We start from the raw sequence: 228,347 nt of genomic DNA on the forward strand, positions 1-228,347 counted from the left end.
GATCGAGCGCAGCGCGGACGGGGTGTTCGCGTCGTTGGGCATCGTCTTCCCGCCGGGGCCCACGGTGATCGAGGAGGTCGGCGCCGACGCCCGGGTGCTGGTCGTGGGGGAGCCGCCGGTCGGGTTCGCGGCGGTCGTTGAACTGGATGGGCATCCGCATCTGGAGCAGATCGCCCTGAGCGCCGGGCACACCGGCCGGGGGATCGGCGGGCTGCTGCTGGAGCGGGTCGTCGCGCAGGCCACCGGGCCGCTGACGCTGATCACGTTCCGCCACGTGCCGTGGAACGGGCCGTGGTACGCCCGGCACGGCTTTACCGAGCTGCCCGAGGAGCGGTGGGGCCCGCAACTGCGAGCGCACTGGCAGGCCGAGATCGACGGCGGGCTGCACGCCCTGGGGCCGCGTCTGGTGATGTGCCGCCGGAGCGGTTGACGCCTGCCCGGGCGTGGATCATGGCGCCTGCCCCGGCATGGATCATGGGTCGGACATGTCGGACTTTGCATTCTTAGTACGCATATAGCACGTACATGGCGTTACGGGGCACAAGGTCAAGGTTGCCAGGGGCAATCACTACCAAGCGGGTGGTGTGTCAGAGGGCCGGCTGTCCGAGGATCGACTACGCAGGCCGAAACAGCGATGCGAACGGTGGGCGGCATGACGAGCATGACCCTGCGCAGGGAGGACGACTTCTCGGTCACGGTGCTGCGGCACGCGGACCGGGCCGTGGTCTACGTCTCGGGGGACATCGACCTGAGCACCGAGGGCCATCTGCGGCAGGCACTGTTGTCCTTGATCGGCGGACGGGTGCGCAAGGTGATCGTGGACCTGCGCGACGTCGGCCTCTTCGGTTCCGACGCGTTGCGGGTGCTGGCCCAGGCCCAGCGGGTGGCCGACGTTGCGGACGTCTCGCTGATCCTGGCGGCGGTGCCGCGCGGCGCGCTGCGCATCATCGAGATCACCGGCATGGTCGACACGTTCAACATCCGTCGACTCACCCCGGCCTGACCGCCGCGGACCCGCCGGCCGGCCGCCGCCGGTCAGCGGGTCCCGCCGCGGGACAGCAGGGGCATCAGCACGGCGTCGACCAGGCGTTCGGCCAGCCGTTCGTCGGGGGTCGGGTCGCGCAGCAGCACCCGGAAGGTGAACAGGGCGGGCACCAGCGACAGCACCAGCCGGGGGTCGGCCTCGGGGCGGATCTCGCCGCGCAGCGTGGCGCGGCCGAGCGCCCTGCGGGCGCACTCGGTCCGCGGCAACAGGAACCTCTCCCGGAACGCCCGGTCCAGTTCGGGGTGGTGGCGCAGGGCGGCCAGCAGGCCCACCAGGGCCTGGCCGTAGACGGCGAACTCGTGGGCCAGCCGGGTCGTCACCGTCAGCAGTTCGGCGCGCAGCCCGGCGTCGCTCGGCTCGCTCCCGGGCGGTCCGAGGGCCTCCACCAGGGCCTCCACGGCCAGCTCGGCCGGGTGCGCCCAGCGGTGCCGCAGCTGTTCGACCTCGATCCCGGCGCGCTCGGCCACCGCCGCGTACCCGAACTCCTGGTAGGGGCGTTCGGCGAGCACGGCCAGCGCCGCGGCGAGGAGGGCGTCGGTCCGTGGACCGGTTGCGGGCACGGCGATTCCCCCTGTCGGTCGGCGGGTTCCGCACGGTGACCGACAGTTTCGCAGGGCGGCGCACCTCGTGTCAGGCATACGGGGGCCTGGTCCGGCCACCGGACGGAGAGTCAGGATTTGTGATCTACAACGTAAAGGCGGGAACCCTTGGGCCCGTCCGGGCGTCTGCTCATGCGGGCGGTGATGAGGGGGGAACATGGCCGGGCCGAAGCAGTGGCCACGCGGTGCCCAGCGAGGAGGCCGCGTACGACTCGGCGGGCGGGGGGCGGCCCTCGCGCTGCTGCTGGCCCTGCTCCTGGTCACGGCCGGCTCGCTGGTGGCGCTACCCGCGGTGCGCTGCGAGGTCTTCGGCCAGGGCTGCCACCGCCCGGCCCCGGCGCCGGCGGCCACTGGACCGGCCAGCACCGCCCCCCGGCCGCTCACCCCGGTAGAGGCGGCCACCCGGGGCGCCTACGTGGCGCTCGGCGACTCCTACTCCTCGGGCGAGGGGGCGTACGCGACCGCCGCCGACCTGGCGTCAGACAACCGGTGTCACCGCACCTCGCTGGCCTACTACCACGCGGTCGTCGAGGAGTTCCGGTTCGCCGGCGGCAGCGCGTTCTGGGCGTGCTCCGGCGCGACCACGGCCAGTGTGCTGAAGGGCAGGTCGGGGGAGCCGCCGCAGGCCGACCGGGTCGACGCCGACACCAGCCTGGTGACGATCAGCGTGGGCGGCAACGACGCGGGCTTCTCCCGGGTGCTGGGCGGCTGCGTGGTGCGGCTGCCGTGGAGCCGGGGGTGCCGGCAACAGGGCGCCGAGATCGCCGGCCGGCTGGCCGCGCTGCGGCAGTCGCTGACCACCGTGCTCGACACGATCACCGAGCGGGCCCCGCGCGCCCGGGTGATCGTGCTGGGCTATCCGCGGATCTTCGCCGAGGTCTCCGGCGCCACCGGCGACAACCTGACCATCGGCGACCAGCAGTGGCTGAACGCCCGGGCCCGAGACCTCAACGAGGTGATCCGGCAGGTGGCGGCCGAGCGGGACCACCAGATCGCGGCGACCCGGGGCCGGGGCAGCGTGGAGTTCATCGACGCCTACAGCGCCTTCTCCGGCCACGAGATCGGCAGCGCCGACCCCTACGTCAACGGGCTGCGGGTCAATCTGTCGGCGCTGGCGGCCGAGCCCGGCAGCTTCCACCCCACCGCCGGGGGCTACCGGGCCCTGGGTCGTCTGTTCGTCGAGCAGATCAGGAAGGGGCCGGGCCGTCCCCTGAACCAGTTCCGCTGAGGGCGTTGAGGCGGTCGAGGGCGTCGGTGAACTCCTGGACCATGTCGTAGACGACCTGGCGGGCGGGACGGACGGTGTTCATCAGCCCCACGCACTGGCCAACGAAGTAGTTGGCCAGCTCCCGGGCTCCCTCGTTGCCGCTCGCGGCGACCCGGTCGATCTGCCGCATGGCGCCCTCGGCCACCACCATCTGCAGCGGCATGCCCAGTGAGCCGGGGCTGTCGGGTCCCTCCCAGGCGTCGGTCCAGGCCGACCTGAGCTGGCGGGCCGGCTTGCCGGTGCGCGAGCGCGAGCGGACGGTGTCGCGGGAGGTGGCGGCCAGCATCTTCGCCTTGACGTGCGGCGGCGTCTCGGCCTCCTCGGTGGTCAGCCAGACCGAGCCGCACCACACGCCGCAGGCCCCCAGCGCCATCGCGGCGGCCATCTGGCGGCCGGTGGCGATGCCCCCGGCGGCCAGCACGGGGATCGGCGCGACCGTGTCGACCACCTCAGGGACCAGCACCATCGTGGAGATCTCGCCGGTGTGGCCGCCGGCCTCGCCGCCCTGCGCGACGATCAGGTCCACCCCGGCGGCCACCTGGCGCCGCGCGTGCTCGGCGGTGCCGACCAGGGCCGCGACCGGGACCCCGGCGGACTTGGCGGCCTCCACCATGCGGGGCGGCGGGGTGCCGAGCGCGCTGGCGATCAGCCGGATGGGGTGGGCCAGCGAGACGTCGATGAGGTCGGTGGCGCCCTGCTCGGTGACCTGGGAGCCGACGCCCCGGGCGGTGGACCTGCGGGCCGCCTCGAAGTCGGGCAGCGGAACGCCGTGCCGCTCGAACAGGTCCCGCAGGAAACCCCAGTGCTCCTGGGGCACCGCGGCGAGCATCGCGCCGAGCCCGCCGCCCGCCTCGTCGGTTCCCTTGAGGTCGAGCTTGGCGGGCACCAGCACGTCCACCCCGTACGGCCGACCGCCGACCTGCCGGTCGATCCAGCTCAGCTCCTCCTCCAGCCGGTCGGGGGTGTACGCCACGGCGCCGAGCACGCCCATCCCGCCGGCGTTGGTGACGGCCGCGACCACGTCACGGCAGTGGCTGAACGCCAGCAGCGGGAACTCGATGCCGAACATCTCGCAAATCTCGGTGCGCATGTTCCGACGCTACTTAACCGAATGGCGTTCGGTCCAGTCCGGGGGTCGCGCCGGCGCCGCTCAGGCGGGCCGGAACAGCAGGTACGACTCGCCCTCGTCCGGGTGCACGAAGGACGCCCGCAGCGGCAGGCCCTCGCGCAGCGCGGACGCGTTCACCCCGTCCAGGCGCGCGTGCAGCCACGGGCCCTCGGCCAGCTCGACCAGGGCCAGATGGGCGGGCGGCGGCGCGGTGCCGTCCCCGGCCGGGCGCCCGTGCTTGACCGCCCAGGTCACCAAGGTGGCCTCACCGGTGGCCTCGGCCCACGACAGCTCCTCGTCGCCGCAGCCGGAGCAGCCGCCGTGGTCCGGGGCGTACCAGCGGTCGCACCGCTCGCACCGCCTGATCACCAGCCGGTCGGCGGCGGCGCCGTCGAAGAACGGGTCGGTGCGGCCGTCCCTGCGCATGATCCCGACGTCCACGGCTAGGCCCCCTTCCGGTGTGGGCTGACGATCAGGGTGGAGTGGTGGTCCAGGATGCCGCCGTTGCCGCTGACCAGGACCACGTCGTTCTTGGCGACTTGGCGTTCGCCGCCGTCTCCGCGGGCCTGGATCACCGCCTCTGACAGCGGGGTCATGCCCCACATGTAGTACGCCGACAGCTGGCCGCCGCCGGTGTTGGTGGGCAGTGCGCCGCCCGGCCCCAGCGCCCCGGACGCGGCGAACGCGCCGCCCTCGCCCTTGGCGCAGAACCCGTAGTCCTCCAGGGAGACCAGGACGGTGTAGGTGTAGCAGTCGTACAACTGGCAGATGTCGACGTCCTGGGCGGTGACCCCGGCCATCTTCATCGCGGTCGGCCCGGAGACGGCGGCGCCGGTGGTGAGGCCGAACTCGCTGCCGCGCTCCTTGGAGTGCCCCGGGTGGCCCTGTCCCCAGCCCCAGATGTGGACGGGCGGGCGCGCCAGGTCCCGGGCCCGGTCGGCGCCGGTGACGACGACCGCGATGGCGCCGTTGGAGACCAGGCAGCAGTCCAGCAGGTGCAGCGGCTCGGCCACCCAGCGCGAGTTCTGGTGGTCGGCCAGCGTCATGGGCTCGCGCATCTGCGCCAGCGGGTTCATGACGGCCCACTGCCGGGTGCTGACCGCGATCGCGCCGAGCTGCTCACTGGTGGTGCCGTAGCGGTTCATGTGGCGCCGGGCGGCCAGCGCGTACGGGGTGTTGACGTCGCGGAAGCCGAGCGCGGCGGTCATGCCGCCGAAGCCGTACCACTCTCTGGCGTCGCGCTGGTAGGCGCTGCCCGACGACTGCCGGGGACGCAGCGGCGCGTCGGCGAACACGCACGCGACGGCGGACGCGGCCCCGCTGATCACCGACATGGCCGCGTACGCCACCATGGCGCCGGCGGTGGCGCCGAAGGAGTTCATCACGGTCAGCACCCGCAGGTCGCGCAGCCCCATCGTGTCGGCCAGCTCGATGCCGGGGGAGCCGCCCAGCCCGTGACTGACCACCAGCCCGTCCAGGTCCGCCAGGCCCAGTCCGGCGTCGGTGACCGCGCGGCGCACCGCGTCGGCCGCCAGCCGGCGCGGGCTGCGCCCGTACACCCTGCCGAGCTCGGTCATGCCGAGCCCGGCGATCGCCGCCCCCTCACCCATGGATCCTCACCATCCCCTCCCGCAGGTGCGTTCCCGGCAGCCACCGTACCGAACCGCATTCGGTGGGTTTCCGGGCGTCCCCGCGTAACGGGCCCCGGCGATGGCGGTCCCGGTGGGCGCGAGGCCATGGCGGCCGGGGCCGGTCACCGGCCGGGCTCGGCGGAACGGCGGTGTCGGCGACAGGAATCCGGCCAGAACGCGGCGGTGTACGACGATGTGCGGGAGCTGCGCCGGATTCGCCGTCGGATCGGCTCGGCGGAACCGTTACCTTGGCTACCTTTACAAGATCCTGCCGGTCCCGGCATCGTCCCGGGACGGGGTGCCCGCGAACGGGCGACGATCCGCGGAGGGGCCGTTGACAGCGATCGTGACGGGGGCGGCCGGATTCCTCGGGCGCGCCCTCACCCGGGCACTACTGGACGGCGGTGAGCAGGTCGTCGGCATCGACCGCCTCCCGCTGGCCCCCGTCCCGGGCCTGACCGTCCTCACCGCCGACCTCACCGCGGGCGACCCGATGGTGCGGGCCGCCCTGCAGAGCGGCGACAAGGTCTTTCACCTGGCGGGCCGCCCCGGGGTGCGCGACCGCACCGCCGGCATCGCCCGGCTGCGCCACCGCGACAACGTACTGGCCGCCGCCGCCGTCCTGGACGCCGTCCCGCCGCACGTCCCGCTGGTGGTCACCTCCTCCTCGTCGGTGTATGGCGGCACCACGGACGGGCGGCCCAGCCACGAGTCCGACCCGCTGCGGCCACGCGGCGGCTACGCCCGCAGCAAGGTGCGGATGGAGGGCCTGTGCGCGCGGCGGCTCGCTGAGGGCGGGGCGGTGACGATCGTGCGCCCGTTCACGGTGGCGGGGGAGGGGCAGCGGCCCGACATGGCGTTCTCGCTGTGGCTCGAGGCCGCCCGCGCGGGCCGGCCGCTGCGGCTGCTGGGCTCGCCGGACCGCACCCGCGACATCACCGACGTCCGGGACGCGGTGCGCGCGCTCATCGCCCTGGCCGAGGTGCGGGCGCGCGGCGTGGTCAACCTCGGCACCGGGACCGGCCACTCCCTGCGGCGGATGGCCGAGGCGGTGGCGGCCGCGCTCGGCACACCGGTGTCCTACGTGGTGGAGCCCGCCGGGGCCGACGAGGTGACCGACTCGCTCGCCGACGTCCGCAGGCTGGTGGAGCTCACCGGGTTCGCCCCTCGCACCGACCTGTTCGACGTGGTGGCCCGGCAGGCGCGCAGCATGGGCGCGGTGCCCGACGCCAGCGGGGTGCTGTCCTGACGGTCGCCCTGAGGGCCGCCCTGCCGCGCGCCCGCCGGTCAGCTCCGGGCGAAGCGGTCAGTGGCCTCGATCAGGCGGTGCAGGATGCCCGGCTCGTCGAAGGAGTGCCCGGCGTCCTCCACCATGTGGAACTCCGCCTCCGGCCACGCCCGGTGCAGGTCCCAAGCGGTGGCGGGCGGCGTGCAGACGTCGTAACGGCCCTGGACGATCACCGCGGGGATGTGCCGGATCCGCTCGACGTTGCGTAGCAACTGCTCCTCCTCGAAGAACCCCTCGTGGCGGAAGTAGTGGTTCTCGATGCGGGCGAAGGCCACCGCGTAGTCGGGCTCACCGAAGTGGTCGACCAGCCCCGGGTTGGGGCGCAGCGTCAGCGCGGACGCCTCCCACTGGGCCCACGCCCGGGCCGCCGCGATCCGCTCCTGACGGTCGCCGGACTCCAGCCGCGCCCCGAACGCCGCGATCAGGTCCTCCCGCTCGTCCTCCGGGATCGGCGCCACGTACTTCTCCCAGGCATCCGGGAACAGCAGCGACGCGCCCTCCTGGTAGAACCAGTACAGCTCGAAGGGGCGCAGCATGAAGATGCCGCGCAGCACCAGCTCGGTCACCCGGTCCGGATGCTCCTGCGCGTAGGCCAGGGACAGCGTGCTGCCCCACGACCCGCCGAACACCAGCCACCGGTCGATGCCCAGGTGCTCGCGCAGCCGTTCCATGTCGGCGACCAGGTGCCAGGTGGTGTTGGTCTCCAGCGACACCTGCGGATCGGCCGCGTGCGGCTTGCTGCGGCCGCAGTTGCGCTGGTCGAACAGCACGATCCGGTAGGCCTGCGGATCGAACTGGCGGCGGTGTTCGGCGGTGCAGCCCCCGCCCGGCCCACCATGCACCATCACCGCGGGCTTGCCGTCGGGGTTCCCGCAGACCTCCCAGTAGATGTGGTTTCCGTCGCCGACGTCCAACAGCCCGCAGTCGTGCGGTTCGATCGGCGGATATAGCGTGCGTAGCTCCATGACCAGCGATTGTCCCACCGTGACCGGGCCGGGCCGCGGGGGCGGCGCCGGGTTGACGGCGCGTTGGGATCTGGGTCCTCGAACCCAAACAGGGCAAACGCTGTGCTGATCGGCACTAGAGTTCAGGGTGTGAGCGACCTCAACGGATCGGGAGGCCACCGGCCGGTCCAGGAACTGGGCTCGCCGTGGCCGGTGCTCGGCCCCGACTCGGGACCGCAACCCGTCGTGCCCGCACAGCCGGCGGCCCAGAACGCCGCCGCCGGCCGGCCCGGCGAGCACCAAGACGCACAGCCCTGGGACATCGTCGAGCGGCTGCGCCAGATGGCCGACCTCATCGGCGACGCGCTGGCCGCCGGCGAGCGCAAGGTCGCCGAGGCCAGCACCGAGGCCGCCACCCTCCAGCAGGAGAAGGAGGCCGCCCAGCGTGACGCGGCCGCCGCGTGGGGCGAGGTGCAGCGGGCCCGGGGCCAGGCCGAGCAGGCCGACCGCCGTGCCGCCGAGGCCGAGCGGCGGATGGCCGAGGCGGCCAACGAGGCCGCCGCGCAGATCGCCGCCCTGCAGGGCGAGCGCGAGTCCGCCCAGCGTGACGCGGCCGCCGCGTGGGGCGAGGTGCAGCGGGCCCGGGGCCAGGCCGAGCAGACGGAGCTGCGCGCGATCGAGGCCGAACGCCGCGCCGAGCAGACCGAGCTGCGCGCGATCGAGGCCGAACGCCGTGCCGAGCAGGCCGAGCGGCGGGCGGTGGAGGCCGAGCGGCGCATCGAGCAGACCGAGCGGCGGATGGCCGAGGCGGCCAACGAGGCCGCCGCGCAGATCGCCGCCCTGCAGGGCGAGCGCGAGTCCGCCCAGCGCGACGCCGCCGCCGCCTGGAACCAGGCCCAGCAGGCCCGGGCCCAGGCCGAGCAGGCGCTGGCCCAGGTCGACCAGTCCCGCACCCAGGCCGAGCAGGCCGAGCGGCTGGCGGTCGAGGCCGAGCGCCGCGCCGAGCAGGCCCGCGCCCAGGCCGACCAGGCCCGCGCTCAGGCCGAGCAGTCCCGGGGCCAGGCCGAGCAGTCCCGGGCGCAGGCCGAGCAGGCCCAGCAGGCCCGGGCGCAGGCCGAGCAGCGCGTCGCCGAGGCTGAGACCACCGCCCGTCAGGTGATGGCCCAGCGCGACTCGATGCGGGAGGCCCGCGACGAGGCCCACCGCGCCATGGAGGACGCGGTCGGCGCCCGCCGCACCGTCGAGGCCGAGCGGGACCGGCTCGCCGAGCAGGCCGCCGAGCTGTCTCGGGCGCTGGAGTCCGCGCACTCGGAGCTGGCGGGCCTGCGCGCCAAGCTCAGCGACGCCGAGGTGACCGCGGCCAACCTCCAGCACGCCGCCGCCACCGCCGCCAAAGAGGCCGAGGCCGAGCGGCGGCGCGCCGCCGAACTCGACACCGAGCGCCAGCAGGCGTTGGAGACCGCGGTGGCCGCCGACAAGCAGCGGGAGGCGGCGCTGCAGGCGCAGGCCCGCGCCGACTCCGAGGCCACGCTGGCCCGGGGCCGCGCCGAGCAGGCCGGCCGCGAGCGCGACAACGCGGTGGCCGCGATGCGGCAGATGGCCGCCGAACGGGACGCGATCGCCGAGAAGCTCGCCGAACGCGACCAGTGGGTCGACCAGCTCGCCCAGGCCGTCACCGAGCAGCGCACCGCCCTGGCGGAGATGTCCCAGGAGCGCGACGCCGCCCGCACCGCCGCCGACCAGGCCCGCGCCCTGATCGACGAGCTGACCCGTCAGCTGCGCACCATCATGCCCAGCGCCGCCCCCAGGGTCTGACCCACCGGCACAACCGGCCCACCGGCCCGACCGGCTCAGGTGCGGCCCTGGAGCCCCGCTCCGCCGGAGCCGCCGCGGGCCGCGTCACGTACGGCGCGATCACGGGAGCGGCCCGCCGGTTGCCGGCGTTCGCATAGCCGGTGCGACCTCCTGATCCGTTCGCCGGCGTCGCCGGGCACCGCCGTGTTCGGCGCGGTCCCACCGGCGGCTTGGGGGCCTCGGAGGCGCCCGTAGGCGATCTGCGGGGGTGCGGTGCCGTCGATTCGGCGTCCGGGCGGGGGCGGGGCGGGCTTTTCGATGGCCGGACGGCGACGGACGGCGCATCCCGCGCAGAGCCGGGCGCGTCGGCTGATATCCTGGTGGCCCGTGGACAGGGCGGCGAAGCCCCGCCTCGCGACGACCACGGGAGCGTCTTAACTTGCCTTCGGCAGCCACTGGTAGCCAGCGTCCTACCAAGCATCTCTTCGTCACCGGCGGTGTCGCCTCCAGCCTCGGCAAGGGACTGACGGCATCCAGCCTGGGGCGGCTTCTGACCCTGCGCGGCCTGAAGGTCACCATGCAGAAGCTGGACCCCTACCTCAACGTCGACCCCGGGACGATGAACCCGTTCCAGCACGGGGAGGTCTTCGTCACCGACGACGGTGCCGAGACCGACCTGGACATCGGGCACTACGAACGGTTCCTGGACACCGACCTGCACGGCTCGGCCAACGTGACCACCGGCCAGGTCTACTCCAACGTGATCGCCAAGGAGCGGCGCGGGGAGTACCTCGGCGACACCGTCCAGGTCATCCCGCACATCACCAACGAGATCAAGGAACGCATCCGCGGCATGGCCGAGCCTGGCGTGGACGTGGTGATCACCGAGGTGGGCGGGACGGTCGGCGACATCGAGTCGCTGCCGTTCCTGGAGTCGGTGCGCCAGATCCGCCACGAGATCGGCCGCGACAACTGCTTCTTCCTGCACGTGTCGCTGCTGCCCTACATCGGCCCGTCCGGAGAGCTGAAGACCAAGCCGACCCAGCACTCGGTGGCCGCGCTGCGCAGCATCGGTATCCAGCCCGACGCGATCGTGTGCCGCTCGGACCGGCCGATCACCGACGGCCTCAAGCAGAAGATCAGCCTGATGTGCGACGTGGACCGCGAGGCGGTCGTGTCGGCGGTGGACGCCGCCAGCATCTACGACATCCCCAAGGTGCTGCACGCCGAGGGCCTGGACGCCTATGTGGTGCGGCGGCTCGGGCTGCCGTTCCGCGACGTGGACTGGGGCGCCTGGGACGAGCTGCTGCGCCGGGTGCACGCCCCGGCCCACGAGGTCACCATCGCCTTGGTCGGCAAGTACATCGACCTGCCCGACGCCTACCTGTCGGTCACTGAGGCGCTGCGGCACGGCGGGTTCGGCAACGACGCCCGGGTCAACATCCGCTGGGTCAAGAGCGACGAGTGCGCCACGCCGGCCGGCGCCCGCCGGATGCTGGACGGCGTGGACGGGGTGCTGATCCCCGGCGGGTTCGGGGTCCGCGGCATCGAGGGCAAGATCGGCGCGGTCCGGCACGCCCGCGAGAACGGGGTCCCGCTGCTGGGCATCTGCCTGGGCCTGCAGTGCATGGTGATCGAGGCGGCCCGCTCGCTGGCTGGGCTCACCGATGCCGGCAGTACCGAGTTCGAGGACCAGACCCTGCACCCGGTGGTCGCCACCATGGCCGACCAGGTCGATGTGGTCGCCGGCGACCGGGACATGGGCGGCACCATGCGGCTGGGCCTGTACCCGGCCGAGCTCGCCGAGGGCTCGCTGGTCCGCGAGCTGTACGGGACGGCCAAGGCGTCCGAGCGGCACCGGCACCGCTATGAGGTCAACAACCTCTACCGCGACCAGCTGGAGAAGGCGGGCCTGTGGTTCAGCGGCCTGTCCCCGGACGAGCGGCTGGTGGAGTACGTCGAGCTGCCCCGCCAGGCGCACCCGTTCTTCGTGGGCACCCAGGCGCACCCGGAGTTCCGCTCCCGCCCGACCCGCCCCCACCCGCTGTTCGCCGGGCTGGTCGGCGCCGCGATCGACTACGCCACCGCCCGCCGCGGCGCCGGCGCGGTTGCCGCCCCGTGAGCGCGGCCGACGAGCGGGCCGAGGAGATTCGCGACCGGCCCGAGCGCTGGGAGGTCGTCGGCCGCGTCGAGCACTTCCGGGGCCGCGTGGCCGGCCTGCGCAGCGACCAGGTGAAGATGCCCGGCGGCGCCGGGATGGAGGTCGTCACCCGCGAGGTCGTGACGCATCCCGGCTCGGTCGGCGTTGTCGCCCTCGACGACGCCGGCCGGGTGCTGCTGATCCGGCAGTACCGGCACGCGGTCGGCCGCCTGCTGTGGGAGGTGCCCGCCGGGCTGCGTGACGTGCCCGGCGAGCCACTGCGCGAGCTGGCCGAACGCGAACTGCTGGAGGAGGCCGGCCACCGCGCCGCCCAGTGGCACACCCTGGCCGACGTCTTCCCCTCGCCCGGCGTGTCCGAGGAGCGCGTCCGGATCTTCCTGGCCCGCCAGGTCACCGAGGTGCCCGCCGAGGAGATCGACTTCCAGCGGGTGCACGAGGAGGCCGACATGCCGGTGGTGTGGGTGCCGCTGGAGGAGGCCGTGGTCCGGGTGCTGCGCGGCGACATCCACAACGCGCTGGCGGTGGCCGGGATCCTGGGCGCGCACGCGGCCCGTGCCAACGGTTTCCGCGACCTGCGCCCGGCCGACGCCCCCGAGGACTGATCGGCGCGGTTCCGCACGGACCCGTTCCCGACCCGGCATGATGGGGCGGGTCGGGCACCGGCGGGTACGAGCGGACGGGAGTGCTGGGCGTGGCGGCTGAAACCGCACTGGAGGCGGCCGTGCGCCGCTACCTGGCGCACCTGGCCGCCGACCGGGGCCTGGCCGCCAACACGCTCAGCTCCTACCGCCGCGACCTGCGCCGGTACGCGCAGGCGCTGGCCGCCCGGGGCCGCCGGGCCGTCGGCGAAGTGACCGAGGGTGACGTACGGGGCTACCTGGCCGGGCTCGGCGAGGGGGACGCGACGCATCCGCCGCTGTCGGCCCGCTCGGCCGCCCGCGCGGTGGCGGCGGTGCGCGGGCTGCACCGCTTCGCCGTGCGGGAGGGGCTGGCCGCGGCCGACCCGGCGGCCGGCGTCCGGCCGCCCGCCTCGCCCAGGCCCGTGCCCAGGGCGATCTCCGTCGCCGAGGTGGAGCGGCTGCTGGCCGCCGCGCCCGGCGACACCCCGCGCGGGCTGCGCGACCGCGCCCTGCTGGAACTGCTGTACGGCTCGGGCGCGCGGATCTCCGAGGCGGTCGGGTTGGACGTCGGCGACTTCGACCTGACCGGCGGCCTGATCCGGGTCGCCGGCCAGGGCGGCCGGACCCGGCGGGTGCCGGTCGGCGAGCACGCCCGGCGGGCCGCCGAGGCGTACCTGGCGCGGGCCCGCCCCGAACTCGCCCGGGACGGCGGGGCGATGCCCGCGCTGTTCCTGAACGCCCGCGGCGGGCGGCTGTCGCGGCAGGGGGCGTGGATGGTGCTGCGCGCCACCGCCGAACGGGCCCGGCTGGCGGGCGTGTCACCGCACACCCTGCGGCACTCGTTCGCCACCCACCTGCTGGACGGCGGAGCCGACGCGCGGGTCGTCCAGCAGTTGCTCGGGCACGCCCCGGCCACCACCGCGCTCGCCCCGGGCCGGCAGGCGTGTGCGCTGGTCACCGAGGGGCTGCTGCAGGAGGTGCACGCCACCTCCCACCCGCGGGCACGAGGCTAGGGCCAGGCCACACCCAATCCATGCCATCGGCGCGCGTCGCCTTGAGCCGATACCCGCGGCCCCCTAAAGTCCCCGTTTTGGACGGTAACCAGGCCGCCGGGAAGGTTAAAGCCGTGACCAGTACGCCAGAGGCCGCCGAGAGCGAGCTCTCGGTTGCCCTGACCGATCCCCGTCAGGCCATCGGCCCGACGGGACGGCCCCTGCCCGTGTTCCCCGAGCCCGAGCCGCTGACCGAGCACGGTCCGGCGCGCATCGTGTCGGTGTGCAACCAGAAGGGCGGGGTCGGCAAGACCACCACCACCATCAACCTGGGCGCCGCGCTGGCCGAGCAGGGACGCCGGGTGCTGCTGGTCGACTTCGACCCGCAGGGCGCGCTGTCGGTCGGCCTGGGCAAGGGCGACCCCCGCCAGCTGGAGCTGACGGTCCACAACCTGCTGCTGGAGAGCAGCGTCGGCTGGGAGGACATCGTCCTGGACGCCGGCGTCGATGGCATGGACCTGCTGCCCAGCAACATCGACCTGTCGGGCGCGGAGGTCCAGCTCGTCCACGAGGTCGGCCGCGAGTACATCCTGGCCGGGGTGCTCAAGGCGGCGGTGCCCGAGTACGACTACATCCTGATCGACTGCCAGCCGTCGCTGGGCCTGCTGACCATCAACGCGCTGGCCGCCAGTCACGGCGTGCTGGTGCCGCTGGAGTGCGAGTACTTCGCCATGCGGGGCGTCGCGCTGCTGATGGAGACGATCGAGAAGGTGCAGTCCAGGATCAATCCGGACCTGGAGATCGACGGCGTGCTCGGCACCATGTACGACTCGCGCACCCTGCACACCCGCGAGGTGCTGCAGCGGATCGTGCAGGCGTTCGGCGACCGGGTGTTCCACACCGTGATCAACCGGACCGTGCGCTTCCCCGACGCCACCGTGGCCGGCGAGCCGATCACCTACTTCGACCCCTCCTCGATGGGCGCCAACGCCTACCGCGAGCTCGCCAAGGAGGTCCTGATGAGGTGGAAGGCGGCCGGCTGACCCCCGGCGGGAGGCGGGCGCGCCGGGCGTGCGGCCGCCGATGCCGGGTCAGTGGTCCGGTTCCGTTACGGTTTGCAATGTGAAGCACACCGCCGCCCCGCAGACCGGCGCCACCCAGGTCGCCGCCGCGCAGGCGGAGGAACGGCCCGGGGGCTTCCAGGTCCACCTGGACAACTTCGAAGGTCCCTTCGACCTGTTGCTGGGGCTGATCTCCAAGCACAAGCTCGACATCACCGAGGTGTCGCTGCACAAGGTCACCGACGAGTTCATCGCCTACATCCGCTCGCGCGGCGCCGAATGGGAACTGGACCAGGCCAGCCACTTCCTGCTGGTCGCGGCGACCCTACTGGACCTGAAGGCGGCGCGGCTGCTGCCGTCGGGCGAGGTGGACGACGAGGAGGACCTCGCCCTGCTGGAGGCCCGCGACCTGCTGTTCGCGCGGCTGCTGCAGTACCGCGCCTACAAGGAGGTCGCCAAGGTCCTGGCCGGGCGGATGGCCGAGCAGTCCCGGCGCTTCCCCCGCACCGTGCCGATGGAGCCCAGGTTCGCCAACCTGCTGCCGGAGGTGCTGCTGGGGCTGGGCCCGGCCGAGTTCGCCCGGCTGGCGGCCAAGGCGCTGGCGCCCAAGGGGCCACCGCCGGGGGTCTCGGTCGAGCACATGTACCAGCCGAAGGCCAGCGTCAGGGAGCAGGCCGCCATCGTGGTGGCCAAGCTGCGCCGGCTGCGGCAGGCCACCTTCCGGGCGCTGACCGCCGACTGCCAGGGGACGTTCGAGATCGTCGCCCGGTTCCTGGCGCTGCTGGAGCTGTACCGGGAGCGGGCGGTGACCTTCGAGCAGGTCGAGCCGCTGGGGGAGCTGCACGTCAGCTGGACCGGCAGTGACGACGGCGACGTGGCGGTCGGCGACGACTACGAGGGCTCCCGGGACGCCGAGGGCCGCAGGCGGGACGAGGACGGGCATGACCGCGACGACTGACCAGCCGTACCCCGGGCCGGGCGAGGCGCCGCAGCCGGGGCTGCGGGCGTCCATCGAGGCGATCTTGATGGTGGTGGACGAGCCGGTGGCCGAGGTGACGTTGGCGCAGGTCCTGGAACGGCCCCGCCGGGAGGTCGCCGCCGCCCTGCGGGAGCTGTCGGCCGAGTACACCGAGCAGGGCCGCGGCTTCGACCTGCGGGAGATCGCCGGCGGCTGGCGCTTCTACACCCGCGAGACCTGCGCGCCCGTGGTGGAGCGGTTCGTCACCGACGGGCAGCAGGCCCGGCTGACCTCGGCCGCACTGGAGACCCTCGCCGTGGTGGCCTACCGCCAGCCGGTGAGCCGGGCCAGGGTCTCGGCGATCCGCGGGGTCAACAGCGACGGGGTGATGCGCACCCTCACCCTGCGGGGCCTGATCGAGGAGGCCGGCCAGGACCCCGAGACCCAGGCCCATCTGTACCGCACCACCGGGTACTTCCTGGAGCGGCTGGGGCTACGCGGCCTGGAGGAGCTACCCGAGCTGGCGCCCTATCTCCCCGAAGACCTTCCCGACGACATCATCGAGGACGAACGCAAGTGAACACCGACACCGACAACGAGGGCGTACGGCTGCAGAAGGTGCTGGCCGACGCCGGGGTGGGCAGCCGCCGCAACTGCGAGAAGCTCATCGCCGAGGGCCGGGTCAAGGTCGACGGCAAGGTGGTGTCCTGGTTCGGCGCCAGGGTCGACCCGGCCCGGGTCGTCATCCACGTGGACGGGCTGCGCGTGGAGACCCGCCCCGAGATGCGCTACTACGCGGTCAACAAGCCGCGCGGCGTGGTCAGCACCATGTCCGACGAGCGGGGCCGCAAGTCGCTGGCCGACTACGTGGACGTGCCCGAGCGGCTGTTCCACGTGGGCCGGCTGGACACCGACACCGAGGGGCTGATCCTGCTCACCAACGACGGAGAGCTGGCGCACCGGCTGACCCACCCCAGCTTCGGCGTGGAGAAGGTCTACCTCGCCGAGATCATCGGGCCGGTCCCGCGGGACTTGGGCAGGCGGCTGCGCGAGGGGGTCACGCTGGACGACGGGCTCGCCAGGGCCGACCGGTTCACGCTGGTCGAGCAGCTCGGCAAGCGGGCGCTGGTGGAGGTGACCCTGCACGAGGGCCGCAAGCACATCGTGCGTCGCATGCTCAAGGAGGCCGGGCACCCGGTCCAGAAGCTGGCCCGCACCCAGTTCGGCCCCATCAGGCTCGGCGGGCTGAAGTCCGGCGGCCTGCGCGCGCTGACCATGAAGGAGATCGGCGAGCTCTACAAGGCGGTCGGGCTCTAGAGACCACCGGTCCGCGACGGCATCGGGTCGCGGCCCTCGGCAGGGAGGAAGACGACAGTGGCGGTACGCGCGCTCCGCGGGGCGACCCAGGTGGACGCCGACGAGCGGGACCAGATCCTGGAGGCGACGACGGAGCTGGTCACCGAGGTGATGCGCCGCAACGGGCTGTCCACCGACGATGTGATCAGTGTGATCTTCACGACCACGCCCGACCTCAACGCCGAGTTCCCGGCGCTGGCCGCCCGTAAGCTCGGCTTTCATGAGGTGCCGCTGCTGTGCGCCAGCGAGCTGGACGTGCCGCACGCGCTGCCCCGGGTGATCCGGCTGATGGCCCACATCGAGACCGACAGGCCCCGCTCGGAGATGCAGCACGTCTACCTGCGCGGCGCCACCGCGCTGCGGCTCGACATCGCCCAGTAGCGCGGTCCGGCAGCCCGGACGCCCATCGGACCCTCGCCGTTCGGCGGCCCACGGGTCCGCCAGCGGCCGTTCCCAGGCCCCTGCCCCACGACGGGCGGGGGCCTGTGCCGTTCGGCCGGTGGACGCGGGCCGTGCGGCGGCGCCGTTCCACCGGTGTCCGGGCCGGCGGGTGCGGCGGCCGGCGACGACGGAGACGTGCTGGTGACCGTTAGTCTGAGTGCGTGGAAGAGGATCTGGCGGTGCGGCGGATCGTCGTCATCGGGACGGGACTGATCGGCACCTCCATCGCGCTGGCGATGCGCGGCCGCGGCGTCGAGGTGCTGCTGTCGGACCGTGACGGCGCCTGCCTGGACCTGGCCGTCCAGCTCGGCGCCGGGACCCCGCTGCCGGACGACGGGCCGGACGAGCCGGCGGACCTGGCCGTGCTGGCGGTACCCCCGGCCGCGGTGGCGCCCGTGCTGCTGGAGGCCCAGAAACACGGGCTGGCCCGCGTCTACACCGACGTGGCCAGCGTGAAGGCGCTGCCGCTGCGGGAGGCCGCCGTGCTGGGCTGTGACCTGACCACGTTCGTGGCCGGGCATCCGCTGGCCGGCCGGGAGCGTTCCGGCCCGGCCGCCGCCCGCGCCGACCTGTTCCTGGGCCGCACCTGGGCGCTGTGCCCGGCCGGCGACACCGCCCCGGAGGCGGTCGCCGTGGTGGAAGCGCTCGCGACGGCCTGCGGCGCCAGGACGCTGACCGTGGACGCCGCCGAGCACGATCGGGCGGTGGCGCTGGTCTCGCACAGCCCGCACGTGGTCTCGGCCGCGATGGCCGCCCGGCTGCGCGGCGCCGACGAGGTCGCGCTCGGCCTGGCCGGTCAGGGGGTGCGCGACGTCACCCGGATCGCCGCCGGCGACCCCCGGCTGTGGGTCGGCATCCTGACCGCCAACGCCGGCCCCGTCGCCGACGTCCTCGACGAGGTCGCCACCGACCTGGCGGTGGCCGCCGCGCTGCTGCGCGACGGCAGTGACGGCGCCATGGACCATGTGGCCGGCCTGCTCACCCAGGGCAACGAGGGCACGTCGCGCATCCCCGGCAAGCACGGCGGGCGGCAGTCCCGCTACGCCGTCGTCCCGGTGGTCCTCCCGGACCGGCCGGGCGAGCTGGCACTGCTGTTCCAGGCGGCAGGCGTGGCCGGGGTCAACATCGAGGACGTCTCGATCGAGCACTCCCCGGGCCTGGCGGTCGGCGTGGTCGAGCTGTCGGTGGAGCCGGCGGCGGCCGGGCGGCTGGCCGACGAACTGCGTGCCCGGGGCTGGTCCGTCCCCGGCTGATCTCGGGGACCGGTAGCCTGGCCGCCAGGGGCCGGCGCAGGCGCGCCCGTGCGTCCCACAACCCCCGCCTGGCACTCGGTCCCTCGGACCTGGGAAGGAATCCACCGTGTCGCTCGTTATCGCCATAGACGGACCGTCCGGGTCGGGCAAGTCCAGCGCCTCCAAGGGCGTCGCCCGCGCGCTGGGCCTGCGTTACCTGGACACCGGCGCCATGTACCGGGCCATGACGTGGTGGATGCTCGCCCAGGGCGTTCCGGTGGAGGACGCCGCGGCCGTCGCCGCGCGGGCGAGCGAGCCGCTGCTGGTGTGCGGCACCGACCCCGACGCGCCGACCATCGCGGTGGACGGCACCGACGTGTCGGGCCCGATCCGTACCCGCGAGGTCACCAACGCCGTCAGCGCGGTCAGTGCGGTGCCCGCCGTGCGCGAGCGCCTGGTGGCGCTGCAGCGGGAGATCATCGGGACCGGGGGGATCGTGGTCGAGGGCCGGGACATCGGCACCGTGGTGGCGCCCGGCGCGCCCGTCAAGATCTTCCTGACCGCCAGCGAGGAGGCCCGGGCGCAGCGGCGGACCAGGGACCTGGCCGCCGACCCCGGCGCCACGGTCGCGGTGACCCAGGCCGAGCAGGCCCGCCGCGACCGGCTGGACTCCACCCGCAAGGCGTCCCCGCTGACCAGGGCGCAGGACGCGCACGAGATCGACTCCACCCGGCTGAGCCTGCCCGAGGTCATCGAGGCAGTGGTGCGGCTGGCCAAGGAGAACACCGCCACGGGGTGACCCGGGCGCACAGGCCCGGGACGGGAACCGGGCGAGCCGCAGGCTCCGAACCGGTCGTCCGCGGAGCACGTGGTACGGCAGGACGACCGCGAAACCGGAGCGACAGTGAACGAGTACGACATCGACGAGGCCACCGCCCTGGAGATCATCGAGGGCGAGGGGCTGGAGCACGACCAGGCGCCGCCGCCGGTGGTGGCCGTGGTCGGCCGCCCCAACGTGGGCAAGTCGACCCTGGTGAACCGGATCCTCGGGCGCCGCGAGGCGGTCGTGGAGGACGTGCCCGGGGTGACCCGGGACCGGGTCGCCTACGACGCCGAGTGGAGCGGGCGGCGGCTGACGGTGGTCGACACCGGCGGCTGGCTGCCGGACGCGGCCGGGCTGGCGGCGGCCATCGCCGAGCAGGCCCGGATGGCGGTGGACCTGGCCGACGTGGTGATGTTCGTGGTGGATGCCACGGTCGGCGCCACCGACGTGGACGAGGCCGTGGTGGAGATCCTGCGCCGTTCCGGCAAGCCGGTGGTGCTGGTGGCCAACAAGGTCGACGACGCGGCCACCGAACTGGAGGCGACGGCGCTGTGGTCGCTGGGCATCGGGGAGCCGCACCCGGTCAGCGCGCTGCACGGGCGCGGCAGCGGCGACCTGCTGGACGCGGTGCTGGCGGCGCTGCCGCAGCAGGCCCCGCCGCAGTTGCTCGCCGTCGAGGGCGGCCCCCGCCGGGTGGCGCTGCTCGGCCGTCCCAACGTGGGCAAGTCCAGCCTGCTCAACAAGCTGGCCCGGGAGAACCGCGTGGTGGTCGACGACGTCGCCGGCACCACCCGGGACCCGGTGGACGAGCTGATCGAGCTGGGCGGGCGGTCCTGGCGGTTCATCGACACCGCCGGCATCCGGCGGCGGCACCGCGAGAACCAGGGCGCCGACTTCTACGCCACGCTGCGCACCCAGTCGGCGCTGGAGCGCGCCGAGGTCGCGGTGGTGCTGGTGGACGCCGGCCAGCCGCTGACCGAGCAGGACCTGCGGATCATCTCCATGGTGATCGAGGCCGGCCGGTCGCTGGTGATCGCCTACAACAAGTGGGATCTGCTGGACGAGGAGCGCCGCCACTACCTGGAGCGGGAGATCGACCGGCAGCTCTACCACGCCCGCTGGGCGCCGCGGGTGAACATCTCCGCGCTCACCGGGCGGCACGTGGACAAGCTGGTCCCGGCGCTGGACACCGCCCTGGAGGGCTGGGGCTCGCGGGTGCCCACCGCCAAGCTGAACCAGTTCTTCGCCGAGCTGGTGGCCGCGCATCCGCACCCGATCCGCGGCGGTAAGCAGCCCCGGGTGCTGTTCGCCACCCAGGCGGGGGTCCGGCCGCCCCGGTTCGTGCTGTTCACCTCCGGGTTCCTGGAGGAGGGCTACCGGCGGTTCATCGAGCGGCGGCTGCGTGAGGAGTTCGGCTTCGCGGGCACCCCAATCGAGATCACCATGAAGATCCGGGAGAAGCGGGCCGCCCGCAAGAGGTGAGTACCGGACCGAACCGGGTTCGGTGAACGGGCGGGCAGGGGTTCCCCGGCGCCGCGCGCTCTCCTATCGTAGACGCAGAACGAGAACCTGTTCCACTGCGCCGTCCGGGGAGTGCCACGTGAGGACCCTGCTGTTCGCCTGCGCCGCCATCGCCCTGGTGGCCGGTGGCTTCACCTGGGACAAACCCTGGATGTGGGGCCTGGGCCTGCTGGTGGGCCTGGGCGCCATGCTCGGCGACAGCGACCCGGTCAAGCTGGACGGCAGGGACCAGGGCACCGAGACCTCCATGGGCGTGCGCCGGATGCGTAACCGGGGCCTTTGAGACCCGACCCCATCCGCGCGGCCCCTGGAGAGGAACGGCCACCGGCCCGGTCCTGCGTCCGGTCGGCGCCCCGGCGGTGAGCCAGGGCCGCCGGCCTCCGCTCACACGCGGCCGTGGTTTCCGCCGGGTTCGCCGGCCACCCGGTGGTCGGCGGGCTCGGCCGGAGGCGGGACCTGGTCCGGCCGCCGGGCATAGCGGCCCTGGGGGTGCACCGGCGTCGGGACGGTGTCCCGCGACGCGGGCGGCTCGAAGGGACCACGCTCATGGTCGCGTCCATGATCACGCGCGTGGTCACGGTCGCGGTGCGCGTCGTACTCGGCCATCTCCTCCGACAGCCGGGCCTCCCGGACGCCCACCACGGAGAAGCGGCCCAGCGCCAGCGCGCCGAAGAAGATCACCGCCGCGCCGAGCCCGGCGAAGAAGCTCAGCTGCTCGGCCACCTGCCGGCCCTCGCCGCCCAGCGGGGCGCCGACTCCCGCGGCGTCCCACAGCACTGACAGCGGCCCGCCGACCACGAACCAGGCTCCGCCCAGGGTGGCCAGCCACGCGCCGAGCAGCGCCACCGCCCGGTTGGCGCCGGCCAGCACGACCAGCCCGCCGAGCACGGTCGCGGCGGCGGGCGCGACGCTCAGCAGCAGCCGGTCGCCGGTGACGTGCCAGGGCTCGTCGGGGGTGAAGGCGAAGTCGAAGTAGGGGCCGACGAAGGGGATGAGCCCGCCCCACAGCCCGAGAAGCACCAGCAGGATTCCGCTGAGCGCGCCCCGGCTGCGCGGTACTCGCATCGTCCCAGTCATGAGATCTCCTGACCAGGTGAGGTTTGATCTGGCTTGAACCGCCCTTTACCCGTTACAGGCCGGTCCAAGCCCGCCGATGCGGGCCGGGCGCGGACCGCCCGCCCGTATCGGGGTCCGCGGGTCGTTCCTCTGGGACGGGCCGGGAGAATGGCTGCCATGGACTCCGAGGTGGTGGTGGTCTACGCGCGCGAGGAACCTCCCCAGAGCTGGGACGCGGCGGTCTTCCTGGCAGGTCCCACCCCCCGCGGGCCCGGGGCGGAGTCCTGGCGCCCGGCCGCCGTCGACCGGCTGCGCGGATGCTGGGCCGGGTCCGGGCGGCTGGTGGTCTTCGTCCCCGAGCACCGGCACGGCGTCCACGACGACTACCGGGGTCAGGTGGACTGGGAGGAGCGCTGCCTGCACCTGTCCGACGAGATCGTCTTCTGGATACCGCGCGATCTGCGGACCATGCCGGCGTTCACCACCAACGTGGAGTGGGGGATGTGGCACGACTCGGGCCGGGTGGTCTTCGGCGCCCCGCCGCAGGCCCCCAAGAACGACTATCTGCGCCACTACGCCGGCAAGTTCGGCGTGCCGGTCTCCACGACGCTGGACGGCGTGATCGCCGCGGCCCTCGACCGCATCGGCGGCGGCGCGCCGCGCACCGGCGGCGAACGCGAGGTGCCGCTGCTGATCTGGCGACTGGACGGCTTCCAGCGGTGGTACGCGGCGCAGCGCGGCGCGGGCAACGTCCTGCGCGGCGCCCGGCTGCTGTGGCACGCCGGGCCGCTGTGGGGCATGCGGGTCGCGGTCGAGGTGGCCGCCGAGGGCAGGGTCAAGGACAACGAGGTCGTCTTCTCCCGCCCCGACATCAGCGTCGTCGTCCTCCACCGGCCCGGCCCGACGCTGGACGAGACGGTCGTGGTGCTGGTCCGGGAGTTCCGCAGCGCGGCCGCCACCGCGGACGGGATGGTGCACGAGCTGCCGGGCGGGTCGGGGCCGGCCGATCCGCTGCGCAACGCCGTGGAGGAGGTCACCGAGGAGACCGGGCTCGTGCTGGACCCCGCGCGGCTGCACCCGCACGGCGCCCGGCAGGTCAACGCCACGATGTCGGCGCATCGCGCCCATCTGTTCTCCGCCGAGATCACCGGGGAGGAGCTGGCCGCCATCCGCGGCACCGGCCCGCACGGCCAGGTCGACCTGGGCGAACGCACCTACGTCGAGGCCGCCACGTTCGCCGAGATCCGCCGGGCGCGGCTGGTCGACTGGGCCACCCTCGGCATGATCGCCGAGGCGCTCACCACCGTCCGGCCCAGGGGCTGACGTGGCGGAGCAGGTCCTCCTCGACGCGGCCGGGACGCGGCCCCCTGGCGCCGGCCGGTGCCCGCGCCAGGGGGCCGGCCGGCGCCGGGGAGTTCAGTTCCAGGCGGTGGACTCGTCCGGCTCCGCGAACCGCTGGGTCAGGCTGTACCAGTTGCCGAAGTCGTCGCGGAAGATCGCCTCGACGCCGTACGGGCGGCGCTGCGGCTCCTGCAGGAAGGTGACGCCCCGCTCCTTCAGCTCTCGGTAGTCGCCCTCGCAGTCGGTGGTGGTGAACACCGCCGCGCCCAGGACGCCCTTGGCGAGCAGCGCCTTGAGCTGCTCGGCGGACTCGGGGTCCTGGGCCGGCGGGCCGGGCACCATCAGGGTGAGCATCAGGTCCGGCTGGTCCTTGGCGCCGACCGTCAGCCAGCGCATGCCGCCCTCGCCCATGGTGACGTCGTCGCGCAGCTCCATGCCGAGCTTGCCGACGAAGAACTCCTTGGCCCTGTCCTGGTCGAGCACCCATACCGTCGTCACGCCGACTCCCGTGATCACCGCTGCCTCCATCGTCGTCGAGGTGGTCCGTTCGCGCTGCTCACGCTAGTGAAGGGGGGCCGGGGGCGACTTCTCGAAAGTTGCGGCGGCCGGGTCCTCCCGAAAGGCCCCTTCAGTCCTTGCGGAAACCACCCGCCCACAGCAGCACGAAACAGCCGGGGATCGGGGCGGGACCGTCCCGGCGGGCCCGGGCGCGGAACTGCGCGGGCGTCATGCCCACCTGCTGCTTGAAGCGGGTGCAGAAGCTGCCCAGGCTGCTGAAGCCGACCATCATGCAGATCTCGGTGACGGTCAGGTTGGCCGAGCGCAGCAGGTCCTGGGCGCGCTCGATTCGGCGGCGGCTCAGGTACCGCCCCGGCGTCTCCCCGTACGCCTCGCGAAAGCACCGGATGAAGTGGTAGCGCGAGTAGCCGGCCCGGGCGGCGACGGCGTCCACATCGAGTGGCTGCGCCCAGTCCCGGTCCATGATGTCCTTGGCCAGCCGCAACCGGCGGAGCTGGGCGACGTCCAGCGGCTGCGGGGTCCCCATGGGCGCCGATCCTGGCACAGGGGTGCGACAACCCGCCTCCGTGCCGTCACGTGCGGGCCGTGGCGGCGGTGGGGCCGAGCGCCCGGTGGACGAACGTGCTGATCTCGGCGATGGCCGCCCGCGACTCCGGCGGCAGCGGTTCGGGGCACCCCTACAGAGCAGCCGCCTTAGCCGCAGTTGCCTACCCTTAGCGGGATTGCTCCTCTTATTCACGGGCTTATCCAGCCATTGAGGCTGGTATGTGCAAGGTGTTAGCTTGCTCCCGTGACAACGTTCCGGATCAGTGAGGCCGCCGCGCTGCTGGGGGTCAGCGCCGACACGGTGCGCCGCTGGGTCGACTCCGGCCGGCTCCCCGCGACCCGCGACGGCCACGGCCACCGCCGGGTCGCGGGCGCCGACCTGGCCGCCTTCGTACGGGCGCAGGCGCGGCGCGAGGAGCCGGGGTCCCGGTTCTCCTCGGCCCGCAACCGGATGCGGGGGATCGTCACCGACGTCGTCCGCGACACCGTGATGGCCCAGGTGGAGCTGCAGGCGGGCCCGTTCCGGCTGGTGTCGCTGATGAGCCGGGAGGCCGCCGACGAACTCGGGCTCCAGGTGGGGGTGGTCGCCGAGGCCGTCGTGAAGTCCACCACCGTCGTCGTCGAACTGCCCGAGCACGGGTGAAAAGGGAGAGCACCATGGTCAGGCATCTCACGGCCGTCCTTGCCGCGATCACGCTGGCGCTGGGAGCGGCCGGCTGCGGCGACACCGGAGGTGACGATCCGGCGGACCGGACGCTGACGGTCTTCGCCGCGGCGTCGCTGACCGAGACCTTCACCGAGCTCGGCAAGACCTTCGAGAAGGCTCACCCCGGCGTGCGGGTCAGGTTCAGCTTCGGCGGCAGTTCCACGCTGGCCCAGCAGATCGTCCAGGGCGCTCCCGTCGACGTCTTCGCCGCCGCCAGCCCCGCCACCATGCGGCCGGTCTCCGACGAGAGGCTGACCGCTGATGCGCCCCGTACGTTCGCCCGCAACCGGCTGGTCATCGCCGTCCCGCCGGGCGATCCGGCAAAGATCCGGACGCTGCGCGACCTGGCCGGGCGCGAGCTGAAGGTGGTGCTGTGCGCCCCGCAGGTGCCGTGCGGTGCCGCCGCCGAGAAGGCCCTGGACGTCGCGGGCGTCAAGGTCACCCCCGTCTCGCAGGAGCAGGACGTCAAGGCCGTCTTGACCAAGGTGCGGCTGGGCGAGGCGGACGCCGGGCTGGTCTACCGGACGGACGTGCGGGCCGCGGGCGGGCAGGTCGAGGGCGTGGAGTTCCCTGAGTCCGCCGAAGCGATCAACGACTATCCGATCGCGGCCCTGGCCAAGGCGCCCCAGCCCGGGCTCGCCGGGGAGTTCGTGGACCTGGTGCTGTCGGCGCAGGGCCGGGCGGTGCTGACGAGGGCCGGGTTCGAATCCGCGTGAGCACGCGGAGCCGGGTGCCCTGGGTGCTGGTGCTTCCGGCCGTGCTCGGGCTGGCCTTCTTGGTGCTGCCCCTGGCCGGGCTGCTGATCCGCGCGCCCTGGTCCACCCTGGGCACCCGGCTGGGCGAGCCGCAGGTGCTGGAGGCGCTGCGGCTGTCGCTGGTCACCTCGACGCTGGCGACCGCGCTGTGCCTGGTGCTGGGCGTTCCGCTGGCGTGGGTGCTGGCGCGGACCGGCTTCCCCGGCCGGGGCCTGGTGCGGGCGCTGGTCACGGTGCCGCTGGTGCTGCCCCCGGTGGTGGGCGGCGTCGCGCTGCTGCTGGTGCTGGGGCGACGCGGGATCGTGGGCCGGTGGCTGGAGTCGGCGTTCGGCGTCTCGCTGCCGTTCACCACCGCCGGGGTGGTGCTGGCCGAGGCGTTCGTGGCGATGCCGTTCCTGGTGATCAGCGTGGAGGGCGCGCTGCGCGGCGCCGACCCCCGCTACGAGGAGGCCGCCGCCACGCTGGGGGCCTCCCGATGGACGATCTTCCGCCGGGTCACCCTGCCGATGGTCGCCCCGGGCATCGCGGCCGGCGCGATCCTGTGCTGGGCCAGGGCGCTGGGCGAGTTCGGCGCCACGATCACGTTCGCGGGCAACTTCCCGGGCCGCACCCAGACCATGCCGCTGGCGGTCTACCTGGCGCTGGAGACCGACCCGGAGGCCGCCATCGTGCTGAGCCTGGTGCTGCTGACCGTCTCGGTGGTCATCCTGGCCGCCCTGCGGGACCGGTGGGTGAGCACCCCGTGACCGTCCTGGACGCGCACCTGACCGTCCGCCGCCGCGACTTCCGCCTGGACCTGCCGCTGACCGCCGCCGCGGGCGAGGTCGTGGCGCTGCTCGGCCCCAACGGCGCCGGCAAGACCACCGCGCTGCGGGCCCTGGCCGGGCTGCTCCCGCTGGACGGCGGGCACATCCGGCTGGACGGCGAGCCGATCGGGGCGCTGCCCGCCGAGCGGCGGCCGGTCGGCGTGGTCTTCCAGGACTACCTGCTGTTCCCCCACCTGTCGGCGCTGGAGAACGTCGCGTTCGGGCCCCGCTGCCAGGGCGTGCCGCGGCGCGCGGCGCGCGAGCGGGCCGCCGGATGGCTGGAACGGGTGGGCCTCGGCGAGCACCTGGCCAAGAAGCCCCGGGCGCTGTCGGGCGGCCAGGCCCAGCGGGTCGCGCTGGCCCGCGCCCTGGTCACCGAGCCCCGGCTGCTGCTGCTGGACGAGCCGCTGGCCGCCCTGGACGCGCACACCCGGCTGGAGATCCGCTCCGCGCTGCGCCGCCACCTGGCCGGCTTTGCGGGAGCGACGATCCTCGTCACCCATGACCCGCTGGACGCCATGGTGCTCGCCGACCGGCTGGTGGTGGTGGAGCAGGGGCGGATGGTGCAGGAGGGGCCGCCGGCCGAGGTCGCCCGGCACCCCCGGACCGACTACGTGGCCCGCCTGGTCGGGCTGAACCTCTACCGGGGACGGGCGCACGGCCACACCGTCACCCTGGAGGGGGATAAGGGGCCGGTCAGGTTCGACGCCACCGAGGCCCTGGAGGGCGAGGTGTTCGTGGCGTTCGCGCCGTCGGCCGTGGCGCTGTACCGGACGCGGCCGGACGGCAGCCCCCGCAACCGGTGGCGGGCCCGCGTGGAGACCATCGAACGGCACGGCGACCGCATCCGGGTCGGGCTGAGCGGCCCCCTTCCGGCCGCCGCCGACGTCACCCCGGGCGCGGTCGCCGAACTCGGGCTGGCCGAGGGCAGCGAGGTGTGGGCCGTGCTCAAGGCCGCCGAGACCCACGCCTATCCGGCCTGACCCGGCCTGACCCGGCCTGACTCGACCTGCCCCGGCCCGAACCCGCCTGTCCGGATGATTACTCCGCGTTGTGAAGGGCACGTTCCAACGAGTGACATCTGTCACAAAACCACCGGGGGACGGTAAAAACGCCCTGGATTGGTCCAGACCAAATGGAAAACATGTGCGGTTTTGCTCATCATGCAAAGATCCTGCGAACAGCATAAGGAGTTGCCCGTGTCTCAACAGGTACCCGGCCTCGATCAGGCCCCCACCAGTCACGATGAGCTGGTCGAGTGGGTGCGCGAGATCGCCGAGCTCACTCGCCCGGACCGGGTCGAGTGGTGTGACGGCTCGGACGAGGAATGGCAGCGGCTCACCGACCTTCTCGTGGAGCAGGGCACCTTCCAGCGGCTCGACCCCGCCAAACGGCCCAACAGCTTCTACGCGGCCTCCGACCCCAGCGACGTCGCCCGGGTCGAGGACCGCACATTCATCTGTTCCGAACGAGAGGAGGACGCCGGCCCCACCAACAACTGGATCGCCCCCGCCGAGATGCGGGCGACCTTCGGTGAGCTGTTCGCCGGCTGCATGCAGGGCCGCACCATGTACGTGGTGCCGTTCTGCATGGGCCCGCTGGGCGGCAACATCTCCCAGCTCGGCGTCGAGATCACCGACTCGGCCTACGTGGCGGTGTCGATGCGGATCATGACCCGGATGGGCGCGCCCGCGCTGCGGCTCATCGAGGAGCGCGGCTCGTTCGTCAGGTGCGTCCACTCGGTCGGCGCCCCGCTGGAGCCCGGCCAGGCCGACGTGCCCTGGCCGTGCAACTCCACCAAGTACATCTCGCACTTCCCCGAGACCCGGGAGATCTGGTCCTACGGGTCCGGCTACGGCGGCAACGCGCTGCTGGGCAAGAAGTGCTACGCGCTGCGGATCGCCTCGACCATGGCCCGCGACGAGGGCTGGCTGGCCGAGCACATGCTGATCCTCAAGCTGACCCCGCCGGCCGGCGAGGCCCGCTACGTGGCCGCCGCCTTCCCGTCCGCCTGCGGCAAGACCAACCTGGCCATGCTGCAGCCGACCATTCCCGGCTGGAAGGTCGAGACGATCGGCGACGACATCGCCTGGATGCGGTTCGGCGAGGACGGCCGGCTGTACGCCATCAACCCCGAGGCCGGCTTCTTCGGCGTCGCGCCCGGCACCGGCGAGTCCACCAACGCCAACGCGATCAAGACGCTGTGGGGCAACAGCATCTTCACCAACGTGGCGCTCACCGACGACGGCGACGTGTGGTGGGAGGGCCTGACCGACGAGCCGCCCGCGCACCTGACCGACTGGAAGGGCAACGACTGGACGCCGGCGTCCGGCACCCCCGCGGCTCATCCGAACGCCCGCTTCACCACCCCGGCCGGGCAGTGCCCGACGATCGCGCCCGAGTGGGAGGACCCCAAGGGCGTGCCGATCTCGGCGATCCTGTTCGGCGGCCGCCGGGCCACCGCCGTCCCGCTGGTGACCGAGTCCTTCGACTGGCAGCAGGGCGTCTTCCTGGGCGCCAACGTGGCCTCGGAGAAGACCGCCGCCGCCGAGGGCACGGTCGGCGAGCTGCGCCGCGACCCGTTCGCGATGCTGCCGTTCTGCGGCTACAACATGGGCGACTACTTCGGCCACTGGGTCAAGCTGGGCAAGGACGCCGACCCGGAGAAGCTGCCGCGGATCTACTACGTCAACTGGTTCCGCAAGGACGCCGGCGGCCGGTTCCTGTGGCCGGGCTTCGGTGAGAACAGCCGGGTGCTCAAGTGGATCGTCGAGCGCCTGAACGGCAAGGCCGACGCCGTCAAGACCCCGATCGGCCACGTGCCGACCAAGGAGTCCCTGGACACCGCGGGCCTGGACATCGACGACGCGGACCTGGAGACCCTGCTGTCGGTCGACACCGAGGTGTGGAAGCAGGAGGCCGCCCTGGTCCCCGACCACTTCAACACCTTCGGCGACCACCTGCCCAAGGAGCTGTGGGACGAGTACAAGGCCCTGGTCAACCGCCTGGGCTGAGCCGTCCGGGCGGCCGCCGCGTCACTCCCTCGCGGAGGGCGTGGCGGCCGCCCGCCCGGTCATGCCGGGGGCGCCCGGCTCCACGCCCCAGCTGAAGATCAGCCGGGGCGGACGCGGATCAGCTCCCGGCCGAGCCCCGGCGCGGGCGGCTCCTGGCCGGTGAGCGCCTCGGCCGTACCGCGGATCTCCATCCCGCGCACCCGCCAGGGCCGCGTGGAGACCAGCTCGTCGATCACCAGCGCGACGTGCGGGTTCCCGAGGACGTTGCGGAACTTGCGGGTCGTCCCCAGCGCGTGGCCGCCGATGACGAAGGCGCCGCTCTCGGCGTCGTGGAAGAAGCCAACGGGGTTGTTCTGCGGCGCTCCCCGAGAGTCCACGGTGGCCAGTCGGGCCAGCCGCTGGGTGCTCAGGAAGGCGCATTCGGGTTCGGTGAGGTCCATGCTGCGAGCAGCGAACCTCAAGCTCCCTTGAGGTCAAGTTAGAGTACGGGCATGACGCAATCCGCCCGCAACCGCTACGAGCTCACCGTGGGACAGTTGGCCGAACGCAGTGGCGTGGCGGTGTCCGCGCTGCACTTCTACGAGGCCAAGGGACTCATCCACAGCCGCCGCACGGCCGGCAACCAGCGCCGCTTCACCCGCGACACGCTGCGCCGGGTGGCCTTCATCCGGGTGTCGCAGCGGGTCGGCATCCCGCTGGCGGAGATCCGCGAGGCGCTGTCCCGGCTGCCGGAGGAGCGCACCCCCACGGTGGACGACTGGGCGGCGCTGTCGGAGTCGTGGCGGGAGAAGCTGGACGAGCGCATCACCCAGTTGCAGCGGCTGCGCGACGACCTGACCGACTGCATCGGCTGCGGCTGCCTGTCGCTGAACCGGTGCGCGCTGGCCAACCCGTACGACGAGCTGGGCAAACAGGGGCCCGGGCCGCGCCGCCTGCTCGTCTCGGCCGCCAAGGACCCACGCCCGCCCGCCGCCGAGTGCATCAGCTGCGAGTCCTAGCCCGTCGTCCCCAGTAGGCCATGAGATCACCGGCAGGCCATGAGGTGTCTGGGACGCCATGAGGTCTCCGGGACGCCATGAGGTGCGCCGGGGCGCCATGCCCCGGCGCCGCCGCATCCTGTCCGCCGCCCGGCCCGCGCGGGCGGTGGAGCGCCGTGTCCCGGCGCCGCCGTCAACGGTGGTCCGCCAGGACGGCGTGGTGGTCGGTGCCGTCCACGGGCTGCGGGTCGGCGTGGACCGTGACGCCGTGCAAGCGGGGCAGGGCGTGCAGCAGCGCGTGCTCGGTCGCCACCGCCACTCGGTGGGCCTGCACGACGCTGGCCCGGTGGTCCACCACCACCTCACACTCGGCGCGCAGCCGGTGCCCCGTCCAGCGGAGCCGGACGGCGCCGGTCGCCAGCACCCCCGGCACCGTGCGCAGCGCCTCCTCGGCCCGGTCCACCAGGGCCGGGTCGACGGCGTCCATCAGCCGGTGGCAGACCTCGCGGCCCGCCTGGCGGAGCACCGCCGCGATCGCGACCGTGATGGCCAGCCCCACCACCGGATCCGCCCACTGCCAGCCGGCCGCCATCCCCGCGGCCCCGGCCAGCACCGCCAGTGAGGTGAACCCGTCGGCACGGGCGTGCAGCCCGTCGGCGACCAGCGCGGCCGACCCGATCCTGCGTCCCACCCGGATGCGGTACCGGGCGACCAGTTCGTTGCCCACGAACCCCACCACGGCGGCGGCCGCCACGGCGGGCAGGTGGCGCACCGGGGCCGGATCGAGCAGCCGGGCGATCGCCGACCATCCCGCCGCCGCGCAGGACACCGCAATCACAGCGACGACCAGCATCCCCGCCAGGTCCTCCGCGCGCCCGTAGCCGTAGGTGTAGCGGCGCGACGGCGGCCGCCGGGCCAGCCAGAACGCCGCGGCCAGCGGCACGGCGGTCAGCGCGTCGGCGGCGTTGTGCAGCGTGTCGCCCAGCAGCGCCACCGAGCCCGACGCCGCCACCACCGCCGCCTGGACCAGCGCGGTGACGCCCAGCCCGGCGACCGAGATCCACAGTGCCCGCATGCCCTCGGCGGCGGACTCCAGCTCCCGGTCCACCCGGCCGGCCGTGCCGTGGGAGTGCGGCCGGAGCAGATGGCGGGCCCGCGCGAAGACGCCATGACGGTGAGGGTCCATGGCGCCAGGATGACCGGAACATCCCGTTGCCGCACCTCGACAACAGCGTGGCCCGCGCTGTTGCGAACGGGACGCTCCTGCCGTGGCCGGGCGCCGGTCCGCTCCCGCGTCACGATCCGCATCCGTGTCAGGGGTCGCTCCGCGGCTTGGGCCGCTTCCGTGTCACGGGCCGCTTCCGTGTCACGGGCCGCTTCCGTGTCACGGGCCGCTTCCGTGTCACGGGCCGCTCCGTGTCACGGGCCGCTCCGTGGCTTGGGCCGCTCCGTGTCTTGCGCCGCTCTGCGGTTCGGGACGCAGCCTGCGGCCGGCCGGATCGGTACGGCGCGGGGCCGGCTCCCGTCCCGGCGGCTGGGCGGGCCGCGGCAGCGTCGGCATCGGCGGGATCGGTAGCTCGACCGGGACGTCGCCCAGCTCGAACTCCTCGCCGTGGTGGATCACCCGCATCGGGGCTCCTTCGCGCAGTTCGTAGCAGGCGTGCTCGGAGGTCACCGTCACGCACAGCCGCCGTCCCCGGTAGCGCAGCCGGAACGCCAGCCGGCTGATCCCGCCCGGCAGCCGGGGGGCGAACCGCAGGCACCCGTCGTCGGCCCGCAGCCCGCCGAACCCGGCCACCAGCGCGTTCCACGCCCCGGCCAGCGAGGCCAGGTGCAGCCCGTCGCGGGTATTGCGGGCCAGGTCGTGCAGGTCCATCAGGGCGGTCTCGCCAAGGTAGTCGTGCGCCAGGTCCAGTTGCCCCACCTCGGCGGCGATCACCGCCTGGGTCTGCGCCGACAGCGAGGAGTCGCGCACGGTGATGCCCTCGTAGTAGGAGAAGTTGCGCCGCTTCTGCTCCTCGGTGAAGGCGTCGCCGCGCAGCTGCATGGCCAGCACCAGGTCGGCCTGCTTGACGACCTGCTTGCGATACAGGTCGAAGTAGGGGAAGTGCAGCAACAGCGGGTACTGGTCGGGCTTGGTCGCGGCGAAGTCCCACCGCGCGTGGTTGGTGAAGTTCTCGCTCTGCGGGTGGACGCCCAGCCGTTCGTCGAAGGGGATCATCATGGCGTTCGCAGCGTCCCGCCAGGAGGCCGCCTCCTCGGTGGTCACGCCCAGCCGTTCGGCCCGGTCCGGGTGGCGCATCGCCATGTCGGCGGCCGCCCACAGGTTCCGCTGCGCCATCAGGTTGGTGTAGACGTTGTTGTCGGCCAGGGCGCTGTACTCGTCCGGGCCGGTCACCCCGTCGATGCGGAACCCGCCGTGCACGTCGTGGTGCCCCAGGCTGCGCCACAGCCGGGCCGTGGCCACCAGGATCTCCAGGCCCACCTCGCGTTCGAACTCGGTGTCCTCGGTGGCGTCCACGTAGCGGATCACCGCGTCGGCGATGTCGGCGTTGACGTGGAAGGCGGCGGTGCCGGCCGGCCAGTAGCCCGAGCACTCCTGCCCGCGGATCGTGCGCCAGGGGAACGCCGCTCCCTCCAGGCCGAGCTGGTGGGCCCGCTCCTCCGCCAGCGGCAGCGTCATGTGCCGCCAGGCCAGCGCGTCGGCCGCCGCCGTCGGATAGGTGTAGATGAGCATCGGCAGCACGAACGTCTCGGTGTCCCAGAACGTGTGCCCGTCGTACCCGGGCCCGGTCAGGCCCTTGGCGGGGATCATCCGCCGCTCGGCCCGCGCCCCGGCCTGCAAGATGTGGAACAGCCCGAAGCGCACCGCCTGCTGCACCTCGGCGTCCCCGTCCACCTCGACGTCAGCGCCGCTCCAGAATGTGTCCAGGAACGCCCGCTGCTCCTCCAGCAGACCCTCCCAGCCGGTCAGCCGGGCGTTCGCCAGCGCCGCTACGACCTGGTCGTGCAGCGCCGGGCGGGACCGCTGGCTGGACCACCCGTAGGCCAGGTACTTGATGATCCGCAGCTTCTGGCCCGGCTCCAGCCGGGTGGCCACGGTGACGCGGCCGACGTCGGGAAAGCACTCGGCGTCCACCGACAGCCTTTCCGGCCCCTGGATCTCGTGGGTCATCCCGGCAGCCACGCGCAGCCGGCTGCGCCGGGTGCGGTGCACCATCACGACCCGCCGGCCATTGGCCGAGTGCTCCTCGCTGACCAGCGGATGTTCCAGCACCGCGGCCATCCGGGGGTCGTCCTCCTCGCCCAGCCGCGGCAGCGACTCGTTGGCGACCAGCTCGGACTGCACGGCGATCCGCACCGGGCCGTCGACCGGCTCCACCTCGTAGCAGATCGCCGCGATGGCCCGCTGGGTCAGCGACACCAGCCGCGTCGAGGTGACCCGCACGGTGTCATTGGCGGGCGAGCACCACTCCACCGTCCGGGTCAGCGTCCCGGCGCGCAGGTCCAGCGTGCGCTCGTGCCGGTTCAGCCGGCCGTAGCGGACGTCGAACGGCTCGTCGTCCACCAGCAGCCGGAACACCTTGCCGTTGGTGACGTTGATGACCGTCTGTCCGGACTCGGGATAGCCGTAGCCGGCCTCGGCGTACGGCAGGGGGCGCAGCTCGTAGAAGGAGTTCAGATAGCTGCCGGGCATACCGTTCGGCTCGCCCTCGTCGAGGTTGCCGCGCAGCCCGATGTGCCCGTTGGACAGTGCGAACACCGACTCGCTCTGCGTGAGGCGGTCCAGGTGCAGCTCGTGCTCGTGGATGCACCAGGGATCGACCCCGTACCCGGGCTGGGGGGCTTCGGGCATGCTCATCGGGCCTCCAGTGATTTCATGCTGATCAGGCCTCCAGTGGTTTCAGGCTCATCGGGTCTCCAGTAGTTCACCGAGGTCGCCGACCACCACGTCGGCCCCGTTCTCCCGCAGCGCGGCGGCGTGGCCGCCGCCAACCCGGTCCACGCCGACCACCAGCCCGAAACCGCCGGCCCGGCCCGCCGCGACCCCCGACAGCGCGTCCTCGAAGACGGCGGCCCGCCGCGGCTGCGCGCCCAGCGCCTCGGCCCCGGCCAGGAACATGTCAGGGGCGGGCTTGCCCGGCAGGTCGCGCTCCTGGGCAACGACCCCGTCGATCCTGGCGTCGAACAGGTCGGTCAGGTCGGCGGCCTTGAGCACCTGGACCGTGTTGGCGCTGGAGGAGACCACCGCCGTCCGCATGCCGCGTTCGCGCACCGCGCGCACAAAGTCCACCGCGTCCGGGAAGACCCCGACGCCCCGCTCGTCCAGCAGCCGCAGGAGCAGGGCGTTCTTGCGGGCGCCCAGGCCGTGCACGGTCTCGGCCTCGGGCGGGCCGTCCGGCCGCCCCTCGGGAAGGCGGATGCCCCGCGAGGCCAGGAATGAGCGGACGCCGTCCTCACGGCGCTTGCCGTCGACGTATTCGACGTAGTCCCCGGCCAGGTCGAACGGTGTGCACGGAATGCCCTCCCGCTCGGACCACTCGCGCAGGAACCCGTCGAACATCTCCTTCCAGGCGGCCGCGTGCACCGCCGCCGTGTCCGTCAGCACCCCGTCCATGTCGAACAGACAGGCTTGAAGATCGCTGGACAGCATCACTCTCCCTCCGGGTGGATGTGGGGGCCTCTTTGTTCTCCCGGTGCTACCCCTTGGGGCGGAGACCGAACGGGTGCCGTGCGCTTCGCGTACAACGGAGGAGTCGCTTCGATGGAGAGGGGATCGGCCATGGCTCAGGCGCGCATCGGTGTCACCGGACTGGCGGTGATGGGCCGCAACCTAGCCCGCAACCTGGCCCGGCACGGCCACCCGGTCGCCGTGCACAACCGTACGACCTCCCGCACCAAGTCGCTGGTGGAGGAGTTCGGGCACGAGGGGACGTTCGTTCCCGCCGAGACCCCCGAGGACTTCGTGGCCGCCCTGGAGCGCCCCCGGCGGCTGGTGGTCATGGTCAAGGCGGGCGCCCCCACCGACGCGGTGATCGACGAGTTCGCCCCGCTGCTGGAGCCCGGCGACATGATCGTGGACGGTGGCAACGCGCACTTCCTGGACACCAGGCGGCGGGAGCAGGCGTTGCGCGAGAGGGGGATCCACTTCGTCGGCACCGGCATCTCCGGCGGCGAGGAGGGCGCCCTGCACGGCCCCAGCATCATGCCGGGCGGATCGGCGGAGTCGTACGCGGCGCTGGGCCCGCTGCTGGAGGACATCGCCGCCAAGGTGGACGGCACGCCCTGCTGCACCCACGTCGGCCCGGACGGCGCCGGGCACTTTGTCAAGATGGTCCACAACGGCATCGAGTACGCCGACATGCAACTGATCGGCGAGGCCTACGACCTGCTGCGGCACGCCTGCGGGCTGCCGGCGGCCGAGATCGCCGAGGTGTTCCGCACCTGGAACGACGGACGGCTGGAGTCCTACCTGATCGAGATCACCGCGGAGGTGCTGGCGCACACCGACGCCGCCACCGGGCGGCCCTTCGTTGACGTCGTACTCGACCAGGCCGAGCAGAAGGGCACCGGGCGCTGGACCGTGCAGACCGCGCTGGACCTGGGCGTCCCGGTGAGCGGCATCGCCGAGGCGGTGTTCGCCCGCTCGGCGTCCGGGCACGCGCAGGTGCGCGCGGCGGCCCGCGGACTGCCCGGCCCCGCCCCGTCCCGCCTGGAGGAGGCCGCCGCGTTCGCCGACGACGTGGAGAAGGCGCTGTACGCCTCCAAGATCGTCGCCTACGCGCAGGGCTTCCACCAGATCCAGGCGGGCAGCGCCGAGTACGGCTGGGACGTCGACCCCGGTGCGATGGCGACCATCTGGCGGGGCGGCTGCATCATCCGGGCCCGCTTCCTGGACCGGATCCGCGCCGCCTACGACGCCGACCCCGCGCTGACCACCCTGCTCACCGACGACCACTTCGCCGAGGCGCTCGGCGACGCGCAGGACGCCTGGCGCAAGGTGGTCGCCACGGCGGCGCGCCTGGGCATCCCGGCGCCGGGCTTCTCCACCGCCCTGGCCTACTACGACTCGCTGCGCGCCGAGCGGCTCCCGGCCGCCCTCACCCAGGCCCAGCGCGACTTCTTCGGCGCCCACACCTACCGCCGCGTCGACCGGGACGGCTCGTTCCACACCCTCTGGGGAGGCGACCGCACCGAGATCCCCGGCTGATCCGAAGACCTCGCACCCCCCGGGTACCGAAGACCACCCGAGAGCGGGCCCGCGCGGTCTGGACTGAGGAGCGGTGAAGATCGTGAGGAACGAGCGATCTTCACCGCGACGAGGGAAGACCGCGCGACCAAAGGCCCGCGAGCCGTCGCGGCGAAGCCGCGACCATAAGCGGGCCCGCTCGCCGCCGCGCCGGAGGCGCGGCCGTGAGATGGCGCGGCCACCGGGTCATTCCGGGCAGGATGGATGGGTGAGCCTCATCGATCAGCTGCCGCCCTCTGCCAAGGCCGACCCCGACGCCCTGTTCGAGGCGTTCGCGAACTGGGTGTCCGAGCGTGGCATCACGCTCTACCCGGCGCAGGAGGAGGCGCTGATCGAGGTGGTCTCCGGATCCAACGTGATCCTGGCCACCCCGACCGGCTCCGGCAAGAGCCTGGTGGCCGCCGGGGCGCACTTCGCCGCGCTCGGCCGGGACGAGGTCAGCTTCTACACCGCCCCGATCAAGGCGCTGGTGTCGGAGAAGTTCTTCGATTTGTGCGCGATGTTCGGCAGCGAGAACGTCGGCATGATGACCGGCGACGCCAGCGTCAACGCCGACGCCCCGATCATCTGCTGCACCGCCGAGGTGCTGGCCGGCATCGCGCTGCGGGACGGCGCCGACGCCGACATCGGCACCGTGATCATGGACGAGTTCCACTTCTACGCCGAGCCCGAGCGCGGCTGGGCCTGGCAGATCCCGCTGCTGGAGCTGCCGCAGGCCCGGTTCCTGCTGATGTCGGCGACGCTGGGCGACGTCACCCGGTTCGAGGAGGACCTGACCCGGCGCACCGGCCGCCCCACCGCGGTGGTCACCTCGGCCGAGCGGCCCGTCCCGCTCAAGTACGAGTACCGCCTCACGCCGCTGCACGAGACCATCGAGGACCTGCTGAGCGTCCAGAAGGCGCCGATCTACGTGGTGCACTTCACCCAGGCGGCGGCGATGGAGCGGGCGCAGGCGCTGATGAGCGTCAACGTGTGCACCAAGGAGGAGAAGGCCGAGATCGCCGAGCTGATCGGCGGTTTCCGCTTCACCACCCGGTTCGGCCGCAACCTGTCGCGGTTCGTGCGGCACGGCATCGGGGTGCACCACGCCGGGATGCTGCCCAAGTACCGGCGGCTGGTGGAACGGCTGGCGCAGGCCGGGCTGCTCAAGGTCATCTGCGGCACCGACACCCTCGGCGTGGGCGTCAACGTGCCGATCCGCACCGTGGTCTTCACCGCGCTGAGCAAGTACGACGGGCACCGGGTGCGGCGGCTGCGCGCCCGCGAGTTCCATCAGATCGCCGGGCGGGCCGGGCGGGCCGGGTTCGACACGATCGGGTACGTGGTCGCCCAGGCCCCCGAACACGTGATCGAGAACTCCAAGGCGCTGGCCAAGGCGGGCGACGACCCCAAGAAGCGCCGCAAGGTGGTGCGCCGCAAGGCGCCCGAGGGCTTCGTGTCGTGGGACGAGGAGACCTTCGTCAAGCTGCAGAGCGCCCCGCCGGAGCCGCTACAGTCCCGCTTCAAGGTCAGCCACGCCATGCTGCTGTCGGTGATCGCCCGGCCCGGCAACGCGTTCCAGGCGATGAAGAAGCTGCTGACCGACAACCATGAGCCCCGCGACCGGCAGCGCCGGCACATCTCCCAGGCCATCGCGATCTACCGTTCGCTGCTGGCCGGGGGAGTGGTCGAGCAGCTGACCGAGCCCGACGAGCAGGGCCGCTACGCCCGCCTTACCGTGGACCTGCAGGAGGACTTCGCGCTCAACCAGCCGCTGTCGACGTTCGCGCTGGCGGCGTTCGAGCTGCTGGACCAGACCTCGCCCACGTACGCGCTGGACGTGCTGTCGGTGATCGAGGCGACCCTGGACGATCCCCGGCAGATCCTGGCCGCCCAGGAGAACAAGGCCCGCGGCGAGGCCGTCGCCCAGATGAAGGCCGACGGGGTGGAGTACGAGGAGCGGATGGAGCTGCTCCAGGACGTCACCTACCCCAGGCCGCTGGAGGAGGAGCTCGGCGCCGCCTACGACATTTACCGGCGCGGCCACCCGTGGGTGAGCGACCACCCGCTGGCGCCCAAGTCGATCGTCCGGGACATGTACGAGCGGGCGATGACGTTCGTGGAGTACATCGGCTGCTACGAGCTGGCCCGCACCGAGGGGCTGCTGCTGCGCTACCTGTCCAGCGCCTACAAGGCCCTGCAGCAGACCGTGCCCGAGTCGATCAAGACCGACGAGCTGATCGACCTCATCGAGTGGCTGGGCGAACTGGTCCGCCAGGTCGACTCCAGCCTGCTGGACGAGTGGGAGCAGCTGACCAACCCCACCGGTGACGAGGAGCCCGGCGCCGTGATCGACGCCCCGGCCGCCAAGGTCACCGCCAACGCGCGGGCCTTCCGGGTGCTGGTGCGCAACGCGATGTTCCGCCGGGTGGAGCTGGCCGCCCTGGAGCGCTACGCCGAGCTCGGCGAGCTGGATCCGGAGTTCGGCGCGGACGCGTGGGCCGAGGCGATGGACGCCTACTACGCCGAGCATGAGGAGCTGGGCACCGGCCCCGACGCCCGCGGACCCAAGCTACTGATGATCGAGGAGGTTCCCGACGAGGCGCTGTGGCGGGTCCGGCAGACCTTCGACGATCCCGCCGGCGACCGCGACTGGGGGATCTCGGCCGAGGTGGACCTGACCGCCTCCGACGAGGAGGGCACGGCCGTGATCCGCGTGCTGGCCGTCGACCGCCTGTGAGAGCCGACCGCCGGTGAACGTCGGCGGCCGGTGAGCGCCGACCGCCGGTGAGCGCCGGTGGCCGCGATCCGGGCTCGCCCTGGGGCGGTCGCCGGTGAACGCCCGCCGCAGTGATCGGGGCAGGTCTTGCGGGCCGCCCGCCGGTGAGCGCCGGCGGGCGTGATCCGGGCCTGCCTCCAGGCGGCCGACCGGGACGTCGGTCAGACGGCCCGCCGGGACGCCGGCGCCTGCGAACCGGGGACGGGTCAGGGCCGGCGGCCGGCTCCGGTGGCCAGTTCGCGGACCCGCAGCGGACCGCTCGTGCTCGGGGACAGCGGCGGGGTTTCCATGCCGGCGCCCTCCCGCAGCCCCTTCAGGAAGTCCTGCAGCGCGTCCAGCGCGGTGAGCCGGGGCCTCCAGCCGAGCTCGCGGCGGGCCCGCCCGCTGTCCATGATCGGGATCCGCAGCACCAGGTCGAACAGCTGCGGGGAGGCGGGCACCAGCCCGAGCGTCCACGCCGCCGACAGTGCCGCCCGTACCCCCCGGACCGGCACCGGGATCGTGCGCGCCCGCAGTAGCCGGGCCAGCTCGGTCGGGCCGAGCACCGGATCGGCCGCCAGGTTGAACGGGCCGTGCGCGTCACCGAGCACCGCCAGCCGGTACGCCTCGGCGGCGTCGGCGGTGTGCAGTGCCTGGAACCGCAGCCCGGGGATGTCCGGGAAGAACGGCAGCAGCCCGGCGCGCACCAGCCGGTTGGGCAGCAGCGGCCCGGCGAACAGCCGGCGCTGCTCGGTGGCCGACTCCCGTTTGAAGATGAACCCCGGCCGCATCCGTACCACCCGGCAGTGCGGCTGGCTGACCTGGAAGCTGTCCAGCAGCCGTTCGACGTAGGCCTTCTCCCGGCTGTAGGCGGCCGTCGGCCAGCCGTGCGTCTGCCAGTCCTCCTCGACCGGCCGGTCCTTGGGGCCGGGCGAGTAAGCGCCCACCGACGAGGCGTACACCAGCGCGGGCACCTTGGCGTCGGCCGCCGCGCGGAACACCCGGGCGCTGCCGAGCACGTTGTTGCGCCAGGTCACCATGGGGTCGTGGGTCGGCTGGAACAGCCATGCCAGGTGCACCACGGCGTCGGCGTCGCGCAGCAGCGGCACCAGGTCGTCCTGGGTGATGTCCGCGCGGGCCCACTCGGTCTTACTGGCCTGCCACCTGGGCATCCGCCGGGCCACCCCGAGGATCGAGGTGACCCGGGGGGCGTTGGCCAGCGCCTGGACGAGGCTGGTGCCGACGTTGCCGGTGGCGCCGATGACGACGACTCTCATGACGCCCCCTCACCGGCCGACCTTGGACAGCGCACCGCTGACCAGGTCGCGCGTGCGGTCGAACACCGCGACGGCCGGCCCCGCCAGCAGGTTGCGCTTGGCGCTCTCGGTCCCCGGGTGGGGATGCGTGGGCGCGGTGGCCTCGGCGGCCTTGAGCGCGACGGCCATCGCCCGCCGCTCGGCGTCCCCGAACTTCTCGCGGACCAGGGGGAACTCGTGCTTCTCCTCGGCGCGGGCGTGCCGCAGGACGGCCTCGCGCAGGTCCTTCAGGCCGGCCAGGAACGCCGGGTCGTCGATGTCCATGCCGTCCAGGGACGCCAGAATCTCCTTGCCCTCGCGCTCCTCGGCCAGCCGGTCGGCGACGACGCGTTCGCCGTCGGGCGCCGTCCTGCGGACGAGCGGGTGCACGATCTCCTCCTCGGCCGTCTCGTGCACCGCCAGCAGCCGGACCAGCCGCCGGAAGGCGTCCCGGCGCTCGTCCCCGGTACGGTCCTGCACCTGGAAGAACAGTTCGTGGATCTGTTCGTGCTGGCGCAGCAGCAGGTCCACCACATCGTTGTGCTCGGCGCTCATGATCACCTCTCTGGTCGACGTGCGGGCGCCCTACCCCGCCATCGGCCCGGCATGCATCCGCTTACGCGCACGTCAGAGGGCAGATGCGCACGATCGGCCGGTGGGGCGGGGCCGTCCGGTGCGCCAGGCCGGCCGTTCCGGCCGGCGCGTCGCCGCCCGCCTCGCGCCGCGGGTCGGCCGCGGGAGATCTCACCGCCGAGGGTTGGACTGACGGGCGGGAAGGCGCAAGCATCGGAAGGGAGAGGTTCCCTACAGGTGGGAGAACCGGTGGTCGATATGACGAGTCCGCGACCGCGCCCGGTGCTCGACCCCGACATCCCGGCGGCCGACCGCGACCTGCTGCGCGCCCCGTCCACCCGGCTGGTGGCCGCCGCCCGGCCCGCCCCCGCCAGACCCCGGCCGGGCCCGGCCCGGCTGCTGGCCCGCGCGTTGTGGATCCCGCTGCTCGCGCTGTTCTACGGGGTGCTGCCCGGCGGCTGGATCACTCTGTTCCTGCTGGCCTCCCTGGACGAGGAGGACCTGCTGACCGGTGTCTTCCGGTGGGGCCGCACGGCCGTGCTGGCCATGCTCGTCCTGCCGGTGGTGCAGGTCACGCTGATCCTGCTGGGCTGGGAGCCGGCGGCCGTGCTGGTGGCGGCGGCCGGCTTCACCGGCTGGACGGTCGGCATCGCCCGGCGGCTGGGCGAGCCGCCGGCCGCCCGGGCCGCCCGCGTCCACCACGGCCGCTACCTGACCGCCGGCGACTTCGACCGGCCCGCCGCCGGGCTGCTGAGCCGGGCCCAGCGGGCCATCGACGCCGTGCAGGGCTCGCGGGCGCAGCGGGCCGGGCTACTGGACGGCGTCGGCAACGCGGTGGCGCTGCCGTACCAGGAATGGGAGATCGCCGAGGCGCTGGCCGAGCACACCCGGCTGCGCCGCGAGCACGAGGCGCAGCGGCCCGACCGGCTGAGCGAGCCGGTCCGCGCGCTGCTGGAGCCGCAGCGCCGCGCCCTGGCCCTGTCGGTGCGGTCGGTGACCGAGCGGGTGGAGGCGCTGGAGGACTACGCCCGGCGCGTGCGCGACCTCGACGGCGCCTACCACGAGTGGCAGGTGCTGCGGCGGCTGCCCGAGCAGAACGCCCGCCACCGCGACCTGCTGGCCCGCACGGTCCGCGACGACCTCGCCCGGGAGGAGATCGACCGGCTCACCGGGGACGCCCAGCGCGCCGAGACCGCCCTGCACGACTCCATCACCAGCGCCGTGCAGGCCGCCCGCGCCGTCGGCCGCCTCTGATCTCCCGGTGCCCCGCTGAGCCGTCGATCGTTCCGAGTCCGGCCGATCGCCGTGCCCTGCGGACGACCGGCTGTCCCGTACCGCCCGGTCCTCCCGGTGTTTCGGCGGGCCGATCGTCCTGGAGGCCGGCCGGTCGCCGTGCCCTGGGAACGATCAGCCCTCCCGCACGGCTGTCCCGCGCTGATCGTTCCGGAGGTCGGCCGGTCGCCTCCTAGCGCCCGGTCCGCCCGGTGTGGAAGCGGCGGTGCAGCTCGCGCACCGGCTCCGCCAGCTCGGGAACGGGGCCCTCCACCACGACCCCGGGAGCGACCTCCTGGACCGGCAGCGGCCGTACGGGAGGCGCGGGCACCCCCAGCTCGGCGAGCCAGCCCACCAGCTGCTCCGAGGAGCAGGCGTACACGATCCGGCCCAGCCCCACCCAGGCGTGCGCGGCGGCGCACATCGGACAGTGCTCCCCGGAGGTGTAGACGGTCGCCTCCGCCCGCTGCTCCGGGGTCATATTGGCCGCCGCCCAGCGGGCCAGCTCGAACTCCGGATGACGGGTCTGGTCGCCGGAGGCCACCCGGTTGTGGTCCTCGGCCAGGATCGTCCCGTCGGCCGCCACGAGCACGGACCCGAACGGCTCGTCGCCCTTGCCCAGCGCCTCGGCCGCCAGCTCCACGCAGCGCCGCAGGTACCGCAGTTCACCGTCGTCCACCATCGCAACCTCCCACCGGGACGATCCTCAGCGCCCCCGGGGCGCCCCGTCTGGCCGATCATGCCAGCTTCCGGCCCGCACCCGCGGTGTCGCCCGGCGACAGAAGTCCGCGTGACGTCTTCAGGGGCATGACTGCCCTTTCACCGGTGATGCAGCGCGGAAGCCCGGTCCTTCAGGGCCGAGAAGCTGACTGACGGTCCGGCGGCGCGAGCGCCGCGGTCGGTTCCCCGCCGGTCGGCTGGGAACCGGGCCCGGTCCGTGATGGGGCCCCGCCCGTTGGAGGATCGGATCGCCGTCAGCGTGTTACGCCCCTGTTACGCGGGCATCGGTGTAAACCACCGGCGCTGTCGTCACCCTCTTCGCCATGCGATGTCGCGGGCGGCATTGCGGGCGACATTGCGGAGGATGAGGACGTCCGAAAAGGAGGGCGCCGCGTCGCGGACGGGGCCCCCACCGCGGGTCTTTCCGGGCGCAGCGCAGCCGGTGAGGGGCGGCGGGGACGTCGGGACGGGCCTGGCCTCCTGGTCCGCCGCCGGCGTGCGGAGAGACGGTTCCCGGGAGATCCATTTCCTTTTCAGATAACTTTCTTGATCGCGGAAAGCGGGTACGGAAACGCCGTGTCAGCAGGTGATGGAGCGTCCGATTCCGCCCTGTCAGAGTGGGCCGAAACCAGGGGTTCCTCGGCCGGGTCTGGGGAATGTCGCGGCCGGTGTGCAGGTCTGTACCGGTGATGCGTTGACCGTGGCGCGAACAGTGCGCTTTACTCTTTCTTTAACGGCATTGGATGTCGGGAAAATGATCGAGCGGGGGACCATGCGACGGGGGTGGCTGCTGCTGGCGCAGTGAACGGGGAGATCTTCGGCCTGCTCAGGCCGGGTGCGCGGCCGGGGTGGGCCGCGGTCGACGAAACGCCGTCCGGCGGGGGCCGGTGACGGCGGGCGTATTCGCGGACCGCGAATACCGGAAATTCGTTTCAGTGCTTCCCGAGGGCGGTGGCCCTTTTTCGGCATGGGCTTGTGGCTCCTCCGGGATGAAAAACCATGGGGAATGCCGATGAGCGCATGGCGGCTGGAAGGTTACTCAGAAGTAGGTGAACTCGGCGCCGGTTCGCAGGGGCGCGTGGTCCTGGCCCGGCATGGAACGTCGGGCGCCTACGTCGCGATCAAGTACGTCACAGGCCCGGAACTGCAACGCGGCCAGACCCGTTCCGACGACGACTCGGTGGCCAGGTCGCGGTACGAGGCGCAAATGCTGTCCTCGGTGCGGCACGAGCACGTGGCCCGCCTGCACGAGGTGGTGGAGAGCAGGCACGGCATCGCCCTGGTCATGGAGGCCATCGAGGGCGTTCCGCTCAAGCGGCTGCTGAGCGAGCGCGGCCCACTGGCGCCCGAGGCGGCCCTGGCCGTCCTCAAGGGGTCGCTGCTGGGCCTGGCCGCCGCCCACGCGGTCGGGGTGGTGCACCGCGACTACAAGCCGGCCAATGTGATCGTCCGGTCGGACGGGGTCAGCAAGCTGATCGACTTCGGGGTCGCCACCCCGGCCGGCCTGCGCTCGACGGCCGGCACCCCGGCGTACATGGCGCCCGAGCAGTGGCGCCGTGAGCAGGCCCTGCCCGCCACCGACGTGTACGCCGCGACCTGCGTGTTCTTCGAATGCGTGACCGGGCACCGGCCGTACCGGGCCACCGGGGCCGCCGCCATGGCGGCCCAGCACCTGCAGGCGCCGGTCCCGGTCGAGGAGGTGCCCGAGCCGCTGCGCGGGCTGGTCGCCCACGGCATGGCCAAGGATCTGCGGGAGCGGCCCGCCGAGGCGGCGGCGTTCGTCGACGAGTTGGAGGCCGCCGCCGTGGCCGCCTACGGCGAGGACTGGGAACGCCGCGGGGTGGCCTGGCTGGCCGCCGCGGCGGTCGCGTTGGCGGCGCTGTTCCCGCTGGCCGCGCTGATGGTCCCGGGCGGCCAGGCGGCCGGGGGAGCCGCCGCCCACCTGGCCGAGGCCGGAACCCGCACGGGACGGGCCGGGCGGGTGCTGGGCACGGGTTCGGCCAAGGCCGCCGCCACCATCGTGGCCGCCGCGGTGGTGGTCGCCGGCGCCGCGGTCGTCTTCGCCCTCAACAGCAGTGACACCAACCTGACCACACCACGGGCGGGTGAACGGCCACCGGCGGGCCCCAGCGTCACGCCCACCCCGTCGCCTCCGTCCTCGCCCACCCCGACCCCAAGCACGCCGACCCCGACCCCAGGGCAGAGCGAGGTGCCGCCGACCGCGACCCTCCCGGCGGTCGATCCGGGCGACCCGAACACCCCGGGCCCGGACGATCCGGACGACCCAGGCGGCCCCCCGACACCCGGGCCGACCGCCGGGCCGACACCGGAACCGACGTCGGACGGGCAGTGCCCGTCCAGCCGCACGCTGGAGCCGCACGACTTCGGCACGGTCGTCGTCGGCGGGTCGGCCGCCGAGACCTTCTCCTTCCCGTGGAGCCCCTGCTACGACGCCGGGGGCATCACCATCCGCGGCGCGTCGGCCGCCGCTTTCTCCCGGGAGCTGACCGGCTGCCCGCCGGAGGCCGCCACCGGCACCTGTACGTTCCGGATCACTTACACGCCCACCACCGCCGGGACGCACACCGCCACCCTTGTCGTCCCGTTCGACGACGGCGGTGACGCGGTGACGCTCGCTCTCAGCGGTACCGGCTCGTCCAGCGACTGCTTCTTCCACGCCGAAACCCGGGATCTCGGCTCGGTGCCGGTGGGGTCGTCCAGGACGGAGGGTTTCTCCTACCCCTGGCGGGAGTGCGACGCCGAGGACCAGATGACCGTCGTGGGCGGCAACGGCCAGTTCAAAGCCGTCTTCACGCAGTGCCCGCCGCCTGCCGGAGACGACTCCTGCTACTACGACGTGACCTTCGCCCCCCGGGCCGCCGGGGTGCAGACCGCGGTCATGGTCATCCCCAGCGACACCGGCGGCCAGGCGGTGCGGATCACCCTCACCGGCACCGGCACCGAGGCGCAGGCCGAGAGCGCGGGCACCACGCCGTCACCTGAGCCGAGCACCCCCACCCCCGAACCAGGCACGCCCGAACCAGGCACGCCCGACCCCGGTACGCCCGACCCCGCACCGTCGAGCCCGGAGCCGAGCACGCCGCCGAGCCCCGACCCGGCTCCCAAGCCCGACCCGGAGAGCCCCGACCCGGATCCGGACCCGGAGGCCCCCGAGCCCGAGACCCCCAAGCCACAGGAACCCGCCACTCCGCCCAAGCCCGCCCCGGAGCCGGAGGCCAAGCCCCCGGCACCCGAGCCGGACCCGGTACCCGAGCCGCTCCCCGAGAGCACCCCACCCCCCGAGGAGGCGGCAGGCTGACCCCTGCCGGCCAGTGCCTGTGCGCGTCAGGGGACCCGCACAGGCACCGGTGGGGCCGTCCTGTGGAGGGGACAGGATGGACCTCCTGCCGCACCGCTCGGCTTCGCCACCTTCATGAACGAGGGTTCCCGGAAGCCGTGGAAGGGCCCGTCGGCCCTTCCACGGCTTCCGGGAGAGCGGAAGGCCGCTCTCCCGGCGCGGCGCCGGCGCCTCCTTCCGGCGGCCGTGATCGCCGAGGGCGTTCGCGTCCGCCACACCCGAGGTCCGGCCGCGGAACGGGGTTCGGTACCGTCGGCCCCGCAGCACCGCGCCGGGACCGCGTGGGCTGGACGCGACGAGGAGGGCCGATGAACGACACCGAGGAGACCGTGCTGGTGCGCCACGAGCGCTCGGTGGCGGTGATCACGCTGAACCGGCCGCAGGCGCTCAACGCGATGACCGGGCCGATGTCGGTCGCCTACGCGCGGGCACTGCGGGAGGCCGACGCCGACCCGCAGGTGCGGGCGATCGTGGTGACCGGCGCGGGCCGCGGCTTTTGCGCGGGCGCCGACCTGGGGGTGCTCAACCAGGGGCCGGACGCCATCCGCGCGCTCGTGCCCCCCGCCGAGGACCTGCCCACCATGGCGCTGCGGCTGCGCACTCCGGTGATCGCCGCGGTCAACGGCCCGGTGGCCGGCATCGGCTTCGCCTACATGATGGGCAGCGACGTGCGCTTCGCGGGCCGCGGGGTGAAGATGACCACCAGCTTCTCCCGGCTCGGCCTGGTCGCCGAGTACGGCCTGTCGTGGCTGCTGCCCCGGCTGATCGGCGCCTCCCGGGCGATGGAACTGCTGCTGTCGGGCCGTACGCTGGACGCCGAGGAGGCCGAGCGGATCGGGCTGGTCCACCGGGTCGTCGAGCCCGACCGGGTGCTGCAGGAGGCCGTGGACTACGCGGCGGACCTGGCGGCCGGCTGCGCCCCGTCCTCGCTGGCGGCGATCAAGGCCCAGGTGTACGCCGACCTCGAACGCTCCCACGACGACGCGCTGGCCGACACGCTCAAGCTGATGGACGCCTCGTTCGGCGGCCCGGACCTGGCCGAGGCGCTGGCCGCCCGCAAGGAGAAGCGGCCGCCGGTCTTCACCCCCCTCCATTGACGCGCTCCTTGGCCTGGAGGCCGGGGATTCAGCCCGTGCCGCGGGTGCGGCACTTCTGTGGCTTCCTGTTTCGCCGGGTCCTGCCCTCCGCTAGGCGGCGGGTCTTACGGTCCCTCCGCGCCGAGCGCGCGGAAGGCGAAGCGGGTCACCTGTTCGGCCGCCTCGGCAGGCCCGGCCTCGGCGGTTTGGAGCATCTGCTCCATGAACGCCTGGCCCAGCGCCGCCCGGATGGACCGGGCGTCCGGCTCGGGATCGGCCCACGGGAAGGAGCCGTCCGCCAGTCCGGCCCGCAGGATCTCGGCGATGGTGGCCTCCTGGGCGGCCCGGAAACGGGCGTGCTCGGCCGCGTAGCCGCGGGCCCGCTGGGCCTCCTCGGAGACCAGCACCAGGATGCGCCGCCGCCGGGGGGCCTCGGCCGTCAGCCGCAGCATCCCGTGGATCAGCTGCCGCAGCGCCTCGCCCGGGGTGGGCGCCGCCGCGGCCGCCGCCCGCAGTTCCGCCGTCACCCGGTCGGCGTCCTCGCGGAACATGGCCAGCAGCAGCCCGTCCTTGGACTCGAAGTGCCGGTAGAAGGCTCGGGTGGACAGCCCCGCGGTGGTGAGGATGCCGGTGACCGAAGCGGTCACGCCGTCGCTGTCGACCAGGCAGCGGTGGGCCGCCTCGACGATGCGCGCCTTCTCGGTCGCCTGCTCGGTCGGCATGGCTGTGCCCCTCCCGGCCTGGTCCGATCGCACCCGGTGCCGCGACGATCAGTCCGACAGCGTACCGGCGGCGGTGTCCGCCCGGATCGTGTCGCCCGACATCATCCGTCCAGGCAGCCGTTGCCGAAACCGAACACCACGAACGCCGCCCCGAGCGTCCGGACGTCGGTGGCCGACTCCGGCAGGCCCGCAGTGGTCTCCGCACACCGTGAACTATCGAACAGGAATGATGTTCACAACTTGGCTTTTCGATCACCTTTAATGTTCAATCGGAATATGGCGGACACGGAACGACTGAGACGGATCACCGAGGCCGTGCGGGAGGCGGGCCGCGTCAGCGTCGCGGAGCTGGCCGGGCTCACCGGCGCCTCGGAGATGACCATTCGCCGCGACCTGGAGGTCCTGGCGGCTCAAGGGGTGGTCGAGCGTTACCGCGGAGGGGCCAGGAGCCTGCTGCTGCGCGGTGAGGAACCGCCCTTCGTACTGCGGGCCCAGGAGGGACTGGAGGTCAAGCGGCGCATCGCCGCCGAGGTCGCCGAGCTGATCACCGACGGGGAGGCCGTCGTCCTCGACGGTGGCACCACCTGCCTGGAGGTGGCCCTCGCGCTCGAGCACCGCCGGCTGACCGTGATGCCGCTGTCCCTGCACGTCGTGAACGCGCTGACCGGGGCCCCGCAGATGACGCTGCTGGTGCCGGGGGGCCGGCCGCGGCCGGGCGAGCTGGCGCTGACCGGCCCCCTGACCGAGGCGTCGCTGGCCGCCCTGCGCTTCGACACCGCGATCATCGGCTGCTGCGGGCTGACCGCGACCGGCGGCCTGACCGCCCACGACCTGGGTGAGGCCGCCGTCAAGCGTGCCGCGATCGCCTCGTCCCGCCGGGTCATCGCCGTCGCGGAGGCCGCCAAGCTCTCCCGCACCGCCCTGGCCTTCGTCGCCCCCGCCTCCGCCCTGCACGCCGTCGTCACCGACGACACGGCCGACGACGACGAGACCGATCCCCTGGTCGCCGCGGGCGTGGTCGTACGGAAGGTGTGACCATGCGACCGGTGCCGGAGACCATCGCTGTTCGTCTCAGCGGCCAATGTCCTGAGGAGCGCGGACCCCTACAGCGGATCTTCCAGCAGGACCGGATCGCCGCCGGTCAGTACTGCCCGGACGGGGTTTGGCTCGTCTGGTACATGGGCCAGTGGGACGCGCAGGACGATGAGGTCGGCGGGCAGGCCGGGCCGCACCCGCCGGGGCGGGCCGCCGGGGTCGTCGGGCGGCGCGAGGTAGGCGTCGAGCGCCTGGCCGAAGGTGAGCCGTTCGTCCGGTCCGGCGACCTGTCCGGAAGGGGTGCGCCGGGTGGTCGCCGCGGCGATGACGGCCCACGGGTCGAGCGGCCCATAGGGGGCGTCGCTGGACAGCGCCAGAGGGATTCCGGCGTGCCGGAAGGTGGCGCAGCGGTACAGGTCAGGGCGGTCCTCCGGCGGGACGTCGCGTAGGTAGTCATCACCCCGGTGGGCGAGGAAGCCGGGCTGGGTGACCACTCGCAGCCCCAGCCGGGCGATGTCCGGGACGAGCTCGGGCGGCACCAGCGCGGCGTGCTCGATCCGGTCGCCGGGCAGGGGACCGGTGTCGTCCAGCGCGGCCAGCAGGAGCACCAGCGCCTCCCGGGTGACGCAGTGCACGGCGACGGCGCGCCCGGCCGCGTGCGCGGCCCGGATCCGGTCGGCCAGTTCGTCATAAGCGGGCAGCCCGGAGTCGGCGAGGACGATCTTGTAGGGGCCGGTGACCGGCTCTGGGCCGCCGTCGTCTCCGGGAACGGCGTCGCCCAGCGGCACTCCCAGTAGATGGACCCGCTGGGGCAGCGCCCCGCGCCGCATGGCGGCGGTGATCGCCGCGATGGCCCCGGCGTCCAGGTCGGGGGTGGCGTCGGTGACGGCGGTGACGCCGTGGCGGATGAGGGTGGTGCCGACCGGGGCCAGGTCCGGCGGGCCGGTGCGCGGCAGCCGGGACCGCAGCCAGTCGTCGGCCCGCCACAGCCGCCCGGTAGGACGGCCACGCCCGTCGCGCTCCACGCCCGGATGGTCCCCACCGTCCGCCCCGACGGCCCGCAGCGCGGCGGTGTTGAGGATCCACAGCGCTCCGCTGCGGTGCTGGACGCGGACCGGCCGGTCGGCGCGCAGCCGGTCCAGGGCGGCGGCGTCCAGGTCACCGGCGACCGTCTCGGCGTACCCGACTCCCCGGATCCAGCCGTGCCCGTCCGGCACCGCGGCGGCCAGCGCGGCGGCCAGGCCGTCCCGGCCGGTCACCTCCGGAGGGCCGCAGCGCACCGACCCGCGCCACGCCGCCAAAGCATGCAGATGCACATGGTGGTCGCACAGGCCGGGCAGCAGAGCGCCCCCCCGGCAGTCGTGGACGGCCTCTCCCGGCCGCCGCTCCAGCACGGGAGCGACCTCGCTCACGCGCCCGCCGACGATCCGCACGTCCACCCGCAGCCGCCCATCGAGCTCGGCGTCCCGCAACAGCAGACCGGTCACGACGCCACCGGGCGGACCCCACGCTCCCGGCCGTGCCGGCGGAGCACCGGATCGGCGACCGACGAAGCGGAAAAGCCATCGCGGTCATCGGTCGACACGCCCCCGACCATACACTTCCGCACGCCAAAGGATCACCGTCACATCACCACCGACCTGGCCCAACACCGACCTGGCCCAACACCGACCTGGCCCGACAGCGAGCCGACCCTGGCCCGGTCGAACGCCGGGCCGGTCCGCGGCCGAACCGATCCGCCTTGACGCCGATCCGGTCCGGTCCGATGCGGCGCCGGTCCGGCGCCGGGTTGTGGTGTGGTCTGTCGTATCGTCGGTTCGACGTGGAGTCGGCTTGGTCTGATGCCGGGTCGGCCGCTCAGTGCCGTGTCGGTGCGGTTCGGTGTCGCGTGGTCAGGTCGGTGTGGAAACGGTCCGGTGCCGGGTCGGTCGGCATCTTGCCGGGTCGTGCGGGTCGTTGCCGGAACGGAGGCTCTGGTTGGCCGGTTCAGCGCGTGTTTCGATCGCCGACCTGGCGGATGGCGCCGTGCATCCTCCGCTGGGCGAGGCCGGGCGGTTGGCCGAGCCGCTCATGGCCGTGGTGCTGGACGACGACGTACCCCCGGCGACGCTGGAACGGGCGGTGGCCCGAGCCGGAGCCGGTGACCGGCTGCTGGTCGGGATCGCCTCCGGGCCGGTCCCCGCGCGGATAGCGGGACTGCTGGACGCGCTCGACCTGACCCTGACGGTCACTGGAGAGGACCGCCGCTGTGTCACCGTCGCCGATCCGGAGGAGGAGCTGGAGGTCCTGCGCCGGGCGGCCGCCCGCAACCCGCAGGCGGCGGTGGTGCTCGGCCAGGTGCTGCGGGCGTCGGAGTCCCTGCCGGTCGGCGCGGCGCTGGACGTGGAATCGTTCGCCTATTCCACGCTGCTGGACGGTCCGGAGTTCCGCCGTTGGGTGGAGGGCCGCGGCCCCCGCCCTCTGCCGCCGGTGGCCGAGGAGCCGGTGCTGGTACGCCGGGACGCCGACCGCCTGGTCATCACCTTGAACCGGCCCGAGCGCCGCAACGCCTACGGCCGCCAGGCGCGGGACGCACTCGTCGATGCGCTGGAGCTGGCACTGCTCGACCCGACCTTGGATCGGGTGGTGCTGGAGGGGGCCGGGCCCTCGTTCTGCTCAGGTGGCGACCTCGACGAGTTCGGCACCACACCCGACCTGGTCACTGCCCACTTCGTACGGACCCGTGGCGGAGCCGGCCGGCTCGTTCACCGGCTCGGCACCCGGATCGAGGCGCGCGTCCACGGTGCCTGCGTCGGCGCCGGGATCGAGCTGCCGGCGCTCGCCGGCACGGTGGTGGCCGCCGCGCGGACCACCTTCCGGCTGCCCGAGGTCGCCATGGGGCTGATCCCCGGCGCGGGCGGCACGGTCGGCATCCCGCGCCGCATCGGCCGCTGGCGCACCCTGTACCTGGCCCTGACCGGCCGCCCCCTCGACGCGGCGACCGCCCTGGCCTGGGGCCTGGTGGACGAGGTACTGCCGGACGACTCCGCCCGCTGACGGGACCGCCGAGCGGCCGACGTGTCCGGCCCCCGGCTGGTCCTGTGAGCGTTCACGATCCGGGCGGGGCCGTCGCGCCCTCGCGCATGACGAGTCCCGCATGGCCCGTGGCGTGGCTTCGGTGGTCGTGGAGCGGCCGGTCGCGTGAGCCGCTGGAGGCCGCTGATGGCGTGGACCCTGGCCGAGGGACGGGTGCGTCCGGCGGCCGCCGGTCATGGCAGAGGGATGCCCAGCTCGTCCAGGACCTCGGTGGTGTGCTCTCCGAGATCGGGCACCCGTCCTGGTACGTGCCGCCGTTCGGGAAGCGCCACGGGAACGGGACCGGAGGACGTGTCGACCACCCACCCGTCACCGTCCGGCCGGGCGGCGGGCGAGGCCGGGGGAGCGCCGCCGTCGGGGTCCAGGGTGGCGGCCACCACGTCGGACATCGAGACGTCCCAGAGCGTCCCCGTCCCGCCGGTGGGCGCGGACGTGGCGAGGACCGCGGCGGCCAGCCCGGTCAGCGGGTCGGCGATCGCGTCGCCGCAGAACAGCGGGACGCCGCCGGCGTCCCGCGCCACCAGGCCGCTCGCGGCGGCGACGTCGTCGCCGAAGCCGACGCGGTCGTCACCGCGTCCATGGGCGGTGATCGACACCCAGACGGTCCCCGCCGCCGCGGCGGCCTCGGCGTCCAGCCCGAAACCGGCCAGCGCCCGGGGCCGGGACGCCTCGATGACGACGTCGGCGGCGGCCACCAGCGCGGCCATCGCCCGCCGCCCGCCGGCGGTGTGCGGATCGAGGGCGACCGAGCGGTGCCCGGCGTGCAGCAGCCGGTAGAACCCGGCGTTCCCGCGCCGGGCGCCGTCCGGCCGCCACGGCGTCTCCACCTTGACCACCCGGGCACCGGCCAGCCCGAGCAGATGGGCGCACAGCGGCCCCGCCCACAGCGCGCTGAAGTCGACCACCAGCAGCCCGTCCGGCGAACGGGTCGCGGGCGGCTCCGGCAGGGCCGGCGGGACGTCCCGAGGGCGGACGGGACCGGCGGCGACGCCGAGCAGCGCGGCCCGTTCGGCCAGTTCGGCGCCGGTGTGCCCGCGCAGCCAGGCGTTGACCGCGGGCCAGGGGTCCTCGTCCACCTGTGCGCAGACCAGCGCGCCCAGCAGCGCCGGGTCGTCGGGACGGGCGCAGGAGACGGCCGCCCAGCCGTCGGCGGTGGGCAGCAGCCGGCAGGCACCCCCGGCCGACACCGGGCCGCGCCGCCCGTGGCCGGTGAATGCGGCACGCTCCGACAGCAGCCGCGCCCCGTCCACCCGCACTCCGGTGATCGCCGCGAACCGCGCGGCCAGCCCATCAGCGACCGTCGCGGCGCGGCCGGGCGGCACCAGGGGAGGGCCGTCGGCCCGCCCGGTCAGCGCGACCACGCCGCTGCACGCCCAGTCGGCCACCGGATCGGCGGGCCGGCCGGCACGCTCATCGATCGGCACGGCCCCGACGATACCCACCCGGCCAACACAAGATCAGCAGGTGGACCCACCGACCTGCTCCCATGCCGGGGTCTGGCGTCAGTTCGTCTCCTGCAGTAGGACACGGGTGACGCCGGGGACGGTGAGGGCGAGGGTTTCGGCGATGTGCCGGGCGCCGGGGTCGGTGGGCCCGTTCAGCCGGACGACGCCGTCGTGGACCTCGGCGGTCCAGGAGTGGCCCTTGGGCAGCAGTTCGGCGAGGGAGGCCAGCACGTCATCGCGGATGCGGGCGTCACCGCGCGACAGCACGGCCATCAGGTCCCGGCGGCTGATCATGCCGACCAGGACGCCGTCGTCCAGGACCGGGACGCTCTTGATGGCGGTCCGCAGCATCATCTGCGCCAGTTCGGCGACGTCGGAGGTCGGCTGCGCGGTGCGGACATCGGTGATCATGACGTCCCGGACCAGGCGCGGCGGCGGTTCGTGCGGCCCGGCGACCGGCAGCACGAAGGCGCGCGGATCGGCCTGGAACTCCCCGCGCATCAGGTCCATCTCGCTGACGATGCCGATCACGGCGCCGGTGCCGTCGACGACGGGCGCCGCGGTGATGTCGTGCTCGTACAGCACGCGGATCGCCTGACGGACCGTCGCCGACGGCGGCACCGTCACGACGGGGGAGGTCATGGCCTCTCGGACGAGCATGGCGGGGTCCTTTCCAACCGGTCGGCGGCGGCCCGACGAACAGGAAGGGTACGACGATCTCCACGGCCACCGCACACGGCGGCGGCCGGTCGCCACCGTGACTTCGGCCTTACCCACGTCAGCGGAGGCGATAGAGGCCCGGACATCGATGTCAGTCCGGAGCGATCTGCGGGCGGCGGTGCCACAGGTGCTCGGCGCCGTGCGGACGTACGACCGACAGGGCCTGCCCGGCGGACTCGCCGACGGGGCCACTGGTGTCGATGACGGTCGCCTCGGGCCAGGGGGCGGCGTGGGACGCCATGACCGCCGCGATGGCGGGATCGGCGTCGGAGGGGCCACCCGTCCTGGCCCGCAGGCGTTGCGCGGTCAGGGCCGGGGGAGCCTCACAGCGCAGGGTGAACAGATCGGCGTGGGCGCGTTCGGCCAGCAGCCTGGCCAGGGTGCGGTGCTCGGCCACCGTCCAGGACGCGTCCAGCACGACGGTCTCCCCCTGCTCCAGGAGCGTCTCGGCGCGGGCGAGCAGGGTCGCGTACGTGCGCTCGGTGTGGGCGGGGCTGTAGATGCCCGTGCCGTACGATGCGGCGGCCGGCTCCTCCGGTGAGATGTCGGCCAGTTCCTTGCGGACGACGTCGCTGTTGAGGACGGTGCAGCCGAGCCGGTCGCCGAGCAGCCGGGCCAGGGACGACTTGCCGGTGCCGGGCAGGCCGCCGACGAGGATCAGGTCCACCGCCCCGGCCCGCAGATGCCGCAGCGCCACCTCGGCGAGCAGACCGGCCTGCGCGGCGGCGTGCGGCTCGCCCTGGCCGTACCTGATGCAGGCGACCTTGGCGCGGACGAAGGCACGGTAGGCCACATAGTGGTGCCGCAGCGAGGCCGGCGCCGGGTCGCCCGCGTACTCGGCGTACCAGGACAGGAAGCGCTCGGCCAGTGCGGGTGCGCCCAGCCGTTCCAGGTCCATGGCGAGGAAGGCGGCGTCGTCGAGCCCGTCCAGCCACCGCAGCCGGTCGTCGAACTCCAGGCAGTCCAGGATCCGCGGCCCGTCCGGCAGGCAGAAGATGTCGGTGGCCATCAGGTCCCCGTGACCGTCGACGACCCGGCCGGCACGGATCCGCGCGTCGAACAACGGCTCGCGCCCGGCCAGGAAGCGCAGGGTGCGCTCCTCGATCTCCGTGGCCTCGGCCCCTTTCAGCGCCTGGTCGTGGAAGGGGCGGACCTGGTCGAAACTGTCCCGCCAGCGCCGCCGCAGCGCGTTCCGCGACCCCTGAACGGAGATCTCCGCGCCGCGCGGGGCGACCGAATGCCAGGCCGCCAGCCGCCGGGCGACCGCCCGCAGCGCGTCGTCCACCGGCCGGCGCGCCCGCACCAGCGTGGCCAGCCGCAGGTCGGCCGGCATCCGGCGCATCACCACCACGGGCTCGGGCGGCTCGCCGGACAGCCCACCGAACTCGGCGACCCCCAGGTAGACGTCGGGGGAGAAGCGCCGGTTCAGCTGCACCTCCCGGCGGCACATCCGCTCGCGGGCCTTCCGCGCGGTCAGGTCGACGAAGCCCACGTCGACCGGCTTCTTGACCTTGTAGGCCCGGTCGCCGGCGAAGAACACGATGCCGATGTGCGTCTCGCTGACCGCCGCAGGCTCGGCCGCACCGGAATCGTCCATGGCCCTCCTCCCGACTCGCTGCCTCGACGTTATGCCCGCGGGAGGCGGGGCGGCAGGGCCGAACGGCCCGTGCGGGGGCCGGGCGGCTGTGAAAGGAGCGCCACAGTCCGGCCGGCGCCGATCTGCCGCGGTCGCCGATTTGAGTGCGTCGAACCGTTCCCGGCGGCGGTACGCGCCGGACCGGCCGGGGCCGGCGCGGTGCGTACCGCCGCCGGGAACGGCGCCGCCGACGTCGCCGACAGAGCGCCCGGTCCACCCCTTTTCGAACGTATGTTCGATATACTTGCGGCATGATACGGCGCCAACTGTGTGACCGGCCGATCCGGGTGCGGCTGCACGACGACCGTCCGGTGGCGTTCTGGACGGACGGCCGCGAGTACGAGGTGACCGCGCTGATGGAGATGGTCGGCCTGATCCGGGTGCGCGATGACGTCGACACCTGCCTGTGGCAGGTGCGGGCGCGTTCCCGGGACGGCCGGGAGGTCGTCTACGACCTCGTCCGTGACCACGGGGACTGGCGGATGGCCGCGGTCTGGGTCTGACGCCGCCGCACCGTGTCACGTCCGCCGGACGGCCGCGAACCGTTCGTCGACCTCCTCGGGGGTCAGGCCGAAGTCCGACAGCCGGTAGCGGTGCGCCGGCCGGGCCGCGCCCGAGTGGCTCTCGTCGTGCAGCCGGGCCATGGCCGCCCGGGCGGCGTCGCTGAGGGGCAGCCCGAAATGGGCGTAGACGGCCTCGATCGTGCCGAGGGGGTCGCGTACGAAGTCGTCGTACTCGACGTCGAAGAACCGCGCCGGATCGTGCCCGGCCCGCTCGGCGCGGAACCGTTCCAGGCCCCGGCTCCACAGCTCCAGCTGGTCCCGCCCGATCACCGCGCCGGTGAACATCTGTGACCAGCCCTCGGTGGCGTGGGCGGCGAGGCTGCACATCGAGGCCATCGCGGTCCGCGGGGAGCGGTGGGTCTGGATGACGAGCGCGTCGGGGTAGACCTCCAGCAACGCGTCGAGGGCGAACAGGTGGCTGGGGTTCTTCAGCACCCAGCGCCGGCCGGCGTCGGGAAGCCCGATGAGCTGCAAGTTGCGCCGGTGCCGGCGGTAGGCCGACGTCCAGTCCCGCTCCTGGAGCCAGGCGGAGTACGTCGGCAGGTGGGCCAGGCACTCGAAGGAGATCGACTGCATCGACTGGCGCAGCAACTGCCAGCACTCCTCGACCATGTCGGCCGACATGTAGTGCACGCCCATGAACTCGGGGCGCTCCAGGTGGTGCCGCTCGTAGCCGGACTGGACGGCCTGGAACACCGGATCGTCCGCCCACGTCTCGCGCGGCGGGCGCGGCTGCGGCACCTCGGTCAGCCATACCTCCAGCCCCTGGTTGGCGGGGTCGGCCGTGAGCAGCCGGTGCAGCGCGGTGGTGCCGGTGCGCGGCAGGCCGGTGACGAAGACGGGCCGCTCGATGCGCACGTCGGCGTGCTCGGGATGCCGCTTCCAGGCCTCCTCGGACAGCAGCCGCGCGGTCAGCGCACCGCGCAGGAACGCGCGTTTGACCCGGTTGCCCAGCGGGGTGAGCGCCGCGTCCTCGGCGTAGGAGTGCAGCAGCACCTCCAGGCCGTCGAGGTAGGGGTCCTCACCGAAGTCGGTCAGGCCGGTGATCTTGGAGGCCAGGGCGTGCAGCTCCTCGACCGTGCCGATGCTGTCGCGTCCTGTGGTCATCGATGCGGATCCTCCGGGTCAGTGGTGCCACTCGCCGCAGTTGACGTCGAGGCACTGGCCGGTGACCGCCCGCGCGAGCGGGGACAGCAGGAACACCACGGCGTCGGCGACCTCGTCGGGCTCGGGCAGCCTGCGCAGATCGGTCGTGGCGGCGGTCTCGTCGTACACCTGCTGCGCCGTGACACCGCGTTTCTTGGCGAGATGGTCGAAGTACCACTTGAGGTTGTCGGCCCAGATGTAGCCGGGCGCGACGGTGTTGACCCGGACGCCCTGCGGCCCGAGCTCGGTCGCCAGGCTCTGCGCGAGGGCGAGCAGGGCGGACTTGGCCATCTTGTACGCGCCGAAGGTGCGCCGCGAGTGCCGCAGCACCGCCGAGTTGATCATCACGACGGAGCCGGCGTGCTCGGTGAGCGCCGGTGTCAGCAGCCGGGTCAGCCGCAGCGTGCCGAGCACGTTGGTCTCCAGGCCGGCGCGCACCGCGTCGAGGTCCACCGAGCCCAGATCGGTCAGCGGCGGAATCGCGAAGGCATTGTTGACCAGTCCGTCGACCCGCCCGAACGACTCCAGCGCCGCCTCGGCCAGCCCTCGGCAGGACGCCTCGTCGGTGATGTCGGCCCGTACCGTCACCGCGCGGCGGCCGAGGCCGGCGACCTCCTTGGCGACCTCGGCCAGCCGCGCCTCGGTCCGCGCCCCCAGCACCACGTCGGCGCCAGCGGCGGCGCACCGCAGTGCCAGGCCGCGGCCCAGGCCCGGCCCGACGCCGGAGATGACGACGACGCGGTCACGGAGCAACATCAGCCCAGCATCCTCTTGGCGACGGCGACCTGGCGCGCGGCGATCCGGTCCGCCCACTCCTGCGGGCTCACCCGCTGCCGCTCGTAGTGGGGCAGCCGTTGCGGCAGCTCGTCGAACGGGACGATCTCCACCTCGGGGCCGTCCTCGGGCTTGAGCTCGCGCGCCAGCCGCTGCCAGCGGATCTGCAGGTACCCGCGGCGGTGCCCGGTGCGCTCGATCCAGTTGGCCAGACCGGGATCGCGCTCGCTGACGACGAAGCGGATCTTGCCGTCGGGGTCCACCCGCGCCTGGTCGGCGGTGAGGCTGGTCTGGTGGTTGATGTAGTCCAGCGAGATGTACCACCTGCTGCCGAGCTGGAAGCCCTGGTAGGGCGCGTCCGCGCGGGCGGCTGCCGGCACCGCGATGATCATGACCTGGTCGTCGTCGAGGTCGTAGTGGCCGACCGAGGAGTACTGCGTGGCCAGCCCGCCGGGCGTGGGCCGCGGCTCGGTCATCGTGTTGACCGGCAGCTTCAGGTAGTGCCACTCCGGGAAGGCGAGGAACGTGCGCAGCCGGGAGATCAGCATCCGGCCGGCCACGTCGTAGCGCTTAGCCATCTGCTCGGTCGTCACCGGCGGGGGAGCGGCCCCGAGCGCGCCGGCGCGGTGGATGCGGATCTCGCCGCGCCGCTCACTGTCCCAGTCGCTGTAAACCTCCCGCGCGATCAGCATCGCCGAGCCGGGCCCGAGCGTGAAGTAGTTCGGCCGGGAGCTTGCCGGTTCGGGGCCGAACCGCAGCTCGTAGGTCCCGTCCGGGGCGATCTCGATGTCGCGGTCGTCGAACGCGGTGAGGCTGTCGGGCGAGCGCGCCGGGGAGTAGTCGCCGTTGAGCACCTGGAAGCTCAGGTCGGCGGTGGTGCCGCGGCGGCCGGTGACGACGTACTCGGCGTCGTCGCGCAGGTAGGCGTGGAAGTAGAGGGTGTCGGGGTTGTCGAGGCCGAGCTTGGCGTACGGCCCGGTGGAGGCGACGAAGAACGGGAAGTCGCGTTCGTAGGCCCAGGCCAGGTGTAGGCACGACTTGATGCTGCCGGCCAGGTAGTCCAGGCCCTCGGCCAGGTCCTGCTCGGTGTGTACGTGGGGCGCCGAGCGGATGATCTGCTCGGCCTCGGCGATCGCCTCGGCGAAGGACTGCGTGGCCACCGGACCCCCTCGGCTGGCGGTACCCCTCGGCACCGGTGTGCTGGTTTGTCTCGCCGCTGAGATTAGAACTCGTTCTAGTAAATGGTCAATGGCAGGGGCCCGACGCGCACCGCCGTCCCGGGCCGCCGCGCCCCGGCGCCGCCACCGCCGAACCCGGCGATCAGGCCCCGTCCGACGCCCACCGGTTCGCGGTGAAGCTGAGGCTGGGCAGGTCGGCGAGGGACACGGTGTACTCGTACGTCCGCTTGTGCCCGGTGGCGCTGACCCGCCAGTGGCCGTCGGAACAGCGCCGATAGGTGTCCTCGTAGTGAGCGGCGCCGCGGATGAGCAGGCGATGCGCCATGACGATGACGGTGTCCTCAAGAGCCCAGGTGCCCTGGGCATGGTCGCCGTCGATCTCGATCTCGGGATGGCCGGCCAGATGCGTGGTGATCGTGCCGGGGCCCAGGTTGGCGCGCATGTAGCCGATGATGGCGTCCCGCCCGGCCAGGCGCAGCGGCTTGCCGAGCACGGGGGTGTCGTACTCCGCCACGGCGTCCTCGGTGAAGACGTCGGCGAAGTCGTCCCAGAGCTTGAGGTCCACGCAGCGCAGGTAGCGGTACTTCACCCGGCGGATCTCTTCGAGCGCGATCAGATCCATGTCCCACAGCTTGCTCGACCGGTGCGCCGTCTGGCAATAACACGTTCTACTTTCGTGGTCGCCGGTACGGGGCGAGCGTCGGCGACGGAGCGGAGCCGACGGGCGCCGAGGCCCGGGGCGGTGGGCCCCAGATGCCCGGCTGCGGCCCGTGTTCCGCGAATATGCGCAGGTGGTGTGAGGTGCCGCGATCGCGGGCACCCCTGCGTTGCAAGCCGGACGGTCACGGTGTCGGTCGCCGTCCGCGTTCTGACGGCGATCCGGGTGACCGGGCCGTGGGTCGGCGGGGGGAAGCCTCCGATGAAGCTCGACAGGATAGGGACGGACACGCCCCGGCCGCTGCGGGCGCTATACGTCGTGCCGCCCGCTCTGGGCGCCGTGCTCGTCGCCCTCGGCCTCTACGGGGACTCCTCCGGATTCTGGAACGGGCGCGGTTTTCTGGCGAATCTGCTCTCCGTCTTCGCCGGGGTGCTTTTCGGTGTCCCGTTCGCCCTGCTCGTGTCGGGCAGGCTGGCTTCGGCACAGGCCGAAATCCGGGAGCGCCGGGAAGCCCGCCGGCTGGCGGGCCGTGTCGTCCGGTCCCTGCACGAGGCCGTGTGCGCCCTCATGCGCTCCGGAGAACATGACAAGGCCCTCGAAAAGGCCACGGCCGTCGAGGCATCCCTGGAACACGTGAAAGGACGTCTCGTTTCCGTCGAGGACCTCGACAGTGCCCTTGTGCACGATCTGAGCCAGGCCGTTCCCGCCCGGGAGTGGAACGCCGAAGAGGTTCAGGAGGTCCTTTCGGCGGTCGCCGGGAAGGGCGGCCACCCCCTCCTGTCGTCCCGCTCCCCGCGGAGACTCCGGATGGTGGAGACCAGGGCGATCGTCTGCTCGCTCGCCTCGGCCATGCGCGAGGCGCACGGACTCTGGCTCGAAACGTACGGTGCCGAGCCCGCCGCGGAAACGCAATGGGCGAACATATCCCACCAGTGGAGAACCCTGCAGGAGGTCGTCCGCCCCCGGTTCTTCGAACTTGGCCTGCCATGGGCCGACATCTCGCTCGTCCTGGCGACCGAGGCCCTTTCCGGACGGCCTCGGGGATCCGGGATTTCCCCAGAGGACTGGTACGGCAAGGAGGCCGCGCGCGCCCTGGAGGCGCTGGACGACTCATCCGTTCCCGAAGTGCTGAAAAGCGCGCTCATGCTGTCGGCGTCCGGTGAATCGCCACCCGGCGTACGGTTCGAGGAGATCATCGAGAACGGACTGCACTACGCCCGGCACGTGCGGATGCTGCTGGAGAACGCGATCCGCATCCGCGCGCTCTTCGACATCGACGGATGAGGTCTCGCGCGGCGCCCGAGGTCACGTTCGCCCATGCGGACCCATGCAGACCCATGCGGATCTGAGTACTTTCGCGGATGCCCCCTCGGCCCGCCGTCGGACACCCTGCTCGCATGGACACGACCCGCTGGCGTCCCTTCGCCCTCCTCCTCAAGGCCGTCCTGGCCGTTCTCCTCGGGCTGGCCCTGCTCTTCCCGCACTGGGACCGTTTCGCCGACAAGGCGATGGGCGTCCGCGCGGCCACCTATCCCGTGGCCGTCATGCTGGTCCTGGCGGTCTGGGCGCTGCGCGGCCGTCGCGGCGCGTTCCCGTGGGACGTCGACCTGCTGCTGACCGCCCCCTTCGTCATCGACGTCGCGGGCAACGCGGCCGACCTGTACGACACCGTCGGCTGGTTCGACGACGCCTGCCACTACGGCAACTGGCTGCTGCTCGCCGCCGCCGCCGGTCTTGCCCTCCGCCGCTGGAGCCCCCTCCCGCCCGCGGCCCTGGCCCTGTCGTGTGCGGGAATCGGCGCCATCGCCGCCATCGTCTGGGAGTTCTTCGAGTACGGCGTCTTCATCCTCGACACCCCCGAATCCGTCGGCATCTACCGCGACACCGTCGGCGACCTCATGCTCGGCCTGCTCGGCGCCACCACGGCGGGCCTCCTCATCGCGGCCCTGGCGCGCCGAAGCGGACGGCCGGACCGTGTCCGTACGGACCCGGCGACCCCGGCCCGTCTCGGCTCCCGTCTCGGTTTCGGCGGGTGAGCCGTCCGCTGAGTTGCCTACGTCTCGTTCGCCGCGACGATGCGGGAACGAGGACGTAGACAACCCGCGCGCGCGGACAGGAGGGAAAGACCCGGTCCAGGCCGCCCTCTGAAGTCGAACCGGGGCGATCCGTCACTCCTGTCCACGCTCTGTCGGCATTACCGGGAACGACGGAATCACACGCCGCCCTCGGCCCAGAGGTAACAAAGACCCGGCAGGCACCGGCCATGCTCGCGCAAGAGATGACATACCCGGCGGCGGGCGTCAGGCCGGCAGGCCCAGGCCACGCGCCAGGATCGTGGCCGTGGTCGCGATCACCTGCTCGTCGCCGGGCGCGTCGAAGTCCCGCCGGGCGGTGTAGACCGCGAAGATCACCGGGGCGGAGGAACCCGGCGGCCAGGCGATGGCCACGTCATTGGCGGCGCTGCCGGCGGTGCCGGTCTTGTCGCCGACCGTCCAGTCCTCGGGCAGCCCGGCGCGGATGCGCTTGTCACCGGTGGTGTTGCCGCGCAGCCAGCCGATCAGCCGCCGCCGGTCGGCCTCGGCCAGGCCGTTCCCGACGGTGAGCCGGTGCAGGTCGCGGCCCATCGCCTCGGGCGTGGTGGTGTCGCGCCGCTCACCGGCCGACCACTCGTTCAGCTCGGTCTCCCAGCGGTCCAGCCGGGAGACCGGGTCGCCGAGGGAACGCAGGAAACGGGTCAGCCCCGGCGGCCCGCCGATCTGCTTCAGCAGCAGGTTGCCGGCGGTGTTGTCGCTGTACCTGATGGCCGCGTCGCACAGTTGCGCGACGGTCAGCCCGGTGTCCACGTGCTGCTCGGTGATCGGCGAGTAGTCCACCAGGTCCTCGCTCGACCAACGGACGATGCGGTCCATCAGGCCCGGATCCTCCCGGCGCGCCTTGTGCAGGACCGCCGCCGCCGCGACCGCCTTGAACGTCGACAGCATCGGGAAACGCTCGTGCGCCCGGTGCGCGAGGATGCGGCCGCTGCCGGTGTCGAACGCGAACGCGCCAATGCGCCCCTGGTAGGAGTCCTCCAGTTCGCGCAGCCGCCGGCGCGCCTCGGCCTGGCGGGACGCCTCCGTACCGCCCGTGACGGCCGGCGTCCGGACGGTCTCCTGGCCGCTGTGGGTGACCGCCCGGCCGCCGGCCGGTTCCGTGTCCGCTCCGCAGGCCACGCCGCCGAACAGCAGGGACGCGGCCAACGCCGTCGCGCCCAGTCCTCTCCACGGCCACCGGCGATGGACATCGCGCATGCTCGGGCTCCTCACTCTGATCCTCGTCACTCACGATCTTCGGACCTGGAAAGCAGAGCAGACCCGTCCCGCTCATGTCCAATACGGATATGGCCGCTGGATCAATATGTAAATACCTATTATCGCTGTTCACGGCCTTCATGGCCGTCGCGGTCGCCGCGGGCCGAGACCGCCGCATCGAGTACTGGATCGCCGGCGCCGTAAAACGCCCCACCGGAACGCGACCCCTTCATAGGCGGAGGGGTGCCCTGCCAGTCCGGTGGTCCGGGGCTTCGTGATCGGGCGGTAAATCCTTGCTCCGGGCGGGACGTCTCCCCAGTGTCGTCACTCTCGGTATTGGATCAGTGGCAGAGAGTTAAGGACGTTCATATTCGCCACCTGGAGAGGTGCCCATGCGACGTCCCGTTCTCGTTGCCCTGACCACAATCCTCACCGCGCTCACCGCGCCACCGGCCACCGCCGCGCCGCCCCCGCCGCCTGAGGCGGTCACCGCGCTGGAGCACCTGGTCGCCCTGCGCACCGAGGCAGAAGGTTCCGGCGCCGGCTACAGCCGCGAGCTGTTCCCGCACTGGATCACCATCAGCGGAACCTGCAACACCCGCGAGACCGTGCTCAAGCGCGACGGCGTCAACGTCGTCACCAACAAAGGGTGCGCGGCCGTCTCCGGCTCCTGGTACTCCCCGTACGACGGCGCCACCTGGTACGCCGCCTCCGACATCGACATCGACCACATGGTCCCGCTGTACGAGGCCTGGCAGTCGGGCGCCGACACCTGGACCACCGAGCGGCGCCGAAGGTTCGCCAACGACCTGGAGTCCTCCCAGCTGTGGGCGGTCACCGACAACGTCAACCAGCAGAAGTCCGACAAGGATCCCGCCACCTGGAAGCCGCCCCTGGAGTCCTTCCACTGCACCTACGCCCGGTCGTGGATCGACGTGAAATGGCGCTACGACCTGTCCGCCGACATCGCCGAGAAGGCGGCGCTGACGACGATGCTGGCCACCTGCTGACCACGCCGGCGTCCCGCCCTCATCAAACCCTGAGGGTGGGACGCCACGGCGTGCCCGCTGCCGGCCACCCTGGATCGCCCATGCGGTGCGCTTCGAACGCGTTCGCCGGGGCTCCGGTTCCGCTTTTTCAGCGTTCGAGGACCAGGGCCAGGCCCTGGCCTACGCCGATGCACAGGGACGCCACGCCCAGGCCGCCGCCGGAGGCGGCGAGGCGGTGGGCGACGGCGCCGGCCAGGCGCGCGCCCGAGGCGCCGAGGGGGTGACCGAGGGCGATGGCGCCGCCGTCGGGGTTCACCAGGGCGGGGTCGAGCTCGGGGAGGGCGGCCAGGCAGCCGAGGGTCTGCGCGGCGAACGCCTCGTTGATCTCGACGGTCGTCAGATCGGCGAAGGTGCGGCCGGCCCGGTCGAGGGCACGGGTGATCGCCTCGACCGGGCCGAGACCGAACATCTGCGGCTCCAGCGCGGTGGCGGCACTGGCCCGGATCCGGGCCAGCGGCCGGCGGCCGAGAGCGGCCAGGCCCGCCTCGTCGGCGAGCAGGAGCGCGGCCGCGCCGTCGTTGAGGGGAGAGGCGTTCCCGGCGGTGACCGTCCCGTCAGGGCGGAACGCGGGCTTCAGCTTGGCGAGGGCCTCCAGGCTGGTGCCGGGCCGGATCGTCTCGTCCCGGGACAGCTCCGCCCCGGCGACCGGGACGACCTGCGCGTCGTACACGCCGTCGTGCCAGGCCCGGTCGGCCTTGCGGTGACTGCCGAGGGCGAAGGCGTCCTGCTCCTCGCGGCTGATGCCGTACTTGTCGGCGATGAGTTCGGCGCCCTCGCCGAGTGCGACCGTCCACTCCGCCGGCATGGCCGGGTTGACCAGCCGCCAGCCGAGCGTCGTGGACACCAGTTCGGCGTTCCCCGCCGGGAAGGCCCGTTCGGGCTTGGGCAGCACCCACGGGGCGCGGCTCATCGACTCCACCCCGCCGGCGACCACGATCGAGGCGTCGCCGACCGCGACGGCCCGGGACGCCTGGATGACGGCCTCCAGGCCGGAGCCGCACAGCCGGTTGACCGTCGCGCCCGGCACGCTCACCGGCAGGCCCGCCAGCAGCACCGCCATCCGGGCCACGTTCCGGTTGTCCTCGCCCGCGCCGTTGGCGTTGCCGAAGATCACGTCGTCGATCCGGGCCGGGTCCAGCGCGGGGCTGCGATCCACCAGGGCGCGCAGGACGCCCGCCGCCAGGTCGTCCGGCCGCACCCCCGCCAGCGCCCCGGAGTACTTGCCGATCGGGGTGCGCACCGCGTCGACCACGTAGACGTCGTTCATCGCCGAGTTCACCGCCGGCCCCCCTCCGCGATGGTGATCTTCGCGCCGGTCCGCTCGGCGACCTCGTCGGCGCTCACCCCGGGCGCGGTCTCGACCAGCACCAGCCCGGCCGGGGTGACGTCCAGGACGGCCAGGTCGGTGATGATCCGGTGGACGCACCGGCGGCCGGTCAGCGGCAGGTCGCACTCCTCGACGATCTTCGGGGTGCCGTCCTTGGCGTTGTGCGTGGTCAGCACGATCACCCGGCGGGCCCCGTGGACCAGGTCCATCGCCCCGCCCATGCCCTTGACCATCGCCCCGGGGATCACCCAGTTGGCCAGGTCGCCGCGGGCCGAGACCTGCATGGCGCCCAGGATCGCGGTGTCGATGTGGCCGCCGCGGATCATCCCGAACGACAGGGCCGAGTCGAAGTAGGACGCGCCCGGCAGGACGGTGACCGTCTCCTTGCCCGCGTTGATCAGGTCGGGGTCGACCTCATCCTCGCGCGGGTAGGGGCCGACGCCCAGGACTCCGTTCTCCGAGTGCAGGACGACCCGCACGCCGGGCGGCACATGGCCGGGCACCAGGGTGGGCAGGCCGATCCCGAGGTTGACGCAGCTGCCGTCGGTCAGCTCGGCGGCCGCGCGGGCCGCCATCTGGTCGCGGGTCCAGGCCATCAGGCGCGCACCGTCCTCTTCTCGATCCCCTTGGCGGCGGCCTGCTCGGCCGTCAGCGGCACCACCCGCTGGACGAACACGCCCGGCAGGTGGACCTCGTCGGGATCGAGGGCGTCCACCAGTTCCTCGACCTCGGCGATCGTGATCCGGCCGGCCATCGCGGCCAGCGGGTTGAAGTTCCGGGACGCCTTGGCGAACACCAGGTTGCCGTACCGGTCCCCGCGCCGTGCCCGGACCAGCGCGAAGTCGGTGGTGATGCCGCGTTCCAGCACGTAGGCGGTGCCGTCGAACTCGCGGACCTCCTTGGCGGGGGAGGCGACCGCGACGGTGCCGTCGGGGGCGTAGCGCCACGGCAGGCCGCCCTCGGCGACGACCGTCCCGACCCCGGCGGGTGTATAGAAGGCGGGGATGCCGCAGCCGCCCGCGCGCAGCCGTTCGGCCAGCGTGCCCTGCGGGATCAGCTCGACCTCGATCTCCCCGGCCAGGTACTTGCGGGCGAAGGTCTTGTTCTCGCCGATGTAGGAGCCGGTCACCCTGGCGATCCGGCCCGCCGCCAGCAGGATGCCCAGGCCGCCGCCGTCCACCCCGCAGTTGTTGGAGACCACGCTCAGCCCGCCGGTCCCGGCCGCGTGCAGCGCCTCGATCAGCACGTCCGGCACTCCGCTCAGCCCGAAGCCGCCGACGGCCAGCGACGCCCCGTCCGGGACGTCCGCGACGGCCGCCGCCGCGTCGGTCACCACCTTGTCCATGCCCCGCCCCCATGGTGTTCGCCTGGTGAACTTTTGTTCATAATAGCGTCGAGCAGTCTGCGTCGCCGTGCGGGGGATGTCAACAGCGGGGTATGGGTCGGGGGCGTCCTACCGCTGGAACGCCGGCACGGCCTGGAGCAGGAGGAGGCCGTCTACCGCTCCCTGCCGGGGTCGTTCCGGGAGCCCACGTACGGGCGGCGCGTACGGCGGCAGGGCGCCCTGTCATCAAGCGGGACCGGCGGCGGCGTGTGCGCCGTCAGGTGGAGACGGCGGGCGCGGCGATCGTCACTCGTCCCCGGTGGGGGAGGTGAGGTGTTCCAGCAGGCGCATCGGGGCGTAGTTGCCCCACCCCGAATCCGGCCAGTTGAACCAGCCCGACGACGCGGACGTGCCCCCGTCGGGGTGGAGGGTGGTCCCGGTGATGTAGGCCGACAGCCCCGAGGCGAGGAACACCACGCAGTTCGACACGTCGGTGACCTGTCCCACCCGTCCCATGGGGATGGCGATGCGGATACCGGCGGGAGTCGACAACGGGTGATCCTCGTTGGCGAATCTGGTGAGGTTGGGCGTCGGGGCGTAGTCCGGAGCGACGTTGTTGACCCGGATGCCGTCCGGGGCCAGTTCGACGGCGAGTGTCCGCGCGAAGTGCTCCACGGCCGCCTTGGCCGCCGAGTAGACGGCGAAGCCGGGCGCCGCCCGGTGCGCCTCGATGGTGGTGAGGTTGACGATGCTGCCGCCGCGACCGCCCTTCCGCATCCGCGGGATCGCCAGGGAGCAGGCGTGCAGGACGTGGAGCAGGTTGGTGCGCAGCAGCGCGTCCCAGCCCTTCGGGGTGGTGTCGACGAACGGCGCCCGGAAAGTGCCCCCGACGACGTTGACCAGCGTGTCGAGCCGTCCCCACCGTTCGTCGGCGGCGGCGAACAGCGCCGACAGCGCGTCGGGGTCGCGGGCGTCGCCATGGTGCACGATCGCGTCGTGTCCCTGCTCGCTGAGCGACCGGCGCAGACTCTCGACCGCCTCACCGTCGATGTCGATCACCGCCGGGCGGACGCCGTTGGCGGCCAGGTCGCGCGCGACGGCCTCCCCGAGACCGCCCGCCCCGCCGGTCACCACGGCGACGGTGCCGTCCAGCCCCGCCCGCTCCTCGAACCATCCCATGTCCGCCGCCTCCGCCGTCACGACAGGTAGGTCGAGCCGAAGGCCTCGATGAACTCGAACGTGGCCGAGGGGTCGCTGGTGCGGCTCGACACCACCACCCACGTGACACCGGCCTTGTCGAGCTCCGCGAACGCCTCCCGGTGGCGGTCGGGCTCGACGGCCGGCGACTGGATCCCGTCGCCGTGGTAGGAGTACAGCACGTCGATCCGGTCGCTGCGCCCGGCCGCGGCGGCGGCCTCCCGCAACTCGGCGATGGCGTCGGCCAGGTCCCCGACCGAGCTGAGGGCGGGCGTGCGGGCGGTGGCGCTCAGCTGCGCTCCGCCGGACATCGGCATCCATCCCTGCGCCCGCTCGGCGACCCGGCGGCGGCTCAGCCTGGAGTTGCCGCCCACCCAGATCGGAATGGGGTCCTGGACCGGCCGGGGCCGGGCGATCACGTCGCGTGCGCTGAAGTGCCGGCCCTGGTAGCTGAACGGCTCACCGCTCCAGTGCAGCGGCAGCACGTCGAGAGCCTCGTCGAACAGGGCGTTGCGCTCGTCCATGTCGACGCCCAGGGCGTAGAACTCGCTTTTCTGGTAGCCGGTGCCGAGCCCGAGGGTCATGCGCCCTCCCGAGAGCCTGTCCAGCGTCGCCGCCGCCTTGGCCAGCAGGAAGGGGTTCCGGTACGGGGCGACCGCCAGGTAGGTCAGCAGCCGGATCCGCTCGGTCGCCGCGGCCGCGTAGCCGAGCGCGACGAACGGGTCGAGCGTCTGGTGCCCGCCCGAGGCCATCCATCTGGCCCCCGGCACCGGGTGCTCGCTGAGCGACAGCCCGTCGAAGCCGGATCGTTCCACCGCGACCGCCACCTCACGCAGCGGCCCGGCGTCGAGGACATCACCGTCGGGCCCGTTCGCCTCGGGGTAATGGAAGATGAAGCGCATCGTCACCTCGTCGTACGTCCTCGGTGGGCTCTGCCGGAGAGCGACCTTCGGGCCGGGCGCCCGCGACCGGCCCCAGGTGGAGAATCACCCATGCCCGCAGTGTACTCATCACTAGATCATTTGTAAGAGGGTGACTCTCGTTTACTAAGAAGTAGATTCTCTGGACTGCTCGGCCGGTGCGGGGAGCCGCCGGGGTAGTCTTCCCAGTCGGTTTCCCTCTTAGTAGAGTCCGACTTGCAGATCACTAGAAGAGGATTCTCGGAGTGACATGACCGTTCGCCACGACCACTGGATCGGCGGTAGGGCCACCGAACCCGTGAGCGGCGCCTACCTGCCCACGCTGGACCCCGCGACCCGGCGGCCGGGGGACGAGATCGCCGCGGGATCGCAGGCCGACGTCGAGCGGTCCGTGGCCGCCGCCGCGGCGGCCTGGCCGGAGTGGGCCCGACGGTCCGGGGCGGAACGTTCCGAAGTGCTCCACCGGATCGCGGACGCGATCGAGGACGGCGCCGACGAACTGCGGGAACTGGAGCGGGCGTGCACTGGCAAGCTCCCCGGCCAGCTCCGCACGGAGATCGACATGTCGGCCGCCTACTTCCGCTACTACGCCGGCGTCCTGCGCGCCCACCACGGACGCACGATCGACCAGGGCGGCCGCAACCACACCTACACCCGGCTCGAACCCTACGGCGTCATCGCCGCGATCACACCGTGGAACCTGCCGCTGAACCAGGCGTGCCGGGCGCTGGCCCCGGCGCTGGCCGCGGGCAACGCGGTCGTGGCCAAACCGTCGGAGCTGACCTCGACCTCGACGCTGTGCCTGGCCCGCCTCGCCAGTGCCGCCGGCCTCCCGGACGGCCTGCTGAACGTGGTGACGGGCACCGGCCCCGAGGCGGGCACGCCGCTGGCCGCCCACCCGGCGGTGCGGCGCATCACGTTCACCGGCTCCGTCCCCACCGGACGGCACCTGGCCCGGATCGCCGCCGACCGGCTCGTGCCCATGACGCTCGAACTCGGCGGCAAGTCCCCGATCGTGGTGTTCGCCGACGCCGACCTCGACCGGGCCGTCGCCGCGGCGGTCGCGGCCGTGGCGACCAACGCCGGGCAGGTGTGCTCGGCCACCACCCGGCTCCTGGTCGAGTCCCCGGCGCACGACGAGGTGGTCGCCGCCGTGGTCGAGGCGGTCGAGCGGCTGCGGCCCGGCGTGGACTTCGGCCCGATCATCACCGAGGCGCAGTTCCGCAAGGTGCTGGACCACTTCGCCGACGCGGCGGCCGCCGGTGTGCTGCCGGTGACCGGGGGCTCGGCCTACGACGACGGGCCGGCCGCGCAGGGACAGTACGTGCGCCCGACCGTCTACGCCGCAGTGCCGCCCGACCTGCGGATCGCCCGCGAGGAGATCTTCGGCCCGGTCCTGGTCACCATGCCCTTCGCCGACGAGGCCGAGGCGCTCGCCCTGGCCAACGACACCGACTACGGCCTCGTGGCCGGCGTCTGGAGCGGCGACGTCGGCCGCGGCCTGCGGCTCGCCGAGCGGATCGACGCCGGCCAGGTGGCGGTGAACGGGGGCGCGCTCACCATCGAGACGCCGTTCGGGGGCTTCAAGTCCAGCGGGTACGGGCGGGAGAAGGGCATCGAGGCCCTGCACGAGTACGCCCAGATCAAGACCATCAGCCTGTCCCTTTGACCGAGTTCGGAGAGCCCGTGGAAGAGTCCGACGCGTTGCGTGCCGCCCGTGCCGTCCGCCGGTCGGTGCTCGGTGACGCCTACGTCGACGGCCAGAGTGCCGACCCCGACCCGGCCGGCAGGGAGTTCCAGGACTACATCACCTCGACGGCGTGGGGGGTGTGGGCCCGGGGCGGCGCTCTGGCCTCCCGTGACCGGAGCCTGCTGGTGCTGGCCATGACGGCGGCGCTGGGCCGGATGGAGGAGTTCCGCGTGCACGCCGGCAGCGCGCTGCGGGCCGGTGTCACCGACGAGGAGATCGACGAGTTGCTGTTCCAGATCGCCGCCTACTGCGGTGTGCCGGCCGGGGTCGCCGCCAGGCGGGTCGTCCGGGCCGTACGGGCGGAACGGGGAGAGGCGTGACGATGACGACGGCCGGCTTCGTGGGCCTGGGCAACATGGGCGGCGCCTTGGCGGCGAACGTGGCCCGGGCGGGCCTACCCCTGGTGGCCTACGACGCCGCAGGCCCCGAACGCACCCCGGAGGGCGCCGAGTACGCCGCCGACGTCGCCGAGGTCGCCCGGCAGGCCGACGTGGTGGTGTTCAGCCTTCCCGACGGCACGGTGTCCGAGCAGGTGGCGCGTGAGATCGTCGCGGTCGCCGACCGCCGCGTCACCCATGTCGTGGACACCTCGACGGTCGGGGTGCGCGCTGCGCAGGACATTGCCGCGCTGCTGGCCGGCAGCGGCATCGCCTACGTCGATGCGCCCGTGTCCGGCGGCGTGGCCGGTGCCCGCGCCCGTACGCTCGCGGTGATGTACGCCGGGACCGACGAGGCGTGCGCCCACGTCGAGCCCGTGCTCACCGGCCTCAGCGACCGGCGCCACCGGGTGGGCGACCGCCCCGGCCTCGCCCAGGCCTTGAAGCTGGCCAACAACTTCCTGGCCGCCACCGCGCTCGCCGCGACCAGCGAGGCGATCGCCTTCGGCGTGTCGGTGGGCCTGGAGATGGATACCATGCTCGAAGTGCTCAACGGATCCAGCGGCCGGAACTCGGCGACCAGCGACAAGTTCCCCGACCACGTGCTCACCGGCCGCTACGCCGCAGGCTTCGCCAACTCGCTCATGAGCAAGGACGTGCAGCTCTACCTGCGCGCCGTGGCGGACCGGGACGGCCCGTCGTCCATCGCGACGGTCACCGCGTCCCTGTGGGAGCGGTTCGCGGAAGCCGAACCCGGCGCCGACTTCACCCGCATCTTCCCCTTCGTCGAACGCTCCTGACGGCTCCCCCTTACCGAAGGCCCCTGAGGGCGCCGGTCAGCCCGTCAGCCAGCCCGGGCTGACCAGGCCCGACTCATAAGCCAGCACCACGAGCTGGGAACGGTCCCGCACGCCCAGCTTGGTCATGATGCGGCTGACATGGGTCTTGGCGGTGGCGGGGCTGAGCACCAGGCGGGCGGCGATCTCGTCGTTGGACAGCCCGGCCGCGACCAGCCCCATCACCTCGCGTTCGCGTTCGGTGAGGGCGTTCAGCCGTGGATCGGGCCGGGGAGCGCGCACCCGGGCGGCGAACTCGGCGATCAGCCGGCGGGTGACCGACGGGCTGATCAGCGCGTCGCCGCGAGCCGCCACCCGGACTGCGTGGATCAGCTCCGCCGGCTCGGTGTCCTTGACCAGGAACCCGGTGGCGCCGGCCCGCAGCGCGCCGTACACGTAGTCGTCGAGGTCGAACGTGGTCAAGATGACGATCCGGACGTCGGCCAGCCGTGGGTCGGCGGCGATCCGGCGGGCCGCGGCCAGCCCGTCCACCTCCGGCATCCGGATGTCCATCAGCACCACGTCCGGCCGCAACTCGCGGCAGGCGGCCACCGCCTGCTCTCCGTCGGCGGCCTCACCGACCACCGCGATGTCGTCCTCGTCCTCCAGGATCGACCGGAACCCGGCACGAACCAGCCGCTGGTCGTCGGCCAACACGACTTTGATCACCGCGCGGACGCTCCGTTCCGGCGGGGCAGCCGGGCCCGGACGGCGAACCCGCCGCCCGGGCGGGGACCGGCGGTCAGTTCGCCGCCCAGCGCGCGGGCCCGTTCCCGCATGCCGCCGATGCCGGTGCCGGAGGAGCCCGGCACCGGGCCGTGGCCGTCGTCCTCGACCTCCACGGTCACCTCGCCGGGCCCGTCGCCGAGGCGGACGGTGACGGTACGGGCGTGCGCGTGCCGGGCGACGTTGGTCAGCGACTCCTGCACGATTCGGTACGCGGCCAGGTCCACCTCGGTCGGCAGCGGCCCCGGCGCGCCGTCGACCCGGACCCGCAGCCCGGTCTGCTCGGCCGAGCGGACCAGTTCCGCCAGCCGGTCCAGTCCCGGCGCCGGCGCGGTGGGGGCGTCCTCGTCGGCCTGCCGGAGCACCCCGAGGGTGGCGCGCAGCTCGCGCAGCGCCTCCCGGCTGGACTCCTTGATCGCGCCGAGCGCCGTCTCGGCCTGCGCCGGATCCCTGCCGATCCGGTGCAGCGCGGCAGCGGCCTGGACGTTGATCAGTGACATGTGGTGGCCCACCACGTCGTGCAGTTCGCGGGCGATGCGCAGCCGTTCCTCGCTGGCGGCGCGCTGCCGCACCTCGCGGAAGTAGACGCGGCGGCTGTGCGCCACCCAGCCGAGCGCGACCACTGCGACCAGCCAGCCGGTCAGCAGGAACAGCGCGAGGCCGTCTATCTCGCGGTTGCCCGCCAGGGTGCCGGCGCCCACGCTGATCACGGTCAGCGAGGACAGCGCGACGGCCGCCTGCAACCGGCCCTGTGCCGCGACCGTGTAGAGCGCGACCACCAGCGTGGCCAGCAGCGGCCCGTCGTAGATGCTGGTCAGGTAGTACGCGCAGGTGGCGGCGAAGACCAGCGCGGCGACGGCCACCGGGTGCCGGCGGCGCACGTACAGCGCCGCGCACGCCACGGCGATCAGGAGCCAGCCGAGGACGGTCGTCGCCCACGGCTCGTCCGGCCCGCCGACGAACGCCTGGACGGTGCCGGTGATCGACAACAGGAAGGCGGCGATCGCCAGCGCCGCGTCCGCCGCGCGCCCGCGCGGCAGCCGCAACCGGGTCGTACCGTCCGAGGTCATGTCCCCAGCCTAGGGCCGTCCCGGCCTTCGGGTCCTCGTCGCGGAGCCGGTTCGCAACCACGGGTGTACGTCCCGCGCCGAGGTCGCAACCTGCGGAGTACGGCGGGTGTCCACCGCAGCCGGATGCCCGGCCGGTGGCCGTGCGCCCACGCTGCGGGACATGAACGCGCACTTCTCTTCCGGCAGGGCCGCGGCGGCCTTCGCCGGGCTGCTCGCCGGCGGGGCCGCCGGTTTTCTGCTGATCGAGATCGTGGGCGCCTTCTTCACCATCGTCCTCGACCGCTCGCTCGCCCTCGACGGCACCGGCGAACCGTCGCTCGCCGTCCTGGCGGTGCCGGTGATCTGCGCCGTGGCCGGCGCGGTCGTCGGCGCCCGGCTGGCCGGTCGAGGTCCCCATTCCGGAAACCGAGGTTGATGATCATGTCTTCGACGCGGGGCAGCACCGCGACGACCGGGCCCGCGGCGGGCCGCGTCCCACCGCGGGCGGGCCTGTTCGGGCGGCTGGCCGGCTGGTCGCAGCGGCGCCGTTGGGGCGCCCTGCTGCTGTGGGTGCTGCTGGTGGTCGCCATCACGGCCGGCGCGCAGGCGGCCGGCAGCGACTACCGCAACGACTTCTCGCTGCCCGGCACCGACTCCCAGGCCGCCGCCGACCTGCTGACCGAGCACGGGTCGCTGCAGGCGGGCGACAGCGTGCAGATCGTCGTGCACAGCCCCGGCGGGCTGGACGGCGTGCGCGGCCGCGTCGAGCCGATGCTGGAGCGGGTGCGCGGCCTGCCGGGCGTCGCCGACGTGCGCAGCCCGTACGCCGACGCCTCCGCCGTGTCCCGGGAACGCACCATCGGCTACGCCACCGTGACCCTCGACGGCAAGGCCGAGGAGGCGGCGGCCGAGGACGTCACCCGGATCATCGACACCGCCCAGGCCGCCGAGACCGACGGTCTGCGGGTCGAACTGGGCGGCGAGGCGATCCGGGCGGTCGCCGAGTCCGAGGGCGGATCGGCCGAGGGCGCCGGCATGCTCGCCGCGCTGGTGGTGCTGGTGCTGCTGTTCGGCTCGCTGGTGGCGGCGGCGCTGCCGCTGCTCACCGCCGTCTTCGCGGTGGGCGGCGCGGTCGGGCTGATCACGCTGGCCTCGCATGTGTTCACCGTCGCCGACTTCACTCCGCCGATCATGATGCTGGTGGGGCTGGGCGTCGGCGTGGACTACGCGCTGCTGATCTTCTACCGGTACCGGCACGAGCTGATCGCGGGCGCCGACCGGGGGAGCGCGGCCCAGATCGCGCTGGACGCCGCCGGCCGGACGGTGTTCTTCGCCGGCTGCACCGTGATCATCGCGCTGCTCGGGCTGGTGGCGCTGGGGCTGGGCGCCTTGCAGGGGGTGGCCCTGGCGGTGGCGCTCACCGTGCTGACGACCATGGCGGCGTCGCTGACCCTGCTGCCGGCGCTGCTGGCGGTCTTCGGCGGGCGCATCGAACGCCACGTCCGCAAGCGCGCCGCCAAGGCCGAATCCAAGGGCAAGGTCGAGGGCGCCCGCTGGCGGGCGATGGCCTCGGCGGTGCAGCGCCGCCCGCTGCCCGCCCTGCTCGTCGCCGTCGCCGCTCTGCTGGTGCTGTCGGCCCCGGCCCTGGATCTGCGGCTCGGGTTCGCCGACGCGGGCAACGACGACCCGTCCACCACCAGCCGCCAGGCCTACGACCTGCTGGCCGAGGGCTTCGGCCCCGGCTTCAGCGGGCCGCTGGTCGTGGTCGCCCAGGGCGGCCAGGACGCCGCCCAGCAGTTGCGGACCACCCTGACCGGCACCGACGGCATCGCGGCCGCGACCCCGCCGCTGCCGTCACGGGACCGGGAGGTGTTCACCGTCATCGCGTTCCCCGAGACCTCCCCGCAGGACGAGGGCACCACCGACCTGGTCCACACGCTGCGCGAGGACGTGCTGCCGCCGCTGGCCGACCGCACCGGCGGCACCTACCTGGTGGGCGGGCCGACCGCCGCCACCCAGGACTTCGCCGACACCGTGTCGGCGCGGATCCCGCTGTTCGTGGCGATCGTGGTGGGACTGTCGGCGCTGCTGCTGGCGGCGGTGTTCCGGTCGCTGCTGATCCCGGTCAAGGCGGCGCTGCTCAACCTGCTGTCCATCGCGGCGGCGCTCGGCGTGATCACCGCGGTGTTCCAGTACGGCTGGTTCGGGGTGCAGCCCGGCCCGATCGAGGCGTTCATCCCGGTGATGATCTTCGCGATCGTGTTCGGGCTGTCGATGGACTACGAGGTGTTCCTGGTCTCCCGGATCCACGAGGAGTGGGAGCGGACCGGCGACCACGGGCGGGCGGTCCGCGAGGGCGTGGCCGCCACCGGCCGGGTGATCACCGCGGCGGCGGCCATCATGATCGTGGTGTTCGCCGCGTTCATCCTCAGCCCCAGCCGGATGCTGCAGCAGTTCGGCCTGGGCCTGGCGGTGGCGATCGCGCTGGATGCGGTGGTGATCCGCTGCCTGATCGTGCCCGCCGTCATGCAGATGCTCGGCCGCCGCGCCTGGTGGCTCCCGGCGCCGCTGGCCCGCCTGCTGCCGAAGGTCGCCCTGGAACGCCCGTCCGGCCCCTGACCGGCCCCTGACCGGCCCCTGACCGGCCCCTGACCGGCCCCTGACCGGCACAGCGGTCCGGCCCCCGGCGGGCCGGACCGCTCAGTGGGACTGCGCGCGAAGATTCAGTGGGCCGGGCGGTCGAATGGGGCATCGGACGTTCCTCTTGCCGGGGCGCGAACACGAGGAGGGCCGCGATGGCGGGCGACGTGGTGCGGATCGAGGACCGGGACAGGGTGCGCACCCTGGTCTTCCAGCGGCCCGAGGCGGCCAACGCGTTCAACGAGGACCTCTACCTGGCGGTCGCGGGCGCCATGGCGGAGGCCGCGGACGACGACGGGATCGCGGTCGTGCTGCTGACCGGGACGGGCCGGACCTTCACGGCGGGCACCGACCTGAAGGAGATGGCCGAACTGGCCCGCGCCCATGCCGCGGGCGAGCCGGCCGGGCACGGCGGCAAGGGCTTCCAGACCCTGGTGGAGGTCCTGACCGACTTCCCCAAACCGCTCATGGCCGCCGTCAACGGAGCCGGTGTGGGGCTGGGTCTGACGATGCTCGCGCACTGCGATCTGGTCCTCATGGCCGAGGACGCCCGGCTGCTGGCCCCGTTCACCGCCATGGGCGTCGCGCCGGAGGCGGCCTCCAGCTATCTGCTGCCGCTGCGCATGGGGCACCAGCGGGCGGCCCTGGCGCTGCTGGCCGGTCACTGGATCACCGCGGACGAGGCCGTCGCGGCCGGGCTGGCGCTGCGGACCTGCCCGGCCGGGACCCTGCTGGAGACGGCGCACGGGCTGGCGCGGGAGATCGCCGCCAAGCCGCTGGCGTCGCTGGTGGCCACCAAGCGGCTGGTCACCGAGGCGCATCGCGACGGCGTGCGCCGCGCCATCGAACGCGAGGGCGCCGCCTTCGCCGAACTCCTGCGCGACACGTCGGCGGCCGGCACCCTGCTGTCCCGGCTGGACTGACCCGCCTGGACCGACCCGCACCGCTTGGACCGACCCGCGCCGGCTGGACTGACCCAGGCCGAGGCGGTACGCACGTTCCGCTCGGGCGGGTGATGGGGGCCGGGGGCCGCCGTTCCGTCAGTCGACCCAGTCGGTGCGGTCCGCGCGGCTGGGTTGGCGGCCCGTCCTGAACGGGCACAGCGGGGAGTCGGCGAGCAGGATCCGCTCCCGGCCGCGGATCAGGGGAGTGACCGCCTCCAGGATCCGCCGGCGGCCGGCGGCCTCGTCCCGTTCGACGTCGGCCCACGCCTCCCAGGTCGGGATGGCCCACAGCAGCAGGCATTCGGAGTCGTTGCGCATGGCCGTGGTCCAGGCGCCCACCAGCCGCCACCGGTGGCCGGGGCGATCCTTGGCGGCCTCCTCCACCGCCGCGTCCAGGAAGCGGCGGGCACCGCCCGGGCCGACCTCGATCAGCTCGTGCGCGTAGACCTCGCCGCGGATGCCCTCCCGGCAGACCTGCTCGATGGTGGGCGTGCCGGGGTGCGGCACGATGATCCGGTCGACACCGCCGGAGCGCAGGTCGGCGGCCGCCGCCCACCACTTCTCCAGCGCCGGGTCCTGGAGGGTGGCGTTGCCGAGCTCGTGGCGGAAGGAGGAGGCCAGCCCGGCGAAGCCGTTCTCCTCCCAGATGTTGACCACCTGGGGCCAGCGGCCGGTCGAGCCGACCACCCCCCACACGCCGTAGCACAGCTGGCCGCGCTGCTCCTGGCCGATGGGGCTCCAGTTGGCGGTCATGTGGTGCATGTACCGCGCCCGGTTCTGCTTGGTGATGTCGATGAACTCGTGGATGTAGACCTTGTCGTTCACACCGCCGCCTCGGGCCGATGGCAATACTTTATATAAAGTATAATATGAGGTGACGGTGCCGCCCCCCGGGTCACCCGCCCGGCCGCGCCCCGCGCGGACGGGCCGCCGCCCGCCGCGCCGCCTCCCGCTCGGCCCGGCGCCGCAGCGCGGTCCGGTCGATCTTGTACGTGGCGTTCACCGGCAGGTCGTCCACCCACACCATGATGTCGGGCGCCTTGTAGTCGGCGATCCGCCCGCGGCACCACGCCCTGATCTCCTCGGCCGAGGGGAGCGGGCCGTCGCCGGTCGGGACCGCGAAGGCGACGCCGACCTCGCCGATCACCGGGGCCGGGGCGCCGACGACCGTGGCGCGCCCGATCCTCGGATGGGCCAGCAGGACGGGCTCGACCTCGGAGGGATGGACGTTGTACCCGCCGCGGATGTACGCGTCGTCCGCCCGGCCCACGATCGTGAGGTTGCCGCCGCCGTCCAGTGACCCGACATCGCTGGTGGCGATCCATCCGTCCGGGGACATCGTCTCGGCGGTCAGTCCCGGCTCGCGCCAGTACCCGCGCATCGACCCCCGGGAACGCAGATGGACCAGGCCGGTCCGGCCCGGGCCCAGCGGCCGGCCGGCGTCGTCGCGCACCTGCGCCTCGACGTCCCCCAGCGGCCTGCCGACCGTCGAGGCCACCAACTCGGGCGGATCGTCCAGGCCGGTGCCGAAGCACAGCGGGACCTCGGTGGAGGCGTACCGCACCACCACCGGGCAGCCGAGCCGTTCCCGCATGGCGAGCACCAGGGGCGGCGGCACCCGCCCCGCGCCGGTGGACGCCAGGCGCAGGCTCGACAGGTCCGCCCCGGCCAGCTCGTCGAGGGCGATGAGCTTCTCCCACTGGGTGGGGACGCCCTGCCCGACCGTCACTCGTTCCCGCACCATCAGGTCCAGCATGCCGCGGGCGCTCCACTCGCGGGGGGTGAGGATGAGGGCCGACCGGTACAGCAGTTGGTCGTAGATACGGGTCATGAACGCCGCGTGCGCGAACGGCACCGGCATCAGCTTGCGGTCGCCCGGCGCGCTCAGCGGCCCCATGTTATGGGCCATGACCAGCAGCGACTCGTGGTCGAACCAGGCGCCCTTGGGCGTTCCGGTGGTGCCGGTGGTCCACACGATGACGGCCGGGTCGCCGGGGGCCGGCGTCACCGCCCCTTCCAGCGACCGGTGGCCCCGCAGCAGATCGGCCGGTGTTCGGACGGCGGTCGCGGGACCGGCCGCGATCCGGTCCGGCTCGTCGGTCACGATCATCGCGGGCTCGGTCCTGCCCAGGATGTGGGCGATCTCGGTGGCGCCGAGCCGGGGGTTGGCGGCGGTGACGATCGCGTTCAGCCGCATCGCCGCCAGGTGGCAGACGGCGAAGTCGGCCGACGACGGCAGCACCAGGCAGACCAGATCCCCGGCCCGCACGCCAAGCGCCGACAACGCGGCGGCGGCGATCCCCGAGCGCCGCCACCAGTCGCCGAACGTGAGCCGTACCGGGCCGTCGATGATGGCCTCGGCCTCGGACGCCTCACCGAGGACGGTCTCGAACAGGGAGCCGAGGGTGGGATTGCCTACGGTCACGTCGACTCCTTCACAGAAAGTGCGGGTCAGCCGGGTGGCTCGGAGGCGGCCGACCGCACCAGCCGGACGACCTCCCGCCAGTCGGCGCCGTGCCGGACGGCGACGCCGGCCAGGACGCCGGCGACCCGGTCGGCGAACGAAGGGCGGATCAGCGTGCCGGAGGCCAGCATCCGGCGTAGGTTCGGCAGCGCCGCGGGCTCGGAGCGGGCCAGCAGCCCGCGCATCTCCAGGTCCATCGGCTCACCGGCCCGGTCGGCGCGCACGGCGCGGATCTCGGAGATCGCCGCGCCCAGTGCGCACTCCGACAGCAGCTCGTAGATGGCGAAGGCGTCCCGCTCGGTGAAGCCCTGCCGCACGCACAGGCCGATGGCCGCGTCGATGTGCTCGGCCATCACCTCCGCCCCGAACGCGCCGTCGATGTACTGCTTGAGCAGCTCCGGGTCGGCGACGAAGGCACGCCGGATGTAGTCGGCCCACTGGTAGCACCACACCGCCCAGTGCTGGCCCTCGTCGTGCGGCAGCGTCATCCGCAGCGCGGACTGCTCGGCGGCCAGGCGCAGCAGCTCCTCCCGGCCTCCGACGTGGTGGTAGAGCCCGGCGACGCTCACCCCCAGCCGCTCGGCCACCGCACGCATGGTGAGCTCCTCCAGGGGCAGCTCCGCGGCGGCCCGCGCGATCGCCGCCCGGTCGATGCGCGCGGGGCGCCCGACCCGGCGGCCGGACCGGCCGGGAACGGCACGTGGCCTCGCGTTTCCGCCTTCGGTCACGTCATGCCCCCGTCCCGGCCGGTAGCTGTCAGCTGCGGTCGAGGATGCCATGGCCGGAGGGGATGGTGGGCACCTCGCCCCGGCCGAACCGGTCGGCGCGCTCGTGCAGCGTGCGCGCCGCGTCCTCGCGTTCGACGCTGATGCAGTAGGCGCCCTCCCGGATGCCGTCCAGCACCGTTGCGGCGAGCTCGTCCAGGGGCTGGACGGGCAGCTCCCGCCCCGCGGCCGCGGCGGCCTCGACGAGCTGGGCGACGGTGATCGACGGGGTGCTGCGCGGCCGTTCCCGGGCCAGGCCGGCCGGGCGGTTGCGCTCGGCGGTCCACAGCCCGGTGTCCAGCAGTCCGCCGGCCGGCAGGAACAGCGACACCCCGATCGGCGCGCCGCGGCCGGCGAGCTGGACGGCCAGGCACTCGGTCAGCGTCGAGACGGCCGCCTTGCTGGCCGCGTACACCGACGCCCCCGGCAGCGGGTTGACCGCCCCGTCGCCCGAGGAGGTGTTGACCACGTGCCCGGGCTGTCCTCCGGCCAGCATGCGCGGCAGGAACGCTTGGACGCCGTGCGCGACGCCGAACACGTTCACCGAGTGCACCCAGCGCCAGTCGTTGGGGGTGGTGTCCCACACGTCGGCGGAGGGGGCGCCCACCCCGGCGTTGTTGACCAGCACGTGCACCGCCCCGTGCCGGCGGTAGACCTCCTCGGCCAGGTGCTCGACGGAGTCCGGGTCCGTGACGTCGGTGACCACGCCGGTGACCGTGCCGCCGAGGTCGTGGACGGTCTCCTCCAGCCGTGCCTTCTCCACGTCCGCCAGGACGACGTGGGAGCCCGCCCGGACGAACGCCTCGCCGAGGGCCCGGCCGATGCCCGAGGCCCCGCCGGTGATCACCACGACCCGGCCGGCGAAGTCGGTGACGTGGCCGCTCATGAGGCGTCGGCCGGGCCGTGGACGTCCCGCACGGTCGGCCCCACCCGCTGGACGTGCGGGGCCAGCGCGTCCAGGTCGAAGCCGTAGACCTGGGCGGCGGTCAGCCCCAGGATGCGGCGGACGTCCCCCTGCGGCACGTTGCGGAACCGGTCGGCCAGCCACTGCCGGGTGTTGGGCCAGGAGCCCTCCGGATGCGGGTAGTCGCTGCCCCACATCAGGTTGCCCACGCCGATCTGCTCGCGCCGCTCGACCTCGATGTCGCCCATCACCGACGCCGCCAGCCAGACGTTGCGGTCGAAGTACTCGCTGGGCTTGATGCTCAGGCCGGAGCGGAATGCGGCCGGGCCGAACTTGCGGGTGGCGTGGTCGCCCTCCCACTTGGAGTCCATCCGGCTGATGATGTCGGGCACCCACCAGGCCCCGTTCTCGGCGATGACGTACTTGAGGGCGGGATGCCGTTCGAAGACGCCGCCCAGGATCAGCGCCCACAGCGGCCGGGCCGCCCACCAGTACGCCTCGGTGGTGTAGATCGCGATGAGGCCGGGGGTGATGCCGTAGTCGTCGGGGTCCGGGCCGACGCCGGAGTGGGTGTGCACGGGCAGGCCGGTGGCGGCGGCGGCCGACCACACCGGGTCGTAGACGGGATCGTTGTAGGACGGCAGGCGACCCCACTTGGTGGGGATCATGATGCCGCCGCGCAGCCCTTGGGCGGCCGTCCACTCGATCATCTGCACCGCGGCCGGGACGTCGTGCAGCGGCACGATCGCCACCCCGGCCCGGCGCTCGGGGCTGTCCTGGCAGAACTCCACCAGCCACCGGTTGTGCGCCCAGGCCCCGGCGAGGGTCAGCTCGGCGTCGTCGTCGCCGGTGGAGCCGAGCCCGGCGGTGAAGGGGGTCTTGGTGACGCCGCCGACCCCGGCGGAGTCGGCGTCGGGGAAGACCACCTCGGCGGCGACGCCGTCGTGGTCCATCTCCTTGTTGCGCACGGCCGGGTCCCAGGCGCCCCGCATCCCGCCGTGCTCGCCGATCTCCTTGTCCCACTCGGCCAGGAACCTCTGGTGGTCGTCGGTCTCGGCGAGCTGCCGCAGCGCCTCGGCCTCGGCGGCGGCCTCGTCGAAGGCCCGGCGGTACTTGGGGTCGACGTACTCGCGGTACTGCTCGGCGGGCAGCCCGGCGTGACTGTCGGTGGAGATGAGCGTGTACTTGCCGTCGTCCATGTGAACCATCCGGGGTGTCTAGTAACGGGCTGCTGCGAACGGCGCGAAGGCCTCGGGGTCGACGGGGCCCACCACCTCGGTGGTGTTGTCGCTGGCGCGCCGCACCCACTGGATCGAGACGATCTCCCGGACGGGCAGGTCCACCACCGGGCAGTCGGGCAGGTCGCGCAGCACCAGCTTGCCGTCGACGCGTTCCACCGACTCCGGCTTGCGCACCTGCTCCATCCGCACCAGTAGCGGCCCGGCGTCGAAGCCGCTCCCGCTGACGGCGGGCAGGAACTTGAACCAGAACTGGCGGGCCGGGTACGGCTCGGGGGTCGGCAGCTTCTCGACCACATGGCCGTCGATCTCCACGAACGTCACGCCGTGCCGGGTGATCCGGCCGGTCACCCGGTCGCCGTCGCGGGTCAGCTCCAGGTCGGCCAGCTTCTTGGGCTCGCCGAAGCGCTCGCGGCTGATGGCCACCGCGGCCTCCAGGTCGATCGGGATGAGCAGGGGGTACTCGCCCGGTCGTCCCTCGTGCTCGGCGTCGACGGCGAAGTAGCCGACCAGCTCCTTGTGGCGGTACTCGCCGAAGGTGAGGTCGATGTCGGTGATGCGGACGTGCACGCGGGGTGCGGCCGGGGGCGTCAGCGGCGGCGGCAGCACCTCGGCGAGCAGGTCCGGGTCGGTCAGGTAGACGACTTCGAGCGCGGGCAGCACGGGGACGGACTTGGTCGGCGAGTCCTGTGCCTGGGGCGGCTGGACCCAGCGGGTTCGGCTCACGACCGGCTCCTTCACGGGGGCGGGAACGGGGCTAGGCGTCTTCGGGGAAGGAGTAGAACTGGCGGGACCAGCGCCGGTGCTCGCTGATCTCGCGCTCCATCGGGCGCAGCACCGGCCTGGGACGGTAGACCTTGTTCTCCCAGATGGGGATGTCCTGGCTGATTCCGCCGCAGAACATGTCGGCGGCCCGCTCGGCGGCGTCCTCGCCCAGCGAGCGCGGCGAGGTGAAGATCCACCGGACGTGGACGTTGTCCTCGTCGATGGGGGTGGTGCTGGAGATGAACGTGGTCCAGCCCTTCAGCCGCAGCACGCCCAGGCCCAGGCCGTACCCCTCGCGCACGAAGTCCCCGCCGGCGCCGACGGCCCGCTTGTAGGCCCCGTCGATGTGGAACTCCTCCTCCGGGATGGCGTCGGTGCCGTGCACGTACTTGAAGTGCGCCCGGTCCACGTTGTTCTCGGCCATCTCCTGGCAGCAGGTGGCGATCTCGAACTCGCGGACGACGATCGGCGACCAGTCCGGGTCGTCGAACTCGGGTACCTGCGGGACCTCGTAGAAGGGCTCGCCGCCGGTCAGGTGGTGCCAGGCCCAAACCATGCCGTTGCGCTCCACCGTCGGGAAGGCGCGGATCTCGGCCCGACGGGGGATGTGCTCGTGCTCGTCGTAGGGCACGTCCACGCAGCGTCCGCTGGCGCCGTCGAAGCTCCAGCCGTGGAACGGGCAGCGGATGCAGCCCTCCTCCACCTGCCCGCCCACGGCCAGGTGCGCGCCGAGGTGCGGGCAGTGGGCGTCGAGCACGTACGGGGCGCCGTCCTGCCCGCGAAACAGCACCAGGTCGCGGCCGAAGTAGTAGAGCGGGAGCACATCGCCCGCCCGCAGTTCGCCGCTCCGGGCGACGATGAACCAGCCGTTGGGCACCGGGAACGGGAACCGCCCTTCGGGCCGCCGGATGACCCGGGTCCGGCGGGAGGGATCGAACAGCAGGCCGGGGTCGCTGGGCATGGGCAGCCCGGCGATGTTCCGCGGGCCCGTGGACGGCGCGATCTCGGGGGTGGTCATCGCGGCCTCCCTTACCGGATGAATTTTCGAAACTCGTTCAAAAATGACTCCGGGGGGCGGCGGTGTCAAGAGGCGGATGTGACGGCCGTCACCTCGATGCGGTCACCCGGCTGGGCACGGGAGGCGGTGCGGTGTCACCGGGGAGGCGAACCGGTCAGGGGGTGTCGCCCGGCTCGGGATCGAGCGGGCCGGACCCGGTGTCGGCGGGAAGCCCGCGCAGGGCCGCGGCGCCGAACATCGGCTCGAACATGGAGGAGTAGTCCGGGCCCCGGCGCAGATGGTGCCCGCCGTCGACGTTCAGCAGCTGCCCGGTGATCCAGGACGACTCCGGCCCGACCAGGAAGCGGGCCGCCTCGGCGATGTCCTCCGGCTCCCCGATCCGGGAGACCGGCATGCAGGCCAGGTAGTCCTCCAGGATCGGCCCGGTGTCGGCGATGCCGGCGACCAGCTCGGTGCGGACCAGGCCGGGACGGATGCCGTTGACCCGGATGCCGGCGCCGCCCAGTTCGTCGGCGGCCAACTGGACCAGATGGTCGACCGCGGCCTTGGACACGCCGTAGGCGCCGAACCAGCGGTGGGTGTTGGAGGCGGCGATGGAGGAGATCGCGACGATCGCGCCGCCGCCGAGGGACGCCATGATCCGGGCGGCGTGCCGGATCGTCAGCAGGGTCCCGGTGGCGTTGAGCTCCAGGGTGGCCCGCCAGGCGTCCAGGTCGAGCATGCCGAGGGGGCCGATCGAGGTCGAGCCGCCCGCGCTGGCGACCACCGCCCGCAGCGGCCCCCGCTCGGCCGCGGCCGCCACCGCCGCGGCGACCTGCTCGTCGTCGGTGACGTCGGCGACCGCGTAGGTCACCTCGCCGTCGATCCGGTCGACGGCCGCGCGCAGCCGCGCCTCAGTCCGGCCGCAGATGGTGACGGCCGCGCCGTCGGCGGCCAGCCGGGCCGCGCAGGCCAGCCCGATGCCGCTGCCGCCGCCGGTGACCAGGGCCGCCGTTCCCGCAAGAGTCTTCATGGACTGCCTTTCGCCGAGGTCAGCGGTCCACCGCGGTGGCGCCGCCGTCGACCGTCAGATGGGTGCCGGTGATGAACGAGGCCTCGTCGCTGAGCAGGAACCTGACCGCCCTGGCGACCTCCTCGGGGCGGCCGAGCCTGCCGAAGGGGGACTTGGCGGCGAATCCCGCCGCCATCTCCGGCGGGGCGGTGCCCTGCAGCATGGGCGTGTCGATGTAGCCCGGGCACACCGCGTTCACCCGGATGCCGTCGGTCGCCAGGTGGTGCGCCAGCGCCCGGGTGAGCCCGAGCAGACCGGCCTTGGACGCGCAGTAGGCGGGGATGAACATCTGGCCGAGGAACGCCTCGATGGAGGAGATGCCGACGACCGCCGAGCCGGCCTGGTCGCGCAGGTCCTCCAGCAGCACCTGGACGAGCAGGGCCTGGGCACGCAGGTTGACGTTCTGGACCGCGTCCCACCGGGCCTCGTCGAGGTCGCCGACCGCCGCCGGGCCCGGGATTCCGGCGGCGTGCACCAGCCCGCCGATGGTGCCCAGGGCGGCCCTGCTGCGTTCGACGGCCGCTGGGAAGGCCGCCGCGTCGGTCACGTCAACGGTGAGCGCCACGGCGGCCGCCCCGGTCTCGGCGCCGATGCGTTCCGCCAGTGCGGTGGCGTCGGCCAGGTCCCACAGGGCCACCGGCCGGCCGGCCTCGGCCAGGGCGCGGGCGCACGCCGCGCCGATGCCCGACGCCCCGCCGGTGACGATCACGCCCGTGGCGGGGGAGAGCGCGCGCACGGTCATGGCACCTCCGAATAATTGATACTTGATGGAAGTTGTGATCAGATTAACCCGCTCCCCGGCCCGCCGACAGGGCCGGAGCCGGCGGACGGGAGGCCCCGTGCAGCAGTTGACCGGCAGGGCGGCGGCGGTGACCGGCGCCGGCGGCGGCATCGGACGGGCACTGGCGCTCCGGCTGGCCGCCGAGGGCATGCGGCTGGCGCTGGCCGACATCGACGCCGACGCCCTGGCGGAGACCGGGGCGCTGGTGGCCGGGACCGGCGCCGAGGTGGTCACCCGGGTCACCGACGTCGGCGACGAGGAGTCGGTCGCCGCGTTCGCGGACCTGGCCTTCGCCGAGCTCGGCGCGGTGCACCTGCTGTGCAACAACGCCGGCGTCTACATGGGCGGCCGGGTGTGGACGCGTCCCGCCGCCGACTTCGAGTGGACGCTGCGGGTCAACCTGTGGGGGATCCTGCACGGCGTGCGCGCCTTCGTGCCCCGGATGATCGAGCAGGACACCGAGGGGCACATCGTCAACACCTGCTCGGTGGCCGGGCTGTTCGTCGGCCCCGGCGCCGCCCCCTACACCGTCTCCAAGTGGGCGGCCTTCGCCGCCACCCTCACCCTGGCCCAGGAGCTGGCTCTGGAGGGCGCCAAGCTGGGCGTGTCCGCCCTGTGCCCGGGCGGCGTCACCACCCGCATCCACCAGTCCGAACGTGTCCGGCCCGCCGCGCTGGCCACCGAGCCCGGCGAGGACTCCGCCTTCATGAACGAGATGATCGCCGCCACCGTCGCGAACGGCATCCCGCCGCGGGAGGTCGCCGATCGGGTCGTGGACGCCGTCCGCGCCGGCCGGTTCCTGGTACTCACCCATCCGGCGTACGAGCCGGGCCTGGCCGAGCAGGCCGAGGCCCTGGCGGCGGGACGGCTGCCCCGCATGCCCGACTTCGAATGGACGCGATGACCATGCCCGACGACCGCACACCGCCCCCCGGCCGCCCGAAGGGGCTGGACTCCCCACTGGTGCCCAAGATCCTCAAGGTCGCCTCCCGGCTGAACGTGGCCGTCTACCGCGCCACCGGCGGCCGCATCGGCGGCACGTGGCGCGTCGGCAGCGCCTTCCCCAGAGGCGTCCCGGTGTGCCTGATCACCACCACCGGCCGCAAGAGCGGGCTGCCGCGCACCCTCCCGCTGCTGTTCATGCCCGACGGCGACCGGGTGATCCTGGTCGCCTCCCAGGGCGGGCTGCCCAGGCACCCGCTGTGGTACCTCAACCTGACCGCCGACCCCGAGGTGAGGGTGCAGGTCAAGCGCGATGTCCGCCGGATGCGCGCCCGCACGGCCGACGAGACCGAACGCGCCGGCCTGTGGCCCCGCCTGGTCGCCATGTACGCCGACTTCGACCGGTACCAGTCCTGGACCGACCGCCGGATCCCGGTCGTCATCTGCGAACCGGTTTCCTGAGCCGAGCCTGCGCCCACGGCTCCACCTGCTCAGGGGCGGGCATCCCGCCCGCCACCCCGGACGCCCGAAGCCGAGCGTCGGCGGAGCGAGCACTCGCAGGGCGGTACGTCCTGCCGCCCCGGCCGTACCGCACTAGCGCAGGCGCCAGTCGATGCGGCGGCCGGAGGCGAAGGTACGCTGGCCCTCGGCCATGCTCTCCGCGCTGGAGCCGAGCAGGGTCAGCGGCTTGCCCACGTCGAGGGCCTGCCGTATCCCCAGCTCCTGGGCGTACCAGACGGCCCGCACGGTGGTCTGCACGGCCAAGGGCGGGTGGCCGGCGATGACGGTGGCCGCGCGCTGGGCGGCCGCGCGCAGTTCCGAGGCGGGGACGACCTCCTGCACCAGGCCGATCTCGTGGGCCCGCCGGGCGCTCATCCGTTCGTGGGAGCCCATCAGCGACATCCGCATGACCTCGCCGAGCGGCATGCGCTGCAGCATCAGCATCGGCTCGAACACCGCCGCCAGGCCGTAGGTGTTGTGCGGGTCGAAGAAGGTCGCGTGCTCGGCGGCGATGATGAACTCCACCTCGCCGAGCAGGTAGAACGCCCCGCCGCAGGCCATGCCGTTGACCGCGGCGATCACCGGCTTCCACAGGTCGCCGGCCGTCTTGGGCGGCAGCAGGTCGCCCGGGTCGTTCAGGTGCAGCGGGGTGGCGCCGCGCTGCCCGATGTCGTCGGGGCCGGCGGCCTTCGGCTGGTTCAGGTCGGTGGAGGCACGGTCCAGCCCGGTGCAGAACGCCTTGTCCCCGGCGCCGGTGAGGACCACCACCCGGACATCGTCGTTGTCGCGCAGTTCCCGCCAGCAGTCGTGGACCTCCCGCATCATCTGCAGATCGAAGGCGTTGTGGACCTCCGGGCGGTTCAGCGTCACCCAGGCGACGCCGTCGCACTCCACATAGTCCAGGGTCTGGTAACGGGACATGCATCCTCCACGGGACAGGGCGGGCGGCCACGGTGGAGTGCCGGCGCGGCAAGGTCGCCCGGTCGGCGCTCCACGGTCCATTCCCAGGTGAGCGGGGTCAGATGAGGTCCAGGGTGCCGAGCTCGCGGATCGCCGCGCAGGACCGGGTCGTCATGGTCAGGAACATCGTGTCGCCGCGCTCGGTCCGCGTGCCGTAGACACAGCCGAGCACGGTGATCAGCGGCCCTTGGACCGCGGCGAACCGATAGTCCTCCAGGCACTCGCCGAGGTCGTAGTCGTCCACCCCGTAGCGGGTCAGGGCGGTGTGGTAGGTCTCGACCAGGGTGCGCTCGTGCACCGGGCGGTCCTCGGGCCGCAGGCCGGTGGCCAGAAAGAAGGCCAGGTCACGCAGCGGATGGCCGATGCTGAGCGTCTGCCAGTCGACCGCCGTCACCCCCTCCTCCGGTGGGGCCGCGAACAGCAGGTTGTCCAGCCGGTAGTCCCCGTGCACGAGGCCGAACCGCTCCGGGCGGCCCACCACCCAGGCGGCGACCCGGTCGGCGACCTGCCGCAGCGTCCGCACGTCCGCGGCGGGCAGCCGGTCGGCGAAGCGTTCGACGAAGGTGTCCACCGCCGGGCCGAAGACCTCGCCGAGGGTGGTGGCGTCCTCCTCGCCGACCGCGCTCAGCCACGGCAGGTCCAGCAGGGTCGGGTCGCACCAGCGCGGACCGTGCAGGCCCGCCAGGTTGGCCACGGCGCCGGCCGCCTGCCCGGGCGTGCACCCGGCGATCTGATCACCCTGGACGGCGGGCGACAGGTCCTCCAGCAGCAGGACGAAGGTGGTGTGATCGTCGGCCAGCGCGCTGTAGTGACAGCGGGGCGTCCGTGCCGCCACGGTCGCCGCCAAGTCCCGGTAGAACGACACCTCGGCGCGGTAGGCGGGGCCGAGGAAGGCCCGCGCGGCGGGATCCTCGGCGGCCAGTTTGGCCACCAGCCGCCGGGGCACTCCCTGGCCGCCTTCCAGCGTGAGCCGGTAGCACGCGCCGATCTGCCCGGAGCCGACCCGTTCCCAGCTCACCGCCGTCACCTCGGCGCCCAGGGCGGCGCTCAGCCACTCGGGGGTGAGGCCGGAGGGGTCCTCGACCACGTGCGCGTTCATCGCCGCCCCGGATTGAGGTCGGACCTGTCCGGCATCCCGTCCGGGCGGATCTTGCGGTACGCCTCGACCACCGGCTCGACCTCGGCCGGGGTGACGCCGTGCAGGACGACCCCGTCGGCGCCCGCCGTGAACTGATCGGCCACCCGCCGCGCGCAGCGCTCGGGGGAGCCGGTCGCCGCCGCCTCCAGCCACTGCGGCGGCAGCAGCCCGGCCACGTGCTCCAACTGCGCGGTCGTGGCGATCACGTCGAAGGCGCCGGGGAACCCGCCGACCAGCTCGTCGGCCCGGAACCGGGCCAGCGCCGCCGGATCCCAGCCGTTGACCCGCACCAGCAGGTCGCCGTACCCCTGCAGGTAGGTCGCCAGCCGGCCGACGAGCTTGCGCAGCCGCCGCTCCTCGTCCAGGTGGTCGCCGACGGTGGCCAGCACCGACCAGACGCGGACGGCGGCGGGGTCGCGGCCGGCCCGCTCGGCGCCCCGCCGCACCGCCGCCACCGACCGGGCCAGCGTCTCGTCGGTGAAGAAGGTGTGGAGCACCACCCCGTCGGCCACCGATCCGGCGAACTCCAGCGTCCGCTCGCCCATCGCGGTGAGCAGGATCGGGATGTCCTCCGCGAACGAGGAGTCCTGGTGCAGGTAGGGAAAGCGGCCCGCCGGCCCCTGGTGGTCGACGACCGCCTCGCCCCGCCACAGCCGCCGCATGATGCCGATGAAGTCCGCCAGCTGGGCTTGGGTGATGCGGGGCAGCCCCATCACGTCGAACAGCATGTCGAAGCCGCGGCCCAGGCCGAGCGCGAAGCGCCCGCCGGTCAGCCGGTGCATGGTCGTGGCGTACGTGGCGGTCAGCAGCGGGTGCCGGGTGTTGTGGTTGGTGGCGGCCGTGGCGATGCCGATGCGCTCGCTCACCGCCCCGGCCGCTCCCGACAGGGTCGCGGCCTCCTTGGTGGTGAACCGCTCGGACAGGAACACCGCGCCCAGCCCGAGCCGCTCGCCGTCGCGCACCTGGTCCAGCAGGTCGCGCGGGGAGCCCGAGTGGCCCGCCAGCCCGTAGAAGCCGAGTTCCGGCAGGTCGCTCATCCGGCCGCCAGCCGCGGCGACGGGGTGAAGCGGACCTTGAACGTCTCATAGCCGGAGACGAAGTTGGCCGGCCGGTGGGCGGGCTCCTCGTCCTCGACCGGCTCGATGTCGGGCAGCCGCTTGAGCAACTGCTCGAACATCACCCTCAGCTCCAGCCGGGCCAGGCTGTTGCCCAGGCAGAAGTGCGGGCCGTTGCCGAAGGCGATGTGGTCGTTGGGGGTGCGCTCGACGTCGAACCGGAACGGGTCGGTGAAGACCTCCTCGTCCCGGTTGGCCGACGGGTACAGCAGGAGAACCTTGTCCCCGGCCTTGATCTGCTGTCCGCGCAGCTCGAAGTCGCGGGTGGCGGTGCGGTTCATGTTCTTGATGGGGGAGACCCAGCGCAGCATCTCCTCCACCGCCGTGGGGATCCGGCCCGGGTCCTCGATCAGTTTCCGCCGCTGGTCGGGGTGGACGCACAACTGGTACATGCCGCCGGAGACGACGTGCCGGGTGGTCTCGTCCCCGCCGATCAGGATCAGCAGCGACTCCTGCACCAGCGAGTCGTGGTCCAGCCGGTCGCCGTCCACCTCGGCGTGCACGAGGATGCTGAGCAGGTCGTCGCGGGGGTGGTCACGGCGTGCGGCGACCGCCCGTCCGGCGTACTCGGTGAAGCCGTTGAACGCCTCGCCCGCCTTGACGAGCAGGTCGGGGTTGTCCCCTCCGGTCAGCCCCCGGACCATGTCGTCGGACCAGGTCAGCAGCAGGTGCCGGTCCTCGGGGGCGAAGCCGAGGGCGTCCCCGATCACGATCAGCGGCAGCGGCGCGGCGATGTCGGCGACGAAGTCGCACTCGCCGCGCTCGCAGACCCCGTCGATGATCTCGTCGCAGATCCGGCGCAGGTAGTCCTCCTGGGCGGCCACCCGGCGCGGGGTGAAGCCGGCGCTGACCAGCTTGCGCCGCATCTTATGCGCCGGGTCGTCCATGTCGATCATCATCGGCATGGGCATGGCGTCGGCCCGGATGCCGTGCGCGTTGGAGAACACCTCCGGCGTCCGGGAGACCAGCTTGAGGTCGGCGTGCTTGGAGATCCCCCACACCCCGCCGAGCTCGTCGCGGTAGACGGGGGCGTGCTCGCGCATCCAGCGCAGCTCCTCGTGGGGGTTGCGGCCCCAGAACTCGCCGCTGATCAGGTTGATGGCGTCGTTGACAGAGTGGTCGGGCATCGCCGGTGGTTCCTTCCCGGGCAGAGGTGGTGGAGGTCGGCGCTCACACGGCCGCGGACCGCTCGATGAGCAGGGGGAGGCTGGACAGTCCGCGGACGTTGCCGGAGTACTGGCGCTGCACGCCGGTCTCGTCGATGCCGAAGTCGGGGAACCGCTTGAGCAGCTCCTCGAACGCCACCCGGGTCTCCAGCCGGGCCAGGGACGCGCCCAGGCACAGGTGGCGGCCGAAGCCGAAGCTGACGTGCCGGTCGATGTCGCGGTGGATGTCGAACAGCTCGGGGTCGGGGTACTTGCGCTCGTCGTGCACGGCCGAGCCGGTGATGAGGATGACCCGTTGGTCGGCCGGGATGGTGACGCCGTGCAGCTCCACCTCGCGCAGCGTCCAGCGGCCCTGGTAGTGCGAGGGCGGGTCCCAGCGCAGCATCTCCTCGATGGCGTTCGGGATCAGCGAGGGGTCGGCCACCAGCTCCCGCCGCTGGTCGGGATACCAGGTCAGGGCGATGACCCCGTTGGGGATGAGCTTGGCCACCGTCTCATGCCCGGCGAAGGCCAGCTCCAGGAACCGGGAGGCCAGCTCGCCGTCGCCCAGCGAGCGCGGCGTCCCGTCCTCGTCCTCCACCTGCGTGTTCATCAGCAGAGTGATCACGTCGTCGCCGGGGTTGCGGCGCCGGTCCCTGACCAGCTCGGCCAGGATGCCCCACAGCTCGGCGCTGGCCTCGTAGACGTCCTGGGGGGTGCCGCCGTCCTCGGTGCGCGCCGCGATCCGGTCGCTCAGCTCGTGGATCGGCTCGCGCTGGGCGACCGGGATGCCGATCAGCTCGCTGATGACGTCCAGCGGCAGCCGGAAGGAGAAGTCCTGCACCAGGTCGAACCGGTCGGCGTCGCGGACCCGGTCCAGCAGCTCGGCGGCGGTGCGGCGGATGAACGGCTCCAGTTGAGCGATCCGGCGGGGGGTGAACATCCGCGCCACGATCTTGCGGTGCAGGGTGTGCTCGGGCGGGTCCTTGACGATGAGGAACGGGGCGCCCTGGTCGACGCCCTCGATGGTGACCCCGTGCGCGCTGGAGAAGACGTCGGTGTCCAGGTGGGCGGCGATGACGTCCTGGTAGCGCGACAGCGCCCAGAACCCGACCTCCGCGTTGTGGTAGACCGGCGCCTCGTCGCGCAGCCGCTGGTAGGTGGGGAAGGGGTTGTGCACCGTCTCCCGGGAGAACGGGTTGTACTCAACCATGAACGGCTCCTTGCTCGGGGGTGGCGGCGTCCGCCGGGGGAGCGGAGTCGGCGGACGGCAGTCCGAGGGCGTCGTCGAAGGTGCCCACGACCGGGGACGGCGACCGGAGGGTGAGGTGGTCCAGGCCGATGCCGGGATGGCCGGCGGACGCGGCGATCACCCCGGCGAGCACCTCGGCCACCTCACCGGGGGCCATGAAGTCCCGCTGGGCCAGGCCCCGTGCGCTCCAGTCGTCCAGCACCCGCTCCAGCAGCCGGGGCTCGAAGTCGTTGCCGAAGTCCGTGGGGAACGTGGCGCCGACCCGCACCGTGGTGAAGCGGACGCCGGGCCGCTCGGTGCGCCAGCCCTCGACCAGGCGTTCCAGCGCGGCCTTGCTCGTGGCGTACGCGCCCAGGCCGGTGCGCGGCTGGCCGATGCTCTCCGAGGACAGCACCATCACCATGCCGCCCGGGGCCAGCACCGGCAGGCAGGCCCGCAGCAGCCGGTGGACGCCCACGACGTTGGTCTCCAGCACCCGTACCCAGTCCTCGCCGGTGGTGTCGGCGAGCATCCGCAGGGGAGCGATCCCGATGCAGCAGACCAGGACGTCGATCTCGCCGAGCCGTTCCCCGGCCTGCGCGGCGAGCCGGTCGCAGTCCTGTGGCCGGCACAGGTCGGCGACCACCGGGTCCCCGCCGCCGGCCTCCCGGCAGGCCTGTTCCAGCCGGTCCCGCCGGCGCGCGGCCAGCAGCACCCGGGCGCCGTCGCGGACGGCGTGGACGGCCAGCGCCCGGCCGATGCCCGCGGAGGCCCCCGCGACGAGGACGCGTCTGTCTTTCAGGGACCTGTTGTCCATGGGGTGGTACCGGGCCTTTCCGGGATGGGGGCGGGCGGCGCCGGGGTCAGACGCCCTCGGCGATGGCCTTGATCTCCAGGTACTCCTCGAACCCGGCCAGGCCGCTCTCCCGGCCGACGCCGCTCTGCCGGTAGCCGCCGAAGGGAACGTCGGCGCCGTAGTACAGGCCGCCGTTGACCGAGATCGTCCCGGTGCGGATCCGGTGGGCGGCTGACCGGGCACGTTCGGCCGAGGCGCTGATCACCATGCCGGACAGCCCATAGCGGGAGTTGTTGGCGATCCGGACGGCGTCGTCGTCACCGTCGTGCGCCAGCACGCAGATGACCGGCCCGAAGATCTCCTCCTGCGCGACGGTGGCGTTCTCGTCGACGTCCGCCAGCACGGTCGGCTCGACGTAGTAGCCGGTGGGCAGGTGCTCGGGCACGCCGCCGCCGAGCGCGACGCGGGCGCCCTCGGCCACCCCCGTGCCGATGTAGCCCAGCACCCGCCGGCGCTGCCGTTCGCTGATGAGCGGTCCCATCAGGTTCCCGGGGTCGGCGGGGTCGCCGTAGGGCCAGCCGCGCAGCGTCTCCACCAGCATCTCCACGCCCTCGTCGTAGCGGGAGCGGGGCAGCACCAGCCGGGTGAGGATGGCGCATCCCTGGCCGGCGTGCGTGGTGATCTGGAAGGCGGCGTTGCCGACCACCGCCTTCATATCGGCGTCGTCGAGCGCCACCAGCGCCGACTTGCCGCCCAGTTCGAGGAAGACCTTCTTGAGGTTGCCCGCCCCCGTGGCCATCACCGTGCGGCCGGTGGCGGTGGACCCGGTGAAGGAGATCATGTCCACCCGGCCGTCCTCGGCGAGCTGGTGTCCCAGCTCGTGCCGGGAGGAGGTGACCACGTTGAGCACCCCGGGCGGCAGGTCGGTCTCCTCGGCGGCCAGGCGGCCAAGGAGCGTGGCCGTCCAGGGGGTGTCGGGCGCGGGCTTGAGCACGACGGTGTTGCCCGCCGCCAGGGCCGGGGCGATCTTGGCGAGGTTGATCTGCATGGGGAAGTTCCACGGCGTGATCGCGCCCACCACCCCGATCGGCTCGCGTCGCAGATACCGGTGCGAGCGGATGCCGTACGGCTCGGCGACGCCCAGGTCGCTCACCCAGGAGTAGCCCTCGGCCAGGTCGGCGACCCAGCCGATCCCCTCGACCGGGGTGTCGAGCTGGGCACCGCGGGTCAGCGCCACCGGCGAGCCGACCTCGGCGACGATCGTGGCGCGCAGCTCCTCGGCGTGCGCGGTCAGCGCCTGCTGGAGCTGGCGCAGGCAGCGGACCCGGAACTGCGGGTCGTCCGCCCAGCCGGTCTCGTCGAAGGCCCGGCGGGCGGCGGAGATCGCCGCGTCCATGTCGGCGGCGGTGCCGTCGGCGGTGACGCCGAGCTCCTCCTCGGTCGCCGGATCGATGTTGCCGAAGACGCCTCCGTCGGAGGCGGTCACCAGCCGTCCCCCGACCAGCATCCGCTCCTCGCGTGCGACGTCCGGCATGAGGCCCTCCCGCCCGGCACGGCAGCACCGCCCCGGTTTGAAAACTTGATGATATATATTATCGCCAAAATCCGGGTCCGCAATGGACAGCACCGCCGGGCACCCCGGCCACGGCAATCGAGGAGACGTCATGCGCTTCGCGGACAAGGTCGCCATCGTCACCGGCGCGGGTCAGGGCATCGGCGAGGCGTACGCCAAGGGCCTGGCCGCCGAGGGCGCCCGGGTCGTCGTCGCCGACCTCAACAGCGGGCAGGCCGAACGGGTCGCCAAGGAGATCGCCGCCGCCGGCGGCGCCGCCCACGCCGTGGTGACCGACGTGTCCGACCCCGACAGCGCCCGGGCCATGGCCGACGCCGCGACGGAGGCGTTCGGCGGCATCGACTACCTGGTCAACAACGCCGCGATCTACGGCGGCATGCAGATCGAGTCCCTGATGAAGGTGGACCTCGGCTACTACCGGCGGTTCATGTCGGTCAACATGGACGGGGTGCTGCACTGCACCCGCGCCGTACACCGGGCGATGCGCGAGCGCGGCGGCGGCGCGATCGTCAACCAGTCCTCCACCGCGGCGTGGATGGCAGGCGGCTTCTATTCGATCGCCAAGGCGGCGGTCAACAGCCTCACCGTCAACCTGGCCGCCGAACTCGGCTGGATGAACATCCGGGTCAACGCCATCGCCCCCGGCCCGACCGACACCGCGGCGACCCGGGGCGTGGTGCCCGAGGAGTTCATCGACCCGATGGTGCAGAACCTGATGATCAAGCGCATGGGCACCCCCGATGACCACGTGGGCGCCCTGAAATTCCTGCTGTCGGACGAGGCGAGCTGGATGACCGGCCAAATCGTCGCCGTCGACGGGGGCCAGATCGTACGCATCTGAGCCCCCCGGCCCCGAGGAGCGGGTGACCCGTCCCGGCCTCCGGGACGGGTCACCCGCTTTTCGGTCACCCGCTCTCCGGCCGCCCGGCCTGGTGTCATCCGCGGGGGACCTCCCGCCACGGCCTGCCCTCCCAGGGGTCGGGCTCCTTGGGCAGGCCGAGGACCCGTTCCGCCAGGATGTTCTTGTTGACCTCGCTGGTGCCGCCCTCGATGGTGTTGGCGCGGCTGCGCAGCATGCCGCGCACCTCCGCGGGCATCGACCCGGCGTAGTCGCCGGGGTCGCCGGGGTCGCCCGCCCAGGCGGTGGCCGACGGTCCCAGCATCCGCGCGGCCAGTGCCTGGATGCGCTGGTTGAGCTCCGAGCCGTGCACCTTGCCGATGGAGCTCTCCGGGCCGGGCGGCAGGCCCGCCTTCAGCCCGGCCCGCACCCGGGCGTTGGTCCAGGCCCTGATCTGCTCTTCGCACCACAGCCGCACCAGCTCGTGCCGGGTCCGCGCGTCGTCCCACCCGTACGGCAGGCCCTGCGCCGAGCGTTCGCGGGCCAGCCGGACCAGCCGCCGGGTGCCCGAACCGCCGATGCGGTCCACGCCGCCGGAGCCGGAGCCGGAGACCATCTGCCGCTCGCCGCTCAGCGTGGCGCGGGCGACCCGCCAGCCGTCGCCGACCTCGCCCACCCGCTGGGCGTCGGGGACGACGGCGCCGTCGAGGAACACCTCGTTGAAGTCGACCTCACCGCCGAGGTGCCGCAGCGGCCGGACCTCGACGCCCGGCTGGTGCATGTCGATGAGGAAGTAGGTGATGCCCCTGCGCTTGGGGACGTCGGGGTCGGTGCGGGCCAGCAGCACCCCGAAGTCGGCCAGGTGCGCCCAGGTCGTCCACACCTTCTGGCCGGTGATCCGCCACAGGTCGCCGTCGCGTTCGGCCCGCGTCGCCAGCGAGGCCAGGTCGCTGCCCGCCCCGGGCTCGCTGAACAGCTGGCACCAGACCTCCTCGTTGGAGACGATCCTGGGCAGGAAGCGCAGCCGCTGCTCAGCGGTGCCGTGCTCGAACAGCGCAGGCGCGGCCAGGTTCAGGCCCAGCGGGTTCAGCCTCGGCAGGTGGTAGGGGGCCAGGACGCGCTCGGCGGCCCGGGCCAGCGCCCGCGGCCAGCCGAGCCCGCCGTACTCGACCGGCCACTGCGGCACGACCAGGCCGCTGCGGGCGAACGCCGGGTACCAGGCGCGGTACTCATCGGGGGTACGGGCCGCCCGTACGGCGCTGGGACCTCCGCGTTCGCCGGCCTCCCGCCAGTTCGCCGGCAGCGCGACGGCGAGCCACTCCCGGACGGCCTGCACCGCCTCGTCCTCGGTGCGGCATTCGGCCAGTGGCGTGCTCACCGGGCGGCTCCTCTCGCTTCGGTTCCTCTTGCTTCGGTCAGCCCCTTCTCCAGGGCGCCCCATAGGGCCCGCTTGGTGGCGGCGACGGCGGCGGGGTCGTTGGCCGCGATCAGTTCGCCGAGCCGCTGGGCGGCCGGGTGCAGTTCCTCGGGCTCGACGACCTGGCTCACCCAGCCGAGCCGGCGGGCCTCCTCGGCGGTGACCCGCTCGTGCGCGCCGGTCAGCGCCATCCTGGCCACCGGGCCGAAGGCGGCCCGGCGGGCCAGCCCGATCGTCTCGAAGGCGCTCACCTGCCCGACGCTGACGTGCGGGTCCAGGAAGACGGCCCGGCTGGAGGCGATGACGATGTCGGAGTCGGCCACGAAGTGCAGGCCGCCGCCGGCGCACACCCCGTTGACGGCGGTGATGATCGGCTTGGTCACGCCCAGGTGCCAGCCGGTCAGCCGCAGGTCGGCCCGTCTGGTACGGCGCGACATCTCCCGCAGTGCCCCCGGATCGCGGCTGAGCTGGACCATGTCCAGGCCGGTCTGGAAGGCGCGGCCGGCCCCGGTGACGACGATCGCCCGCACCCGGGGGTCGGCGTCCAGCTCCGCCCAGGCGTCCGGCAGCGCCGCCATCATCGACGCGTCCATCGCGTTGCCCACCTCGGGCCGGTCGAACGTCAGCCGGCCCACCGGGCCGTGCCGCTCCACCCGCAGCGTCGAGCCGGTCATCGTCTCGTGCCTCCTCGCCCGTCCGCCGCCTTGCCGACCGGAACAGCAATGATATTATATAAAATAATCTCGCTGCGACAAGGTGGCCGGCGGCACCGCCATGAGGACGGGACGGGCGAAGGATGGGCGACAGGGCGACCGGCACGATCACCGACGAGGGCGTCGCGCGGCTGCGCGCGCGCATCGGGATACCCCAGCCGTACCCCGCGCCACCGCACTACCGCAGGCCCGGAGAGGACGCCTTCCGGCACGTCGCCTGGTCCTACGGGGACGACAACCCGCTGTGGTCGGACCCCGGATACGCGGCCGGGACGCGCTGGAAGGGCTCGATAGCGCCGCCCGCGCTGGTCGGAGGCGACAGCCTGATCGGCGAGGACGCACTGACCGAGGCGGAGCTGGAACGGCAGGGGGAGCTGAAGGGCGACCCGCTGCGGGGCGTGCACGCCTTCTACGCCGCCAGCGAGCGCGAGTGGTGGGCCCCGCTCACCCCCGACCACCGTGTCTTCCGGCGTACCGCGCTGGTCGGCGTCGTGGACAAGCCGAGTGAGTTCGGCGGCCGTGGCGTGCAGGAGTGGACCGCCCAGGCGTTCCGCACCGACGACGGCACCCTGCTCGGCGCGCAGTACCGGATGATGTTCCGCACCGAGCGCGAGAAGGCCCGCGAGCGCAAGAAGTACGACGACGTCGTCATCGAACCCTGGGACGAGGACGCCATCGCCGACCTCGACGCTCGGTACGCCGCCGAGCGCCCGCGTGGGGCCGAGCCCCGGTGGTGGGAGGACGTGCAGGTCGGCGACGCGGTCGGCCCGCTGGTCAAGGGGCCGCTGACCGTCACCGACATGGTCTGCTGGCACGTCGGCATGGGCATGGGCATGTACAACGTCGCCCCGCTGCGCCTGGCCTACAAGAACCGGCGGCGCATCCCGCGCTTCTACCACAGCGACGGGCTCGGAGTGCCGGACGTCATGCAGCGGGTGCACTGGGACCCCGCCTTCGCCCGCAAGTCCGGCAACCCCACCACGTTCGACTACGGGCGGATGCGCGAGACCTGGCTGATCCACGCCTGCACCGACTGGATGGGCGACGACGCCTGGCTGTGGCGGCTGCGGGTGGAGTTCCGCCGCTTCAACTACGTCGGCGACGTCCAGTACGTGGAGGGCGAAGTGACCCGCCGCTACTTGGCCGAGGGCGAACGCCCGGCGGTCGATGTGGAGCTGCGTACCCGCAACCAGCGCGGCGAGATCACCTCCCCGGCGACCGCGACGATCCTGCTGCCCAGCCGGGAGCACGGCCCGGTGCGGCTGCCCGATCCACCCGGCCGCGCCACCACGCTGGAGGCGGCCTTCGACGCCACCATCGAGCGTTTCGCGAGGGAACGGTCGTGAGCGCCGAGGACCTGCGCCTGCTGCGGGAGACGGTGCGTGAGGCGTTGGCGGACCTGTCGCCGGCCGCCGAGGTCCGCCGGCAGATGGAGACCGCGCAGGGCTGGGACCGCAAGACCTGGCGAAGGCTCTGCGACGAGCTGGGCCTGGCGGGCCTGGCGGTCCCCGAGGAGTACGGCGGAGGCGGCTTCTCCCCGGTGGAGCTGGGGGTGGTCTTCGAGGAGGCGGGCCGATCGCTGCTGTGCGCCCCGCTGCTGGCCACGGCGGGGCTGGCGATCCCCCTGCTGCTGGCACTCGACGACGAGGAGGCGCGGCGCGAGTATCTGCCCGGCCTGTGCGACGGCTCGTGCGTGGGCACCGTGGTCACGACCGACGCCACCGGCCGCCCCCTGCCCGGCGGCGCCTGCGTCGAGGCCGTGGAACGGGACGGCGGGACACGGCTGCACGGCACCGGCGGCTTCGTGCTCGACGGCGCGTCGGCGGATCTGGTCCTGGTCCCCGCCCGGACGGACGCCGGCCCGGCCGTCTTCGCCGTCGAGGCCGGTGCGCCGGGGCTCGCGGTGACCCCGCTGGTCACGCTGGACCCGACGCGCAAGCAGGCCACGCTGGTCTTCGACGGCGCACCCGCACGGCGGCTGGGCACCGGGGACGCCGCCGCGGCGATCGGCCGGGCCTTCGACGTCGCCCGCGCGATGCTGGCCGGCGAGCAGGCCGGCGGAGCGGGCCGCTGCCTGGAACTGGTGGTCGAGCACGCCCGGTCCCGGGTGCAGTTCGGCCGCCCGATCGGCAGCTTCCAGGCCGTCAAGCAGAAGGCCGCGCAACTGCTCATCCAGGTCGAGTCCGCGCGCTCGGCGGCGATGGCCGCCGCGCAGGCCGCGGCCGGGGACGGGACCGGCGAGCTGGGCGAGCTGCCCGCACCGGCCGTGGTGTCCGCGGTCGCCAAGGCGTACTGCTCGGACGCCTACGTGGCGGTGGCCGCCGAGACCATCCAGTTGCACGGCGGGATCGGCTTCACCTGGGAACACGACGCCCACCTGTACTTCAAGCGCGCGTGGACGAGCGCCGAACTGCTGGGCAGGCCCGACGAGCACATCGAGAGCCTGGCCCGGCACCTGGAGAACACATGACGCACGGTCTGGCGGACTTCCTCACCGGCCATCCGGCGGCACCGGACACCGCCGTCCTGCACTGGAAGGACGGCGAGCTGTCGCTGGGGGAGCTGACCGCGGCGGCGCGGGCCCTGGCGGCCCGCCTCGGCCCGCTCGACCGCGCCCCCGTCGCCTGCCTGGTGGACGGCGGCGCGAGCGCGGTCACCGCGATGTTCGCGACCTGGCTGGCGGGCGGGGTGTACGTACCGGTCAACTGCCGCCTCAGCGACGCCGAGGTGCGCGACCAGCTCAACGCGACCGCCCCCGCCGCCGTCGTCGTCGGTGCGGCCCACACCGACCGCGTGCCCGGACACCTCAACCGGCTGGTCGAGCACGCGCCGCGCTCGTGGATCCCGGTGCCGGCCACGGCGACCTGGACAGGCGAGCGGTACGGCCACGACGCCGCCCTCGTCATACGGACCTCGGGGACCACGGGGACGGCCAAGCCCGTGATCCTGGAGCACGAGGGGGTGCGCGAGGGCCTCGACACGGTGATCGCCCGGCTGCGCGGCGGCTCGCAAGGCCGCCCCGCCCGCGCCCCGATGCCCAACCTGATCCCCACCTCCATGGCGCTGTGGGCGGGCATCTGGAACGCGCTGTTCGCCTTCCGGCTCGGCGCCCCGGTCGTGCTGCTCGACCGGTTCGACACCGCCGACTACGCCGACCTGGTCAAGCGGTTCGGCATCCGGTCCTGCATCCTCGCCCCCGCCATGATGAACATGCTGGCCGAGGACCCGCGCATCACCGACCTGGCCCCGCTGCGGCTGGTCCGCTCGATCACCGCACCGCTCACCCCCGCCCAGGCCCGGCGGTTCCGCGACCGGTTCGGCGTCGCGATCCTCAACTCCTACGGGCAGACCGAGCTGGGCGGCGAGGTGGCCGGGTGGACGGCCGCCGACGTCGGCGAGTTCGGCGACGCGAAACTGGGCGCGGTGGGCCGCCCGCACCCCGGCGTGACCGTCCGGATCATGGACGACGAACGCCGTGAGCTGCCCGCCGGCCGGGTGGGCGAGATCTGGATCCGCTCGCCGTTCGCGACCCGCGACGTCCCGGCCGACCGGGTGGCCGACGGCTTCCTGCGGACCGGCGACCTGGGACGGCTGGACGACGACGGCTTCCTGTGGATCGAGGGCCGGGTCTCCGACATGATCAACCGCGGCGGGATGAAGATCGTCCCGCACGAGGTGGAGGAGGCCCTGCGCCGCCACCCGGGGGTCGCCGACGCCTGCGTGGCGGGGGTGCCCGACGCGCGCCTGGGCGAGGTGCCGGTGGCCTGGGTGCGGCCCGCGGCCGGGCAGGACCCGCAGGAAGCCGAGCTGCGCGCGTTCGCCCGCCGGGCGCTGGCCGGCTACAAGGTGCCGGTGGCGGTGCGGCGCGTGGACGACTTCCCGCGCAACGAGATCGGCAAGGTGCTGCGGCGGGAGCTGGTCGCAGGCTACGAGCACGAGACCGGGACGCTGTCCCCCGACGGAACGGACTCCCCTTGAGCTACCAGACCCTGCAGGTGGAGCGGCACGGCCATGTCGGCTGGCTCGTCTTCGACCGTCCCGACCGCCGCAACGCGATGAACAACGCGATGCGCGACGAGCTGCGCGCCGCCTGGACCGAGCTCGGCGCGGACCCCCGGGTGCGGGTCATCGTCAACACCGGCAACGGCCCGGCGTTCCAGACCGGGGCCGACGTCATGGAGCTGGCCACCGACGGGGTCGGCATGGAGCGCTACCGCGCCTCGGTGGAGAAGTGGGACCTGGGCTTCACCTCCTGGTTCCTGCACATCGACAAGCCGGTGATCGCGGCCGTCAACGGCGTCTGCGCAGGTGGCGGGCTGCACTTCGTCGCCGACGCCGACATCGTGCTGGCCGCCTCGGACGCCACGTTCACCGACCCGCACGTGTCGGTGGGCCAGGCCAGCACGATCGAGATGATCGGGCTGATGCGCAAGATGCCCGCCGAGGCGGTGCTGCGGATGGCACTGGTCGGCCGGTACGAGCGGATGAGCGCCGCGCGGGCCTACGAGCTCGGCATGGTCAGCGAGGTCGTCGACCCCCCGGAACGGCTGCGCGAGGCGGCCCAGGAACTGGCCGACAAGATCGCCCGCAACTCGCCCGCCGCGCTGGCCGCCACCAAACGGGCCCTGTGGGGCGCACTGGAGCAGGGCCTGACCGACGCGTGCCGCGCGGGCGCCGCCGAGCTGACCGGACTGTGGGGCCACCCCGACCAGACCGAGGGCCCGGCCGCCTTCGCCGAGAAGCGCGAGCCCCAATGGAAGGTCGACTGAACGCGGGGGAGACGCGCGGCACCCGCCCGCCGGTGCACCGAACGCGGCGGGCGGGTGCGGGGCGGCGCCGGATCTGGCGGGTGTCGGTGGGGCGGTGCCGTCACCGGCCGCCGAAGTCAGGGGAGCGGCGTTCGACGAAGGACCTCATGCCCTCGCGGAAGTCGGGGCTGCGCGAGCTGAGCTCCATCGCGTACGCCTCGTCGGCCAGGTGGCGGCGCAGGTCGTTGTCGGGTGCCGCGTTCAGCAGCGCCTTGGTGAGGCCGAGGGCGACGGTGGGGCCCGCGGCCAGCTCGGCGGCCAGCTCCGCGGCGGTCTTGAGGACCTCGGCGTCGTCGACGGCCAGGTGGGCGATGCCCCACTCGGCGGCCTCGGTGCCGCTGAGACGGCGGGAGAGCATCAGCAGCCGCCGGGCCCGGACGGGACCGACGACGCGGGGGAGCAGCCAGGTGGCGGCGGAGTCGGGGGTGAAGCCGCGGCGCAGGAACGGATACCAGTACACCGCCTCGTGCGCGGTCACGGTGAAGTCGGCGGCGAGGGCGAGCTGCGCCCCGATGCCCACCGCCCAGCCCCGTACCGCGCAGACGACCGGGAGTTGGAGCTCCAGCAGCAGCGGGATGAGCCGGTTGGCCTGGGTCGGCAGCCGCCGCTGGATACTGCCGGTGCGCGGCTTGACGTCCCCAGGGGTCCTGGCGTTGCGGCCCACGATGTCGAAGCCGCTGCAGAAGTCCTGCCCGGCCCCGCACAGCAGCACGGCGCGCAGCGCGTCGTCCGTGCTCGCGGCCTCCAGGTTGCCGATGAGACCGGCCATGGAGACGTCGTCGAGCGCGTTGCGGTGCGCGGGGCGGTCCAGGGTCAGCCGCAGCACGGCCCCGTCCACCTCGGCCCGCAGCCCGTCCACCGACTCGTACCGTGCCGTCACGGGCACCTCCTCCGAGGATTGTAGTTTTAATATAATAGACAATCATGGCTCCGGGCTGACGGGAGACGACGGTGACACAGGAAGCGGGACCGCTGGGCGCACGGCTGCTGTCGGGGCTGCGGGTGGTGGAGTGCTCGATGCTCGGCCCCGGTGCGGTGTCCACCCCGCTGGCCGACCTCGGCGCCGACGTGATCAAGGTCGAGCCGCCGTCCGGCGACTACATCCGCTCGATGAGCTGGCCCCTCGTGCGCGGCAGCTCGCTGTTGCACCTGCACATCAGCCGGGGCAAGCGCAGCATCGTGCTGGACCTGCGCACCGACGCCGGACGCGAGACCTTCCTGGCCCTGGTGGCCGAGGCGGACGTGGTGGTGGAGGCCATGCGGCCGGGCGGGCTCGACCGCCGGGGGCTTGGCTACGAACGGCTTCGCGAGGTGAACCCCCGGATCGTGATGTTCACCATCTCCGGCTACGGAATGACCGGGCCGTACCGGGACCTGCCCAGCCACGGCATCGCCTACGACGCCTGGGCCGGCACGGTGGCGCCGGTGCCCGGCCCGGAGGGCATGCCGTCCATCCCCGACCACACCTCGATCGGCATCACCGCCGGGCCGCTGTTCGGCACCGCCGCCATCCTCGCCGCCGTTCTGCGCGCCCGCGAGACCGGCGAGGGCTGCCACCTGGAAGTCGCCCAGTCCGACGCCGCCGCCGCCTTCGACTGGCTGCGCAGCGAGGGCCACCGCGCCTACGAACGGCCCGCCGACGAGGTCACCGGCAACCCGTCCGACGGCTATGAGCGCCGTCCCCCCGGCACGGCCGGCATGGCCGAGGGGGTGCGCTACCAGTTCTACGAGTCCAGCGACGGCCACGTGCTGTTCATGGCGTCCGAGCGAAAGTTCTGGGAGAACTTCTGTACCGCCGTGGACCGCAAGGACCTGTTCGAGGCGCACCCGGGCGAGAAGCTAGCCGACCATGCCCGAGGCAACCGGGAGCTGCGCCGCGAACTGGCGGCGATCTTCCGCACCCGCACCACCGCCGAGTGGATCGAACTGGGCCTGGCGCACGACGTGCCGATCGGCCCGGTCAACACCCCGGCGACCATCGCCGCCGACCCTCAGTTCACCGCCCGCATGCCCTGGCAGTCCGCCGACCGCCTGGTGGCCGACCAGCTCCCGTTCCCGGTCCGCGTGGTGGGGGAGGACCCGCCCGCCGCCTCCCGCCCCGCCCCGGCCCCCGGCGAGCACGGCGAGCAGATCCTGCATGACGTCCTGGGCTACGACACCGGACGCATCGCCCACCTCCGCGCCGAAGGCGCATTCGGCCCCTGACCCGGGCCGCCTCCGCCCGTCCCGGCCGGGCCGCCACATCATCCACCCGGCAGCCCGGCCGCTCCTCGCCTCGTTCACGACGAGCCGGAACGCTCCCGGGCGTCTTGCCGGCGACGTCGGGAAGGCGGCTGTCGGTTCGTTGGTGTGTGGAGTGCGGCGGCCTGTCGGCGCGTCGGTTCCCGTCCGGTTCGGCAGCGAGGTGGTGCGGCTCCCCATCCCCTCAGGGTGCGGTGAGGCCCCGCTCGGTGCGGGTCAGTTCGATGAAACCTGCTCGGTGCAGGAAGGCGGCGTACTCGTCCTGCCCGGCTTCGGCGTAGTCCAGCAGCCGTGTCACGCCGGCCAGCCGCAGCCACGCGGCGGCCTGGCCCATCAGCCAGGTCCCCACCCCTCGACGGCGGTGCCGCTCGGCCACCCACAGGTCGCCGACGTCGGCCCAGCCGCCCCAGCGTGACAGCCGGGCGGCGTCGCCGAGGTTGGTGTCCACCTCGATGTGGCCGACCGTCTCGCCGTCCCGCACGGCCGAGATCCGGGTGCCGTTGACTCCGAGGCTGCGCCGGGCGGTCAGCGGTCCGGCGGGTGCGGCGCCCGGCCGGGGCAGGTCGCCGACGACGGCCAGGAAGACCGTCTCAGTGCGCCCGGTGACGGTGAATCCGGCCCGGGCATAGATGTCCCGTACGTGCGGCCACTGCCGGGGAACTCCGTACACCCCCGGCACCGGCAGCGTGCCGTCGGCGTAGCGGCGGCGGACCCGCCACCGGGCGAGCTGGGCCAGGCAGGCCAGAGCCAGGCAGTCGCCGGCGTCGGGCGAGTCCGGCCAGCACAGCAGCCAGCGGATCTCACCCGCGCCCCGGTAGGTCTCGTCTACCTTCCCCTCGGCGCCGTAGCGCAGCAGATGCGCGGCGGCCACGATCCGGCTCCGCCGTACGGCGACGAGGGTCACCCGCTCGGTCACCCAGGGATCGACGATGAACTCGCCCGGTTCCCGTTCGAGGTGGTCGAGCACGGTCTGCACGGAGGCCGACATCCCGGGAACGACTGCGGCGACATGCATGTTGACGAGCGCGGCGAGCTGATCGCGGTCGGCGCGGACGAACGGACGGATCTGTACCGACGACATCGGGGGGCCTTTCTCCTGCATGCCGAAAGAGACCCGCCACGGCCGCGGTACCGCCCACCACGCTACCCCGCCCCTGTCCGCCGGGCCACCCTCGCCGGCCGTGACCACACCGCCCGGGCGGTGTGGTCAGTTTCCGTCGGGTCGGGTGGCGAGGCGGTCGAGCAGGGTGTTCTTGAGGACTTTGCCGGCGGCGTTGAGAGGTAGTTCGTCGACGATGTGGACCCGGCTGGGGACCTTGTAGTTGGCCATGTGGTCACGGCTCCAGGCGATGATCTCGGCCTCGCCGACCCGTGCGTCCCGGCGGGGCACGACGAAGGCGATCCCGACCTCGCCCATGCGCTCGTCCGGCACCCCGATCACCGCGGCCTGCGCCACCGCGGGGTGGCGGCCGAGGATGTTCTCGATCTCGGCGGGATAGGCGTTGAAGCCGCCGACGATGAACATCTCCTTGATCCGGCCGGTGATCCGGACCCGGCCGTCGGCGTCGATGACCCCGATGTCGCCGGTGTGCAGCCGGCCGTCGGAGTCGACGGCGGCGGCCGTCTCGGACTCCTCGCCGAAGTAGCCCTTCATGACGACGTAGCCGCCGACGAGGATCTCGCCCTCGGCCCCGGCGGGGACCGGGCGGCCCTGGGAGTCCACGGTGATGACCTCCAGGCCGGGCAGCGGATGGCCCGCGGTGGTCGTCACGACCTCCAGCGGGTCGTCGTAGCGGCACATCGACACGATCCCGCACGCCTCGGTCAGCCCGTAGCCGGCCACGATGTGCTCGAAGCCGAGCTCCTCCTTGATGCGGTAGAGCAGGGCGGGCGGCACGTTGGTGGCACCGGTCACCGAGAGCCGCAGGCTGGCCACGCCCTCGGCGCTGAAGTCGGGGTGCTCCAGCATCGTCTGGTAGAGGGTGGGCGTCCCGGGCAGGACGGTGACCCGTTCGTCGCGGACGGTCTGGAGCACCCGCGGCACGTCGAGGGTGCGCGCGGGCAGGATCGTCGCGCCCACCATCAGGGAGGCCAGCCACCCGGCCTTGTAGCCGAAGCCGTGGAAGAAGGGGTTGACGATCAGGTAGCGGTCGCCCTCCCGCAGGCCCACCACGTTCGCCCAGACCGCGTACGCGCGCAGGACCTGGCCGTGCGTGCACAGCGCGCCCTTGGGGTTGCCGGTGGTGCCGGAGGTGAACATCATGTCGGACAGGTCGTCCGGCCCGACCTCGGCGGCCCGCCGTTCGACGTCACTGGCGGTGACGCCCGCGCCGGCCGCGTGGAAGTCCTCCCAGGTGACCAGGCCGTCCCGGGGGCCGCCGCTCATCGTGACGACCTGCTCCAGGTCGGGCAGTCCGGCGTACGGCCCGCCGTCGCCGGGGCCGCCGGCCGCCTCCGCCAGTGACGCGGGATAGTCCCGGCCGAGGAACTCGGTCATCGTGCACAGGAAGCGCGCCCGGCTCTTGCCGAGGACGAACGCCGCCTCCTCACCCTTGAACCGGGTGTTGAGCGGGACGAGCACGCCGCCGACGCGTTGCAGGCCGAGCGCCGCTACCACCCACCGGGCCGAGTTGGGCGCCCAGATCGCCACCCGGTCGCCTTTGCGCAGGCCCGCCGCCAGGAAGCCGCGGGCCATGGCGGTCGCCGCGTCGTCCAGCTCGGCGTAGGTCAGGCGCACCCCGTCGTCGACGATCGCCTCGGCGTCGCCGAGTCGTCGGGCGGCGTCGGCCAGCAGCGCGCCGGTCGTTCCCCAGCGCAGGTCGGCGCGGGGGTCGTCGGGATGGGTCTGCTCCGCACCGCGTGCGGCGGGCCGGGGGGTGGTGGCCATGGGCTGCCTCCGCAGGAGGTCGGGGGAGGGAACTGGACCAGGACGACTGAATAATATATATACTCTACAAACATCCAGGGACTGTCGCCAGGCCCCGGGGACCGCCGCCGTCGCGCGCAGGAGGCAGTTGTGGCCCGTTTGCTCGAGGACAAGATCGCCATCGTGACCGGTGCGGCCCATGGCATCGGCCGGGGGCACGCCCTCGAACTGGCCCGGCACGGCGCCAGGGTGGTGGTCAACGACCTGGGCACCACCGTCCGCGGGGACGGGACCGGGCAGGACGCCGACGAGGTGGTCAAGCTGATCGCCGAGCGCGGCGGCACCGCGATCGCCGACTACGGAGACGTCGCCGACGAGCGGCAGGCGCAGGCGCTCCTGGACCGGGCGGTCGGCGAGTTCGGCCGGGTCGACATCGTGGTCAACAACGCCGGCATCGTCCGCGACAAGGTCATCTGGAACATGACGCCGGAGGACTTCGACCTGGTGATGCGGGTCCACGTGCGCGGCACCTGGCTGATGACCCACCTGGCGGCCAAGCACTGGCGCGCCCGCGCCAAGGCCGGCGAGACGTTCACCGGCCGCGTCATCAACACCACCTCCGGCGCCGGCCTCGTCGGCAACTTCGGCCAGACCAACTACGCCACCGCCAAGGCCGCCGTCGTCGGCCTCACCCTGACCGCCAGCCTGGAGCTGTACCGGCTCGGCGTCACCGTCAACGCCGTCGGCCCCGGCGGTCTGACCCGGCTGACCGCCACGATGGGCCGTGACCTGGAACCGTTCGAGCCCGACGAACTGGGCGCCGACGAGTACCACCCGATGGACCCGGCGGGCAGCTCCCCGCTGGTCGCCTGGCTGGCCAGCGACGAGGCCCAGCACGTGACCGGCCAGGTCGTCCGGGCCATCCACGACAAGATCCACCTGATGCGGGGCTGGCACGAGGCGGCCACCATCAGCAGCGGCGAGAAACGGTGGGACGCCACCACCCTCGGCCTGCAGATGGCCACCGACATCTTCGGCACCCGCGCCCCCGGCCTGCGCTGAGCGGAGCCACCCATGCCAGACACCCCCGAGCAGGCCGCCTTCCGCGCGCGGGCGCGCGCCTGGCTGGCCGCCAACGCGCCCGAGTTCGCCGGCACGGTACGGCACCGGCTGCACTTCGAGGCCGCCCGGTCCGCCGAGCAGTACGAGAAGGACGAGGCCGAGAGCGTACGCGCCGCGCAGGCGTGGCAGGCCCGGCTGCACGAGGGCGGCTGGGCCGGCATCTCCTGGCCCAAGCCCTTCGGCGGACACGGCGGCACCCCCGCCGAGGAGGCCGTCTTCGCCGAGGAGGCGGCGGCCCACGACGTGTCCACCGGCCCGCTGCTCATCGGGTTGGCGATGGTCGGCCCCACCCTCATGCGCCACGGCACGCCCGAGCAGCGCGCCGAGCACCTGCCCCCGCTGCTGCGGGGCGAACGGGTCTGGTGCCAGCTCTACAGCGAGCCCGAGGCGGGCTCCGACCTGGCCGCGCTGCGCACCCGCGCCGTGCTCGACGGCGACACCTGGGTGGTGAACGGGCAGAAGGTGTGGACCTCCAGCGCCCGGGTCGCCGACTGGGCGATCCTGCTGGCCCGCACCGACCCGGACGTGCCCAAGCACCAGGGCATCACCTACTTCCTGGTCGACATGCGGACCCCGGGCATCGAGGTGCGCCCGCTGCGCCAGATGAACGGCTCCTACCACTTCAACGAGGTCTTCCTCGACGACGTCCGGATCCCGGCGGGCCACGTCGTCGGCGAGGTCGGCGGCGGCTGGAAGGTCGCGCACACCACCCTCGCCAGCGAACGGGCCATGATCGGCGGCGGGGGAGGAGCCAAGGCCGGGGCACTGCTGGCGCTGGCCCGCGCCCACGGCCGCGACACCGATCCCCTCGTCCGCCAGCGGCTGGCCGAGGTGCACACCCTCGACGAGATCCTGCGCATCCTGGGCCTGCGCATGAGGGCCGCGCTGAACCGGGGGAGACCACCCGGCCCAGAAGGCTCGATCATGAAGCTGCTGGTGGCGCGCCGCGCCCACCGGGCCGCCGAGCTGGGCCTGGCCATCGAGGGCGCGGGCGGCCTGCTGACCGGCCAGGACGCGCCCGGCGGCGGCGACTGGCAGCAGCAGTTGCTGTCCGCCCAGGGCCTGCGCATCGGCGGCGGCACCGACTCCATTCAGCGCAACGCCATCGCCGAGCGGATCCTCGGGCTGCCCCGGGACCGGGCGGCCGACCGTGACGTGCCGTTCCGCGAGCTGATCACCCGACGAGCCGAGGAGAGGTGACCGCATGTCCGTTCCGGAGGGGCAGCCGATCATCGACACGATGATCGGGTTCCCGATGCGGGACCCGAAGAGGACCTACGCGCACATCACCCGGCAGACCAAGGACGCCGAGTCCCGGCAGGACCTGACGATGCCGGCCGGCTACATGTTCAAGGACGTGCCCGGCCACGAGGACCCGCCCGCGGACCCGGTCGCCGTGACGCTCGCCGAGATGGACCGGCACGGCATCACCGTCGGCCTGGTCGGGGTGGGCGGCGAGGACGGCCGGCGGGCGGTGCGCGAGCATCCCGACCGGTTCGCCGGCTGCCTGCACGTGGACCCCAACAAGGGCATGGACGCCGTCCGCGAGATCGTCGCCGCGCACGCCGAGCACGGCATCAGGGCCGTGGACGTCTTCCCCGCCGGGACGTTCCCGCAGGTGGCCATCAACGACAAGAAGATGTACCCGATCTACGCCAAGTGCGTGGAGCTGGACCTCCCGATCTTCGTGTGCGCCGGGGTGCCGGGCCCCCGAGTGCGGCTGGAGCCGCAGCGGGTCGAGTACCTCGACGAGGTCATGTTCGACTTCCCCGAGCTGACGCTGGTCACCCGGCACGGCTGTGAGCCGTGGACCGACCTGGCCGTCAAGCTGATGCTCAAGTGGCCGGGCCTGCACTACTCCACCAGCGCGTTCGCCCCCAGGTACTACCCGCGCGAGATCGTCGACTACGCCAACTCGCGCGGCGCCGACAAGATCATCTACGCCGGGTACTTCCCGATGGGGCTGACCCTGGACCGCATCATGACCGAGCTGCCCGGCGTGCCGTTCAAGGACTCGGTGTGGCCGAAGTTTCTGCACGACAACGCCGCCCGCGTACTGAGACTCGGCTAGGGAGCGACCGTGACCGAGACGGCGACCACCCCCGTCACCCTCACCTGGCACGCCGACGAACGGCTCGGCGACGACCTGCGGGCGCTGCTGTGCGGACCCGGCGGCCCCTTCGAGCGCCGGGTCGAGCCGGTGCTCGGCGTCCCGACCGAGGTCTTCGCCCAGCGGGCGCCGAACGTCCCCGCCGTCCTGAAGGGCGCGGTGGAACGCACACCGGACCTGACCTACCTGGCCTTTGCCGATGGCCCCGGCCGCGGCTTCACGTATGCGCAGGTGCTGCAGCTCGCCGCCGCCCACGCCGAGGTGCTGGCCACCCGGTACGGCGTCGGCAAGGGCGACCGGGTGGCGATCGCCGCCGCCAACGGCCTGGAGCACGTGCTGACCATCTGGGCCACCGTGTCGCTGGGGGCGGTCGTGGTCGGCCTCAACGGCTGGTGGACCCCGGACGAGTTGGACCACGGCATCGCGCTGACCGACCCGGCCGTCGTGCTCGGCGCGGGCAAGCCGCTGACACGCCTCCGGCAGACCAGGGCGGCCTCATCCGCCGTCTCCCTGGAGGAGCTGTACGAGGCGGCCACCTCGCTCGCAGACCCGCCGGCCACCCTGCCGGACGTGGAGATCGACGAGGACGACCCGGCCGCCATCATGTTCACCAGCGGCACCACCGGACGCCCCAAGGGCGCCACCCTGTCGCATCGCAACTTCGTGCACTTCGGGATGTTCGGCGGGCTCGGCGGCGCGGTCGCCGCCCTGCTGGGCGCCGGAGGCCGTCAGGTGCCGCCCGGCGTTCAGCGCGCCTCGATCTGCTCCAACCCGCTGTTCCACGTGTCCGGCGTGTGCGTGGTGCTGTGCAACTCGCCCATGTACGGGATCAAGCTCGTCTTCCCGCCCCAGGGCCGCTGGGACGCCGAGGCGGCGCTGCGCCTCACCCACGAGCACAAGCTCACCCAGTGGACCGGCGTCCCCACCCACTTCTGGCGGATGCTCACCCATCCCGGCTTCGAGCGGTACGACACCTCGCAGGTGACCACCATCGGCAGCGGCGGTGCCACGTTCGCCCCCGAACTGCTGCGCCTGTTCGAGGAGAAGATGCCGGGCATCCAGATCACCAACGGCTACGGCATGACCGAGACCACCGGCACCGGCACGTTCCTCAACGGCCGCGAGATGGACGGCCACCCCGCCTCGGTCGGCGCGGCCGCCCCCACCATCAAGGTGCAGGTGCGCGACCCGGACGGACGGCCGCTCCCGGAGGGCGAGGTCGGCGAGGTCCACATCAGCGGCGCCGGTGTCTTCCTCGGCTACTGGCGCGACCCCGAGGCGACCGCCAAGGTGCTGACCGGGGACCGCTGGTACCGCTCCGGCGACTACGGCCGCATCACGGGCGGCGTCCTCTACCTGGAGAGCCGGATGCGCGACCTGATCATCCGGGGCGGCGAGAACATCTACCCCATCGAGATCGAATACCGCCTGGTCGAGCACCCCGACATCCACGACGCCGCCGTCATCGGCGTCCCGCACACCATCCTCGGCCAGGAGGTCAAGGCGTTCGTGGTGCCCCGCCGCGGTGCCGAGCTGACCGAACAGCAGATACGCGACTGGGTCGCCGTCTCCCTGGCGTCGTTCAAGGTCCCCGCCCACGTCGAGTTCCGCACCGAACTGCCCTACAACGAGACCGGCAAGGTCATCAAGCGCCAACTGGAGTCCGGCTGACACCGGGCACCACCGGGTGGGAAGCCGCTTCTAGAATGGACATTCCGGTCTGTGAGGGAGGCCCGCCGTGCGGAGTGCCGCGTTGAACCTTCTGGCGGAGTGCCGCCGCGACTACCGGGCCGTGGCCGGTCAGGCCGACGTCCGCGCGCTGCGCGCCGAAGCCGCGCGGCTCATGGGGGTGCTGGCCGACCCCGCGCATTGAAGCGCCGCCGAGGTCGCCGCGTTCCGTCTCAAGCGCATCGAAGCCTTTCTGGCGGGCCTGGAGGAACTGGACGCCGAGTTGACCGTGCTCGGCGAGCTGCTCGGGCCGGCCGAGGACGACGCTCTGGTCTCCGAGTGCCACGCCGAACTGGGGGCGCTGGCCCCCCGTCTCAGTGGCCTGCGTGCACAGGTGCCCCCTCTCCATGACGAACGCGAGGCGATCGTGGTCGTCGGGTCGGATGCGCAGGAGGCCGAGAGCTGGGCGGAGGAGCTGGCGTGCCGGTACGCCGGGCGGGCCGAGCGCGGCGGGCGGAGCGTGCGGGTCTACACCCGGGGCCACAGCTGGTTCGGCCCGAGGGCGACGGTGATGCGGATCGGCGGGGCCGGAGCCTTCGGATGGCTGGCCGCCGAAGCCGGTGTGCACCGTTGTGACCGTGCAGCGGACCGGCCGGTGCTGGAAGCCTGGGTCGAGGTGCTCCCCATGGCCGTGTCCTACGACTTCGTGCGCATTCCGGACGAGGAGGTCCGGGTGGAGGACTTCCCGGAGACCTGGGGCTGCGGTGCCCGGCTTCCTGACTGGAATCGCTCGGTACGGCTCACCCATCTGCCCACGGGGCTCGTGGCGTTCTGCCAGGGGCAGGGCTCGACGACCCGCAACCGGGCCGGTGCGATGACCCTGCTGCAGGCGCTTCTGCTCCGCCTTCGCCACGCGGCCGACGATCCACCGGAGGAGAACCGCACGCAGGGCTCCCAAGCCGGCAACGAAACGGGCGAGGGCATGAAGCGCAGGCTGGAGTCCGACCAGACCTGACGGAGACCGAACCGGGCTCTTCGGGCTCCGGCCCGCTTGGACGTCGGGCCGAGGGGAGAAGTTCGCCGCCGGCGATGGCCGGATCGCGCCTGCCGGACCGCCAACCTCTACCGCCGTCGATGCCTCTAAGCAGACATAACCAGCGGCGTTACGGAGAGACGGCGATGAACCTCAAGCGCATGGCGATCACCGCACTGGCCACCGTGGGAATCATGACGACCGGCGCGGCGCTGGCCGGGCCCGCCTCGGCCGACCCCGAGCCCTACACCGGCGACCCCTACACCCAGGCGCTCCAGCTCTCCTGGCCCGTCCTCAAGCAGGGGCAGACCAGCGAGGAGGTCCGCACCCTGCAGTGGCTGCTCAACTGCCACGGCAAGAAGGTCGACGTGCCCTCCCGCTTCGGCCCCAAGACCCACGCGGCGGTGTACGCCTTCCAGGCCGAGCTGAGCGACCGTCCCGACGGCGTGGTCGGCACCGCCACCTGGGCCCTCCTCATCGGCAAGGGCTCCATCGTTTACGGCGGCACCGACAACGACTGCGTCCGGGCCCTCCAGGTGGCGCTGAACAAGTGGCGCTACAACGACGACCTGCCGATCACCGGCTACCTGGGCCCCCGCACCAAGGCCAAGCTGCACAAGTTCCAGTCCGCGCACGGCCTGCCCGCCACCGACCAGCCCGACGCGAAGACCTGGAACAAGCTGATCGCCACACCCGCCGGCAAGTGACCCCGCCCGAGGCGGACAACGGCCGCCCGTCACTGACGTTGCCCGAAGACGTGCTGCTGCTGTGCGCGCAGCCGGGGACGGGCCGCCTCGAACTGCCCCGATACGTCAACCGGCCGCTGGCCGGCGCGGTGCTCGCCGAACTCGCGCTACGCGGCGCGATCGTCATCCAGGACGACCAGATCACCGAGGTCCGCCCGCTCACCGTGGGCGATCCCGTCACCGACCGGCTCCTGGCCCGGCTCATCGATGACGTCCGCCTCGGCGTGCCGGGCCTGCACCGGATCCGGCTGGCGGACCACGGTGACGAGCACCCGGCACCGCGTGGCCGCTTCGCGGCGGCGCGCGGGGCGATGTTCGCCGCGGCGGCACAGGTCCGCCCGCCGTGGCGGCTGGAGGAGTGGGTGACCTGGCCCCGCTTCCACGCCCTGGACCAGGGCTATCTCCAGGCACTGCACGCGCGCGGCCTGCTGACCGCCGCCCGCCGCCGGACACTGGGTTTTCTGCCCCGCACCGCCTGGGCCAGCACGGCGCCCGACCACGCCGCCCGGACCGCGGCCCGGATCACCCAGGCGATCCACTCCCACGGACCCGGCCACGACGACTCCCGCAGCCTCCGCCTCGCAGCGCTGGCCGCAGCCGCCGACCTCACCGGACGGCTCTTCCCGGGGACCCGGCACGACGACATGCGATACCGCGTCGAGCACCTCGCCCACACCGACCCCATCGCCGTCGCCGTCCTCAAGGCCATCTCCTCCGACCGCCTCCGCAACGCCGGCCCGGACTGACCCCGCGCGGGAAAAGCCCGCTTAGGCTCTGCGGCCGGAGGGATGTCCGTTCAGGACGGCCCGCCCATGGACAGACGAGCGCTTCCGGGGACCGGCTGGGCAGGGCCCTACCCGCCCGGCGGCTCCGAGCGCTCGCCACCCGTGGGCCGCCGTCGCTGCCGTTCGTACGTCAAAGCCAGCAGGATCAAATATCTTGTATCAAGTCAAGTCTTGGATTGCCCATGGTCCGGGGCTACGGTGGCGCCACCCGGGGAGCCGCCGAGGCGATCCGGGCGCGGGGGTGCGGTCAGCGCAGGATCCGGAGGGCTCATGTTCCAGACCCCGGTCAGTCCCGGCCCATGGCAGGAACTCCCCTTTGTGGTCGTCGATATCCTGCGCCCCGGGATTCCGCAGCTCGCCGACGAGATGGTCGAGGCCCTCCGGGTCTCCGTCCCGGAGCTGGGAATTCCTGAGTCCGTCGTCGGGAGGAAAGGGACCCGCACCCTCATCGAGGGCGGTCTCGGCCGGTTCCTCGATCGGATCGCCAGCCCCGTGACTCCCCTACCGCTTCACCTGGACCTGGCCCGAATGCTCGGCGAGGCCGAATTTCACAGCGGCCGCAGCCTGGACGTCTTGCAGGCCGCATACCGGGTCGCGGCGCGCACCATGTGGCGGCGATTCTCCACCCTGGGCATGGAAGCCGGGTTGTGCTCCGATCAGTTGTGCGCTCTGGCCGAGGCGGTGTTCGTCGTCACCGAGGAGGCGGCCGATCAATCCGCGCGGAGCTATGCCGCGCTGGCCGGCCAGGCCGGTGTTTCACAGCAGCGCCAACGCGAGCGCCTGCTGGAACTGCTCATAGGTGAGGGAGCCTTTCCCGAGGAGAGGATCCGCGAATCCGCTGTGCGCGCCAAGTGGCGCATTCCCGACACCGTGGCCTGCGTGGCGCTCGATGAACCGTGGCAGGATCACCACCTGCTGTCGCCCGCTGTGGGCCCGGATGTGCTGATGGACCTCAGACCGCCCGGCCCGTTCGTGCTGGTGCCCGACCCCGACGGACCGGGCCGCCTGGACATGCTCACCCGGGCGTTCGACTCCATGCTGATCTCGGTCGGGCCGAGTGTGCCGCTCAGCCAGGCCAGGCTCTCGCTGCGCCTGGCCCGGCGGGCACTGTCCCTGGCCCGCCGCGGTCTCATCGCCGCGGCCGGCCCGATCATGAGCGATCGGCATCTCCCCACGCTGTTGATCTTCGGCGATGAGGATGTCGTCCGCCTCATGGAACGCGGCGGATGGGACAGGCTCGCCGCATTGCCCCCTGGCAGGCGCGGGCCGCTCGCGGAAACACTCCGCTGCTATCTCAGCCGGGGAGGTTCGGCGCCCGACCTCGGTGCCCGGCTCAACGTGCATCCGCAGACGGTCCGCTACCGGATGGCTCGCCTGGAGCATATGTACGGCGACAGCCTCCAAGATCCAGAATGGCGGTTCCGCATGCAGATCGTCATGCACATGCATGAAATCATGGGCCGCGGGGGCCAGGCCGGTTAGCCGATTCCGCAAGGGTCTTGAGCCTGCCGGCGCCATATCGGAATCGAAGCTCGGCAACGTTGTGCCACGCCCCGGCCACCCGTACCCAATGACAAATGCCGCACCTCTGGCCGCGGCCGACGGCTACGCATCTCCGTGATAGTCCGCGCCGCTCGGAATGTGAGGTTCGTTCAGCGTCCCAGGATTGCCGCAGCGCGAGAATCGCTGCACATTCCCGCCCCCCGAGGAAGGCTGATCCTCCGATGCGCGCACCCCTGAAGCGCCTGCGGCGATGGCTCGTGGCGCTCCCCGCAGCGGCCGTCCTGGCCGTAGGCGTCACCGCCGCCCCGAACTCCTACGCCACCGCCGACAGCTCGTACCAGCGCGGACCGGCACCCACCGAGGCCAGTGTCCGCGCCGACAGAGGCCCGTTCCAGGTGGCCAGGGTGAACGTGCCGGGCGCCGGCTTCGGCTCGGGCACGATCTACTACCCGACCGACACCAGCCAGGGCACCTTCGGCGGCGTCGCAGTCTCTCCCGGCTTCCTGTCACCTGAGATCCTCATCGCCTGGCTCGGGCCGAGGCTGGCCTCACACGGCTTCGTCGTCATCACCTTCACCACCAACACTCCCACCGACCAGCCCGACAGCCGTGGCAGTCAACTCCTCGCCGCGCTGGACTACCTGACCACCCAGAGCCCGACCGCCGTGCGGCAGCGCCTCGACAACACCCGCCTGTCGGTCATCGGCCACTCCATGGGCGGTGGCGGCGCCCTCCGCGCGGCCAACGACCGGCCCGACCTCCAGGCCGCCGTTCCCCTCGGCCCGTACCACACCACCAAGGACTGGTCGGGCGTCCGCGTCCCGACCATGATCATCGGCGGGCAGTACGACTCCATCGCCCCCAACGACCAGCACTCCGAGCGCTTCTACAACAGCCTCGACAGCGCCCCCGAGAAGGCGTACCTGCGTGTCACCGGCACCACCCACATCACCGTCGGCACCGGCACCCCGGGCGTCGGCAAGTACGTCCTGTCCTGGCTCAAGCGCTTCGTCGACGACGACACCCGCTACGACCAGTTCCTGTGCCCGACGCCCTCCGGACCGGACGTCGTGGAGTACCACAGCACCTGCCCCCACGCCTGACCCCTGCCCCCACCCGGTGGCGGTCGCCCGGCGCGACCGCCACCGGCATCCGCACATCCCGGTCAGGGCGCGGTCTGCTCGGTGCGCTGTGCGAGGGCCTCGTTCAGCAGGTGCCGCAACTCGGGGCCGTCGATGACGGCCGAGGTCGGCGTCTGGCCGTACCGGAGCCGGGTGAGCACCCACAACTCCTTGCGCCCCACCTCTCCGGTGACCTGCTCGCCGAACTCCGGGGGAAAGTCGTCCGGCTCCTCGGCCCGGTAGGCCGCGAAGACGTCGGGAAGCAGCATTCCGCTCCCCGCAGGGGAGAAGCGCTCGGCGAACTCCTCGGTGGCAGGACGCCCGGACAGGTTCCTCAGCGAAAGGGCGAAGCCCAGGAAGTCACCGATGACCCCGTTCGAGTCACCGGAGACGTCGAAGAGCGGGCCCACAAGACGAACGGTGCGCATATCCGACGTGGGTACCACGGCTTCCACCGCCACGGCCATAAAAACTCACCTCCCGGCCACCCCACCACTGATCGCGTTGGCCCGCCCAGGACTTCCCGCGACTGACGGGCGCCACCCGGGGAACGGCGAAGGCGCCGAATGACCTGATTTCGGTTGTTACCGTCATCGACCATCGAACCGTGCGAAGCTACTGTCCCGGTACCCGGGTGATCGGTCGGGGCGATCGGCCGGGTGCGGAGCGGTGGGGGCCGCGGGCCGGGATACTGGCTGGAATGGGGAGCGAGTCGATGACCGTGGCGACGGAAAGCGAGGTGCCGGCGCAGGGGCAGCTGGTCACCGTACGGAATCGGCAGTGGGTGGTGGCCGATGTCCAGCGCGGCTCGGTCGCCAGCAGCGACCCCTTCACCCTGACCGGCGAGCCGCAGCACCTGGTGACGCTGGTCAGCATCGAGGACGACGCGCGCGATGAGGAACTGCGCGTGGTCTGGGAGCTGGAGTACGGCGCCGTCATCTATGACCGTGCGCTGCTGCCCGGCCCGGCCGACGGTTTCGACGATCCGAAGGAGCTGGACGCCTTCCTGGACGCCGTCCGCTGGGGCGCCATCGCCTCGGCCGACAGGACCGCCCTGCAGGCTCCGTTCCGCTCCGGCATCCAGATCGAGGACTACCAGCTCGACCCGGTGGTCCGCGCCCTGTCGATGCCGCGCACCAATCTGCTGATCGCCGATGACGTCGGTCTCGGCAAGACCATCGAGGCGGGCCTGGTGATGCAGGAGCTGATGCTCCGCCACCGTGCCCGCACGATGATCATCGTCTGTCCCGCCGGCCTGACCGTGCAGTGGCGCGATGAGATGCGCGACAAGTTCGGCCTGGACTTCCGCATCGTCGACACCGCACTGCTCAAACGGCTGAGACGAGAGCGCGGCCTGTACGCCAACCCCTGGACGCACTACCCCCGGCTGATCGTCAGTATCGACTGGCTCAAGCGCGACCGCCCGCTGCGGCTGCTGCGCGACGTGCTCCCGGGCGTCCCGCGCTACCCGCGCACCTTCGATCTGCTGGTCGTGGACGAGGTGCACACCTGCGCCCCCTCCGGCACCGGCAGATACGCGGTCGACTCGCTGCGCACCCAGGCGATCAGGCAGCTCGCCCCGCACTGCGAGCACCGCCTGTTCCTGTCGGCGACCCCGCACAACGGCTACCTGGAGTCGTTCACGGCGCTGCTGGAGCTGCTGGACGATCAGCGTTTCGCCCGTGGCGTCAAGCCCGCTCCCGAGCAGCTCAAGCGCGTGATGGTCCGCCGCCTCAAGCGTGAGCTGCCGCCCAAGTGGAACGGCGACCCGGCCTTCCCGATGCGCAGGCTGGACTACCTGGAGGTCGACCACTCCGAAGACGAGCGGCGCATGCATGAGCTGCTCACCAGCTACGCCGAGAGCCGCCGCGCCCGGGCGGGCGGCGGGAGCGGCGTGGCGGCCGCCGACTTCGTCATCATGCTGCTCAAGAAGCGTCTGTTCTCCTCGCCCAAGGCGTTCGCCGAGACCATCGACACCCATCTGGCCACCATGAACGCCCGCGACCACGCGAGCGACGAGCACGACCGGGCCGTGGCGCGGGCCGGGGCCAGGGTCCTGCGGCCGCTGGCCGAACGCCTGGCGGAGACCGCCGAGGACGACACCGCCTACCGTGACGTCGAGACCGACGCGCTTACCGCCGTCCGCCGCATCTCCCCGCCGCTGACCGCCGAGGAACGCGCCACCCTGGAGGAGCTGCGCACTCTCGCCCGCCGGGCGGCCGACCGCCCCGACGCCAAGGTCAAGGCGCTCCGCGAGTGGCTGGAGCCCATCGTCTGCCCGGACGGCCCCCGTGGCGAGTGGACGCGCGAACGGGTCATCATCTTCACCGAGTACCGCGACACCCAGCGCTGGCTGCACGAACGCCTCCACCAGGCCGGCTACCCGCCCGAGCGGATCAAGCTCCTGTACGGCGGCCAGGACACCGCCGAGCGCGAGCACGTCAAGAACGTCTTCCAGGAGTCCCCCGACCTGCCCGGCGGCGAGGTCCGCATCCTGCTCGCCACCGACGCCGCCAGCGAGGGCATCAACCTGCAGAACCACTGCCACCGGCTGCTGCACTGGGAGATCCCCTGGAACCCCAACCGCCTGGAGCAGCGCAACGGCCGCGTCGACCGGCACGGCCAGCGCGCCTCCCGGGTCGACGTGCTCCACTTCGTTCCGCGCGGCTGGGAGGGCGCGGGCTTCGGTGACGGCTCGCTGGAGGACGAGATGCTCTTCCTGCAGACCACCGCCCGCAAGGTCGAGCAGATCCGCGAGGACCTCGGCGGTGCCGGTGAGGTCATCGCCGCCCAGGTCGAGCGCAAGATGCTCGGCCGCCGCGCCGACTGGGCCGGCGTCGATGTGGAGATCGCCCGCCGTTCTGCCAACGCCCGCCTCAAGGTCGAACGCGACCTGGCCCGCGACCTGGAACGCCTCACCGGCGCCCTGGCCGGCAGCCGCACCGAGCTGAACCTCTTCCCCGAGACGATCGAACGGGTGGTACGCACCGGCCTGCGCCTGGCCCACCGCAAGGACCTCGACGACGCCGACCCGCCCGAGGGCTTCCCGGCACGCTGCTTCCGCCTGCCCGAGCTCCCCGGCGCCTGGGCCCAGGCCCGCAACGACGGCCTGCACCATCCGCTCACCGGCGCCGAACGCCCCGTGACCTTCGACCAGGACGCCGCCGCAGGCCGTACCGACGTGGTGCTGCTCCACCTGGGACACCGTCTGGTGCAGATGTGCCTGCGGCTGCTGCGCGCCGAGCTGTGGGCGGGCGCCACCGGCCACAGCGCCAGACTGCACCGGGTCACCGCCCGCCTTGTCCCCGGCGACGTGCTCCGCACGCCCGCCGTCGTCGCCCACGGCCGCGTCGTCATCACCGGCGCCGAGGGCACCCGCCTGCACGAAGAGATCATCGTGGCCGGCGGTCTCATCAAGGGCATCGAGGGCGACGAGTTCACCCGCGCCAAGGAGACCGACGTCGAACACTGGCTGTCGGCCGCGAGCGAGGAGCCCGTACCCGAGGCCGTTCGCCGCCAGCTGGCCGAGGTGTGGGACAAGATCGGTGAACCGCTCGGCAAGGCTCTGCGGGCCCGTGCCCGGCAGCGGGCCCGCAGTCTCGAACGCCTCATCGCCCAGCGCGCCGACGAGGAGGTCGAGGCGATGCAGGCCGTGCTCACCGAGCTCGAACGCTCGATCGGTTCCGCCCTGGATGACGTGGGCCGCTGGGAGCAGGGCAGCCTGTTCGAGAGCGACGACCAGCGCACCCAGCTCCGCAAGGACCGCGACGCCCTGGCCGAGCGGCTGCGCGCCATCCCCGAGCAGCGCGAACACGAGGCGGCGGTGCTGCGCCGCCGCTACGCCGACCCCACCGACCGGTGGTTCCCCGCAGCCGTGACCTTCCTCGTTCCCGCCGCCCTCGCCCACCAGGCCGGAGGTGCCCGCTGATGCCCCCTCGCGCCAGTACCGGCCGAGCCCGCCGCTTGGCCCCCACGGTCGCCGAGCAGCACGCCGAGTGGCTCGGACTGCTGCGGCCGGACGGCCCTTTCCTGGCGCTGTCGGTCCTCACCGAGGCGCTTGAGCAGGGCCTGGACGTCGTGCCGGACGAGGTGCGCGACGAGATCCGCCAGGCCTGGGGCGAGGTGCAGCCGGAGCCGAGCCTCATGCTGGCCGGCTGGTACGACCGGGTGTTGCGCACCCTCCTGCGTATGCCGTTCAGCCATCTGGTGCAGGGCGCCACCGTCGAGGCGCTGTACGGCCGCGCCCGCCCGGACCTGGTGGCGTACGGGCCGAGCCCCGAGGGCCGCGCCATGCGGCTGTTCATCTTCAAGCACGGCTGGGAGGAACCGCTCAACGAGGGGCAGCCCTCCCCGCTGGAACGGGCGGCGGCGCTGTGCCGGGAGACCGGCGTGCCGCTGGCCCTGGTCACCAACGGCCGGTTGTGGATCCTCGTGCACGCCAGGCCCGGCGAGGCCACCTCCACCGCGACCTTCGACGCCGACCTGTGGCTGGAGGAGCCGGTTCTGCTGCGCGCCTTCGCCACCCTGCTCGGCGCGCACCGCTCGCTGGCCCCGGCCCGCCGCCCCGACGGCACCTGGTCCGACGGCCTGACCGCGCTGCTGGCCCGCAGCGCCGAGGCCCACACCCGGGTCACCGACACCCTCGGCCGCCAGGTCCGCCAGGCCGTCGAACTGCTGGTCGGCGAGCTGGCCCGCCTCGACCGCGAGTCCGGTGGCGCCCTGCTGCGGGAGGTGGAGGAGCGGGACGTCTACCGGGGCGCGCTCATCGTCCTCATGCGCCTGGTGTTCCTGCTGTACGCCGAGGAACAGGAGCTGCTGCCCGCCGGTGAGCTCTACCGCGACTCGTACGGGGTGGCCGCCCTCTATGACCAGTTGACCGCCGAACGCGACGGCCACGGCGAGGAAGTCGGCGACCGCCGTAGCGCCGCCTGGTTCCGGCTGCTGGCCCTGTTCCGCGCCGTGCACGGCGGTAGCGAGCACGACGACCTGCGCATACCGGCGTACGGCGGCTCGCTGTTCCGGCCGGACACGTTCGGCTGGCTCGCCGACGCCGCCGTCACCGACCGCGTGGTGCACCAGATCCTCGACGCCCTCCTCATCCTGCGCCACAAGAAGGGCAAGGCCGCCGCCGAACGCCTGTCGTACAAGGGCCTGGACGTCGAGCAGATCGGCCACGTCTACGAAGGTCTGCTGGAGTTCTCCTGCCTCAAGGTCAAAGAGCCGTACGTCGGCCTGATGGGCAAGCACGAGCCCGAGCTGCCGCTGCGGACCCTGGAGGAGGAGTACGCCAAGGGCCGGGAGCCGTTCCTGGCCTGGCTCAAGGAGCGGACCGGCGCCACCGCCGGCCAGCTCGGAAAGGCCCTCGACACCGCCCCGGACGTCCGGCGGCTTGCCGCCCTGCACGCGGCCTGCGACAACGACGAGGATTTGGCGAGGCGCATCGCCCCGTTCTTCGGCCTGCTGCGCTCGGACCTGCGCGGCGAGCCCACCGTCTATCCGGCCGGCTCGGTGCTGTTCACCCAGGTCGGCGACCGCCGCGCCACCGGCACCCACTACACGCCCAAGTCCCTCGCCCAGGAGATCGTTCAGCACACCCTCGCCCCGCTCTGCCACCGCCCCGGCTCCGCCGAGGGGGCGGAGGAGCCGGACTGGCAGGTCAAGCCCGCCGCCGAACTGCTGCGGCTCAAGGTCTGCGACCCCGCGATGGGCTCGGGCGCGTTCCTGGTGTCGGCCATCCGCTATCTGGCCGAACGCCTGGTGGAGGCGTGGGAACGCGACGGCCTGCCCGAGGACGTCCGCGAACTCCTCGGCCCCGGCAACGACCGCGAAGACCTGCTGCTCATGGCCAAGCGCCGGGTCGCCGCGAGCTGTATCTACGGGGTGGACCGCGACGACATGGCGGTGGAGCTGGCCAAGCTGTCACTGTGGATCGAGACCCTGGCCAAGGACAAGCCGTTCAGCTTCCTCGACCACGCCCTCCGCTGCGGCGACTCCCTGGTGGGCTTGATCGACGAGGCCCAGGTGTGGAGCTTCCACCTCGACCCACAGCGCGGTACGTTCCGGGGCGCGGTCTTCGAGAACGTCATGGACGAGCTGCACCCGATGCTCACCCGGGCGCAGGAACTCCGCGAGGAGATCGAGGCGTTCCCCGCCGACGACATTGAGCGCGTCACCGACAAGGAACGCAAGCTCGCCGAGGCCGAACGCCTCACCGAACGCCTCCGCCTGGCCGCCGACGCCGTCGCCGCCGCTGCGCTGTCCACGGCCGGACGGCCGGCCGAGGTGCTGGACGAACGGCTGCTGGAGCTGGCCGACAAGGTCAAGGCCGCCCTCACCGCCGAACGGATCAAGGAACTCACCAGGGACGACCGCCGCTCGCCCCTGGAGGAGGAACTTCGAGCCACGCTGCACACCTGGCTCAAGGGACCGCGCAAGGAGCCCATCAAGCCCTTCCACTGGGCCTTGGAGTTCCCCGAGGTCATGCGCCGGGACGGCTTCGACGCCGTCGTCGGAAATCCGCCGTTTATTGGCGGAACTATGATTAAAGGAAGAGCTGGAGAGGATGTACTTGTATACCTGGGACAGGTAGTGGCAGGGGGTAATACCGCTGGAGGTCGAGCTGATCTCTGTTCGTACTTTCTACTGCGCAACATATTGATTGCTCCGCAAGGCTACGTGAGCATCATTGCCACGAACACGATCAGTCAAGGAGACAGCCGCGAAGTTGGCCTTGATCAGGCGGTCGGTAGGGGCTGGATGATTAGGCGGGCCGAGAAGTCTCGGCCTTGGCCGGGTACTGCTTCACTTGAAGTCTCGTTGGTTTGGCTTGGGGGAAGGAGGGATAGAGAGAAGAAGGTGCTGGATGGTCGTGATGTTGCTGGAATTACCTCTACTCTTGATCCGGAAACCCGCGTATCCGGCACGGCTCATCGTTTGTCAGTTAACGCCGCACTGTCTTTTGAAGGCTGCAAGCCTCTGGGTATGGGATTTATTCTCACCCCTGAACAGGCGTCGGAGATTCTCGAAAAAGGCGACTCTTATAATGAGGTGATCTTTCCTTATTTGAACGGCGAAGATCTCAACTCTCGCCCTGATTGTTCGGCAAGTCGTTGGATCATTGATTTTAATGATATGTCGATTGAAGAAGCGCGTCGTTATCCGGCTGCTTTTTCTATCGTTGAGCAGAAGGTGCGGCCGGAGCGGCAGAGGCTGCGCCCTGATGGAAGTTACGTCCTTCGAAGGCCGCTTCCTCAGCGATGGTGGCAGTACGGCGATTATCGTCCAGCGCTTAGGCGTGCTATAGCAGGTTTTGATCGTGTGCTTGTGATCACCCAAACGAGTCGAACGCAAATGCCTGCCTTCGTGCCAACAGGGCAAGTGTATTCAAATAAGGTGATCGTATTTCCTACGGATCGTGCTGCAGATCTCTGCATTAGAGCATCAAATATTCAGTACTGGTGGACGGTAAGAAACAGTTCCACCATGCGTGCTGATCTCGTGTACACTCCAAGTGATTGCTGTGACACGCTCCCTCTGCCACCGTATACGGAACGCATGGACAGTGCTGGGGCTTGGCTGCACTCTCACCGGAAGGCTGTGATGGGCCATCACGGCCTTGGGCTTACCGCCGTCTATAACCAAGTGCATGATGCATCCTGTGATGGCGTGGATATATCTCGTATGCGTAATATTCACGTAGAGTTGGACAAGGCTATTCAAGAGGCCTATGGGCTCGCCGAGGAGAATGATCCGAAAATTCGCGAGTTCGAAATTGGAATAGCCTCTAGCTCATTGCCTTCCTGGCGAGAGATTGACCTTGATCACGGCTTCTATGAGACGCGACAGGGTGTGCGGTTCACGATCTCGCCGCAGGCGCGTGATGATGTGCTTGATAAGCTGCTTGCGCTAAATCAATACCGGTATCGGCAGGAACTTGAGCAGGGCCTCCATGGCGACAGGGGGAGAAGTCGTAAGGGGGATAGAGCGACTAAGGGGCGGCCGAACGAGCCAGATGCAGCCGCTTCAGTGAGAGTTGATGCCGCAGGCTTTATGGACAGCACCTTTGATGATGGCCTATTCGCTCCACCGGACGCTCTGTTCTGACACGTGTTCTATGAACTTGGGCTGAGCGGGGCGAAGCTTGCCAGCTCAGCCCAAGAACGAAGCATCAGGAGTTGTGAAGCTTGGTAAGTAGGTGAGCCCACTCTGCGCGAGTGAATTCGAGGATGGCGCTCGGCGATTCGGCCTTGGAGTCGCGGACGCCGATGCTGCCGTCAGCGGCCCTGGCCACTTCCACGCAGTCTCCGTTGGGGTCGCTGTGCCGTGACTTGCGCCAGTGCTCGTACTTGGCAGTCATGGTGATCGCTCCGTCCCGTCGTTCAGTTGCTCGGCCACCTGGCTGAGGAAGGCTAGACTCTCCGCCGGGGACAGCGCAGCCTTCCTCAACAGATCGTAGTGCCGTGTGTACCGCTTCACTGCCCGCCGTTCGGTCAGGATGAGGTCGGTGGTGCCGGTGTCGACCACGGCCATCGGTGGATCGGCCTTCTCTGGGAAGCCGTACAGCGAAAACGACGACTTGGGCAGAAGTTCGCCGACGAGATGCGCGTCATAGCGCAGTACTCGAATGGTGATGCGCTGCTCGGTCGAGACGACTTTGACGAGGTGACGGAGCTGCGCGCTCATCACCGGGCGGGGTACCCCGAGGCGGTAGATCACGCACTCGTCGAGCACGCTCTCGTAGGCGGGACCGTCTGGGTTCAGGAGGTGCTGCTGGCGGCGGGTTCGTGCCTCGGTCATGCGTTCGGGGCGGTAGTCGACCGGACCGGCCGCGAGGTCCAGTTCGATGAGGGCGGCGATCAGCTCGGGGGTCTGTAGAACGGCCGGGATGCCGGTCTGGTTGTAGCTGCGGATCGTCTTGGCCCCTGACTCCAGGTCGGCGTACAGGCGCTGGCGGTCGCCCATCGCGTTGCCGAACCTGTCCCACCAGCTCTTGCGGGCGGCCGAGTGGGCGAGCTTGAAGAGTCTGTCGTAGCGCCGGCCGGTCACCTCCAGGGCCTGCAGGATGGTGACGACCTCGGCCAGGTCCGGCCGGATCTGGGCGTTCTCCAGCTTGGAGATCTTGGGGCGGGACTGGAAGACCAGCCGCGCCAGTTCGTCGGTGGTCAGGTCGCGTTCCTCGCGCAGCTTGCGCAACTCCACGGCGAGGCGGCGGCGTCGGACGTAGGGACTGGTCATCGGCGACCTCCCAGGGGGCTTCGGCGCGAACGAGCGCGCTGACCACGCCCGATCACGTTCAGTTGACAACGGCAACGCTATGCACGCGCCCACCGCCCGAACCGCCGAATGGCCTGATCCGGACACCCCCACCCGAAATCCGAACGTCCCTCTCCCGAACGTCCCTCTCCCGAACGTTCGGCTCCCGAACGTTCACGACCGTGACCGCACGACCCGACCGCCACTCCAGCGCGCCGGGCCGCCCCGCCCCTTCACTTTTCGCTTCTTCCGCGCCCCCAGAGCGGAAGCCGCCCCATCTCCCAAACCCGCCCCGCCACCACGGCACGCTTCCGCCTCGCCGATGCCCTTCCTCGGAGCGTTTTCACCGCACGGTGTCCATGTCCGCCTGTTCTCCGGGCTCAACAGCGCCACCGGCCCTTACGTTCACGCCGCCCCAGGCCCTCGCGTCAGTGCCTTTCCCCGACGTGCCCCTGCCTTAGGCACTCCCGCCCCACGCTGACGGCTTCCTCCCCGCCGCGCCCCCATCCCAGGACACCCAGGTCTGCCCGTTCCCCGCCCGGCCCAACGATGCGACCTGGCCGCCACACCGGTCCAGGCTCTCCGCACAGACACCTTTCTCCCCGGCGAGTCAGTCCTGGACACCCACGTTTCCCAGGCCCGCCCGGCCCAGGTGCCGCCTCACCGACCACGCGCCTTTCCAGATCGCCCCTCGGCAGGATCGAGCCGCCGACCGCTTCCCCGGCCCCCGCACGATGGCCGATCTCACCCCGGCCTCCGCTCTTTCCCCTGCTGCCGGGCCACCTTCTCCTTATACCGCCGAATCTTCTCTTCGAGCTGCTCGCGGCGTTCCCGCTCCTCACATTCACGAGCCCACATCCAGTGGCCCTGCAAGGTCTCGTACAACTCCGTGCCCATCGCGGCCTTCTTGCCGAAGGCGTTGAAGAGGCTCCTCTCCGCCTGCCCGTAAAGTCTGAGGACACCGGAGACATCGCCCCCGGCCCGGGCCTCCTCCATCTGAACAGCGATGCGTTGCGCCTCGGCGAGGAACCTGGCCCGGTTCGCGGCCTTCTCCTCAGGCGACGGCTTGTTCTTCGCCTTCCCGGCTGCGGACTTCGCCTTGGCGCGTTTGTTCGCCCGCGCGATGAGCTTCTCCTCGTTGGTCGGAAGCCGAACCCGCCTGCTGCCGATATAACGCGAGTGGTTGAGCCCGTAGTTCACAACGACGCGCATTAACAACACGCCGCCCGCTGCCCCTCCGAGGTCCTGTTCCCAGGCACCTCGACCCGGCCCGTCCTATGCACCGGCGACCGGCCGCTTCACCGGGGGGGCGGACATCGGGCTTCCGGACGTTCGCGCCTACGCGACGAGAACCGGCCGCCGTTGGGCCGGTGCCGCGGTATGAGCGCCTGACCTCAGAGAGCAGAGGACGTCCAGCGTGCTCCAACGACACATCTGGGGAGAGCCGAGATGTTAACGTCGAGTGATATGAGCGAGCATGAAGATCAAAGGCCGGATTCTGCTCCCTCTCCCAGGGCAATACGTCCTGGGCGGCGGCGCGAGATCGACACCCCATCGTCGGAACTGCACGATCTGCCGGAAGACTGCACATGCTCGGCCGAATACGGCCAGACGCACATCGAGCCGTGCAAGTACTCCGGCCTGCGAGGCGGGTACGAGAACGACGACGACCCGGCATGATGCGGCTTTCTGCGCCCAGGAACGCCCCACGAAGGGCGGCGTGCCGCATGGTCAGGGCTTGAACGGATCCCGGTCCGGGGCGTAGGGCCACACCTCGGGCGGCGGATCGACATAGTGGGGCCTGCGGACCCACTCCGCGAGGCGTCTGAGGCCCAGGACTCGGCACCTGCCATTCGGTGACATGAGGGCCGCGAGCGACCAGATGATCTCGGCCAGTGCCGCGAGCCAGGCCAGCACCGCCGGCACCCATCGGTACACCGACGGGTCGTCGGGGACCAGCGCCACCCCGATGCCCAGCCACAGCAGGACGATCCCCGCCGAGTAGGCGTACCGGGTCGCGTCGTCCCAGCGCCGGTAATGGGCGGCCGCGCGCCACTGGGTCTCGCGCACCCTGCGCCACCGGTCCTCCGGCTTCAGCATCGGCCACCACTCGGCCAGCTCCGCGGGCGTCACCACATGCGCCCGCGCCCAGAATCCCAGCTGGACGGCCGCGATCAGCGCGATCGCGGAGAGCACCAGCAGCGTCAGCGCCAAGCTCGGCCAGGCCAGGGAACTCGGCTGCTGCACGATCACCCCGATGACGGTGACCGCCGCCGCGGCCAGCAGCGGCGCGGCGATTCCGGACAGCGACTCCAGCGCCCGCGCGGGGCCGTGGCTGCCACCGGCCGGAATGTCGAAAGAGGGGCCGGGCGTGCTCTCCGGCCGGTCGGGATCGTCGTCCCTCTGAGCGCCCATGAATTCAGCATGCGGCACCCGTCGTGCCGTGGCGAGCACTTTCGGCGACGCGGGCCACGGGGGAGACCATCCGTGCGGCGCATGTCATGAGCGCCGGACCCGACGGCACCCGGGAGAGCCTCCCGATCCCCGCCGCCACGGAACATCCGGCTCCTGAACGTTCACGACCGTGAATGCACGAATCGGCCGTCCAGCCTGCCTGAGCCGCGCGGTTCCCCTTTACTCAATGTCACCGCGTGTGAACATAAGGCCACCGCGCAGGTGGTACCCACCGCCCCCTACGACACCAGGCTCCGCGAGGTGCACATGATGACGACGCTTCACGCCGCCCCGGCCCAGGCTTCGCTGTACTGGCGGCGCACCTTCCCCGGCGACACCCGGCAGGCCGGGGCCGCCCGCCGCTTCGTGTCCTGCCTGCTGGACGGCCGTCCCTGCCTGGACGAAGTGGTCCTCGCCGTCGACGAACTGGTCGTCAACGCCCTGCGCCACACCAAGTCCGGCCAGCACGGCGGCTCGTTCACCGTCGAGGTCCACGCCGCCGCCGGCACGGTCACCGTCGCGGTCACCGACCAGGGCGGCCCCGCCGAGCCCGCCGCCCGCGACGCCGCCGACACCGACGAGTCGGGCCGCGGCCTGCGCACCGTCTCCCTGACCGCCGCAAGCTGGGGCTGGCACGGCAACGAGGGCGGCCGCACCGTCACCGCCGTTTTCACCGGCGAGCGGTCCGCATGACCCCCGCCCACCACGACCCGTACGGCCGGCCGGCCCCGCAGATCCACTCCGCCCTCGCCGCCGCCCTGCGCGCCGACCAGGCCGCCATAGCCGCCGCCGTCACCAAGACCATCGGCGGCGACCTGGACCCGCACTCCCGCGAGTTCGTCCGCAGCGCCCGCCGCCTCGTCCTGGCCTGCGCCACCGCCCTCGTCTCCGTCCTGGAATTCCACCGCCCGGCTCCGCACCCCTCCGGCCGCGCCGTCTGCCGGGCCTGCCACACCGCGCACTGCCCCACCCTGCGGCGCATCGCCGAGGTCCTCACCACCCACGACGTCCATCCCGCCCCCATCGACCGCACCGAAGCCTGGCGCCGGGCCGACGCCCATCTCTCCCAAGGCCGCCGCCATGTCGCCATCGAGATCCAGGAGTTCCCCCACGGCTTCGTGGCCTGGCCCGCCTACGGCCCCGCCGACTCCCTCCTCGTCATCGACGGCCACACCGGCCACCTGACCCGCTGGCCCCGCCTGCCCTTGGAAACCCTCACCCGCGAGTACCACGCCTACCTGACCGCCCATCCCACCCCCGGACGCTGAGCCACCGCCACACCGACGGCACGCTCTGCACCGACCCCGTCCCCGGCGGCCGTCCACCTGTGGGGACATCAGGCCGACGGCTGGGACGTCCGGCAGCACAACGGCGTCAGGCTCGCCGACCTCCGCGCTCGCCTCAAGTGACCCTTTCCTGAGCCGTGGCGCACTGGGCTCGGTCACCCCGGGTGGCCGGGCTCAGTCGGTGTCGATGTCCGCCTCGCCCACGATCGGGTCGGCGACGAGCCCGAAGCGCGCCATGAAGGCCCGTTCGCGTTCGGCCAGCGCCTTCTGACGGATCTCGATGAAACCCTCCTCATCGCCTGCGGCGAGCCGCGCCAGGGCCTCTTCGGGGATGCCGTGGCCAGCCAGAACGCTCTGACGGAGATGGGAGGGCAGGGAGGTCAGGGTCCTGCGCACCGAGATGCGCGGTGCGGTGGGCATGATCAGCCGGTTGGCGGGACTGGACGCGGCGGTGAGGCCGGGCCTGACGACGACGTGCCGGTAGGCGCTCGTGGCGCCGCGCGCCAGGATGTCCACGGGCGAGATCGGCTCACCGTCGCCGTCCCGCCGGTGGGGGAACTCCTGCAGTTCCCAGATGACGAACGCCCGGACCCTGGCGCTGCGCAGATCGAACCGGTTGGGGAAGGGGCGCGCCCGTGCCCCCTCCGGGATCACCGTCCCGGAACCCGCGGCGAACCGCCTCATCTCCTGGATGGCCTGCCGGATCTGGGTGCTGTTGGCCCCCGCGAAGTGCCCCGACCACGAGGTCACCCAGAACCACCGCATCAGCTCGGCCGTCTGATGATCGTTCGGCGTCGGACAGTGACTGAAGAACGTGGTCAGCAGCATCAACTGCGCGTCATAGGGGATCAGCCGGGCCAGCGGTACCCCCACCACGTCCCGCAGGAACACCACGGCGCGGTACAGGGCCTCCTCGGTGTCGTCGATCGCCTCCTGCAGGCTGTCCTGCACCCGCTTGGACAACGCGTCCCACCGGGCGTCCTGAACGTTGTCCTCACCGGAGACCGCCAGCACCGCCCGGAAGACGGCATCGGAGGAGACCTCGCCGAAACCCGTGTCCGCGACCTGTTCCACGATCATTTCAAGCCGTTGCGCCAGAGTCTCCCCGTCGGCCCGGTAGGTGAGCGCCGAGACCATCTGAGCGGGCTTCATCGGCTGACCGGTGCTGTTGACGCGGGAGAACACCTCGACCGCCTCCGCCAGCGACCCGCCGACCAGCCGCACCACCGCGATCTTGTACGACCTGATCCGCTGCGCGACGATCTCCGCCTCCCGGATCAGGCCATCGACGTCCATGCCCGCCGCCCGCTCGGACAGCTCACGGGCGTACGCCAGGAAGTCCCGCGTCCGCAGCACCGAACGCAGCGGCAGGTAGTTCGGCGGGGGCGGGCCGGCCTTCTTCCAGTGCCGGTAGCGGTTGAACCCGTCCTCCACCTCGCCCAGCACGCGGTACGTCCACCACATCCAGTCGTTCTGCTCGGTCGAACGCCTGGCGTCCGCGGGCCTGCGCAACGTGGCGTACAGGGCGGACAGCCGCTGGTGGCCGTCGAGCACATAGGCCACGGAGCGACCCTCCTCCGGCCGGGGAACCGGGAGATCGCCGATGACGTCCAGGGAGGCGAGCTCCTCGGGGGTCTCCCAGATGAGCAGACTGCCGATGGGGTAACCGCGCTCGATGCTGTCGAACAGGTTGAGTATCTGCTCCGGACGCCAGACGAAGGGCCGCTGGAACATGGGCACCCTCAACTCGCCATGGGCGATGGGGTCGAGGACCTGCTCCATGAGCATGACCTCGGGCCTGACGTCGATCTCGTACTGGTCAGCGGCCATGGTCCATCCCTATACGATCTCGCGGATCATCGCGAGCATGGCCCGGAGCTCGCCCGGGACGTCCGGCCCCACGTCCCTGCGGAAGTCCTCCTCGGTCAGGGCGTCCGCGTGGTTCAGCAGACACCTGATCACGTTCGGGCCGAAGCCTCTCCCCAGGTCCTTGCGAAGCTCGGGATCGAGCTTGCCGAACAGCGCGTGCTGCCGTGGGTGGACCTTGCTCCTCTTGCCGAAGCCGTTCTTCATGTCGAAATGGGCGCGCTGCTCCTTGCTGAGCCGGGCCAGGGCCTTCACGCGTGCCGGATCGTCCTGCTGAGAGGGCAGCCTGTACAGGCACTTGTCCGGGATGTAGTTCTCTATCTCCCGAAGCCGCAGCACATGCACCCTGACGTTCTTGGCGCGCAGCTCGGAGATCTTCGTCTCGTGCTTGGGTGGATCGTCCGGCATCTCGCGGTCGCTGTCCACGACCACGGCCACCCGGGGAAGCCGGGCGAACTCCTTCCGCTTCTCCTCGGCCCGGCGGAAGGCGCCGCCGGCGCCGCCGCCGTGGTCGATGACGAGCCAGCCTCTGTCGACGGCCCGGAGGACGTCGGCGGCGTCGAACACCCTGGCGATCACCTTGAGGAAACCACCGTCCGTGGCGTCGTCCTCGACCATGACCACCGCGGACTTGCGGAGGTCGGCCACGTGCTCCTTGATGTCGTCCGGCGCCAGGCGCACCGGCTCCGGGTCGGACGGGGTGCGGTAGGCGGTGTGACGGAGGGCGGCCTGCTCGGCGAGGAGCTTGTAGGCCGGTGCGAGCACGGGCACATGCCGGTCGACGAAGACCTTCACGGCATCGACCAGCAGCGGGCCGATGGCCCACTCGTGCCGTCCTTCCTTGAAGTAACGGAGGAGGAGCACGACGTCTTCGGCATGTGCGTCCGTCTCCAGGACCGCCGCCGTCAGCTCAACGCGCATCGGCGTCCAGCCGCTCCTGCTGCGCTTCGGCCAGGGCTCGGACCTCCTCGAAGTTCTCGGCGAAGATGCCCTCGGGCCAGTAGCTCACGTTGCCGAAATCATCGACGTCGATCCGGTCGGCGTGCGACGACTCGCCATCGCTGTCGACGAAGTAGAGCGCGAGCTGGTCGGCGCGCAGCTTCCCCTCGGCGACCCGGCGGCGCAGCCGCAGCAGAAAGGTCTCGCTGTGCGTCTCGATCAGGAACCGAACGTGGTAGGCGTGACGGATCGCCGTGACGTACAGATCGGCCAGCGCCGCCTGGGCGGAAGGGTGCATGTGAAGCTCAGGCTCTTCGACGATTTCCAGAACAGATCTCTGGGGCGGATGCAGCGCATCCTGCGCTCGCTGGACCAGGATGGGGAGCACTTGGGCGACTCCTGTGCCGGAGTCGGTCGCCGGAACCCACAGCCCTCGTGTGGTAGTGGACTTCAAACCGACCGAGTAGGCGTCGTAGCGCGGGACGACCTCGAGTTCCCAGCCGGGAAGATGCTCGTCAAGGTACTCATTGACCTTGTCGATGAGCCGCCCGCCTCGCCGGATATGGTCATGGATGAGGATCTCGGCGGTGCGGCTGCCGAACTCGTCCTGCACGGGCGGTCTGGCCGACGGCCGGGTCAACCGGGAGGGCCGGGTACGGAACGGGCCGAGGTGACGGATCTCATCGATGTTGGCGACAATCGACCGCAGATGGACCGGCCAGCTGAGACGTGGTGGTATCAGGCCCGTGAACGAGGTGTCCATCCGTTCGTCCCATCCATGGGCGGGGCTCTGAACTCGGTAGGGACGCTCATCTGATTCGTTGACGTCTTCCACGTCCAGCCAGTCGAGGGAGACCCACCCGTCCGGATCCTCGTACTTCCACTTGCTGACGATCTGGGTCTGCCACTCGGCGATGTTCTGGACGGTCGCCGAAAGCTGCCATGAGCCTTCGAGATGCAGCTCGATTCCGATGCTGCCGTGTTCCAGCCGTTTATGTATGAGATCGATGAAGTCCGGTGCCCCGTCCCCGAGTTGTAGCAGGTCGAGTGGGGCAGGTGAGTCGTTGTCGAAGCCGGTGGCGATCACCAGCGGTGCGCGCACCAGAGCGCTCTTTCCGGAGTTGTTCTTTCCCAGCACCACGGTGATCGGACGGAGCTCCAGTTCCTGCCGCTCGGCGAAGCAGCGATAGTTGGTGAGCGCCAGTCGTCGCAGGGCCATGCGGTCACCCTAGTGCGCACGCTCCCGGCTCAGGGTGAGGTTTCGCGTCTCGCGATGTCGTACGGGTTGCCTAAAGTTCTGCTCATGACCGACCAGCCCCCCGTGCTCCAGGTGCCCGACGCCGCCGTGATCCGGGACGAGCTGACCGAGCTCGTCTGCAACGACCTGCACGGCCCGGCGGCGGGGGAGCATGAGGAGTTCGGCGAGCGGCCGACCGACCGCTATCTGCTGGGCCGGCTGGCGCCGAACGGGGCGGTGGTCGACCCCGGGCAGGGCGATCGGCTGAGCGATGTCGAGCCCGACGCCGAGTCCGGCGACGGAGACCAGGACACTCCCAACGTCCCGAGCATGTTCCCCTCGGCCTACGGCTTCACCGCCTACGTGGACGGCGAGACCGATCGACTGGTGGTGAAGGCGTCGTGGGCCCGCTACGTCCGTGCGCACTCCTCCGAGGAGGAGCACGCCGGGCAGATGGTGTGGCGGCGTGAGCCGCTGTCCGGCGTCGTCACCGTTCCCCTCCGGCCGGGGGAGGTGCAGGCGCAGAGCGTCACCGACGAGCAGCCCGAGATCGTGGTCCGCGGCCGGATCCGCGAGTACGAGGGCCACTGGCTGGTCACGCTGTTCCTGGTCAACTCCCAGCGGGGCGAGGACGGGGACAACGCCAAATGGATCTTCCAGGCGCGGATGTCGGCGAGCGCTCCCGACCGCTCCCCGGCCTTCCTCCGGCGGCCGGTGCAGCCCGCCGGCGGCGACCAGGCCGACCAGGCCGAGCAGCGGCGGCTGGCCATGGCCTACCGGTTCCACCCGGAGTTCGCCACCGGGCTCGGCGTCGCGGTGCACGTCGAGCCGTCCGCCGGCGACCGGATGCGCGCCGTCGAGATCGCCACCGCCGCCGTTCCCGTCCACGAGATCCCGGCCACCGACGTCCCCGGCGCGGACACCGACCCCGACCTGCCAGAGCTCGCCGACCTGGTGCTCGACATGAAGCGGCTGGCGGAGATGAACGCCGAGGAGTTGCAGGCCGCCCTGTCGCCGCTGGTGGACGGATACCGGGCCTGGCTGTCCCGGATGACGGCCTCACTCGACGACCCGGACGTCCGCCTCGCGGATTACCGGAATGAGGCACGGCGCAACCTGAGGGACGCCGAGCGCGCCGCAGACCGCATCGAGGCGGGCATCCGGCTGCTGGCCGAAGACACCGACGCCCGGCGGGCGTTCGCGTTCGCCAACGCGGCCATGCACCTGCAGCGCATCCACTCCATCGCCGCGGCCTCCCGGCGCGGGCGGTCCCAGCGGTCCCTGGACGAGACGCTGCGCGAGGCCGACATCGTCGTCAACCGGAGCTGGCGGCCGTTCCAGCTCGCCTTCCTGCTGCTCAACCTGCCGGCGCTCACCGACCCGGCCCACCCCGAACGCAGTGCTCGCGGCACCTCCGTCGCGGACCTGCTGTGGTTCCCCACCGGTGGCGGCAAGACCGAGGCGTATCTGGGCCTGACCGCCTTCACTCTCGCCATCCGCCGGCTGCGACCCGACCTGGGCGGCTACGACGCGATGAACGGGGTGGCGGTGCTGATGCGCTACACCCTGCGGCTGCTGACCATCCAGCAGTTCCAGCGCGCCGCCGCCCTGATCTGCGCCTGCGAGAAGCTGCGCCGCCAGGACGAGGGACGCTGGGGCGATGTGCCGTTCCGGCTCGGCCTGTGGGTCGGCGGCCGCGTCACGCCCAACCGCACCGGCGACGCCGAGGAGTGGATCAAGGACCTGCGCCGCACGACCGGCCGCCCCCGACAGGTCACCGGCTCTCCGCACCAGCTCACCTCGTGCCCATGGTGCGGTACCCCGATCGAACCCGGCCGCGACATCGAGGTGGACTCCACCCGCCGGCGCACGCTGATCCGGTGCTCGGACTTCGAATGCGACTTCCACGCCTTCACCGCGGACGGCGACGGACTGCCGGTCCTCGTCGTCGACGAGGAGATCTACCGGCTCGGCCCCGCCTTCGTGATCGCCACCGTCGACAAGTTCGCCCAGATGCCGTGGCTCGGCGACACCCAGACGCTGTTCGGTCGATCGCGCCTGCGGTGTGAACGGCACGGCTTCATCACGCCCGACCTGGCCCAGATCTGCTGCGAAGGCCGTGCCTCCCACCAGGCCCGCGGCTCGCTGCCGGCCGCCCGGCACGTGCGGGCGGACCCGGTACGGCCGCCCGACCTGATCATCCAGGACGAGCTGCATCTGATCTCCGGGCCGCTCGGGTCGCTGGTCGGTCTGTACGAGACGGCCGTGGATCGCCTGTGCACCTGGGAGCTGCCCGGAGGCCCGACCGTGCGGCCCAAGGTCATCGCCTCGACCGCGACGGTGCGGCGGGCCGCCCGGCAGCTCGGCGCGCTCTTCGACCGGGCCCGCACCGAGGTCTTCCCGCCGCCCGGGTTGAACGCCGAGGACAACTTCTTCGCGCGCCAGCGGCCCGTCGAGGCCCGTCCGGGACGGCGGTACATCGGCATCTGCGCGCACGGCGTCCGGATCCGGTCGACGCTCATCCGGGTCTATGTGGCGGTGCTCGGCGCCGCCCAGCTCCTGCACGAGAAGTACGGGCGCAATCCGGTCACCGACCCGTACATGACGCTGGTCGGCTATTTCAACAGCCTTCGTGACCTGGGCGGCATGCGCCGGCTGGTGGAGGACGACGTGTCCACCCGCCTGGCCCGTGCGGACCAGCGGGGACTGGCCCGCCGCTACGAGCCCACGTTGCGCGAGCTCACCTCCCGCCTGTCGTCCGGCGACATCCCGCAGGTGCTGGCCGAGCTGGAGCTGCGTTTCGGCCCGCGGGCGGCCAACGGAGAACGGCGGCCGATCGACGTGCTGCTGGCCACCAACATGATCGCGGTCGGCGTCGACGTGTCCCGGCTCGGTGTCATGGTGGTCGCCAACCAGCCCAAGTCCACCGCCGAGTACATCCAGGCCACCAGCCGCGTCGGCCGCTCGCACCCGGGACTGGTGTTCACCGTCTACAACTGGGCGAGGCCCCGGGACTTGTCGCACTACGAGACGTTCGAGCATTTCCACGCCACCGTCTATCGGCATGTGGAGGCACTGTCGGTCACTCCGTTCGCCTACCGCGCCGTCGACAGGGGACTGACGGGCGTGCTGGTCGCCCTCGTACGCGGCCTGAACCCGGAGTTCAACCCCAACCTGGCCGCAGGCCGCTTCGGCCGGGAGAGCCAGCTCGCCGACCATGTCGTCAACGTGATCCGGCGACGTGCCCGCGACGTGCTGGGCAACGCACGCGACGCCGTCGACGTCGAGCACGAACTCGACGTGCGCCTGGACCATTGGGCGCGCGAACGCACCATCCCCGATCGGCGGCTGGGATATCGCAGACCCTGGCGGTCCGACGACGTGGCCGGGCTGCTCCAGCAGCCGGACGGCGGCCCTTGGACCAAGACCACCTGCCCGACCTCGCTGCGGGATGTGGAGCCGGGGGTGCGGCTGCTGTTGCTCGACGAGTACGACCTGGGCAGCGGTGAGGCTCCGACCTTTCAGCGTGTGGAGTCGGAGGAGGAGGCGTGACGATCCGCGTCGGCGAATTGCGGCCCAACCAGTTGCTGCACACCTACGGTGTGGGCGCGGTGGCCGACCTGCCCAACCTCTCGGTGATCTTGATGGGGTTGGACTTCTGGGATCTCGCTCAGGCCCGCATCCTGACCGAGGACCGGTTGCTGGCCGCCGTCCGTCGTAAGCTGGGCCCGCAGGTGGAGACGCTGCGCACCCCGCCCTACACCCCCGAGGAGGGCAACGACGTCTTCGGCGACTGGACCAGAGTCGGGGTGCCGGTGGCCGCATTCCCCCGTTACCTGCGCTGCACCGACGGCCGGTGCAACCGGCTGGCCTCCATCGACTCCCGGCTCTTCGATCTGGTGCCGTCCGCCTACTCGCCCGACAAGGTGCGTTACGTGCACGGCTGCCGTGGCAACGGTAACCGTCGCCCCTTGGCCGTTCCGGCCCGCTTCGTCCTCGCCTGCACGACGGACGGCCACCTGGACGACTTCCCGTGGTCGTACTACGTGCACCGCGGGCACGTGCCGGAAGGCGGAGACCACACTCTTCAGCTGGTCGAACGCGGCACCAGCGGCGAGGCGGCCAACGTCTTCGTGGTCTGCTCCTGTGATGTCAGCCGTCCGATGGCGGAGGCGATCGGGCAGGCGGGAGAGCGGAACCTGCCCGCCTGCCGGGGCCGCCATCCGCACCTGGGCACCTTCGAGACATGCGGACAGCCGACCAGGACCCTCGCGCTGGGCGCGACGAACGGCTGGTTCGCCATGCAGATGCGCGTTTTCAGCCTGCCCAAGGCCGACGACGAGCTGGACCAACTGGTCGCCGATCACTGGGACGCCCTCGGACTGCTGGCGGCGTTGGACGAGCACACCGCCAAGTCGTTCATGCCCACCCAACGGTGCTGGCCCGAACTGGCGGTCTATGGCGCCGACGCGGTCTGGGCGGCCATCCAGCGCCACACCTCACGGGATGACGACTCTGCGGATGACGAGGACGAGCTCGACCTGGCAAGCCCGGAATGGGCGGCCTTCATCAAGGACGATGACGTCGAGCTGCCAGACTTCACCACCAAGCGCGTGCGGACCCCGCAGCGCGAACGCTCCTGGCTGCAGCACGTCACCTTGGTGCCCAGGCTCCGTGAGGTTTCGGCGCTCTACGGGTTCACCCGCATTGACGCCCCCGAGTGGGACGTGGTCCGTACCGATGACCGCCGCCGCGCCCGGCTCTCACGTGAGGATCCGACCTGGGTGCCGTGCGCCGAGATGCGGGGCGAGGGCATCTTCCTGCGCTTCAAGGAGGAACGCGTCGCCGAATGGGAGCGGCTTCCCGAAGTCCGCGAACGCGAGAAGATCCTCCGCGAAGGCCACGAGAGATGGCGGGCGGCCCGACGGCTGGAACCCGGCGGCTGGCCGGGTATCCGCTACCTCATGCTGCACACGTTCGCCCACGTGCTGATCCGCGAGTTCGCCTTGGAGAGCGGCTACAACGCCACCGGCATCTCCGAACGCGTCTACGCCCGCGGTGGCGAGAACCCGATGGCCGGTGTACTCCTCTACACCGCGGCCCCGGACAGCGAGGGCACCTTGGGGGGCCTGGTCTCTCTCGGCCACCCCGACCGCTTGGGCCCGCTGATCCGGCAGGCCTTCGACGCGACCCGGCTGTGCAGCTCCGACCCGCTGTGCTCCGAGCACGACCCGCGCGACCACGAACGCCTGTACGGAGCGGCCTGCCACGCCTGCCTGTTCGCCGCCGAGACCTCCTGCGAACGCGGCAACCACTACCTCGACCGGGCCCTGGTCGTGGAAACCCTGATCGGTGGCGAGTACGGCTTCTTCACGTGAGCGATACCCTCCCCTCGACGATCGCGGCCATCGCCGAAGAACTTCCCTCCACCCACCTGGCGGCCTGGTGCCGAGTCCTGCGCACAGCCCCCGGCCCCACCCCCTCGGTGGAGGCCGAGCTCCTGGAAGCCCGTCCCGGCTATGCCATGGCCGGGACGGCCCGCCGCCTGGTCGACGCCTGGCGGCGGGCCGGAGCGACCGGAGACGCGATCGCCCTTGCCCTGGAAGCCGCCGCCGTGGTCGGCAGGGACCGTGCCGCGCACGCGAGCACCATCGCCGTCAGCGGTCCTACCAGTGACGCGGTTCCGGTACGGCTCACCAGCCAGGTCGCCCTCGAAGTCATCCGCGACGCCGGCGATCGCCTGCTGGTCGTCAGCTTCGCCGCCCACGGCGTCGCCGCGATCATCACCGAACTGACCCTGGCCGCCGACCGCGGCGTCCACGTCGACCTTGTCCTGGAGACCTCGGTCGCCGCAGGCGGCACACTCGCCGGCCCCGACGCGGCCCGTGTCTTCCGATCCCTCGCTGACCACGACCGCGTCCGCTTCTGGTATTGGCCGCAAGAGCGCCGCCCGGTCACCGGTCGCTCCCGCGCCGCCCTCCATGCCAAGCTCATCGCCGCGGACGAGCACACCGCCCTCCTGGGCAGCGCGAATCTCACCGACCGAGCCTTGGACGGCAACCTGGAAATCGGCGTCGTCCTCCGCGAACCGGCGGCCGTCCGCAGCATCGTCCGTCACTTCCGAGCCCTCATGCGCCCCGGCACTGGCCCCCTCGCACCGTTCCCATAACCGCGGATCGCCGACCTGCCTTGAGGCGTGTCACCCACGGCTTGGGCCGTGCCGGCGCCCAGCCCTCGGACGACGCTTTGCGCTGGCGGCCACCGGGAGACCCCGCCGTTGTGTGCGGGCGGCTCGGCACCTGGGTGATGTAACGACCGAAGCAGCCCTGTCGTTGACATTCGGACGTGAGGAGATTTTCGCGAATGGTGACCGTAATCATTCGTCCGGCCAGTGGTTCTAAGGCGCGTGCGGATTTCGTCCGTCTATCCCTCGTGGTCCCGGAACGAACCTCTGAAGATCGAAGACTTCGGCCGCACCGTCACCGCCGTCTTCACGGGGGAGTGGACGGCGTGAACTCCGGACACGACGATCTCCCGCAGCGCGTCCACTCCGCTCTCACCGATGCCTTGCGGAGAGGCCGCCGCCCGCTAGGGCGACGAGGAGGGCGTCGGCGGCGGCGGCGGGAAGTCGCATTCGAGGTCGGAGACGTCCGAGTCCACGGAGTCGCCCTCGGATTCGGTGATGAAGATGTAGGTGCAGACCCGCCCGTGCCGGTCGATGAAGGTCCTCCTGTCCTCCGTGGCGGTGTTGCCGTTGCCGCATCCGCTGGTCAGCACCCCGACGACGACCAGGGCCGCGACCAGCCCCGCCGTACCGCTCGCACGCACCGGTGGCTCCGGCTACGGCGTCGGGGACGGCGACGGGGGAACCGACGCGGGGCCCGTCGGCGGGTAGTCGCAGTCGACGTTGCTGACGTCCTTGCCGCCGTCGCCTTCCTCGATGGCGACATAGGCGCAGGCCCGCCCGTTCTGGTCGGTGAAGGAGCGTTCCTTGATGCTCTCGGAGCACCCGCCGACCAACAGCATCACCACGGGCAGAGCCGCGATCAGCCCTGCCGTCCTGCCCTTGCCCACCCAGCACCGCCTACCGTGTCGGCCGTTCCGCATCAGGAGAACGGTCTCGGAGCGGACCGGTACCGTCAACCCCGGGCCGTGAACTCCGGATGGACGGCAACGGGGCCGAACCTCGCAGCAGCCCGCATGAGACGGGTCGCCCAGGTCGGCAGGTAGGCCGGTGTGGAGGGATCTTCGGTGATCCGTGCGAAGATCTTGGGATTGCGCACGGTCGGAGGATGAGGATGTTCGCGATCTCCCTGGGGGACGGGGCCGAGTTGCGGCCGTTGGAGCCCTGGCGGGCCGAGGAGTTCTTCGCTCATGTCGAGCGTGGCCGCGAGTACATCGGCCGGCACATCGGATTCGCCGATGCGGCGGCCGACCTCGACTCCGCGCGCGGCCTGCTGCAGTCGTACGCCGACAAGACCGCCGCCGACACCGGCCGGCTCTACGGCATCTGGCTCGACGGGCTCCTCGTCGGCGGCGTCCTGTTCAGGGTCTTCGACGTGGGCCTGGGCAACTGCGAGGTCGGCTGCTGGCTGGAACCGGCCGCCGCCGGACGTGGTCTGGTCACCCGCGCGGCACGTGTGATCATCGACTGGGCGGTCCGGGAACGCGGAATCCACCGTGTGGAGTGGATGGTGTCCTCCGACAACACTCCGAGCATCAATGTGGCCAAGCGGCTCGGCATGAGCCGCGACGGGGTCCTGCGCGAGCACTATCCGCACCGGGGCGTACGGCAGGACATCGAGGTCTGGTCGGTGCTCGCCCCTGAATGGCTTTCCGCGCACGGCACCCGTTGAGGGGACTGGGTCCTGCCAAGGCCCATCCGGAGGCCTCCGCAAAGCTCTGGGTTCAGGTCACCGTGGAAGTGCGGGACTTGGCCTGCTGCCACAAAGCCGTCATGCCCTGAGCCCGGCTAGCCCGTCGCTGCGGGGATGTGGTCGACGAGCCGGTTTCGGTGGTGGGTGGGGTCGCCGAAGAGGAGTTGGGAGCTCTTGGCTCGCCGGAAGTACAGGTGGGCGGGGTGCTCCCAGGTGACACCGATGCCGCCGAGGACCTGGATGGTCTCGGTGGCGACGCGCATGTAGGCGTCGGCGCAGCAGGACTTGGCCAGGGCCGCTGCGGCGGCCAGGTCGGCGTCTAGGTCGGCGCTGCTCTCGGCGGCGGTCCACATCGCGTGGTGGGCCGTCGCGCGTGCCGACTCCACATCGATGTACATGTCGGCGCAGGCGTGCTTGACCGCCTGGAAGGCGCCGATCGGGCGGCCGAACTGCACGCGGGTGCGGGCGTGCTCAACGGCCAGTTCCATCATGCGCTGGGCGCCCCCGACCGACTCGGCGGCCAGGGCGATCGAGGCGTGTTCCAGGGCCCGTGCCAGGATCCGGGGGCCGTCGCCGGCGGTGCCGACAGGATGGGCGGGGGTGCCGGAGAAGTCCAGGCGGGCCAGTCTCCGGGTGGTGTCGAGGGTGTTCAGGGACGTTCGGGTCAGTCCGGCGGCGTCACCGGCGACGGCGTACAGGCCGGTGCCCTGCTCGTCGGCGGCGGTGACCAGGACCAGGTCGGCCAGCGCGCCGTCGAGCACCAGGTCCTTCGTCCCGTCCAGCAGCAGGCGCCCGCCCGAGCGCCGTACGGTGACGTCGCTCGCGGGGGCGTTCCAGGCGCGGCCGGGCTCGGTGAAGGCCAGTGTGGCGACGGTGACCCCGCAGGAGATCCCGGGCAGCAGCTCGCGGGCGGCGCCCGCATCGCTGGAGGCGAGGATCGCCTGGGTCGCCAGCACGCAGGTGGCCAGATAGGGGGCGCACAGCAGCGCCCGGCCCATCTCCTCCAGGACGATGCCCGTCTCCAGCGCCCCGCCTCCGGCGCCGCCGTACTCCTCGGGGACGGCCAGCCCCTGCAGGCCGAGCTGTGTGCCCATCCGGGCCCACACGCCGGGGTCGTAGCCGTTGCCGGACTCCATCAGCCTGCGCACCTCGGACTCCGGTGAGGTGTCCTCCAGGAAGGAACGGACGGTACGGCGCAACTCCTCGTGCTCGTCGCTGAAGGTGAGGTCCATGGCGTCTCCGGCTGGTCGGTCGGCGGTCAAGGGGCCGCGGCCCGGTTCACTCCCCGCTCTGCTTGAGCAGGGGAGAGCGGGTGTTGGACGGCCAGGTGGGCCGGTGGTAGCCGCGGAAGTGCAACTCGCCGCCGCGCAGCTCGCGGATGGTCAGGAAGTCGCCCTTGTAGCCGCGGTGGTCGTACTCGGCGAACGTCAGGTAGCAGCCGGGCCCGCCGTTGGTGCACGGCATCCACTTGATCTTCTCCAGTCCGGCCTTGACCTCCTCGGGGACGGCGATGCGCGCGTTGGCGATGCCGTGGATCGCCGCGCGGGCCGTGTCGTACGACAGGGCCACCACCACGTTGCGGGAGACCCGGCCGAACCGGGCCTCGAAACGCTCCAGCATGGCCTCGTAGTTGGGGTTGGCGCCGTCCTCGCCGAGCTGGTCGACGCCGTGCCAACCCTCCAGCCCCTCGGCCCACTTGTTGGAGTTGGAGTAGAACATGAACGCGGTGCCCATGAAGCGCGGCGGGTCCCAGTCCATCGTCTTGAACGCGTCGGCGAAGTGGAACGTCGAGTAGCCGTAGCCCATGTAGACGATCGACCTGGCTCCCTGGGCGCGCATCGTCTCCAGGTGCTGCCGCAGGTTGCGCGGGTTGGGGCCGAGCCGGACCTCCTTGACGATGTCCACGTCGTACTGGCGCGCGGCGGCCCGGAAGTAGTCGGCGTACAGGTCGCCGGAGGAGCCCTGCTCCCAGAAGAAACCGACCTTGTCCAGGCCGTTCTGGGCGCACCAGTTGGCCGCCATGCCGCCCTCGACGGGGATGTCGCCGTTGGCGACGGTGAAGCAGTACTCCCCGTGGAAGAGAGTGGTGCCGGTCCAGCCCAGGCACGGCACTCCGGTGGCGTTGATCGTGTCGCGGAGGTTGAGCGAGTTGTCGGAGATGAACGGGCCGATGACGACGACGCAGCCCTCGTCCACCAGCTTCTGGTAGCCCTTGCGGACCTTCAGGTAGTTCTCCCGGGGCAGGCCGCGGGCGTCCACCGTCACGATCTCCACGGGCCGGTCGTAGACGCCCTCGTTCAGGGCGTCCTCGACGGCCAGGATGATCGGGTCGATGGTGTCGGCCAGCAACTGCCCGAGGTCCATGTCGATCAGCAGGCCGATCCGCACCGGCTCGAACGGGTCGCCCTGGGTCTGCAGGCCGCCCGTGGGCGGGTAGACGACGATCCGCTCGACCGCCTTCTCGCCGATCCGGCCGCTGCCCTGGTACCACAGCTCGTTGCTGTAGTCGCCGTCGGCGGCCGTGTCGGTCCCCGAGCGCACCGTGGCGACCGCCCGGTCCGGCCGGGCGACGCCGTGGTCAGCCGGGGCGGGGAACATGCGTTCCGCGTAGCGGGAGTCGTCCTGCTCGGTCATCGCAGCTCCTCCTTCGCGCCGCCGCGGGGCGGCGTCTCGTGGACACGACCCTGCCAACTTATATATAAAATCTATGATCCGGACAAGCTGCCGGAACGCGCGGGCCGCGGCCCGGCGGCACCGGCCGGAAGGACGCGACGATGGCCGATGCCCGGACCGAGCCCGGCGCCGGACGGAACGACGCCACGCGGAACGACAACGCACCGGCCGAGGGCGTACCGGCCGAGGACGTGCGGACCGGTGACGTGCGGGCCGTTCGGGACGAGTTGGAGATCCGTACCGTGCTCGCGCGGATCGCCCAGCTGTCGGACATGGGGGACCTCGACGACTACGGCGCCCAGTTCACCGAGGACGCCGAATGGGAGATGCCCGGGGTCCCGCCCAAGCACGGCCGGGCCGAGATCCGGGCGGCGGGCGCCGCGCGCCGGGCCCAGGGCGCCACCGGACCCGGCAGCCGCACCCGGCATGTGGTCGGCACCGTGGCGGTGACGGTCGACGGCGACGCGGCCGTGGCGGAGTCGTACTGGCAGTTCTACACCGACACCGCCACCGCGCCCCGGCTGCACTCGATGGGCCACTACCGCGACACCTTCCGCCGTACCTCCCAGGGCTGGAAACTGGCCCGCCGCCAGATCACCCTGGGCTGACTCCCGAACGCCTACGATCCCCTGATCGCATGGACCCGGTGCACTGGGCCGAGGGGTGATGTCCTGTGCCCTCGCGGGTGTGGCCGGCGGCCCCGCGAGGGACGATCTGCGACCCGGCCGGCCTCGGAGCGGCCTGCTGCGACGAGTTCTGTCAGCGGCCCGTGGTAGGCACGGGTATGCACCCTTCACTCGAACAGCTCGCCCCGCTGATCGGCCGCTGGTCCGTACAGCCGAAGGTCCCCGGCCTGGGAGCGGCATGGACGGAGTTCGCATGGCATGAGGGCGGCCTCTTCCTGCGCCAGTACTCCGACGTCGAAGAGATCCCGCCGGACGCTCCCCAGGAGTGGCGGGAGCACGCGCCGTTCCCGACCACGGCGCTGATCGGGCTCGACGATGCCGCCGGCGGGTTCACGATGCTGTACGCCGACGCCCGCGGCGTGCACCGCGTCTACCGGATGACGTTCGACGGCCGCGTCTGGACGATCCGGCGGGACGCGCCGGGCTTCGACCAGCGCTTCACCGGGACGCTGAACGGCGACACGATCGACGGCCGCTGGGAGATCCGCACCGACGGCGAAGACTGGAGGCTCGACTTCGAGGTCGCCTACGCCAGGCTTCGCTAGCCGGACCGGTCGGGGAGCGCCCTTGATCGAGACCCTGGCACTGCATCTAATATAAAAAATTAGTCCAGGGCCGTGCGGTCCGTGAGGAGGCGAATCCGTGGACATGGCGAAGAAGGTCGCGGTGGTCGTCGGCGGTGGCTCGGGCATGGGCCGGGCCACCGCCGAACTGCTGGCCGAGCGGGGGGCGACGGTGGCCGTGCTGGACCTGCCGCAGGGCAAGGGTCCCCAGGCCGTCGCGGAGATCGGCGGTGACGCCACCTTCCACCCGTGCGACGTCACCGACGAGACCGGCACCGAGCAGGCGCTCGATGCCGTCCTGGAGCGGCACGGCGCCGTGCACATCGCGGTCAACACCGCCGGCGGCGGCTACAGCAAGCGCACCATCAGCAGGCAGGGACCGCTGCCGCTGGCCGACTTCCGCAAGATCGTCGAGCTGAACCTGATCGCCACCTTCAACCTCAACCGCCTGCAGGCCTGGCACATGAGCAAGAACGAGCCGGACGAGCAGGGCGAGCGCGGGGTCATCGTCAACACCTCCTCGATCGCGGCGTTCGAGGGGCAGATCGGCCAGGTCGCCTACACCGCGGCCAAGGCAGGCATCGCAGGCATGAGCCTGACCATGGCGCGCGACCTCGGCGGCCTGGGCATCCGGGTGACGGCCATCGCCCCCAGCCTGTTCGCCACCGGGCTGCTGGAGGGCGCCCCGCCGGCGCTGATCGCCGACCTGACCAGGGACGCCGCCTTTCCCAAGCGGGCCGGACTGCCGCACGAGTTCGCCTGGCTGGCCGAGGCGATCATCAAGAACCCCATGCTCAACGGCCAGACCATCCGCCTGGACGGCGGCCAGCGCTTCGCCCCCAAGTAGCCCCGGCCCCGCAGACCCCTCGCAGACCCCCGCAGACCAAGGAGTCACCATGACCGACGCGGTGATCGTCTCGGCCGCTCGTACGCCCATCGGACGGGCGCACAAGGGCTCGCTGGTCGACGTCGACGCCTTCCGGCTGGCCCGGGTCGCGGTCGGCGCCGCCGTCGACCGGTCGGGCGTGCCCGTCACCGACATCGACGACCTGGTGCTCGCCGAGTCACTGCAGGGCGGCGGCGTGATCGGCCGTTACGTGGCCGTGGAGAGCGGCCTGGCGCACGTGCCGGGGCTGGCCGACAACCGGCACTGCGCGGCCGGGCTGAGCGCGATCCAGATCGCCGCCGGTTCGATCCGCGCCGGCATGGATCGGGTGGTGGTGGCCGGTGGCACCGAGAGCCTGAGCTCGATGCCCCGGGTCAGCAAGTCCATCCCGGCGTCCGCGCGCGACCTCCGGCCGTGGATGTCGCCGAGTCATCCGGAGACCCCACAGGCCCCGGCCTTCGACATGCCGCTGACCGTGGGCGAGAACACCGCCCGCCTGGCCGGTGTGGGCCGGGCGGAGGCCGACGAGTGGGCGCTGCGCTCGCACCGGCGGGCGGCCGCCTCGGTGGCCGCCGGGCACTTCGCCGACGAGATCGTCCCGGTCGAGCTGCCGGACGGGCGCCTGTTCGACACCGACGAGCACCCCCGGGCCGACACCACCGCCGAGCGGCTCGCGCAACTGCCCGTGCTGCACCCCGAACTCGACGGCGCCGTGATCACCGCGGGCAACTCCGCCGGGCTCAACGACGCCGCGGCGGCGGTGGTGCTGACCGCCGGCGACTACGCGCGGGCCAACGGCCTGACCCCGCTCGCCCGCGTGGTGGCCTGGGCGTCGGTGGGCGTGCAGCCAGAACGGACCGGGCTGGCCCCCACGCTGGCGGTGCCCAAGGCCCTCGACCGCGCCGGGCTGAAGATCGCTGACATCGACCTGTACGAGATCAACGAGGCGTTCACCACGGTCGCCGCCGCCTCCGCCCGGATCCTCGGCATCGACCCCGACGCGCTCAACGTCAACGGCAGCGGCTGCGGGCTCGGCCACCCCATCGCGGCCACCGGCGCCCGGATGGTGGTGACGATGCTCGGCGAGTTGCGCCGGCGCGGCGGCACGTTCGGCTGCGTCTCCATGTGCGCGGGCGGCGGCATGGGCTCGGCCCTCGTCCTGGAACTGCTGTAACCCGATCACCGGCCGCGAACGCAGAACGCATGACCGCCGGCCCGGGGTGGCGTCCGAGCGTCCGAGTGGGCGTAGCGGGTCGCTGCGGGTCGCTGCGGGTCGCGGCGATGCCGAGCCGCCTGAGCCGGCCGGAACGCCTTGACCGTCCGATGCCCCTGGCCCGCGTCGTCGCCCGGGGCCGCTGGGGTGTACCCGCGTGGTGGCGGGTATGGGCGGAGAAAAGGGGCGTAGGGGCGGCCGCACCGCGTTGGCGGTGTCGTACCGGACCGGCTGCGGGCCGGCGCCGCCCGGCCCTTCATGATCATCATGCCCGCCGCCGTGTTCCTTGACGCTGGACCCGAGACGACCGGACTCGTCACGGCCGCGGTCGTGACGCCCTGCGGGCGTCTCCTACCCGGCCTCCTGGAACGTGCGGCTCGGCGGCACTACGGCCGGTGCCCACCGATATCGGCCTGCGGATCACCCGGACGCGTTCCGGCCGCCGGGGGCGGAGCCCGAAACGGCCTCACCCGTCCTGAGCCTCGGCCTCCGGCGGCGGCCGGGCCGACCGTGTGGGCGGCCTCGCCACAGTTGAGGACCAAGAGGAGGAGTGCCCGCATGTCTGTGCCGTTGACGGTCGACGCCCGGGAGTACGGCCTGGTGGGTGACGGATCCACCAACGACCAGCCGGCGTTCGCGAGGCTGGTCGACGAGCTGGGAGCGGCCTACGCCAAGGATGGCCACCCGCGGACCATCCATGTCCCCGCGGGCCGCTATGCGATCCGGGACGTGGCCACGGTCTGGCGCAGCGGCGTGTCGCTGCTCGGCGCCGGGCCTGGCGCCACCTGCTTCGTGCTGTCCAATCCCGGCAGCCCGGCCTCACCGGTGCCGCTGGCCTGGTTCACCTCCGCGCAGCACGGCGCCGACCGGGACAACCACCTGGCGGACATCACCTTCGCGCACTTCGAGATCGACGGATCCGGCGTGGAGCTGGACGAGTACAACGTGCTGGCGAAGGGCCTCGGCATGCAGTACGTGCTCCGGGGCCGCTTCCGCGACCTGTACATACACGACACCCCGGCGACCGGCTTCGGCTGCGACTTCCTGCAGGACACCCTTGTCGAGGGCGTGCTGGCCGAGCGCTGCGGGCGGCTGGGCGGAGCGGTGGACATCGGGGGCGCGGGCATCGGCATCGGCCTCGGCGGCTGGGGCAGGACCGAGCGCCTGACCCTGACCGCCTGCGCCGCGACCGGCAACGACACCAACGGCATCTTCCTGGAACTGCAACGGGAGGACTGGCCGCCGCCCCGCGGCATCCGCATCACCGCCTGCCACGCTGAGGACAACCGGTTCGGCATCTCCGACTGGGGCGCCGACGGGCTGCTGGTCACCTCCTGCACGATGATGGGCAACCACGAGTGCGGGTTCAACATCTCTTCGCAGGGCACCTCGGGCATCGGCGGGCGGGGCGGCATCGTCACCGGCTGTGTCATCGACAGCAACGTCGGCGACGGCTTCCGGATCGGCAACACGCCCGGCCCCTACGCCTTCCGCGGCAACCGCATCAGCAACAACGGGCGTTACGGCTACTGGGAGCACAACCTGGAGGGCGGCACGCAGACCCCGGTCTCGGACGTCGTGCTCGAATCCAACGACATCCGGGACAACGCGCTCGACGGCGCCCGGATCGACGCCCCCCTGAAGGACTCCGCGATCCTGGACAACCGGTTCCGCAACAACGGCCGCCGCGCCGCGCCGGCGACGTCGGGCGGCGGCGAGGGGGTGCACTTCACCCCCCTGTCCATGACCGACGAGGGCGCCGACTGGATCCCCGACGGGCACCGCGGCAAGCGGCTGACCGCGGGCGGGCAGACCGTCACGGTGATGTTCAACACCAAGACCACGCTCGCCCTGGCGCCCGCCCGCCCCGGCGCGGAGACGGCCTGGCGCGGCGGCACGCCTGCGGCGGGCTCGCACTACAGGCTGCCGGACCCGCCCGACGTCCGGCCCGCGCTCACCGTCGCGTCCGCCGTGACGAGGTCGCAGCTGCACGACAACCGGATGTGGGACGACCAGCACCCCGGAACCCAGACCCACGGCATGTGGATTACCGAAGAGGGCAGCTGGGCCGACTGCCGGGTGACCGACAACGACCTGACCGGCAACCTGTCGGCGTCCACCCGATTCGACACCCCGCCCAGCGGCGGACGGTGGTACGACAACGACGAATGACGACGGCGAGGAGGGCCGGACGGACGACGGACGGCAGCCGGCCCGTACGACGCGAAGCCCGGCCCCGCCCCCGTGGCCGCGATCACCGGTCGGCGGAAGCCGGCCGCCCCGGGCGCCTGGGCTCAGGCGCGCTGGTCACGAGCGTTGCCGGCGGCCGTGGTCAACATGGCTGGGCCGGGGCCGCGAACAGGCCGCGGGCCGTGAACAGCTCGGCCACCAGGTCGCCCTGGCGCTGGAGCATCCGGGCGTACGCCCGGGCGGCGCCGGCCGGATCCCCGTCCCGTACCGCCCGCAGGATCGCCCGGGCGCCTTCGCGTACGGCCTCGATCGCCCCGGGCACCAGGGCGAAGAAGTTGCCGGGCACGATGCCGACCATGGCGCGCAGCACCGCCCGCAGCCGGGGGGAGCCGGCCGTCTCCAGGATGACCCGGTCGAACTCGCGGTTGAGCCGGGCGACGGCCGCCGGGTCGTCGACACCTCCGAGCGCCTCGCACAACTCCGTCAGCCGGGTGACCAGCTCGGGCGTGCGGCGCTCGGTGGCCCGCCGGGCCGCGAAGCCGAAGACCAGGCCGTAGAGCGTGTAGTGGTCGCGCACCGAGGTCTCGTCCAGCGCACCGATGAACGCGCCGCGATGCGGCCTGATCGTCACCCAGCCCTCGCGTTCCAGCGACAGCAGCGCCTCGCGCACCGGGATGCGGCTGACCCCCAGCGCCCGGGCGATCTCGTCCTGCGGAACCCGGTCGCCCTGCCGTAGCTGTCCCTCGAAGATCAGCCTGCGGATGTACAGCGCCGCCTGCTCACCGCTGCTCCGCCGGACCATCGCCTCGTCGGGGGGAGGAAGCGGGGCGCCGGGGAGCGTCACCGCCCGCGCGGTCACCGAATCGCCCCCTTGGCTGTTTATTTTGTCAAGTGTCAAGTATACGCTCCTCGCCGAAGAGATCCGCCGAACGGATCTGCCGAAGGGGATCTCAGGCGTTCCGCCGTGACCCGGCGCGGGCGGCGAGGTCGCGCCGGATCCGCCGTACCGTCTCGGTGAACTCCGGCTGCTCCACCGACCACTGCTGCGCGCGCAGCTCCAGCTCGGCGGCCTCCTCGACGTCGGTGAGCACGGCGGCGGCGCGCAGCGACTCCTTGGTGCGCCGTACCAGCGCGGCCGGCCGGCCCGCCGCCCGCCGGGCCAGGCCCAGCGCGGTGGCCTCCAGGTCGGCGTCGCCGACGCAGCGCCAGGCCAGGCCGTGCTCGGCGGCCTCGCGCCCGGTCAGCACGTCGCCGCACAGCACCAGCGCCGCCGCCCCCTGCGGGCCGACCCGCCGGCCGAGCCGCCACAGGTGGCCGCCGCCCGGATGGATGCCCACGTCCAGGAACCGCGGGTCGAAGCGGGCGCTGTCGGAGGCGATGACGACGTCGCAGGCCAGCGGCAGGTTGACGCCCGCGCCGATCGCCGGGCCGCCCACCGCCGCGATGGTCGGCACCGGGGCCCGGGCCAGCCGGTTCATGCCCGCGTACATCTCGGCCAGCGGCACCCGGCGCTCCAGCAGGCCCTCCAGCGAGCCGCCGGCGCAGAAGACCGGGGGTTCAGCGGTCAGCACGAGGGCGCGTGCCCCGCGAGACAGCGCCTCGTCCACCGCCGCGGCCAGGTCGTCGCTCAGCCGCTTGGACAGGGCGTTGCGGTGGCGGGGATCGTTGAGATGGATCCGTGCGACGCCCTGGTCGAGGGTGAGTCCCACCAACGGCTCCTGCGGGGTCATGGACGTCGCCCCATGTGCCGCCATCCCTTCTCCGGTCTTCCGGACGAGTTGATACTATTTTATATACATAATCAAGTCTTTGACCGCGGAGTGTGGCCATGCTGCCGCTGGAGGGAATCGTCGTGGTCGCGGTCGAGCAGGCCGTGGCCGCTCCCATCTGCACCCGCCACCTCGGCGATCTGGGCGCCCGGGTCGTCAAGGTGGAGAACCGCCGGGGCGGTGACTTCGCCCGCGACTACGACACGGCGGTGGGCGGCATGGCGGCGCACTTCGTGTGGGCCAACCGCAACAAGGAGTCGGTCGCCCTGGACCTCAAGCACGAGCGGGGGAGGGCGGTGCTGGCCCGGCTGGTGGAGCGGGCGGATGTGCTGGTGCAGAACCTGGCGCCCGGCGCGGCGGCCCGGCTTGGGCTGGACGCCGCCGAGCTGCGCGTCCGGCACCCCCGGCTGATCACCGTCGACATCTCCGGCTACGGCCGGGGCGGCCCCTACGCGCGGGCGCGCGCCTATGACCTGCTCGTGCAGTCCGAGGCCGGGTCCTGCGCCATCACCGGAACGCCCGGCCGCCCTGCCAAGCCGGGCATCCCGATCGCCGACATCGGGGCCGGGATGTACGCACTGTCGAGCGTCCTGGCGGCCCTGTTCGTCCGGGAGCGCACCGGCGCGGGGACCGCGATCTCGGTCGGGCTGTTCGACGCGGTGGCCGAATGGATGGGCTTCGCGCTGAACCAGGCGCGCTACGGCGGCTTCGACGTGGAGCCGAACGGGCTCGGCTCGCCGATGGTCGCCCCGTACGGCGCCTACGGAACGGCCGACGGGCAGGTCCTCGTCCTGGGCACCACCAACGACCGGGAGTGGCGGCGGCTGGCGCGGCAGGTGCTGGAACGGCCCGACCTGGCGGAGGACCCGCGGTACGCGAGCAACAGCGACCGCGTGGCGCGCCGCGCCGAGCTCGACGCGGTGATCGGCGCCTGGGCGGCCGGGCTGCCGCTGGAGCGGTGCCGCAGGGCCGCCGAGGCCGCCGGGCTCGGGCACGCCCGGCTCAACACGCCCACGGAGGTGCTCGGCCACCCCCAGCTCGTCGAACGCGGCAGATGGCGGCAGGTCGCCTCCCCGGTGGGGCCGGTGGCCTGCCTGCTGCCGCCGCCGGAGTCGGCCGACTGGGACTGGCGGCTGGACCCGGTGCCCGCCCTCGGCGAGCACACCGAGCCGGTCCTCGCCGAGCTGGGATTCGACGCCGGCGAGCTGACCGCGCTGCGGGCCGAGGGCGTCATCGGGCCGGCGGACGTCCCTCGGCCCGGCGGAGCGGCACGGCAGGACGGATCGCGATGACCGAGGCGGGCCTCGCGGCGCCGACGCCGCGACCGTCCGGGGCGCGGTGCCGGCGGTCCCTGGCCGCCGCCCGGAGCCGGTGTTACCTTCGATTGAAGAGACCTCTTTAGTTCCCCCCGGAGGCAGGACATGGCACGTTTCCCGTTCCCGATCCCGAACGGCTGGTTCGCCGTCGCGCGCAGCGAGGAACTGGCGGCCGGGCAGGTCAGGCCCGCCCACTACTTCGGACGCGACCTCGCGCTGTTCCGCACGGCCTCCGGGGAGGCCCGGGTGGTCGACGCCTACTGCCCGCACCTGGGCGCCAGCCTCGCGCACGGCGGTCAGGTCGCCGGAGAGCTGCTGGAGTGCCCGTTCCACGCCTGGCGCTTCGACGGCGTGTCCGGCCGGTGTGTGGAGGTGCCCTATACCGACGCCGAGCCCTCGCCCAAGGCGAAGGTCCGCTCCTACCCGGTCATCGAGCGGTTCGGCCTGGTCTTCGCCTGGCACCACCTCGGCGGCGCCGAGCCGTACGTCCCGATGCCGGAGATGGCGGAGTTCGACGACGAGACCTGGGTCGCCCCGGTCTTCCACGAGTTCCGGATCGCCACCTGCGTCCAGGAGATGGCCGAGAACAACGCCGACTACGTGCACTTCAAGTACGTGCACGGGATGGAGACGGTGCCCGGCGGCGAGGTCGCCTACGACGGCTTCGTCAAGACCGTCACCGAGCGGCAGGAGTTCAAGAACAAGGAGGGCAAGGTCTACTCGCTGGACTTCGTCCGCAAGTCCTACGGGCTGGGCCTGGGCGCGCTGCGGCTGAAGGGCGTGATGTCCTTCGTCTCCTCGGTGACCCCGGTGGACGAGGAGAACGTCCACATCCGCTGGATGTTCACCTTCCCGAAGTCCATGGAGAGGTTCTCCCCGAGGATGATCAACGAGTTCGTCAAGCAGATCGGCGAGGACGTGCCGATCTGGGAGCACAAGATCTACGTCGACCGGCCGCTGCTGATCAAGGGCGACGGGCCGATCATCGAGTTCCGGCACTGGGCCAGGCAGTTCTATGGTGAGGGCGTCCCGGACAGCCCCTGGATCCCCAACCGGGTGAAGCGACTGGAAGGCAGTGGTGTCTGACCGAGCTCCCAGGGCGCGCGGCGCCGAGACCCGCGAGCTGATCCTGGACGCCGCCGAGCGGCTGATGGCCGAGCGCGGCGTCCACGGGGTGTCGCTCAACGAGATCAACACCGCCGCGGGCCAGCGCAACACCGCGGCCCTGCACTACCACTTCGGCGGCCGGGACGGGCTGCTGCGCGCGATCCTGCGGCGGCACGGCGGCTGGCTGCGGGCCCGGCACGACGAGTTGTACGCCGAGGTCACCGCCGGCGGCCGGCGGCCCGATGTGCGGGGCCTGGTCGAGGTGATCGTGCTGCCGGTCGCCGAGTACCTCGGCAGGGGCCCCAGCCAGCGCGCGGCGATCCGGATCTGGACCTCGATGCTGGCCCAGCCCGCCCTGGCCGTTGAGGACGTGCGCACGCTGGTGGACCCCTCGCTGACCGCCGCGGGCCGGGCGCTGGTAGAGATCATGGCCCGTGCGATGCCCCGGGAACTGGCCGTGGAGCGGCTGGTGGTGGCGTCGCAGTCGGTCATGCACGTGCTGGCCGACCGGGCGGTTTTGGAGGACGCGCCCGGCAGCAGGCGGCGTCCGCTGCCGCTGTCCCTGGTGGCGCGCAACCTGGTCGACATGACGGTGGCCGCGCTCACCGCCCCGGTCGGTGCGGCCACCCGGGAGGAGGCCGGGCAGGTCATCGGCCCGGTGTGAGGCACGACGCCGGGCGCGGCTCGAAAAGAGCGCCTTCCGCGAGTATTCTGTATAAATAATTCAGTATATAGAGGTGGATCATGACCGAACAGACGGCCCGCCCGGACCTGCTGGGCGAGCGGCTGGCGAGGATCCCGCAGCTGATCGACGTGGACGCGCACGTGGTCGAGCCCCCGGACCTGTGGAGCGGCCGGCTGCCGGCGCGGTACCGCGACGCCGGCCCGCACATCGAGTACGCCCCGGCCGGCGAGGTGCGGCTGGTGGACGGCAAGTACGTCGAGACCCCCGGCACCGAGGGGCCCGACGTCGCCTGGTGGGTCTACGAGGACACCCGCAACCAGATCAAGCGCTACATCGCGGCGGCCGGCGTGCCCGCCGGCGAGGTCACCAACGAGGGAATCACCTACGACGACATGCGGCCCGGCTGCTGGATCCCGGCCGAGCGGCTGGCCGACATGGACGTCAACGGCGTCCAGGCCCAGATGTGCTTTCCCAACTACCCCCGCTTCTGCGGCCAGATCTTCCTGTGGGGCAAGGACCGCGAGCTGGCCGAGCTGTGCGTGCGGGCCTACAACGACTGGATGGTCGAGGAGTGGTGCGGCTTTGGCGGGGGCCGGCTGATCCCGCTGTGCATCGTGCCGCTGTGGGACGTGGAGCTGGCCGTCGCCGAGGTACGCCGCAACGCCGCGCGCGGCGTGCGGGCGGTGGCCTTCAGTGAACTGCCCGCCTACCTGGGGCTGCCCAGCCTGCACTCCCGCTACTGGGACCCGTTCTTCGCCGCCTGCGAGGAGACCGGCACGGTCGTGTCGATGCACATCGGCTCCGGCACCAGGACCCCGCAGACCTCGGCGGACGCGCCCGGCGCGGTGGGCGCGACCATCATCTTCGGCAACAGCGTCGCCAGCATGACCGACTTCCTGTTCTCCGGGGTGCCGCACCGCTTCCCCGGCCTGAAGCTGCTGTACGCCGAGGCGCAGATCGGCTGGATCCCGTACCTGCTGGAGCGCGTCGACGATGTGTGGGAGACGCACCGGGGCTGGGCGCACAGCCAGGACAACTGTCCCGAGCCGCCCTCGACCTACTACTACCGGCAGATCACCAGCTGCTTCTTCAAGGACGCCGTCGGCGTGGAGCTGCTGGAGAAGGTCGGCGTGGACAACGCGACCTTCGAGACCGACTACCCCCACCAGGACGGCACCTGGCCCCGTTCCCGCGAGGCGGCCGCGATGCAGTTCGGCCATCTCGACCAGGGCTTGATCAACAAGATCGCCCGGGGGAACGCGATCCGGCTGCTCGGCCTGGACCTGCCCGAGTGAGGACGGGAGCGTCCGGCCCGGGGCGCGCCCGCGCCGCCGGGCCGGACGCCGGGTGCCGCATGACCCCTGACGTGGACCGCGGCACTGATAGTTTTGATAACTGATAGTTTTGACGCCAGTCGGGCGGCGTGAGGCCGTCCACCGGATCTAGGGGTGAGGACGATCCCGCGCAGACAGGAACCCGCCCTGCGGGGGGCATCGTCGGAGGGCGGGGCCGATCTGCTGCCCAGCCAGAACCTGTCCCGGATGAGCAGCGGCGAGCAGGTCCGGCTCTACGTGCGCCGGCTGATCTTCGACGGCGTGCTGCGCCAGGGCCAGCGGGTGCCGCAGGACGCGATCGCGCAGACCCTCGGGGTGTCGCGCATCCCCGTCCGCGAGGCGCTGATCGCGCTGGAGCGCGAGGGCTGGATGACGATCGTCCCGCACCGGGGCGTGTTCGTGAACGCCCTGGACGAGTCCTCGGTGCACGACCACTACGAGCTGTACGGGCTGTTCTACGGGTTCGCCGTCCGCCGGGCGGTCGAGCGCCGCGGCCCCGAGCTGGCCGAGCGGCTGGCTCCCATCGCCAAGCAGATCGCCGACACCAAGGACGTCGAGCGGCTGCACGAGCTGACCATGCAGTTCCACAAGCTGGTCGTGGAGTCGGCGCAGTCGCCGCGGCTGCGCAGCATGCTGCGGCAGATGACCGGCATCGTCCCCGGCAACTTCTTCGACCTGGTGCCCGGCGCCGACGCCGTCGAGCGGCGCGGCACGGCCGCCATCGTGCGGGCGATCCGCAAGGGCGACGCCGCCCAGGCCGAGGAGGAGTACGCCAAGATGCTCCGCAAGCAGGGGGACCTGGTCGCCGCCCTGTTCCGCAAGCGCGGCATGTTCGAACAGGAGCAGCAGCCGGAGCAGGAGCCGGTCTCCCGGTGAGCCGGCCGGCGTTCCCCCCGGACCGCCGGGGGGAACGCGCGGCGGGTCAGGCGGTGGCCTGTTCGGCCAGCTTGCCCATCTCGATGCCGACCTGCTTTTGGAAGCGGCCCTTGTCGTAGGAGCGGATGCTCACGTCGTGGCCGGCGACCTCGGCGCGCAGGGCGGCGACGGTGCCGTTGTCCTTGGTGCGGCCGCCCACGAAGGGGTCGAAGGAGTACCAGCGCATCGCGTTCTGGTAGGTGATCTTGTTGAGGTCGTCGTCGGGCACGTCCGCGGCGACCTCGGCCAGTTCCTCGGGCGCGTTCGGCCAGGACGAGTCCGAGTGCGGGTAGTCGCACTCCCAGGCGATGTTGTCGATCCCGATCAGGTTCCGCAGCTGGACGCCGACGGGGTCGGAGATGAAGCAGGTCAGGAAGTGCTCGCGGAACACTTCGCTGGGCAGCTTGCCGCCGAAGTCCTGGCCGGTCCACAGGTGGTGCATGTCGTAGGTGCGGTCGAGGCGGTCCAGGAAGTAGGGGATCCAGCCGGTGCCGCCTTCGGACAGGGCGAACTTGATGTTCGGGAACTTCTTGATCACCCGGGACCACAGCAGGTCGGCGGCGGCCTGACAGACGTTCATCGGCTGCAGGGTGATCATCACGTCGATGGGGGCGTCCGGCGCGGTCACCGACAGCTGCCCGGAGGAGCCGAGGTGGATGGAGACCACCACGTCCTCGTCGCAGACCGCCCGCCACAGCGGGTCCCAGTACTCGTTGTGGAAGCTGGGGTAGCCCAGCGTCGCGGGGTTCTCGGTGAAGGTGATCGAGTGGCAGCCTTTGGCGGCCACCCGGCGGACCTCTTCGGCGCACAGTTCGGCGTCCCACAGCACCGGCAGCGCCATCGGGATGATCCGGCCCGGGTAGGTGCCGGCCCACTCGTCGATGTGCCAGTCGTTGTAGGCCCGCACCACCGCCAGCGCCAGGTCCTTGTCCTCGGTGGCGGCGAAGACCCGCCCGCTGAAGCCGGGGAAGGAGGGGAAGTTCATCGACGCCAGGATCCCGCCGGCGCTCATGTCCTTGATGCGCTCGTGGATGTCGTAGGTGCCGGGGCGGATCTCGTCGAAGGCGGTCGGCTCGATGCCGTACTCCTCCTTGGGGCGGCCGGCCACGGCGTTCAGCCCGATGTTGGGGATGGTCTTGCCGTTGAAGGTCCACACGTCCGAGCCGTCCTTGGTGGTGCGGACCCGCGGGGCCTGGTCGCGGTACCGCTCGGGGATGTGGGCCTCGAACATGCCCGGCGGCTCCACGACATGGTCATCGACGCTGATCATGATGAGCTCTTCGGCGTTCATGCTGCTCCTCGGGGTGGGCCGCGAGGCCGGGGGCGCACCGCCGGCTTCCTGAACGGTGATTTCAATGAAGTGAACATCAGTTCAAAACCTCGCGCAAGACCCTCGTCGGACTGGAGATAAATTAGATAATGTATGCATGATTCGGGACGCCCGCCCGGGTGCCGGAAGCGGAGGACAGCACACGATGCCTGACTGGGTGGACGAGGAGCAGCACACCCTGCTCGACCTACTGGAGCGCCGCCTCGCCCGGGACCCGGACGGGCCCTTCCTGGACTGCTGCGGCACCCCCTACACCGCCGCCGAGCTGGACCGCGAGTCCAACCGGGTGGCGAACGCGCTGGCGGACCTGGGCGTCGGCCACGGCTCGACGGTGGCCACCATCCTGGACAACGGCGCCGCCGCGGTGCTCAGCTGGTTCGCGATCCACAAGCTGGGTGCCATCTCGGTGCCGGTGAACACGGCGCTGAAGGGCCCGCTGCTGCGCCACCAGCTCACCGACGCCGACACCGCGGTGGTGATCGTCCAGGACGACCTGGCCGAGCGTCCGCTGGAGATCCTGGACTCCATCGACTCGGTACGGCACCTGGTGGTCGTGGGCGACCACGGCCCGGTCGGACGCGCCGGCACCAGGGCGAAGATCCACGCCTGGGCCGACCTGACCGGCGCCGACGACCGCCGCCCGGACGTGCTGGTACGCCCCGCCGACCTGGGCACGATCGTCTACACCGGCGGCACGACGGGCCCCTCCAAGGGTTGCGCGCTCAGCCACAACTACCACCTGTCGATCGCCCGGCAGATCATCTCCTCGTGGGGCCGTACGCCCGAGGACGTGGTGTGGAGCCCGCTGCCGCTGTTCCACTTCAACGCCATCTCCTGCATGCTGACCGGCACGCTGATCAGCGGCGGTCGGGCCGCGCTGTCGCGGCGGTTCTCGGTGTCGGGATTCTGGCCGGAGATCAACCGGACCGGCGCCACCATCGCCTCGCTGCTCGGCTCGCTGGCGGTGCTGGTGGCCAAGGCCGACGACCACCCGCAGGCCAAGGGCTCCGGGCGTTCGGAGGCCAACACCACGCTGCGGCTGCTCACCGGAGCGCCGCTACCGCCGGAGATCGACCAGATCTACCGCGAGCGGTTCGGCCTCACCACCTTCAGCAACGCCTACGGCACCACCGAGGCGTCGCTGATCTCCTGGCTGCCGCCTGGCCTGCCCGGCAAGCCCGGATCGGCGGGCATCGTCAACTCCGAGGCGTTCATCGTGAAGATCTTCGACGACGACGACCGGGAGCTGCCGGCCGGCGCCGAGGGCGAGATCGTCTGCCGTCCCCGCAAGCCGCACGTGATGTACGAGGGCTACTGGCGGCGGCCGGAGGCCACCGTCGGCGCCTGGCGCAACCTGTGGTTCCACACCGGCGACATCGGCCGCATCGACTCCGACGGCTACCTGTTCTTCGTCGACCGCAAGGCCGACTACATGCGGCGGCGCGGCGAGAACATCTCCAGCTGGGAGCTGGAGAAGGTCTTCCACGAACACCCCGACGTCAGGGACGTGTGCGTGCACGCCGTGGCCAGCGAGGTCGGCGAGGACGACGTCAAGGCCACCGTCGTCCTCAGGGAGGGCGCTTCCCTCAGCGAGGAGACGCTGTGCCGCTGGGCGATCGAGCAGCTGCCCTACTACGCGGTGCCCCGCTACTTCGAGTTCCGCGACGAGCTGCCGCTGAGCCGGACCGGCCGCGCCACCAAGCACCTGCTCAAGGACGCGGGGATCACCCCCGCGACCTGGGACCGCGAGGCCGCCGGCGTGACCTTCGAGCGCCGCTGATGGGCGCCGAGCCGATGGGGCTGAAGGGCGACGACCTCGGCACCCCCTACTTGCGGTTCGAGCGGCGCGGCCCGCTGGCCTGGTGCGTGGTCGACCGGCCCGGCTCGCGCAACGCGCTGACCAGCGCCATGTACTTCGGCGTGCGGCGGGCGGTGGACCTGGTCAACCGCGATCCCGAGCTGGCCGCCCTGATCATCACCGGCACCGGGGACGTGTTCATCCCCGGCGGCGAGCTGCGCGGCGACGAGCCCGACCGCTGGCTGGACTTCCCCGACCTGCTCGGCTTGGACTCCACCCCGTTCGAGGCGATCCGGCGCTCGCCCAAGCCGGTGGTGTCGGCGGTCAACGGCATCGCCCAGGGCGGCGGGCTGCTGATCGCGATGCTGTCGGACGTCGCGGTGGCGGGGGAGAGCGTCACGGTACGGGCGCCCGAGCTGCTGCGGGGCATCGCCGACACCGGCTATGCGGCCTACCTGCCCGCCCAGATCGGCATCGCGCGGGCCCGCGACATGCTGCTGACCGGACGGGTGGTGACCGCCCGGGAGGCCGAGAGCTGGGGCATGTTCAGCCGGGTCGTCCCGGACGAGCGGGTCCTGGCCGAGGCCGAGGAGGTCGCGATCCAGATCTGCCGCACCGCGCCCCAGGCCCGGCTGCACCTCAAGCGGATCATCAACGACAACTACGGCCGGGTCGACCGGACGACCTTCGACGCCCTGCTGTTCAACGAGGAGATGCGCGAGGGCGGCCGGGCCTTCGCCGAACGCCGCGACCCGTCCTGGGTGCCGCCGCACTTCCGTACGGGCGGCAGGCTCTGAGGTGACCCGCGCCGCCCTAGGCGCCGGGCAGCGTGAAGGCGGCCTCCAGCACCTCGTGCAGCTGGGCCAGGGGGAGCCGCTCACCGCCGTCCGGCGGCTGCCCGGCGTCCAGCTCGGCGGTCTGGAAGGCGCTGACCAGGCCGGAGAACATCCGGGCCAGCAGCATCGGGTCGCCGGCGCGCAGCTGCCCGGCCTGCTGGCCGCGCCGGAACAGCTCGGCCTGCATCTGCTGGGAGGCGCGGAAGTTCTCCAGGATCCGGCTGTCGTCGGGCGGCTCCGACAGCGGCGGGGCGATCGCGCCGCCGCGCAGCACCAGCCGGCCGAACTGTGGGAAGCGTCGGAAGAAGCCGACCTGCCAGTCGGCCAGGTCCAGCAACTGGCGGCGCGGCGGCCGGCCGGAGTCCAGCACGTCGCGCATACCGGGCAGGAACTCCGCCGCCCGCCGCAGGAAGATCTCCCGGTACAGCTCGTCCTTGCCGGTGAACAGGCCGTAGACCGTCCCGACGGAGAACTCGGCGAGCTCGGCGATCTCCCGCAGGGACGCCTGGTGGAAGCCCTCGCGGGCGAACACCTGCTCGGCGGCGTCCAGGATCTGGTCCCTGCTCAACGCCCGGCGCTGCTCTCGGCGCTGTTCTCGCAGACTGCGCTCGGTCATCGACGCCATGCACTCCCATCGGACGGCAGTGAGAATCGTAACCGGTCGGCCACCGCCCCCCGGACGGCGGCCGCCGCGGCGCCCATGACGGAACGACCTTGCAGAGGTGGAAGTGACAGAATCCCCCGCCCAGACACCGGCCGGCCATCCGGTCCTGGCCGGCCGCGAGCACGAGTCGGCGGCGCTGGCCGACGTGGTGCGGCGGCTGGTCGAGCTGACCGTGACCACGACGGCCCCGGCCGCCACCACGAGGGAGGCCGTCCGCCGGCTGGAGGCCGTCGCGGACATCCTGGAGCGGCACGTCCCCGACCCGCCGTTGCCCAAGACGATACTGAGCGAACCCGTCGACAACGCCGCCGGTTTGGCGGCGCGGATGCCGTTCGACAACGTCATCGGCCGCCACAACCCGCTGGCCCTGCCACTGGACCTGGAGTTCGACCCGCCCCGCGCGCTGCTGCGCGGCGCGTTCACCCGCGCCTACGAGGGTCCGCCCGGATGCGTGCACGGCGCGGTGCTGGCCGCCTCCTTCGACATCGTGTGCGCGGCGGCCAACATCGTCGCGGGCCTGCCCGGCCCGACCGCCAGACTGGAGATCACTTATCGCCGTCCTACGGCCCTGTATGAGCCTTGCCTGTTCGAGGGACAGGTGGAGGCGCAGGACGGGCGGCGGATACGCACCGTCGGCAGGCTGCTGCAACGGGACCGGGTCACGGTCGAGGCGGTGGGTGATTTCGTGCTGCTGGACCACGCCCAGATCGCCCGGATGTCCGAACGCACCCGCTGACGCCCCGGACGACCGCGGTGGGGCGAGGCCGTCCGGCCCGGCCTGCGGGCCGGACGGAGGACGTGGTCAGGCGACCACGCCGGCGGAGCGCAGCGTCTGGATCTCGGCGGAGGTGAGGCCGAGTTCGGTGGACAGCACCTCGGACGTGTGCTCGCCCAGCCACGGCGGGCGGGTCTCGTCCGCCCGGGGGACGGCGCTCATCCGCACCGGGTCGCCGGGCACCAGGACCGGCTGGGCGACCCCGTCGGTGCGCGGGACGGAGACGAGCATGTCGCGGGCGGCGACGTGCTCGTCGGCCACCACCTCCTCGGCGCCGAGGCAGGGCCCGGCGGGGATTCCGGCCGCGCCCATGGCCTGGCACGCCTGCGCCTTGGTCAGCCCAGCGGCCCAGCCCTCGATCGCGGGCCGCAGCACGTCCTCCAGGTGGGCGACCCAGCCCTGCCTGGTGGCGAACCTGGGGTCGGCGGCCCACTCGGGGTGCCCGATCAGCTCCACCAGTCTGGCGAAGTGTTGTTCACGGGCGACCTGCAGGACGAACCAGCCGTCCTTGGCGCGGAAGCCGTGCAGGATCAGGGGTCCGAGTTGCCCGCCGCGCAGCCCCATCGACCATAGGTTGGTGACGATGTCAGTCATGGCGATCACCGCGTCGAGCATCGCGATGTCGACGTACTGTCCCCGCCCAGTGGCCTCGCGGTGCCGCAGCGCGGCCAGCACGCCGATGGCGGCGTACAGCGCGGCGCCGATGTCGCCGAGCGCGCCGACCGGCGCCACGGTGGGCGGCCGGTCCCCGGTCCGCTTCATCTCGTAGACGCCCGACATCGCCTCGACGATCGGGGCGAAGGCCGGCCGGTCCCCGTAAGGGGTGGGGACGGTGTTGCCGAAGCCGGACACCGAGACGTAGATCGCGGCCGGATGCACCGCGGCGATGTCGTCGTAGCCGAGCCCCAGCCGCCGCATCGCGCCGGCCTTGGAGTTCTCGGCGACCACGTCGAACCGGGGCGCCAGCCGCAGCACCAGGTCACGGCCGCGCGGGTCCTTCAGGTCCACGCAGATGCTGCGCTTGCCGAGGTTGTTGCGCAGGAAGGTGGCGCCGACCCGGCGGCCTTGCGGGTCGGTCATGGCCGGCAGCGAGGCGCGTCCGGAGTCGCCGCCCCGCGGGGGCTCCACCTTCACCACGTCGGCGCCGAGCCGCGCGAGTAGTTGGGTGGCGTAGGGGAGCGCCTGCATCTGTTCGAGCGCCAGGACGCGCACCCCGTCCAGGGGCCTGCCCATGGCAGTCTCACCGGTTCCCATGGAGCCAGTCTAATTACAGATTAGATTTTTTATGCAATATTCTCTTAGAGTGGTCGCCATGCGAGGAATCCTGGGCTGGGGCGGCTACCTGCCCCACCGGCGGCTGGACCGTTCGGCCATCCGGCCGGTGGCCGGGACCGGAGGCGGGGCGGGGACCCGCACGGTGGCCTCCTACGACGAGGACACCACGACCATGGCCGTCGCGGCGGCCCGACACGCGCTGCGCGGGGCGCCGGCGCGGCCCCGGGCGCTGTGGTTCGCCACCACCGAGCCCGCCTACCTGGACAAGTCCAACGCCACCGCCGTGCACGCGGCGCTCCGCCTCGACCGGACCGTGGCCGCCTACGACGCCTCCGGCTCGGTGCACTCGGCGATGGGCGCGCTGCGGGCCGGGCTCGACGGGGCCGGACCGGCCCTGGTGGTCGCCTCCGACCTGCGGACGGGCCTGCCCGGCGGGCCCGACGAGGCGGCCGGCGGAGACGGCGCGGCGGCGCTGCTGGTCGGCTCCGACCACGACGCCCCGGTGCTGGCCGAACCGCTCGCCTGGACGTCGCTGACCGAGGAGTTCCTCGACCGCTGGCGGACGCCCGGCGCCCCCGCCTCCCGGCTGTGGGAGGAACGCTTCGGCGAGACGCGCTACACCGGACTCGGGCTGGAGACGCTCAAGCTCGCCCTGGACGAGGCCGGGACCGCGCCATCCGACGTCTCCACGCTGATCGTGGCGGGCCTGCACGAACGGGCGGCCAAGGCCGTCGCCGCGCGGTCGGGCGTCCCGGCCGACCGCGTCGCCGACCGGCTCGGCGCGCAGGCCGGCAACGTCGGCGCCGCCCAGCCCGCCCTGCTGCTGGCGGACGCGCTCGAACGGGCCCGGCCGGGACAGACCGTCGTCCTGGTGACGCTGTCGGACGGGGCCGACGCGGTGGTGTTCCGGACCACCGGCGCGCTGGCCGCCCACCGGCCGGGCCGGACCGTGGCCGCACAACTGGCCTCCGGTGTCCCGGTGTCCTACGGCACCTATCTGGCCTGGCGGGGGCTGCTGCCGGTGGAGCCGCCCCGGCGACCCGAGCCGGCCCGCCCCTCGGCGCCGGCCGCGGGACGCAACCGCGAGTGGAAGTTCGGCTTCGTCGGCTCGCGAGGAGACGACGGGACGGTCCGGCTGCCGCCCTCCCCGCTCGACGACGCCCGCCACCCGATGGCCGACGCGACGGGCACCATCGTGACCTTCACCGTGGACCGGCTCGCCTACTCGCCCAGCCCCCCGGTGGTGTTCGCGGTCGTGGACTTCGACGGCGGCGGCCGGCTCCCGGTCGAGCTGACCGACGTGGACGAGGGCGAGGTCCGCATCGGCGGCCGGGTCGAGATGACGTTCCGGCGGCTGTTCACCGCCGAGGGCGTCCACAACTACTTCTGGAAGGCCCGGCCCGTACGGGATGCGGAGGAGAGCGGCTGACATGGGCTCACACGGCATCAGGGATCGGGTCGCCATCATCGGCATGGGCTGCACCCGCTTCACCGAGCACTGGGACAAGGGCGTCGACGAACTGCTACTCGCGGCGGCGAACGAGGCGTTCGAGTCGGCCGGGGTCACCAAGGACGAGGTGGACGCCTACTGGCTCGGCACGGCGCAGTCGGGGATGAGCGGCATGACGCTGTCACGCCCGCTGCGCCTGCGGGGCAAGCCGGTGACCAGGGTGGAGAACTACTGCGCCACCGGGTCGGAGGCGCTGCGCCAGGCGGCCTACGCGGTGGCCAGCGGCGCCTACGACATGGCGATGGCGATCGGCGTCGAGAAGGTGAAGGACTCCGGCCACCAGGGGCTCAACGCGTTCCCGATCCCCAACGACGGAACGCAGCGGACCCTGACGGCGGCCGCCATGTTCTCCATGGTCGCCCCTGCCTACGCCCAGCGCTACGGCGTCGATGAGCAGCAGATGCGCACCGTCCTGGCCCGCATCGCCGCCAAGAACCACGCCAACGGGGCGCGCAACCCCCGGGCGCAGTTCCGCAAGGAGATGACGGTCGAACGGCTGTGCGCGATGCCGGCCGTGGCGGGGGGCCTGTCGGTGTTCGACTGCGCGGGAGTGGCCGACGGCGCCGCCGCGGCCATCGTGGTGCGCGCCGAGGACGCCGCCCGCCACCGCGACGACCCGCTGCTGATCAAAGCGCTCTCGTTCGTCGCGGGCGACGGCTCCGGGGTGCTGGACCCCTCCTACGACTACACCTCGTTCCCCGAGGTGGCGGCCTCGGCGGCGGACGCCTACGCGCAGGCCGGCATCACCTCGCCGCGCGACGAACTGGCCATGGCCGAGGTCCACGACTGCTTCACCCCGACCGAGCTGGTGCTGATGGAGGACCTGGGCCTGGCCGACCGGGGGACCGCCTGGAAGGCGGTGCTCGACGGCGCCTTCGACCTCGACGGCGAACTGCCGGTCAACCCGGACGGGGGGCTGAAGTCCTTCGGTCATCCCGTGGGCGCCTCGGGCCTGCGGATGGTGTTCGAGGCGTGGCTGCAACTGCGCGGGCAGGCGCCCCCGGAACGCCGCATCTCGACCTACGGCAAGCGTTCCCTGGCGCTGACGCACAACCTCGGCGGCTACCCGGGGGAGATGGTCAGTTTCGTCTCCATCCTCGGCGCGTCCTGACGAAAGGCGGTACCGACCGTGGCGGAAAGCCCCACCGAGCTGCTGTGGCAGGTCACCGTACAGGGAGTGGCACGGCTGACCCTCAACCGGCCGAAGGCGGGCAACTCCATCACCGCCGGCCAGCGGGAGGAGATCATCGGACTGCTGGGCCGGGCGAGTGGCGACCCCCGGGTCCGCGCGATCGTCCTCACCGGCGCCGGGGAACGGCACTTCTGCACCGGGGCCGACCTGAGCGGCTCCACCGGCCCGCTCACCGACGACGCCCCACCGGACGCCCCCGAGCGCCCGGCCGGCTCGGTGGCCCGCGCCGTCGCCGGCGGCGCACAACGGCTGATCACCGCCGTGCTCGACTGCGACAAGCCGGTCATCGCGGCGGTCAACGGCACCGCCGCCGGCCTCGGCTGCCACCTGGCCTACGCCTGCGACCTGGTGCTGGCCGCCGACTCGGCCAGGTTCATCGAGGTGTTCGTACGGCGCGGGCTGGTCGTCGACGGCGCCGGGGCCTACCTGCTGGCCCGGCTGGTCGGCCCACAGCGGGCCAAGGAGCTGGTCTTCTTCGGCGACGACCTGCCCGCCGCCGAGGCGCACCGGATGGGACTGATCAACCGGATCGTCCCGGCCGGTGAGCTGGACAAGACCGCCGAGGAGTGGGCGGTGCGGCTGGCGGCCGGCCCCACGGTCGCCCTCGGCCTGGGCAAACGGCTGATCAACCGGTCGCTGGAGGTGGACCGGACCACCGCGCTGGCCGAGGAGGCCATGGCCGCGGAGATCAACATGACCAGCGAGGACGGCCGGGAGGGGCTGCGGGCCTTCGCCGAGCGACGCGCGCCGGTCTTCCGCGGCTGGTGAACCCCTCGTACCCCACTCCTACATCAACGGCCCGTTCGACGCCGGGAGCGATGCGTGGACCTGCGACTTTCCGATCGGGAACTGGCCTTCCGGGACCGCTTGCGGGCCTGGCTGGCCGACGTCCTGCCGACCCTGCCGCCGCCACCGGACCGGGACGACTGGCCGGCCCGCCGCCGCTACGACACCGCCTGGCAGCGGCTGCTGTTCGAGGCGGGCTATGCGGGCGTCGACTGGCCCGCCGAACACGGCGGGCTCGGCGCCTCACCCACCGAGCAGCTGATCTTCCTGGAGGAGACCGCGCGGGCCCGCGCCCCCTACGTCGGCGCCAACTTCGTCGGGCTGCTACATGCGGGCCCCACCCTCATCGTGGAGGGCACCGACGAGCAGCGCGCCCGCCACCTGCCCCGCATCCTGCGTGGCGAGGAGGTCTGGTGCCAGGGCTTCTCCGAGCCCGACGCCGGCTCGGACCTGGCCTCGCTGCGCACCGGCGCGGTACGCGACGGCGACCACTACGTCGTCAACGGCCGCAAGGTGTGGACCTCGCACGCCGAGGTCGCCGACTACTGCGAACTGCTGGTCCGCACCGACCCCGGCGCACCCAGGCACCAGGGCATCACCTGGCTGATCCTGCCCATGGACACCCCCGGCGTGCAGGTCCGCCCGCTGCGCACCGTCGTGGGCAGCAGCGAGTTCAGCGAACTGGTGCTCGACGACGTGCGGGTGCCCGTCGCCAACCGGGTGGGGGCCGAGAACGACGGCTGGCGGGTGGCCATGGTGACGTTCTCGTTCGAGCGCGGCACCGCCTTCATCGGCGACGTCATCGAGTCGCGCAACATCCTGGCCGAACTGGCGGCCGTCGCCCGCGCCACCCCGGGACGGGACGGCGGCACCCTGTGGGACGACGCGGCGCTGCGCCGGGACGCCGGCCGGCTGGCCGCCGAGGTGACCGGGCTGTGGGCGCTGATCCAAAAGAACGTCTCGGAGGCGTCAGCGGGCATGATCCCGGTCCAGGGCGCCTCGGTGTTCAAGCTGCGCTTCACCGAGAACCGCCAGCGCATCGCCGACCTGGCCGCGCACGTGCTCGGGCGGGCGGCGCTGGCGATGGGCGACCCGGCGGGCGGGCGCGTCGTCGAGGACCGGGTCAACACGCTGTCGTTCACGATCGCCGCGGGCACCTCGCAGATCCAGAAGAACATCCTCGCCGAGCGCGCCCTCGGCCTGCCCAAGGAGCCCCGATGGACCTGACGATGAGCGCCGACCAGCGTGATCTGCGGGCAGGCCTGCGCGACTACCTGCAGGGCACCTGGACGCCGGACCGGCTGCGCGCGGCCGCCGAGACGCCCGCCTTGGACCGCGGGGACTGGAGCGGCCTGGCCGGGCTCGGCGTGTTCGGCCTGACCGTCCCCGAGGCCGCGGGCGGCATGGGGCTCGGCCTGGTGGACGCGGCCATCGTCTTCGAGGAACTGGGCCGGGCGCTGGTGCCGGGCCCACTGGTGGCGACCTTCCTGGCCGCCGGCCCGGTCCCCGGCGCCGACGACGGCGGCGCCGTCGTGACCTCCCTGGACCTGCGGGATCCGGTGCTCGTCGCCGAGCACCTGGACAGCGCCACCCATGTCGTGGCCGTCGGTGACGACGGCCTGCACCTGTGGCCCGCCGAGGCGCTCGTGGCCGAGCCGGCGCCCGCCCCGCTGGACCCGCTGACCCCGGTGTCCCGCGTCAAGACCCCGCCCGTGGCGGGGGAGCGGATCGGGTCGGCCGCCGATGCCGCCGGGTGGCGGCTGCGCGGCGCCGTGCTCACCTCCGCCCTGCAGGTGGGGGTGGCGCAGGGCGCCCTGGACCTGGCCGTCCGCTACGCCGGGGAACGCACGCAGTTCGGCCGGGTGATCGGGTCGTTCCAGGCGGTCAAGCACCTGCTGGCCGACTCCCTGGTACGGGTCGACCTGGCCAGGGCGGCGGTCTGGGCCGCGGCGCTGACGGTCGACGACCCCGAGGCGGGAGACCCCGGCGAGGCCGCCTCGGCCGCCAAGGTCCTAGCCGACGACGCGGCGTCCCAGGGCGGCCGCTGCTGCGTCCAGGTGCACGGCGGGATGGGCTTCACCTGGGAGGTGCTCGCCCACCTGTACCTCAAGCGGGCCTGGCTGCAGGAGACCTGCTTCGGCCAGGCTGACGAGCACGCCCGGCACCTGGCCGAGGCCCTGTAGCGGCGGCCCCGCCGCGGGTGCCGCGGCCGACGGCGGCCGCGGGGGCGGACTTCGCCTCCGCGCGTCCCGCCCGCCGTGCCAGAACGCGGTTCGGTAGGCTGCCGTACGGCGCCGGCGGGCCGCTGGGGCATCGCACCATCAGCGCATCCGGCCCTTCCGGACCGCCGGACAACGCACGGAGGAACGCATGAGCCGCCTGGCCCGGACCGAGGGACTGACCGAGGTCCAGCAGGAGATCCTCGCCACCATCAGCGGCTTCGTCGACCGGGAGGTCCTGCCGGTAGCGACGGAGCTGGAGCACGCCGACGCCTACCCCCACGAGATCGTCGAGGGGCTGAAGAAGCTGGGCGTCTTCGGGCTGACGATCCCCGAGGAGCACGGCGGCCTCGGCGAGTCGCTGCTGACCTACGCCCTGGTCGTCGAGGAGCTGTCCCGGGGCTGGATGAGCATCTCCGGCATCCTCAACACCCACTTCATCGTCGCCTACATGGTCATCCGTCACGGCACCGACGAGCAGAAGGCGCGGCTGCTGCCGGGGATGGCCGAGGGCCGGATCCGCGGGGCGTTCTCGATGTCGGAGCCGGACTGCGGCTCCGACGTGGCGGCGATCCGCACCCGGGCCCGGCCGGACGGTGACCACTACATCATCGATGGGCGGAAGATGTGGGTCACCAACGGGGGCTCGGCCAACCTGGTCGCCCTGCTGTGCCGCACCGACGAGGGCGCGGACGCGCCCCACCGCAACATGACGACCTTCCTGATCGAGAAGGAGCCGGGCTTCGGCGAGGTGGCGCCGGGCCTGACCGTGCCCGGCAAGATCGGCAAGATGGGCTACAAGGGCGTCGACACCACCGAACTACTGCTGGACGGCCACCGCATCCCCGCCGACCGCGTCCTCGGCGGCGTGCCCGGCCGCGGTTTCTACCAGATGATGGACGGGGTCGAGGTCGGCCGAGTCAACGTCGCGGCCCGGGCCTGCGGGATCGCGCGGCGGGCGTTCGAGTTGGCGATCGACTACGCCCAGCGGCGCGAGTCGTTCGGCCGGCCGATCGCCGACCACCAGGCGGTGCGGTTCCGGCTGGCGGAGATGGCCACCAAGATCGAGGCGGCCCACCAGATGGTGGTGATGGCCGCCCGCAGGAAGGACTCCGGGGAGCGCAACGACCTGGAGGCCGGGATGGCCAAGTACCTGGCCGGCGAGTACTGCAAGGAGGTCGTGGAGGACGCCTTCCGCATCCACGGCGGCTACGGCTACTCCACGGAGTACGAGATCGAACGTCTCTACCGGGAGGCCCCGATGTTGCTGATCGGCGAGGGCACCGCCGACATCCAGAAGATGATCATCGGCCGCCGCCTGCTGGAGGAGTACCGCATCGACTCGTGACGCCGCCGAGGCGGGGGATCGGGCGTCGAGCCGACCGGACGGCGTCCCGGTGGCGGCCTCCCGCCCGGGGACGAGGTCGGTGCTCTCGGGGGGAGCGCGGCCACTGGTGAAAGGAACGCGATGAACGCCGACGCACGGCCGTCCACCCTCACCACCGCGGAGAAGGCGTCGCTGACCAGCGGCGGCGACATGTGGCACACCACCGCCCTCGCCGGCCTCCCGCCGGTCACGCTCACCGACGGGCCGCACGGCGTGCGCAAGCAGCGCACCGCCCCCGGCGCCGACCCGTTCACCGGTGAGCCGGCGACCTGCTTCCCACCGGCCGTCGCACTCGGCTCCACCTGGGATCCCGAGCTGGTCCACCGGGTCGGCGCGGCGCTCGGCGAGGAGGCCCGCGCGATGGGCGTGGCGGTCCTGCTCGGACCGGGCATCAACCTCAAGCGCAGCCCGCTGGGCGGCCGGAACTTCGAGTACTACGCCGAGGACCCGCTGCTGACCGGCGTCCTCGCCACGGCATGGGTGCGCGGGCTGCAGAGCCGGGGCGTCGGGGCGTCGCTGAAGCACTTCGCGGTCAACAGCCAGGAGACCGACCGTATGCGCGTCAGCGCCGACGTCGACGAGCGGACCCTGCGCGAGCTGTACCTGCGCGCCTTCCAACGGGTCGTGCAGGAGGCGCGGCCGTGGACGGTGATGTGCGCCTACAACCGGATCAACGGGGTGTACGCCGCGCAGCACCACTGGCTGCTCACCCAGGTGCTGCGGGACGAGTGGGGCTTTGCAGGGCTGGTGGTGTCCGACTGGGGCGCCGTCGTCGACCGGGTGGCCGCGGTGCGCGCCGGCCTCGACCTGACCATGCCGGGCCCCGACGACGCCGGCGACCGCGCGCTCGTGCGGGCCGTCGAGGACGGCACGCTCTCCCCGGCGACGCTGGACACCGCCGCCGCACGAGTGCTCGCCCTGGTCGAGCGGGCGGTCGCCGCCGCCGACCCCGACGCCGCCTACGATGCCGACGCCCACCACGCCCTCGCCCGCGAGGTCGCCGCCCGGGGCGTCGTGCTGCTGAAGAACGACGGCGGCCTGCTGCCGCTGCCCACCGAGGGCGTGTCGATCGCGGTCATCGGCGAGTACGCCCGCACTCCGCGCTACCAGGGCGGCGGTAGCTCTCAGATCACCCCGACTCGGCTGGACGACGCCCTGACCGAGATCACCGCCCTGACCTCGGCACCGGTGACGTTCGCCGCCGGGTACACCCTCGACGGCGCACCCGACGAGCGACTGGCCGCCGAGGCGGAACGGGCCGCCCGCGCCAGTGACGTTGCGGTCGTGTTCGTCGCGACGGCCCAGGAGACCGAAGGTGCCGACCGGGACGGCCTCGACCTGCCGCAATCCCAGCTCGCGCTCGTCGAGCGGGTGGCGGCGGCCAACCCGAGGACCGTGGTCGTGCTGTCCAACGGCGCGGTCGTGCTCACCAAGCCGTGGGACCGGGCGGTGCCGGCGCTGGTCGAGGGCTGGCTGCTGGGCCAGGCCGGCGGCGGCGCCCTCGCCGACGTGCTGTTCGGCCGGGTCAACCCGTCGGGGCGGCTCGCGGAGACGATCCCGCTGAAGCTCGCCGACCACCCGTCGTACCTGGACTTTCCGGGCGAGGCGGGGCACGTGCGCTACGGCGAGGGCATCCACGTGGGCTACCGCGGCTTCGACGCCCGCGAGCAGGAGGTCGCCTACCCGTTCGGCTTCGGCCTGTCCTACACCACCTTCGCCTACGGTGCCGCGAGCGCGTCCGTCGTGGACGGCGACGTCGAGGTGCGGGTGCCGGTCACCAATACCGGCGACCGCGACGGCCGCGAGGTCGTCCAGGTCTACGCGGGCCTGCCCGGCTCCCGGGTCCGCCGGGCGCCGCGTGAGCTGAAGGGCTTCGCCAACGTCGCGATACCGGCCGGGGAGACCGTCGAGGTCGTGGTGCGCGTCGCGCGTGCCGACCTCGCGTACTGGGACACGCGTCTTCACCGGTGGGTCGTCGAGGGCGGCGACTACGTCCTGGCCGTCGGCGCGTCCTCACGCGATCTGCGCACCACCGTCACCGTCCGGGTCGATGGCGACGACGTTCACGTGCCGCTCACCGCCGACTCCACGCTCGGCGAGTGGATGAACGACCCGAAGGGCGCCGAACTGCTCCGCCAGGCGTTCGCCGCGGCGGCGGCCGGACCCCAGGGCGCGCTGGCGCGCACGTTCACCGATCCGGCGGTCTTCGCCTTCGTCGGCAGCCTGCCGCTGAACCGGCTCAGCGCGTTCCCCGGCACCTCGTTCAGCGCCGAGATGATCGAGAAGCTGGTCGCCGCGGCCGGCTCCTGAGCCTCCGGCGATGACGAGCACGCGCCGGCCTGCGGCACCGTGCCGTTCCGGGAGACGGCGCGGTTTCGGGGCTGCGCCGGACGCGGCGTGGCGGACCGTTCCGGCTCGTCGTGACGCACTCCCGGCCGGACGTCCTCCAGCAGGCGCAGGAAGGTGCGCTCGTCGACGACCGGGACGCCCTCGGACAGCGCGCGCCGGGCCTTGGCCGACCCCGAACGGGGATCGTTGGCGACCAGCACGCTGGTGAACCGGCTGACCGTGCCCATCACGTTCAGGCCCGCGGCGGACGCCCGCGCCGCCAGTTCCTGCCTGGGAACGGTGGTCTCCCCGGTGATGGCAACCTTCATGCCCTGAACGAGCGGACCGCCGGCGGCCATGCGCCCGGGGCAGCGGAAGGCGCAGGGCGCCTTGCGGATCGGCGCCGGGTGCCCGGCGCCGTTCTCGGGCGGGCTCTTGGGCGGGCACGCCACCAGGGGGAGCGAGACCCCGAGTTCGGCGGCACTGGCCAGCGAGCCGCGCAGGATTCCGGCGAGCACCCGGGTGTCGTCCAAGGCGTCGTGCGCCCGCCGCTGCCGGACGCCGTAGTGGGCGGCCAGTGTGCTCAGCCGCATGTCGGGAGTGGGCGGTCCGATCCGCCGGTTCAGTGCCAGCGTGCACAGCCGCCGCTCGACCGGCAGCCACAGACCGGCCCGGGCGAATTCACGCGCCAGGAAGTTGTAGTCGAACGCCGCGTTGTGCGCGACCATCACCCGGCCTTCGAGCATCGTCGCGACCCGCTGGGCGACCTGGTCGAACGTCGGGGAACCCCGCAGCCGCTCGGCGGTCAGCCCGTGGATGTGCACCGGGCCGGGGTCGCAGCCGGGGTCGAGCAGTGTGGTGAACTCCTCGACGGGCTCGCCGTCCGCCCGGAGCGTGAGCACCGCCAGCGACAGCACACGGTGCTGGGCGGCCCGCAGGCCGGACGTCTCGACGTCCACGAGCGCCCAGTCGTGGGGGTAGGGGAGCGGCCCGGACACGTTCCTGACGGTGGAGAACTCGGTCATGGCGGCAAGGATGCCCGGACCGTGCGACGTTACGGGTGGGAACAAGGGCATTCGTTCACGTTGCCGCGACCACGGGAGGACGGGCGAGATCTTCAAAGGCTCCCGCTCGGGCTGACGCGGCGGAGGCGCCTCGCCGGTTTCCCCGGTTTTCTGGATGCGGTGACGAATGGCCGCCGGACGGCTGCGACCGCGGCTCCGCTTTTCACCTCTGTGAACCGGAGCGTCCGGGCATGCCGAAGAATACGGTGGCCTTCACATCGGCTCGGATGGACCCGCCGCAGCATGGGTCGGGAAAAGTCGTCGTGCTCCGGTGCTGTCAGCGCTCAGCATGAAATACCGGACGCCGGCAGCGGGCGGTCTGGAGACAGGTTCGGCCGCGCATGTCGGAACGGTCCGACTAGCGGCGCCGAACGGTGGAGTGACGTGCCTCCACGATTTTCTCCTCTCCTTGGCCGCCTACCGGGTTAGCTGACGGGTTCGGGCCAGGAGGCGCCCTATCGCCGTGCGGCGAATTCACCCCGGATGCGTGGGTCCCCGGCTCCGCTCAGCGCGGACTCGGCGGCCGCCGGCCCATCCCCGAGCAGGGACGATCACCGACGGTCACGGCGAACGGTAGTAGATGGCGGGGAAATCGTCAAAGGGTGGCAGGACGATCTCAAAAAAGATCTACCTGCACTCCGTTGGCCCCGGGGGGCGCTCCACCGGCATGTCCGGGGCGAATCCGGCCGTGCGGCGGCGATGAGTGAGGCGGGGGTGGGGGCAGGCCCTTGCCGTCCCGGGTCGCCGATCTTGAATGCCGGAGTTTCGGAACATGACAGATCCGGTGTCCATGTCCGCGAGTCGGCGGGTCGCCAGGGTGCATCCCGCTGAGGCGGGTGGGGCGCGTGAGGAGATTGATCATTTGTCGGGGAGGTCGGTAGATCGATCTTTACCGAACGTGTCCACCTCCTCGCGTTGCGGAATTTTACCTTTGTGGATTGCCGTTCCGACTTGCCCGTTCTTTTAACGGTCGCTACTTTTCCCGGATACCGGTCCGTTACCTACCTCCCTCCGGGGGGTGCGGACCGGACGCCGAATCCCGGCGGTGCGCCCCCCGCGCCGCCGGGAGCCGGGGACCCACTGCTCCTGGGGTGAATCCGCCGCGCGCGGTAGGGCGACTCCTGGCCCGAACCCGTCAGCTAACCCGGTAGGCGGTCCTGAAGGAGACATGGATGGATCCCATCGGGGAAAAGCTGCTCGACATCGCCAAGACCGAGCTTGGCTACCGAGAGAAATCGGGAGGGTACACAAAGTACGGAGACTGGTACGGGAAGAACGTCGACAACAACTCGTACTTCAAGAACGCGCCCTGGTGCGACATGTTCCTGGCCTGGGCCGCCGACAAGGCCGGGGTCGCCGACTGGGCGGGCCAGTTCGCCTACACACCCTTCCACGCCAAGTGGTTCAGGGAGGAGGGCGCCTGGGGGACCAAGCCCAAGCCGGGCGCCATCATCTTCTTCGACTGGTCGGGCTCCAAGAGCCTGGACGCCATCGATCACGTGGGCATCGTGGAGAAGGTCGAGGGGAAGACGATCCACACGATCGAGGGCAACGTCGACGGCGTCCACCTCAAGCGCAAGGAGCGCACCGCCGGCACCATCGTCGGCTACGGCTACCCGGCGAAGGTCGTGGTCCCCGGCAGGACGGTCGAGTCGGTGACCTCGGGTGCGACCCGTGACACCGAGCAGGGGACCGGGCAGGAGCACGTGCCCGGGCACGCGGCTCCCGGCTCGTCGACCGACCGTGGCGCGCCGGCCGACCACGGCATGCCGGGCACGGCCACCCGGGACGTCGGCCCACGCGGACAGGACGTCTCATCGGACCAGCCGATATCGGCCCTCGACGTGCTGACGATCGTCATCCTCGGCAGCGTGGCGCTTGCCGTCGGCAAGGCGGTGCTCACCAGGGTCCCCGCCGGGCTGCCGGCCTCCTCTCCGGTCCGGTTCCGCAAGCGCGGACGTCATCACCGCACCCCGGTGGCGCTGCCAGTGGGCGTGACCCCGGCCGACCTGGCGGCGGCCGACTCGTCCACCGCGCCGATGCGCGCGGTCACCGCCGCGGTCGCGGCCGAGGCCGAGGACCGGGAGTTCTGGAGCCAGGTCTCCCACCTGCGGGAGGACGACGACCTCGCGTACTGGGGCTCGATGGCAGAGAACGGCGAGAAGGCGGAGAAGGCCGAGGAGGGCGCGGCCGCCCGCTGATCAGGTTCCCCCCTCAGGACCGCCCGGCCGGCTTGGCGAAGACCCCGGCCGGGCGGATCCGTGCCCCGAGCCCTCCCCACGAGCGCTCGTACGCAGCCGCACGATCGCGTACATCACCGTGATGACGGTGATGTACGACTTGTGCAGGAAGAACGGCTGCGGCGCCGGTGCCCTGGCCGGTGCGGAGGAGCGGAGAACGCCCTCTTGTGACGTTCCTCTCATCGGCGTCTCTTTTCGTGCCGTTCGCCCGCCTCGCCGCGCGGGCGTCACCCGGTGCGGTGGCGGCATCCGCCGCCTGCGCGGTTGTGCGGCGGCACAGCCCTGATCCCCATCAAGCGGGACCCGGCCTCAGGTCCGTTGTATGCACTCGCTTACCATCCCTGCCATGAGGGTGCCGCCTGACGACGTTCCGACCTCGCCGCGTGTGCCGTTCGCGCTGGCCGGTGATTTCCCGCCCGCCGAGCGCGACCGCTGGCGGGAACTGGTGAAGGGAGTGCTGCGCAAGTCCGGCGCGGCCACGGAGGACACCCCCCTCGCCGAGGTCGAGGGGCTGCTGACCCACCGCTCCTACGACGGCATACCCATCGCCCCTCTGTACACCGCCGACGACACCGCCGACGCCCGCCCAGGGCTGGCGCCCCGCGTCCCGGACGTGACGCCGGAGGGCGAAGGGCTGCTGGCGGCCTGGGACGTCCGCCAGCGGCACGCCGTTCCGGACCCGGTGGCGGCCCGTGAGGCGATCCTCGCCGACCTGGAGAACGGCGTCACCTCCCTGTGGCTGACGGTCGGGGACAGGGGCCTGCCGGTGACCGCGCTGGCGGACGCGCTCAAGGGCGTCCACCTCGACCTGGCGCCGGTGGTACTGGACGCGGGCGCCCACACCACCGAGGCCGCCGAGGCGTTCCTCGCCCTGGTCGCCGGACGCGGCCAGGCCGGCGAGGCCAGGGGCAATCTGGGCGCCGACCCGCTGGGCCTGGCCGCCCGCACCGGGACGCCGGGTGACCTGGCGGAGGCCGCCGCGACGGCCGTCCGGTGCGCCCGCGAGTTCCCCGGGATCCGCGCCCTCACCGTCGACGCCACCCCGTACCACGACGCGGGCGGCAGCGACGCAGAGGAACTGGCCGCCGCCCTGGCCACGGCCGTCGCCTACCTGCGCGCCCTCACCGATGCCGGGCTGGGCGTCGAGGAGGCGTTCGGGCAACTGGAGTTCCGCTACGCGGCCACCGCCGACCAGTTCGCCACCATCGCCAAGCTGCGCGCCGCCCGCCGCCTGTGGGACCGGGTCGCCGAGGTCTGCGGCGCGGGATCGGCCGTCCAGCGGCAGCACGCGGTGACATCCTCGGCGATGATGACGCGCCGCGACCCGTGGGTGAACATGCTGCGCACCACCGTCGCCTGCTTCGCGGCCGGCGTCGGCGGCGCCGACGCCGTCACCGTGCAGCCGTTCGACGCCCGGATCGGGCTGCCGGACGCCTTCTCCCGGCGCATCGCCCGCAACACCCAGACGCTGCTGCTGGAGGAGTCCAGCCTGGCGCGGGTCGTCGACCCGGCCGGCGGCTCCTGGTACGTCGAACGGCTCACCGACGACCTCGCCCAGGCCGCCTGGGCCTGGTTCACCGAGATCGAGCGGGCCGGCGGGATGGCCGAGGCGCTGGCCTCCGGGCTGGTCGCCGACCGGATCGCCGCCACCTGGGAGCGGCGCCGCAAGGACATCGCCCGGCGCAAGGCCCCGCTGACCGGCGTGAGCGAGTTCCCCGCCCTGGAGGAGCGGCTCCCCGAGCGCGCCCCCGCCCCGCAGTCGCCCGGCGGCGGGCTGCCCCGGGTGAGCTACGCCCAGGACTTCGAGGCGCTGCGCGACCGCAGCGACGCCCACGCCGCCGCGACCGGTGAGCGCCCCAAGGTCTTCCTCGCCACGCTGGGGCCGGTCGCCGTGCACACCGCGCGGGCCACGTTCGCCGCCAACCTCTTCCAGGCGGGCGGCATCGAGACGGTCGCCGGCGAGCCGGGCGACTTCGCCGCCAGCGGCGCCAAGGTCGCCTGCATCTGCTCCAGCGACAAGCTGTACGCCGAGCAGGCCGCGGGCGCCGCCCGGGTTCTCAAGGACGCGGGCGCGGTACGGGTCTGGCTGGCGGGTAAGGGTTCCTACGACGGGGTGGACGCACGCGTCTTCGCCGGCTGCGATGCCGTCGAGACGCTGGAGACGACCCTGCGCGACCTGGGAGTGGCCGAATGATCCCCGATTTCTCCGACGTGGCGCTGGGCCCGGCGGCCCGGCCGGACCAGGCCGCCGAGCGGTGGCGCGCGGCGGTCGCCGAGGCCACCGGCAAGGACCCGGAGGCGTTCACCTGGGACACCCCCGAGGGCATCGCCGTCAAGCCGCTCTACACCGGCGAGGACCTGGCCGGGCTGGACTTCCTGGACACCTACCCGGGCATCGCGCCGTATCTGCGGGGCCCGTACGCCCCCATGTACGTCACCCAGCCGTGGACGATCCGCCAGTACGCCGGGTTCTCCACCGCCGAGGAGTCCAACGCGTTCTACCGGCGCAACCTGGCGGCCGGGCAGAAGGGCCTGTCGGTCGCCTTCGACCTGGCCACCCACCGCGGCTACGACAGCGACCACCCGCGGGTGACCGGTGACGTCGGCATGGCCGGGGTGGCGATCGACTCGATCCTGGACATGCGGCAGCTGTTCGCCGGCATCCCGCTGGACCGGATGAGCGTGTCGATGACCATGAACGGCGCGGTGCTGCCGATCCTGGCGCTGTACATCGTGGCCGCCGAGGAGCAGGGGGTGGCGCCCGAGCAGCTGGCCGGGACCATCCAGAACGACATCCTCAAGGAGTTCATGGTCCGCAACACCTACATCTACCCGCCGGGGCCGTCGATGCGGATCATCTCCGACATCTTCGCCTTCACCTCCCAGCGGATGCCGAAGTTCAACTCCATCTCGATCTCCGGCTACCACATCCAGGAGGCCGGGGCCACCGCCGACCTGGAGCTGGCCTACACGCTGGCCGACGGGGTGGAGTACATCCGGGCGGGCCGGGAGGCCGGCCTGGACGTGGACGCCTTCGCGCCCCGGCTGTCGTTCTTCTGGGCGATCGGCATGAACTTCTTCATGGAGGTCGCCAAGCTGCGGGCCGCGCGGCTGCTGTGGGCCAAGCTGGTCAGGCAGTTCGACCCCAAGAACGCCAAGTCGCTGTCGCTGCGCACCCACTCCCAGACCTCCGGCTGGTCGCTGACCGCCCAGGACGTGTTCAACAACGTGGCGCGCACCTGCGTGGAGGCGATGGCCGCCACTCAGGGGCACACCCAGTCGCTGCACACCAACGCCCTTGATGAGGCGCTGGCCCTACCCAGCGACTTCTCCGCCCGTATCGCCCGCAACACCCAGCTGCTGCTGCAGCAGGAGTCCGGGACGACCCGCACCATCGACCCGTGGGGCGGCAGCGCCTACGTCGAGCGCCTCACCCACGACCTGGCCCGCCGCGCCTGGGAGCACATCCAGGAGGTCGAGGCGGCCGGGGGCATGGCCAGGGCCATCGACGAGGGGCTGCCCAAGCTGCGCATCGAGGAGGCCGCCGCCCGCACCCAGGCCCGCATCGACTCCGGCCGCCAGCCGGTCATCGGCGTCAACAAGTACCGGCCCGAGGCCGACGAGGCCATCGACGTCCTCAAGGTCGACAACGCCGCCGTCCGGGCGCAGCAGATCGACAAGCTGCGGCGGCTGCGCGCCGAGCGCTCCGAGGACGAGTGCCGCGCGGCGCTGGCGGCGCTGACCGCCGCGGCCGAGGCCGCCCAGGCGGGCACCCGCGGGCCGGGCCTGGAGCAGAACCTGCTGGCGCTGGCCATCGACGCCGCCCGCGCCCAGGCCACCGTGGGAGAGATCTCCGACGCCCTGGAGCGGGCGTACGGACGGCACCAAGCGCACATCCGTACCATTTCCGGTGTGTACCGAGACGAGGCCGGAGCCGCCGGCAACATCGAGCGGGCCCGCGCGGCGACCGCCGAGTTCGAGCGGGCCGAGGGGCGCCGCCCGCGCATCCTGGTCGCCAAGATGGGCCAGGACGGGCACGACCGCGGCCAGAAGGTGATCGCCACCGGCTTCGCCGACCTGGGCTTCGACGTGGACGTGGGCCCGCTGTTCCAGACCCCGGCCGAGGTGGCCCGCCAGGCGGTCGAGGCCGACGTGCACATCGTCGGCGTCAACTCGCTGGCCGCCGGCCACCTGACGCTGGTGCCGGCGCTGCGTGAGGAACTGGCCGCCCTCGGCCGCGACGACGTCATGATCGTCGTGGGCGGGGTCATCCCGCCGCGGGACTTCGCCGAGCTGCGCGCCGCCGGGGCCTCGGCGATCTTCCCGCCCGGCACGGTGCTCGCCGACGCCGCGCTGGACCTGCTCAAGGAGCTGTCGGCCCGGCTGGGGCACGGCTGATCGGATGCCGGCCGACCTGGACGACTATGTCAAGGGGGTGCGGGAGGGCTCCCGGGCGTGGATCGCGCGGGCGATCACCCTGGTGGAGTCCACCCGCCCCGACCACCGCGAGCTCGCCCAGCGCCTGCTGACGGAGCTGACCCCGCACACCGGCCGCGCGCGCCGGGTGGGCATCACCGGCGTGCCGGGCGTGGGCAAGTCCACGTTCATCGACGCGCTCGGCACCAACCTGACCGGCGCCGGGCACAAGGTGGCCGTGCTGGCGGTGGACCCGTCCTCGACCCGCACCGGTGGCAGCATCCTCGGCGACAAGACCCGGATGAGCCGGCTGGCCGTCGATCCCGACGCCTTCATCCGCCCGTCGCCGACCGCCGGGACGCTGGGCGGCGTCGCCAAGGCCACCCGTGAGGCCATGGTGGTGATGGAGGCCGCCGGGTACGACGTGGTTCTGGTGGAGACCGTCGGCGTCGGCCAGTCGGAGACCACCGTCGCCGAGATGGTCGACTCGTTCCTGTTCCTCACCCTGGCCCGCACCGGCGACCAGCTGCAGGGCATCAAGAAGGGCGTGCTGGAGCTGGCTGACGTCATCGCCGTCAACAAGGCCGACGGGCCCGACGAGATGGTGGCCCGCAAGGCCGCCCGTGAGCTGGCCGGGGCACTGCGGATGCTGCGCCCCGCCTCCGGCGAACGCGGCCGCGACATTCCGGTGCTGACCTGCAGCGCCCGCGAGAACACCGGCCTGGACGAGGTGTGGCGACACATTGTCGAGCACCAGGACCGCCTGGCCGGGACCGGCGAGCTCGACGCCCGCCGCCGCCGCCAGCAGGTCGGCTGGACCTGGGCGATGGTCCACGACCGGCTGCTGGCCGGCCTGCACGCCCACCCGGCCGTCCGCGATCTCGCCCCCGCCCTGGAACGCCAGGTCGCCGAGGGTACTGTCACCCCCGCCGTGGCCGCCGACCGCATCCTCGCCGCCTTCGCCGTCCCGCCCGGCGACCCTGCGCGAGAGTAGCCCGCCGGAACGGCCCCGGCCGGCGGTCCCGTCGCCCACTCTCCGGCAGCCTCCGCCCTGCCTGATGTCCCTGCTCAGGAGCGGCCCGCCGGAACCGTGGTCTTGGCGTCCACTTTCTGCGCCGCCCTGCCTGATCCCTGCTCCGCCAGGGTGGGTTCGGGCTGTCGTCTCACCGATCGCCGGCCGTCCTCGTGCTGAGGGGAACGCGGGCCTGCCGGGTAGGGGGCGTCCTCAGCGGTAAGGTGCCGGTTCGTCCGTGGGGCCGGGCGATCGGAGCGGAGCCCGGTCCCGGCGGTCTGGGCGGTGAGTAGGTCACGAGTTGATTGGGTGACCCGTCGTGTCCGCCCGGCATCCGCTAAAAAGGCCAGATGGACGTCATCGCGCTCGGTGATCCGACGGACGCTCAGATCGAGGAGTGGCAGGCCGTGGTGGCCGCCGTCTGGGCCCACGACCATCCCGGCGAGCCGGTTCCGGAGCTGGAGCAGACCCGGGCCCGGCTGCTGGTCCCGCCGATGGCCTCCCGCAATCTGATGTGGGCGGCCCGCGACTCCGGCGGGCGCATGTGCGCGGTGGCCTACCTGCGGCTTCCCGAGGACACGGGCCGGTCGGGCGAGATCGACGTGCAGGTCCTGCCCGCGTACCGGCGGTGCGGCCTCGGCACCCGATTGCTGGCGGTGGCCGCCGACGGGCTGCGCGCCGGGGACTGCAAGACGGTGATCGTCCAGGCGCTGGCGGGGACGCCCGCGGTGCCGTTCCTGGAGGCGCACGGCTTCCACTGCGTGCTCTCGCTGCGTGCCATGCTGCTGAGCATGGACGACGTCGCCCCGGACCGGCTGGCGCGGCTGCTGGCCGAGGGCCCGTCCGGCTACCGGCTCATCCGCTGGACCGGTACGGTCCGTGACGAGCTGGCCGGGGAGCTGGCCATGGCCAAGCGGGCCATGGCCGACATGCCGCTCGGCGGGCTCTCCGGCGGGTCGTTCCGCTGGGACGCCGACCGGGTCCGCGAGATGGCCGAGGCCGTCGCCGCCCGCGGCGACCTGCTCTACACCGTCGCCGCGCTGCACGGCCCCGCCGCCGTCCCTCGCATCGCCGGTTTCACCGAGGTCGTGGTGCCGGCGGCCGCGCCCGAGCGGGCCCTGCAGTACGACACCGCCGTGGTGCCCGAGCACCGGGGCAGGCGGTTGGGAATCTGGCTCAAGGCGGCCATGCTGGAGTGGCTGCGCGCCGAACGCCCCGACGTGCGGGAGATCGAGACCGACAACGCCGACGACAACTCCCACATGCTCGCGGTCAACGAGGAGCTGGGCTTCCGCCACCAGCGCGACTACCTCGACTACCAGGCCGACACTGCCGACCTGCCGACCACTCTCCGCTGAACACCCCCCAGCGGCGGCCCGCCGGTGACTGTTGCCGGGCTGCCGTGGCCGACCTGCGGGATGCCTTTGGCTGAGCAGTCTGCCGGGATCTGCTGCCGGTGGTCCTCCGCTGAGCGGTCATCCCCAGAATTCCGTTCCCCTTTCTTGCGCCCTCGCCCCTGGCGAGCCTGGACCTGTACGACCCCCAGCGTGATCTCGACGCAGGACACCAGGAGGCACCCATGGGCGCGACGCTGTCCCTGACCATCCCCGAGTCCACAACCACCCGCTTCCTCATCGCCACCGACGACCGCAGCGCCCCCGGCGTCCAGCGGCTGCGCGACGCGCTGCCCGCCGGAGGATTAGCGCGTACCGCCCGCGACCTGCTGGCCTCCCCGCTGCTGCTGGTCACCGGCTGCCGCGCCGCCGACTCGCCGTGGGCCTGTCGCCTCCCGGGGCTGGGCGGCGGCGCGGCCGAGCTGGCGGCGCTGCGTTCGGCGCGCCACCATCTGGTGGTCACCTCGATCGCCACACCGGCCGCGCAGCCCCGGCACGCCCAGGCCGCCCGGCTGGTCGCCCGCACTCTGGCCGCCATCACCGGCGGCCGCGTCGCCGACCTGGCCGCCAACCAGCTGCTGACCGACCCCACCGGGACCGAATCCGAACGCTTCGCGCTGCACGACGACTGGCTGGGCGTGTTCGTCTCCCCGGACCCCGGGCCGAACCTGCGCGCCGACACCGCCGGCCTGCACCGCTTCGGCCTGCCGGAACTGCTGGTCCGCGGCGTCCCGTACGGGCGGCTGCTCACCGCCGTCAACGTGCTGCGCGGCCTGGCGTTCCGCCTGCTGGCCGACCACCGGGCCTGGCTGTCGGCGGCCCCGGGCGCCGGCGACCGGCAACTGCCCGCCGACCCCGATCTCGACCTCGGCGACATCCTGCGCTACTGGGGCACCGATCCGCCCGACCTGGGTGGCCCGCTGCCGCTTCACCTCGTCCCGTCCCCGGCCGACTGCCCCGAGTGCGGCACCGGCCTGCGGATCACCCCACCGGGCGGCCAGGCCGACCTTGACTGGTGGGACCGGACCGTTGCCCCCGCCATGCCCGTTCACCCGGAGGCCTGTTGAAACACCCCACCTCCTGAACCGGCAAACCTGGAGACCGCTCCGTCCATCAGGAGGTCGCCGGGTTTGCGCCGCCACCCTTACTGGCCCAGCCGAGCAGGGCGCGTGCTGAAAAGTCCACTGAGCTGTCCTGTACTGAGGCGGCTCTCATTGGGAGGGCTGTCATTGAGCCCATTCCAACCTGGCGCATGAGCTTTGTGGGGCCGGCGCCGGGACGACTGGCTTGGCCGTGAAAGCGGCCGGATCCGCAGGCCACGGTGTCGCTGGGGTGCGTCCGGCGACCCGTTGACCGGCCAGGACGGCACGTTGGAGAGCTCATTAAAGCGACTTGCCGCCGAGACCACCTGCAACCGGAGCAGTACGGCGAGAGAGCAACGGCGTCGAGGCCACCAGCGTCGGGACGGTTCGGCGCCGGGGCGGTTCGGCGCCGGGGTGGTTCGGTGGCGGGGAGCCCATGCGGTGGGGCGTTCGGCGGTGCGGCGTGGTCTGGAGCGGCTGGTGTCGAGGGCGTCCGGGATGGCCGGGAGCCGCCGATACGGGCGGAAAAATGCCTTGCCGGTGAAGGGTCGGAAAGGCACTCTGATCGGGGGCCGCCGAAACAGGCGGAATTGGAGGAATTCGGCAGGTATTCCCCTGGAGTTGGCGGGCGGAACGGCACGTCGTCAAGGCGGGACGGCAGGGTCGGCCGAGCGGCATGGCGGGGGAGTGCGGAGAGGGGGTGGACCGGTGAACGTGCTCGTCCTGAACGCTTCGTACGAGCCGTTACAGCAGGTGGACCTGCGGCACGCCATTCGCATGCTCGTGCGTGGAGTGGCCGTCGTCGAGGAGGCGGAGGAAGGCCGGACCATCGGCAGTTTTCCCGTGCCGCGGGTGCTCAGGCTGGTGCGATACGTCGCCATGCGGTGGCGCTACGGCAGGCGTCCTCCGTGGAGCAAGCGGGGTGTCCATCTGCGTGATCGCGGACTGTGCGGCTACTGCGGCAGGCGGGGCCACACCATCGACCACGTCGTCCCGCAGTCGCGTGGCGGCGCGGACACCTGGGAGAACACCGTGCTGGCCTGCGGCAGGTGCAACAACCGCAAGGGCAGCCGCACCCCGGCCGAGGCGGGGCTGAGGCTGCGGGTGGAGCCGCGCGTGCCGCGCTGGGACGAGCTCATCGGCCGCTGACCGGGCGGGCCGGGCCTTCGCCGGACCCGGCCCCGCCCCAGCACGGCGCCGGAGTGTGCCGGTAGCAATGGGATCACCGTATGTGGTTTGTGATCCTGTCGTGATATGTGCGGATATCGTGGTAGCGTGCCGCCCAACTTCCACGACGGTCCAGAGGAGAGACAGTGGCGGCCTTCGACCCGGCCGGCGGCGGGCGGAATCCGCGCCGATCTCCACGCCGGCGCGCGGTGTGGAAACGATCCGCGGTGATCGCCCTGGTGGTGGCGATGGGCGCGCTGGCCCCGGCCCCCGGGGCGGGGGCGCTTCCCACGGCTCCCAAGGACACCGAGAAGGAACTCGCCAAGCTCAAGAAGCAGTCCGATCGGCTGACCAAGGAATACCGGGGAGAGCTGATCGCGCTGAAGGAGGCCGAGAAGGCCGCCGAGCGCGCCACCGCCGACGCCGAACGGCTCGACAAGGAGTGGAGGGCCTCGCGGACGCTGATCGGCCGCCTGGCGGCCACCTCCTACATGAACGGCGGGCTGGAGCCCATGGCCCTGTTCGGCGCCACCGACCCCGGTGCCATGATCAGGGACGCCGCGATGATCGAGCACCTCAACATCAACAACGGCCGCCGGGTGCAGAACCTCCAGCAACTGGCCGCCCAGGCCGGCCGGTCGCGCAAGACCGCCGAGACCAAGGTGGCCGAGGTCCGCGAGCAGATCGAGGATCTGGAGAGCCAGCGCGGCCGGGTCAAGAAGTTGCTGGCCAAGTACCAGCCCGAGCAGCCCTCCAGCGGCGGCGGACGGCCCGACGGCGTACGCGGCACCAAGTCCCCGATCGTGGGCAACTCGATGACCTCGCGAATGCGCTCGGTCCTGCTGGCCATCGACGGCAAGTACGGCCCGTTCCCCACCATCGGCTGCTACCGCGCCGGCGACCCCCAGGACCACGGCTCCGGCCAGGCGTGCGACTTCATGGAGAGCACCGGTGGCGCCATGCCCAGTGCCAACGCGCGGGCGCACGGTGACGCGGTCGCCCAGTACGCCACCAGCAACGCCTCCAGCCTCGGCATCAAGTACGTCATCTGGCGCCAGCGGATCTGGGACGTCCGCAGCGGCGGCGGCTGGCGCGCCATGGAGGACCGCGGCAGCGTCACCGCCAACCACTACGACCACGTCCACATTTCGGTCCTCTGACCCAGCAGTCCCACCGTCTCCTTTTCCGCCGACCTCATCCGTCCCAAGGCCGTCGGCCCGCCGCTGGGGCCGGTCAGCACCGACTTCCGCGACATCGCCGCGCTGCGCCGCTCCACCGAGGCGCTGCGGCGGCTGGGCTTTTACGGCCGCGCTTGCGTCCACCCGGCCCAGCTGCCGGTCGTGCACGAGGTCTTCACCCCTTCCGAGCGGGAGCTGGCCCGGGCCCGAGACCTGGTCGAACGCTTCGAGAAGGCGGACTCGGGGGTGGTGCTGGACGAGCGGGGCCAGATGGTGGACGAGGCGGTGATCCGCCAGGCCCGCCGACTCCTGGCCGTCCCCTCCTGACGAACCCGCCGAAAGCAGACGGCCGGGGCACTGACCATCGATCAGTGCCCCGGCCGGCTGCGCGGAGACGGGGCTATCCGGCGGTGAACATGCCGTACAGGCCGGGGTGCCGCTTGGCGAGCGGGTCGAGGTGGTGGCCCATCATCTTGTCGTTGGCCTCACGCAGGTCGAGCTCGATAAGGAGCTGCTCCTCGAAACCGGGACGCGTCCAGTAGCCGGTGGGGTAGCGCATCACGGCGATCGGCTGACCCGGCATGAAGTCGTCGGCGCGCAGCACCTGGCTGCCCAGCGCGGCGGGGCTGTCGAGCCGGTTGGCCGAGACCAGGTGGACGCGGTTCTCCTCGGTCCGCTCGGTGGCGGCGACGTGCATGGCCTCCGGGGTCGTCCACGAGGTGGGATGGGCGATCAGCTCGGCCCCCTCGAGCGCCAGGACACGGGCCACCTCGGGCACCCACACCTCCTCGCCGATCATGAAACCGATCCTGCCGATCGGGGTGTCGGCCACCGAGAGCGCGTCACCGGCGGTGGCCCAGGCGCGGTCGGCGTCGGTCAGGTGCGTCTTGCGGTAGCGGTGGACGACCTCGCCGGCGTCGTCGACGAGGAAGACCGTCGAGTGGTGGCGGCCGGCCTCGGTCTCCACCAGGTTGACGGCGACCCACAGCTTCACCTCCGCGCAGGCGGCCGACACCCGGGCCAGCACGTCCCGCGACAGCTCCGCGGCCCCCTCCGGGTCGGCGGCCACCTCGCCGGGCGCGAAGCAGAAGAGCTCGGGCAGCACGCCCAGCCGTGCCCCGCGCCGGCCCGCGAAGGAGATCTGCCCGAGCGCGCGCCGGACCGTCCATTCGGTGTTGCGGAACCAGCTCACCTGGAGCACCGCGACCGGCAGCGGGCGCGGCGGCATGTCGGCCGGCGCCGGGCCGTACATCGCCGCCGCCGGCACCGCGTCCAGCGGCCGGGTCAGCACCCCGTACAGGTCGGGCCGGCGCCAGGCGAACAGGTCGGCCACGCCCGGCATCTGCTTGTCGCCGGCCAGCTCGGGGTCGATGTCGGCGACCACCAGGCCGGGCTCCACCTCGCCGGCCTCGGCCAGCCGGGTGCCGTCGGGGGCGACGATCTGGCTGCCGCCCATCCACGGCCACTCCAGCTCCGGCCCGCCGACCGTGTTCGCCGCGACGTGCCACACCCGGTTCTCCATGGCCCGCAGCGGCACGTGCACGCGCGCCTCGTCGGGCCCGCGGGAGTTGAGCGAGTTGCACAGGATCTGCGCGCCGAGCAGGCCCAGGGCCCGGGGGGTCTCCGGGACGATCCCGTCCGCGCACAGCAGCAGCCCGATCCTGCCGAGTTCGGTGTCGAACACCTGGTAGGGCTCGTCGCCCGGCTCGAACAGGGTGTACTCGTAGTCCCACAGCACGTGCTTGCGGTGGACCCCGATGATCTGGCCGTCCGGCCCGATGAGGACCGAGGCGATGTGCACCACCGGCTCGGCGTCCCCGCGCAGGTCGACGCCTGCCGCGATGTGCACGCCGAGTTCGGCGGCGACGGCCCGCAGCCCGGTCACGAACGGGCCGTCCAGTTCCTCGCTGTGCCGCCAGCACCGTTCCCTGGTGTCGTGGTCGCGGACCCGGTTGGCGTTCTCCGGCAGCACCACCAGCCGGGCTCCCCGCGCCGCGGCTTGGCGCACGTACCGCTCGCACAGCGCCAGGTTGGCCACCGGATCGGTGCCGGAGAAGAACTGCGCGGCCGCGACCCGAACCTCTGCCATGGAACTTTTCCTCTCGTTGCAACTCGTCGGAGCTTATTGGGGCCCGTCCGGGCAGGTCACAGCGTTGCCAGCAGCCGGCCCGCACCGGGCACCCGGTCGGTGATCCCGTTGCTGCGGTAGGCGTGCCAGAGCGTCGCGGTGTTGATGGCGATCACCGGCTTGTCCAGCTCGTCCTCCAGCCGCGCGGCCACGCCCATCACCGGCAGGTTGGTGCCGGCCTGGACGAGCGCCTCCACGTCCGGCCCGTCCACCTCGGCGAACGCGGCGCGGATCTCGGCGGGTCCCACCTCGGCGATCGAGGTGGCCGAGTCGCACCTCAGGCCGCGCACCGCGTGGACGTGGTATCCCAGCTCGGTGAAGAACCGGCGCACCTGCTCGTCGGCGATCGGCTGGTACGGGGTGACCACGCCGATCCGGCGCACGCCCAGCGCCGAGAGCGCGGCGTGGCAGGCCGACGCCCCGGTGGTGACGTCCAGCCCGGACATCTCGCGGATCATGCGCTCGAACTCGGCGTTGCCGTCGGCTCCGCCCCAGAACGTCTCAGCGCTCATGCCCATCACCAGGTGGTCGGGCTCGCAGGTCAGCACCGACTCCACCGCGCGGCCGATCTCCTCGCTCAGATCGTTGCGGAACCTCTCGAAGGCCTGCGCGCTGTCCAGCCGCGCGTTGCGGATCATGATGCGCCCGGTGTGGAAGGACACCCCCGGGACGCGCACGCGGTAGTACTCGTCCTCGACCACGGTGTTGGTGGATGGCACGATCACGCCGAAGACGCAGCGGTCGGCGAGCACGGTCGTCATGAGATCTCCTCGCTTGGGTCAGGGGAGCCGGGCAGCCAGCGGGCCTCCTGCTCGGCCAGGCCGGGCAGCCCGAGCAGGTCGTTGAGTTCCGTCCAGGTCATCGCGGGGTCCGGGGCGCGGCCGTCCCGCAGGATGCGGCGGTAGGTCTCGCGCATCGCCTGCGCGCCCGCCAGCGCCGCCGCCACCGGGAACAGCACCAGCCGGGCGCCGGCCTTGGCCAGGACGTCCAGTGGGTCGGCGGGCGGGCCGGCCGCCGAGTTGTTCACCACCACGGGCAGCCCGCCGGCCGCCTCCCGCACCCGGCGCACGGTCGCGGCGTCCACCGCGCCCTCGACCATGACCGCGTCCGCGCCGGTGGCGGCGAACGCGTCGACCCTGCGCAGCGCCTCGTCCGCACCGGCGACCGGCAGCGCGTCGGTGCGGGCGATGACGACGAGCCGTTCCCGGGCGGCCACCGCCGCGCGCAGGCGGGCCACGGCCACCGGCAGGTCCACCAGCCGGACCCCGGCCGAGTGCCCGCAGCGCTTGGGCTGCACCTGGTCCTCCAGGTGCAGGGCGGCCGCGCCCGCGCGCTCGTAGCGGCGGGTGGTCTCGGCGGCCTGGAGGGGGTCGCCGTAGCCGGTGTCGGCGTCGGCGACGACCGGTAGCCCGGTGCCCGCCGTGACCCGGCGCAGCGCGTCCAGCATGTCGGTGGCGCCCGCGAAGCCGAGGTCGGGAAGGCCGAGCACGGCCGCGCTGACGAGCGCGCCGGACAGGTGGATCGCCTCGAAGCCGGCCGCCTCCGCCAGCCGTGCGCCGAGCGCGTCATGGCATCCGGCGACCGCCACCGGCGGCCCGGCGGTCATCCTCGCTCGCAGGCGGTCGGCCGGATAGCCGTTCTGGACGCTCATGCGTTCACCTCGCCTCTCCACAGGTCCAGGACCTCCCGGGTGTCGTGGACGTCGGCGTACTTGGCCCCGAGGTCGAACAGCGCCGCCTCGTGGGGGCGCGGGTCGCGGTCGGCCACGGCGTCGCGGACGACGACGGGCCGCAGCCCGTGGCCGAGCGCGTCCACGGTGGTGGCCCGCACGCAGCCGCTGGTGCTGACCCCGGTGATCACCACCGAGTCGACGCCCAGCGCGGTCAGCGTGCCGGCCAGCGAGGTGCCGAAGAAGGCGCTGGGGTACTGCTTGGTGACCGTCAGGTCCCCGGGCCGCGGAACGAGTTCGGCGGGCGGCTCTCCCCAGGGCGATCCCTCGTCGAACAGCCGCAGTGCGGGCACCTTGCGGTAGAACCAGCCGCCGTCGGCGCCGCCGGGCGTGTACGAGGCGTAGCTGAACGCCACGGGATGACCGAGGTCGCGGGCGTGCCGGGCGAGCCGGGCGACACGGCCGACGATGGGCTCGGCGGCGGCGTAGAGCGGGCTGTCCGGGTCGAGGTAGGCGCGGACCAGGTCGACGACGATGAGCGCCGGCCGGGCTCCCAGCCCGATCCGCCCGCCGAAGCCGGCCTGCCGGTAGTCGGCCGTCAGGTCGTCCGGCCGGTCAGACATCGAACTGGACGCTCGCCCGCTCGTCGAGGATCGGCCTGATCAGGCCGTCCACGAGGGCGCGGTGCGCCGGATGGCCCTGGTAGACCCGCCAGTCGTCGGCGCCGTCGAAGTCGAGGACGGCGGCGAAGTCGTGCGCCCCGGTGCTCAGGCCGAGATCGGGGCCGCAGGCCAGCCCGCGGATCTGGGCGATCGCGCCGGGCAGCGCGCGGAAGCCGGCCTCGGCCGCCTTCTTCTGGTCCTCGGTGGCCTCGGGGGTCCACCGGAGCATGATGATGTGTCGCAACATGGGCGACGGTTCCTCCGGGCGTCGGGACGTTGGGAACGTCGTGCCCGGTTACTGCATTGTGAGAGAATCACTTTCGCTATGTAGGGGAAGACTAGAGCGTGGCCCGTCGCGGGTCAAGCGGCGGCGACCTGGAACGAGGAGGGGCGACGTGGCGGAGCAGACCCGGCGGCGCAGTGGTGCCGAAAGCTCCCGCAAGGCCGCGCAACTGTTGCTGGCCTTCGACGAACGGCATCACACGCGTTCGGTGGCCGACCTTGCCGGAGCCCTGGGGATGCCGGTCAGCTCGGTGTACCGCTATCTGACGGTGCTGCGCGAGACCGGAATGATCGAGGAGGCCGGACCGGGGGAGTACCGGCTGTCGTGGGTGTTCGTCCGGCTGGCGCGGGCGGCGCGGGCCGCCGGGGACACGCTGGAGAGCGTGGCGCGCCCGGTGCTGGCGTCGGTGGCCGAGGCCGGTGGCGAGACCACGCTGCTGATCAAGCGGATCGGCTGGAACGCGGTGTGCGTGGACCGGGTCGACTCCCCGCACCCGGTGCGCCTGCAGTTCGACCCCGGTCAGCCGATGGTGCTGCACAAGGGGTCGGCCGCGCGGGTCCTGCTGGCCTCCATGCCGGCCGCCGAGCGGCGGCGGTACCTGGCGTCGGTCTCCGGGCTGAGCGAGCACGAGCGCGACCAGATCGAGGCGGACGTGGACACCGTGGCCAGGATGGGCTGGGTGGAGAGCTTCGGTGAGGTCGACGACGGCATCTGGGGCACCTCGGCGGTGATCCGCGACCAGGACGAGGTGATCGCCGCGCTCGGTGTCGCCGGGCCGCTGTATCGCCTGCAGCAGGCCGACCGCGCCCGCATCACCGACCTGGTCGTCTCCGGGGCGGCGGAGATCTCGGCCGCGCTGGCGCGGGGCGTCGCCGTCGGCTGAGCGGCGGTCCCCCATGACCGGTTGATGCTCTCTCACAATGCGGTAATCCCTGTTACGTTCCTGTTGCAGGGGCTCTAACCAGGGCGTCTTTCGTAACCAATCGGTTAAGACGTCCGTTTTTGGCATTGACGTAGCCTGGGTTCTGTCCCTAGTTTCTACCGCATCACGAGTGCATGGTTACCGCATTGTGAGAGATGCGATCATCTGGAGGAATCCGTGCTTCTCGGCCTGAACGACAGGCGGCCGCCGCGCGACGTCGATGTGGCGATCGCCGGCCTCGGTCCGGTGGGCGCCACCGCGGCGCTCACTCTGGCGCGAGCCGGGTTGCGGGTGGCGGTCTTCGAAGAGGCCGGCTGGGACACCCTGACGGACCAGGACGTGAGCGAGTCCCGGGCATCGACGTTCCACCCGCCGACCCTGGAGATCCTCGACGACCTGGGGGTCACCGACGAGCTGCACGAGGCGGGGCTGGTCTGCGACACCTTCCAGTACCGTGACCGCGAGGGCGGCCTCATCGCCCACTTCGACCTGGCCAGCATCGGCGCCGACACCCGGTTCCCCTACCGGCTGCAGAGCGAACAGCAGAACCTGGTCCGCATCATCGGCGCCCGGCTCGCCGAACTGCCCGACGTTCATCTCGTTCACGGAGCCAGGGTGCGGTCGGTCGACCGGTCCGCCGGTGACGACGCGGCCACCCTGCTGGTCGAGCCGGCCGACGGCGAGGGGGAGCCGGTCGTCTGCCGGGCGAAGTGGGTGATCGCCGCGGACGGCGCGCACAGCGCGATCCGCCGTCACCTCGGCATCCCGTTCCCGGGCATGACCTATCCCGAGCAGTTCCTGGTGGTGTCCACGACCGACGACCTCGCCGAGCTCATCCCGGACATCGCCTCGGTGAACTACATCTCCGACCCCAGGGAGTGGCTGGTGCTGTTGCGCACGCCGCGGCACTGGCGCGCGCTGTTCCCGCTCCTGGAGCGAGATGTGGAGGGCGCCCTCGACCCCGCGGCGGTGCAGCGGCGACTGCAGTCGGTGGCCCCGCTGCCCCGTGGCTACGAGATCACCCATTCCCGGATCTACCGCGTCCATCAGCGGGTCGCCGAGCGGTTCCGGGTCGGCCGGGTGCTGCTGGCCGGGGACGCGGCGCACATCAACAATCCGCTGGGCGGCATGGGCATGAACAGCGGCATCCACGACGCCGCCGCCGCGGCGGCCGCGATCCTGGCCGCCGAGGCCGGCGACCCCGAACCCATCGAGCGTTACGAGAGCGAACGCCGCACCGTCGCGCACGACTACGTGCGCGTGGTCACCCACGAGAACTGGGAGGCCCTCCAAGAGGAGGACCCCGCCGAGCGCGTCCGCCAGAACGAGCACATGCGGCGCACCGCCGCCGATCCCGAGCTGGCCCGCGCCCATCTGCTGCGCACCTCGATGCTGTCGGCGCGGGTATCGCAGACCGCCGGCGGCCGGAGCTGACCGACGGCCGGAGCGCCGACCGAGCCGCGGGAAGGACCCGGCGGCCTCGCCGCCCCCACGAAACGACCATCGCGAACCCACACTGAAAGGCAGGTAGTGCCATGGACGTACCGGTGGCCCAGCGCGACCGCGCAGGCCTGGAGTTCCTGGGCTCATTGCAGGGCTACACCGGCGGGGTGTTGCAGGCCGCGGCCGCGGCGCGCTACGCGTCGCTGGTCCCCGACCCCCCGCCGGACCTGGTCGGACGGCGCCACTCGGTGCGCGAGACGCTGGCCGACTACGGGCCCTGGCTGTTCGACAGGCTGTTCACCCGGTACGTCGCAGAGGAGATCTACGTCCGGGCGATTCCGGCCGCCGAACGGGCCCGCGCCGACATCGAGAGCTGGCTGGAGGTGCCCGAGGACGCCCCCGGCTCGCTGCGGCTGGACCCGGACCTGGTCCCGCCGGCCTACTTCGGCGCGGGCTTCCACCTGACGACCGGCGGCTGGGACGGGCACGACCTGATGGGCGTGGTCATCCACGACCTTGGCTACCGCTACGTCCTCATGCCCGGGGGCGTCGGCGCGGCCCGCGCGGGCGAGAACCTGATGGACCATCGCACGCAGGTGGCCCGTGAGGCGCCGCGCCGCGACTACCGCCGGGTGCTGGAGGTGGGCTGCGGCAACGGCCGGTTCGCCACCGTCCTGAGCAAGGAGTTCCCCGAGGCGCAGTACGTGGGCGTGGAGCTGTCACGCACTCAGCTGGAGTATGCTCGGGCCCGCTGCGCGCACGAGGGGCATTCCTGGGAGCTGGTCCACGCGGCCGCCGAGGCCACCGGGCTGCCGGACGCCTCGGTCGACCTGGTGGCGATCTTCACGCTGTTCCACGAGACCCCGCCCAAGGCGACCGAGGACATCGTGCACGAGATGTTCCGGGTGCTGGAGCCGGGCGGCGACATCGTCATCGGCGATATCGCCCCCTACGACCGCAACGACGCCTTCCGCTCGGCGGTGCTCGACTGGGAGACCGAGAACCGCGGCGAGCCGTTCATGCGCTCCTACCTTCAACTCGACCTGCCGGGCCTGCTCAAGCAGGCCGGCTTCACCGACGTCCAGGCGTACGGCCTGGGCAAGGGCGACTACCCCTGGATCGTGCGCGGACACAAGGAGCGGCAGCGATGACGGCGAACCGGACCGACGTCCCCCGGTATCTGGAGTCCGAGCGACTCGACGAGATCACCCGGATGCTCACCGAGCTGGCCTCAGAGGTGTGGATCCTGCGGGACCGCACCCTGGTGCTGGAGCACCTGCTGCGGGAGCGGGGCTGCCTGGACGAGGGGGCGGTGGAGGCGCTGCGCCCGACCGGCGAACTGCTGGCCAGGTTGGGGGAGGAGCGCGGAGCCTTCGTCAGCCGGGTCTTCGGGGCGGTCCTCGACACCGACACCCGTGTGGCGGCGGCCACCCGCGAGGCGGCCGGCCGGTAACGGCCCGCCGCCGACGCCCCTGGCCCCAGCCCGTTCACCGTTGCGGCACAGCGCCGTGCCCTCACCCGTTTTGCGGACGGCGCGTCCCACCGGGACGCGCCGTCCAGACCACGATCTCAAGACCGACGCCCCGCCATCACACCGGAACCGACACGCGGGCGATCGAAAGACGAAGGAGCAGCCAGTGGGCGAGAGTTCTGTCTTCGGGACCGAAGCCACGCTCAACAGAAGGAACTTCCTGCGCGCCGGGCTGGCCCTCGGCGGTGCGGTGGCGGGTGCGGGCCTGCTGAGCGCCTGCAGCCCCGGTTCCTCCTCCTCGGGTGGAGGCGGCGCCCGCCGGAGCCTGACCATCGGCACCGTGGTCGTGGACGACACGATGAACCCGATGCAGGAGCAGTACACCACCTTCCAGTTCAACGCGTTCGACACGCTGGTGCGCAGGCTGCGCGGTGACGCCGACGCGACGCCCAGGCTGGCCGAGGAGTGGTCGCGCCGCGGCGACACCGTGTGGCGGTTCAGGCTGCGCTCGGGTGTCACGTTCCACAACGGGGCGCCGGTGACCGTCGACGACGTGGTGTTCAGCTTCTCCGAGCTGCTCGACAGGCAGTACGCCAACGCCTCGATCATCGGCGGCGTCAAGCAGGTGCGCAAGATCGACGCCACCACCCTGGAGATCGAGACCAGCACGCCCGACCCGCTGCTGCTCAGCCGGGTCGGCCAGATCTTCGTGGTGCCCGAGAAATACTGGAGGGACAAGGGCCCCGAGGGGTTCATGGCCGCTCCGATCGGCTCTGGACCGTTCCGAATCAAGAGCTTCGCGGTGGACCGGGGCGTGGAGTTCGCCGCCTACGACGGCTTCTACGGGACCGCCCCCAAGACCTCCGAGATCACGCTGCGGTACTTCACCGACCCGGGTGCGCTGGCCTCCGCGCTGGAGGCCGGGGAGATCGACGCGGCCCAGAACCTCGGCGCCGAGACCATCCGCACGCTGGCCGGCCGGGACGATCTGAAGATCCACTCCGACTTCAGCGGCAACCAGAACATGTTCCAGCTCAACACCACCAAGGCGCCCTTCGACGACATCCGGGTACGGCAGGCGGCGATCAAGGCCATCGACGTCAAGGCTCTGGTCGACGCGCTGACCTACGGTGCCGGGGTGATCGAGGACGGGCAGCTCCCGGTCAAGGGGGTGTTCGGGCACACCCCGTCCATCACCCGGCCGGCCCACGACCTGGCCGGGGCCAAGAGCCTGCTGAAGTCCGCCGGGGCGGAGGGCGCCGAGATCGAGATCTTCGGAATGTCGCTGTACAAGAAGCTGTACGAGGCGATCGGCGCCCAGCTCCAGCAGGCCGGCTTCAAACCCAAGATCAACGCGGTCGAGGTCCCGGTCTGGGTCAAGTCCTTCCGCAGCGGCTCCGACGCCCACGTCTTCTACCGGGGCGCGTCCTACACCGGGATCTTCGACGCCGACCGGCCCTACACGCACGTCTCCTCGTCCAAGAAGCCGTTCGTCAACGACAAGACGTGGGACCGGCTGATGGCCGACCAGCGCACCGAACTGGACGAGGGCAAGCGCGAGCAGAAGCTGGCCGCCTGCGCCCGGCACCTGCTCGACCAGTCCTACATCCTCTACACCTACGGGGCGCCCACGGTCGGCGGCACCCGCAAGGGGGTGTCCGGCTTCGACAACGGCAACGGGCTGATGCTGCTGCTGGACGGCGTCGCCAAGCAGGAGGGCTGAGCGGTGCCGGCCCCACAGCAGGGCCCCGCGGTGCCCGACGGCATGAACCCGGCCGTCGTCCTGGACCAGCGGGGCCGGGCGGAACTGGAGTTCCTCGCCGGGATGCGCGCGGCGCTGACCCCGCTGCGCGCCAGGGTCCGCGCGCGGATCGAGTCGTCGCCGCAGATCGCCGCCTGGGGCGGTGACGATGGCGCCGACATCGAGTCGCTGCGCGAGGCGGTCGCGGCGGAACTGGACGGCACCCCGGAGCAGGACGTGATCGGCGCCGCGCTGCGCTGGAACCGCCAGGTGCTGACCCCCCGCGCCGTGGACGCCTTCCACGCACGGCGCGACGCACTGGAGCCCCTGGCCACCGCACCGGATCCGGACGCCATCGCCGACCGCGGCGACGAGACGGTGCCCAGGTACTGGCGGTACGAGTTCCACGGCACCAGGGGCGGCTGGGACGGCCATGAGCACATGGGGTTCGTCCACCACGAGCTGGTCTACCGTTACCTGCTGGTGCCGGCGTTCGGTGACATCTTCGCGCAGCGCGCCGCCGTCGCCGACCGGGCACCGCGCGAGGACTACGAGAGCATCTGCGACCTGGGCTGCGGGACCGGGCAGTACACGCTCAAGCTCGCCGAGCGGTACCCCGCGGCGCGGATCACCGGCGTGGATCTGTCGATGGCGTCGCTGCGCTACGCCCAGCGGCGGGCCGCCGACCGGGGGATGGACTGGAGGCTGGTGCGGGCGCCCGCCGAGGACACCGGCCTGCCCGACGGCGGCCACGACCTGGTGACCTCCTTCATCCTGCTGCACGAGATCCCGCCGCACGCGATCGAGAAGGTGTTCGCCGAGGCGTTCCGGCTGCTGCGGCCCGGCGGCGACCTGGTCTTCTCGGACGTGGCCCCCTACCGGCTACGCGGCCCGTACCAGGCGTGGCTGGACGACTGGGACGCCGAGAACGGCCACGAGCCGTGGTGGCGTCCCGCGGCCCGCATCGACCTGGCGGCCGTCGCGGAGGCGGCCGGTTTCACCGAGGTGCGGCAGGAGGCGCTCGGCCCCGGCAGCTACCCGTGGGTCACGCTCGCCCGCCGCCCGCAGGAGGGAGGGACATGAAGATCCGGGGCGCGGTGAAGACCGCCGCGACGCTCCGGCCGCCGGCCGGGGGCGGGGCGGGTGCGGCGCTGGCCATGCGCGACGTCGAGGTGTCGCTGCCGTCCGCGCGGGGCTCGCTGCGGATCCTGCGAGGCGTGACGTTCACCGTCGGCCGCGGCGAGGTGGTCGCGGTCGCCGGGGAGTCGGGCTCGGGCAAGTCGACCTCCATCCTGGCCGCGCTGCGGCTGCTGCCGCCGGGGGCACGGGTGACCGGCTCGATCGTCCTGGACGGCGAGGACGTGCTGGCCATGCCGCGCCGCGGGCTGCGCGGGCTGCGGGCGGGCCGGGCCCGGCTGGTCTTCCAGGACCCGTGGCGGGCGCTGCACCCGATGAAGCGCATCGGCGCCCAGCTGGTCGAGTCGGCGCGCACCGCCGACCCCGGGCTGTCGGCCGCCGCCGCCCGCGAGCTCGTCGAGCACACCCTGGCCGGCGTCGGCATCCCCGACCCGCCGGCGCGCATGCGCAGCTACCCGCACGAGATCTCCGGCGGCCAGGCCCAGCGCATCGTGATCGCGATGGCGCTGGTGGCCAGGCCCGCGGTGCTGCTGTGCGACGAGCCGACCACCGCCCTGGACGTCACCACGCAGGCCCAGATCCTGGAACTGCTGCGACGGCTCAACCGGGAGCTGGGCATCTCCATCGTGATCGCCACCCACGACCTGGACGTCATCGCCGACGTCGCCGACCGGCTCGTGGTGATGTACGCCGGCGAGGTGGTGGAGGAGGGCCCCACCGCCGAGGTGCTGTCCGCACCCCGCCACCCCTACACCTGGTCGCTGCTGCGTGCGGCGCCCGGGGCCGCCGAGGGAGGCCGGCTCCGGGCCATCGAGGGCCGCCCGCCCTCGCCCGCCGAGGAGCCGGCGGGCTGCGCGTTCGCCGCCCGCTGCCCGAGCGTCCACGAGATCTGCACGACGACACGGCCGGAGCCCCGGCACGTGCTGCCGGGCCGGGCGTCGGCTTGTCTGCGCGCCGAGGGCTACGGCCCGGTCCCCGCGGGAGGAGGCCGATGAGCACCCATGCTCCCGTCGCCCGCGTCAACGGCCTGGTCAAGGACTTCCGGATACCCGGCGGGCGCGTGTTGCGCGCCGTGGACGGGGTGTCCTTCGAGGTCGGGCGGGGTGAGACGCTGGGCCTGGTGGGCGAGTCCGGCAGCGGCAAGTCCACCGTGGCGCGGATGCTGATCCGGCTGGACAGGCCCACCGCCGGAAGCGTCGAGTTCGAGGGCGCCGACATCACCGCGCTGCGCGGGGCCGCGCTGCGCCGCCAGGTCCGCCGCCGCATGGCGATGGTCTTCCAGAGCTCGTCCACCTCGCTCAACCCGTACCAGCGGGTGGGCGAGGTGCTCGCCGAGCCACTGCGGGTGCACCGGGTCGGTGAGGCCGGGGCCAGAGGCCGGGCCGTCGAGACGATGATGGAACGGGTCGGACTGGACCCCGCGTTCGCCGGCCGCTACCCACGGGAGCTGTCGGGCGGGCAGCGGCAGCGGGTCGGCATCGCCCGCGCCCTGATGCTCGACCCGTCGCTGATCGTCGCGGACGAGCCGACCGCCTCACTGGACGTGTCGGTGCAGGCGCAGGTGGTCAACCTGCTCCAGGACCTGCAGCGGGACCTGGGGTTGTCCTACCTGTTCATCACCCACGACCTGGGCCTGGTCCGGCATCTGAGCCACCGCGTCGCGGTCATGTACCTGGGCCGCCTGGTGGAGGTCGGTGACACCGCCCAGGTGTTCGCCGAGCCGGCGCATCCCTATGCCGCGATGCTGGTGTCGATGCGGCGGCAGGCCGAGCACCGGATCCTGCCGGCCGGGGAGATTCCCTCGCCGATCGACCGGCCGTCGGGCTGTGTGTTCCGCTCACGCTGCCCGATCGCCCAGGCGCGCTGCGAGCGGGACGTCCCGCCGCTGGTGGAGATCGCCCCGGGCCGCCGCGCCGCCTGCCACTTCCCCGGGGAACTGCGGCCGGGTGGAACCGACGCCCCTGTCCATGTTCCGGCGGCCCCGCCGCTGGTCGCCCCGCTGACTTCGCAGAAAGGCCGGTGAGCCGACATGCCCGGATTCGCCGCCGACCATCCGGTCTACCTGGACGGGTCCGTCCCCATGGACGGGCTGTTCAACGCACTGCTGGAGGTCGCCTCCGAGGTGTGGGTGCTGCGTGACCGCTTCGCCGTGCTGGAGCAGCTGCTGCGCGAGCGCGGATCGGTGACCCGCGACGACATCGACCTGTTCCAGCCCGGACCCGAGCTGCGCGAACGGCTGGCCGCCGAACGGCGGGCCTTCCTGGAACGCGTGCTGGAGTCGGTGGCCGCCGCGACGCCGCCGGGACAGGAGCGCGCCCGGTGATCGGCTACATCGTCCGGCGGCTGCTGCTGGTGGCCCTGGTGGCCTGTGGTGTGACGACGCTGCTGTTCGTGCTGGCGCGGCTGTCGGGCGACCCGGCCGAGCTGCTGTCGCCGCCGGAGGCCCCGCCCGAGGTGGTGGAGGCGACCCGGATCCGGCTGGGGCTGGACGCGCCGCTGGCGGTGCAGTACGCCAAGGCCCTGGCGAGCTCGTTCACCTTGGACTTCGGGCAGTCGTTCGCGTTCCACCAGCCGGCCGCCCAGATGGTCTTCCAGCGGCTGGCGCCCAGCCTGTGGATCGTGGTGCCGTCGATCGTGCTGTCGGTGCTGCTGTCGTTCGCGATCGGGGTGGCCGCCGCGCTGCGGCCCAGCCGCCTCAGCGGCCGGCTCCTCATGGCGGGCACGTTCCTGACCGGCAGTGTGCCGTACTTCTGGCTGGCGCTGCTGCTGGTGCTGCTGTTCGCGGTCAACCTGGGGTGGCTGCCGGCCACCGGCGGGGAGGGGTTCACCAGCCTGGTCATCCCGGTGACCGCGCTCACCGTCGCGGCGGTGTCGACCAGCGCCCGGCTGGCCCGGGGACAGCTGCTGGACTCGTTCGGCGAGGGTTACGTGCTCACCGCGCGGTCCAAGGGCGTGGCGCCCTGGCGGGTGCTGCTCGGGCACGCGCTGCCCGGCGCGCTGCCGCCGATGCTGGCGTGGCTGGGGATCGAGTTCTCGTTCCTGTTCAGCGCGCTGCTGGTGCTGGAGCCGTTGCTCGGCTACAACGGCCTCGGCGCGCTGCTCATCCGCAGTGTGGCCAACCAGGACTTCCCGCTGGTGCAGGCCAGCGTGTTCTGCATGGCCATGCTGATCACACTGGTCAACATCGGCATGGACGTGATCGTCCGGCTGGTCGACCCCCGGCTGCGGACGAAGGCGGCGACATGACGACGATGGCCAAGACGGCCGGCCGGACCAGGGCTCCGCGGAGCCGGTCGCGGGCGGCCGAGACCGCCCGGCGGGCCTGGTCGGACGCCTCCGGGCGGATCGCGATGGTGCTGCTGGCGGTGCTGGTGCTGGCCGCGCTGCTGGCGCCGCTGCTGGCGCCGTCCGACCCGGCCGCCCAGAACCTGGCGGCCGCGAGCCGGCCGCCGTCCTGGCTCGGCGGGGAGGGCGGCCACCTGCTGGGCACCGACACCCTGGGCCGGGACGTGTTCAGCCGGCTGCTGTACGGGCTGCGGCTCAGCATGGTCGTCGGTGTCGTCACCGCCACCGCCTCGGCGCTGTTCGGCCTGCTGCTCGGCCTGCTGGCGGGCTACTACGAGAGCACCGCGGGCATGGTGCTGATGCGACTGGCCGACGTTCAGTTCGCGGTGCCGTTCGTGGCGGTCGGCGTGGCGCTGGCCGCGGTGGTCGGCCCCGGTGTCGTCAAGCTGATGATCATCCTGGCGGTGTGGGGCTGGGTGAACTACGCCCGGACGATTGCCAACTCGGTCTCGCAGGTCAAGCGGATGGAGTTCGTCACCGCGGCCCGCACGATCGGCGCCCGCACCCCGGCGATCCTGCTACGGCACATCGCGCCCAGCGTGCTGGGGCCGGTGATCATCCTGTGGTCCACCAGCGCCGGGGTCCTGGTCCTGGTGGAGAGCGCGCTGAGCATGCTCGGACTGGGCGTCCAGCCGCCGGACTTCTCTCTGGGCAGCATGCTGGCCGACTCGCGGACCACGCTCCGGCTGGCGTGGTGGGCGACGGTGTTCCCGGGGCTGGCCATCATGGTGGTCGTGGTGGCGTTCAACCTGTTGGGCGACGCGCTGCGGGACGCCTTCAACCCCTCGGTGCGCACCGAACACGATCCCGAGTTGTGGTGACCCCGGTACGGGACGAAGACCGAGAGGCCGGCTGCCGGCAGCCGGCCTCTCGGCGTTGCGGCCCGGGGATCAGCCGGCCGCGCCGGCGAGGTGGTCGGCGGCCAGGTACGCCAGGCCCAGCGCCGGCAGCAGGCCGTTGCCCGCCAGGTAGCCGGCCGCGCCGTGTCCGGAGACGCCCATCGCGGCGCCGCCGGAGGCGTACAGCCCGGCGATGGGCGTTCCGTCCTCCCGCAGGACGCGCGCGTGCTGGTCGACCACGAGCCCGCCCTGGGTGTGGAACAGGCACGGGCTGACGCGCACCGCGGCGTAGGGCGGCTCCAGCGGCGCCTCCCACCAGGTCCGCCCGAACGGGTCGGACGCCGTGCCCGAGGCGGCCCGTCCGGCGGCGGCCAGGGTGGCCTCCAGCCGTGCGGGCTCGACGTCCATCGTCTCGGCGAGCTCACCGGTGTCGGCCGCCCAGTGCAGCGCCCCCGACTCGACCGTGTCGCGGAAGTCCTGGAACGGCAGGCAGGCGTCGTGGATCCGCCGGTCGAGCACGATCCAGCCGTGGTCGCCCCGCCGGGCGGCGAGCTTGGCGGCGTACTCGGAGTAGCCGCACGTCTCGTCGCCGAAACGGTCGCCCGCCCGGTCGGTCATCACCGCACCGTGCATGATCGTCGCCCAGCCGACCAGCGTCCCGGCGGGCAGCGCCACGGCCGCGTGGCCCTGGTAGGCGTCCATGAAGGCGGTGGCCGCGCCCAGTCCCGCGCCGATCCGCAGCGCATCCCCGGACGCGTGCTCGCCGCCGTGGTAGGTCGCGTCGGCGATCTCCGGGAGGTGCCGCCGCACCAGGTCGGGTGCGGCACCGAAACCGCCGGTGGCCAGCAGCACGGCGGCGCAGTCGATCTCCTCCCGGGCGCCGTCCGGGTACTCCACCACGGCCGCCCCGTCGCCGATCCCGACCAGCCGGGCGGGGACCAGCATGTCGATTCCGGAGGCCGCCCGCGCCAGGTGGTCGAGCATCGCCCGCCCCGAGCGCCCGGGGATCGTGTGGCACCGCAACGCCGAGTGGCCCGGATAGGGGAAGTCGGTCACCAGCTCCATCGGCAGCCCGACCCCATCGGCGAGCCATTCCACCAGCGGCGCGCTCACCGACGCCAGCGCCCGGGCCAGGCGCTCGTCGGCCTGCCCGTGCGTCTTGGCCATGATGTCGGCGACGAACCGGTCGGGGGAGTCGGTTATCGCGGCCTCCCGCTGCCAGCGGCTGCCCGCTCCGGGGATCATGGCGGTGGACATCGAGGTGTTGTTGCCCCGCCGGAAGTGCTCGTCGACGTCGACGACCACCACCGACAGCCCGTGTGAGGCCGCGCGCAGCGCCCCGGCGAGCCCGCCGCCGGCCCCCGCCACCACCAGATCGACACCGCTCATCGGGTCCCCTCCGCTTCCGCCGCCCGCGAATATGTTCCGCTGAACGGAACGAACATGTTGCTCTCCCTAATTTCGGTCCGTTCCCCTTAGCCTAAGGGAGCGCTCTGATCAGCGATGTAGTGCCATGGAGGAAAGAATTTCGGACGGTGAAATTCGTTCCGCTGACCAGAACGCTTTGGTGATGGGGGTGTGGGCATGGACTGCGGGCCGCCGGACGACATCCCCGGGTTCCCGTCGTCGCGATCGCCGGTCACGGTGGCGCCATCGGCCGAAACGGAATCGTTCGCCCCGTTCATGGGGATGGAGCGCTGATTCCAGCCCGGGGCCGGTCACGTGATGCATGCCGGTCGCCTCGCGATGGCCCTGCGGTCGGGTGTTCCGGTGTCCGGTACGGCAGTGGATCTCGGTCATCGCCCAGCCTCCTGCCCGCCGTCGGGGCGCCGCAAAGAAGCAGGTGGGAAGGGGGGTAGGGGGTGGGCGGTCGATTGACGTCCGCTCAGTTGACCGCGTATCGTTCCGTTCTCGTAAACGTTGTATCGGTGAACCGAACGATTGAAGCGTCGGATCCGCCCGGTCCGGGCGGGTGCGCCGAGGGGATCGCATGAGTGTCGATGAGCAGGAGACGGGGCCGTCGCGGTCGGGCATCGCACGGGCGCTGGCGGTGATCGACGCCGTCGCCCGGTCGCCGCAGCCCCTGGGGGTCTCGCGGATCGCCCGGGAGACGGGGCTGTCCAAGGCGGTCGCCCACCGCATCCTGCGCGAGCTGGTGAGCGGCCGGTTCCTGGGGTTCGACGAGAAGACCAAGGTCTACCGGCTGGGCGCGGGGGCGCTGAACATCGGGCTGGCCGCGATGCGGGAGCTGGACGTGCCGGCCGTCGCGCACCGCCATCTGGTGGCGCTGGCCGAGCGCACCGGGCAGACCGCGACGCTGTCGCTGCGGCAGGGCTGGTCGCGGGTGTACGTCGACCAGGTGCTGTCGCCGCACGAGATCCGGATGTCGGTGGCGCTGGGCAGCGGGCATCCGCTGCACGCCGGGTCCTCGTCCAAGGCCATCCTGGCCGCGCTGCCGGACGCCGAGGTGGCGGACTACATCGCCCACCACCGGCTGGACGGTGTCACCGACGCCACCATCACCTCCGCCGAGGCGCTGCGCCAGGAGATCGCCCGCATCCGCCGGTTGGGCTACGCGGCCAGTGCCGGTGAGCGGCAGTCCGGCGCGGCCAGCGTCGCCGCCGCGATCCACGGGGCGATCGGCCAGGTGGTCGGCTCGATCTCGGTCTGCGGGCCGCAGGACATGCTGACCCGCAGCCGCCGCGAGGCGCTGGGCGCCCAGGTGCAGGTGGCGGCCGCCGCGATCTCCACCGACCTCGGCTTCCGCCCCGACGACGAGACCGCCGAGGAGGTGGCCGGATGAGCGGCCCGAACGTGATGGACGGCCCGCTGCGGGGGCTGCGAGTGATCGACGTCTCGACGATCCTGGCCGGCCCGCTGTGCGCGCAGATCCTCGGCGATTTCGGCGCCGAGGTGCTGAAGATCGAGCATCCGACCGCCGGTGACGGGATGCGCGGGCACGGCCGTTCCAAGGACGGCCACAGCCTGTGGTGGAAGGAGATCTCCCGCAACAAGCGCACCCTCGGGCTGAGCCTGTCCGATCCTGCGGGCGCCGCGATCCTGCTGCGCCTGGCCGAGACCGCCGACGTGCTGGTGGAGAACTTCCGCCCCGGCACCCTGGAGCGCTGGGGGCTGGGCCCCGACCGGCTGCACGAGGTCAACCCCGGGCTGGTGATCGTCCGGGTCACCGGGTTCGGGCAGCGCGGCCCCTACGCCGGCCGGGCCGGGTTCGGCACCCTGGCCGAGGCGATGAGCGGGTTCGCGCACCTGACCGGTGACGCCGACGGCCCGCCCACGCTGCCGGCGTTCGGCCTGGCCGACAGCGTGTGCGGGATCGCCGCGTCCGCGGCGGCGATGATGGCGCTGTTCCACCGGGAGCGCTCGCCGGACCGGCGCGGCCAGGTGATCGACATGAGCCTGCTGGAGCCGCTGATGACGGCGGTCGGCACCGCCCCCACCGTCTACGACCAGCTCGGCATCGTGGAGACGCGGCACGGCAACCGGTCCACCAACAACGCGCCCCGCAACACCTACCGGACCGCCGACGGGCACTGGGTGGCGGTCTCCACCAGCGCACAGGCCATCGCCGAACGGGTGATGCGCCTGGTCGGGCATCCCGAGGTGATCGACGAGCCCTGGTTCGCCACCGGGCGCGGCCGGGTCGAGCACGTCGAGGAGCTCGACAAGATGGTCGGCGAGTGGATCGGCGCGCGCGACCGCGAGCAGGTCCTCGCCGCGTTCACCGAGGCCGGGGCGGCCATCGCGCCCGTCTACGACGCCCGCGACATCGTCAACGACCCGCACATCCGGCAGACCGAGATGATCACCAGCGTGCCCGATCCCGACCTGGGCGCGCTGCTCATGCACAACGTGATGTGGCGGATGTCGCGGACCCCCGGGCGGATCCGCTTCACCGGCCGGCCGCTCGGCGCCGACACCGACGAGGTGCTGGTCGGCGAGCTCGGCCTGGACCCCGGCGAGGTACGGGCGCTGCGCGAGCGGCGGATCGTGGCCTGACCGGCCGCCCCATCGACCCCCAGGCAAGCGAGTAAGCGAGCAAGAGACGAGACGACGTGACCACTGACACGACGACCCGGGCCGGGCAGGGCCGCGACCCGCTGCTGGAGGCGGTGCGCGGCGGCGTGCGCGTGCACGACCTGGGCCGCCCGCTGTACATCGGGATGCCGCAGTCGCCCAACCATCCCGCCTACTGGCACACCCTGCCCCGCCGGCACGGCGACATGGTGCGCCCGGACGGCGGCTCGGCCGCCAACGACATGCTGGTCATGGGCACGCACGTCGGCACGCACATCGACGCGCTGGCGCACGTGTCCCACGACGGGCGGCTGTTCGGCGGCGCCGACGCCGCGCAGGCCGGCGCGGGCGGACGCTACCTGGAGCACGGCGTCCACACCATCGAGCCGATGGTCCGCCGGGGCGTGCTGCTGGACGTGCCCGCCGCGCTCGGCGTGGACGGCTGCGACCCCGGCTACGAGATCACCCCCGCCGACCTGGAGCGGGCGGCCGGACGGCAGGGCACCGAGGTCGGCGCCGGTGACGTCGTGCTGGTCCGCAGCGGCTGGGGCCGGCTGTTCGACGACCCGGATCGCGAGCGCTACATCGGCGCCGCCAGCGGCGTTCCCGGGGTGGGCGAGGCCGGGGCGCGCTGGCTGGCCGACCGTGGCGTGCACGCCGCCGGGGCCGACACCATCGCCTTCGAGTGCCTGCCCCCGGGCAAGGGCCACAGCGTGCTGCCCGCCCACCGGGTGCTGCTGGTGGAGTCCGGCATCTACATCATCGAGACGCTGAACCTGGAGGAGGTGGCCGCCGCCGGGGCGCACGAGTTCACGTTCGTGCTGTCGCCGCTGCGGCTGACGGGCGCCACCGGCTCCCCGGTCCGCCCGCTGGCGCTGGTCGGCCGCCCGCAGGGGGAGGACCGATGACCGAGCGGCCGTCCTACAGCCGCGTGCTGGCCGACTTCGCCGCCGGCACCTCCTTTGCGGACCTTCCCGACGACGTCGTCGACAGCGTCCGCAAACGGGTGCTGGACGTGCTCGGCCTGTGCGTGGCCGCGCACCGCCTGCCCACCAGCACCGCCATCGTGCAGTACGTCCGCGACCAGGGCGGCGCCCAGCAGGCCCACGTCGTCGGCGGCGGCCCCGGCAAGGTCCCGGCGGCACTGGCCGCCCTGGCCAACGGGGTGCTGGCGCACTCGCTGGACTACGACGACACCCATCTGCCGTCGGTGCTGCACCCCAGCGCCTCGGTGGTGCCCGCCGCGCTGGCCGCCGCCGAACTGGCCGACGCGAGCGGCGAGGAGCTGATCCGGGCCGTCGCGCTCGGCCTGGAGATCTGCGTGCGGATCGGGATGGCCGGCTACGACCCCGACGCGGGCAACTCGATCTTCTTCGAGCACGGCCAGCACGCCACCTCCATCTGCGGCGCGCTGGGCGGCGCGGTCGCGGCGGGCCTGCTGCTGGGGCTGTCGCGCGACGGGCTGATGGACTGCCTGGGCGTGGCCGCGTCCATGGCGTCCGGGGTGATCGAGGCCAACCGGACCGGCGGCACCGTCAAGCGGCTGCACTGCGGCTGGGCCGCGCACTCCGCGGTCACCGCCGCCGACCTGGTGCGGCGCGGCTTCACCGGGCCGCCGACCGTGCTGGAGGGGCGTTTCGGGTTCTTCCAGGCGTTCCTGCACGGCGACTACGACGGTGACGAGCTCACCTGCGGGCTGGGCGTCCGTTGGCATGTTCCAGGGATCTTCTTCAAGCCGTACCCGGCCAACCACTTCACCCACGCGGCCGTCGACGCGGCGATGGCGCTGCGCGAGCAGGGCCTGGACGCCGACCGGGTCGAGTCCCTGACGCTGGGCGTGCCCGCCCCGGTGATCCGCACCATCGGCCAGCCGATCGAGGTCAAGCGGGCCCCTGAGACCGGCTACCAGGCCCAGTTCAGCGGCCCGTACGCGGTGGCGGTCGGGCTGCTGGGCGGCGGCGGGCTGGGCGCCGCGCTGGCCGACTACACCGACGAGCTGGCCCGCGACCCGCGCCGCCGCGAGCTGATGGCCAGGGTCGAGGTGGTCGCCGATGAGCAGGCCACCAAGATCTTCCCCCAGCAGTTCCCGGCCGTGCTGACCGCCCGCGACACCGACGGCCGGGTGTGGCGGCACGAGGTGCTCGCCAATCGGGGCGGCCCCGACCGGCCGCTGTCGGAGGCCGAGCTGGCCCGCAAGTTCACCGACAACACCACCGGATGGCTGCCGCCGGAGGCGGCCGGACGGGTGACCGACCTGGTGCGCCGGCTCGCCGAGCTGGAGGGCGCCGCCGAACGGCTGCTCCGCCCCCTGGCGGAGTTCGACACAGGGACAGGAGACACGGCATGACCGCGCACGATCTGGTGATCAAGAACGTCAGGGTCGTCAACCACGACGGCGACGAGCCCGTCACCGCCGACATCGGCGTGGCCGGCGGCCGGATCGCGACGGTGGCGCCCGGCCTGGCCGTCGAGGGCGTGCCCGAGGTGGTCGACGGCAAGGGCCGGCTGGCCTTCCCCGGCGTGGTGGACGCCCACCAGCACTGGGGCATCTACAACCCGCTGGCCGACGACACCGCCTCCGAGAGCCGCGCCAGTGCCCAGGGCGGCGTGACCTCCGCGCTCAGCTACATGCGGACCGGCCAGTACTACCTCAACAAGGGCGGCGACTACGCCGACTTCTTCCCCGAGGTGCTGGCGGCCTCGCAGGGCCGCGCCCACGTGGACTACGCCTTCCACCTGGCGCCCATGTCCCGCCGCCACATCGAGGAGATCCCCGACCTCGTCGAGCGGCACGGGGTCACCTCGTTCAAGATCTTCATGTTCTACGGCAGCCACGGACTGCACGGCCGCTCGGCCAACCAGAGCTCGTTCCTGATGATCCCCGAGGACGAGCGGTACGACTACGCGCACTTCGAGTTCGTGATGCGCGGCGTGCAGGCCGCCCGCGAGCGGTTCCCCGAGCTGGCCGACGAGATCTCGGTGTCGCTGCACTGCGAGACCGCCGAGATCATGACCGCCTACACCCGGATGGTGGAGGAGGCCGGGGAGCTGACCGGCCTGGCCGCCTACAGCGCCTCCCGGCCGCCGCACTCGGAGGGCCTGGCCGTCTCCATCGCCTCCTACCTGGCGCACGAGACCGGCCTGCCCACCATCAACCTGCTGCACCTGTCCTCCCGCAAGGCCGTGGACGCCGCGGTGCGGATGAGCCGGGCGTTCCCGCACATCGACTTCCGCCGCGAGGTGACCGTGGGCCACCTGCTGGCCGACATCACCACCGCCAGCGGCATCGGCGGCAAGGTCAACCCGCCGCTGCGGCCCCGCGAGGACGTCGAGGCGCTGTGGGAGTACGTGCTGGACGGCACCGTCGACTGGGTGGTCAGCGACCACGCCTGCTGCCGCGACGAGCTGAAGTTCGGCGAGCCGCGCGAGGACGTGTTCCTGGCCAAGTCGGGGTTCGGCGGCGCCGAGTACCTGCTGCCCGGCATGATCACCGAAGGCCGCCGGCGGGGCCTGTCCTACGGCCGGATCGCCGCCCTCACCTCTTGGAACCCCGCCACCCGCTACGGCCTGCGCGGCAAGGGCGCCATCGCCGCCGGCTACGACGCCGACATCGCCCTGGTCGACCCCGACCGGACCTGGACGGTGCGGGCCGCCGACTCCGAGTCCACCCAGGAGTACACCCCGTTCGAGGGCTTCGAGCTGACCGCCCGCGTCACCGACACCTTCGTGCGCGGCCACCGGGTGCTGGAGGACGGCAAGGTCATCGGCGACCCCGTCGGCCGCTATCTGTCCCGCCCCTACGGCCGTGACTGAGCCGCCCGCCCCGATCCGGTCGGCCCTGTACGTGCCGGGCGACCAGCCCGGCAAGCTGGCCAAGGCACCGGACCGGGGCGCGGACGCGCTCATCGTGGACCTGGAGGACGCGGTCCCGCCGCAGGCCAAGGACCGCGCCCGCGAGCAGGTCGCCGCCTGGCTGGCCGGCCTGGCCGCCGCCGGCGGCCCGCCGCAGATCTGGGTGCGGGTCAACCCCGGGCTGCGCGGGCTGGCAGACGCCCGCGCGGTCGCTCTGCCCGCCGTCACCGGGTTGTGCGTCGCCAAGGCGGAGACCCCCGAGGACCTTGCCGCGCTCGACGAGGCCCTCGGGGAGGCGCCCTGGATCGCGCTCAGCCCGATCCTGGAGAGCGCCGCGGCCGTGCTGGCGGCCCCGGCGCTGGCCCGGTGCCGGCGGGTGGTGCGGCTCCAGCTCGGCGAGGCCGACCTGCGCGCCGACCTGGGGGTCGAGCCGGGCCCGGACGAGCGGGAGCTGCTGTGGGCCAGGTCCCAGGTGGTGCTGGCCTCGGCCGCCGCCGGGATCGGCCCGCCGCTCGGCCCGGTCAGCACCGACTTCCGCGATACCGCCGCGCTGCGCCGCTCCACCGAGGCGCTGCGGCGGCTGGGCTTTTACGGCCGCGCTTGCGTCCACCCGGCCCAGCTGCCGGTCGTGCACGAGGTCTTCACCCCTTCCGAGCGGGAGCTGGCCCGGGCCCGAGACCTGGTCGAACGCTTCGAGAAGGCGGACTCGGGGGTGGTGCTGGACGAGCGGGGCCAGATGGTGGACGAGGCGGTGATCCGCCAGGCCCGCCGACTCCTGGCCACCCCCGGCACCACCCCCGGCGGGAGGCCGCCGGGCGGATGAGGGCATGATCGGCCCTGATCGACATCTCCGGGACGTTCCGAACGGCGCGCCCGGCGACCCGAGGAGGCCGAACATGACCGCGTGGCAGACCATCCGGCTCGACACCCCGCACGAGGGAGTGCGCCGCATCACCCTGGCCGACCCGGACCGGCGCAACGCCCTCGGCACCGTGATGCGCGAGGAGCTGATCGCGGCCGTGGCGTCGGTCCGCGACGATGCCGACGCCCGCGTCCTGGTGGTGGCGGCCGAGGGGACGAGTTTCTGCGCCGGGGCCGACCTGCCCGTGCTGTTCGGTGAGCCGGGCCGGCCGGTCGGCGAGATCCGCCAGGGCCTGCGCTCGTACTACGAGAGCTTCCTGGTGCTCAGGGACCTGGCGATCCCGACGATCGCCGCGGTGCAGGGGCCCGCCGTGGGGGCCGGGCTCAACCTCGCCCTGTGCTGCGACATCCGCATCGCCGGGCCCGAGGCCAGGTTCGCCGCCACGTTCTCGCGGATCGGCCTGCATCCCGGCGGCGGCTGCACCTACTTCCTCACCCGCGAGCTCGGCCCGCAGCGCGCCCTGGCGCTGCTGCTGGAGGGCGGGGCGCTGTCGGCCGAGCAGGCGGCCGAGCGCGGACTGGTGCTGTCGATCGCCGCCGACCCGGCCGCCGCGGCGCTGGAACTGGCCCGCCGGCACGCCCGGCTGCGCCCGGCGCTGGCCCGCGACATCAAGCAGGCGGTGCGCCTGGCGGCCGGGGGGGACCTGGAGGCGGTGATCGAGTTCGAGTCGTGGGCCCAGGCCGAGTCCGCCACCCACCCGGAGATCACCGAGTTCGCCGCCCGCTTCGCCGGCCCCCGGTGACCGGGGGAGGGCCGCTCAGGTCTCCACGAGGACCCGGCGCAGGATCGGCACCGAGGCCTCTGGCGGCTCGGCCTCGACGGCGAGGCGGTGCATGACCATGGTGTAGTGGTTGCGGTCGGCCGGGCGGTCGGGATAGAGCGCGCTGGTGAGCTGCTCGAGATAGACCAGGTCGGGCAGTCGGCGTTCGGCGAACCGCAGGATGGTGATGGGCCCGCCCACCGCGGCGTGGCCGCTGCCGCTGAACGGGACGACCTGGACGGTCACGTGCGGCAGCTCGGTCATCGCGATCAGGTGCGCGAGCTGGGCCCGCATCGTCGCGGCCGAGCCGGGCCGGCGGCGCAGCGCCGCCTCGTCGATGACCGCCCAGAGCCGGGGGGCGCCGGGCCGGTGCAGCAGGGCCTGGCGCGCCATCCGCAGCTCCACCCGCCGCTCGATCCGGGACGGCGGCTCGTCGGGGTGGCCGAGGCGGATCGTCGCGCGGGCGTACTCACGGGTCTGCAGCAGGCCGGGCACGAACTGGCCCTCGTAGCAGCGCACCAGCGAGGCGGCCTGCTCCAGCCCCAGGTAGTGCTCGAACCAGGACGGCACCACGTCGGCGTACCGCCCCCACCAGGGCGGCTCGTTGGCGTGGTGCGCCAGGGCGAACAGCTCGGCGCGCTCGGCCTCGTCGGCCAGGCCGTAGCGGGTGAGCAGGTCGGCCAGGTCGCGGATCTTGACGCCGGTGCGGCCCAGCTCCAGACGGCTGATCTTCGAGTGCGACCCGCGGATCGCCCTCCCGGCGTCCTCGCAGGTCACCCCGGCGTCCTCGCGCAGCCGCCGCAGCCGTGCCCCCACCAGCAGCCGCGCCGCGGTCGGCCCGGGCCACCGGGGCGGCGCGGTCCCGCCGGCCGGGCCGCGCGGCCGTCCCTGTCCGCCCATCTCCGCCCTCCGCGGATCTCGGATGTGCGATAGAAATTTCAGCCTCTCACGCCGGCCGGAGGCCCGTCCGGATACCGAATGTCATTCTTTGAAGGGTTTTCGAAGGGGCGGCCCGAATGGCGGGAAAAGGGCCCGCCGGGCCCGGATCCGGTGCGGCGCGGTTCACCGGATCCAGGCCCGGGGGAGACCGGAGGGGAGGGGGCCGGCCGCCGGCGGCGCGGGGGTCAGTCGAACAGGTCGGGCTGCTCGCGGACGATCTGGTCGTACAGCGGCTGGTAGTTGATCCAGCCGACCAGGTCGTTGCCGATCTGCTGGTGGGTCAGCACGGCGTTGTCGTGCTCGATCGGCACCACCTGGCCGGCCGCCTTGGCCAGCAGCTGCACCTGGCACGAGCGTTCCATCGTGATGAACCACCAGGCGGCGGCGTCCACGCTGTCGCCCACCGTCAGCAGCCCGTGGTTGCGCAGGATGACGGCCTTGTGCCCGCCGAGGGCGGCGGCGATCCGCTTGCCCTCCTCCAGGTCGGTGACGACGCCGGTGTAGTCGTCGAACAGTCCGTGGTCCTGGTAGAACGCGCACACGTCCTGGGTGATGGGCTCCAGCTTCTGGCCGAGTGCGGAGATCGCCCGCCCGTAGGTGGAGTGGCTGTGCGCGGCGGCCACCACGTCCGGCCGGGCCTGGTGCACCTGCGAGTGGATCGCGAAGGCGGCCTCGTTGACCGGGTAGCGGCCCTCCACCACCTTACCCTCGTGGTTGACCAGGATCAGGTCGCTGACCTTGATGTGCTTGAACGACATGCCGAACGGGTTGACCCAGAAGTGGTCGGGACGCTCGGGGTCGCGGGCGGTGATGTGGCCGGCCACCCCCTCCTCGAAGCCGAACTTGCCGAAGATGCGCAGCGCCGCGGTCAGCCGCTCCTTGCGGTGCCGCCGCTCGTCGGCGACGTTGTCGAACGTGGGGGGCAGCCTGAAGATCAGGTCCTGGGGGGGAAGCTTGTCGAGGAACTCTTCTTCGTCGGACATCCGGTGAACCCTTCGTGTTCGTCTCCCCCACACCAAACCTCATTCGGTGGCCCGTCGCCTAGGCTGGGCGGACCCAAACGTGACGCGGGTCATTGTCCGGGCGGGACAACCGGTGGTGAGGGAGGCGGACGTGGACCCGGAGCGGGCGGCCGGCTTCTGGGAACTGCTGCACGAGCAGGCGCGCGACCCGGCGCTGCTGGAGGCCACCGTCAGGGCGGCCCGCAGCAGGTCGCCGCTGGTCGCCGAGCTGCCCGAGGAGGAGACCCGGCGGCACACCCGGGCGCTGGTGGAAGGCGCCATCGACGCGCTCGCCAAGGGCGGGGAGCCGGGGGAGGAAGCACTGCGGGCGGCCGAGCGGCTGGGGTCGGACCGGGCGCGGCAGGGCGTGCCGGTGGCGGCGCTGCTCGACGGTTTCCAGGCCGGACGCTCCCATCTGGTCCGGGCGCTCATCGACGAGGGGCTGACGCGGGGGATCCCCGCCGAGGTGCTGCTGAAGGGCGTCACCCGGATCGACGCCATCACCACCGCGCTGGTGCACCGCATGGTCCACGCCCACCGCGTCACCGAGCTGGAGCTGGCCCGCACCACGCGGGAGGGCCATGTCCAGATGCTGCGGCAACTGCTGCACGGCGAGCCGGTGGCGGTGCCCGCACCGCTCGATCCGTCGGTCCCGTACCACTGCGTGGTCAGCGACATCAGCGACCCGGCGCTGGCGCAGCGGCTGGAGCCGGTGCTGTGCGGCCCGGCCAAGGCGGGCCTGTCGGGCCTGGTGGACGGGCGGCTGGCGGCGTTGGTGCCTCGGCTGCCCGGCCCGTCCGCGCTGCCCGCCGGCACCCCGCTGCTGGTCGCCTCCCCGGCGGCGCGCCCGGCCGACGTCGCCGAGCTGTACCAGCTGGCCCTGCGGGCGCTGCGGGCGGCGCTGCCGCACGGGCTGGACGGGCTGCACCACCTCACCGGGCTGGCTCTGATGGCCGCCACCGCGGCCGAACCCGTCCTGGGCCGCCTGCTGGCCGGCGACCTGCTGGCGGGGCTGGTGCCGGGGGACCCCTTCCACCGGGAACTGGCCGAGACCGCGCTGGCCTATCTCGACCACGGCGGCCGCATCGAGCCGACGGCCGCCGCCGTCCACGTCCACCCCAACACGGTGAAGTACCGGCTGCGCCGGCTGCAGGACCTCACCGGCAGGCCCCTGGTCGCCGAGGGCGGCAACGCCGTCTCGCACTCCGCCCACTGGTGGTGGGCCTTGCACGCCTGGCTGCGCTGACCGGCTGTGCTGACCGGCTGCGCCGACCCGCGGAACTCCGCCCGTTTTGTCGGCCGCCGGCGATGTGATGGGATCCCCGGGTGAGCCGATGAGAGGGGGACGTCCATGCGCGTGGGCGTGGTGATGTGGCCGGTCCAGTCCTGGCGGGAAAGCCGCGACCTGTGGCGGCAGGCCGAGGACCTGGGCTTCGACCACGCCTGGGTGTACGACCACATCGCCTGGCGCGGGCACACCCCGTGGTTCGACGGCTATGCCACGCTGGCGGCCGCCGCGTCGGTCACCTCCCGGATCAGGCTCGGCACCCTGGTCACCTCGCCCAACTTCCGGCATCCCGTCCCCACCGCGCACGCCATTCGCGCCATCGACGACATCAGCGACGGGCGCTTCACCCTGGGCGTCGGCGCCGGGGGCCTGAGCCGCACCTCCGACAGCGGGGTGCTCGGCGGCGACCACTGGTCCCCCGGTGAGCGCGCCGGGCGGTTCACCGAATGGGTCGAGCTGATGGACCGCCTGCTGCGCGGGCCCGAGACCACCTACGAGGGCACGTACTACTCGGCGCAGGAGGTCGTCACCGCACCCGGCTGCGTGCAACGTCCTCGCGTCCCGTTCGCGCTGGCGGGCAACGGCCCACGCGGTATGCGGCTGGCCGCCCGGTTCGCCGACACCTGGGTCACCACCGCCAACGTCCCCGGCTCCGACGCCCCCGACCGGGTCGTCGCCGACCTGACCGGCAGGCTGGAGCAGGCGTGCGGCGCCGAGGGCCGCGACCCGGCCACGCTGCGGCGGCTGCTGCTGACCGGTTTCACCGACGAGCCCTGGCTGGAGTCGCCCGGCGCGTTCGCCGACCTTGCCGGGCGCTACGCCGAACTCGGCGTCACCGACATCGTCGTCCACTGGCCCCGCCCGGGCACCGACTGGGACGCCGACCCCGAGGTCTTCGCGGCCGTCGCCACCAGCCGGGGCGCCTGACCTCCCGGCGACCCGGGTGAGATCCTGGGCGTTCGCCCGGCTCTGGCATGCTGATCCGGTCGGTGGGGACGCGGAGTGAAGGGCCTGCGATGCCGTACGTGCTGCTGGGACTGGCGATCGTCGCGGAGGTGACGGCAACGCTGTCGCTGCGAGCCTCGGAGGGGTTCACCAAGTGGGGTCCCTCGGCGATCGTCGTGGTGGGCTACCTGGTGTCGTTCATGCTGATGGCCAAGGCGCTGACCTCGCTCAACGTCGGGCCCGTGTACGCGATCTGGTCGGCGCTGGGCACGATCGGGGCGTTCGCCGGCGGGGTGCTGCTGTTCGGTGAGCCGGTGCGGCCGGTGGCCGTGGCCGGGGCGGCGATCATCGTGGCCGGGGTGGTGGTGATGAACCTGGGCGGGGGGATGACCCACGGCTGAGCCGCCGGCCGCGGGAGCGCCGGGCCATCTCCTGGCCCAGCGCGAAGACCAGCCAGCCGAACGCGGTGGCGTCGTCCACCACGCCGACCGGCAGGAACACGTCCGGGACGAGGTCCAGCGGCGAGACGATGTAGACGGCGGCGGCGATCATCGCGGCGATCTTGCCGGTGCCCGTGCGGTAGCCGGTGTCCGGGCCGCCGGCCGCGCGGGTGCGGCGCCGGGCACGGCCCAGGCGCCAGACGCCGACGGCGAGCAGGACGGCGCCGGCGCCCATCACCAGGTAGCCGGCCGGGGTGAGGTCTCCTCTGACCACGAAGGCCAGGATGGCGCCGACGAGGAGCGCCACGATGCCGAGCCAGTGCATGTCCGGTCTCCCAGGGGGTCGGGGGCGTGCTCAGATCCGGTATTTCCGTCCTTCCTCGCCCCATTCCCCGAACGGGGGAGCCCGTCCGGAGTCCACCGCCCCGTACGCCGCCTCCCCGAGACGGGCGAAGACCAGCCGGCGGACGCCCAGCCACCGGACGGTCGGCACCGAGGCCGGCGCGCCGGTCCCCTCCGCCCCCGCGTCCCACGCGGTGGCGTCGGCGAACACCAGGTCGGCGCCCTCCGCCCAGGGCGGGAACTCGGTGAACTCCGGGGCCCACACGGCGACGCGTCGCCCCACGGCGATCCGGTAACCGTGCATCCGCCGCTCGCCGCAGCGCACCGGCAGCGGCTCGACATGCAGCGTTCCCTGGTGGAACGATCCGGTCACCGGCCTGGCCATGCCCTCCTCGGCGGCCAGCCTCACCCGTCCCGGCTGGAGCGGGTCGTCCTCGTCGCGCACCAGCCAGGCGTCCACGTTCTCGGGAGGCTCCGAGCCCGGACCCCCGTCCAGGCCGACCCGCACATGGCCGTACTCGACCAGCAGGCCGGCGGGTGCGAACCTCGGCGACCGCGCCGTCCCCACGCCGAGCAGGACCGCTACGGGCACCCTTCGATGAAACCCCCGAAGGCGGGATCCGTCCAGGCCGGCACGTGCTAACGGGGTTCCAGGACGACCCGGGCGCCGATGCCCAGCAGCAGCACGCCGGCGACCCCGTCCAGCGTCCGCCGCGCCCGCTCGCCGCGCAGCAGCCGGGAGACCGGGCGCAGCGCCAGCGTGAACAGCCGCCACCACGCCACCGCGATGGCCAGGAACACCAGCGCCAGCAGCGCCGTGGTCCGCAGCCGCGGCTCGCCGGACCCCACGAACTGCGGCAGCAGGGTCAGGAACAGCAGCGCGATCTTCGGGTTGAGCAGGTTGGTCAGCAGCCCTTGCCGGAACGCCTCGCCCCGCCGCAGCACGCCCGCCGCCACCGGCACGTCCGGCCCGCCGCCGTCCTTGCGCACCGCCGCCAGCACCATCCGGACGCCCAGATAGGCCAGGTAGACCGCGCCGGCCACCTTGACCACCGTGTAGGCGGTGGCGGAGGCGGCCAGCACGGCCGACAGCCCCAGCACGGCCGCCACCGCGTGGCAGGAGATGCCCAGGCAGCAGCCGAGGCCGGTGAACCAGGCCACCTGGGGCCCGCTGCGCAACCCGTTGCGCAGCACCAGCAGCATGTCCGGCCCCGGCGTGACCGTCAGCACGGCGACCACGCCGAGGAACGGAAGGAGAAGATCAGGCACGAAAGCCCATGTTAGGGCCGGTAACGGTCAGCCCTTGGCCCGGTAGACCACCTGGACCTCGGTGAAGCCGTACACGCCCCACGGGCCGTTCTCCACGCCGATGCCGCTCCACTTGAAGCCGCCGAACGGCAGGTTGGGGGCCAGCGCCAGGTGGGTGTTGACCCAGGCGCTGCCGCACTCCAGCCGGCCGGCGACCTCGGCGGCGCGGTCGAGGTCGGTGCCCCACACCGAGCCGCCCAGCCCGAACGGGGTGCCGTTGGCGCGGGCGACGGCGTCCTCCACGTCGGAGTAGCGCACCACCGGCAGCGCCGGGCCGAACTGCTCCTCGTCCACGATGCGGGTGCCGTCGCTGATGTCGGCGAGGATGGTGGGCTGGAAGAAGTAGCCGGGGCCGTCGATGGGCTTGCCACCCGCCGCGGCCTTGGCGCCGTGGGACAGGGCGTCGGCGACCAGTTCGGAGACCCGCTCGAACTGCGGCTTGTTCTGGATGGGGCCGTACTCCACGCCCTCGTCCATGCCGTTGCCGACCTTGACCGAGCGGGCCTTGGCCGCCAGCGCCTCCACCATGTCGCCGTACAGGGCGTCGGGCACGTACACGCGCTTGATGGCCGAGCAGACCTGCCCGTTGTTCATGAACGCGGCGCCGAACAGCCGGTCGGCCACCTTGGCCGGGTCGGCGTCCTCCAGCACGATCGCCGCGTCGTTGCCGCCCAGCTCCAGGGTGACCCGCTTGAGGTCGGGCGCGGCGGCGGCGGCCACCTTCTTGCCGGTCGGTACGCTGCCGGTGAAGCTGATCTTGCGCGGGACGGGGTGCGCGGTCATCTGGGCGCCCAGTGCGTCGCCGCCGCTGATGACGTTGAACACCCCGGGCGGCAGCACGCCGCGCAGCAGCTCGCCCAGCTTGAGGGTGGCCAGCGGGGTGTAGGGGGAGGGCTTGAGCACGACGGTGTTGCCGGCCAGCAGGGCCGGGCCGAGCTTCCAGGCGGCCAGCAGCAACGGGTAGTTCCACGGGGCGATGGCCGCGACCACGCCCATCGGCCTGCGCACCACCTCGACGAAGGCGTTGGCGTCGTCCTGGACGATCTCGCGGGGCAGCTCCAGCTCGGCGAAGTACTTCAGCCACACCCCGGTGCCCATGACCTCCATGGTGGCGTCCTGCAGGGACTTGCCCTGCTCGGCGGTGAGCACCGGGGCGAGGTCGCCCGCCGAGGCGAACAGCGCGTCGGCGGCGGCCAGCAGCGCCTTGCGCCGGGCCTGCTCGTCCTTGCGCCACTCGGTGAACGCCTCGGCGGCCGAGGACATCGCCGCCTCCAGCTGCTCGGGCGAGCAGTCGGGCGCCTGGGCGTGCTCGGCGCCGGTGGCGGGGTTGACCACCCCGAAGGTCTGGGGTGCGGTCACGCCCGCACCGGCGATCGTCATCGTGAAGTCGCTCACCGTTCGTTACCTCCTCGCGCCGACCGAACGTCGTTCAGTATGGCCTGCCGGAGCGTGGGCCACCAGTCCCGGCGGCCAGGAGAGGACGGCGGCACAGCCCGTGCCGCCCCGGGCTGGGCGGCGGACCGGGGCAAACGACACGGCCGCCCGCCGCGGGCGTGGTGGGTGCGGCGGACGGCCGTGGGCCTTGGAGGTCAGATGCTGAGCATGTGGTCCAGGAAGTCGCGGTAGCGGCGCAGGGCCAGCCGGAGCTGCTCGGTGTCGCCGCCGCCCTCGACCGCCTGCCAGCGCTCGCGCAGCGACTCGCCCAGGGCGGTGAGCGCCTGGGAGGCCATCTCGTCGGCCTTGCGCACCGCCTCGTGCGGGTCGTCGACGAACCCGGCCTGGACCTCGTGCCACCGCTCCCGCAGCCGGGCCGCGGTGTCCTGGTCCATGAAACGCTCGGGCGGCTCGTCGTGCGGCTGCGCCTGGCGCGGAACGGGCGCGGTGGCCGGAGCCGAGGCGGCCGGGGTCGAGTTGGCCGGGGTCGAGTTGGCCGCCTCGCCCTCGGCCTCGGGGGTCCGCGGCTGCTGCCGGAACTCGCCCGTCTGCCGTACGGGGGCGGGCGGCGGCCCGGCGACGCGGACGTCGGTCACGTCAGCCTCCCCGGTCCCTGCGGCCCTGGCCCGTTCCTCGCGTTCGTCGGTCCGCTGCTCGGCGGTCCGCTCACCGCCGGCCCGCCCGTCGAGGGGGTTCTCGTCAGGGGCGTTCCCGTTGGCGGCGCGGTCGCCGCCCTGCTGCGCCTCCGGCCGGCGCCATGGGGGGGTCGGCATGGGTCAGCCCTCCCGGTGCGCGGTGTCGCGGTGCTGTGCCTCGTGGGGCACCGAGACGCGCTCCCGCTCGGGCGCGGTCTCGGGGTGCTCCCCGTCCGGCGCCGCCAGCAGTTCCTCGAACAGCGCGCGGTAGTGCACCATCGCCTGGCGCAGGTCCTCGGTGGAGGCCTGCCCGTCGGTGGCGCGCACGCTGATCTCGTGGCCGCGCCGGTACTGGTCGAGCGTGCGCCCGTGCTCCACCGACAGGTGCGCCACCCGCTCCTCGAAGTCGTGCGTCGGGTATCCGCGTTCGGCCATGACCTGCGTCACCAGCTCGTCGGCGTGCCCCACTGCGGTCTCGGGAGTGTCGACGAACCGCTCCTGCACGCGGGTCCACTGCTCGCGGTACTGCTCGCGCCGCTGCGGGTCCAGCGGCCTCAGATCGAGTTCCTGGTGCCGTTCCCGGCGGGCGCGCAGCTCGCGCTCGGCGGCGGCACGGTCGCCGTGCCGCTCCAGCGTGCGGTCGTATTCGGAGCCGAACTGGCGGCGGAGCCGCTGCGTGCGCTGCCGGGTCCACAGCAGGTACCCGGCCCCCGCCACGAGCGCCACGACCACGACGGCGATGACGACCATCAGGGCGGTCGACATGATGTCTGCCTCCGGACGTGAGTCGAAATGCGATGACCGCCCGATGCCCGCTGCCGCGGCGTCGAAACGGCGGGCCGTCTCCCGGCGTCCGGAACCGGGGTTTCGGCCAGTGCCGGTCAGCGACCGCGCATCGCCACGGTGAGCTCGCCGGCCAGTTCGTCGGTGAACGCGGCGACACCCGCCGGCGAGTCGCATCCCCGCAGCCCGCTCAGGCAGTCGCGCAGGCCCCTGCTGAGCACCCGGCTGACCTCGGTGTAGTACGGCCAGGCCGGCCGGGGACGGGCGGTCTCGACCGCGCGCAACAGCGTGCCCACCTGCTCGTCGGGCAGACGGCGCACCACCTTCCGGTCGGAGTCGGTCGAAGGGCACTGCTCGGGGCTGAGGTAGACCCGCCGCAGCACGGGCGCGAACCCACCGCACGAGAACAGCCGCTGCTGGGACTCCTCGGAGACCAGATGCCGGATCAGGGCGAGCGCGGCCCGCTTGTGGGGGGAACGGGCGTCGATGGCCAGGCTCTGGCCGCCGAGCACGCTGCGCCCGGGCCTGCCGTCCTCGGAGCCGGGCAGCTCGGCGACCGCGAACTTCAGCGACTTGTCGGAGCTGCCCATCCACTCGTTGTTGGCGAGCCTGGCGTAGGCGTACGGCCATGACCGCATGAACGCCACCCGGCCGTCGGCGAACGCCTTGATGCTGTCGGCCTCGAAGTGGTCCAGCGCACTGCGGCCGATCACCGGGCGCCCGCCGTCCTCTTGGCCGGCGGGGGACTCGTCGCCGATCTGGCCGAGCAGGGTCTCCAGCAGGCGACGCACCGGCTCGCGGTCCACCGTCACCTGCCCGTGCCGGTCGATGAGGTCGCCCCCGGCGGCCCAGATCAGTTCCAGGGCGTTGACGGTCATGCCCTCGTACTCGCCGAACTGGGGCGCGTAGCCACTGCTCAGGCCGTTGTCGTCGTCCATCAGCAACCGCTGGGCCTGCTGCCACAGGTCCGACCACGTCCGCGGCTTCTCGATGTCCAGATCGGTGCGGTAGTACAGCAGCGCCGCGTCGGCGTTGAACGGCACCGCCCACGTCCGGCCGTCGTATTCCACCGCCTTGCGTATGTTCGGCAGCACGTCGCCCATGTCGACGTCGTTGGGGGAGATGGGTTCGATGTACCCGCCGCGGGCGAACTCAGGGATCCACTGGGTGTCGAGGATGTACACGTCCACCGCCGGGCAGCCGCGCGAGCGCGCCCAGGCCAGCATCTGGCTGTGCTGCTGGTCGGCCACCGGGGGCAGTTCGACCAGTTCGGCGTATTCGGCGGCGGGGCCGGCGCCGTCCCAGGAGTCGATGATGGCCCGCTGCTGGTGGTCGATGCTGACGTCGCGGCCCCCGGCCACCTGCAGGACCGTGTTCCCGGCGCAGTCGAGCCGCGCGGCCGGGCGCAGCGGCCAGCCGGCCAGGGCGGCGAACACCACCAGCCCGGCGGCCACGGCCAGCCACATGTTGACGTCGTCGCAGATGCGGCGGGGAACGCGGGAGAACACCGCTCAGTCCTTCCATATGTTCGTGAACAGGTCGTTCACCACCTGCCGGGCGTCGGTGGAGGCGCCGAACGGCAGGCAGCGTGCCCGTCGCGAGCCGGCCAGCAGGTCCTTCAACGCCTTGTCGCAGCCGCGCTCGCCCACCACCACCAGGTACACGCGGGGATCCCTCGACTCGCGCAGTTCCGTGCGCAGTGCCTTCAGGTCCTCGTCGGCGTGCCGGCCGGCATCGTTGTCGCCGTCGGTCAGCACCACCAGTGAGCCCTCGTTGGGTTTCTCACGCAGCTCCTGGAGACCTCGCACGATGACGTGGTGCAGCGGTGTGGTGCTCCCCTCGGTTTCGAGCCCGCCGAGCCCGGCGGGCAGGGTCGACACCGCCTCCTCCGTGGGCGCCAGGGGAGCCAGGACTTCCGGCTCGCGCCCGTCCCCGCCGCTGGGGAAGGCCCACAGCCCGGCCTGGTCGTTGTCGCCCAGCCAGCCCGTCGCCTCGCGGACCAGGGCGCGCGCCCGGCCGATCGCGGTGCCCCCGGTCACCGGCGCCTTCATCGACCCCGACCGGTCCAGCGCGAACAGCAGCGTGCGGGCCCGGCGGGTCGCGTTGATCTGGCTGATCGTCGTCTCCAGGTTGTGCTTCTTCATCGGTGTGGCCGTGCCGGAGCCGCCGGGCGGCTCGAAGCCCGGGCCCAGCCGCCGCCCGTGGGCGGCCAGCCAGGCCTGGAACGCCGTCACCAGCCGGCTGCGCTCGGCGTCCTGCTCGTCGTCCCAGGCGATCTGGACGGTGCTGTAGTCCAGCAGCGGGGTGCGGCGCGGACGGACCACCTCCAGCTGGTAGTCGGCCGCCTCCGCACGGCTCAGCCGCCGGGCGCAGGTCCCGCCCAGCGGCTCGCCCCGGTTGTAGGCGGCCAGCGAGTGCTCGGGCACCATCAGCGCCACCTTGTAGGGCCGGTCGTCGGCCAGCCGTTCACGCACGTGGCACAGCATCTGGTCGACGCCGGTCAGAGGCGTGTCCGGCGGGCTGACCCGCTGCTCGCGGCGGTGGTGCTCCTCCGAGTCGTTGGCTGCCGCTTCGTACAGCACGGACGTGGCGACCATCGCCACGTCACTGGTATCGGGAGTGGGCCGCAGCAGCGTGACGCCCTTATCGCCCGCCCACTCGACCACCTCCTCCCAGTTGTCCGGCGTCCCGCCGGCCGGCGTCCCGGCCGCCTTGGCGGCTGCCGTGGAGACCGCCAGCACGATCGGTGAGGCCGCCGACACGGTCGGGTGCCCCTCCGTGCTCACCCAGCGACCGCCCTTGACGCCGGGCTCGGTCACGTATTCGGCGACGGCGCTGGCGGAGGCCAGCCAGAGGTCCGGGCGTGGGCCGATGCCGGCCAGCGGCGAACGCTCGGGGTTCTGGTCCAGCCAGCCGTTGTGGTTGCTGAACGCCTCGACCAGCGGGCGCATCGGCGGGGCCGCGAACACCGTCACGTGCACCGGCCGGCAGCGGACGCCCTCGGCCTGCTCGACGGCGAACTCCTCGGCCTTGGCGCGCATGGTCCGCAGCATCTCGGTGGCGACCATCACCCGCAGTTCGGCCGGCGGTTCGCAGGCCGACAGCCGGGTCTGGCTCCAGCCGGCCAGCGTCCAGCCGCTGAACACCACCGCCGCGCCGATGACCACCGCGGCCGCGGCGGAGCCGTACCGCCGCCGCGCCTTCTGCTCGAGATGGGGCAGCCAGCCGGGGAGGGACGGCCGGAACTCCTCCAGCAGGATGACGGCGGCGATCACCGCGGTCGCGATCAGCCAGTGCACCTTGATGACGCCCTGGTCGATCCAGACCGACAGCAGCACCAGCGGCAGCACCACCAGGGTCGGCAGGCTGCGGCCGCGGCGCTGCCGGCGAGGCTGCTGACGGGGCTGCTCGTCCGTCATGCCGATCCCTTTCGCCGCCCGGGACCCGCCGGGGGATTACGAATGTGTTCCCACGGTTACCCCTAAACCATCTGCGGATCGATCCGGACCGTGGAAAAACCGTGGCCTCTTCCGGCCGCGTTCCGGCCGTGCCCCCGCATCACGATCCGGCAGACAAGGAACGGACCTCTGGAGTCCGGCCGCCGGGACCTGTTAAGTAACCCATGGGCCGCCCTCCGGTGGTGCGGACCCGGCGGGAACCAGGACGGTGATGCGCGGTGCGCCATACGCTCGGCCTTCTCTGCGGTGTGCTGCTGACACCGGCACTGATCTACGGGGTGTCGTGGTCGTTCGCCCAGGCCGCCGGATCCTTCGACCCGGTCGCCCGGGAGATCACCGACGAGACCCGGCTGCGGGGCGGGGTCGCGCTGATGGCCGCGGTGGGCCTGGTGGCCGGTGTCGTGGTGGTCTCCCGGTGGGCGTCGCCGCTGCTGTCGCTGGTCCCGGCGCTGACGCTCATCGGCTGGTCGGTGTACTTCTTCGTGGCGCCCGACCGCGCGCTGGCGCTGCCCTCGGAACTGCCCCCGCAGGGGCCGCTGGACGCCACGGTGGACAGCGGCCTGCGGATGCTGCTCGGCACGGGGGTCTTCGCCCTGCTGGGCTTCGTGCTGCTGGTGCCGGCGGGCGCGCCGCGCCGCTGGGCGGGCCGGCACCCCGGCGAGGACCCCGGCGGCCACGCGGACTACGCGGACTACGACGAGGAGCCCACGAGCGGCCGGCGCCAGCCGGAGTTCTTCTGAGCCGCTCACGCCGTGACCCGGCCGCCGTCGCGGTAGAGCCGGGTGACCACCTCCTCGATGCCGGGCTCGCGCAGGGCGATGTCGGCGATCGGATAGCGGTCGGCGAGCGCGGCCACCACGGCGGCGGCGTTCATCTCGCGCGGCACCCGCAGCCACTGCCGCGGGCCCTCCACCCGTTCGACGACGACCCCGGCCAGCCGCACCGGCGGGGCCGGGCGCTCCAGGTCCACCACCAGCACCCGGTCGGCCGCCACGGCGGCCCGCAGCCGGTCCAGGTCGCCGTCGTAGGCCAGCCGCCCGTGGTCGATGATCATCACTCGGCGGCACAGTCGCTCGATGTCGCC

Annotated in this window: 205 protein-coding genes, 1 pseudogene and 2 riboswitches (2 of these 208 only partly in view); of the genes and pseudogenes, 118 read left to right on the plus strand and 88 right to left on the minus strand. The window is 72.5% G+C overall.

The features are described 5' to 3' along the window. Together C4U03_RS01810 and C4U03_RS01815 are read left to right on the plus strand one after the other, a co-directional pair. Positions 1-430: the 3' portion of a GNAT family N-acetyltransferase gene (locus C4U03_RS01810; protein ID WP_103935817.1), read on the plus strand. Its footprint begins 53 nt before the window's first position; 430 of the gene's 483 nt are visible here — the last part of the coding sequence; the start codon falls outside the window, past its left edge; its stop codon occupies positions 428-430. Between the two features lie 222 nt (positions 431-652). Next, positions 653-1,003 (plus strand): STAS domain-containing protein, encoded by a 351-nt coding sequence (locus tag C4U03_RS01815; RefSeq protein ID WP_160146883.1) that lies wholly within the window; start codon positions 653-655, stop codon positions 1,001-1,003. 32 nt (positions 1,004-1,035) lie between these two features. Here the strand turns inward: C4U03_RS01815 and C4U03_RS01820 are convergent, their stop codons facing one another. Then, complete coding sequence (locus tag C4U03_RS01820) at positions 1,036-1,605, minus strand: TetR-like C-terminal domain-containing protein (protein ID WP_160146884.1); 570 nt, start codon at positions 1,603-1,605, stop codon at positions 1,036-1,038. 196 nt (positions 1,606-1,801) lie between these two features. Between C4U03_RS01820 and C4U03_RS01825 the strand changes: the two genes are divergently transcribed. Then, complete coding sequence (locus tag C4U03_RS01825) at positions 1,802-2,872, plus strand: SGNH/GDSL hydrolase family protein (protein WP_103935820.1); 1,071 nt, start codon at positions 1,802-1,804, stop codon at positions 2,870-2,872. Here C4U03_RS01825 and C4U03_RS01830 read toward each other — a convergent pair. The 3 genes from C4U03_RS01830 to C4U03_RS01840 are packed head-to-tail and all read right to left on the minus strand — an operon-like array spanning position 2,832 to position 5,629. Beyond that, positions 2,832-4,001 carry an NAD(P)H-dependent flavin oxidoreductase gene (locus C4U03_RS01830; protein ID WP_103935821.1) on the minus strand — a complete coding sequence of 390 codons (1,170 nt, stop codon included), beginning with the start codon at positions 3,999-4,001 and terminating at the stop codon, positions 2,832-2,834. The two genes, C4U03_RS01825 and C4U03_RS01830, sit on opposite strands and share 41 nt — an antisense overlap. A gap of 60 nt (positions 4,002-4,061) precedes the next feature. Continuing rightward, on the minus strand, positions 4,062-4,460 hold the full coding sequence (locus C4U03_RS01835; protein WP_103935822.1) for a Zn-ribbon domain-containing OB-fold protein: 399 nt from the start codon (positions 4,458-4,460) through the stop codon (positions 4,062-4,064). A 2-nt stretch (positions 4,461-4,462) separates the two neighbouring features. After that, the gene (locus tag C4U03_RS01840) at positions 4,463-5,629 is read right to left on the minus strand and encodes a thiolase family protein (protein WP_103935823.1); all 1,167 of its coding nucleotides are present in this window, start codon (positions 5,627-5,629) and stop codon (positions 4,463-4,465) included. Between the two features lie 355 nt (positions 5,630-5,984). Between C4U03_RS01840 and C4U03_RS01845 the strand changes: the two genes are divergently transcribed. Then, positions 5,985-6,899: an NAD-dependent epimerase/dehydratase family protein gene (locus C4U03_RS01845; protein ID WP_160146885.1), complete on the plus strand. Its 915-nt coding sequence runs from the start codon at positions 5,985-5,987 to the stop codon at positions 6,897-6,899. Positions 6,900-6,937: 38 nt separating this feature from the next. On the opposite strand, the gene pip is transcribed toward C4U03_RS01845, so the two are convergent. Then, complete coding sequence (gene pip / locus C4U03_RS01850) at positions 6,938-7,903, minus strand: prolyl aminopeptidase (protein WP_103935825.1); 966 nt, start codon at positions 7,901-7,903, stop codon at positions 6,938-6,940. A 129-nt stretch (positions 7,904-8,032) separates the two neighbouring features. Here pip and C4U03_RS01855 point away from each other — a divergent pair, with 129 nt between their 5' ends. The 13 genes from C4U03_RS01855 (at position 8,033) to C4U03_RS40980 (ending at position 21,124) form a co-directional block, all read left to right on the plus strand. After that, on the plus strand, positions 8,033-9,697 hold the full coding sequence (locus C4U03_RS01855; protein WP_103935826.1) for a coiled-coil domain-containing protein: 1,665 nt from the start codon (positions 8,033-8,035) through the stop codon (positions 9,695-9,697). Positions 9,698-10,115: 418 nt separating this feature from the next. After that, complete coding sequence (locus tag C4U03_RS01860; protein WP_103935827.1) at positions 10,116-11,798, plus strand: CTP synthase; 1,683 nt, start codon at positions 10,116-10,118, stop codon at positions 11,796-11,798. Further along, positions 11,795-12,439 (plus strand): NUDIX domain-containing protein, encoded by a 645-nt coding sequence (locus C4U03_RS01865; RefSeq protein ID WP_200826965.1) that lies wholly within the window; start codon positions 11,795-11,797, stop codon positions 12,437-12,439. The genes C4U03_RS01860 and C4U03_RS01865 overlap by 4 nt, the downstream gene beginning before the upstream one ends. 89 nt (positions 12,440-12,528) lie before the next feature. Then, the gene (locus tag C4U03_RS01870) at positions 12,529-13,470 is read left to right on the plus strand and encodes a site-specific tyrosine recombinase XerD (RefSeq protein WP_103936273.1); all 942 of its coding nucleotides are present in this window, start codon (positions 12,529-12,531) and stop codon (positions 13,468-13,470) included. Positions 13,471-13,583: 113 nt separating this feature from the next. Next, the gene (locus C4U03_RS01875) at positions 13,584-14,492 is read left to right on the plus strand and encodes a ParA family protein (RefSeq protein WP_407701401.1); all 909 of its coding nucleotides are present in this window, start codon (positions 13,584-13,586) and stop codon (positions 14,490-14,492) included. A gap of 40 nt (positions 14,493-14,532) precedes the next feature. Continuing rightward, a complete protein-coding gene (locus C4U03_RS01880) occupies positions 14,533-15,468 on the plus strand; it encodes a segregation and condensation protein A (RefSeq protein WP_103935828.1) in 936 nt (311 codons plus the stop codon). Continuing rightward, a complete protein-coding gene (scpB, locus tag C4U03_RS01885) occupies positions 15,452-16,048 on the plus strand; it encodes an SMC-Scp complex subunit ScpB (RefSeq protein WP_103935829.1) in 597 nt (198 codons plus the stop codon). The genes C4U03_RS01880 and scpB overlap by 17 nt, the downstream gene beginning before the upstream one ends. Next, complete coding sequence (locus C4U03_RS01890; RefSeq protein ID WP_103935830.1) at positions 16,045-16,785, plus strand: pseudouridine synthase; 741 nt, start codon at positions 16,045-16,047, stop codon at positions 16,783-16,785. The genes scpB and C4U03_RS01890 overlap by 4 nt, the downstream gene beginning before the upstream one ends. Positions 16,786-16,842: 57 nt before the next feature. Then, complete coding sequence (aroH, locus tag C4U03_RS01895; RefSeq protein WP_103935831.1) at positions 16,843-17,205, plus strand: chorismate mutase; 363 nt, start codon at positions 16,843-16,845, stop codon at positions 17,203-17,205. 221 nt (positions 17,206-17,426) lie between these two features. Then, positions 17,427-18,518 (plus strand): prephenate dehydrogenase, encoded by a 1,092-nt coding sequence (locus C4U03_RS01900; protein ID WP_268817480.1) that lies wholly within the window; start codon positions 17,427-17,429, stop codon positions 18,516-18,518. 106 nt (positions 18,519-18,624) lie between these two features. Continuing rightward, positions 18,625-19,296 (plus strand): (d)CMP kinase, encoded by a 672-nt coding sequence (gene cmk / locus C4U03_RS01905; protein ID WP_103935833.1) that lies wholly within the window; start codon positions 18,625-18,627, stop codon positions 19,294-19,296. A 105-nt stretch (positions 19,297-19,401) separates the two neighbouring features. Further along, positions 19,402-20,802 carry a ribosome biogenesis GTPase Der gene (gene der / locus C4U03_RS01910; protein WP_103935834.1) on the plus strand — a complete coding sequence of 467 codons (1,401 nt, stop codon included), beginning with the start codon at positions 19,402-19,404 and terminating at the stop codon, positions 20,800-20,802. 118 nt (positions 20,803-20,920) lie between these two features. Beyond that, complete coding sequence (locus tag C4U03_RS40980) at positions 20,921-21,124, plus strand: hypothetical protein (RefSeq protein ID WP_200826966.1); 204 nt, start codon at positions 20,921-20,923, stop codon at positions 21,122-21,124. 101 nt (positions 21,125-21,225) lie between these two features. Here C4U03_RS40980 and C4U03_RS01915 read toward each other — a convergent pair whose 3' ends face one another. Then, a complete protein-coding gene (locus C4U03_RS01915) occupies positions 21,226-21,918 on the minus strand; it encodes a heme lyase CcmF/NrfE family subunit (RefSeq protein WP_200826967.1) in 693 nt (230 codons plus the stop codon). 156 nt (positions 21,919-22,074) lie between these two features. Between C4U03_RS01915 and C4U03_RS01920 the strand changes: the two genes are divergently transcribed. Beyond that, entirely contained in the window at positions 22,075-23,220 is a 1,146-nt protein-coding gene (locus C4U03_RS01920; RefSeq protein WP_160146886.1) for a nucleoside 2-deoxyribosyltransferase domain-containing protein, read from the plus strand. A gap of 93 nt (positions 23,221-23,313) precedes the next feature. Here the strand turns inward: C4U03_RS01920 and C4U03_RS01925 are convergent, their stop codons facing one another. Next, positions 23,314-23,754, minus strand: a complete 441-nt coding sequence (locus tag C4U03_RS01925) for a VOC family protein (RefSeq protein ID WP_103935836.1) — start codon at positions 23,752-23,754, stop codon at positions 23,314-23,316. A gap of 112 nt (positions 23,755-23,866) precedes the next feature. Next, on the minus strand, positions 23,867-24,283 hold the full coding sequence (locus C4U03_RS01930) for a helix-turn-helix transcriptional regulator (RefSeq protein WP_103935837.1): 417 nt from the start codon (positions 24,281-24,283) through the stop codon (positions 23,867-23,869). A gap of 264 nt (positions 24,284-24,547) precedes the next feature. On the opposite strand from C4U03_RS01930, the gene C4U03_RS01935 reads away from it, so the two are divergent. The 5 genes from C4U03_RS01935 (at position 24,548) to C4U03_RS01955 (ending at position 29,584) form a co-directional block, all read left to right on the plus strand. Continuing rightward, the gene (locus C4U03_RS01935; protein WP_103935838.1) at positions 24,548-24,946 is read left to right on the plus strand and encodes a TOBE domain-containing protein; all 399 of its coding nucleotides are present in this window, start codon (positions 24,548-24,550) and stop codon (positions 24,944-24,946) included. 14 nt (positions 24,947-24,960) lie between these two features. Then, positions 24,961-25,725, plus strand: coding sequence for a molybdate ABC transporter substrate-binding protein (modA, locus tag C4U03_RS01940; RefSeq protein WP_103935839.1), 765 nt, complete (start codon positions 24,961-24,963; stop codon positions 25,723-25,725). Beyond that, a complete protein-coding gene (locus C4U03_RS01945) occupies positions 25,722-26,510 on the plus strand; it encodes an ABC transporter permease (protein ID WP_103935840.1) in 789 nt (262 codons plus the stop codon). The genes modA and C4U03_RS01945 overlap by 4 nt, the downstream gene beginning before the upstream one ends. Further along, positions 26,507-27,553, plus strand: coding sequence for an ABC transporter ATP-binding protein (locus C4U03_RS01950; protein ID WP_103935841.1), 1,047 nt, complete (start codon positions 26,507-26,509; stop codon positions 27,551-27,553). Before C4U03_RS01945 ends, C4U03_RS01950 begins: the two co-directional genes overlap by 4 nt. 180 nt (positions 27,554-27,733) lie before the next feature. Next, the gene (locus tag C4U03_RS01955) at positions 27,734-29,584 is read left to right on the plus strand and encodes a phosphoenolpyruvate carboxykinase (GTP) (protein WP_407701402.1); all 1,851 of its coding nucleotides are present in this window, start codon (positions 27,734-27,736) and stop codon (positions 29,582-29,584) included. 98 nt (positions 29,585-29,682) lie between these two features. Here the strand turns inward: C4U03_RS01955 and C4U03_RS01960 are convergent, their stop codons facing one another. Continuing rightward, positions 29,683-30,045: a PPOX class F420-dependent oxidoreductase gene (locus C4U03_RS01960; protein ID WP_235017575.1), complete on the minus strand. Its 363-nt coding sequence runs from the start codon at positions 30,043-30,045 to the stop codon at positions 29,683-29,685. 30 nt (positions 30,046-30,075) lie between these two features. Here C4U03_RS01960 and soxR point away from each other — a divergent pair, with 30 nt between their 5' ends. Further along, entirely contained in the window at positions 30,076-30,582 is a 507-nt protein-coding gene (gene soxR / locus C4U03_RS01965) for a redox-sensitive transcriptional activator SoxR (RefSeq protein WP_103935843.1), read from the plus strand. A gap of 172 nt (positions 30,583-30,754) precedes the next feature. On the opposite strand, the gene C4U03_RS01970 is transcribed toward soxR, so the two are convergent. The 3 genes from C4U03_RS01970 to C4U03_RS01980 form a co-directional block, all read right to left on the minus strand. Then, on the minus strand, positions 30,755-31,747 hold the full coding sequence (locus C4U03_RS01970) for a cation diffusion facilitator family transporter (protein ID WP_103935844.1): 993 nt from the start codon (positions 31,745-31,747) through the stop codon (positions 30,755-30,757). Between the two features lie 216 nt (positions 31,748-31,963). Then, the gene (locus C4U03_RS01975) at positions 31,964-34,423 is read right to left on the minus strand and encodes a glycoside hydrolase family 65 protein (protein ID WP_103935845.1); all 2,460 of its coding nucleotides are present in this window, start codon (positions 34,421-34,423) and stop codon (positions 31,964-31,966) included. 48 nt (positions 34,424-34,471) lie between these two features. Further along, positions 34,472-35,215, minus strand: a complete 744-nt coding sequence (locus tag C4U03_RS01980; protein ID WP_103935846.1) for a beta-phosphoglucomutase family hydrolase — start codon at positions 35,213-35,215, stop codon at positions 34,472-34,474. A gap of 129 nt (positions 35,216-35,344) precedes the next feature. Here C4U03_RS01980 and gndA point away from each other — a divergent pair, with 129 nt between their 5' ends. Next, complete coding sequence (gene gndA, locus C4U03_RS01985; RefSeq protein ID WP_103935847.1) at positions 35,345-36,772, plus strand: NADP-dependent phosphogluconate dehydrogenase; 1,428 nt, start codon at positions 35,345-35,347, stop codon at positions 36,770-36,772. A 247-nt stretch (positions 36,773-37,019) separates the two neighbouring features. Beyond that, positions 37,020-39,530 (plus strand): DEAD/DEAH box helicase, encoded by a 2,511-nt coding sequence (locus C4U03_RS01990; RefSeq protein ID WP_200826968.1) that lies wholly within the window; start codon positions 37,020-37,022, stop codon positions 39,528-39,530. Between the two features lie 245 nt (positions 39,531-39,775). Here the strand turns inward: C4U03_RS01990 and C4U03_RS01995 are convergent, their stop codons facing one another. Both C4U03_RS01995 and C4U03_RS02000 read right to left on the minus strand, forming a co-directional pair. Further along, positions 39,776-40,825, minus strand: coding sequence for an NAD-dependent epimerase/dehydratase family protein (locus C4U03_RS01995; RefSeq protein ID WP_103935849.1), 1,050 nt, complete (start codon positions 40,823-40,825; stop codon positions 39,776-39,778). A gap of 9 nt (positions 40,826-40,834) precedes the next feature. Further along, on the minus strand, positions 40,835-41,398 hold the full coding sequence (locus C4U03_RS02000) for a hemerythrin domain-containing protein (RefSeq protein WP_103935850.1): 564 nt from the start codon (positions 41,396-41,398) through the stop codon (positions 40,835-40,837). Positions 41,399-41,674: 276 nt separating this feature from the next. Between C4U03_RS02000 and C4U03_RS02005 the strand changes: the two genes are divergently transcribed. After that, positions 41,675-42,670 (plus strand): hypothetical protein, encoded by a 996-nt coding sequence (locus C4U03_RS02005; protein WP_146087231.1) that lies wholly within the window; start codon positions 41,675-41,677, stop codon positions 42,668-42,670. Positions 42,671-42,881: 211 nt separating this feature from the next. Here the strand turns inward: C4U03_RS02005 and C4U03_RS02010 are convergent, their stop codons facing one another. Further along, on the minus strand, positions 42,882-43,370 hold the full coding sequence (locus tag C4U03_RS02010) for a nucleoside deaminase (RefSeq protein ID WP_103935852.1): 489 nt from the start codon (positions 43,368-43,370) through the stop codon (positions 42,882-42,884). A gap of 1,050 nt (positions 43,371-44,420) precedes the next feature. On the opposite strand from C4U03_RS02010, the gene C4U03_RS02015 reads away from it, so the two are divergent. Further along, positions 44,421-46,727, plus strand: a complete 2,307-nt coding sequence (locus tag C4U03_RS02015; RefSeq protein WP_160146887.1) for a protein kinase domain-containing protein — start codon at positions 44,421-44,423, stop codon at positions 46,725-46,727. A gap of 347 nt (positions 46,728-47,074) precedes the next feature. Further along, positions 47,075-47,863, plus strand: coding sequence for an enoyl-CoA hydratase-related protein (locus C4U03_RS02020; RefSeq protein ID WP_103935854.1), 789 nt, complete (start codon positions 47,075-47,077; stop codon positions 47,861-47,863). Positions 47,864-47,967: 104 nt separating this feature from the next. Here the strand turns inward: C4U03_RS02020 and C4U03_RS02025 are convergent, their stop codons facing one another. Continuing rightward, complete coding sequence (locus C4U03_RS02025; RefSeq protein ID WP_103935855.1) at positions 47,968-48,564, minus strand: TetR/AcrR family transcriptional regulator; 597 nt, start codon at positions 48,562-48,564, stop codon at positions 47,968-47,970. Between the two features lie 276 nt (positions 48,565-48,840). On the opposite strand from C4U03_RS02025, the gene C4U03_RS02030 reads away from it, so the two are divergent. Continuing rightward, positions 48,841-49,599, plus strand: a complete 759-nt coding sequence (locus tag C4U03_RS02030) for a DeoR/GlpR family DNA-binding transcription regulator (RefSeq protein WP_103935856.1) — start codon at positions 48,841-48,843, stop codon at positions 49,597-49,599. A gap of 68 nt (positions 49,600-49,667) precedes the next feature. Here C4U03_RS02030 and C4U03_RS02035 read toward each other — a convergent pair whose 3' ends face one another. Next, positions 49,668-51,086 (minus strand): amidohydrolase family protein, encoded by a 1,419-nt coding sequence (locus C4U03_RS02035; RefSeq protein ID WP_103935857.1) that lies wholly within the window; start codon positions 51,084-51,086, stop codon positions 49,668-49,670. Between the two features lie 538 nt (positions 51,087-51,624). On the opposite strand from C4U03_RS02035, the gene C4U03_RS42360 reads away from it, so the two are divergent. Next, a complete protein-coding gene (locus C4U03_RS42360; RefSeq protein WP_200826969.1) occupies positions 51,625-52,635 on the plus strand; it encodes an enoyl-CoA hydratase/isomerase family protein in 1,011 nt (336 codons plus the stop codon). 212 nt (positions 52,636-52,847) lie between these two features. On the opposite strand, the gene C4U03_RS02045 is transcribed toward C4U03_RS42360, so the two are convergent. The 3 genes from C4U03_RS02045 to C4U03_RS02055 form a co-directional block, all read right to left on the minus strand. Further along, positions 52,848-54,098, minus strand: coding sequence for a CoA transferase (locus C4U03_RS02045; RefSeq protein ID WP_200826970.1), 1,251 nt, complete (start codon positions 54,096-54,098; stop codon positions 52,848-52,850). 78 nt (positions 54,099-54,176) lie between these two features. Then, positions 54,177-54,779 (minus strand): CBS domain-containing protein, encoded by a 603-nt coding sequence (locus C4U03_RS02050; protein ID WP_103935858.1) that lies wholly within the window; start codon positions 54,777-54,779, stop codon positions 54,177-54,179. Positions 54,780-54,930: 151 nt separating this feature from the next. Beyond that, positions 54,931-56,436 carry a bifunctional aminoglycoside phosphotransferase/ATP-binding protein gene (locus C4U03_RS02055; protein ID WP_103935859.1) on the minus strand — a complete coding sequence of 502 codons (1,506 nt, stop codon included), beginning with the start codon at positions 56,434-56,436 and terminating at the stop codon, positions 54,931-54,933. A gap of 290 nt (positions 56,437-56,726) precedes the next feature. Here C4U03_RS02055 and C4U03_RS02060 point away from each other — a divergent pair, with 290 nt between their 5' ends. Beyond that, positions 56,727-56,978 (plus strand): hypothetical protein, encoded by a 252-nt coding sequence (locus C4U03_RS02060; protein ID WP_103935860.1) that lies wholly within the window; start codon positions 56,727-56,729, stop codon positions 56,976-56,978. Positions 56,979-56,993: 15 nt separating this feature from the next. Here the strand turns inward: C4U03_RS02060 and C4U03_RS02065 are convergent, their stop codons facing one another. The 4 genes from C4U03_RS02065 to C4U03_RS02080 form a co-directional block, all read right to left on the minus strand. Further along, positions 56,994-58,145: a sulfotransferase family protein gene (locus C4U03_RS02065; RefSeq protein WP_103935861.1), complete on the minus strand. Its 1,152-nt coding sequence runs from the start codon at positions 58,143-58,145 to the stop codon at positions 56,994-56,996. An 18-nt stretch (positions 58,146-58,163) separates the two neighbouring features. Beyond that, positions 58,164-58,940 carry an SDR family oxidoreductase gene (locus C4U03_RS02070; protein ID WP_103935862.1) on the minus strand — a complete coding sequence of 259 codons (777 nt, stop codon included), beginning with the start codon at positions 58,938-58,940 and terminating at the stop codon, positions 58,164-58,166. Beyond that, entirely contained in the window at positions 58,940-60,118 is a 1,179-nt protein-coding gene (locus C4U03_RS02075; protein ID WP_103935863.1) for a hypothetical protein, read from the minus strand. The genes C4U03_RS02070 and C4U03_RS02075 overlap by 1 nt, the downstream gene beginning before the upstream one ends. Before the next feature lie 160 nt (positions 60,119-60,278). Beyond that, positions 60,279-60,758, minus strand: coding sequence for a nuclear transport factor 2 family protein (locus tag C4U03_RS02080; RefSeq protein WP_103935864.1), 480 nt, complete (start codon positions 60,756-60,758; stop codon positions 60,279-60,281). A 297-nt stretch (positions 60,759-61,055) separates the two neighbouring features. Between C4U03_RS02080 and C4U03_RS02085 the strand changes: the two genes are divergently transcribed. Next, positions 61,056-62,078, plus strand: a complete 1,023-nt coding sequence (locus tag C4U03_RS02085; protein ID WP_146087232.1) for a hypothetical protein — start codon at positions 61,056-61,058, stop codon at positions 62,076-62,078. 113 nt (positions 62,079-62,191) lie between these two features. Continuing rightward, positions 62,192-62,830, plus strand: coding sequence for a hypothetical protein (locus C4U03_RS02090; RefSeq protein WP_103935866.1), 639 nt, complete (start codon positions 62,192-62,194; stop codon positions 62,828-62,830). Between the two features lie 264 nt (positions 62,831-63,094). On the opposite strand, the gene bla is transcribed toward C4U03_RS02090, so the two are convergent. Further along, entirely contained in the window at positions 63,095-64,084 is a 990-nt protein-coding gene (bla, locus tag C4U03_RS02095) for a class A beta-lactamase (protein ID WP_103935867.1), read from the minus strand. Positions 64,085-64,476: 392 nt separating this feature from the next. Here bla and C4U03_RS02100 point away from each other — a divergent pair, with 392 nt between their 5' ends. Continuing rightward, positions 64,477-65,094, plus strand: coding sequence for an HNH endonuclease family protein (locus C4U03_RS02100; protein ID WP_103935868.1), 618 nt, complete (start codon positions 64,477-64,479; stop codon positions 65,092-65,094). Positions 65,095-65,221: 127 nt separating this feature from the next. Here C4U03_RS02100 and C4U03_RS02105 read toward each other — a convergent pair whose 3' ends face one another. The 5 genes from C4U03_RS02105 to C4U03_RS02125 form a co-directional block, all read right to left on the minus strand. Next, a complete protein-coding gene (locus C4U03_RS02105; protein WP_103936277.1) occupies positions 65,222-66,400 on the minus strand; it encodes a thiolase family protein in 1,179 nt (392 codons plus the stop codon). Positions 66,401-66,408: 8 nt separating this feature from the next. Beyond that, positions 66,409-67,056, minus strand: coding sequence for a CoA transferase subunit B (locus C4U03_RS02110; RefSeq protein WP_103935869.1), 648 nt, complete (start codon positions 67,054-67,056; stop codon positions 66,409-66,411). Further along, on the minus strand, positions 67,056-67,805 hold the full coding sequence (locus C4U03_RS02115; RefSeq protein ID WP_103935870.1) for a CoA transferase subunit A: 750 nt from the start codon (positions 67,803-67,805) through the stop codon (positions 67,056-67,058). Before C4U03_RS02115 ends, C4U03_RS02110 begins: the two co-directional genes overlap by 1 nt. Before the next feature lie 285 nt (positions 67,806-68,090). Then, positions 68,091-68,963 carry an SDR family NAD(P)-dependent oxidoreductase gene (locus tag C4U03_RS02120; RefSeq protein WP_103936278.1) on the minus strand — a complete coding sequence of 291 codons (873 nt, stop codon included), beginning with the start codon at positions 68,961-68,963 and terminating at the stop codon, positions 68,091-68,093. A gap of 17 nt (positions 68,964-68,980) precedes the next feature. Further along, positions 68,981-69,883 (minus strand): LLM class F420-dependent oxidoreductase, encoded by a 903-nt coding sequence (locus tag C4U03_RS02125; protein WP_103935871.1) that lies wholly within the window; start codon positions 69,881-69,883, stop codon positions 68,981-68,983. Between the two features lie 268 nt (positions 69,884-70,151). Here C4U03_RS02125 and C4U03_RS02130 point away from each other — a divergent pair, with 268 nt between their 5' ends. From C4U03_RS02130 to C4U03_RS02140, 3 genes are read left to right on the plus strand one after another with little or no spacing between them, the layout of a single operon-like run. Continuing rightward, positions 70,152-71,570: an aldehyde dehydrogenase family protein gene (locus tag C4U03_RS02130; RefSeq protein ID WP_103935872.1), complete on the plus strand. Its 1,419-nt coding sequence runs from the start codon at positions 70,152-70,154 to the stop codon at positions 71,568-71,570. Next, positions 71,567-71,971, plus strand: a complete 405-nt coding sequence (locus C4U03_RS02135; RefSeq protein WP_200826972.1) for a carboxymuconolactone decarboxylase family protein — start codon at positions 71,567-71,569, stop codon at positions 71,969-71,971. Before C4U03_RS02130 ends, C4U03_RS02135 begins: the two co-directional genes overlap by 4 nt. Before the next feature lie 2 nt (positions 71,972-71,973). Continuing rightward, a complete protein-coding gene (locus C4U03_RS02140; RefSeq protein WP_235017633.1) occupies positions 71,974-72,828 on the plus strand; it encodes an NAD(P)-dependent oxidoreductase in 855 nt (284 codons plus the stop codon). Between the two features lie 36 nt (positions 72,829-72,864). Here C4U03_RS02140 and C4U03_RS02145 read toward each other — a convergent pair whose 3' ends face one another. Next, the gene (locus tag C4U03_RS02145) at positions 72,865-73,533 is read right to left on the minus strand and encodes a response regulator (protein ID WP_103935874.1); all 669 of its coding nucleotides are present in this window, start codon (positions 73,531-73,533) and stop codon (positions 72,865-72,867) included. After that, a complete protein-coding gene (locus C4U03_RS02150; protein ID WP_103935875.1) occupies positions 73,530-74,660 on the minus strand; it encodes a sensor histidine kinase in 1,131 nt (376 codons plus the stop codon). The genes C4U03_RS02145 and C4U03_RS02150 overlap by 4 nt, the downstream gene beginning before the upstream one ends. 160 nt (positions 74,661-74,820) lie before the next feature. Between C4U03_RS02150 and C4U03_RS02155 the strand changes: the two genes are divergently transcribed. The 3 genes from C4U03_RS02155 (at position 74,821) to C4U03_RS02165 (ending at position 78,202) form a co-directional block, all read left to right on the plus strand. Continuing rightward, positions 74,821-75,075, plus strand: coding sequence for a hypothetical protein (locus C4U03_RS02155; protein WP_103936281.1), 255 nt, complete (start codon positions 74,821-74,823; stop codon positions 75,073-75,075). Between the two features lie 5 nt (positions 75,076-75,080). After that, positions 75,081-77,258, plus strand: coding sequence for an MMPL family transporter (locus C4U03_RS02160; protein WP_103936280.1), 2,178 nt, complete (start codon positions 75,081-75,083; stop codon positions 77,256-77,258). A gap of 176 nt (positions 77,259-77,434) precedes the next feature. Then, positions 77,435-78,202 (plus strand): enoyl-CoA hydratase/isomerase family protein, encoded by a 768-nt coding sequence (locus C4U03_RS02165; RefSeq protein WP_103935876.1) that lies wholly within the window; start codon positions 77,435-77,437, stop codon positions 78,200-78,202. A gap of 117 nt (positions 78,203-78,319) precedes the next feature. Here C4U03_RS02165 and C4U03_RS02170 read toward each other — a convergent pair whose 3' ends face one another. The 9 genes from C4U03_RS02170 to C4U03_RS02210 all read right to left on the minus strand — a co-directional run bounded on the left by C4U03_RS02170 (position 78,320) and on the right by C4U03_RS02210 (position 87,169). Further along, complete coding sequence (locus tag C4U03_RS02170; protein WP_103935877.1) at positions 78,320-79,048, minus strand: NIPSNAP family containing protein; 729 nt, start codon at positions 79,046-79,048, stop codon at positions 78,320-78,322. 70 nt (positions 79,049-79,118) lie between these two features. Next, positions 79,119-80,648 (minus strand): class I adenylate-forming enzyme family protein, encoded by a 1,530-nt coding sequence (locus C4U03_RS02175; RefSeq protein ID WP_103935878.1) that lies wholly within the window; start codon positions 80,646-80,648, stop codon positions 79,119-79,121. Between the two features lie 26 nt (positions 80,649-80,674). Continuing rightward, the gene (locus C4U03_RS02180) at positions 80,675-81,415 is read right to left on the minus strand and encodes a TetR/AcrR family transcriptional regulator (RefSeq protein ID WP_200826973.1); all 741 of its coding nucleotides are present in this window, start codon (positions 81,413-81,415) and stop codon (positions 80,675-80,677) included. 28 nt (positions 81,416-81,443) lie between these two features. After that, positions 81,444-82,337 (minus strand): SDR family NAD(P)-dependent oxidoreductase, encoded by an 894-nt coding sequence (locus C4U03_RS02185; RefSeq protein ID WP_103935880.1) that lies wholly within the window; start codon positions 82,335-82,337, stop codon positions 81,444-81,446. Continuing rightward, positions 82,334-83,563 carry an amidohydrolase family protein gene (locus C4U03_RS02190; protein WP_200826974.1) on the minus strand — a complete coding sequence of 410 codons (1,230 nt, stop codon included), beginning with the start codon at positions 83,561-83,563 and terminating at the stop codon, positions 82,334-82,336. Before C4U03_RS02190 ends, C4U03_RS02185 begins: the two co-directional genes overlap by 4 nt. A 9-nt stretch (positions 83,564-83,572) precedes the next feature. Then, a complete protein-coding gene (locus C4U03_RS02195) occupies positions 83,573-84,319 on the minus strand; it encodes an acetoacetate decarboxylase family protein (protein WP_103935882.1) in 747 nt (248 codons plus the stop codon). A gap of 31 nt (positions 84,320-84,350) precedes the next feature. After that, positions 84,351-85,376 carry a Rieske 2Fe-2S domain-containing protein gene (locus tag C4U03_RS02200; protein WP_103935883.1) on the minus strand — a complete coding sequence of 342 codons (1,026 nt, stop codon included), beginning with the start codon at positions 85,374-85,376 and terminating at the stop codon, positions 84,351-84,353. A 154-nt stretch (positions 85,377-85,530) separates the two neighbouring features. Continuing rightward, positions 85,531-86,388: an SDR family oxidoreductase gene (locus C4U03_RS02205; protein WP_103935884.1), complete on the minus strand. Its 858-nt coding sequence runs from the start codon at positions 86,386-86,388 to the stop codon at positions 85,531-85,533. 19 nt (positions 86,389-86,407) lie between these two features. After that, positions 86,408-87,169, minus strand: coding sequence for an SDR family NAD(P)-dependent oxidoreductase (locus C4U03_RS02210; protein ID WP_103935885.1), 762 nt, complete (start codon positions 87,167-87,169; stop codon positions 86,408-86,410). Positions 87,170-87,266: 97 nt separating this feature from the next. Here C4U03_RS02210 and C4U03_RS02215 point away from each other — a divergent pair, with 97 nt between their 5' ends. Together C4U03_RS02215 and C4U03_RS02220 are read left to right on the plus strand one after the other, a co-directional pair. After that, positions 87,267-88,112: an SDR family NAD(P)-dependent oxidoreductase gene (locus C4U03_RS02215; RefSeq protein ID WP_160146888.1), complete on the plus strand. Its 846-nt coding sequence runs from the start codon at positions 87,267-87,269 to the stop codon at positions 88,110-88,112. Beyond that, a complete protein-coding gene (locus C4U03_RS02220; RefSeq protein WP_327372312.1) occupies positions 88,109-88,612 on the plus strand; it encodes a nitroreductase family deazaflavin-dependent oxidoreductase in 504 nt (167 codons plus the stop codon). The genes C4U03_RS02215 and C4U03_RS02220 overlap by 4 nt, the downstream gene beginning before the upstream one ends. A 132-nt stretch (positions 88,613-88,744) precedes the next feature. On the opposite strand, the gene C4U03_RS02225 is transcribed toward C4U03_RS02220, so the two are convergent. From C4U03_RS02225 to C4U03_RS02255, 7 genes are all read right to left on the minus strand, one after another. Beyond that, positions 88,745-89,572, minus strand: a complete 828-nt coding sequence (locus C4U03_RS02225) for an enoyl-CoA hydratase/isomerase family protein (RefSeq protein ID WP_103935888.1) — start codon at positions 89,570-89,572, stop codon at positions 88,745-88,747. A gap of 97 nt (positions 89,573-89,669) precedes the next feature. Beyond that, positions 89,670-90,710 carry a phosphotransferase family protein gene (locus C4U03_RS02230; RefSeq protein WP_103935889.1) on the minus strand — a complete coding sequence of 347 codons (1,041 nt, stop codon included), beginning with the start codon at positions 90,708-90,710 and terminating at the stop codon, positions 89,670-89,672. Further along, entirely contained in the window at positions 90,707-91,786 is a 1,080-nt protein-coding gene (locus C4U03_RS02235; protein ID WP_103935890.1) for a TIGR03857 family LLM class F420-dependent oxidoreductase, read from the minus strand. Before C4U03_RS02235 ends, C4U03_RS02230 begins: the two co-directional genes overlap by 4 nt. Beyond that, positions 91,783-92,991, minus strand: coding sequence for a cytochrome P450 (locus C4U03_RS02240; RefSeq protein ID WP_103935891.1), 1,209 nt, complete (start codon positions 92,989-92,991; stop codon positions 91,783-91,785). The genes C4U03_RS02235 and C4U03_RS02240 overlap by 4 nt, the downstream gene beginning before the upstream one ends. Positions 92,992-93,034: 43 nt before the next feature. Beyond that, positions 93,035-94,222 carry a cytochrome P450 gene (locus C4U03_RS02245; protein WP_103935892.1) on the minus strand — a complete coding sequence of 396 codons (1,188 nt, stop codon included), beginning with the start codon at positions 94,220-94,222 and terminating at the stop codon, positions 93,035-93,037. After that, the gene (locus C4U03_RS02250; protein WP_103935893.1) at positions 94,215-95,057 is read right to left on the minus strand and encodes an SDR family oxidoreductase; all 843 of its coding nucleotides are present in this window, start codon (positions 95,055-95,057) and stop codon (positions 94,215-94,217) included. The genes C4U03_RS02245 and C4U03_RS02250 overlap by 8 nt, the downstream gene beginning before the upstream one ends. 46 nt (positions 95,058-95,103) lie before the next feature. Then, positions 95,104-96,570, minus strand: a complete 1,467-nt coding sequence (locus tag C4U03_RS02255; protein ID WP_103935894.1) for an aldehyde dehydrogenase — start codon at positions 96,568-96,570, stop codon at positions 95,104-95,106. Positions 96,571-96,700: 130 nt separating this feature from the next. On the opposite strand from C4U03_RS02255, the gene C4U03_RS02260 reads away from it, so the two are divergent. Then, positions 96,701-97,450 (plus strand): SDR family oxidoreductase, encoded by a 750-nt coding sequence (locus C4U03_RS02260; RefSeq protein WP_103935895.1) that lies wholly within the window; start codon positions 96,701-96,703, stop codon positions 97,448-97,450. A 94-nt stretch (positions 97,451-97,544) separates the two neighbouring features. On the opposite strand, the gene C4U03_RS02265 is transcribed toward C4U03_RS02260, so the two are convergent. Beyond that, a complete protein-coding gene (locus C4U03_RS02265) occupies positions 97,545-98,825 on the minus strand; it encodes an acyl-CoA dehydrogenase family protein (RefSeq protein ID WP_200826975.1) in 1,281 nt (426 codons plus the stop codon). Beyond that, positions 98,822-99,538 (minus strand): enoyl-CoA hydratase/isomerase family protein, encoded by a 717-nt coding sequence (locus C4U03_RS02270; protein WP_103935897.1) that lies wholly within the window; start codon positions 99,536-99,538, stop codon positions 98,822-98,824. Before C4U03_RS02270 ends, C4U03_RS02265 begins: the two co-directional genes overlap by 4 nt. Positions 99,539-99,660: 122 nt before the next feature. Here C4U03_RS02270 and C4U03_RS02275 point away from each other — a divergent pair, with 122 nt between their 5' ends. Genes C4U03_RS02275 through C4U03_RS02290 form a run of 4 tightly spaced genes read left to right on the plus strand, consistent with a single transcriptional unit; the run spans position 99,661 to position 104,346 of the window. Then, entirely contained in the window at positions 99,661-100,923 is a 1,263-nt protein-coding gene (locus tag C4U03_RS02275; RefSeq protein ID WP_103935898.1) for a hotdog family protein, read from the plus strand. Then, entirely contained in the window at positions 100,920-102,047 is a 1,128-nt protein-coding gene (locus tag C4U03_RS02280) for an acyl-CoA dehydrogenase family protein (RefSeq protein WP_103935899.1), read from the plus strand. Before C4U03_RS02275 ends, C4U03_RS02280 begins: the two co-directional genes overlap by 4 nt. Continuing rightward, positions 102,044-103,555, plus strand: coding sequence for a class I adenylate-forming enzyme family protein (locus C4U03_RS02285; RefSeq protein ID WP_103935900.1), 1,512 nt, complete (start codon positions 102,044-102,046; stop codon positions 103,553-103,555). The genes C4U03_RS02280 and C4U03_RS02285 overlap by 4 nt, the downstream gene beginning before the upstream one ends. Then, positions 103,552-104,346 carry an enoyl-CoA hydratase/isomerase family protein gene (locus C4U03_RS02290; protein ID WP_103935901.1) on the plus strand — a complete coding sequence of 265 codons (795 nt, stop codon included), beginning with the start codon at positions 103,552-103,554 and terminating at the stop codon, positions 104,344-104,346. The genes C4U03_RS02285 and C4U03_RS02290 overlap by 4 nt, the downstream gene beginning before the upstream one ends. Positions 104,347-104,446: 100 nt before the next feature. On the opposite strand, the gene C4U03_RS02295 is transcribed toward C4U03_RS02290, so the two are convergent. After that, positions 104,447-105,265 carry an enoyl-CoA hydratase/isomerase family protein gene (locus tag C4U03_RS02295; protein ID WP_103935902.1) on the minus strand — a complete coding sequence of 273 codons (819 nt, stop codon included), beginning with the start codon at positions 105,263-105,265 and terminating at the stop codon, positions 104,447-104,449. A 71-nt stretch (positions 105,266-105,336) separates the two neighbouring features. Here C4U03_RS02295 and C4U03_RS02300 point away from each other — a divergent pair, with 71 nt between their 5' ends. Further along, the gene (locus C4U03_RS02300) at positions 105,337-106,590 is read left to right on the plus strand and encodes a CaiB/BaiF CoA transferase family protein (protein ID WP_200826976.1); all 1,254 of its coding nucleotides are present in this window, start codon (positions 105,337-105,339) and stop codon (positions 106,588-106,590) included. A 220-nt stretch (positions 106,591-106,810) separates the two neighbouring features. Here the strand turns inward: C4U03_RS02300 and C4U03_RS02305 are convergent, their stop codons facing one another. Next, on the minus strand, positions 106,811-107,707 hold the full coding sequence (locus C4U03_RS02305; protein WP_103935903.1) for a GNAT family N-acetyltransferase: 897 nt from the start codon (positions 107,705-107,707) through the stop codon (positions 106,811-106,813). 126 nt (positions 107,708-107,833) lie between these two features. Next, positions 107,834-109,513 carry a FadD3 family acyl-CoA ligase gene (locus C4U03_RS02310; RefSeq protein ID WP_103935904.1) on the minus strand — a complete coding sequence of 560 codons (1,680 nt, stop codon included), beginning with the start codon at positions 109,511-109,513 and terminating at the stop codon, positions 107,834-107,836. 129 nt (positions 109,514-109,642) lie between these two features. Between C4U03_RS02310 and C4U03_RS02315 the strand changes: the two genes are divergently transcribed. The 9 genes from C4U03_RS02315 to C4U03_RS02355 all read left to right on the plus strand — a co-directional run bounded on the left by C4U03_RS02315 (position 109,643) and on the right by C4U03_RS02355 (position 119,562). Beyond that, entirely contained in the window at positions 109,643-110,554 is a 912-nt protein-coding gene (locus C4U03_RS02315) for an SDR family NAD(P)-dependent oxidoreductase (RefSeq protein ID WP_103935905.1), read from the plus strand. 12 nt (positions 110,555-110,566) lie between these two features. Then, positions 110,567-111,814, plus strand: coding sequence for an acyl-CoA dehydrogenase family protein (locus C4U03_RS02320; RefSeq protein WP_103935906.1), 1,248 nt, complete (start codon positions 110,567-110,569; stop codon positions 111,812-111,814). Between the two features lie 4 nt (positions 111,815-111,818). Next, positions 111,819-112,685, plus strand: a complete 867-nt coding sequence (locus C4U03_RS02325; protein ID WP_103935907.1) for an amidohydrolase family protein — start codon at positions 111,819-111,821, stop codon at positions 112,683-112,685. 9 nt (positions 112,686-112,694) lie between these two features. Beyond that, the gene (locus tag C4U03_RS02330) at positions 112,695-114,395 is read left to right on the plus strand and encodes a class I adenylate-forming enzyme family protein (RefSeq protein WP_200826977.1); all 1,701 of its coding nucleotides are present in this window, start codon (positions 112,695-112,697) and stop codon (positions 114,393-114,395) included. 250 nt (positions 114,396-114,645) lie between these two features. Next, positions 114,646-115,407 carry a PCRF domain-containing protein gene (locus C4U03_RS02335; protein ID WP_327372379.1) on the plus strand — a complete coding sequence of 254 codons (762 nt, stop codon included), beginning with the start codon at positions 114,646-114,648 and terminating at the stop codon, positions 115,405-115,407. Positions 115,408-115,571: 164 nt separating this feature from the next. Beyond that, positions 115,572-116,132 (plus strand): peptidoglycan-binding domain-containing protein, encoded by a 561-nt coding sequence (locus tag C4U03_RS02340; RefSeq protein ID WP_160146889.1) that lies wholly within the window; start codon positions 115,572-115,574, stop codon positions 116,130-116,132. Beyond that, positions 116,129-116,917 carry a GOLPH3/VPS74 family protein gene (locus tag C4U03_RS02345; protein ID WP_160146890.1) on the plus strand — a complete coding sequence of 263 codons (789 nt, stop codon included), beginning with the start codon at positions 116,129-116,131 and terminating at the stop codon, positions 116,915-116,917. Before C4U03_RS02340 ends, C4U03_RS02345 begins: the two co-directional genes overlap by 4 nt. A 309-nt stretch (positions 116,918-117,226) precedes the next feature. Then, positions 117,227-118,438, plus strand: coding sequence for a PucR family transcriptional regulator (locus C4U03_RS02350; protein ID WP_160146891.1), 1,212 nt, complete (start codon positions 117,227-117,229; stop codon positions 118,436-118,438). A gap of 242 nt (positions 118,439-118,680) precedes the next feature. Then, positions 118,681-119,562: a dienelactone hydrolase family protein gene (locus C4U03_RS02355; protein ID WP_103935912.1), complete on the plus strand. Its 882-nt coding sequence runs from the start codon at positions 118,681-118,683 to the stop codon at positions 119,560-119,562. Positions 119,563-119,624: 62 nt separating this feature from the next. Here the strand turns inward: C4U03_RS02355 and C4U03_RS02360 are convergent, their stop codons facing one another. Next, positions 119,625-119,990: a hypothetical protein gene (locus C4U03_RS02360; protein ID WP_146087233.1), complete on the minus strand. Its 366-nt coding sequence runs from the start codon at positions 119,988-119,990 to the stop codon at positions 119,625-119,627. Positions 119,991-120,295: 305 nt separating this feature from the next. On the opposite strand from C4U03_RS02360, the gene drmD reads away from it, so the two are divergent. Next, complete coding sequence (gene drmD, locus C4U03_RS02365) at positions 120,296-123,508, plus strand: DISARM system SNF2-like helicase DrmD (protein WP_103936284.1); 3,213 nt, start codon at positions 120,296-120,298, stop codon at positions 123,506-123,508. Positions 123,509-123,543: 35 nt separating this feature from the next. Further along, the gene (locus C4U03_RS02370; RefSeq protein ID WP_200826978.1) at positions 123,544-127,683 is read left to right on the plus strand and encodes an Eco57I restriction-modification methylase domain-containing protein; all 4,140 of its coding nucleotides are present in this window, start codon (positions 123,544-123,546) and stop codon (positions 127,681-127,683) included. Positions 127,684-127,747: 64 nt separating this feature from the next. On the opposite strand, the gene C4U03_RS02375 is transcribed toward C4U03_RS02370, so the two are convergent. The 3 genes from C4U03_RS02375 to C4U03_RS02385 form a co-directional block, all read right to left on the minus strand. Next, complete coding sequence (locus tag C4U03_RS02375; protein WP_103935914.1) at positions 127,748-127,936, minus strand: DUF397 domain-containing protein; 189 nt, start codon at positions 127,934-127,936, stop codon at positions 127,748-127,750. Continuing rightward, positions 127,933-128,814: a helix-turn-helix domain-containing protein gene (locus C4U03_RS02380; protein ID WP_103935915.1), complete on the minus strand. Its 882-nt coding sequence runs from the start codon at positions 128,812-128,814 to the stop codon at positions 127,933-127,935. The genes C4U03_RS02375 and C4U03_RS02380 overlap by 4 nt, the downstream gene beginning before the upstream one ends. Before the next feature lie 762 nt (positions 128,815-129,576). Further along, positions 129,577-130,044, minus strand: a complete 468-nt coding sequence (locus C4U03_RS02385; RefSeq protein WP_103935916.1) for a hypothetical protein — start codon at positions 130,042-130,044, stop codon at positions 129,577-129,579. 255 nt (positions 130,045-130,299) lie between these two features. Between C4U03_RS02385 and C4U03_RS39745 the strand changes: the two genes are divergently transcribed. After that, entirely contained in the window at positions 130,300-130,512 is a 213-nt protein-coding gene (locus tag C4U03_RS39745) for a hypothetical protein (protein WP_146087234.1), read from the plus strand. A 51-nt stretch (positions 130,513-130,563) separates the two neighbouring features. Here the strand turns inward: C4U03_RS39745 and C4U03_RS02390 are convergent, their stop codons facing one another. Next, on the minus strand, positions 130,564-131,247 hold the full coding sequence (locus C4U03_RS02390; protein ID WP_103935917.1) for a hypothetical protein: 684 nt from the start codon (positions 131,245-131,247) through the stop codon (positions 130,564-130,566). Positions 131,248-131,556: 309 nt separating this feature from the next. On the opposite strand from C4U03_RS02390, the gene C4U03_RS02395 reads away from it, so the two are divergent. Both C4U03_RS02395 and C4U03_RS42365 read left to right on the plus strand, forming a co-directional pair. Continuing rightward, the gene (locus C4U03_RS02395) at positions 131,557-131,979 is read left to right on the plus strand and encodes an ATP-binding protein (RefSeq protein ID WP_235017578.1); all 423 of its coding nucleotides are present in this window, start codon (positions 131,557-131,559) and stop codon (positions 131,977-131,979) included. Beyond that, on the plus strand, positions 131,976-132,554 hold the full coding sequence (locus C4U03_RS42365; protein ID WP_103935918.1) for a hypothetical protein: 579 nt from the start codon (positions 131,976-131,978) through the stop codon (positions 132,552-132,554). Before C4U03_RS02395 ends, C4U03_RS42365 begins: the two co-directional genes overlap by 4 nt. Positions 132,555-132,746: 192 nt before the next feature. Here the strand turns inward: C4U03_RS42365 and C4U03_RS02405 are convergent, their stop codons facing one another. The 3 genes from C4U03_RS02405 to C4U03_RS02415 are packed head-to-tail and all read right to left on the minus strand — an operon-like array spanning position 132,747 to position 136,596. Next, complete coding sequence (locus C4U03_RS02405) at positions 132,747-134,402, minus strand: DUF262 domain-containing protein (protein ID WP_103935919.1); 1,656 nt, start codon at positions 134,400-134,402, stop codon at positions 132,747-132,749. 9 nt (positions 134,403-134,411) lie between these two features. Beyond that, positions 134,412-135,359 carry a hypothetical protein gene (locus C4U03_RS02410; protein ID WP_103935920.1) on the minus strand — a complete coding sequence of 316 codons (948 nt, stop codon included), beginning with the start codon at positions 135,357-135,359 and terminating at the stop codon, positions 134,412-134,414. After that, positions 135,349-136,596, minus strand: coding sequence for an AAA family ATPase (locus C4U03_RS02415; protein WP_103935921.1), 1,248 nt, complete (start codon positions 136,594-136,596; stop codon positions 135,349-135,351). Before C4U03_RS02415 ends, C4U03_RS02410 begins: the two co-directional genes overlap by 11 nt. An 84-nt stretch (positions 136,597-136,680) precedes the next feature. Between C4U03_RS02415 and drmA the strand changes: the two genes are divergently transcribed. From drmA to drmC, 3 genes are read left to right on the plus strand one after another with little or no spacing between them, the layout of a single operon-like run. Further along, a complete protein-coding gene (gene drmA / locus C4U03_RS02420) occupies positions 136,681-140,166 on the plus strand; it encodes a DISARM system helicase DrmA (protein ID WP_103935922.1) in 3,486 nt (1,161 codons plus the stop codon). Beyond that, positions 140,163-141,992: a DUF1998 domain-containing protein gene (gene drmB / locus C4U03_RS02425; protein ID WP_200826979.1), complete on the plus strand. Its 1,830-nt coding sequence runs from the start codon at positions 140,163-140,165 to the stop codon at positions 141,990-141,992. The genes drmA and drmB overlap by 4 nt, the downstream gene beginning before the upstream one ends. Beyond that, positions 141,989-142,783, plus strand: a complete 795-nt coding sequence (drmC, locus tag C4U03_RS02430) for a DISARM system phospholipase D-like protein DrmC (RefSeq protein ID WP_103935923.1) — start codon at positions 141,989-141,991, stop codon at positions 142,781-142,783. The genes drmB and drmC overlap by 4 nt, the downstream gene beginning before the upstream one ends. 419 nt (positions 142,784-143,202) lie before the next feature. Here drmC and C4U03_RS02435 read toward each other — a convergent pair whose 3' ends face one another. Then, the gene (locus C4U03_RS02435; protein ID WP_103935924.1) at positions 143,203-143,442 is read right to left on the minus strand and encodes a hypothetical protein; all 240 of its coding nucleotides are present in this window, start codon (positions 143,440-143,442) and stop codon (positions 143,203-143,205) included. 12 nt (positions 143,443-143,454) lie between these two features. After that, on the minus strand, positions 143,455-143,688 hold the full coding sequence (locus tag C4U03_RS02440) for a hypothetical protein (protein WP_200826980.1): 234 nt from the start codon (positions 143,686-143,688) through the stop codon (positions 143,455-143,457). A gap of 224 nt (positions 143,689-143,912) precedes the next feature. Between C4U03_RS02440 and C4U03_RS02445 the strand changes: the two genes are divergently transcribed. Further along, the gene (locus C4U03_RS02445; protein ID WP_103935925.1) at positions 143,913-144,470 is read left to right on the plus strand and encodes a GNAT family N-acetyltransferase; all 558 of its coding nucleotides are present in this window, start codon (positions 143,913-143,915) and stop codon (positions 144,468-144,470) included. Positions 144,471-144,586: 116 nt separating this feature from the next. On the opposite strand, the gene C4U03_RS02450 is transcribed toward C4U03_RS02445, so the two are convergent. Next, entirely contained in the window at positions 144,587-145,723 is a 1,137-nt protein-coding gene (locus C4U03_RS02450) for an acyl-CoA dehydrogenase family protein (RefSeq protein WP_103935926.1), read from the minus strand. Positions 145,724-145,769: 46 nt separating this feature from the next. Beyond that, on the minus strand, positions 145,770-147,125 hold the full coding sequence (locus C4U03_RS02455; protein WP_103935927.1) for an ABC transporter substrate-binding protein: 1,356 nt from the start codon (positions 147,123-147,125) through the stop codon (positions 145,770-145,772). A gap of 140 nt (positions 147,126-147,265) precedes the next feature. On the opposite strand from C4U03_RS02455, the gene C4U03_RS02460 reads away from it, so the two are divergent. The 5 genes from C4U03_RS02460 to C4U03_RS02480 all read left to right on the plus strand — a co-directional run bounded on the left by C4U03_RS02460 (position 147,266) and on the right by C4U03_RS02480 (position 152,684). Next, positions 147,266-147,772 carry a nuclear transport factor 2 family protein gene (locus C4U03_RS02460; protein ID WP_103935928.1) on the plus strand — a complete coding sequence of 169 codons (507 nt, stop codon included), beginning with the start codon at positions 147,266-147,268 and terminating at the stop codon, positions 147,770-147,772. Between the two features lie 176 nt (positions 147,773-147,948). Next, a complete protein-coding gene (locus C4U03_RS02465) occupies positions 147,949-148,395 on the plus strand; it encodes a hypothetical protein (protein ID WP_103935929.1) in 447 nt (148 codons plus the stop codon). Between the two features lie 103 nt (positions 148,396-148,498). Beyond that, positions 148,499-149,260: an SDR family NAD(P)-dependent oxidoreductase gene (locus C4U03_RS02470; RefSeq protein WP_235017635.1), complete on the plus strand. Its 762-nt coding sequence runs from the start codon at positions 148,499-148,501 to the stop codon at positions 149,258-149,260. A 49-nt stretch (positions 149,261-149,309) separates the two neighbouring features. After that, a complete protein-coding gene (locus C4U03_RS02475) occupies positions 149,310-150,473 on the plus strand; it encodes a thiolase family protein (RefSeq protein WP_103935931.1) in 1,164 nt (387 codons plus the stop codon). Between the two features lie 597 nt (positions 150,474-151,070). Further along, positions 151,071-152,684, plus strand: a complete 1,614-nt coding sequence (locus C4U03_RS02480) for a right-handed parallel beta-helix repeat-containing protein (RefSeq protein ID WP_103935932.1) — start codon at positions 151,071-151,073, stop codon at positions 152,682-152,684. 160 nt (positions 152,685-152,844) lie between these two features. Here C4U03_RS02480 and C4U03_RS02485 read toward each other — a convergent pair whose 3' ends face one another. Further along, the gene (locus C4U03_RS02485) at positions 152,845-153,561 is read right to left on the minus strand and encodes a GntR family transcriptional regulator (RefSeq protein ID WP_103935933.1); all 717 of its coding nucleotides are present in this window, start codon (positions 153,559-153,561) and stop codon (positions 152,845-152,847) included. A 91-nt stretch (positions 153,562-153,652) separates the two neighbouring features. Then, positions 153,653-154,432 (minus strand): enoyl-CoA hydratase-related protein, encoded by a 780-nt coding sequence (locus tag C4U03_RS02490; RefSeq protein WP_103935934.1) that lies wholly within the window; start codon positions 154,430-154,432, stop codon positions 153,653-153,655. Positions 154,433-154,530: 98 nt separating this feature from the next. Here C4U03_RS02490 and C4U03_RS02495 point away from each other — a divergent pair, with 98 nt between their 5' ends. From C4U03_RS02495 to C4U03_RS02515, 5 genes are all read left to right on the plus strand, one after another. Then, positions 154,531-155,763 (plus strand): CaiB/BaiF CoA transferase family protein, encoded by a 1,233-nt coding sequence (locus C4U03_RS02495; protein WP_103935935.1) that lies wholly within the window; start codon positions 154,531-154,533, stop codon positions 155,761-155,763. A gap of 129 nt (positions 155,764-155,892) precedes the next feature. Further along, positions 155,893-156,873, plus strand: coding sequence for a Rieske 2Fe-2S domain-containing protein (locus C4U03_RS02500; RefSeq protein ID WP_103935936.1), 981 nt, complete (start codon positions 155,893-155,895; stop codon positions 156,871-156,873). Then, complete coding sequence (locus C4U03_RS02505; RefSeq protein WP_146087235.1) at positions 156,866-157,558, plus strand: TetR/AcrR family transcriptional regulator; 693 nt, start codon at positions 156,866-156,868, stop codon at positions 157,556-157,558. Before C4U03_RS02500 ends, C4U03_RS02505 begins: the two co-directional genes overlap by 8 nt. Before the next feature lie 80 nt (positions 157,559-157,638). Beyond that, positions 157,639-158,874, plus strand: a complete 1,236-nt coding sequence (locus C4U03_RS02510) for an amidohydrolase family protein (RefSeq protein ID WP_200826981.1) — start codon at positions 157,639-157,641, stop codon at positions 158,872-158,874. A gap of 153 nt (positions 158,875-159,027) precedes the next feature. Continuing rightward, a complete protein-coding gene (locus C4U03_RS02515) occupies positions 159,028-159,789 on the plus strand; it encodes a GntR family transcriptional regulator (protein WP_103935938.1) in 762 nt (253 codons plus the stop codon). Positions 159,790-159,835: 46 nt separating this feature from the next. Here the strand turns inward: C4U03_RS02515 and C4U03_RS02520 are convergent, their stop codons facing one another. Continuing rightward, the gene (locus C4U03_RS02520; RefSeq protein ID WP_103935939.1) at positions 159,836-161,119 is read right to left on the minus strand and encodes an amidohydrolase family protein; all 1,284 of its coding nucleotides are present in this window, start codon (positions 161,117-161,119) and stop codon (positions 159,836-159,838) included. Positions 161,120-161,303: 184 nt separating this feature from the next. On the opposite strand from C4U03_RS02520, the gene C4U03_RS02525 reads away from it, so the two are divergent. Together C4U03_RS02525 and C4U03_RS02530 are read left to right on the plus strand one after the other, a co-directional pair. Further along, complete coding sequence (locus C4U03_RS02525; RefSeq protein ID WP_103935940.1) at positions 161,304-162,938, plus strand: AMP-binding protein; 1,635 nt, start codon at positions 161,304-161,306, stop codon at positions 162,936-162,938. Continuing rightward, positions 162,938-163,753 (plus strand): enoyl-CoA hydratase/isomerase family protein, encoded by an 816-nt coding sequence (locus tag C4U03_RS02530; RefSeq protein WP_103935941.1) that lies wholly within the window; start codon positions 162,938-162,940, stop codon positions 163,751-163,753. The genes C4U03_RS02525 and C4U03_RS02530 overlap by 1 nt, the downstream gene beginning before the upstream one ends. A 16-nt stretch (positions 163,754-163,769) precedes the next feature. Here C4U03_RS02530 and C4U03_RS40265 read toward each other — a convergent pair whose 3' ends face one another. Continuing rightward, positions 163,770-164,408 carry a TetR/AcrR family transcriptional regulator gene (locus C4U03_RS40265; protein WP_160146893.1) on the minus strand — a complete coding sequence of 213 codons (639 nt, stop codon included), beginning with the start codon at positions 164,406-164,408 and terminating at the stop codon, positions 163,770-163,772. A gap of 106 nt (positions 164,409-164,514) precedes the next feature. On the opposite strand from C4U03_RS40265, the gene C4U03_RS40270 reads away from it, so the two are divergent. Continuing rightward, positions 164,515-165,192, plus strand: a complete 678-nt coding sequence (locus C4U03_RS40270) for a PaaI family thioesterase (protein ID WP_160146894.1) — start codon at positions 164,515-164,517, stop codon at positions 165,190-165,192. A 66-nt stretch (positions 165,193-165,258) separates the two neighbouring features. Here C4U03_RS40270 and C4U03_RS02545 read toward each other — a convergent pair whose 3' ends face one another. Continuing rightward, entirely contained in the window at positions 165,259-166,485 is a 1,227-nt protein-coding gene (locus C4U03_RS02545) for a CaiB/BaiF CoA transferase family protein (protein WP_103935944.1), read from the minus strand. Between the two features lie 58 nt (positions 166,486-166,543). Here C4U03_RS02545 and C4U03_RS02550 point away from each other — a divergent pair, with 58 nt between their 5' ends. The 7 genes from C4U03_RS02550 to C4U03_RS02580 all read left to right on the plus strand — a co-directional run bounded on the left by C4U03_RS02550 (position 166,544) and on the right by C4U03_RS02580 (position 175,910). Beyond that, entirely contained in the window at positions 166,544-167,935 is a 1,392-nt protein-coding gene (locus C4U03_RS02550) for an OB-fold domain-containing protein (RefSeq protein ID WP_103935945.1), read from the plus strand. 1 nt (position 167,936) lies between these two features. Continuing rightward, the gene (locus tag C4U03_RS02555) at positions 167,937-169,127 is read left to right on the plus strand and encodes an acetyl-CoA acetyltransferase (protein ID WP_103935946.1); all 1,191 of its coding nucleotides are present in this window, start codon (positions 167,937-167,939) and stop codon (positions 169,125-169,127) included. Between the two features lie 18 nt (positions 169,128-169,145). Continuing rightward, on the plus strand, positions 169,146-169,976 hold the full coding sequence (locus C4U03_RS02560) for an enoyl-CoA hydratase/isomerase family protein (protein ID WP_103935947.1): 831 nt from the start codon (positions 169,146-169,148) through the stop codon (positions 169,974-169,976). 54 nt (positions 169,977-170,030) lie between these two features. Further along, complete coding sequence (locus C4U03_RS02565) at positions 170,031-171,221, plus strand: acyl-CoA dehydrogenase family protein (protein ID WP_103935948.1); 1,191 nt, start codon at positions 170,031-170,033, stop codon at positions 171,219-171,221. Continuing rightward, on the plus strand, positions 171,212-172,177 hold the full coding sequence (locus C4U03_RS02570) for an acyl-CoA dehydrogenase family protein (protein WP_103935949.1): 966 nt from the start codon (positions 171,212-171,214) through the stop codon (positions 172,175-172,177). The genes C4U03_RS02565 and C4U03_RS02570 overlap by 10 nt, the downstream gene beginning before the upstream one ends. Before the next feature lie 187 nt (positions 172,178-172,364). Then, positions 172,365-173,561, plus strand: coding sequence for an acyl-CoA dehydrogenase family protein (locus C4U03_RS02575; RefSeq protein ID WP_103935950.1), 1,197 nt, complete (start codon positions 172,365-172,367; stop codon positions 173,559-173,561). A gap of 120 nt (positions 173,562-173,681) precedes the next feature. Further along, on the plus strand, positions 173,682-175,910 hold the full coding sequence (locus tag C4U03_RS02580) for a glycoside hydrolase family 3 C-terminal domain-containing protein (protein ID WP_200826983.1): 2,229 nt from the start codon (positions 173,682-173,684) through the stop codon (positions 175,908-175,910). Positions 175,911-176,065: 155 nt separating this feature from the next. Here C4U03_RS02580 and C4U03_RS41615 read toward each other — a convergent pair. Continuing rightward, positions 176,066-177,004 (minus strand): annotated as a pseudogene (locus C4U03_RS41615) (DEDDh family exonuclease); the annotation flags it as partial. Positions 177,005-177,390: 386 nt separating this feature from the next. Next, positions 177,391-177,524, minus strand: a riboswitch (cyclic di-AMP (ydaO/yuaA leader). A 488-nt stretch (positions 177,525-178,012) separates the two neighbouring features. Next, positions 178,013-178,161: riboswitch (cyclic di-AMP (ydaO/yuaA leader) on the plus strand. Between the two features lie 3 nt (positions 178,162-178,164). Here C4U03_RS41615 and C4U03_RS02590 point away from each other — a divergent pair. From C4U03_RS02590 to C4U03_RS40985, 9 genes are all read left to right on the plus strand, one after another. Beyond that, positions 178,165-179,193, plus strand: a complete 1,029-nt coding sequence (locus tag C4U03_RS02590) for a CHAP domain-containing protein (protein ID WP_103935952.1) — start codon at positions 178,165-178,167, stop codon at positions 179,191-179,193. A gap of 385 nt (positions 179,194-179,578) precedes the next feature. Then, positions 179,579-181,426, plus strand: a complete 1,848-nt coding sequence (locus tag C4U03_RS02595) for a methylmalonyl-CoA mutase subunit beta (RefSeq protein WP_103935953.1) — start codon at positions 179,579-179,581, stop codon at positions 181,424-181,426. Beyond that, a complete protein-coding gene (gene scpA / locus C4U03_RS02600) occupies positions 181,423-183,630 on the plus strand; it encodes a methylmalonyl-CoA mutase (protein ID WP_103935954.1) in 2,208 nt (735 codons plus the stop codon). The genes C4U03_RS02595 and scpA overlap by 4 nt, the downstream gene beginning before the upstream one ends. Positions 183,631-183,634: 4 nt before the next feature. Then, complete coding sequence (gene meaB / locus C4U03_RS02605) at positions 183,635-184,642, plus strand: methylmalonyl Co-A mutase-associated GTPase MeaB (RefSeq protein WP_103935955.1); 1,008 nt, start codon at positions 183,635-183,637, stop codon at positions 184,640-184,642. A gap of 368 nt (positions 184,643-185,010) precedes the next feature. Further along, on the plus strand, positions 185,011-186,018 hold the full coding sequence (locus tag C4U03_RS02610; protein WP_103935956.1) for a GNAT family N-acetyltransferase: 1,008 nt from the start codon (positions 185,011-185,013) through the stop codon (positions 186,016-186,018). 221 nt (positions 186,019-186,239) lie between these two features. Next, the gene (locus tag C4U03_RS02615; RefSeq protein WP_103935957.1) at positions 186,240-187,121 is read left to right on the plus strand and encodes a hypothetical protein; all 882 of its coding nucleotides are present in this window, start codon (positions 186,240-186,242) and stop codon (positions 187,119-187,121) included. Between the two features lie 723 nt (positions 187,122-187,844). Beyond that, complete coding sequence (locus C4U03_RS02620; RefSeq protein ID WP_103935958.1) at positions 187,845-188,285, plus strand: HNH endonuclease; 441 nt, start codon at positions 187,845-187,847, stop codon at positions 188,283-188,285. A 245-nt stretch (positions 188,286-188,530) separates the two neighbouring features. Next, a complete protein-coding gene (locus C4U03_RS02625; protein ID WP_235017580.1) occupies positions 188,531-189,463 on the plus strand; it encodes a coiled-coil domain-containing protein in 933 nt (310 codons plus the stop codon). A gap of 180 nt (positions 189,464-189,643) precedes the next feature. Continuing rightward, complete coding sequence (locus C4U03_RS40985; protein ID WP_200826984.1) at positions 189,644-189,808, plus strand: hypothetical protein; 165 nt, start codon at positions 189,644-189,646, stop codon at positions 189,806-189,808. A gap of 73 nt (positions 189,809-189,881) precedes the next feature. On the opposite strand, the gene C4U03_RS02635 is transcribed toward C4U03_RS40985, so the two are convergent. From C4U03_RS02635 to C4U03_RS02655, 5 genes are read right to left on the minus strand one after another with little or no spacing between them, the layout of a single operon-like run. Next, positions 189,882-191,570 carry a carbon-nitrogen hydrolase family protein gene (locus tag C4U03_RS02635; RefSeq protein WP_103935960.1) on the minus strand — a complete coding sequence of 563 codons (1,689 nt, stop codon included), beginning with the start codon at positions 191,568-191,570 and terminating at the stop codon, positions 189,882-189,884. A 56-nt stretch (positions 191,571-191,626) separates the two neighbouring features. Then, positions 191,627-192,370, minus strand: a complete 744-nt coding sequence (locus C4U03_RS02640; protein WP_103935961.1) for a maleate cis-trans isomerase family protein — start codon at positions 192,368-192,370, stop codon at positions 191,627-191,629. Continuing rightward, positions 192,367-193,260, minus strand: coding sequence for an isocitrate lyase/PEP mutase family protein (locus C4U03_RS02645; protein ID WP_103935962.1), 894 nt, complete (start codon positions 193,258-193,260; stop codon positions 192,367-192,369). The genes C4U03_RS02640 and C4U03_RS02645 overlap by 4 nt, the downstream gene beginning before the upstream one ends. After that, on the minus strand, positions 193,257-193,901 hold the full coding sequence (locus C4U03_RS02650; protein WP_103935963.1) for an isochorismatase family protein: 645 nt from the start codon (positions 193,899-193,901) through the stop codon (positions 193,257-193,259). Before C4U03_RS02650 ends, C4U03_RS02645 begins: the two co-directional genes overlap by 4 nt. Continuing rightward, positions 193,894-194,187, minus strand: coding sequence for a Dabb family protein (locus tag C4U03_RS02655; RefSeq protein ID WP_103935964.1), 294 nt, complete (start codon positions 194,185-194,187; stop codon positions 193,894-193,896). Before C4U03_RS02655 ends, C4U03_RS02650 begins: the two co-directional genes overlap by 8 nt. Positions 194,188-194,335: 148 nt before the next feature. On the opposite strand from C4U03_RS02655, the gene C4U03_RS02660 reads away from it, so the two are divergent. The 11 genes from C4U03_RS02660 to C4U03_RS02710 all read left to right on the plus strand — a co-directional run bounded on the left by C4U03_RS02660 (position 194,336) and on the right by C4U03_RS02710 (position 205,103). Next, positions 194,336-195,106: an IclR family transcriptional regulator gene (locus tag C4U03_RS02660; RefSeq protein ID WP_160146895.1), complete on the plus strand. Its 771-nt coding sequence runs from the start codon at positions 194,336-194,338 to the stop codon at positions 195,104-195,106. Positions 195,107-195,322: 216 nt separating this feature from the next. Then, complete coding sequence (locus C4U03_RS02665) at positions 195,323-196,579, plus strand: FAD-dependent oxidoreductase (RefSeq protein WP_235017582.1); 1,257 nt, start codon at positions 195,323-195,325, stop codon at positions 196,577-196,579. A gap of 101 nt (positions 196,580-196,680) precedes the next feature. After that, positions 196,681-197,739 carry a class I SAM-dependent methyltransferase gene (locus C4U03_RS02670; RefSeq protein WP_103935966.1) on the plus strand — a complete coding sequence of 353 codons (1,059 nt, stop codon included), beginning with the start codon at positions 196,681-196,683 and terminating at the stop codon, positions 197,737-197,739. Further along, entirely contained in the window at positions 197,736-198,041 is a 306-nt protein-coding gene (locus C4U03_RS02675) for a hypothetical protein (RefSeq protein WP_103935967.1), read from the plus strand. The genes C4U03_RS02670 and C4U03_RS02675 overlap by 4 nt, the downstream gene beginning before the upstream one ends. 184 nt (positions 198,042-198,225) lie before the next feature. Beyond that, on the plus strand, positions 198,226-199,782 hold the full coding sequence (locus C4U03_RS02680) for an ABC transporter substrate-binding protein (RefSeq protein ID WP_103935968.1): 1,557 nt from the start codon (positions 198,226-198,228) through the stop codon (positions 199,780-199,782). 3 nt (positions 199,783-199,785) lie between these two features. Beyond that, positions 199,786-200,883, plus strand: a complete 1,098-nt coding sequence (locus C4U03_RS02685) for a class I SAM-dependent methyltransferase (protein ID WP_103935969.1) — start codon at positions 199,786-199,788, stop codon at positions 200,881-200,883. After that, complete coding sequence (locus tag C4U03_RS02690; protein WP_200826985.1) at positions 200,880-201,932, plus strand: ABC transporter ATP-binding protein; 1,053 nt, start codon at positions 200,880-200,882, stop codon at positions 201,930-201,932. The genes C4U03_RS02685 and C4U03_RS02690 overlap by 4 nt, the downstream gene beginning before the upstream one ends. Then, positions 201,929-202,960 carry an ABC transporter ATP-binding protein gene (locus tag C4U03_RS02695; protein WP_103935970.1) on the plus strand — a complete coding sequence of 344 codons (1,032 nt, stop codon included), beginning with the start codon at positions 201,929-201,931 and terminating at the stop codon, positions 202,958-202,960. Before C4U03_RS02690 ends, C4U03_RS02695 begins: the two co-directional genes overlap by 4 nt. A gap of 6 nt (positions 202,961-202,966) precedes the next feature. After that, entirely contained in the window at positions 202,967-203,260 is a 294-nt protein-coding gene (locus C4U03_RS02700) for a hypothetical protein (protein ID WP_103935971.1), read from the plus strand. Then, positions 203,257-204,183 (plus strand): ABC transporter permease, encoded by a 927-nt coding sequence (locus tag C4U03_RS02705; protein WP_103935972.1) that lies wholly within the window; start codon positions 203,257-203,259, stop codon positions 204,181-204,183. The genes C4U03_RS02700 and C4U03_RS02705 overlap by 4 nt, the downstream gene beginning before the upstream one ends. Continuing rightward, positions 204,180-205,103 carry an ABC transporter permease gene (locus C4U03_RS02710; RefSeq protein ID WP_103935973.1) on the plus strand — a complete coding sequence of 308 codons (924 nt, stop codon included), beginning with the start codon at positions 204,180-204,182 and terminating at the stop codon, positions 205,101-205,103. The genes C4U03_RS02705 and C4U03_RS02710 overlap by 4 nt, the downstream gene beginning before the upstream one ends. Positions 205,104-205,172: 69 nt before the next feature. Here C4U03_RS02710 and C4U03_RS02715 read toward each other — a convergent pair whose 3' ends face one another. Continuing rightward, the gene (locus tag C4U03_RS02715) at positions 205,173-206,510 is read right to left on the minus strand and encodes an FAD-dependent oxidoreductase (RefSeq protein ID WP_103935974.1); all 1,338 of its coding nucleotides are present in this window, start codon (positions 206,508-206,510) and stop codon (positions 205,173-205,175) included. 601 nt (positions 206,511-207,111) lie between these two features. Between C4U03_RS02715 and C4U03_RS02720 the strand changes: the two genes are divergently transcribed. From C4U03_RS02720 to C4U03_RS02750, 7 genes are all read left to right on the plus strand, one after another. Beyond that, positions 207,112-207,924 carry an IclR family transcriptional regulator gene (locus C4U03_RS02720; protein WP_103935975.1) on the plus strand — a complete coding sequence of 271 codons (813 nt, stop codon included), beginning with the start codon at positions 207,112-207,114 and terminating at the stop codon, positions 207,922-207,924. Further along, a complete protein-coding gene (locus C4U03_RS02725; protein WP_235017584.1) occupies positions 207,921-209,138 on the plus strand; it encodes a CaiB/BaiF CoA transferase family protein in 1,218 nt (405 codons plus the stop codon). Before C4U03_RS02720 ends, C4U03_RS02725 begins: the two co-directional genes overlap by 4 nt. A gap of 56 nt (positions 209,139-209,194) precedes the next feature. Next, positions 209,195-210,064 (plus strand): cyclase family protein, encoded by an 870-nt coding sequence (locus C4U03_RS02730; protein WP_235017586.1) that lies wholly within the window; start codon positions 209,195-209,197, stop codon positions 210,062-210,064. Beyond that, positions 210,061-211,503 carry an MmgE/PrpD family protein gene (locus tag C4U03_RS02735; RefSeq protein WP_103935976.1) on the plus strand — a complete coding sequence of 481 codons (1,443 nt, stop codon included), beginning with the start codon at positions 210,061-210,063 and terminating at the stop codon, positions 211,501-211,503. Before C4U03_RS02730 ends, C4U03_RS02735 begins: the two co-directional genes overlap by 4 nt. Then, on the plus strand, positions 211,500-212,969 hold the full coding sequence (locus tag C4U03_RS02740) for a dihydroorotase (protein ID WP_103935977.1): 1,470 nt from the start codon (positions 211,500-211,502) through the stop codon (positions 212,967-212,969). Before C4U03_RS02735 ends, C4U03_RS02740 begins: the two co-directional genes overlap by 4 nt. Further along, on the plus strand, positions 212,962-213,831 hold the full coding sequence (locus C4U03_RS02745) for an HpcH/HpaI aldolase/citrate lyase family protein (RefSeq protein WP_235017588.1): 870 nt from the start codon (positions 212,962-212,964) through the stop codon (positions 213,829-213,831). Before C4U03_RS02740 ends, C4U03_RS02745 begins: the two co-directional genes overlap by 8 nt. Before the next feature lie 73 nt (positions 213,832-213,904). Beyond that, complete coding sequence (locus tag C4U03_RS02750) at positions 213,905-214,672, plus strand: enoyl-CoA hydratase (RefSeq protein WP_103935978.1); 768 nt, start codon at positions 213,905-213,907, stop codon at positions 214,670-214,672. A gap of 15 nt (positions 214,673-214,687) precedes the next feature. Here C4U03_RS02750 and C4U03_RS02755 read toward each other — a convergent pair whose 3' ends face one another. Further along, complete coding sequence (locus C4U03_RS02755) at positions 214,688-215,590, minus strand: helix-turn-helix domain-containing protein (RefSeq protein ID WP_103935979.1); 903 nt, start codon at positions 215,588-215,590, stop codon at positions 214,688-214,690. A gap of 224 nt (positions 215,591-215,814) precedes the next feature. Next, positions 215,815-216,612 (minus strand): class II aldolase/adducin family protein, encoded by a 798-nt coding sequence (locus C4U03_RS02760; protein ID WP_103935980.1) that lies wholly within the window; start codon positions 216,610-216,612, stop codon positions 215,815-215,817. 130 nt (positions 216,613-216,742) lie between these two features. Here C4U03_RS02760 and C4U03_RS02765 point away from each other — a divergent pair, with 130 nt between their 5' ends. From C4U03_RS02765 to C4U03_RS02775, 3 genes are all read left to right on the plus strand, one after another. Continuing rightward, positions 216,743-217,876, plus strand: a complete 1,134-nt coding sequence (locus C4U03_RS02765; RefSeq protein WP_103935981.1) for a helix-turn-helix domain-containing protein — start codon at positions 216,743-216,745, stop codon at positions 217,874-217,876. 105 nt (positions 217,877-217,981) lie between these two features. After that, a complete protein-coding gene (locus C4U03_RS02770; RefSeq protein ID WP_103935982.1) occupies positions 217,982-218,845 on the plus strand; it encodes an LLM class flavin-dependent oxidoreductase in 864 nt (287 codons plus the stop codon). A gap of 89 nt (positions 218,846-218,934) precedes the next feature. Beyond that, on the plus strand, positions 218,935-219,264 hold the full coding sequence (locus C4U03_RS02775; protein WP_103935983.1) for a DMT family transporter: 330 nt from the start codon (positions 218,935-218,937) through the stop codon (positions 219,262-219,264). Here C4U03_RS02775 and C4U03_RS02780 read toward each other — a convergent pair. The 8 genes from C4U03_RS02780 to C4U03_RS02815 all read right to left on the minus strand — a co-directional run bounded on the left by C4U03_RS02780 (position 219,209) and on the right by C4U03_RS02815 (position 227,224). Then, the gene (locus tag C4U03_RS02780; RefSeq protein ID WP_103935984.1) at positions 219,209-219,628 is read right to left on the minus strand and encodes a YkvA family protein; all 420 of its coding nucleotides are present in this window, start codon (positions 219,626-219,628) and stop codon (positions 219,209-219,211) included. The two genes, C4U03_RS02775 and C4U03_RS02780, sit on opposite strands and share 56 nt — an antisense overlap. 30 nt (positions 219,629-219,658) lie before the next feature. Further along, a complete protein-coding gene (locus tag C4U03_RS02785) occupies positions 219,659-220,237 on the minus strand; it encodes an MBL fold metallo-hydrolase (RefSeq protein ID WP_103935985.1) in 579 nt (192 codons plus the stop codon). 47 nt (positions 220,238-220,284) lie between these two features. Further along, positions 220,285-220,914: a LysE family translocator gene (locus C4U03_RS02790; protein ID WP_103935986.1), complete on the minus strand. Its 630-nt coding sequence runs from the start codon at positions 220,912-220,914 to the stop codon at positions 220,285-220,287. A gap of 27 nt (positions 220,915-220,941) precedes the next feature. Next, a complete protein-coding gene (locus C4U03_RS02795) occupies positions 220,942-222,348 on the minus strand; it encodes an aldehyde dehydrogenase family protein (protein WP_103935987.1) in 1,407 nt (468 codons plus the stop codon). 194 nt (positions 222,349-222,542) lie between these two features. Continuing rightward, positions 222,543-223,160: a hypothetical protein gene (locus tag C4U03_RS02800; protein WP_103935988.1), complete on the minus strand. Its 618-nt coding sequence runs from the start codon at positions 223,158-223,160 to the stop codon at positions 222,543-222,545. Between the two features lie 3 nt (positions 223,161-223,163). Continuing rightward, on the minus strand, positions 223,164-223,787 hold the full coding sequence (locus C4U03_RS02805) for a hypothetical protein (RefSeq protein WP_200826986.1): 624 nt from the start codon (positions 223,785-223,787) through the stop codon (positions 223,164-223,166). A gap of 116 nt (positions 223,788-223,903) precedes the next feature. Beyond that, positions 223,904-225,313, minus strand: a complete 1,410-nt coding sequence (locus C4U03_RS02810; RefSeq protein WP_103935989.1) for an extracellular solute-binding protein — start codon at positions 225,311-225,313, stop codon at positions 223,904-223,906. 3 nt (positions 225,314-225,316) lie between these two features. Continuing rightward, positions 225,317-227,224: a vWA domain-containing protein gene (locus tag C4U03_RS02815; protein WP_103935990.1), complete on the minus strand. Its 1,908-nt coding sequence runs from the start codon at positions 227,222-227,224 to the stop codon at positions 225,317-225,319. Positions 227,225-227,511: 287 nt separating this feature from the next. On the opposite strand from C4U03_RS02815, the gene C4U03_RS02820 reads away from it, so the two are divergent. Beyond that, the gene (locus C4U03_RS02820) at positions 227,512-228,003 is read left to right on the plus strand and encodes a hypothetical protein (protein WP_200826987.1); all 492 of its coding nucleotides are present in this window, start codon (positions 227,512-227,514) and stop codon (positions 228,001-228,003) included. 5 nt (positions 228,004-228,008) lie between these two features. Here C4U03_RS02820 and C4U03_RS02825 read toward each other — a convergent pair whose 3' ends face one another. Further along, positions 228,009-228,347 carry the end of an ABC transporter ATP-binding protein gene (locus C4U03_RS02825; protein ID WP_103935991.1) on the minus strand. 621 nt of this gene lie beyond the right edge of the window, so only the last 339 of its 960 coding nucleotides appear in the window; its start codon lies beyond the right edge, outside the window — the gene reads right to left on this strand; its stop codon occupies positions 228,009-228,011.

This window comes from Thermomonospora echinospora (genome assembly GCF_900108175.1).
Classification (GTDB): Bacteria; Actinomycetota; Actinomycetes; order Streptosporangiales; family Streptosporangiaceae; genus Thermomonospora; species Thermomonospora echinospora.

Coding starts and splice junctions, on each gene's coding strand:
- C4U03_RS01815 (WP_160146883.1), top strand. CDS start 653: ATGACGAGCATGACCCTGCGCAGGGAGGACGACTTCTCGGTCACGGTG.
- C4U03_RS02740 (WP_103935977.1), top strand. CDS start 211,500: ATGACCGCGCACGATCTGGTGATCAAGAACGTCAGGGTCGTCAACCAC.
- C4U03_RS02475 (WP_103935931.1), top strand. CDS start 149,310: ATGACCGACGCGGTGATCGTCTCGGCCGCTCGTACGCCCATCGGACGG.
- C4U03_RS02320 (WP_103935906.1), top strand. CDS start 110,567: ATGCCAGACACCCCCGAGCAGGCCGCCTTCCGCGCGCGGGCGCGCGCC.
- C4U03_RS02005 (WP_146087231.1), top strand. CDS start 41,675: ATGACGAGTCCGCGACCGCGCCCGGTGCTCGACCCCGACATCCCGGCG.
- C4U03_RS01880 (WP_103935828.1), top strand. CDS start 14,533: ATGCCGGGTCAGTGGTCCGGTTCCGTTACGGTTTGCAATGTGAAGCAC.
- C4U03_RS01825 (WP_103935820.1), top strand. CDS start 1,802: ATGGCCGGGCCGAAGCAGTGGCCACGCGGTGCCCAGCGAGGAGGCCGC.
- C4U03_RS02055 (WP_103935859.1), bottom strand. CDS start 56,436: ATGGACGATTCCGGTGCGGCCGAGCCTGCGGCGGTCAGCGAGACGCAC.
- C4U03_RS01830 (WP_103935821.1), bottom strand. CDS start 4,001: ATGCGCACCGAGATTTGCGAGATGTTCGGCATCGAGTTCCCGCTGCTG.
- C4U03_RS02545 (WP_103935944.1), bottom strand. CDS start 166,485: ATGGGAACCGGTGAGACTGCCATGGGCAGGCCCCTGGACGGGGTGCGC.
- C4U03_RS02275 (WP_103935898.1), top strand. CDS start 99,661: ATGGGCGACAGGGCGACCGGCACGATCACCGACGAGGGCGTCGCGCGG.
- C4U03_RS02525 (WP_103935940.1), top strand. CDS start 161,304: ATGCCTGACTGGGTGGACGAGGAGCAGCACACCCTGCTCGACCTACTG.
- C4U03_RS01920 (WP_160146886.1), top strand. CDS start 22,075: ATGGACTCCGAGGTGGTGGTGGTCTACGCGCGCGAGGAACCTCCCCAG.
- C4U03_RS02070 (WP_103935862.1), bottom strand. CDS start 58,940: ATGTTGCTCCGTGACCGCGTCGTCGTCATCTCCGGCGTCGGGCCGGGC.
- C4U03_RS02805 (WP_200826986.1), bottom strand. CDS start 223,787: ATGTCGACCGCCCTGATGGTCGTCATCGCCGTCGTGGTCGTGGCGCTC.
- C4U03_RS02150 (WP_103935875.1), bottom strand. CDS start 74,660: ATGACCTCGGACGGTACGACCCGGTTGCGGCTGCCGCGCGGGCGCGCG.
- C4U03_RS02780 (WP_103935984.1), bottom strand. CDS start 219,628: ATGCACTGGCTCGGCATCGTGGCGCTCCTCGTCGGCGCCATCCTGGCC.
- C4U03_RS02590 (WP_103935952.1), top strand. CDS start 178,165: ATGGATCCCATCGGGGAAAAGCTGCTCGACATCGCCAAGACCGAGCTT.
- C4U03_RS02185 (WP_103935880.1), bottom strand. CDS start 82,337: ATGAGCGGCCACGTCACCGACTTCGCCGGCCGGGTCGTGGTGATCACC.
- C4U03_RS02350 (WP_160146891.1), top strand. CDS start 117,227: ATGTTCCAGACCCCGGTCAGTCCCGGCCCATGGCAGGAACTCCCCTTT.
- C4U03_RS39745 (WP_146087234.1), top strand. CDS start 130,300: ATGAGCGAGCATGAAGATCAAAGGCCGGATTCTGCTCCCTCTCCCAGG.
- C4U03_RS02235 (WP_103935890.1), bottom strand. CDS start 91,786: ATGAGCGACCTGCCGGAACTCGGCTTCTACGGGCTGGCGGGCCACTCG.
- C4U03_RS02090 (WP_103935866.1), top strand. CDS start 62,192: ATGGACACGACCCGCTGGCGTCCCTTCGCCCTCCTCCTCAAGGCCGTC.
- C4U03_RS02080 (WP_103935864.1), bottom strand. CDS start 60,758: ATGGATCTGATCGCGCTCGAAGAGATCCGCCGGGTGAAGTACCGCTAC.
- C4U03_RS02000 (WP_103935850.1), bottom strand. CDS start 41,398: ATGAGCGCCGAGCACAACGATGTGGTGGACCTGCTGCTGCGCCAGCAC.
- C4U03_RS02725 (WP_235017584.1), top strand. CDS start 207,921: ATGAGCGGCCCGAACGTGATGGACGGCCCGCTGCGGGGGCTGCGAGTG.
- C4U03_RS02555 (WP_103935946.1), top strand. CDS start 167,937: ATGGGCTCACACGGCATCAGGGATCGGGTCGCCATCATCGGCATGGGC.
- C4U03_RS02455 (WP_103935927.1), bottom strand. CDS start 147,125: ATGACCGAGCAGGACGACTCCCGCTACGCGGAACGCATGTTCCCCGCC.
- C4U03_RS02670 (WP_103935966.1), top strand. CDS start 196,681: ATGGACGTACCGGTGGCCCAGCGCGACCGCGCAGGCCTGGAGTTCCTG.
- scpA (WP_103935954.1), top strand. CDS start 181,423: ATGATCCCCGATTTCTCCGACGTGGCGCTGGGCCCGGCGGCCCGGCCG.
- C4U03_RS01995 (WP_103935849.1), bottom strand. CDS start 40,825: ATGAGAGTCGTCGTCATCGGCGCCACCGGCAACGTCGGCACCAGCCTC.
- C4U03_RS02065 (WP_103935861.1), bottom strand. CDS start 58,145: ATGACCACAGGACGCGACAGCATCGGCACGGTCGAGGAGCTGCACGCC.
- C4U03_RS02020 (WP_103935854.1), top strand. CDS start 47,075: ATGAACGACACCGAGGAGACCGTGCTGGTGCGCCACGAGCGCTCGGTG.
- C4U03_RS02755 (WP_103935979.1), bottom strand. CDS start 215,590: ATGGGCGGACAGGGACGGCCGCGCGGCCCGGCCGGCGGGACCGCGCCG.
- C4U03_RS02530 (WP_103935941.1), top strand. CDS start 162,938: ATGGGCGCCGAGCCGATGGGGCTGAAGGGCGACGACCTCGGCACCCCC.
- C4U03_RS02130 (WP_103935872.1), top strand. CDS start 70,152: ATGACCGTTCGCCACGACCACTGGATCGGCGGTAGGGCCACCGAACCC.
- C4U03_RS02760 (WP_103935980.1), bottom strand. CDS start 216,612: ATGTCCGACGAAGAAGAGTTCCTCGACAAGCTTCCCCCCCAGGACCTG.
- C4U03_RS02415 (WP_103935921.1), bottom strand. CDS start 136,596: ATGGCCCTGCGACGACTGGCGCTCACCAACTATCGCTGCTTCGCCGAG.
- C4U03_RS02105 (WP_103936277.1), bottom strand. CDS start 66,400: ATGAACGACGTCTACGTGGTCGACGCGGTGCGCACCCCGATCGGCAAG.
- C4U03_RS02720 (WP_103935975.1), top strand. CDS start 207,112: ATGAGTGTCGATGAGCAGGAGACGGGGCCGTCGCGGTCGGGCATCGCA.
- C4U03_RS02025 (WP_103935855.1), bottom strand. CDS start 48,564: ATGCCGACCGAGCAGGCGACCGAGAAGGCGCGCATCGTCGAGGCGGCC.
- C4U03_RS02775 (WP_103935983.1), top strand. CDS start 218,935: ATGCCGTACGTGCTGCTGGGACTGGCGATCGTCGCGGAGGTGACGGCA.
- C4U03_RS02595 (WP_103935953.1), top strand. CDS start 179,579: ATGAGGGTGCCGCCTGACGACGTTCCGACCTCGCCGCGTGTGCCGTTC.
- C4U03_RS02205 (WP_103935884.1), bottom strand. CDS start 86,388: ATGAAGACTCTTGCGGGAACGGCGGCCCTGGTCACCGGCGGCGGCAGC.
- C4U03_RS02465 (WP_103935929.1), top strand. CDS start 147,949: ATGCACCCTTCACTCGAACAGCTCGCCCCGCTGATCGGCCGCTGGTCC.
- C4U03_RS02030 (WP_103935856.1), top strand. CDS start 48,841: ATGGCGGACACGGAACGACTGAGACGGATCACCGAGGCCGTGCGGGAG.
- C4U03_RS02160 (WP_103936280.1), top strand. CDS start 75,081: ATGTCTTCGACGCGGGGCAGCACCGCGACGACCGGGCCCGCGGCGGGC.
- C4U03_RS02385 (WP_103935916.1), bottom strand. CDS start 130,044: ATGCGCGTCGTTGTGAACTACGGGCTCAACCACTCGCGTTATATCGGC.
- C4U03_RS02490 (WP_103935934.1), bottom strand. CDS start 154,432: ATGACCCCGCAGGAGCCGTTGGTGGGACTCACCCTCGACCAGGGCGTC.
- C4U03_RS02250 (WP_103935893.1), bottom strand. CDS start 95,057: ATGGACAACAGGTCCCTGAAAGACAGACGCGTCCTCGTCGCGGGGGCC.
- C4U03_RS02405 (WP_103935919.1), bottom strand. CDS start 134,402: ATGGCCGCTGACCAGTACGAGATCGACGTCAGGCCCGAGGTCATGCTC.
- C4U03_RS02480 (WP_103935932.1), top strand. CDS start 151,071: ATGTCTGTGCCGTTGACGGTCGACGCCCGGGAGTACGGCCTGGTGGGT.
- C4U03_RS01955 (WP_407701402.1), top strand. CDS start 27,734: ATGCAAAGATCCTGCGAACAGCATAAGGAGTTGCCCGTGTCTCAACAG.
- C4U03_RS01980 (WP_103935846.1), bottom strand. CDS start 35,215: ATGCTGTCCAGCGATCTTCAAGCCTGTCTGTTCGACATGGACGGGGTG.
- C4U03_RS02580 (WP_200826983.1), top strand. CDS start 173,682: ATGAACGCCGACGCACGGCCGTCCACCCTCACCACCGCGGAGAAGGCG.
- C4U03_RS02610 (WP_103935956.1), top strand. CDS start 185,011: ATGGACGTCATCGCGCTCGGTGATCCGACGGACGCTCAGATCGAGGAG.
- C4U03_RS02010 (WP_103935852.1), bottom strand. CDS start 43,370: ATGGTGGACGACGGTGAACTGCGGTACCTGCGGCGCTGCGTGGAGCTG.
- C4U03_RS02260 (WP_103935895.1), top strand. CDS start 96,701: ATGCGCTTCGCGGACAAGGTCGCCATCGTCACCGGCGCGGGTCAGGGC.
- C4U03_RS02165 (WP_103935876.1), top strand. CDS start 77,435: ATGGCGGGCGACGTGGTGCGGATCGAGGACCGGGACAGGGTGCGCACC.
- C4U03_RS02340 (WP_160146889.1), top strand. CDS start 115,572: ATGAACCTCAAGCGCATGGCGATCACCGCACTGGCCACCGTGGGAATC.
- bla (WP_103935867.1), bottom strand. CDS start 64,084: ATGCGCGATGTCCATCGCCGGTGGCCGTGGAGAGGACTGGGCGCGACG.
- C4U03_RS02240 (WP_103935891.1), bottom strand. CDS start 92,991: ATGCCCGACCACTCTGTCAACGACGCCATCAACCTGATCAGCGGCGAG.
- C4U03_RS02310 (WP_103935904.1), bottom strand. CDS start 109,513: ATGGCCACCACCCCCCGGCCCGCCGCACGCGGTGCGGAGCAGACCCAT.
- C4U03_RS02140 (WP_235017633.1), top strand. CDS start 71,974: ATGACGACGGCCGGCTTCGTGGGCCTGGGCAACATGGGCGGCGCCTTG.
- C4U03_RS02550 (WP_103935945.1), top strand. CDS start 166,544: ATGCGAGGAATCCTGGGCTGGGGCGGCTACCTGCCCCACCGGCGGCTG.
- C4U03_RS01915 (WP_200826967.1), bottom strand. CDS start 21,918: ATGACTGGGACGATGCGAGTACCGCGCAGCCGGGGCGCGCTCAGCGGA.
- C4U03_RS02125 (WP_103935871.1), bottom strand. CDS start 69,883: ATGCGCTTCATCTTCCATTACCCCGAGGCGAACGGGCCCGACGGTGAT.
- C4U03_RS02015 (WP_160146887.1), top strand. CDS start 44,421: ATGAGCGCATGGCGGCTGGAAGGTTACTCAGAAGTAGGTGAACTCGGC.
- C4U03_RS01840 (WP_103935823.1), bottom strand. CDS start 5,629: ATGGGTGAGGGGGCGGCGATCGCCGGGCTCGGCATGACCGAGCTCGGC.
- C4U03_RS02815 (WP_103935990.1), bottom strand. CDS start 227,224: ATGACGGACGAGCAGCCCCGTCAGCAGCCTCGCCGGCAGCGCCGCGGC.
- C4U03_RS02520 (WP_103935939.1), bottom strand. CDS start 161,119: ATGAACGCCGAAGAGCTCATCATGATCAGCGTCGATGACCATGTCGTG.
- C4U03_RS02700 (WP_103935971.1), top strand. CDS start 202,967: ATGCCCGGATTCGCCGCCGACCATCCGGTCTACCTGGACGGGTCCGTC.
- C4U03_RS02050 (WP_103935858.1), bottom strand. CDS start 54,779: ATGCTCGTCCGAGAGGCCATGACCTCCCCCGTCGTGACGGTGCCGCCG.
- C4U03_RS02710 (WP_103935973.1), top strand. CDS start 204,180: ATGACGACGATGGCCAAGACGGCCGGCCGGACCAGGGCTCCGCGGAGC.
- C4U03_RS02690 (WP_200826985.1), top strand. CDS start 200,880: ATGAAGATCCGGGGCGCGGTGAAGACCGCCGCGACGCTCCGGCCGCCG.
- C4U03_RS02640 (WP_103935961.1), bottom strand. CDS start 192,370: ATGACGACCGTGCTCGCCGACCGCTGCGTCTTCGGCGTGATCGTGCCA.
- C4U03_RS02770 (WP_103935982.1), top strand. CDS start 217,982: ATGCGCGTGGGCGTGGTGATGTGGCCGGTCCAGTCCTGGCGGGAAAGC.
- C4U03_RS02445 (WP_103935925.1), top strand. CDS start 143,913: ATGTTCGCGATCTCCCTGGGGGACGGGGCCGAGTTGCGGCCGTTGGAG.
- C4U03_RS02460 (WP_103935928.1), top strand. CDS start 147,266: ATGGCCGATGCCCGGACCGAGCCCGGCGCCGGACGGAACGACGCCACG.
- C4U03_RS02155 (WP_103936281.1), top strand. CDS start 74,821: ATGAACGCGCACTTCTCTTCCGGCAGGGCCGCGGCGGCCTTCGCCGGG.
- C4U03_RS02390 (WP_103935917.1), bottom strand. CDS start 131,247: ATGGGCGCTCAGAGGGACGACGATCCCGACCGGCCGGAGAGCACGCCC.
- C4U03_RS02270 (WP_103935897.1), bottom strand. CDS start 99,538: ATGACCGGCTCGACGCTGCGGGTGGAGCGGCACGGCCCGGTGGGCCGG.
- C4U03_RS02115 (WP_103935870.1), bottom strand. CDS start 67,805: ATGGACAAGGTGGTGACCGACGCGGCGGCGGCCGTCGCGGACGTCCCG.
- C4U03_RS02190 (WP_200826974.1), bottom strand. CDS start 83,563: ATGGTTCACATGGACGACGGCAAGTACACGCTCATCTCCACCGACAGT.
- C4U03_RS02230 (WP_103935889.1), bottom strand. CDS start 90,710: ATGAACGCGCACGTGGTCGAGGACCCCTCCGGCCTCACCCCCGAGTGG.
- C4U03_RS02060 (WP_103935860.1), top strand. CDS start 56,727: ATGATACGGCGCCAACTGTGTGACCGGCCGATCCGGGTGCGGCTGCAC.
- C4U03_RS40265 (WP_160146893.1), bottom strand. CDS start 164,408: ATGACCGAGCGCAGTCTGCGAGAACAGCGCCGAGAGCAGCGCCGGGCG.
- meaB (WP_103935955.1), top strand. CDS start 183,635: ATGCCGGCCGACCTGGACGACTATGTCAAGGGGGTGCGGGAGGGCTCC.
- gndA (WP_103935847.1), top strand. CDS start 35,345: ATGGCTCAGGCGCGCATCGGTGTCACCGGACTGGCGGTGATGGGCCGC.
- C4U03_RS02100 (WP_103935868.1), top strand. CDS start 64,477: ATGCGACGTCCCGTTCTCGTTGCCCTGACCACAATCCTCACCGCGCTC.
- C4U03_RS02655 (WP_103935964.1), bottom strand. CDS start 194,187: ATGTTGCGACACATCATCATGCTCCGGTGGACCCCCGAGGCCACCGAG.
- C4U03_RS02570 (WP_103935949.1), top strand. CDS start 171,212: ATGGACCTGACGATGAGCGCCGACCAGCGTGATCTGCGGGCAGGCCTG.
- C4U03_RS02510 (WP_200826981.1), top strand. CDS start 157,639: ATGACCGAACAGACGGCCCGCCCGGACCTGCTGGGCGAGCGGCTGGCG.
- C4U03_RS02375 (WP_103935914.1), bottom strand. CDS start 127,936: ATGACTGCCAAGTACGAGCACTGGCGCAAGTCACGGCACAGCGACCCC.
- C4U03_RS02450 (WP_103935926.1), bottom strand. CDS start 145,723: ATGGACCTCACCTTCAGCGACGAGCACGAGGAGTTGCGCCGTACCGTC.
- C4U03_RS02650 (WP_103935963.1), bottom strand. CDS start 193,901: ATGTCTGACCGGCCGGACGACCTGACGGCCGACTACCGGCAGGCCGGC.
- C4U03_RS02210 (WP_103935885.1), bottom strand. CDS start 87,169: ATGACCGTGCGCGCGCTCTCCCCCGCCACGGGCGTGATCGTCACCGGC.
- C4U03_RS42365 (WP_103935918.1), top strand. CDS start 131,976: ATGACCCCCGCCCACCACGACCCGTACGGCCGGCCGGCCCCGCAGATC.
- C4U03_RS02120 (WP_103936278.1), bottom strand. CDS start 68,963: ATGGGATGGTTCGAGGAGCGGGCGGGGCTGGACGGCACCGTCGCCGTG.
- C4U03_RS02695 (WP_103935970.1), top strand. CDS start 201,929: ATGAGCACCCATGCTCCCGTCGCCCGCGTCAACGGCCTGGTCAAGGAC.
- C4U03_RS02325 (WP_103935907.1), top strand. CDS start 111,819: ATGTCCGTTCCGGAGGGGCAGCCGATCATCGACACGATGATCGGGTTC.
- scpB (WP_103935829.1), top strand. CDS start 15,452: ATGACCGCGACGACTGACCAGCCGTACCCCGGGCCGGGCGAGGCGCCG.
- C4U03_RS01970 (WP_103935844.1), bottom strand. CDS start 31,747: ATGGACCCTCACCGTCATGGCGTCTTCGCGCGGGCCCGCCATCTGCTC.
- C4U03_RS02380 (WP_103935915.1), bottom strand. CDS start 128,814: ATGACCAGTCCCTACGTCCGACGCCGCCGCCTCGCCGTGGAGTTGCGC.
- C4U03_RS02750 (WP_103935978.1), top strand. CDS start 213,905: ATGACCGCGTGGCAGACCATCCGGCTCGACACCCCGCACGAGGGAGTG.
- C4U03_RS02255 (WP_103935894.1), bottom strand. CDS start 96,570: ATGCCGGACGTCGCACGCGAGGAGCGGATGCTGGTCGGGGGACGGCTG.
- C4U03_RS02635 (WP_103935960.1), bottom strand. CDS start 191,570: ATGGCAGAGGTTCGGGTCGCGGCCGCGCAGTTCTTCTCCGGCACCGAT.
- C4U03_RS02470 (WP_235017635.1), top strand. CDS start 148,499: ATGGCGAAGAAGGTCGCGGTGGTCGTCGGCGGTGGCTCGGGCATGGGC.
- C4U03_RS02495 (WP_103935935.1), top strand. CDS start 154,531: ATGCTGCCGCTGGAGGGAATCGTCGTGGTCGCGGTCGAGCAGGCCGTG.
- C4U03_RS02355 (WP_103935912.1), top strand. CDS start 118,681: ATGCGCGCACCCCTGAAGCGCCTGCGGCGATGGCTCGTGGCGCTCCCC.
- C4U03_RS02735 (WP_103935976.1), top strand. CDS start 210,061: ATGACCGAGCGGCCGTCCTACAGCCGCGTGCTGGCCGACTTCGCCGCC.
- drmD (WP_103936284.1), top strand. CDS start 120,296: ATGACCGTGGCGACGGAAAGCGAGGTGCCGGCGCAGGGGCAGCTGGTC.
- C4U03_RS02645 (WP_103935962.1), bottom strand. CDS start 193,260: ATGAGCGTCCAGAACGGCTATCCGGCCGACCGCCTGCGAGCGAGGATG.
- C4U03_RS02285 (WP_103935900.1), top strand. CDS start 102,044: ATGACGCACGGTCTGGCGGACTTCCTCACCGGCCATCCGGCGGCACCG.
- C4U03_RS02615 (WP_103935957.1), top strand. CDS start 186,240: ATGGGCGCGACGCTGTCCCTGACCATCCCCGAGTCCACAACCACCCGC.
- modA (WP_103935839.1), top strand. CDS start 24,961: ATGGTCAGGCATCTCACGGCCGTCCTTGCCGCGATCACGCTGGCGCTG.
- C4U03_RS02225 (WP_103935888.1), bottom strand. CDS start 89,572: ATGTCCCGTTACCAGACCCTGGACTATGTGGAGTGCGACGGCGTCGCC.
- C4U03_RS02305 (WP_103935903.1), bottom strand. CDS start 107,707: ATGTCGTCGGTACAGATCCGTCCGTTCGTCCGCGCCGACCGCGATCAG.
- C4U03_RS02200 (WP_103935883.1), bottom strand. CDS start 85,376: ATGACCACCCCCGAGATCGCGCCGTCCACGGGCCCGCGGAACATCGCC.
- C4U03_RS02245 (WP_103935892.1), bottom strand. CDS start 94,222: ATGGTTGAGTACAACCCGTTCTCCCGGGAGACGGTGCACAACCCCTTC.
- pip (WP_103935825.1), bottom strand. CDS start 7,903: ATGGAGCTACGCACGCTATATCCGCCGATCGAACCGCACGACTGCGGG.
- drmA (WP_103935922.1), top strand. CDS start 136,681: ATGACCGACCAGCCCCCCGTGCTCCAGGTGCCCGACGCCGCCGTGATC.
- C4U03_RS02085 (WP_146087232.1), top strand. CDS start 61,056: ATGAAGCTCGACAGGATAGGGACGGACACGCCCCGGCCGCTGCGGGCG.
- C4U03_RS02500 (WP_103935936.1), top strand. CDS start 155,893: ATGGCACGTTTCCCGTTCCCGATCCCGAACGGCTGGTTCGCCGTCGCG.
- C4U03_RS02410 (WP_103935920.1), bottom strand. CDS start 135,359: ATGCGCGTTGAGCTGACGGCGGCGGTCCTGGAGACGGACGCACATGCC.
- soxR (WP_103935843.1), top strand. CDS start 30,076: ATGACGCAATCCGCCCGCAACCGCTACGAGCTCACCGTGGGACAGTTG.
- C4U03_RS01930 (WP_103935837.1), bottom strand. CDS start 24,283: ATGGGGACCCCGCAGCCGCTGGACGTCGCCCAGCTCCGCCGGTTGCGG.
- C4U03_RS02675 (WP_103935967.1), top strand. CDS start 197,736: ATGACGGCGAACCGGACCGACGTCCCCCGGTATCTGGAGTCCGAGCGA.
- C4U03_RS01975 (WP_103935845.1), bottom strand. CDS start 34,423: ATGAGCATGCCCGAAGCCCCCCAGCCCGGGTACGGGGTCGATCCCTGG.
- C4U03_RS02110 (WP_103935869.1), bottom strand. CDS start 67,056: ATGGCCTGGACCCGCGACCAGATGGCGGCCCGCGCGGCCGCCGAGCTG.
- C4U03_RS02575 (WP_103935950.1), top strand. CDS start 172,365: ATGAGCCGCCTGGCCCGGACCGAGGGACTGACCGAGGTCCAGCAGGAG.
- C4U03_RS02220 (WP_327372312.1), top strand. CDS start 88,109: ATGACCATGCCCGACGACCGCACACCGCCCCCCGGCCGCCCGAAGGGG.
- C4U03_RS02800 (WP_103935988.1), bottom strand. CDS start 223,160: ATGCCGACCCCCCCATGGCGCCGGCCGGAGGCGCAGCAGGGCGGCGAC.
- C4U03_RS02395 (WP_235017578.1), top strand. CDS start 131,557: ATGACGACGCTTCACGCCGCCCCGGCCCAGGCTTCGCTGTACTGGCGG.
- C4U03_RS02715 (WP_103935974.1), bottom strand. CDS start 206,510: ATGAGCGGTGTCGATCTGGTGGTGGCGGGGGCCGGCGGCGGGCTCGCC.